This window comes from Pedobacter ginsengisoli (assembly GCF_030244015.1).
Taxonomy (GTDB): Bacteria; Bacteroidota; Bacteroidia; order Sphingobacteriales; family Sphingobacteriaceae; genus Pedobacter; species Pedobacter ginsengisoli.
In genome coordinates, this window is sequence record NZ_JASSYX010000001.1 from 1,495,599 (window position 1) to 1,680,928 (window position 185,330).

General features: G+C 42.4%; 165 protein-coding genes, 1 tRNA gene and 1 pseudogene (1 of these 167 only partly in view). 106 read left to right on the plus strand and 61 right to left on the minus strand.

The features are described from left to right. The 13 genes from QEP08_RS06455 to QEP08_RS06510 form a co-directional block, all read left to right on the plus strand. Positions 1-1,465, plus strand: partial view of an alpha/beta hydrolase family protein gene (locus QEP08_RS06455; protein ID WP_285056666.1) — the 3' portion only. 1,265 nt of this gene lie to the left of the window's left edge; 1,465 of the gene's 2,730 nt are visible here — the last part of the coding sequence; its start codon lies beyond the left edge, outside the window; the stop codon is at positions 1,463-1,465. 19 nt (positions 1,466-1,484) lie between these two features. Further along, a complete protein-coding gene (locus QEP08_RS06460) occupies positions 1,485-2,738 on the plus strand; it encodes a thioredoxin family protein (RefSeq protein WP_285056667.1) in 1,254 nt (417 codons plus the stop codon). A gap of 23 nt (positions 2,739-2,761) precedes the next feature. After that, entirely contained in the window at positions 2,762-3,652 is an 891-nt protein-coding gene (locus QEP08_RS06465) for an alpha/beta hydrolase (protein ID WP_285056668.1), read from the plus strand. Between the two features lie 22 nt (positions 3,653-3,674). Next, positions 3,675-6,071 (plus strand): glycoside hydrolase family 2 protein, encoded by a 2,397-nt coding sequence (locus QEP08_RS06470; RefSeq protein WP_285056669.1) that lies wholly within the window; start codon positions 3,675-3,677, stop codon positions 6,069-6,071. A 151-nt stretch (positions 6,072-6,222) separates the two neighbouring features. Continuing rightward, a complete protein-coding gene (locus QEP08_RS06475; protein WP_285056670.1) occupies positions 6,223-6,615 on the plus strand; it encodes a hypothetical protein in 393 nt (130 codons plus the stop codon). A gap of 269 nt (positions 6,616-6,884) precedes the next feature. Further along, positions 6,885-7,247 (plus strand): hypothetical protein, encoded by a 363-nt coding sequence (locus QEP08_RS06480; RefSeq protein WP_285056671.1) that lies wholly within the window; start codon positions 6,885-6,887, stop codon positions 7,245-7,247. A gap of 106 nt (positions 7,248-7,353) precedes the next feature. Beyond that, positions 7,354-7,605, plus strand: a complete 252-nt coding sequence (locus QEP08_RS06485; RefSeq protein WP_285056672.1) for a hypothetical protein — start codon at positions 7,354-7,356, stop codon at positions 7,603-7,605. A 95-nt stretch (positions 7,606-7,700) separates the two neighbouring features. Beyond that, positions 7,701-8,048, plus strand: coding sequence for an ORF6N domain-containing protein (locus tag QEP08_RS06490; protein WP_285056673.1), 348 nt, complete (start codon positions 7,701-7,703; stop codon positions 8,046-8,048). Positions 8,049-8,297: 249 nt separating this feature from the next. After that, positions 8,298-9,236 carry a DUF6266 family protein gene (locus tag QEP08_RS06495; protein ID WP_285056674.1) on the plus strand — a complete coding sequence of 313 codons (939 nt, stop codon included), beginning with the start codon at positions 8,298-8,300 and terminating at the stop codon, positions 9,234-9,236. Positions 9,237-9,402: 166 nt separating this feature from the next. After that, positions 9,403-9,666, plus strand: coding sequence for a hypothetical protein (locus QEP08_RS06500; protein ID WP_285056675.1), 264 nt, complete (start codon positions 9,403-9,405; stop codon positions 9,664-9,666). Beyond that, positions 9,666-9,947: a type II toxin-antitoxin system RelE/ParE family toxin gene (locus QEP08_RS20915; RefSeq protein ID WP_431844594.1), complete on the plus strand. Its 282-nt coding sequence runs from the start codon at positions 9,666-9,668 to the stop codon at positions 9,945-9,947. The genes QEP08_RS06500 and QEP08_RS20915 overlap by 1 nt, the downstream gene beginning before the upstream one ends. Positions 9,948-10,111: 164 nt before the next feature. Further along, entirely contained in the window at positions 10,112-10,768 is a 657-nt protein-coding gene (locus tag QEP08_RS06505) for a hypothetical protein (protein ID WP_285056676.1), read from the plus strand. A 186-nt stretch (positions 10,769-10,954) separates the two neighbouring features. Beyond that, entirely contained in the window at positions 10,955-11,491 is a 537-nt protein-coding gene (locus tag QEP08_RS06510) for a hypothetical protein (protein WP_285056677.1), read from the plus strand. 152 nt (positions 11,492-11,643) lie between these two features. On the opposite strand, the gene QEP08_RS06515 is transcribed toward QEP08_RS06510, so the two are convergent. Together QEP08_RS06515 and QEP08_RS06520 are read right to left on the minus strand one after the other, a co-directional pair. After that, entirely contained in the window at positions 11,644-11,787 is a 144-nt protein-coding gene (locus tag QEP08_RS06515) for a hypothetical protein (protein ID WP_285056678.1), read from the minus strand. 127 nt (positions 11,788-11,914) lie between these two features. Then, positions 11,915-12,247 carry a TfoX/Sxy family protein gene (locus QEP08_RS06520; protein WP_285056679.1) on the minus strand — a complete coding sequence of 111 codons (333 nt, stop codon included), beginning with the start codon at positions 12,245-12,247 and terminating at the stop codon, positions 11,915-11,917. Positions 12,248-12,451: 204 nt separating this feature from the next. Here QEP08_RS06520 and QEP08_RS06525 point away from each other — a divergent pair, with 204 nt between their 5' ends. From QEP08_RS06525 to QEP08_RS06535, 3 genes are read left to right on the plus strand one after another with little or no spacing between them, the layout of a single operon-like run. After that, positions 12,452-13,423, plus strand: a complete 972-nt coding sequence (locus QEP08_RS06525) for an RpnC/YadD family protein (protein ID WP_285056680.1) — start codon at positions 12,452-12,454, stop codon at positions 13,421-13,423. A gap of 11 nt (positions 13,424-13,434) precedes the next feature. After that, on the plus strand, positions 13,435-13,635 hold the full coding sequence (locus QEP08_RS06530; RefSeq protein ID WP_285056681.1) for a hypothetical protein: 201 nt from the start codon (positions 13,435-13,437) through the stop codon (positions 13,633-13,635). A gap of 11 nt (positions 13,636-13,646) precedes the next feature. Beyond that, on the plus strand, positions 13,647-13,847 hold the full coding sequence (locus QEP08_RS06535; RefSeq protein WP_285056682.1) for an Rpn/YhgA-type helix-turn-helix domain-containing protein: 201 nt from the start codon (positions 13,647-13,649) through the stop codon (positions 13,845-13,847). A gap of 155 nt (positions 13,848-14,002) precedes the next feature. Here the strand turns inward: QEP08_RS06535 and QEP08_RS06540 are convergent, their stop codons facing one another. The 4 genes from QEP08_RS06540 to QEP08_RS06555 all read right to left on the minus strand — a co-directional run bounded on the left by QEP08_RS06540 (position 14,003) and on the right by QEP08_RS06555 (position 21,100). Next, positions 14,003-15,331 carry a glycoside hydrolase family 99 protein gene (locus QEP08_RS06540; RefSeq protein ID WP_285056683.1) on the minus strand — a complete coding sequence of 443 codons (1,329 nt, stop codon included), beginning with the start codon at positions 15,329-15,331 and terminating at the stop codon, positions 14,003-14,005. A 67-nt stretch (positions 15,332-15,398) separates the two neighbouring features. After that, positions 15,399-16,091 carry a DUF3823 domain-containing protein gene (locus QEP08_RS06545; protein WP_285056684.1) on the minus strand — a complete coding sequence of 231 codons (693 nt, stop codon included), beginning with the start codon at positions 16,089-16,091 and terminating at the stop codon, positions 15,399-15,401. Between the two features lie 4 nt (positions 16,092-16,095). Then, positions 16,096-17,985 carry a RagB/SusD family nutrient uptake outer membrane protein gene (locus tag QEP08_RS06550; protein ID WP_285056685.1) on the minus strand — a complete coding sequence of 630 codons (1,890 nt, stop codon included), beginning with the start codon at positions 17,983-17,985 and terminating at the stop codon, positions 16,096-16,098. Between the two features lie 10 nt (positions 17,986-17,995). Next, positions 17,996-21,100 carry a SusC/RagA family TonB-linked outer membrane protein gene (locus QEP08_RS06555; RefSeq protein ID WP_285056686.1) on the minus strand — a complete coding sequence of 1,035 codons (3,105 nt, stop codon included), beginning with the start codon at positions 21,098-21,100 and terminating at the stop codon, positions 17,996-17,998. A 411-nt stretch (positions 21,101-21,511) separates the two neighbouring features. Here QEP08_RS06555 and QEP08_RS06560 point away from each other — a divergent pair, with 411 nt between their 5' ends. From QEP08_RS06560 to QEP08_RS06570, 3 genes are all read left to right on the plus strand, one after another. Further along, on the plus strand, positions 21,512-24,031 hold the full coding sequence (locus QEP08_RS06560) for a galactose oxidase (protein WP_285056687.1): 2,520 nt from the start codon (positions 21,512-21,514) through the stop codon (positions 24,029-24,031). A gap of 231 nt (positions 24,032-24,262) precedes the next feature. Beyond that, positions 24,263-26,290: a six-hairpin glycosidase-like protein gene (locus tag QEP08_RS06565; RefSeq protein ID WP_285056688.1), complete on the plus strand. Its 2,028-nt coding sequence runs from the start codon at positions 24,263-24,265 to the stop codon at positions 26,288-26,290. Positions 26,291-26,599: 309 nt separating this feature from the next. After that, a complete protein-coding gene (locus QEP08_RS06570; protein ID WP_285056689.1) occupies positions 26,600-27,160 on the plus strand; it encodes a hypothetical protein in 561 nt (186 codons plus the stop codon). A 200-nt stretch (positions 27,161-27,360) separates the two neighbouring features. On the opposite strand, the gene QEP08_RS06575 is transcribed toward QEP08_RS06570, so the two are convergent. The 3 genes from QEP08_RS06575 to QEP08_RS06585 form a co-directional block, all read right to left on the minus strand. Then, on the minus strand, positions 27,361-27,750 hold the full coding sequence (locus QEP08_RS06575; protein ID WP_285056690.1) for a hypothetical protein: 390 nt from the start codon (positions 27,748-27,750) through the stop codon (positions 27,361-27,363). 11 nt (positions 27,751-27,761) lie between these two features. Further along, positions 27,762-28,274 (minus strand): hypothetical protein, encoded by a 513-nt coding sequence (locus QEP08_RS06580; RefSeq protein ID WP_285056691.1) that lies wholly within the window; start codon positions 28,272-28,274, stop codon positions 27,762-27,764. A gap of 96 nt (positions 28,275-28,370) precedes the next feature. Next, positions 28,371-28,970: a Crp/Fnr family transcriptional regulator gene (locus tag QEP08_RS06585; RefSeq protein ID WP_285056692.1), complete on the minus strand. Its 600-nt coding sequence runs from the start codon at positions 28,968-28,970 to the stop codon at positions 28,371-28,373. Positions 28,971-29,148: 178 nt separating this feature from the next. On the opposite strand from QEP08_RS06585, the gene QEP08_RS06590 reads away from it, so the two are divergent. Next, positions 29,149-29,772 (plus strand): hypothetical protein, encoded by a 624-nt coding sequence (locus QEP08_RS06590; protein WP_285056693.1) that lies wholly within the window; start codon positions 29,149-29,151, stop codon positions 29,770-29,772. Positions 29,773-29,871: 99 nt separating this feature from the next. Then, positions 29,872-30,489, plus strand: a complete 618-nt coding sequence (locus QEP08_RS06595; protein WP_285056694.1) for a hypothetical protein — start codon at positions 29,872-29,874, stop codon at positions 30,487-30,489. Positions 30,490-30,562: 73 nt separating this feature from the next. Here the strand turns inward: QEP08_RS06595 and QEP08_RS06600 are convergent, their stop codons facing one another. Then, positions 30,563-31,591, minus strand: a complete 1,029-nt coding sequence (locus QEP08_RS06600) for a sialidase family protein (RefSeq protein ID WP_285056695.1) — start codon at positions 31,589-31,591, stop codon at positions 30,563-30,565. A gap of 191 nt (positions 31,592-31,782) precedes the next feature. On the opposite strand from QEP08_RS06600, the gene QEP08_RS06605 reads away from it, so the two are divergent. After that, complete coding sequence (locus tag QEP08_RS06605) at positions 31,783-32,151, plus strand: YtxH domain-containing protein (RefSeq protein ID WP_285056696.1); 369 nt, start codon at positions 31,783-31,785, stop codon at positions 32,149-32,151. Between the two features lie 17 nt (positions 32,152-32,168). Here QEP08_RS06605 and QEP08_RS06610 read toward each other — a convergent pair whose 3' ends face one another. Continuing rightward, entirely contained in the window at positions 32,169-33,665 is a 1,497-nt protein-coding gene (locus QEP08_RS06610) for a hypothetical protein (RefSeq protein ID WP_285056697.1), read from the minus strand. Positions 33,666-33,794: 129 nt separating this feature from the next. Between QEP08_RS06610 and yiaA the strand changes: the two genes are divergently transcribed. Together yiaA and QEP08_RS06620 are read left to right on the plus strand one after the other, a co-directional pair. Continuing rightward, entirely contained in the window at positions 33,795-34,262 is a 468-nt protein-coding gene (yiaA, locus tag QEP08_RS06615; RefSeq protein WP_285056698.1) for an inner membrane protein YiaA, read from the plus strand. Positions 34,263-34,272: 10 nt separating this feature from the next. Further along, positions 34,273-35,010, plus strand: coding sequence for a porin family protein (locus QEP08_RS06620; protein WP_285056699.1), 738 nt, complete (start codon positions 34,273-34,275; stop codon positions 35,008-35,010). A 4-nt stretch (positions 35,011-35,014) separates the two neighbouring features. On the opposite strand, the gene QEP08_RS06625 is transcribed toward QEP08_RS06620, so the two are convergent. Further along, positions 35,015-35,410 carry a nuclear transport factor 2 family protein gene (locus tag QEP08_RS06625; protein WP_285056700.1) on the minus strand — a complete coding sequence of 132 codons (396 nt, stop codon included), beginning with the start codon at positions 35,408-35,410 and terminating at the stop codon, positions 35,015-35,017. A gap of 185 nt (positions 35,411-35,595) precedes the next feature. Between QEP08_RS06625 and QEP08_RS06630 the strand changes: the two genes are divergently transcribed. Continuing rightward, positions 35,596-36,411, plus strand: a complete 816-nt coding sequence (locus QEP08_RS06630; RefSeq protein ID WP_285056701.1) for an SDR family NAD(P)-dependent oxidoreductase — start codon at positions 35,596-35,598, stop codon at positions 36,409-36,411. A gap of 17 nt (positions 36,412-36,428) precedes the next feature. On the opposite strand, the gene QEP08_RS06635 is transcribed toward QEP08_RS06630, so the two are convergent. Beyond that, on the minus strand, positions 36,429-38,069 hold the full coding sequence (locus tag QEP08_RS06635; RefSeq protein ID WP_285056702.1) for a L,D-transpeptidase family protein: 1,641 nt from the start codon (positions 38,067-38,069) through the stop codon (positions 36,429-36,431). A 161-nt stretch (positions 38,070-38,230) separates the two neighbouring features. On the opposite strand from QEP08_RS06635, the gene QEP08_RS06640 reads away from it, so the two are divergent. The 3 genes from QEP08_RS06640 to QEP08_RS06650 are packed head-to-tail and all read left to right on the plus strand — an operon-like array spanning position 38,231 to position 39,478. Then, a complete protein-coding gene (locus tag QEP08_RS06640) occupies positions 38,231-38,551 on the plus strand; it encodes an ArsR/SmtB family transcription factor (protein ID WP_285056703.1) in 321 nt (106 codons plus the stop codon). Beyond that, entirely contained in the window at positions 38,548-39,045 is a 498-nt protein-coding gene (locus QEP08_RS06645) for an SRPBCC family protein (protein ID WP_285056704.1), read from the plus strand. Before QEP08_RS06640 ends, QEP08_RS06645 begins: the two co-directional genes overlap by 4 nt. A 4-nt stretch (positions 39,046-39,049) precedes the next feature. Beyond that, entirely contained in the window at positions 39,050-39,478 is a 429-nt protein-coding gene (locus QEP08_RS06650; protein ID WP_285056705.1) for a VOC family protein, read from the plus strand. Here the strand turns inward: QEP08_RS06650 and QEP08_RS06655 are convergent. Continuing rightward, on the minus strand, positions 39,473-39,664 hold the full coding sequence (locus QEP08_RS06655) for a hypothetical protein (protein WP_285056706.1): 192 nt from the start codon (positions 39,662-39,664) through the stop codon (positions 39,473-39,475). The genes QEP08_RS06650 and QEP08_RS06655 overlap by 6 nt on opposite strands. 179 nt (positions 39,665-39,843) lie before the next feature. On the opposite strand from QEP08_RS06655, the gene QEP08_RS06660 reads away from it, so the two are divergent. The 3 genes from QEP08_RS06660 (at position 39,844) to QEP08_RS06670 (ending at position 42,002) form a co-directional block, all read left to right on the plus strand. After that, on the plus strand, positions 39,844-40,746 hold the full coding sequence (locus tag QEP08_RS06660) for a helix-turn-helix domain-containing protein (protein WP_285056707.1): 903 nt from the start codon (positions 39,844-39,846) through the stop codon (positions 40,744-40,746). Between the two features lie 81 nt (positions 40,747-40,827). Then, on the plus strand, positions 40,828-41,667 hold the full coding sequence (locus QEP08_RS06665; RefSeq protein WP_285056708.1) for an SDR family NAD(P)-dependent oxidoreductase: 840 nt from the start codon (positions 40,828-40,830) through the stop codon (positions 41,665-41,667). A gap of 173 nt (positions 41,668-41,840) precedes the next feature. Beyond that, positions 41,841-42,002: a hypothetical protein gene (locus QEP08_RS06670; protein ID WP_285056709.1), complete on the plus strand. Its 162-nt coding sequence runs from the start codon at positions 41,841-41,843 to the stop codon at positions 42,000-42,002. A 3-nt stretch (positions 42,003-42,005) separates the two neighbouring features. Here QEP08_RS06670 and QEP08_RS06675 read toward each other — a convergent pair whose 3' ends face one another. Then, on the minus strand, positions 42,006-42,443 hold the full coding sequence (locus QEP08_RS06675; protein WP_285056710.1) for a hypothetical protein: 438 nt from the start codon (positions 42,441-42,443) through the stop codon (positions 42,006-42,008). Between the two features lie 395 nt (positions 42,444-42,838). Between QEP08_RS06675 and QEP08_RS06680 the strand changes: the two genes are divergently transcribed. Together QEP08_RS06680 and QEP08_RS06685 are read left to right on the plus strand one after the other, a co-directional pair. Further along, complete coding sequence (locus QEP08_RS06680) at positions 42,839-44,413, plus strand: sensor histidine kinase (RefSeq protein WP_285056711.1); 1,575 nt, start codon at positions 42,839-42,841, stop codon at positions 44,411-44,413. A gap of 112 nt (positions 44,414-44,525) precedes the next feature. Next, positions 44,526-44,690: a hypothetical protein gene (locus QEP08_RS06685; RefSeq protein ID WP_285056712.1), complete on the plus strand. Its 165-nt coding sequence runs from the start codon at positions 44,526-44,528 to the stop codon at positions 44,688-44,690. A gap of 86 nt (positions 44,691-44,776) precedes the next feature. Here the strand turns inward: QEP08_RS06685 and QEP08_RS06690 are convergent, their stop codons facing one another. After that, positions 44,777-46,003, minus strand: coding sequence for a dicarboxylate/amino acid:cation symporter (locus tag QEP08_RS06690; protein ID WP_285056713.1), 1,227 nt, complete (start codon positions 46,001-46,003; stop codon positions 44,777-44,779). A gap of 265 nt (positions 46,004-46,268) precedes the next feature. Between QEP08_RS06690 and QEP08_RS06695 the strand changes: the two genes are divergently transcribed. Further along, positions 46,269-47,063 (plus strand): hypothetical protein, encoded by a 795-nt coding sequence (locus QEP08_RS06695; RefSeq protein ID WP_285056714.1) that lies wholly within the window; start codon positions 46,269-46,271, stop codon positions 47,061-47,063. A 67-nt stretch (positions 47,064-47,130) separates the two neighbouring features. After that, positions 47,131-48,843: a hypothetical protein gene (locus tag QEP08_RS06700; protein WP_285056715.1), complete on the plus strand. Its 1,713-nt coding sequence runs from the start codon at positions 47,131-47,133 to the stop codon at positions 48,841-48,843. A gap of 160 nt (positions 48,844-49,003) precedes the next feature. Here QEP08_RS06700 and QEP08_RS06705 read toward each other — a convergent pair whose 3' ends face one another. Then, positions 49,004-49,453 carry an SRPBCC family protein gene (locus QEP08_RS06705; RefSeq protein WP_285056716.1) on the minus strand — a complete coding sequence of 150 codons (450 nt, stop codon included), beginning with the start codon at positions 49,451-49,453 and terminating at the stop codon, positions 49,004-49,006. Positions 49,454-49,530: 77 nt separating this feature from the next. Then, on the minus strand, positions 49,531-50,241 hold the full coding sequence (gene bla, locus QEP08_RS06710) for a BlaB/IND/MUS family subclass B1 metallo-beta-lactamase (RefSeq protein WP_285056717.1): 711 nt from the start codon (positions 50,239-50,241) through the stop codon (positions 49,531-49,533). A 57-nt stretch (positions 50,242-50,298) separates the two neighbouring features. On the opposite strand from bla, the gene QEP08_RS06715 reads away from it, so the two are divergent. After that, complete coding sequence (locus tag QEP08_RS06715) at positions 50,299-51,018, plus strand: class I SAM-dependent methyltransferase (protein ID WP_285056718.1); 720 nt, start codon at positions 50,299-50,301, stop codon at positions 51,016-51,018. On the opposite strand, the gene QEP08_RS06720 is transcribed toward QEP08_RS06715, so the two are convergent. The 3 genes from QEP08_RS06720 to QEP08_RS06730 all read right to left on the minus strand — a co-directional run bounded on the left by QEP08_RS06720 (position 51,005) and on the right by QEP08_RS06730 (position 55,027). Next, the gene (locus QEP08_RS06720) at positions 51,005-51,661 is read right to left on the minus strand and encodes an alpha/beta hydrolase (protein ID WP_285056719.1); all 657 of its coding nucleotides are present in this window, start codon (positions 51,659-51,661) and stop codon (positions 51,005-51,007) included. The genes QEP08_RS06715 and QEP08_RS06720 overlap by 14 nt on opposite strands. Then, positions 51,658-52,866: an MFS transporter gene (locus QEP08_RS06725; protein ID WP_285056720.1), complete on the minus strand. Its 1,209-nt coding sequence runs from the start codon at positions 52,864-52,866 to the stop codon at positions 51,658-51,660. The genes QEP08_RS06720 and QEP08_RS06725 overlap by 4 nt, the downstream gene beginning before the upstream one ends. A gap of 286 nt (positions 52,867-53,152) precedes the next feature. Continuing rightward, a complete protein-coding gene (locus QEP08_RS06730; protein ID WP_285056721.1) occupies positions 53,153-55,027 on the minus strand; it encodes a chloride channel protein in 1,875 nt (624 codons plus the stop codon). A 211-nt stretch (positions 55,028-55,238) separates the two neighbouring features. Here QEP08_RS06730 and QEP08_RS06735 point away from each other — a divergent pair, with 211 nt between their 5' ends. Continuing rightward, positions 55,239-55,934 carry a Crp/Fnr family transcriptional regulator gene (locus QEP08_RS06735; RefSeq protein ID WP_285056722.1) on the plus strand — a complete coding sequence of 232 codons (696 nt, stop codon included), beginning with the start codon at positions 55,239-55,241 and terminating at the stop codon, positions 55,932-55,934. A 21-nt stretch (positions 55,935-55,955) separates the two neighbouring features. Here QEP08_RS06735 and QEP08_RS06740 read toward each other — a convergent pair whose 3' ends face one another. Beyond that, positions 55,956-56,189, minus strand: a complete 234-nt coding sequence (locus QEP08_RS06740) for a hypothetical protein (RefSeq protein ID WP_285056723.1) — start codon at positions 56,187-56,189, stop codon at positions 55,956-55,958. Positions 56,190-56,521: 332 nt separating this feature from the next. Between QEP08_RS06740 and serC the strand changes: the two genes are divergently transcribed. The 3 genes from serC to QEP08_RS06755 are packed head-to-tail and all read left to right on the plus strand — an operon-like array spanning position 56,522 to position 59,682. After that, positions 56,522-57,631 carry a 3-phosphoserine/phosphohydroxythreonine transaminase gene (gene serC, locus QEP08_RS06745; RefSeq protein WP_285056724.1) on the plus strand — a complete coding sequence of 370 codons (1,110 nt, stop codon included), beginning with the start codon at positions 56,522-56,524 and terminating at the stop codon, positions 57,629-57,631. Position 57,632: 1 nt separating this feature from the next. Further along, positions 57,633-58,820: a DUF1015 family protein gene (locus tag QEP08_RS06750; protein WP_285056725.1), complete on the plus strand. Its 1,188-nt coding sequence runs from the start codon at positions 57,633-57,635 to the stop codon at positions 58,818-58,820. Continuing rightward, a complete protein-coding gene (locus QEP08_RS06755; protein WP_285056726.1) occupies positions 58,813-59,682 on the plus strand; it encodes a sigma-70 family RNA polymerase sigma factor in 870 nt (289 codons plus the stop codon). Before QEP08_RS06750 ends, QEP08_RS06755 begins: the two co-directional genes overlap by 8 nt. A gap of 172 nt (positions 59,683-59,854) precedes the next feature. Here the strand turns inward: QEP08_RS06755 and QEP08_RS06760 are convergent, their stop codons facing one another. Beyond that, positions 59,855-60,334, minus strand: a complete 480-nt coding sequence (locus QEP08_RS06760; protein ID WP_285056727.1) for an Lrp/AsnC family transcriptional regulator — start codon at positions 60,332-60,334, stop codon at positions 59,855-59,857. Between the two features lie 200 nt (positions 60,335-60,534). Here QEP08_RS06760 and QEP08_RS06765 point away from each other — a divergent pair, with 200 nt between their 5' ends. Next, on the plus strand, positions 60,535-61,224 hold the full coding sequence (locus QEP08_RS06765) for an AbiV family abortive infection protein (protein ID WP_285056728.1): 690 nt from the start codon (positions 60,535-60,537) through the stop codon (positions 61,222-61,224). A gap of 51 nt (positions 61,225-61,275) precedes the next feature. Then, entirely contained in the window at positions 61,276-62,106 is an 831-nt protein-coding gene (gene xth / locus QEP08_RS06770; protein ID WP_285056729.1) for an exodeoxyribonuclease III, read from the plus strand. 33 nt (positions 62,107-62,139) lie between these two features. Here the strand turns inward: xth and QEP08_RS06775 are convergent, their stop codons facing one another. From QEP08_RS06775 to QEP08_RS06790, 4 genes are all read right to left on the minus strand, one after another. Next, positions 62,140-63,387: an OmpA family protein gene (locus QEP08_RS06775; protein WP_285056730.1), complete on the minus strand. Its 1,248-nt coding sequence runs from the start codon at positions 63,385-63,387 to the stop codon at positions 62,140-62,142. A gap of 77 nt (positions 63,388-63,464) precedes the next feature. Continuing rightward, positions 63,465-65,276: a sensor histidine kinase gene (locus QEP08_RS06780; RefSeq protein ID WP_285056731.1), complete on the minus strand. Its 1,812-nt coding sequence runs from the start codon at positions 65,274-65,276 to the stop codon at positions 63,465-63,467. A gap of 4 nt (positions 65,277-65,280) precedes the next feature. Continuing rightward, a complete protein-coding gene (locus QEP08_RS06785) occupies positions 65,281-65,922 on the minus strand; it encodes a response regulator transcription factor (RefSeq protein ID WP_285056732.1) in 642 nt (213 codons plus the stop codon). Continuing rightward, positions 65,919-67,628: a sensor histidine kinase gene (locus QEP08_RS06790; RefSeq protein ID WP_285056733.1), complete on the minus strand. Its 1,710-nt coding sequence runs from the start codon at positions 67,626-67,628 to the stop codon at positions 65,919-65,921. The genes QEP08_RS06785 and QEP08_RS06790 overlap by 4 nt, the downstream gene beginning before the upstream one ends. 150 nt (positions 67,629-67,778) lie before the next feature. Here QEP08_RS06790 and QEP08_RS06795 point away from each other — a divergent pair, with 150 nt between their 5' ends. Both QEP08_RS06795 and QEP08_RS06800 read left to right on the plus strand, forming a co-directional pair. After that, positions 67,779-69,044: a hypothetical protein gene (locus tag QEP08_RS06795; protein ID WP_285056734.1), complete on the plus strand. Its 1,266-nt coding sequence runs from the start codon at positions 67,779-67,781 to the stop codon at positions 69,042-69,044. A 55-nt stretch (positions 69,045-69,099) separates the two neighbouring features. Beyond that, positions 69,100-70,524 (plus strand): Ig-like domain-containing protein, encoded by a 1,425-nt coding sequence (locus QEP08_RS06800; protein WP_285056735.1) that lies wholly within the window; start codon positions 69,100-69,102, stop codon positions 70,522-70,524. A 277-nt stretch (positions 70,525-70,801) separates the two neighbouring features. Here QEP08_RS06800 and QEP08_RS06805 read toward each other — a convergent pair. Next, positions 70,802-70,885: transfer RNA gene (locus QEP08_RS06805), tRNA-Leu, on the minus strand. A gap of 199 nt (positions 70,886-71,084) precedes the next feature. Between QEP08_RS06805 and QEP08_RS06810 the strand changes: the two genes are divergently transcribed. Further along, positions 71,085-71,744, plus strand: coding sequence for an HAD family hydrolase (locus QEP08_RS06810; protein WP_285056736.1), 660 nt, complete (start codon positions 71,085-71,087; stop codon positions 71,742-71,744). Positions 71,745-71,749: 5 nt separating this feature from the next. Here QEP08_RS06810 and QEP08_RS06815 read toward each other — a convergent pair whose 3' ends face one another. Further along, positions 71,750-72,601, minus strand: coding sequence for a sugar phosphate isomerase/epimerase family protein (locus tag QEP08_RS06815; protein WP_285056737.1), 852 nt, complete (start codon positions 72,599-72,601; stop codon positions 71,750-71,752). A gap of 167 nt (positions 72,602-72,768) precedes the next feature. On the opposite strand from QEP08_RS06815, the gene QEP08_RS06820 reads away from it, so the two are divergent. The 5 genes from QEP08_RS06820 to QEP08_RS06840 all read left to right on the plus strand — a co-directional run bounded on the left by QEP08_RS06820 (position 72,769) and on the right by QEP08_RS06840 (position 78,819). After that, a complete protein-coding gene (locus QEP08_RS06820; RefSeq protein WP_285056738.1) occupies positions 72,769-72,966 on the plus strand; it encodes a hypothetical protein in 198 nt (65 codons plus the stop codon). Positions 72,967-73,018: 52 nt separating this feature from the next. After that, a complete protein-coding gene (locus tag QEP08_RS06825; protein ID WP_285056739.1) occupies positions 73,019-75,262 on the plus strand; it encodes an alpha-L-rhamnosidase-related protein in 2,244 nt (747 codons plus the stop codon). 157 nt (positions 75,263-75,419) lie between these two features. Then, positions 75,420-76,289 (plus strand): SMP-30/gluconolactonase/LRE family protein, encoded by an 870-nt coding sequence (locus QEP08_RS06830; protein ID WP_285056740.1) that lies wholly within the window; start codon positions 75,420-75,422, stop codon positions 76,287-76,289. A 9-nt stretch (positions 76,290-76,298) separates the two neighbouring features. After that, positions 76,299-78,008, plus strand: coding sequence for an IlvD/Edd family dehydratase (locus QEP08_RS06835; RefSeq protein ID WP_285056742.1), 1,710 nt, complete (start codon positions 76,299-76,301; stop codon positions 78,006-78,008). Positions 78,009-78,045: 37 nt separating this feature from the next. After that, on the plus strand, positions 78,046-78,819 hold the full coding sequence (locus QEP08_RS06840) for an SDR family NAD(P)-dependent oxidoreductase (protein ID WP_285056744.1): 774 nt from the start codon (positions 78,046-78,048) through the stop codon (positions 78,817-78,819). Here the strand turns inward: QEP08_RS06840 and QEP08_RS06845 are convergent. Both QEP08_RS06845 and QEP08_RS06850 read right to left on the minus strand, forming a co-directional pair. Further along, entirely contained in the window at positions 78,816-79,031 is a 216-nt protein-coding gene (locus tag QEP08_RS06845; protein ID WP_285056745.1) for a hypothetical protein, read from the minus strand. The two genes, QEP08_RS06840 and QEP08_RS06845, sit on opposite strands and share 4 nt — an antisense overlap. A 137-nt stretch (positions 79,032-79,168) precedes the next feature. Then, positions 79,169-79,651, minus strand: coding sequence for an FKBP-type peptidyl-prolyl cis-trans isomerase (locus tag QEP08_RS06850; protein ID WP_285056747.1), 483 nt, complete (start codon positions 79,649-79,651; stop codon positions 79,169-79,171). 34 nt (positions 79,652-79,685) lie between these two features. Between QEP08_RS06850 and purU the strand changes: the two genes are divergently transcribed. Further along, positions 79,686-80,510 (plus strand): formyltetrahydrofolate deformylase, encoded by an 825-nt coding sequence (gene purU, locus QEP08_RS06855; protein WP_285056748.1) that lies wholly within the window; start codon positions 79,686-79,688, stop codon positions 80,508-80,510. Here purU and QEP08_RS06860 read toward each other — a convergent pair whose 3' ends face one another. After that, on the minus strand, positions 80,511-81,134 hold the full coding sequence (locus QEP08_RS06860; protein WP_285056750.1) for a GIN domain-containing protein: 624 nt from the start codon (positions 81,132-81,134) through the stop codon (positions 80,511-80,513). Between the two features lie 267 nt (positions 81,135-81,401). On the opposite strand from QEP08_RS06860, the gene QEP08_RS06865 reads away from it, so the two are divergent. Continuing rightward, complete coding sequence (locus QEP08_RS06865) at positions 81,402-82,439, plus strand: mechanosensitive ion channel family protein (protein ID WP_285056752.1); 1,038 nt, start codon at positions 81,402-81,404, stop codon at positions 82,437-82,439. Here QEP08_RS06865 and QEP08_RS06870 read toward each other — a convergent pair. The 3 genes from QEP08_RS06870 to QEP08_RS06880 all read right to left on the minus strand — a co-directional run bounded on the left by QEP08_RS06870 (position 82,427) and on the right by QEP08_RS06880 (position 86,021). Then, positions 82,427-84,574: a peptidase domain-containing ABC transporter gene (locus QEP08_RS06870; protein ID WP_285056754.1), complete on the minus strand. Its 2,148-nt coding sequence runs from the start codon at positions 84,572-84,574 to the stop codon at positions 82,427-82,429. The genes QEP08_RS06865 and QEP08_RS06870 overlap by 13 nt on opposite strands. Continuing rightward, positions 84,564-85,751 carry an HlyD family secretion protein gene (locus QEP08_RS06875; protein ID WP_285056756.1) on the minus strand — a complete coding sequence of 396 codons (1,188 nt, stop codon included), beginning with the start codon at positions 85,749-85,751 and terminating at the stop codon, positions 84,564-84,566. The genes QEP08_RS06870 and QEP08_RS06875 overlap by 11 nt, the downstream gene beginning before the upstream one ends. Positions 85,752-85,814: 63 nt before the next feature. After that, entirely contained in the window at positions 85,815-86,021 is a 207-nt protein-coding gene (locus tag QEP08_RS06880; protein WP_285056758.1) for a hypothetical protein, read from the minus strand. Between the two features lie 409 nt (positions 86,022-86,430). On the opposite strand from QEP08_RS06880, the gene QEP08_RS06885 reads away from it, so the two are divergent. The 3 genes from QEP08_RS06885 to QEP08_RS06895 all read left to right on the plus strand — a co-directional run bounded on the left by QEP08_RS06885 (position 86,431) and on the right by QEP08_RS06895 (position 90,619). Next, positions 86,431-88,107 carry a DUF4091 domain-containing protein gene (locus QEP08_RS06885; protein WP_285056760.1) on the plus strand — a complete coding sequence of 559 codons (1,677 nt, stop codon included), beginning with the start codon at positions 86,431-86,433 and terminating at the stop codon, positions 88,105-88,107. 534 nt (positions 88,108-88,641) lie between these two features. Then, on the plus strand, positions 88,642-89,985 hold the full coding sequence (locus QEP08_RS06890; RefSeq protein WP_285056762.1) for a deoxyguanosinetriphosphate triphosphohydrolase: 1,344 nt from the start codon (positions 88,642-88,644) through the stop codon (positions 89,983-89,985). 109 nt (positions 89,986-90,094) lie between these two features. Next, on the plus strand, positions 90,095-90,619 hold the full coding sequence (locus QEP08_RS06895; RefSeq protein WP_285056764.1) for an RNA polymerase sigma factor: 525 nt from the start codon (positions 90,095-90,097) through the stop codon (positions 90,617-90,619). 25 nt (positions 90,620-90,644) lie between these two features. On the opposite strand, the gene QEP08_RS06900 is transcribed toward QEP08_RS06895, so the two are convergent. Both QEP08_RS06900 and QEP08_RS06905 read right to left on the minus strand, forming a co-directional pair. Further along, complete coding sequence (locus QEP08_RS06900; protein WP_285056766.1) at positions 90,645-90,893, minus strand: hypothetical protein; 249 nt, start codon at positions 90,891-90,893, stop codon at positions 90,645-90,647. Positions 90,894-90,932: 39 nt separating this feature from the next. After that, complete coding sequence (locus QEP08_RS06905; RefSeq protein ID WP_285056767.1) at positions 90,933-91,562, minus strand: hypothetical protein; 630 nt, start codon at positions 91,560-91,562, stop codon at positions 90,933-90,935. An 87-nt stretch (positions 91,563-91,649) separates the two neighbouring features. On the opposite strand from QEP08_RS06905, the gene QEP08_RS06910 reads away from it, so the two are divergent. Next, positions 91,650-91,850 carry a KTSC domain-containing protein gene (locus QEP08_RS06910; protein WP_285056769.1) on the plus strand — a complete coding sequence of 67 codons (201 nt, stop codon included), beginning with the start codon at positions 91,650-91,652 and terminating at the stop codon, positions 91,848-91,850. Between the two features lie 42 nt (positions 91,851-91,892). Here QEP08_RS06910 and QEP08_RS06915 read toward each other — a convergent pair whose 3' ends face one another. Next, positions 91,893-92,354: a ferritin-like domain-containing protein gene (locus QEP08_RS06915; protein ID WP_285056771.1), complete on the minus strand. Its 462-nt coding sequence runs from the start codon at positions 92,352-92,354 to the stop codon at positions 91,893-91,895. Positions 92,355-92,412: 58 nt separating this feature from the next. After that, positions 92,413-92,940, minus strand: a complete 528-nt coding sequence (locus QEP08_RS06920; protein ID WP_285056772.1) for a superoxide dismutase family protein — start codon at positions 92,938-92,940, stop codon at positions 92,413-92,415. Positions 92,941-93,265: 325 nt separating this feature from the next. On the opposite strand from QEP08_RS06920, the gene QEP08_RS06925 reads away from it, so the two are divergent. Together QEP08_RS06925 and QEP08_RS06930 are read left to right on the plus strand one after the other, a co-directional pair. Continuing rightward, on the plus strand, positions 93,266-94,846 hold the full coding sequence (locus QEP08_RS06925; protein ID WP_285056774.1) for a M1 family metallopeptidase: 1,581 nt from the start codon (positions 93,266-93,268) through the stop codon (positions 94,844-94,846). A 103-nt stretch (positions 94,847-94,949) separates the two neighbouring features. Further along, positions 94,950-95,339, plus strand: coding sequence for a LiaF transmembrane domain-containing protein (locus tag QEP08_RS06930; protein WP_285056776.1), 390 nt, complete (start codon positions 94,950-94,952; stop codon positions 95,337-95,339). A gap of 15 nt (positions 95,340-95,354) precedes the next feature. Here QEP08_RS06930 and QEP08_RS06935 read toward each other — a convergent pair whose 3' ends face one another. Beyond that, positions 95,355-96,728, minus strand: a complete 1,374-nt coding sequence (locus QEP08_RS06935) for an NAD-dependent succinate-semialdehyde dehydrogenase (RefSeq protein ID WP_285056777.1) — start codon at positions 96,726-96,728, stop codon at positions 95,355-95,357. A 196-nt stretch (positions 96,729-96,924) separates the two neighbouring features. Here QEP08_RS06935 and QEP08_RS06940 point away from each other — a divergent pair, with 196 nt between their 5' ends. The 6 genes from QEP08_RS06940 to QEP08_RS06965 all read left to right on the plus strand — a co-directional run bounded on the left by QEP08_RS06940 (position 96,925) and on the right by QEP08_RS06965 (position 104,862). Continuing rightward, positions 96,925-98,445, plus strand: a complete 1,521-nt coding sequence (locus QEP08_RS06940) for a malate:quinone oxidoreductase (RefSeq protein ID WP_285056778.1) — start codon at positions 96,925-96,927, stop codon at positions 98,443-98,445. A gap of 123 nt (positions 98,446-98,568) precedes the next feature. Beyond that, on the plus strand, positions 98,569-100,995 hold the full coding sequence (locus QEP08_RS06945) for an AsmA family protein (RefSeq protein ID WP_285056779.1): 2,427 nt from the start codon (positions 98,569-98,571) through the stop codon (positions 100,993-100,995). 15 nt (positions 100,996-101,010) lie between these two features. After that, on the plus strand, positions 101,011-101,421 hold the full coding sequence (locus QEP08_RS06950; RefSeq protein WP_285056781.1) for an OsmC family protein: 411 nt from the start codon (positions 101,011-101,013) through the stop codon (positions 101,419-101,421). Positions 101,422-101,560: 139 nt separating this feature from the next. After that, complete coding sequence (gene proB / locus QEP08_RS06955) at positions 101,561-102,595, plus strand: glutamate 5-kinase (RefSeq protein WP_285056783.1); 1,035 nt, start codon at positions 101,561-101,563, stop codon at positions 102,593-102,595. A 6-nt stretch (positions 102,596-102,601) separates the two neighbouring features. Then, a complete protein-coding gene (locus QEP08_RS06960) occupies positions 102,602-103,849 on the plus strand; it encodes a glutamate-5-semialdehyde dehydrogenase (protein ID WP_285056785.1) in 1,248 nt (415 codons plus the stop codon). Beyond that, on the plus strand, positions 103,846-104,862 hold the full coding sequence (locus QEP08_RS06965; RefSeq protein ID WP_285056787.1) for a LacI family DNA-binding transcriptional regulator: 1,017 nt from the start codon (positions 103,846-103,848) through the stop codon (positions 104,860-104,862). The genes QEP08_RS06960 and QEP08_RS06965 overlap by 4 nt, the downstream gene beginning before the upstream one ends. Before the next feature lie 10 nt (positions 104,863-104,872). Here QEP08_RS06965 and QEP08_RS06970 read toward each other — a convergent pair whose 3' ends face one another. Beyond that, positions 104,873-106,606 (minus strand): phospho-sugar mutase, encoded by a 1,734-nt coding sequence (locus QEP08_RS06970; RefSeq protein WP_285056789.1) that lies wholly within the window; start codon positions 106,604-106,606, stop codon positions 104,873-104,875. A 214-nt stretch (positions 106,607-106,820) separates the two neighbouring features. Here QEP08_RS06970 and QEP08_RS06975 point away from each other — a divergent pair, with 214 nt between their 5' ends. Both QEP08_RS06975 and lysA read left to right on the plus strand, forming a co-directional pair. Then, entirely contained in the window at positions 106,821-108,134 is a 1,314-nt protein-coding gene (locus QEP08_RS06975; protein ID WP_285056791.1) for an aspartate kinase, read from the plus strand. Between the two features lie 182 nt (positions 108,135-108,316). Further along, a complete protein-coding gene (gene lysA, locus QEP08_RS06980) occupies positions 108,317-109,471 on the plus strand; it encodes a diaminopimelate decarboxylase (protein ID WP_285056792.1) in 1,155 nt (384 codons plus the stop codon). Here the strand turns inward: lysA and QEP08_RS06985 are convergent. From QEP08_RS06985 to QEP08_RS06995, 3 genes are all read right to left on the minus strand, one after another. After that, positions 109,468-109,848, minus strand: a complete 381-nt coding sequence (locus QEP08_RS06985) for an SRPBCC domain-containing protein (protein ID WP_285056793.1) — start codon at positions 109,846-109,848, stop codon at positions 109,468-109,470. The genes lysA and QEP08_RS06985 overlap by 4 nt on opposite strands. Then, entirely contained in the window at positions 109,835-112,462 is a 2,628-nt protein-coding gene (locus tag QEP08_RS06990) for a DUF3857 domain-containing protein (RefSeq protein ID WP_285056795.1), read from the minus strand. The genes QEP08_RS06985 and QEP08_RS06990 overlap by 14 nt, the downstream gene beginning before the upstream one ends. Positions 112,463-112,566: 104 nt before the next feature. Beyond that, positions 112,567-113,757: an acyl-CoA dehydrogenase family protein gene (locus QEP08_RS06995; protein ID WP_285056797.1), complete on the minus strand. Its 1,191-nt coding sequence runs from the start codon at positions 113,755-113,757 to the stop codon at positions 112,567-112,569. Positions 113,758-113,855: 98 nt separating this feature from the next. On the opposite strand from QEP08_RS06995, the gene QEP08_RS07000 reads away from it, so the two are divergent. Continuing rightward, complete coding sequence (locus QEP08_RS07000) at positions 113,856-114,242, plus strand: dihydroneopterin aldolase (RefSeq protein WP_285056799.1); 387 nt, start codon at positions 113,856-113,858, stop codon at positions 114,240-114,242. 6 nt (positions 114,243-114,248) lie between these two features. After that, positions 114,249-115,646 (plus strand): FAD-binding oxidoreductase, encoded by a 1,398-nt coding sequence (locus tag QEP08_RS07005; RefSeq protein ID WP_285056801.1) that lies wholly within the window; start codon positions 114,249-114,251, stop codon positions 115,644-115,646. 31 nt (positions 115,647-115,677) lie between these two features. Here QEP08_RS07005 and QEP08_RS07010 read toward each other — a convergent pair whose 3' ends face one another. Then, the gene (locus tag QEP08_RS07010) at positions 115,678-116,169 is read right to left on the minus strand and encodes an acyl-CoA thioesterase (RefSeq protein ID WP_285056803.1); all 492 of its coding nucleotides are present in this window, start codon (positions 116,167-116,169) and stop codon (positions 115,678-115,680) included. A gap of 72 nt (positions 116,170-116,241) precedes the next feature. Between QEP08_RS07010 and QEP08_RS07015 the strand changes: the two genes are divergently transcribed. Beyond that, positions 116,242-116,673: an Hsp20/alpha crystallin family protein gene (locus QEP08_RS07015; protein ID WP_285056805.1), complete on the plus strand. Its 432-nt coding sequence runs from the start codon at positions 116,242-116,244 to the stop codon at positions 116,671-116,673. 59 nt (positions 116,674-116,732) lie between these two features. On the opposite strand, the gene QEP08_RS07020 is transcribed toward QEP08_RS07015, so the two are convergent. The 3 genes from QEP08_RS07020 to QEP08_RS07030 all read right to left on the minus strand — a co-directional run bounded on the left by QEP08_RS07020 (position 116,733) and on the right by QEP08_RS07030 (position 120,578). Then, a complete protein-coding gene (locus QEP08_RS07020) occupies positions 116,733-118,124 on the minus strand; it encodes an arginine decarboxylase (protein ID WP_285056807.1) in 1,392 nt (463 codons plus the stop codon). An 89-nt stretch (positions 118,125-118,213) separates the two neighbouring features. Next, on the minus strand, positions 118,214-119,125 hold the full coding sequence (gene ctlX, locus QEP08_RS07025) for a citrulline utilization hydrolase CtlX (RefSeq protein ID WP_285056809.1): 912 nt from the start codon (positions 119,123-119,125) through the stop codon (positions 118,214-118,216). A gap of 10 nt (positions 119,126-119,135) precedes the next feature. Next, positions 119,136-120,578, minus strand: coding sequence for an arginine deiminase family protein (locus QEP08_RS07030; RefSeq protein ID WP_285056811.1), 1,443 nt, complete (start codon positions 120,576-120,578; stop codon positions 119,136-119,138). Between the two features lie 95 nt (positions 120,579-120,673). On the opposite strand from QEP08_RS07030, the gene argS reads away from it, so the two are divergent. After that, complete coding sequence (gene argS / locus QEP08_RS07035; protein WP_285056813.1) at positions 120,674-122,440, plus strand: arginine--tRNA ligase; 1,767 nt, start codon at positions 120,674-120,676, stop codon at positions 122,438-122,440. A gap of 15 nt (positions 122,441-122,455) precedes the next feature. Here the strand turns inward: argS and QEP08_RS07040 are convergent, their stop codons facing one another. Beyond that, positions 122,456-123,589, minus strand: a complete 1,134-nt coding sequence (locus tag QEP08_RS07040; protein WP_285056815.1) for an AI-2E family transporter — start codon at positions 123,587-123,589, stop codon at positions 122,456-122,458. A gap of 100 nt (positions 123,590-123,689) precedes the next feature. Between QEP08_RS07040 and mnmE the strand changes: the two genes are divergently transcribed. Next, positions 123,690-125,060 carry a tRNA uridine-5-carboxymethylaminomethyl(34) synthesis GTPase MnmE gene (gene mnmE, locus QEP08_RS07045; protein WP_285056817.1) on the plus strand — a complete coding sequence of 457 codons (1,371 nt, stop codon included), beginning with the start codon at positions 123,690-123,692 and terminating at the stop codon, positions 125,058-125,060. A 171-nt stretch (positions 125,061-125,231) separates the two neighbouring features. Continuing rightward, positions 125,232-126,587 carry a PhoPQ-activated pathogenicity-related family protein gene (locus QEP08_RS07050; RefSeq protein WP_285056818.1) on the plus strand — a complete coding sequence of 452 codons (1,356 nt, stop codon included), beginning with the start codon at positions 125,232-125,234 and terminating at the stop codon, positions 126,585-126,587. Between the two features lie 3 nt (positions 126,588-126,590). Here QEP08_RS07050 and QEP08_RS07055 read toward each other — a convergent pair whose 3' ends face one another. Further along, complete coding sequence (locus QEP08_RS07055; protein ID WP_285056820.1) at positions 126,591-127,409, minus strand: DUF3307 domain-containing protein; 819 nt, start codon at positions 127,407-127,409, stop codon at positions 126,591-126,593. Continuing rightward, a complete protein-coding gene (locus tag QEP08_RS07060) occupies positions 127,410-128,042 on the minus strand; it encodes a hypothetical protein (RefSeq protein WP_285056821.1) in 633 nt (210 codons plus the stop codon). 210 nt (positions 128,043-128,252) lie between these two features. On the opposite strand from QEP08_RS07060, the gene QEP08_RS07065 reads away from it, so the two are divergent. The 3 genes from QEP08_RS07065 (at position 128,253) to QEP08_RS07075 (ending at position 133,051) form a co-directional block, all read left to right on the plus strand. After that, positions 128,253-129,632, plus strand: a complete 1,380-nt coding sequence (locus QEP08_RS07065) for a Gfo/Idh/MocA family protein (RefSeq protein ID WP_285056823.1) — start codon at positions 128,253-128,255, stop codon at positions 129,630-129,632. A 70-nt stretch (positions 129,633-129,702) separates the two neighbouring features. Then, positions 129,703-132,219: a beta-L-arabinofuranosidase domain-containing protein gene (locus tag QEP08_RS07070; RefSeq protein WP_285056825.1), complete on the plus strand. Its 2,517-nt coding sequence runs from the start codon at positions 129,703-129,705 to the stop codon at positions 132,217-132,219. A 202-nt stretch (positions 132,220-132,421) separates the two neighbouring features. Continuing rightward, entirely contained in the window at positions 132,422-133,051 is a 630-nt protein-coding gene (locus QEP08_RS07075) for a competence protein CoiA family protein (protein WP_285056827.1), read from the plus strand. On the opposite strand, the gene QEP08_RS07080 is transcribed toward QEP08_RS07075, so the two are convergent. Further along, on the minus strand, positions 133,048-133,419 hold the full coding sequence (locus QEP08_RS07080; RefSeq protein ID WP_285056829.1) for a winged helix-turn-helix transcriptional regulator: 372 nt from the start codon (positions 133,417-133,419) through the stop codon (positions 133,048-133,050). The two genes, QEP08_RS07075 and QEP08_RS07080, sit on opposite strands and share 4 nt — an antisense overlap. Before the next feature lie 96 nt (positions 133,420-133,515). Between QEP08_RS07080 and QEP08_RS07085 the strand changes: the two genes are divergently transcribed. Then, entirely contained in the window at positions 133,516-134,256 is a 741-nt protein-coding gene (locus QEP08_RS07085; RefSeq protein ID WP_285056831.1) for an SDR family NAD(P)-dependent oxidoreductase, read from the plus strand. A gap of 82 nt (positions 134,257-134,338) precedes the next feature. On the opposite strand, the gene QEP08_RS07090 is transcribed toward QEP08_RS07085, so the two are convergent. Continuing rightward, positions 134,339-134,587, minus strand: a complete 249-nt coding sequence (locus tag QEP08_RS07090; protein WP_285056833.1) for a hypothetical protein — start codon at positions 134,585-134,587, stop codon at positions 134,339-134,341. A gap of 164 nt (positions 134,588-134,751) precedes the next feature. On the opposite strand from QEP08_RS07090, the gene QEP08_RS07095 reads away from it, so the two are divergent. The 7 genes from QEP08_RS07095 (at position 134,752) to QEP08_RS07125 (ending at position 149,831) form a co-directional block, all read left to right on the plus strand. Continuing rightward, complete coding sequence (locus QEP08_RS07095; protein WP_285056835.1) at positions 134,752-138,033, plus strand: glycosyl hydrolase; 3,282 nt, start codon at positions 134,752-134,754, stop codon at positions 138,031-138,033. Between the two features lie 21 nt (positions 138,034-138,054). Then, the gene (locus QEP08_RS07100; protein WP_285056837.1) at positions 138,055-139,818 is read left to right on the plus strand and encodes an alpha-L-rhamnosidase-related protein; all 1,764 of its coding nucleotides are present in this window, start codon (positions 138,055-138,057) and stop codon (positions 139,816-139,818) included. Between the two features lie 7 nt (positions 139,819-139,825). Continuing rightward, positions 139,826-141,634, plus strand: coding sequence for a glycoside hydrolase family 71/99 protein (locus QEP08_RS07105; protein WP_285056839.1), 1,809 nt, complete (start codon positions 139,826-139,828; stop codon positions 141,632-141,634). A 1-nt stretch (position 141,635) separates the two neighbouring features. Beyond that, complete coding sequence (locus tag QEP08_RS07110; protein WP_285056841.1) at positions 141,636-143,390, plus strand: glycoside hydrolase family 71/99 protein; 1,755 nt, start codon at positions 141,636-141,638, stop codon at positions 143,388-143,390. Positions 143,391-143,539: 149 nt separating this feature from the next. Then, on the plus strand, positions 143,540-144,448 hold the full coding sequence (locus QEP08_RS07115) for a sugar phosphate isomerase/epimerase family protein (protein ID WP_285056843.1): 909 nt from the start codon (positions 143,540-143,542) through the stop codon (positions 144,446-144,448). A 12-nt stretch (positions 144,449-144,460) separates the two neighbouring features. Continuing rightward, the gene (locus tag QEP08_RS07120; RefSeq protein ID WP_285056845.1) at positions 144,461-147,142 is read left to right on the plus strand and encodes a PQQ-dependent sugar dehydrogenase; all 2,682 of its coding nucleotides are present in this window, start codon (positions 144,461-144,463) and stop codon (positions 147,140-147,142) included. A gap of 364 nt (positions 147,143-147,506) precedes the next feature. Next, entirely contained in the window at positions 147,507-149,831 is a 2,325-nt protein-coding gene (locus tag QEP08_RS07125) for a glycoside hydrolase family 95 protein (RefSeq protein ID WP_285056847.1), read from the plus strand. Here QEP08_RS07125 and QEP08_RS07130 read toward each other — a convergent pair. Beyond that, positions 149,824-150,096, minus strand: coding sequence for a hypothetical protein (locus tag QEP08_RS07130; RefSeq protein WP_285056849.1), 273 nt, complete (start codon positions 150,094-150,096; stop codon positions 149,824-149,826). The genes QEP08_RS07125 and QEP08_RS07130 overlap by 8 nt on opposite strands. Before the next feature lie 171 nt (positions 150,097-150,267). Between QEP08_RS07130 and QEP08_RS07135 the strand changes: the two genes are divergently transcribed. Then, positions 150,268-152,016, plus strand: coding sequence for a tetratricopeptide repeat protein (locus QEP08_RS07135; protein WP_285056850.1), 1,749 nt, complete (start codon positions 150,268-150,270; stop codon positions 152,014-152,016). Between the two features lie 20 nt (positions 152,017-152,036). On the opposite strand, the gene QEP08_RS07140 is transcribed toward QEP08_RS07135, so the two are convergent. Further along, entirely contained in the window at positions 152,037-152,294 is a 258-nt protein-coding gene (locus QEP08_RS07140; RefSeq protein ID WP_285056852.1) for a hypothetical protein, read from the minus strand. A gap of 183 nt (positions 152,295-152,477) precedes the next feature. Here QEP08_RS07140 and idi point away from each other — a divergent pair, with 183 nt between their 5' ends. The 14 genes from idi (at position 152,478) to QEP08_RS07210 (ending at position 169,988) form a co-directional block, all read left to right on the plus strand. Continuing rightward, on the plus strand, positions 152,478-153,011 hold the full coding sequence (gene idi, locus QEP08_RS07145) for an isopentenyl-diphosphate Delta-isomerase (protein WP_285056854.1): 534 nt from the start codon (positions 152,478-152,480) through the stop codon (positions 153,009-153,011). Positions 153,012-153,122: 111 nt separating this feature from the next. Next, a complete protein-coding gene (locus tag QEP08_RS07150) occupies positions 153,123-155,324 on the plus strand; it encodes a beta-N-acetylhexosaminidase (protein ID WP_285056855.1) in 2,202 nt (733 codons plus the stop codon). 10 nt (positions 155,325-155,334) lie between these two features. Continuing rightward, entirely contained in the window at positions 155,335-156,132 is a 798-nt protein-coding gene (locus tag QEP08_RS07155; protein ID WP_285056857.1) for a HipA family kinase, read from the plus strand. Next, complete coding sequence (locus QEP08_RS07160) at positions 156,110-156,499, plus strand: DUF3037 domain-containing protein (protein ID WP_285056859.1); 390 nt, start codon at positions 156,110-156,112, stop codon at positions 156,497-156,499. The genes QEP08_RS07155 and QEP08_RS07160 overlap by 23 nt, the downstream gene beginning before the upstream one ends. Before the next feature lie 60 nt (positions 156,500-156,559). After that, positions 156,560-157,366 (plus strand): serine O-acetyltransferase EpsC, encoded by an 807-nt coding sequence (epsC, locus tag QEP08_RS07165; RefSeq protein ID WP_285056861.1) that lies wholly within the window; start codon positions 156,560-156,562, stop codon positions 157,364-157,366. Between the two features lie 2 nt (positions 157,367-157,368). Then, positions 157,369-158,241 carry a cysteine synthase CysM gene (gene cysM / locus QEP08_RS07170; RefSeq protein ID WP_285056863.1) on the plus strand — a complete coding sequence of 291 codons (873 nt, stop codon included), beginning with the start codon at positions 157,369-157,371 and terminating at the stop codon, positions 158,239-158,241. Positions 158,242-158,369: 128 nt separating this feature from the next. Further along, positions 158,370-159,866, plus strand: coding sequence for a tagaturonate reductase (locus QEP08_RS07175; protein ID WP_285056864.1), 1,497 nt, complete (start codon positions 158,370-158,372; stop codon positions 159,864-159,866). Positions 159,867-159,900: 34 nt separating this feature from the next. Beyond that, positions 159,901-161,274 (plus strand): MFS transporter, encoded by a 1,374-nt coding sequence (locus tag QEP08_RS07180; protein ID WP_285056865.1) that lies wholly within the window; start codon positions 159,901-159,903, stop codon positions 161,272-161,274. Between the two features lie 33 nt (positions 161,275-161,307). Then, positions 161,308-162,933, plus strand: a complete 1,626-nt coding sequence (locus QEP08_RS07185; protein ID WP_285056867.1) for an NADP-dependent glyceraldehyde-3-phosphate dehydrogenase — start codon at positions 161,308-161,310, stop codon at positions 162,931-162,933. Positions 162,934-163,092: 159 nt separating this feature from the next. Next, positions 163,093-164,424, plus strand: a complete 1,332-nt coding sequence (locus tag QEP08_RS07190; protein WP_285056869.1) for an alpha-L-fucosidase — start codon at positions 163,093-163,095, stop codon at positions 164,422-164,424. 66 nt (positions 164,425-164,490) lie between these two features. Next, entirely contained in the window at positions 164,491-165,669 is a 1,179-nt protein-coding gene (locus QEP08_RS07195; RefSeq protein ID WP_285056870.1) for an SGNH/GDSL hydrolase family protein, read from the plus strand. Between the two features lie 10 nt (positions 165,670-165,679). Beyond that, the gene (locus QEP08_RS07200) at positions 165,680-167,728 is read left to right on the plus strand and encodes an alpha-amylase family protein (RefSeq protein WP_285056871.1); all 2,049 of its coding nucleotides are present in this window, start codon (positions 165,680-165,682) and stop codon (positions 167,726-167,728) included. 39 nt (positions 167,729-167,767) lie between these two features. Further along, positions 167,768-168,262, plus strand: a complete 495-nt coding sequence (locus tag QEP08_RS07205; RefSeq protein WP_285056873.1) for a gluconate 2-dehydrogenase subunit 3 family protein — start codon at positions 167,768-167,770, stop codon at positions 168,260-168,262. Between the two features lie 10 nt (positions 168,263-168,272). Beyond that, a complete protein-coding gene (locus QEP08_RS07210; protein ID WP_285056874.1) occupies positions 168,273-169,988 on the plus strand; it encodes a GMC oxidoreductase in 1,716 nt (571 codons plus the stop codon). Here the strand turns inward: QEP08_RS07210 and QEP08_RS07215 are convergent. Then, entirely contained in the window at positions 169,983-171,011 is a 1,029-nt protein-coding gene (locus QEP08_RS07215; protein WP_285056875.1) for a phosphotransferase enzyme family protein, read from the minus strand. The two genes, QEP08_RS07210 and QEP08_RS07215, sit on opposite strands and share 6 nt — an antisense overlap. A gap of 78 nt (positions 171,012-171,089) precedes the next feature. Next, entirely contained in the window at positions 171,090-172,109 is a 1,020-nt protein-coding gene (locus QEP08_RS07220) for a LacI family DNA-binding transcriptional regulator (RefSeq protein WP_285056876.1), read from the minus strand. 376 nt (positions 172,110-172,485) lie between these two features. Here QEP08_RS07220 and QEP08_RS07225 point away from each other — a divergent pair, with 376 nt between their 5' ends. Next, the gene (locus QEP08_RS07225; protein WP_285056877.1) at positions 172,486-172,821 is read left to right on the plus strand and encodes a helix-turn-helix domain-containing protein; all 336 of its coding nucleotides are present in this window, start codon (positions 172,486-172,488) and stop codon (positions 172,819-172,821) included. Between the two features lie 29 nt (positions 172,822-172,850). Here the strand turns inward: QEP08_RS07225 and QEP08_RS07230 are convergent, their stop codons facing one another. From QEP08_RS07230 to QEP08_RS07240, 3 genes are all read right to left on the minus strand, one after another. Next, positions 172,851-173,510 (minus strand): beta/alpha barrel domain-containing protein, encoded by a 660-nt coding sequence (locus tag QEP08_RS07230; RefSeq protein ID WP_285056879.1) that lies wholly within the window; start codon positions 173,508-173,510, stop codon positions 172,851-172,853. An 11-nt stretch (positions 173,511-173,521) separates the two neighbouring features. Then, on the minus strand, positions 173,522-174,517 hold the full coding sequence (locus QEP08_RS07235) for a sugar kinase (protein WP_285056880.1): 996 nt from the start codon (positions 174,515-174,517) through the stop codon (positions 173,522-173,524). Between the two features lie 102 nt (positions 174,518-174,619). Beyond that, on the minus strand, positions 174,620-175,648 hold the full coding sequence (locus QEP08_RS07240) for a LacI family DNA-binding transcriptional regulator (RefSeq protein WP_285056882.1): 1,029 nt from the start codon (positions 175,646-175,648) through the stop codon (positions 174,620-174,622). Between the two features lie 169 nt (positions 175,649-175,817). On the opposite strand from QEP08_RS07240, the gene QEP08_RS07245 reads away from it, so the two are divergent. From QEP08_RS07245 to QEP08_RS07260, 4 genes are all read left to right on the plus strand, one after another. Next, positions 175,818-176,417: a TetR/AcrR family transcriptional regulator gene (locus QEP08_RS07245; protein ID WP_285056884.1), complete on the plus strand. Its 600-nt coding sequence runs from the start codon at positions 175,818-175,820 to the stop codon at positions 176,415-176,417. Positions 176,418-176,598: 181 nt separating this feature from the next. After that, positions 176,599-177,732, plus strand: a complete 1,134-nt coding sequence (locus QEP08_RS07250; protein ID WP_285056886.1) for an efflux RND transporter periplasmic adaptor subunit — start codon at positions 176,599-176,601, stop codon at positions 177,730-177,732. A gap of 11 nt (positions 177,733-177,743) precedes the next feature. Further along, positions 177,744-180,947: an efflux RND transporter permease subunit gene (locus QEP08_RS07255; protein ID WP_285056887.1), complete on the plus strand. Its 3,204-nt coding sequence runs from the start codon at positions 177,744-177,746 to the stop codon at positions 180,945-180,947. Further along, positions 180,934-182,343 (plus strand): efflux transporter outer membrane subunit, encoded by a 1,410-nt coding sequence (locus QEP08_RS07260; RefSeq protein ID WP_285056889.1) that lies wholly within the window; start codon positions 180,934-180,936, stop codon positions 182,341-182,343. The genes QEP08_RS07255 and QEP08_RS07260 overlap by 14 nt, the downstream gene beginning before the upstream one ends. A gap of 236 nt (positions 182,344-182,579) precedes the next feature. On the opposite strand, the gene QEP08_RS07265 is transcribed toward QEP08_RS07260, so the two are convergent. Next, entirely contained in the window at positions 182,580-183,044 is a 465-nt protein-coding gene (locus QEP08_RS07265) for an Lrp/AsnC family transcriptional regulator (protein ID WP_285056891.1), read from the minus strand. A 176-nt stretch (positions 183,045-183,220) separates the two neighbouring features. On the opposite strand from QEP08_RS07265, the gene QEP08_RS07270 reads away from it, so the two are divergent. The 3 genes and pseudogenes from QEP08_RS07270 to QEP08_RS07280 form a co-directional block, all read left to right on the plus strand. Beyond that, positions 183,221-184,267, plus strand: a complete 1,047-nt coding sequence (locus QEP08_RS07270; RefSeq protein WP_285056893.1) for a PLP-dependent cysteine synthase family protein — start codon at positions 183,221-183,223, stop codon at positions 184,265-184,267. Between the two features lie 47 nt (positions 184,268-184,314). Then, entirely contained in the window at positions 184,315-184,764 is a 450-nt protein-coding gene (locus QEP08_RS07275) for a protein-disulfide reductase DsbD domain-containing protein (RefSeq protein WP_285056895.1), read from the plus strand. An 8-nt stretch (positions 184,765-184,772) separates the two neighbouring features. After that, a pseudogene (locus QEP08_RS07280) lies at positions 184,773-185,330 on the plus strand (cytochrome c biogenesis protein CcdA); the annotation flags it as partial.

Genomic DNA, 185,330 nt, shown 5'->3' on the forward strand with positions numbered 1-185,330 from the left:
AAGAACGTCCATACACAAAGGGATTGAGTGTGGCATTGTGGGCTGGTTAGCGAACGAAGAAGCTGTTCTCTTAAATGACGGTTATGATATATGGAATTTAGATCTGTTAGGTTTGAGACCCCCAATCAACTTAACAAACGGGGTAGGCAGGAAGAGTAATATTGTTTTTTCAATAGTATACGACCATTATAATGACAGAACATTTGAAAGAAAAAATAGATTAATTTTAAGTGCTTTTGACCTTGGATCAAAGAAAAATGGATTTTATTATATAAAGCAACTAGATAAACAAAATGATCCAGAGATTCTGACTATGGAACCTCGTATTTTTATTACCAATAGTGCATATGTGCCTAGTAATGTAGATATGGCCCCTATTAAGGCTAAAAATGCGAATATTTATATTGTCAGAAGAATGAGTGCCTTCGAAGCTCCCAACTTTTTTAGCACAATGGACTTTAAAAGCTTTAAGCGGCTAAGCATTTTACATCCTGAAAAGGAATATAATTGGTATACCACGGAGTTACATAGCTGGAAGTCACTGGATGGGCGAACATTGCAGGGAATTCTATATAAACCGGAGGATTTTAATCCAAATAAGAAATACCCTGTAATCTTTCATTATTATGAAAGGAAATCCGATGGATTAAATGCCTTTATCAAACCAGAGCCATTGTGCGATGGATGTACAATCAACATCCCATCTTATGTAAGCAATGGTTATCTTGTTTTTACCCCTGATATATATTATAATACAGGAAATCCAATGAAGGGCACATTTGATGCGGTAGTATCTGCGGCAGAATATGTAAGAGCTATGCCCTTTGTTAATCCTAGGCAGTTAGGACTCCAGGGGTGCAGTTTTGGTGCAATTCAGACTAATTATTTAATAGCCCATTCCAATCTCTTCGCTGCAGCTTGTTCTTCATCAGGTATAGCAGATTGGGTGAGCAACTATGGGAGAATAGGCATTGGAGGTAGTTCTCTTCAAGGTTTTACAGAAACAGGACAGTTAAGAATGGGCACCACTTTATGGGAATCCCCAGATCGCTATATTAAAACATCTCCTATTTTTTATTTAAACAGGATCGAAACCCCATTGTTGATCATGCATACTAAAAATGATAATATATGTGCATTTGATGATGCTATTGAACTCTTTTCAGGACTCAGGCGTCTTGGGAAAAAGGCCTGGATGCTAGCTTATTCACAAGGAAATCATGGATTACGTGGTGAAGAAGCCAGAGACTTTAGTGTTAGAATGATGCAATTTTTTGATCATTACTTGAGAAATAAAGCAGCACCTGTCTGGATGCTAGACGGCATTCCAGCGTCAAGGAGGGGCCTGGATGATGGTCTTTCTCTAGATGATCGGCAAAGAGTTCCTGGACCCGGTCTGCTTATACCGGAAGAACAAAGAAAAATGGATTCTATAGTGGTAAAAAACAATCACGATAACTTTTAGATACAAAAAAGGGATATATATGAAAAAGACTGTATTGAGTTTGGCTCTAATAGGCCTTACAAGCTTGGCTTTTGCCCAAGAAAAAGGAATTGCATTCGAGAAGGGACTAAATTGGGACCAAACAAAAGCCAAAGCTCGGACAGAGAATAAATACATTTTTGTTGATGTATTTGCTACCTGGTGTGCTCCTTGTAAATGGATGGATAAGAATGTTTTTGATTCAGAAGGATTAGGTAAATACATAAATGACCGATTCATTTCGTTTAAAGTTCAAGGAGATACTTCTATTGAGGACAGTGAACAAACGAAAAAATACTATTCTGAGGCTAAACAGTTAATAAGCAATTTTAAAGTTAGAAGCTATCCTACCTTTTTGTTTTTTTCTCCCAAGGGAGAACTAGTCCATCAGTTTTCAGGTGCTGTTGATGACACTGCATTTATCACAATAGTAAAGGAAGCATTAACCCCAGAAAAGCAATATAGTACTTTACTCAGAAAATTTAATAAGGGACAATTAAGATATGAACAAATGCCCCTACTCGCAAAGACAGCAAAGCAACTTTTGGATACAAATATTGTACACAGAGTAGCTGACTGTTATATAAGTGAATTCCTGTTAAAGTTAAAAGAAACTGAGTTATTCACGGCGGATCACTTAACATTCATAAATGATTTTATTGTGGACACAAAGAGCGAAGGCTTTAAGTTTTTCATGAAGTATACAAAAAAAATCAATGCTGTCTTAGGGGATAATAAAGCGGAATATGCAATAAGATCTACGATTGCCAGAGAATGTTTACCAAGCCCCTCAACTTGGAAAACCACTAAGCCAGACTGGGACTCTTTGCAGAAGGTTATGGAGGAAAACTTCGGGCCATTAGGTAAAGAGGTAATGTTTGGAAATCGAATGATGTATTGTCGGGACGTTAAAGATTGGCAAAATTTTGGAAAATGCTTTGTTCTCTATTTTGAAAAGGCATTAAAGCGTCCGGAATATTTGATTAATAATATTGCATGGACTGTATTCGAACAGGTAACAGATCAAGATGTATTAGAGTACGCTATAAAGGTTATGAGATATGATATTGAAACATGGGATCAGCAGGCTGCTGATGCTTATGATACATATGCCAATCTTTTGTATAAAACTGGTAGGAAAAGTCTTGCAGTTGATTGGGAGGAAAAAGCAGTTAAACTGAAGAAGGGGGCACCGGATGAGAGCATATATAAGGATACTCTGCAGAAAATGCTTAAGGGCGAAAAAACTTGGTAATAGGTTTCTGATAATTGAATGTCATGATAAAAAAACTGATAATACTGATCATTGTAATAATTGCAAATGATACGAGGGCTCAGGAAGTTCTGCCGATTTATGCAGATAGTGTTCCAGGTAGTTTAGTGAAATTAAGAAAGGAAGAACAGCCAACTTTAGAGATCTATCTGCCGGCAAAGGAAAAGTCAATAGGGACAGCTGTGATTGTTTTCCCCGGTGGTGCTTATTCTTTCCTTGCTTATCTGGAAGAAGGTGTACTAATTGCAAAAGCCTTTGCTGAAAAAGGAATTACTGCATTTGTCCTAAAATATAGGTTGCCAAAAAGACAGGCAATGCAAGATAAAAGTTTGGGACCTTTGATGGATGCTCAACAGGCCATTAAGTTGATTAGGTCAAAAGCTGGTGAGTGGGGTATTGACCCTAAAAGGATAGGTGTAATTGGTTACAGCGCAGGAGGACACTTGGCTTCAACACTCGGAACCCACTTTAACAAAAGCTATATCCCAAACCCGGAAAACATCAGCCTCCGTCCTGATTTTATGATTTTGGTCTATCCCGTGATCAGCATGGGAGACAGCCTGACCCATATGGGTTCCAGGATCTCTTTATTGGGGATGGAACCTTCCAAGGAAAAAGAGACCTTGTTTTCCAATGAATTACAGGTAACCAAGGATACCCCGCCCACTTACCTGACACATGCCGGGGATGATGCCCTTGTGGATGTGAACAACAGTATTGTCTTTTACCAGGCCTTGCAGAAGAAGGGCGTGGATGCAGAACTGCACCTGTTCCCCAAGGGGAACCATGGCTTTACGCAGCGCTTGGCTGTGAACGAATGGCTGGACCCTATGCTGCTGTGGCTGGGTAAAGAGGGGTTTTATAACCAGGTCCCGGATAAGAACCAGAAAAACTAAGAGGAAACCATATAAAAACAAAATGAAAGCAAGAATTATACTGCTTATAGCCACCGCTTTGTCCATTTTCCGAACAAATGAAACTGAAGCACAGCAAAAATATCAGATGCAGGAAGTCCCCATCCAAAGCCGCTGGGCCGAACAGGTATCTCCTGAAAACGCCTTGAAAGAATACCCCAGACCACAGATGGTGCGTCTGAACTGGACAAACCTGAATGGGCTATGGGATTACGCGGTCACGCTAAGAAACCAGAGTATGAAAGTGTTATCTGAAGGAAAGATCCTGGTGCCTTATCCAATCGAATCTGCCCTTTCCGGGGTAAAGAAAGCCCTGCTCCCGGAGCAGGAACTGATCTACAAAAGAACAATTGCAAGACCTGATCTTAAAAAAGGTGAGCGGGTGCTCCTGCATTTCGGAGCAGTGGACTATCAATGCTGGATATACATCAATGGCAAAGAAGTCGGATCGCATGCAGGCGGATATTCGGCTTTTAATATCGATATCACCGAAACCCTCACTTCCGGAACAAATGAACTGATGGTAAAAGTCTACGATTCCACAGACAAAGGCAACGGTCCACACGGAAAGCAGGTACTAAGCCCTGCCAACATCTACTACACCCCAACCTCCGGGATCTGGCAAACGGTATGGATGGAAATCGTACCTGCCGCGCATATCGAAAACTTGGTAATGACCCCGGACATTGATAAAGGCATCTTGAACTTAAGAGTAAATGCATCGGCTGATTACAAAATCGAAGCCACAGCCTATGACGGAAAAACCAAGGTCAACGCTGTTTTTGGCAGCGCCGGAACAGACCTTGTCTTACCTGTTAAGAATGCAAAGCTTTGGTCACCCCATGCCCCTTTTCTTTATGACCTGACGGTCAAACTACTAAAGGACGGCAAAGTTGTAGATGAAGTGAAAAGCTATTTCGGAATGCGTAAGATCTCCATAACAAAAGACGCAAAAGGAACAGACCGGATCTTTTTAAACAATAAACCTTATTACAATTTAGGTACACTCGATCAGGGCTTCTGGCCGGAGGGCTTGTATACGGCTCCAACGGACGAGGCCCTTGCCTTTGACATCAAAGCAATCAAAGCCATGGGATTCAATACCATCCGTAAACACATCAAAGTAGAGCCAGCACGCTGGTATTACCATGCCGATAAAATAGGTATGCTGGTGTGGCAGGATTTCGTAAACCCCAATCAAGGTTTACCTGAAGGAAGTAAAGCAGCATTCGAAAAAGAAAGCGCAGCAGAAATGCAACAACTGCACAACTATCCTTCAATTGTCTGCTGGGTGCTGTTCAACGAGAAATGGGGACAATACGACCAGCAGCGCTTAACCAAATGGGTAAAGAAAACTGATCCTTCAAGAATACTGAACGGTCATTCCGGTGAACTCCTGTATGTCAATGAACAGCTCCGTAGCCCTTCACCCAATGCCTATGTATCAGCAGATATGACTGACGTACATGCTTATCCCGATCCGATGATGAGCATTAAGCAATCCGGTAAAGCCCAGGTCTGCGGAGAGTTTGGGGGAATAGGGGTATTTATCCCTGAGCACCAATGGTTGACTGGATCTGCCTGGGGATATATTCAGGAGAAGCCTGCCGGGCTGATGGCCAAGTACAAAATTATGAACCAGCATTTGCAGCTGTTTGAAAAGCAGGGGCTTTCAGGATCGATCTATACCCAGCCTTTCGATGTGGAAGGGGAACAGAACGGGCTGATGACGTATGACCGGGAAGTGGTAAAGATTCCGTTTGCGGAATTGCGTAAGATCCATGCTGCATTAAACCCGGAGATGGGGACTATTCCTATGGTGACGGCTAAGGATGCGGATTTAACAGAGCCTGCATTATTGTATAGCGCGATGCTGGATCAGTATATTTCCGGAAAACGCGATCCTGAATTCTTAAAAAAGATGGCGATGATGGCGACCCAGGCAGGTGATAAACCCGGCGCACAGCTGGCCGGATCTGATTACATTGCCGGTTTGAAAATGCCATTGTCTGACGAGGATATTAATAACGTGACTTCTTTTACCAAGAGCACTAAAGATGCCGGGTTTAAGCTGATGGACGCCAACGCTGATGCCTTTAAGAAAGTAATGGGCGACCGGAAATATACAGTGGCGATGATGAACATGATCCTGAAAGGGGAAATGGAGCCATTGATGAGTGCGGGTGATCAGGTGGACTGGGCTGCTGTTGAAAAGGCGGTTGCACCTTATGGTTTACCGGGAGAAGAAATCCTGCTGCGGGCGAAGACGGTTGGTTTTTACAACAAGCAGGACTGGAAGAATTATGTGCCGGCAGCTTCTGCTTACCTGGAAAAGTTTGGTGCCAATATCCCGGAAAACGAAAAGGTAATGTTCCAAAAAGCGGTTGATGAACATAGATAAAAAGATAGTTAGTTAATAGTTTAGTACAAACAGGGAGTGGTTTCCCGGAGTTTGAATTGCCAAAATAGCGGTGTTGCTTTGGATGAAGAACACTGCTATTTTTTACAGAGAACAGGAACAGAATTTTACATGACGATACAAATAAATAGGAATGAATCTTAAAATATACTTAAAAGACCTGGGTTACTTTAACAGGTACATAACCGCATTGGAGCAGGGCAAGCCCTACGACATCAGGCGGGAGGAAAAACATATCCTGGAGCAGAAAGACATGATAAAGGGTATCCTGGAAGTGCACCTGCTGGCCGATGATACTACTGTTCATTCTTACCTGCTGTTTATGAAATCTGAGTGCTGCAAAATGCTGCAGCGCCTGTACATGCTGGAACTGGGCCTGATAGAGAAGGAAGAGGAGAAATTGAAACAGGGAATGAAGGGTTTCATGCTGGATGTGGGCATTGCCTCATTGCAGGGCCACCTGGAAGACCTGTTCGTGTTTTACACGGAACTGTCCGAGGACAGAATGAGGGAGATGCTGAATTGAAGGAGCTGTAAAAGGGCTTTAAAACCGGCTTAAATTTACTGAATATAGCAGAGAAGCTGTAGTGACATCACTATGGCTTTTTTGTTGCGTAATCATATGATAATGAATAAATTATATTTTAAAATATTGGAAATTACTTAGTGTTTCAAGCTATTTTTTACATAATTTTGTCCTGTAAATTAAACCAGATATGAAAGTAAGAGCGCCTTAAGTAAATCAGTTTTCCCTGCAACATAAACATGAATTACAATTAATTAAAAACTTATTAGATGAATGAAAAATTAACACTCTTGCTCTACCCAAAGCACAACCGGACGGCGTGCCTGGTGATGAAAAATGACAGGCAGCTTTACCGGATCAACCACATGTGGAATTTCCCGGAGTTTGTCGATCAGCTGGAACTGGTCTGTACAAAGATCGGCAAAGGTTTGTATTATGTCCACTGCCTGGATCTTTGTGACAAACGGTCTGGTGACTGGGCGATGGTCTGCAATTTTACCGATCTGGAGGGCACTGTCCGGCTTTGGAACAAAGCGATTGACCCTGATGCTAAGAAGCCAGTATTTTCCTGGAGCGGCACGGTAACAACTTTTCAAAAAGCGGTGGCGAACCTGCTTAAAATGGTCCGCTGATTTTTATCTAAACATCTTCCTCCTCTCTGAGGGATGTTTTTCCTGCCCGTTCTTATCGGGCCGGATGTCCGCCTTTCAGCGGTATTCACATTTAACTTTTTTTTTTATGAAAGCAATCTTGTTAAGGATTGAAAAGCTGCTTATTGCGGTATTGGAAGAAATGGGCAGTATGCACAGTAGTGCCGGTACGCGACAGAAATTGGCCCCGGCAGTGCCTGATGTATGGCTGAATAAGGATGCGGTGATCGACCTGCTGTGTATTACGGAAAGTACTTTTTACCGCCGGATGGCGGAGTGTAACTGGGTAAGGAAAAAGAACGGCAGGGAATGGTATTATTTGAAGAGTTCAGTTATCTGAAAATGTTTGCAAATATTTGATAATTTGTACAAAATATTTCATTTTGGTTAATGTTTGGGGTTTTATGTAGATTTGCTGGCAACAACTAGCTTATTATGACAGACATAAAAAAGACCTTTGAAATAGATGATATGCAATCCAGGATCTTTAACATCCGTGGCAAACAAGTTATGATGGACAGGGACCTGGCAGAGCTATATGGGGTGGAGACAAAGGCATTAAATCAGGCTGTTAGGAGAAATCCTGAAAAATTCCCAGAAAGGTTTTGCTTTCGTCTGGAAGAAAGGGAAAAGGATGGACTGGTAACAAATTGTGACCGGTTTGCTGCACTTAAACATTCATCTTCTTTGCCATACGCTTTTACGGAATCCGGTGTAGCAATCATTGAAGGATTTGGGTATGAAGTGGTTTGCATTTTCGAAGATGGCGCTTTCAGCTTCTGAAATTTTGAAGCGTTTGATATGAGTAAGGATTTGTTGAGATTCCCAAATCCTTCCAAAATCAGGGCTGAGATTCCCAATCCCTCCCAATCCCTTCCATAATGATTTGATGGCTTTGTGCTTGTTTTAAAGCTGTTTATGTTTGTCCTGTCGCTGCTGATGAGCGGTGATGTTTTATGTGATCGGGGCCGGTGCACAGGTCGGGAAAGCGTAAGAGTTAACAGTTTTATTAATCTTTAAATTTTAGAAAAAATGAGTAAGTATTTAAAAGGGATCCTGGGTTCATTTTCAGGATTGGTTGGTAGTGTTGTTGGTGCGACGTGGAATGGGATTGATGTGATGCGGAGCAGGCCGAGGAAGTCCAGTAAGCCGCCTACTTTGGCGCAGATGAAGCAAAGGGATACTTTTGCTTTGATGAGGGGGTTTTCCCGTGAGGTTTCTGATATCATCAGGATTGGTTTTCAGGCGTATCATGTGGGGCAGACGCCGGACAATGCGGCTTTTGGGTTGAACATCGTGAATGCGGTGACGGGGGGGTATCCTTCGATTTCGATTGATTATCCGGAGTTTGTATTGAGCAAGGGTAATTTGCTGGATGCTCCGGAGATCGTTGTGGCGACGACTGTGGATGCGCAGCTGGATTTTAGCTGGCTGAACAATGCGGATGTAGCTGATCCGCTGAATACCAACAGTACAGATAAGGTTGCTTTGGTGGTCAACTGGATCAAGCCTTTATGGTCTGTCATTAACCTCGGGTATCAGGTATTTAAGAACCGAAAAACGCCGCTCAATGCGGCCATTGGGTATCACATGAAGGAAGCTGTGAAAGGTGAGGCTCCGGACTTTGAGATCGAGTTTTCTAAGGCAATTTTTAGTGTGGGTGAGTTGCTGCTGTCTTTAATTACAGAGATGGTAGCCCTGGGCGACGGGATGTTGTGCATCAAATGGAACAACATTGCCGAGAGTGTTTATAATTCTGGCAGCGACCGGGCAATTTTTATCGTATATAACCCTGATAAGCAACAGTTTGTAAGTTTTGTTTATAGTGCATTGCGAGCTGACAGGCAGGCTGTATTGCAACTGCCGGATGGGTTTGCCGGCGATGCGGTTCATTGTTATTTGTTCTTTGCCAGTGAGAAAGGCGATAAGGTGAGTACGAGCCAGTATTTGGGTGAGGTGGTAGTGGTTTAAATGAAGGGCTCTATAAATAGGTATAATTCAAAAAAATTGGATAAAATATCAAAAAAATGATTAATAGTATAAATATTTAATTTATGATTAATGTTTGGTTTTTTTATTTAGCTTTGCGGGGGTACATTATGAGAGTAGGTTTTTTAAACTTAAATTACGAAATTTGATGAAACATCAATTGATTATGCCGTCTTCTATAGACCATTTAAGGAATGCAATAATAGATAAGCTCATGGCTATTTCTAATAAGGATTATTTAGCTGCACTTAATGAGTTAATGGAAAGCGCAGTCGACAATGATATGGCTTCAATAGCAAAAGAGGACTTACCTGCTCATGTTATAGAAGGTATTCAGAGAGGGCAAGACCAGTTAAAAAAAGGATTGGGCAAAACTTCAGAAGAAGTATTTAGAAAATACGGAAATAAGTAATGCAAGTAATCTGGGCTCCTGAAGCAGAGGAGACGTTTGAAGCTATATATATGTATATACTTGAAAATTGGGGTGCCTCAGCTTCCGCTAATTTCATAAAAAAGACAAAAAGATTGCTAAAATCCGTTTCTGCTATGCCGGAGATGTTTCCCGAGACTTCCTATCGCAATGTAAGGAAAGCTGTGATTGTACCGCATTCGAGCTTATTTTATGAGGTACACGAGAAACATATTGGATTATTGTTTTTCTGGGATAATCGGCAAGAACCGATGGTTTTTTAAATAAGACTGTGGGTGTGCTATTTCCGACTAGAAGTCCGTTCCCGTTAACTAGGATAGGAGCTATAGTAGCTGATCAAAAAAACCGGGTACAGTGTACATAAAAGGTAATTTCGATAAAAATAAAAACACTAACTTGTTTAAAGTTCTCTAACCAATAAAAAAGTATGTTAAAGCTCGTATTGTTTTGGATATTATTGTTTAACGCGGTCGCTTATGGCCAATCTAAAGATGATTTAGATAGGCATGTGCAACGCTTAAATTTAGTCTACACACCTGTAAAGGACTATGAAGAAGTAGCTGTCTCTTATCCGGAGGATAACTTTGTTCCCCGTAGCAATAGCGGAATTTTAAATGGATTTATGTATAAGATAAAGCCAATAAAAGATGATGTGATTATTGTTTTTAGTTTCTTTGATACGGATACTGCGGGTAAAAATTTCAGTTCGGCTTATGAATATTCAGAAGACAATCATATAGTGAAAATGAACTATTTGATCGACAATAGAGAACTTTTTCTCGAAGAGGATGGAAAAGTAACTGAATTAAAGAGAGATAGTACTTTTGATTCAGGAAAAGTAAAGCTTTTTGCGGGCAAAGAATTAAAAAAGTATGGGGCCGATGATGCAGGGATTATTGACGTTCCGGTTGACAGACCATATCGCGGAAAATATAATAAACTGAAAGTCTTTTTTATGTATAAGAAAGGTGAAGGCGAAGTTTATAAGTATTATTTTTATAATGACGAGACCTCTATCGATAAATATATAAAGGATACTGAATATGTGCTCACTTTCAAAAATTATTCCGCATTTAACCGTTAGCTGTAGCACAAGATCACTTCTTTGGCCTGTAATAAGGTATGACCTTTTTTCTGTCGCAGTGGCGTAGGTAATCAGGGAACAGGGGGTAGTTTGTATTTATTTACAAAGTTTACATTTTTATTTACAATCCTGATTGCCTGGGTTGAAACTTATCCGGGTAATTTCGCTTAATCAAATTAAAAGGACATGAAAAATAAAAGAAACGTTTTATACAGTCTGACTCTTTTGTTGACTGTAGCAGCTTGTTTAACTGTAGTGGCTCAGCTAAAAGATAACGCTCATCGCGCTGGCTTTTCTGGTGAATGGAAATTAAACAAGTCGAAAAGTGAACTTGCGGGAAGGTTTCCTGTGTGCATATTCGGGGAAGGTGACCGTATGTTTTCTAATACAATGAAAATAACTGAAAATAAAGATTTTCTGACTGTACAGGTAACAAGTTCATCGCCTGAATGGCCGCCGGTTAAAACACAGGAGAAACTGATTTTTGACGGGAAAAAAAGGGAGGCTACTGTTTTCGGCCATCCAAGGGAAGAGTCTACTGCAATGTGGTCAGATAATGGCCAAACGATGATTGTGAACTCTCTTAAATCCTTCTATACAAAAGGTAGCGCACCGGATGTTAAAGTAAAAGAGGTTTGGAAGTTGATCAATGATGGTAACTCGATCGCTGTTCTGGTCAGCGCCGGCGATGATATAAGGAAACTGGTGTATGATAGAATATAGAGGTTGCTGGAAGCAGGATAGCTGAGAAAGGATTTGTTCCAAAGAAGGGGAATAATAAATTTTCCTTATCACTGTTCCCGGTCATTATTTATCCGCTTACTTAATATATTTGCTGTATAGCGGGATGGATAAGAGGTGTCGTAATACTTAAACTACCAGTAATAAAGAATCAGTAATGCTGCCAGTATCAAAATGTATAGCGGCCACTTTTTGAGGTCAAATAACGTATCGTATAATACTTGTTTTTCTGTAATCTGGTTTAACCAGTACTTTGTATCTCTTTCGGGTTTTTTCATGTGCAAATTTTCAGGATGATAACGGGTGTCTTACAGGCAAGTTACTAAATATATTTAATTGATTGACCGTTATCAGACATCAAAATCGAATTTGTAACTCTCCCGGAAATCTAACATAAACTCCCTGTTATTTAGCTTTCTTAGGCTTTTTAGGTTTCGGATCGGGCAGCTCATTGACCGTGACTTTAATCAGGTCGGAAATCCACTGATGGTCTTCCAATTCGTCCTGAATTAAGAAATACGACTTTGCCCCGGGAAACGGCGACGCTAAGTTTGGGTTTCCGATAAATGCCCTGCCTGCCTCGGTTGGTTTGATCAATAACCGGTTGTCGCATACTAAGGCAAAAATTCTTACCCCGGCATATAAGCCGTATTCTCCAAACATTCTTTTATAGGTGATTCCCACAGGGTGATGGATCTGGTCGACGATAAAGTCTATATATTTTTGATCGGTTGCCATTGTGTGGTTATTTGCTGATGTAAATTTATGCAATTTTCCTATGGAATATTCCCTCATTTAAGATTCCCTATTATCAAAATTTTGATTAATGTTTCAAATTATTGAGTTATATTATTGTTTTTTGAAATATAAATTAATCATTATTTAATATTTATTTTGTTATTGTGTATTTTAGGATTTATATTTGGTGAAAATCAGATGTAAATGCTAGAAGAACTGACTGTTGAGGAGCCGATCGTTGAACTGAAGAGAAAGCCCAATTATAAGAAGCAACCTAAACGTGATGATGAATTATGGAAGGGAATTCTTGAAGACGTGTTTGAGGATTTCCTGAGGTTCTTTTTCCCGGATGCCGACGAGATTTTTAATATGGAGGGAAAGTTTAGTTTCATGGATAAGGAATTTAACAGGCTTTTTCCACCGGAGGAGAATGGTGTAGGAGTTCGTTATGTGGACAAACTGGTCAAGGTACATTTGAAAGCGGGTGGAAGCAGGTTTATCCTGGTTCATATCGAGGTTCAGGGGCAAAAAGGAGTTGAAGATCTGGGGTCGAGAATGTTCAGGTATTTTTACAGGGCCAAAGACAAGCACAATGTATCCATTACAGCATTTGCAATCCTGATTGATGAAGTTAAAAGTTATCATCCCAAAATATATAGGGAAGAGTATCTGGGTACCAAGCTCAGCTACGAGTTCAATACTTACAAATTCCTGGATCAGGATGAACAGGAATTGCGAGAAAACCCTAATCCATTTGCAGTGGTCGCTTTGGTGGTATTGCTCGCATTAAAAAATAAAAATGTTGACGATGAGGCTTTAAAACAGATCAAGCTTGATCTGACTAAAGAGCTGATAAAAAGAAAGGTAAGTAAGTCCAAACACATTAAAATTATGGACTTTCTTGCGTATTATGTGAATTTCCAAAATCCAGAAATGATGATTAGATTTGAAGAAGAAGTTGAACAATTAACCGGCAGGACCACACCTATGGGAGTCAGGGAAATATTAATAGATAGAGCTAAAAATGAGGGGCTTGAAAGAGGCCGTCAGGAAGAACGGGCTAAAGCGGAGGATGAGAAGAGAGAATTGGCCCGTGAAATGTTAGCTGATGGGACTCCAATCGATCAGGTTATAAAATATACCCGGCTGTCTAAAGAAGAGATCGAAGCATTGTAGGTTATCTCACAATGGGAGTCAAGGAAATATTACTGGATAGAGCTAAAAATGAGGGGCTTGAAAGAGGCCGTCAGGAAGAACGGGCTAAAGCGGAGGATGAGAAGAGAGAATTGGCATTTGAAATGGCCCGAAATTTTAAAAACCTGGGTATATCTATTGGTGATATCTCCAAGGGAACAGGGTTGAGTCCACAGGAAATTGAAGCATTGTAGGTCATCTCACAATGGGAGTCAAGGAAATATTACTGGATAGAGCTAAAAATGAAGGGCTCGAAAGAGGCCGTCAGGAAGAACGGGCCAAAGTGGAGGATGAGAAAAAAGAATTGGCGCGTGAAATAGCCCGTGAAATGTTAGCTGATGGGACTCCAATCGATCAGGTTATAAAGTATACTCGGATGTCTAAAGAAGAGATAGAATCATTATAAGTCATCTTAAATTTTGACCGCCGTCACACTGTACTCGAGAAAACCGGAGATCTCCCAGCGGCAAAAATTTTTCTGCAGGCGCTGGAGGAGACTCCGGGGAATTATCTCGCCTATGACGGGCTGATGGTTTATGAATTATTGTGCTGAGTGAGGTATTACCTGACTGGCTTAACGGCGCTGTAGCTTCCTTGTCCGTGAAACCAATTGGTGGCCTGGCCGGTAAGCCATAAATAATAGTCTGATTGCAGATTGTTTTCGATCCCGGTAAACTTGCCTGCACCGTTGAGCGGAACTTCATTTTCCCGGAGGGATTTAAATATGGCCGTTCCTTCATCGATTTCGTCAAACATAGCCACATAAAGTGATTTTGCCCCGGATACCTTTGCGCCGGCAACCTGCTTCCACAGGAAATTGCCCTGATCCCTTGGTATGGAGTTGTACAGTGAGGGATCTTTTCTCAGGTTGCCCCATGTAAAGCCCGGGAAGACCAGCGGGACATAATCTATCTTGTTGTTCTTTGCCCATTGAACATCCCCTGCAAGGACTGTTCCTGCTACCTGGGCATAGTTGTCTGAGCCATAACGTCCGACTGCCCATGGCATAATGATGTCTGACTGTTTAATCACATCGTGCAAAAGCTGGGAGTTTTCAGTATCGTTGTTCAGTGTACGCCAGAAATAGGGAACTCCAAGCATTACCGAAACTTTCTTTTCTGGCCCTTTGACCCTGTTGAGTACCTGCTGGACATCTGCGATGGTATATTTTCGGTTGTCGTTGAAGCCAACACCCCAGATGGTGAGGAGTGGTTTTTTGTTGTGCCTGATGTAGGTTGGATTTTCGACATTATCGAACAGCTTAAATTGTGCCTGTATTTCTGCCCAGTCACTCTCAAGAGCGGCCATGTCTGCACTGGTGCAGCCGCTAAGGTCGTACATCACGCCAATGGCCCTGCTGTATTTTTTTGCAGCTTTTAGTGCGTTTGCAAGGACTTTGTTGAAATGCCGCTTGCCCTGAGGATTTGAATTTTTGATTTCTACTACAAAACGCTGCATAAATACCCCGTCAAGTCCGTAGTCTTTCATCCATTTGAAGTGCAGGTCGACGCTTTCCTCATCGTACGGGCTGTATAAATAGGCCTGGTCGCCATTTGCAAAGTTAAATGGGCTGGGGTACTTTTTAGTGTATTCTGCCATGTCAGGCCAGAAGTCGACAGCAGCGCAACCTGGCTGAAATCCGCAGTCATTGCGGTAGTGATACCAGCCCCGGCCGGAATCGTCTCCTTCGGCCGCAAACCAGCCCTGGTAGCCTGCCATGACAAGGTTTGTATAGGAGGTGTACAGGCAGCCGGTTTCGTCATAAACGGCCTCTTTGACCTCAGGTTTTGGGTTCACCACCTCTGGCTCCGGACTTGGGTTTTTACTTTTTGAGCAGGAGAGGACTGTTATAGTCAAAAGTAACAGGGATAATTTCTGGAGGTTCATCATGTAGTCGTGTTATTTGTAATGCAGTTCCCTTCCGATTGAGAAGGGAACTGCAGAAGTGGATGGATTGTTATATTCCGATGCGGACTGCGGCAGCATAATTGAGTTTGGCTTCCGGCGCATCCATTAGCGCGCCGATACGGAAATAGTATTGATTTCCTGGCTTAAGGATGCTGTTGTTTGAAGGCAAGTCAATCTCGAGCGTATATACTTCTGCCGGATCAGAGACTGCGTTTAGTTCACGCTCCGCGGCAACCTGTCTCATGGGTTCGCCCACCCTTGAATCGACATGTGCATAGAGCCCGATCTTCTTGATGTTGTTGATCAGGTTTTGCTGAAGTTTGAACGTTGCGATGATCTTCGTGCCGGTTTTTACGATGTTCGCTTCTTTAATCCGGATGTAAGGGATCACTTCAAAATCAAGTTTCGCTTGTCCGCTGATCTTAAAGTCCTGTGGATCCACAGCAATGAAATTACCCCTTACAGGTTGAATGGTGTAGGTATTTGCAAATAGCATGCTGTTTTCGTAGGTGCCGTCATTTTTGACAAGTAGGAACTGTGACGATACCGGGTCATAGCCGTGCTCTTTGATTTCAATCTGGGTTCCACGGATAATATCCTGCTGTACCAGCTCTTTGGTTTCTGCATCTATGAACCTTCCGGAGAGCCCTGCAGCTGGTTTCTCAAAGTTGTCCAGCTTGCAGGCGGAGAGGGCGGAAAGCGCGAGGATGCTATATAAAACTAATATTCTGTTCTTATTCATAATTTTAATACTGAGGGTTTTGTACTAGACCATTCGTTCCTATGCCGGGTATGTATCTGTAATAATTTCTGGTTTCAAAAGTCCTTGGGTTGGTATTTGGCACAACTACACGAACGAAAATGTATTTGGTCTGAGGTAATGCGCGTAAGTCCTGAAGCGGCAATAACGTATGCATGCTGCGGTTATTGAACAGGGTATGGTATTCTCTTCTGCGGATCAGGTCCCAGAATCTTTTGTTTTCGAAGGCAAGTTCAACCCTTCTTTCCCGCTGAACATTTTCTGTTGTCAACGGTTCGTCTACGGTATGCCCGGCGCGCTTGCGTACATCGTTGAGCGCTTTGGCTGCTGCTGCACTGTTGCCTGATCCGCTTTCTGCTACTGCCTCCGCGTAGTTCAGCAAAATCTCAGCATAACGAAATTCCATGAAATCATTAGTACTCTGGTTCCATCCGGCGACTACTGGTTTCTGCTGATTGAGGAACTTTTTGAAGGAAAACCCTGTTCTGGTGTTGTTTCCGCCATAGGTATCAAAACCTGAATATTGGGTCACATTAGCTGCGCCATAGGTATGGTAGGTTTGACCGCTGATGGTGATCTGATCTTTGGTGCGGATCACAGCCTGACCGTCAGGTTTTACATAACCGGCCTGTATGATGATCGGTGTATTCTTCCAGGTTGTGCCGGGAAGGACTGCTGTACCCCATAAACGCGCATCTTTGTCCTTGAAGATTTCGTTGGGTGTATCGTATCTGCGGTAATTTTTATTCGGATCGTAGCCGTTGTAATCGCCTAATTGCCCGTCCTGGGTAGTGATGATGGGTGCGCTCTTACCTGGATCTGTATAGCTTTCGTAGGTGTCTGCCAGGTCAAGGGTCGGGTTCATCCGGCCCGGGTGTGGCCAGCCGTTTGCCAATTGCGCAGGCTGATACCAGATGTCATAATTGTGCCCGAGATTAGTGCCCGGCAATGCATATCCCTTAATCATGATCGCTTCTTCCGGCGCGCTGTTTGGGCTTTCGAAAAGGAGCCTGTAGTTTTCAGCTGCCTCTGACGGGCTGGCCGGGTTTGGCCGGAATAAACCGTACTGACCTGAACTCATGATGGCTTCTGAGGCCTTGATGCTGGCTTCATAATACCCTGCAGCCAGGCTCGCATCCAGACCGACGAATTTTTGGGTGACGGCATCACCTGTTAATGGCGCGCGGCTTCCAAATTTTGCCAGGGATGCAGCATGCAGTCCTGCTCTGGATTTTAACGCGTAGGCGGTATACTTGTTGGCCCGCCGTCCTTTATCTGTGCCCAAATTTTCAATGGCCAGATCGCATTCCTGTAATACGAAGTCCCAGGTCTCTTTTTCTGTACTTCTGGGCACTTTCAGGGACTCAGGTGTGCCGTAAGGCTGTGAACCTTTAATGAGCGGGACGCCGCCATAACGCTTGGCCAGCGAAAAATAAGCATAAGCCCTGATGAATGCACTTTCTCCGATCAGCGCTTTTTTATCGGCTTCGTTTATTGAAAGGGTAGGGATGACATCGATCATCAGGTTGACTTCCCTGATGAGTTTGTAGCCCTGTTCCCACCATTTGAAATCGTCATTGCCAATGAAGTCTCCGAATTCGGTGTGCATGGCCTCGTCTGTCACCATAGCGGGTGCAAAACCGCCGTTATTGGGGTCGCCGCTGTTGAAATTGATTCCTTGTCTGAAGAAGGTAAAGTCTTCGATTGGCAATTGGTAATAGAGATTGGCCATGTATACTTTTACACCTTCAGGATCGCTGAACAGCTGGTCTGCCTGTACTTTATCTGTCGGTTCCAGATCGAGTACGCGCTTGCAGCTCATCGGAATGATGGCAAGGGCAGCGAGCAGTAATATTATTGTTTTTTGGATTCTCATGATCATATCTTTAGAAATTAAGATTTACACCGAAGTTGTAGGTCTTGGATAGTGGATAGTTTAATCCTGCGCTAAACAGGCCTTCGGCTCTTTCAGGATCAAACGGTTTAACAAAGGGATCGGTAATGGTCACCAGGTTGAAAGCGCTTGCATATACCCTTAGTTTTTTAATTCCCGCTTTGGTAAACCAGGAAGGCGAGAAGGAGTAGCCCAGTTCCACGCTCTTCAGGCGCACATAAGAAGCATCGCGTCTCCACACGGAGCTTTCGGTATACACCCGTCCTACATCGCCGTTGAACCTCGATGCCGGATATTTACCCGGGATCCATGCGCTGTTTGCATCGTATGGATCTGACAGGTGCCATCTGTCGAAGAAGTACGCGGGAGTGTTTCCGCGAAATGCCAGGATCTCTCCATAAACTTCATTGAAACGAACAGTATATCTTCCGGATCCCTGCAACAGCACGTTGAAATCAAATCCTTTGTAGGATCCGTTAAGGGTCAATCCATAAAATAATTTTGGGGTGGATCCATCAAATAGAGGAAGCATGTCTCTGTCGTCAATGACTCCGTCGTTATTGATGTCCTGAAATTTGTAGTCACCAGGCAGTTCACGAATGTTTGCCTGATCACCGTTTTGAATCGCATGCTGGAGGATCTCTTCCCGGTTTTGAAATTGCCCTGCATAAGTATATCCCCAGCTGATGTCACGATATCGGTAGGCTCTTTGATTTCTCCAGCGGTCATAGCTGTTGGTAAAGTTGGAGCCCTCAACGTACAGGTCTATCTGCCGGGAGAAGTTGAAGTTACCTGAGATTCCATATTTGAAATCGCCGATGGTATTGTTGTGTGCCAGAGAGAACTCGATACCCCTTACGCGGTCGCTGTTTAGGTTTTCTGGCGGGATATTGGCCCCGAATGTGTTGGGAAGTGATACGTTTCTGGTGGCCGGGATTCCCTTGGTATCCCGTTGATACACGTCAAATTCTGCTGTCAGTTTGTTTTTCCATAAGCCAAGTTCAATTCCGAAATCAAGAAATTCTGATTTGGTCCAGCTCAGGTTTTCATTGACAATGGATGGCGCGGCAACGCCGGTTGTTAGAAAATCGTTCTGGAATTCGTAGTTGCCTCCGCCTGATGTGCCAAAACCCGGAACATATTGAAAAGGTGCTACCACGTTTGCCGCTCCTGCTGTACCGTATGATGCTTTCAGTTTCAGGTTACTGATCGCGGGTATGTTGTTTTTAATGAAACCTTCTTCAGAAACCCTCCAGGCCGCACTTGCGCCCGGGAAAAAGCCCCATTTGTTTTTAAAAGCATAATTTCCATCCTGGCGGAAGATGAAGTCAACCAGGTATTTGCTGGCAAAGTCATAATTGAAACGGCCAACGTACCCCAGGTATGCACTCTGGCCTTCAATACCACTGGCCTCCGGTGTTCTCAGACCTGCGTAATTGAGCTGATCTGTCGTATAAAAATCATAGAAACGCCTTGCCAGCGTATTTCTGCTCCAGCCTTGTTGTTGTTCTACGACTAGTGTTCCTCCAACGTTGTGTTTTCCGCCAAATTGCCTGCTGTAGCTGATCTGCCCTTGCAGGGTGAGGTTATTGTTGTTGTCGTATACATTGGAAATGTTTCCCGTCCCAACGCGCTGTGGCTGCTTTACAATGTTGTTGTTGGAAAGCGTATACAGGTTGTATGGTTTCGAAAGGTCTTTATTGGAGTAACTGTTCATGTCATAAGAAGCGGAGGCTCTTAATTTCAGACCTTCTATGGCCGGGATGGTGTAGTTCAGGGCTACAGTAGACTGAAAGTTTCTGTTTACACTTTCATTGTACCCTGTGATGTCCCTGTCAGACAATACGACCGGATTCTGGTTGGACGGCGTGACGATAGAAGGATAAGCCGGATCGCCGTTGATATAGGGCTGTTCGGTAGGCAGTGTCACCCTGGTACCTTTAAAGATGTTGAAGAAGTTTTCGCCTGGTACATAGCGGTTGTCGTAACGGCCGGCTACGAAGACCTCAGCCTTCAGGTTTTTGGTCAGTTCGGTGGTCAGGTTTGAACGCATGTTGTACTTATAAAAGCCCATGTCGTTTGTTTTCAGTAAACCTTCTTCACGCTGATAACCCAGACTGACAAAATATTGGGTTTTTTCACTTCCGCCCGATGCGGACAGATTGTGCTGCTGCTGAACTGCATTCTTTTTCATCACCTGGTCATACCAATCGGTGCTTTGGTAACCCGGAGCGCCGCTGATGTATTTGTTGAGCTCCTCTCTGGTTACAAAGGGAGCACCTGTTCCCAGGAATGCTGCATCATTCCTCATTTGCATCCACTCCGATGCGTTGGCCATGCGCGGGACGTCGGTTGGGCTGGAAAGACCTAAAAATCCATTATAATTAAATATTGCCGCACCTTTTGTTCCTTTCTTTGTAGTCACGAGCACTACTCCATTTGAAGCTCTAAGGCCATAAATTGCTGCGGAGCCGTCTTTCAGGAACGAGATGCTTTCTATGTCATCAGGGTTAATGCGCTGAAATTCCCCGGCCCCTTCGCGGGCAATCCCATCTATGACATACAGTGGATTGCCACCGTAACCACGGATATTGATGGAATTGTCAAAGGTTCCCGGTTCGCCGCCATTCTGGCGGATCTGCAGGCCCGCTACTTTTCCCTGGATCTTTTGTGCCAGACTGATGGCGGTCGTGGTTTGTATGTCCCGCGCTGTGATATTGCCTACAGACCCTGTCAGTGTTTCCTTCTTTTGTGAGCCGTAGCCCACTACGATGACTTCGTTTAGTGCGGCATTGCTGGCTGATAATTCTACATTGATTTGGGTTCGCCCATTAATTTGTTCTGTATGGGGGTTCATGCCCACATAGCTGAAGGCAAGTTCAGCCGCACCCGCTGGAATTGAAATTTGGTAATTTCCATCTTTATCTGTACTGACGGCGACCTTGTCGTTGCCGCTAAGCGCAGTTACGGCTACGCCGGGTATTGGCGTCCTGTCTGTCGAGTCGGTTACCTTACCCCGGATGACCTGGCTTTGCTGGGCCAGCATGCAGAGCGGGAAAAGGTAAAATAATAAAAATAAGTATTTGAATCTGTTCATACTGTTTCCTTTTTGTTAGAAGTTAATTTGTTTGGTTGTTGCCTGGGTAAGCATTCGCGTAGAAGCCTTTGGTCATGGCGGCCTGAGTTCGTTTTTGTACATGGTATATTTGGTTAATTGATACCAAGTAAGAAGGGGTCGCCTAACAAAATCTTAACAAAACATTACCAACGAAATAATTTATTGTAGCGCCTCAGGTTTTTTGGTTAAAATCGGCGTTCAATTGCCAGTAAGGCACTTTTTTAGTTTATGGAAACGATGAGTTACGACTTCCAGGAACGGCGTTAATGCCGGATGTAATCAATTTGTTAATGTTAAATTAACGGTAAAAACCTATATTCGTCATAGGAAACGAGCCTTCCTGACCAGCCAGTTTAAAAGTGGTATTCCTTGCGTTCCCAGCCAAAAACTATGAAGTTGAAGTTTTATGTGATCTTTTTTATATTTCTGTTACTGGGAGGTGCACGCGTCAATGGACAGGCTTATGGTTTGGCTTTTGGTGGTCATGATGTAGTTCAGGATAAACGTACGGCACTGGACCTCAGCCCGCAACCACTCTGTCTGGACCACAATTTCCAGTTGTCTTTTGATCTCTCTTTTATGCAGGGATATACTGATTATTTTGGATATGTGTTTAGGGTCATTGATCAAAACAAACGGAATATCGACCTGATCTATGATATGCGTTTTCTGGAAAATAAACATTTCAAACTAATCATAGGCGATCGATTATCCAGAATCAGCTTTGATATTCCGATTGCGGACATGTATAAGGGCTGGCACAACATAAAAATGAGCTTTGACCGGGAAAAACAACAACTGAAGCTCAGCGCTGCTGGAAAGACCTACGTCCAGTCTTTGCAGTTGAAAGGTGGTTGTTACAAGATCTTGTTTGGGGCAAATGATTTTGAAGAATTTAAAGTGAAAGATGTGCCACCCATGAAGGTGCGGGACATTAAGATCTTGCATGATGGCCAGCTTAGGTATCATTGGCCCCTTGATGAGAAAAGTGGCCCTGTTGTCCGGGAAAAAGTTCAGGGAAAGAATGCTGATGTGCTCAATCCGGTATGGATAAAGAAAATGCACCACGACTGGAACCTGGTAAAGGCAATTGACGTACCTGGTGCTGCCAGCGTAGCATTTAACCGGAATAAAGAGGAACTTTACATTGTTTCTGAAGACTCTCTTATGGTTTACTCTGTTTCTGGCCGAAAGCTGAAGGCTTTATCTTACAGATCAGGCAGGCAGCCATTGCTAAGCGGGAACCAGTCTTTATATGATCCCCACACAGGAAAACTGTTTAACTTTTATATGGATCAGAAGCTGGTTTCGTTTTTTGACTTTTCTACCAGAACATGGGATTTAAAATGCGATACACCGGCTGTGATCACTAATTTCTGGCATCCGAATAAATTTTATTCTGTTGCAGACAGTTCGTTTTATATGATTGGCGGATATGGGCAGTATCAATATAAAAACGAAGTAGCAAGGTATCAATTTTCAACGAAAACCTGGGAAATGGTCCTGACCAAAGGCGATTACATGCCCAGATACCTTGCAGCCCTCGGGGCGGTGGATAGTGGAGCGTATCTTCTTGGCGGGTACGGCAGCAAGACAGGTGAACAGATCCTCAATCCAAAGAATATTTATGAACTTAGCTTTTTTGATGCCAGATTGAAGCGCTTCAGGAAACTGTTCGAACTGCAACCAAAAAATGAAGATTTTGCACTCGCCAATTCCCTGGTGGTTGACCAGTCAGATCAGTCTTATTACGCATTGACTTTTTCCAATCACAGGTATAATTCCAGTTTGCAACTGATAAAAGGGTCGTTAAAATCACCCGAATATAATTATATGGGCAATATGATCCCATATTCTTTTCATGATATACGTTCATTTGCGGATCTCTACTATTGTTCACGCAGCAAAGAATTTGTTGCTGTAACTTTGCTTTATGATGAATTAAAAAGGAGGACGGCGGTAAAGGTATTTACCTTATCGTCACCCCCGGAAGTGTATACCGCCGCATCGGTTAAGATGCTTGGGAACCGTGCTGGCTGGTATATTTTATCCCTGGCACTAGTTGGTTTAATGTTCGTCCTGTTCTTTTACTTTAGGAAGAAAAAACAGTCCCCGGCTGGTAATTTAACGCATGCGGTTATGGAAGTAGCAGGGGATGATCCGGTTATCCTGAAAAAACCAGCCGTTAAGAACTCGATATCACTTTTTGGAGGGCTCCAGGTGTTTGACAGGACAGGAAATGACATTACGAAGATGCTTTCTCCTTTAATCCGGGAGCTCTTTCTGGTGGTATTGTTATATAGTATTAAATGGGAGCGGGGTATCAGCACGGAGAAACTGACGGAGATCCTTTGGTTTGATAAGTCTGTTGATAGTGCCAGGAACAACAGGTCTGTAAATATTGCTAAGCTGAAACTTATCCTCGATAAAATGGATAGTTGTCAAATCTCTAAGGAAACAGGGTATTGGAAGATCATTTTTGATGAGAACCGGGTCAAAATAGATTACAACGTGTACCTGCGAATTCTCCATGACAAAGGAAAAATGGACCGGCAGAAAGTGAATGAGCTGACGGAGATCGTTCAGCAAGGGAGTTTCCTTTCTAATGTGGAGTATGAATGGCTGGATGCGTTTAAATCTGAAATATCCAACGAAATCATTGATGCGTATCTGCACTTTGCGGCGAGTATAAAAATCGCTGACGATCCTGAGTTGCTGATCAAACTTGCAAGTTGTATCTTTTATTTCGATCAGGTCAACGAGGAGGCTATGGTCATGCAGTGTAAAGCCCTTGTACATCTTGGCAAGCACTCCCTCGCAAAGACGAAATTTGAGACTTTTATCAAAGAATACAGGAACATTTATGGTGAGGAGTTTAAGAGGCGGTTTAATGAAGTGATTGAAAGTTAAACCCATGTTTTAGTGATTAAGCATATTGATATTTATATGCATATTGGCATGATCTGAGGACCCCGTCTTATGATAGAAGGTGAGTGGATTAAAATCATTACTGCGGATTATGAGCTGCAGTGCTTTTGAGGGAGAAAATCACGAAAGAAGCTGACAGATTTTGTTATCTTCGACTAACCAATCCAATCCGTTATGAGCCCTGTCCTTTATGATCAAATTAATCGCATTTCATTGAAACTATTATCGCTGTTATTGATCGTGTTTTGTTCCGGAGTTGCCGGTCAGGTGCAGGCTCAGGATCTCGCCCAGCAAAACGAAATTTTCTGGAAAACCAATTCCGGTCATGGCATCACCTGGGATCTGACAAAAGAGAGTCGCCTGCCTCATGATGATAATTTAGAAATGTCAGGTTCATTGGTATCCGGAATTATTGGCTACAAGGTCAGTAAGACAAAGCAGGTTGAAATTACCAGGGACATTATCTTTCCGCAACTTCGGAAATACAGTAAGTCCAATGAGTCCATGTACAGGGCTTATTTGCGTTCCCAGTATATGGATGAGGTTTTGCCTGTAATCTCATTGGGCGAAAAAAAGTTTGAAACAGGCGTTCTTGATTCGGTCCGCATTCAGGGAAAAATCAGTTTTCATTTTAAGCAGCGCGATGGGATACAAGTGGTCAGGACCTTTTTTCCTTCCATGGACAAGCGTTGCTTTGTTGAAAAATGGACACTCATCAATAATGCACAAAAGGCGCAAAGCCTCACAATAGGTGCTACCGAAGTGATTCAAAACGAGACCGGATTTCATGGACAATACCACAGAAAAATAACAACCGATGCAAAGCCTGCTGTGACCATTAATCCCGGTGATCAGTATTCCTTCGGTATCTATTATTCGGCAAGTCTGAATGAGGAACCTGAGCCCGAAAAGTCTTTAACCGACATCGAACGCAAGCGGGATTTGTTCCTGGATAGCATCGCCGGCAACTTAGTACTCAGAACTCCGGACAAGATCATCAATACCCTGTTTTATTTCTCTAAAATCAGGGCCGCAGAGAGTATTTTTCGCTCGCGCCTTGGTTTGGTACATTCTCCTGGTGGCGGTAATTATTATGTAGGCATCTGGGCAAATGACCAGGCAGAATACAGCGGGCCTTTCTTTTCTTATCTGGGATATCAGACCGGAATGCAGGCGGCGATGAATGCCTACCGTATTTTTCAAAGTAATATGCCAAAAGATGGAGGAAAAATATGGGCTTCGTTTGAATTGGATGTTACCTTTCCATTTGGCGCCCATGACCGCGGAGATGCGGCAATGATCGCCTATGGTGCCACACACTTTTTACTGGCTTCTGGAGACCGCAGGAAAGCGGAAGAGATCTGGCCTTTGATTGATTGGTGCCTGGAATACAGCAAAAAAAGGATTACGGCTGAGGGCATTGTAGCTTCTGAAAGTGATGAACTGGAGGGGAGGTTTCCGACCGGATCTGCAAATTTGTCGACTTCATCACTTTATTATGGTGCGCTTATTCAAGCTGCCAGACTGGCGAAGGCGATGGGAAAACCGCAGTCTTTGGTCGCAGATTATAATGTCCGCGCAAAAAAAATGTCACAGGCAATCGAACAATATTTCGGTGCGAAAATGGAGGGCCTGGATACTTATAAGTATTATAAAGAAAATAGTACGCTCAGGGCCTGGATATGTCTACCGTTGGTGGTGGGAATAAACCAGCGCAAATCCGGCACACTTGATGCCTTATTCGATAAATTATGGTCAAACAATGGAGTGCTTACCGAATTGAAGCCAAGCGAAAACGGGAATCAGGTTTTTTGGGACAGAGGCACCTTGTATGCTTTTCGGGGCGCCTTTAAGGCAGGGGCGGCGGATCGCGCTTTGGAGAGACTAAGTTCTTATTCCACAATGCGTTTGACCGGATTTCGGGTACCATATGCTGTGGAGGCCTGGCCTGAGAACGGCATGGCACATCTGTCGGCAGAGAGTGCTTTGTATTGCCGTATTTTCACTGAAGGTATACTGGGACTGGAACCTACCGGGTTTGATTCTTTCATTTTGCGGCCAAACCTCCCGTCTAAGTGGGATGATCTGGAGCTAAATGACATTAAGGCCTTTGGAACTACGCTTGATATCGAACTCCGGCGCGAGAAAACAAAAGTCAGGTTGAAAGTTTATCAGGCGAAGAAAATGATCATTAACCGTTTAATAGAGAATGATGCTGAGCTAAAGGTGGTGCTCAAATGAGTTTACCAATGAGAGGTTACCGCCTTTGTTGCATCGTGTTTTAAAGGAAATACTAAATAGTACCGCTGCTCACAAGCAGGTGTCTTTTTTTACCTCGAATTTGAGCGAAGTTACGAACGAGAAAAACTTTGCCAATGCTATGTGACCTGGATAGGGCGAATCAAGAGAAGAAGGAGATAAAATATTGTGTTGTCGAACAGAAAGGCGATGCAAAGTATACTAAATGTTAAAATAAGTTAATTGTTTTAATAGTATTTATTAAGTATATACCTTATTGTAATTAAATTATTTCTAATAATAACAAAAGTTATGAAAAAAATTAAGTTTATTGCACTATTAGTAATTCCATTCATCGCACAGCATGTGATGGCGCAGGAAAACACCAAGTCAAAAGGCAGTTATTTTAATATTACTGAGTTTGGCTATCACATGGGAGCTCAAAGTTTTAAATTTAGCCAGGAGGGGGATAGAATCGATATTTTTGCACAGGCTTTAAGTTTGAGAACTATCAACGGTATTTTCCTGACCGACAAGTTTTCTGTTGGAGTTGGTCTGGGATTGGAAGGGTATAAAACTCCTGATGCCGAATTTTTTTATAAGAGTGCTTTTCAGGTTTTCGCTGATGCCAGATATTACTTTAAAAATGAAAAAAATACGCCTTTCGCCTATGCGGATTTTGGTCACTCCATACAACTCAACAATAATTTCATGAATGGTATAAACATGGGTGCCGGGGTGGGATATAAGTTTTCCCTTAAAGGCAAAACTGCCTTGCAAACCAGTTTGGGCTACAGTCAGCAGAACAATAAAAGACAGTTGGATGGTGAACGCTATCCGACCGGGACCTTAAGAGTCGGTTTTTTATTTTAAGGTCTTGCAATTGGCTGTGTCGATAATTTGTAATATCAACGCTTGAGAATACAATCTATTTTAACGCTCTCATTTAAAAGAATAGAACAAGTAGTGCCATCATGCTGATATACCCCTTCTGTGAAAAAGGACTTGCCTAAGCTATTGAGGCTCCTTTAGTAATATAGACCATGCGCTGATGATGAAAACTGTAGGATACTTTAAAAAACAATAACCGGAGCAGATTTAGAGAAGCTTCCTGAGGCATCGGCCACGGCATCAATTGGTGCTCCTACCTGACTGCCACCTCTTTTGACCACAACTGTTACTTTTTGACCAGCAACTCCTCCATCTCCTGATATTGCGAAAATGGCTGCAGTTACATTTGTAGCGTAAGTAATTTCTTTTGTCCATGGGAGCGATGTGACCGGATCATTTGTCGTACCACCACTGGCAGTGGTATATGATACGATCAGTGTTGGTCCCGAAAAAGTTCCTGTAATCTCATAACGCACTGTGCGCGAGTTGTTATCAGGCTTTTTGTCTGAATCTTTCTTGCAGGAAACTAAAACTGTGACTACCATCAGTAGTGCAAAGATTGACTTTTTCATAAGATATGTGTTTAAAATTTAAGTGTTATTCCGATTCTGGCATTGGTGCTGCCTATGGCGCCAAGCTCAGTAAATATGCCAAGGTTACTGTTGAAGAAGTATTTGCCGCCAGCGTATGCGCCCAGAAACAGTCCGCTTCCGTAACTATCGCCCAGGTCTTGACCATTGTCTTTCCAGGAAAAACTTCTGTAGCCAAAGGTTGGCCCTCCATATAAATCTATCTTGTTACTGTTAATTTTTAATAATTGATTGACATGGTAAGAGGCCCTTACGCCAAAGTAAATGGCTGTAAATTTGAGGGACAGGTATTCATTTGAGAGATAATCTGCATTTGCACCAATGCTGATGTTGCCGGTGATTCCCTGTTCATAAGAAAGGCCGACAGGTATGCCTCCGTTATAAGAGGAATTTATGCCAATACCGATATTGAGTAATTTATTTCCTTTTTTGAAGGCGCCATTCTCTTGGGCGAACAATGTTGTGGTCGTAAAAAATACCAGGATCAGGATGTTAACAATTTTCATTTTTTTCATTTTTAATAGTTCTGTGCAAACATAAAAATGATAAAAGCCTAAACTCGTTACCTTAAGTTAAGAAACGATTTGTATGATGGGGATGCTTTAAGAGACTTTTCTAACCAGCCTCTTTCTCATTCTGCTTAAAGACTGCGGCGTGATACCCAAATAGCTCGCTAAATGGTATTGAGGGACTCTTTGAGCCAAATCCGGTCTTATTTCCAGCAAATTCAAATAGCGTTGCTCCGGTGTAGAAATCTTAAAATTATCAAATGCCATTTGACTTTTTGAGTGTAAATCTTCGGCAACAAGACGACACAGTTTTTCTAAGTTAGGATATTTTGCAAAAAGTTCTTCATCTGGTTCTGAACTGCCTGCAATCAAAATAGAGTCCTCAAGACAATCCACATAATATTCAGATGGGGTATTGTTTATTGCCCCTGGAGGGTCAAGGGTCTCCGACTCAGTATAGAAAGCAGTGGTCTTTTCTTCCCCATCAACCATATAGTAGCATCTGATGCATCCTTTAATTACAAAATAGGCATCCCTTGAGCGCTGACCTTCTTTCAATAAAATTGTTCCTTTCCTAAAACTTTTAAAAATGGCTAAATCTAAAATAACATTTTGCTCCTCTTCAGAGAGTTTTACATACTTCCCTAGAAAATTTAGCAGGATTTGATCCATTTTATCATTAGTCAATTGCATTTTTGTCAGGTTTAGAGGGTATGGGTGTTAAATTTAATGTTTCCTGATGATTTATTAATTCCTGTAAAAAAAAATCACATGGAAATACAAGCAAATGTTCATTTCTTAACTTAAGTGAATGAGTTATGGCATTTAGCCAATCTACCTTTGAATTATTGTTTAACCCCTAATTATTGAAATGCAAAAGAAAATTTTATGGTTCGCGTTGATTTTTATGATGGCAGGCACGCTAAAAGTTAAAGCTCAATATTCCAAACAGGACAGTTCTTATAGAAAGTACTTTATAGGCAGTACCTTATTTATGATAGCTAATGTAGTGGCTGATAATAATCCGCCTGGAATGGTTTATCTGAACTTAGGTTATCGCATTACAGGAAAGGATGTGGTTTCACTTGAATTTAAAACCTGGAAATATGCCTGGCCAATTGGTATTCCTTATGGAAAATCATTTGAAGCAGAAGGGGAAGGGTTTCCGGGGCATATTCGTGAATACGGCGTTTCACTTAATTATCAAAGATTTTTATGGAAGCAACTTTTTGCTCAGGCTGACGTGATGCCTGCCTTGCAAAGTTTTGTAAATGATGATGGTAAGAAGATTGACAATGGCTTTCAAATCTTTAACACTTATTCTGTTGGTTATCACATTAAGCTTTTCAAGGACAGGCTTTTTTTTCAACCTTCAATAGCAATTACTCATCGTCCTTATCAATCAACAATGCCTGATTCCTTTAAACAGGTTGACGATAAATGGTCAAGATTCTTCTTCGGGCAGCCGGGTTTGCATTTTGGGTATAATTTCTAGTGTTTTTGCGGAGGTTGAGTGTAATTTGAACTGTAATTGCTAATTTGCTTCTGTTGTAGCTCTTAATCAAAGTATCTTAAGAATTCGTATATTGTTAATATGAAACTCCGGATATTCATCACTGCTTTCTTTCCGGCGATGCTGCTTTCTTTAAACATATGCTACGGTCAGGAAAAGCGATTTCTGTTTGAGTTGACATCCTTCGAGGTAGATGATCAAAGTAAATTACCTAAACCTATTGATTTTCTTGCACAACCTGAAAAACTTAGGATCGCTTTGCATAGTGTTAGTGCGATGGGGCATAAGTTTTTTTACAGGGAACTACCTCAAGCTTATCGCGAGGATAAATCTTTTGGATTGTACCATATGATCTTTAGACCTAAAGATTATGCGAAATGGAATGAATTACGAGATGAAGCTGTAGGTAAAAAAACATATAAAATTAAAAAGGAGTGGGCAATTAAGATAGTCAAGGAAATAATCAGCAATGAAGCAGCCAGGGCCAAATTTGATATTTTTGCTTTTCATGTGAAACAGGAAGAAGTCACTAAGGAATATGATCTTAAGATCTTGGTGACTACTCCCAAGTTCCCCTGCAATGTTTATGTATATAAATTGAAGGGCAAAAAGTGGATTTTTTTGCGAAAGGAAATAGCCAAAGATTTTGTAGGATTTAGTAATCTGAGATATTTCGCTATTGTATCTGATTGGGAATAGGATCTGGTACGGTCCTGATCCCGTATCGGGAATTTTATCCAGCTTGCGGCAAAAGATCAGTGATAGATGGAGACTAAAGGGTCAATTTAATGTATTTGATCTTTTTACGCTCGGAGGTGTAGGTGATATGTACATGGCCATCACTACTTTGGATAATTGCTGGATACGAGTATTCCCCTTTTTGATGTTCTTCAAGCTTGTATATGTCCTTCCAGTCAATGCCATTATCGGATGATGCCAGTTTTAGTACTGAACGGCCTTCCCACCAATTTTTTCCGGCAGTGAGGGGGTTGTACACTAAAAGCTGCTTTCCATTCGCAAGGCTTACCGCATCTGTTCCCGAATTTGGATTGGGTAAGTCAAGTGCTTTGAGCGGTTGCCAGGTTGCTCCGTTGTCTTTTGACCAGGTGCTTACGATCACATTTTGTCTGCTTCGGCACAAAAGCTGCAGACTACCATCGTCATACTTGAGGATTGACGGCTGGATGACACCGTAGACCCCGTTATCTATTTTGATTTTTTTGAAATCAGTTCCCTCACTGTTACTTTTTTCTACGTGAATATTCCAGGTTTTTTCATCAAGGCTTTCGGTGCTCGAGCCGTACAGAATTTCCCCGTTTTCCATTTGTATGGGCTTATTTTTGATTGGGCCGTAAAAACCAGCGGGCAGCCGAACCGCTTCCGACCACGTTTTGCCATTGTCCTTTGAGGTTTTCATCTCGCCCCACCATGCCCTGGGATTTGGTCCGACTTTATAAAATAGCATCAGCAAACCGGCTTTGGTCATGAAGAGCACCGGATTCCAGCACGGAGATGGTTTCCCATTTTCTTTGCCGGTGGCTATTACTTTTGGCTTGCTCCATGACTTTTCATCTCTTACTGAGGACCATATTTTTACATCTGCCGCTCCTTCATTGGTGCCGCCAAACCATGCAGACATTATTTTACCATCTTCCAGTTCAACAATTGTTGAAGCATGGCAGGCTTTGAAAGGTGCTTCTTCAAAAATAAATTCGGCTTTAATAACTTTTGGTTTTGGATGCTGAAAAAACTGGAGGTTAGACAGGGATCCAAGTATAACTAACCAAATTGACAGGCTCATGTTCATAGTCTTTTTTTAATTTGAAAATTTATCATGCCTGGTTTAAGCAGCAGGTTACGGATCTTATGCTACATAAATATATACATTTTTGTAAAACCTGCTGCGCTGTGGAGTTTTACGATCTGAAACTTTGCAATAAAAAAACCGAACAATTTTAAGGTCAGTATGTTAAATTAAGAAAACATACAGCTATGAAATACGGTAAACAATTGAAAAAAATGATAAGGCAGGCTGACAATAGCACTGCCATGGTAGCAGTTGCTTTGATCAGCGGTGTGGCCGTGGGTGCAGCACTGGCGGTACTTTTTGCTCCAAAAAAAGGTGCAGAATTGAGAGATGATATTTCAAGTGCCCCGGGAAGGCTGGGCGGAACGCTTGCAGAGTTAATGGATGCCATCAAAGCAAAATTTGCGGTGGGTGCAGCACCAGAGGCTGAGCCGGAGCATCAGCAGAACGGGCAGGCGAAAGCCCGGGAGAGCGTTAAAAAACCTAAGTCGGATATCGGAGAGATCATTCATCAGGGCCATCTTTCTAGTGACCCGGCTGTGCAACATAATTAAACGCTGGGCGGTATAGACTACTCTGGGGTTTTCTGTATGATTGTCAGTAGGACTTCGTAAGCTGTTTTTTTCTCCCAGTGCGCTATGAGCCAGGCGATAAAGCTCAAACTGAAGATGTCTTTGTTTCCTGCGCTGTCCAGCTGGTTTAAAACCGCTTTTTGAAAGGTGGATTCAGAGGCCATACCGGGTTTTTGCAGGTGTTTTTCTACCAGCTTCAGATAGGTTAACACGCGTTCCTCCGAAGCTTTCAACAGGTACTTCTTATACCTTCGCTTGAAGCTGTTTAAGCGGGATATAGCCAGCTCAATGTTGGAGAATTGGGCATGGATCAAAATTTCCATCAGGTTTTTTCGGATGGTCCATAACATGCCCATTCTTTTTTCATACCAGGCATCGGTACGAGTCAGTAAGGTCAGCTGTTTCAAACTTTCCCGTTTATTGCACAGCGCTAAAAACATGGTCAGACATGCCCGCAGATCTTCAATATCTTCTGGTTTGGCGGTGGTTTTTGTATTGGAGAGCGATTTCTGCAATAGGGGTATCGCATTGTCTGCAGCGCCTGTAAAGTACAGTTTGAGCGCCAGGAGTAACTGATGGCGTAAATAAAACAGATCATGATACCGGTTATCTGTTGCCATTAAATCCATCATCTCCCTGAGATAGGAGTTGCTTTCTTCAAAGTCCATCTGCCGCAGATGAAAGTTTGCCAAAAAATATAGGATGGATATGTGATAAAAAAGATAGGACTGTATTTTGCCGGTCTGGTCTTTCATAAACCGGTTTGTGCGGTTGATATATCGGGTGATCAATCCATAATTTTGCTGTATCGCCGCATACTCATTGGCAATGAAAAGAATTTGATAAATGGACTTATAGGTCATCAGGTCCTGTGCGGAAATTTTGTATTTCCTGATCGTGATGACCATCAGGGCCGTCAAATTAACGATCTTCCCTTTCAGGTGGATCTCCTGTAATTCCTGTCTCAAAAAGGCATAGGCCATATTGAGCTTTGCCTCGCGTTGCATATTGGACTGGTTCCGCGAAAACCGGGCTGTCAGCGCCTCGAAGTCTTCTGCTCCAGGCAGATGTGCATACTGCAGCTTCAGCAGCAAAAGCTCGTTCAGCAAGTTAAACTGCTCCAAATGTTCTGCAAGCCGTTCGGCATTATCTAAACATTTGAATGCGATCCTGACTACATCATTTTCCAACAGAAAACGTCCGACCACGACTAGGCGCAGGGCTTCATAGGTGTCAGAATGATTGCTTTCAAAGGTTTTCTGTGATAAGAACAGCAACAAATTGTCCTGGAGCCTTTTCCGTAAAGCATAGTACGCATCCTTATTTTTCTCTGATTCGTAAAGCTTGTCCAGTCCATTGATATCGTCAGTTTCTATCAAATCGAGTAGCTGGAGGTTCTTGACATCGACTCTCTTGTTTTTTCGTTGTAAAAATTGCCTGAAAAGCTTTTTATCGCTGCTGTTGAGCAGGTTCATCAGCTCCAGAATTGAGTCCATATCGATATGTTTATACACATAAAAGTACAATAATTACGAGATGATATCGTCAGTAATTTTCAGATATTGATTTTTTCAGGTTTGTTTTACATCCGACATTCGTTTCATATCAATAAAAAAACAACAGATATGGAAACGCTACAACAAAGAACAGAAGAGAATTCAGTCATCGTAAAACATGACGGGCATGTCAGAAGCCCATTTAAACCAACTGCCGCATTTATCGGTGCCTCTTGGTTTGCGTTATTGACAGGATCAGTGGGATATTGCATCGGTCTGTGGAATGCAAGTATAGAGCTGAACGAAAAAGGCTATTACTTTACTATTTTATTATTTGGCCTATTTGCGGTAATCTCCGTTCAAAAAAGCGTCAGGGACCGGGCAGAGGGGCTTGCCGTTACGGATCTTTATTATGGCCTGAGCTGGTTTGCTACTATTGCGGCAATGGTACTGCTGACGATTGGCCTGTGGAATGCAGATCTTGCCCGAAGTGAGAAGGGTTTTTATGCCATGGCGTTCTCACTGAGTTTGTTTTCTGCGATTGCTGTACAAAAGAATACCCGCGATGCAAAGTTGCTGGGTGATAGTGAACTGTAATTGGTGATTTATGAGAAATCAAATGAAATGTGCTGCGCTGTTTTTATTGCTGTTCGCTATGAGTGCTGAATGCCTGGCACAGGATGGATCGCAGAGAATAAAATTCGGTATAAAAGCGGGATTTAACCTGTCCTATTTTACGGATGATGTTGCTCCTTTTGATCAGCCGGATGAAAGTTTAAGCGCTTTTAAGCGCGGTGAAAGGCCTTCTTTTGTGCCGGGAATAACTATAGATGTGCGACTGGGCAGGGGATTTTCATTTATTACCGAACTGCTGTACAATACCAAGGGGATGGAATACGATGAACAAGTTCCCTGGATAGTTATTATAGACAGGGAAGGGAAGGAAAATAGTGCTTACAATCATTTTAAGTACAAAATCAACTACCTGGAACTGCCGCTTCTACTCAATTATAATTTTAGTAAAAGAACCGCTAAAACCTATTGGAAGGTATATACGGGCATTGCGCCTGCTGTTGTGATCAGCAGCAAAACCAAAATGGATTATTACAAGGAAAGTGACATCCAGCAGGATGCCAAATCAAAACTTCAGGATACAAGGTTCTTTAACCATAGCTTTATTGCCGGCATCAAAATGGGCGATGGTTTGGGGACCTTGTATGAAGGGTATATAGATCTAAGGGTAAGTTATACCCTTTCTCCGGTGTTTAATAGAGCGCTCAACGATACGGGCGGGAATCTGGATACCCGAATGTATACCTTTACTATGTCATTTGGAATAAAGTAAAATCTTAAGGACGGTTCACCGTGATGTGTTCTGTGACATCTGTCTTTTGTTTGTCGGATGGGATTACAAATGCTTTTAATTCTGCCATCTTGCCCTCGCGGAACCTCCAGACATCACAATAGTCTGAATCTACAACTTTACCGTCCTGATCTTTCATGCTGATTTTACCGATCGCGGTGACGTAGTCGCCATCTGCGATGATCTGATCGACATGAAACCGCGGGGGTTCCAGGTAGTTTTCTTTCATATATTGACGAACGGCGTCTTTGCCATTTAGGATCTGCTCCCCGACAAATACCCATAGGGTATCTTCGGTACAATAGGTCAGAAAGCCTTCATAGTCTTTCTTAGCAATCAAAGCGTTTGCCTTTTGAAGTATCTCTTTATTTTCTTTTGTCATGATCTACATATTTGTGTTTCTTCTCTTGCTAACAATTTGTGGTTCTGGTAGTTTTGATCTTGTGAAACTTTAGGACTTTAATCCAATTATTACAATACTGTCGCAAACGACCCTATATTTTGTCATGACTGCACAGTATGTAAATCAGTATTTTATTACAAATTCGATTATCAAATAGCTACAATATGTTATTACAAAATAAAAATGCAATTATATATGGCGCAGGCGGATCACTTGGAGGAGCCGTTGCCACTGCACTTGCAGGCCAGGGTGCCCATGTATTCCTGACAGGTTATCATCTGGAGAGCATAAAAAGAACAGCCAGTAAAATTGAGGCGGCAGGTGGAAAGGTTTCCATTGACCAGGTAGACGCCAGAAATGAAAAATCGGTAAATGACCATATAAATTCTGTATTGCATACAGTAGGATCTGTGGATATCTCATTTAATGCGATAGGCTGGCAGGACACACAGGACATTCCACTAACAGATATGGCGCTGGAGGATTTTATGCGCCCAATAAATATTGCTTTGGAAACACAGTTTATAACAGCGACAGCTGCCGGAAGGGCAATGAAATCACATAAGCCTGGAGTGATCCTTTCACTTACTGCTACGCCAGGAGGTATAGGATATGCCAATGTAGGCGGGTTTGGCCCTGCGTGTAACGGCGTTGAAGGCTTTTCACGTAACCTTGCATCCGAATTGGGCCCCTATGGCATTCGTGTAGTGAATATCCGTTCGGCTGGATCTCCTGATTCGAGACCCTTTAGGGAAGCCTTAGAATCAGGCGGGGATGAGGTAAAAGGTTTTCTCAAAAAATTGGAAGACGATACCATGTTGAAACAGCTCCCGCTTATGGAAGATATAGCCAATACAGCAGTATTTCTATCGTCATCGATGGCAGGCAAAATTACAGGTGTTACCATTGATGTAACTGCCGGTACTACAAGTGCATTAAATTATAAAGTCACCAATATTGCATTCCTGAAAAGTGTATAAGTGTTTCATCCTATTGATTAATCTTCAATCAGCATTTTGGCCAGCGTATCGTCTCTGTTATAAATATCCTTTCTGAAATTAAGCAGGTTTTTTCGGTCGGTAAAAGCTGTGAAATAAGCAATAAAAACAGGGATTTTATGCTTCAGGGTAACATATTGCTCTACACCCCGGTCCATGCTGTTTTTGATCTTTTGCTCGTCCCAGTTGTCGTAGTCCTGCAGCAGAAAGGCAGCCAGTTTAAATGGCTCGCTTACCCTGATGCAGCCGTGGCTGAATGCCCTCGAACTTTCATTAAAAAGTGATTTGGCCGGGCTGTCGTGAAGGTAGATGTTGTAACTGTTTGGAAATAAAAATTTTACAAGGCCCAATGAGTTTTGCGGACCCGGTTTCTGTCTTACGACGGGAATCCCGTCTCTGTAGCCGGTAATCTCCATTTGGTGGCTGTTGATGTATCCGCGGTTTCGCTTCATTGCTGGCATGATTTCATTGCGGACGATGCTTTCAGGTACATTCCAGTAAGGACTGAACACCACATATCTCATATCACCAGAAAATATAACTGTGCGGTGTATCGATTGTCCGACCACCACATTGCAACTCCATAGCAGGCTGTCTGAATGATATACATGCAGCTTAAATTCTGGAATATTGACACCTAAATACGTAGAATCCATATGTACAGGCAGCCAACGGCTTCTTTCCATATTGACCAGAATCTGCCTGATCCGTTTAGTCAGCGGTACATTCATTTCATCCAGTGTGCCTTTCCCTATAAGCCCGTCGCCTGGGAGACCGTGCCTGCTTTGAAAACTTTTCGTGGCGGTTTCCAGCGCTTCGTCATAAATGTAGCTGAGCGTGTCGCCCTTAAAATCACCCAGTTTAAAAAGTCTTTTTTTTATTGCGGCTATTGGTGCTGCCGAATCGCCCGGTTTATAAGATTTGGTCGTCCTGGCTATAGGAGTCCATATGGGGTCTTCTTTTTGCAGTTGCCGATAGTGAGACAAATGCTGTTTCAAGAGGTCGTATTGCCTGTATACCGGTGCAGCAGTTTTCGATGCCTTTTCGGGAGCACTGATCAGGCTGTCCAGATAAGCTGCATAGGATAGCTTCTTTCTCGGGAGATACCATTGCGAAGATTTGCTGATGGACGGATCCATGCCTTCCCAGGCTAGTTTTGCAAAGACGAAATAGTTGGCCGTCAGCATCAGCTCCAATTTCACATCTGGTGTGCCGGTTGCTTTGGCATACAATAGCGAATCCAGGATGTTTCTGTAAGGGGTTTCCTGAGATATGCCTTCATTTTTAAGATTTTTTACACGGTCGGCCAGGTTTCCTGCCTGTTCTATCAACCGGTTGTCGGCATACCATGCATAGGCAAGGTTGCGACCACCATAAAATTCGCGGATCGCTGCCGCATAGGGTTGAAATAGGGGATACTTGTTTATAAAGCTATCGATTTCCATAGAATCCAGAAACCGGTTTTGCTCCGCACTAAAGTTGCCGGGAATGGTTTTGTTCCATTCTTTGATGGCTTTGGATTTTTCTTGATTTTGTTTTTTGGCTTTTTTCTCCTGTCTGCAGCCTGCAATGCTTATAGCGCAGCAGATGCAAAGGAATGCAATGTAGATTTTACCGAACTTGAAACTGAAGGCTAACATCAAATTTAAGCGTCTAAACTAGTTTTTTTTAAATATAAAGTAATTAGACTATAGTTAGCAAGTTTGATCATGGTGGACTCCCTTCAAAAAAAATTAAAAAAATTTGCGCAACTCAAAAGTTGCGCGTAAATTAGCAACTCAAAAGTTGCACGTTTAATAAAATGAAACCAGATATATTTCAGGCAATAGCCGATCCAACCCGCAGAGCCATTTTAACTTTAGTTGCCATTCAGGCATTAACGCCTAATGCGATGGCCGAAAAATTTGATATGACCCGGCAGGCGGTATCGAAACATATTAAAGTATTGCACGAGTGTGAATTAATTACACCTGAGTATAGCGGCAGGGAGATTTATTATCACTTTAATGCAAAAAAAATGCAAGAGTTTGACAACTGGGTAGCCCAATTCAGACAAAGCTGGGAAATTCAATTTAGTCAACTTGACGAATTATTATCAACAATTAAAGAACAGAAAAAATGAACAACGATTTGCTATTTGATTTTAATGTTGACAAAGCAGCGAAAACTGTATTGATAACCAGGGAGTTTAATGCTGGACTTCCTTTAGTATGGGATGCTTTTACTAAGCCAGAGCTGTTGGACCAATGGGGAGCGCCTGCACCAATGCGCGCCAGGACTAAGTATATGGATTTCAAAGTGGGAGGGCAAAGGTTTTATGCTATGATAAGCCCTGACGGACAGGAGCGTTGGGCAATTCAGAGATATACATCCATTACTCCGAAAACAAATTTTAAAATGTATAATTCTTTTGCAGACAAGGACGAAAGTCCTGAATTGCCGGGTTCTGAATGGGATTATATTTTCAGTGAAAAAGATGGCAGGACGAAAGTAAGTATCACCATTTTTAACGAATCGCTTGCCCGCATGGAGAGGATGATTGAAATGGGCTTCACAGAAGGAGTCAAGATGACAATGAACAATTTAGATCAACTATTGGAAAAAATTAAAAAATAAAAATATGAGAACAATCAATCCGTGGATCAACTTTAATGGCAACGCCGAAGAAGCATTCACCTTTTACAAATCAGTTTTTGGCGGGGATTTCACAAAGATCATCCGCTTCAAGGATCTGTCGGGTCCTGAATTTCAGGTTGCAGAAAATGAAGCAAATAAAATAATGTACATCGGTTTATCTATCGGCAAGCATAATGTGTTAATAGCCAATGATGTTCCGGAATTTATGGGCCAGGTAAACGAAAACGAAAACAGGTCTAAAATAGTCGCAAGCACTGAAAGTCGTGAAGAAGCCGACAAAATTTTTAATGGTTTATCAGCCGGTGGAGAGGTTGAAGGCGATATTGGTGATACGCCATGGGGCACCTATGCCGGAATGTTTAGGGATAAATATGGCATTGAATGGATTGTGGAATTTGACTCGGGCTTATAAGCTTCCTGGCTCCATTTTTTCCTGCAACTGATGGTACAGGGTTTTGAACCGGTCAAGTTCCGAACTAAGGACAGAATCGTTTGGAGTAAGTTGCAATTGCTTTTCCAATGGGTCAATCAATTTACCAAGGGTTTCCATTAGTGTCTGATAATTGAGTTCCTTCGATGTTTGTGTTGTTTTTAACATAATTTGTACAATAAGGGTTGATTACAGGATGTAAACGAAGCTACGAATTAATAGCATATTACATTGAAAGTAAATTATTTATTACAAGGGATGAGGAAGATGGCCATCTGTTTATTCCGGGGATGGAGAAATATGATGTGCCGATTGTGATTTTAGTTTGAATTGTGTAACTTTGATTTATGGCACATACGGAAACCCTGGAAGATTTTTATAAGCAAAAGTTTAACTGTCTGCCTGATAACTTCACCCAGGATATCGGGCACTTTAATGTTTTCAGATCTGAAGATACTCATAGTTCTGCTGCGAAACCGATTCAGTATAGTCGCCGGGATTTTTATAAAATCAGTTTGTTCAGAGGTAAGGGGATCGTGCATTATGCAGATAAAAGTATCGAGATGGATGGATCGGCATTGGTATTTTTTAATCCGATAGTTCCGTATACCTTCGAAAACCTCAATAAGACGCATAGCGGCAGGTTTTGCATTTATAAGGAATCCTTTTTTACCGAGATGCTGCGCAACAATGTCCATCAATTGCCGATGTTTTCTCCCGGAGCGAATCCTGTTTATGTGCTTAACGAGGAACAGGATGCCTATGTGTTCGCTATTTTCGAAAAGATGCTGGCAGAGATCAATTCTGATTACATCTTTAAATATGACCTGCTTCGCAGCTATGTTACGGAGCTGCTTCATTATGCCATGAAGATTCAGCCTTCTGACAGGCTCTTTCAGCACCCGGATGCCAATTCACGTATTACAGCTATTTTCACAGAGCTTCTGGAACGGCAGTTTCCTATCGAATCCCCATCGCAAAGATTTGGCCTGCGCTCTGCCAAGGATTTTGCCGACCGGCTGTCCGTACATGTGAACCACCTCAACCGCGCGGTTCGTCAGACGACCGGAAAGACAACGACTGATCATATTATGGAGCGCCTGACCATTGAAGCAAGGGCACTTTTACGTCATACCAACTGGAACGTTTCCGAGATCAGCTACTGCCTGGGTTTTGAGGCACCTACTCATTTTAATAATTTTTTCAAAAAACAGACCAGTACTACGCCTTCTGCATTTCGTCTTGCTTGAATTTCGTAATCATTGGTTTGAATAATGTATACGTTCCGTGTGTGTTCCGTCATACTTTTGTATTATCAAAACAAAAGAGATATGGAGAACATCAGAACTTGGTTTATAACAGGCGCTTCTAAAGGATTTGGATTAAGTCTGGTCAGGCAATTACTTGAGGCGGGTCAGAATGTTGCTGCTACTTCCCGCGATTTGGACGCACTGGTAGCTGCTGTGGGGAGAACTGCACCTAATTTTTTGCCGCTGGAGGTAGATCTTGCTAATGAGGACAGCGTGGGTTGTGCCCTTCATCAAACAAATGCGGCTTTTAAAAGTATAGATGTGGTCATCAATAATGCAGGTTATGGTATCGGCGGCAGCATTGAGGAATTGAGTGACCGCGAGACGCGCGATTGCTTTGAAATAAATGTCTTTGGAACGCTGAACGTCATCCGCACAGTGATGCCTTATATGCGGGCACAGATGTCGGGTCACATTATCAATATTTCCTCTATAGCGGGTATTGCCGCTACAAGCGGCTGGGCTGTTTATGCGGCTACAAAGTTTTCGGTGGTCGGATTGTCTGAGGTATTGGCGCAGGATGTTGCGGAATTTGGTGTTAAAGTAACAGTAGTTGCTCCTGGTGCTTTCCGGACTAGTTTTCTAAATACGGATTCCATCAATATCGCACAGCATACCATTCGGGAATATACAACAGTGCATAATGCCCAGGAATTGCTTCTGACAAAAGATGGTAAGCAGGATGGGGATCCGGAAAAGGCGGCTGCTGCGATTATTGATGTTGCGTTTATGGAGAATCCGCCACTTTATTTGCTGCTTGGTGATGATGCTTTCAATCGCGCTATGGCAAAGCTGGAACGGCTGAAAAAGGAGTTTTTGCTTAATGAGGAGTTGTCGAAGGCGATGGCTTATCATGGCTAGCCCTTACTTTAGGATTTTCGGTAGGAAATACGTATATTTGCACACAAGGGACAATTATACTCTTCTCGATTCTCATTACCCTTCATCATCTTTTATACAGGCATACCTGTAAACGCAGAGAAGTTATTTTTTAACGAAAACATCAATTTATGGCTAAATCTCAGGCAACTTTTATGAAAAAGCAACTTGAAAAAAACAGACAAAAGAAAAAAGAAGATAAGGAGCAACGCAAGTTGGAGCGCCAGCAAAATTCTACGGGTTCTGACCTGGAAAGCATGATGGCCTGGGTAAATGAGTTTGGAGAAATCGTGAATACCCCACCGGAGAAAAAGTAAAAATCAGCTCTCATTGTTGGAGTGTAACCCTTGAAGTGCTTCTTTTGCAAGTGTCTTATACTCTTTTACAACTTCTTTTTCAATATAGTGTTCTAATGCTGCAATTTGTTCGGGTTTTGGCAGGTGGAATTTCTTCATCATCATTTCGCCGTACCGGCGGCTGGCTTTATTGTATTCATTTCTCAGGTAGGTGATTTTTGCGGAAAAAGTTTCTTTTTTTGCTGGGACTTCGATGCCCAGATGTTGTGAGATCTCTTCAACCTGACTGCTGTGTTTTTGAAGCTGGGTATCTGGATCGTCGAGGTTGGAAAGGGCAGAATATAAAAGGTAGAGCCGGTCGACTGGTTTGTTTTCATTGTTTAACGCTTCATTGATTAGTGAAAGCGCCTCATCTTCACGATTAAGCAGGAGCAATTGTTCTGCGATTCGCTGCGCCATCATGGTTGGATATATATATAGGTTTGGTCCTTGTACAATTGTGTAAATGCCTCGATTGCCTCTTCGTGTCTCTGTGTGTTGGCTAGGGCATCAGCCCTTAGATAGATGAAGGTACTTTGGTTTGTTTTGAAGTCTTCGTGTGTGCTGAACTCATTAATAAAAGCCTGTAAACGTTCTAGTTGTCCATCTGGAATCAAGTAATGGTTGATGTTGAGTTTTTTAAGTTTCGCATCGAATTGTGTATTCATAAGCGTTGAATATAGTTATTTTTTTGGATCAGAAATAAAAAGATAGAATTCTGCAGGCCGTTAAATAATAACGTTGATGTATGGCTAAGGTAATTAGAAGAAAAAGTCCGTATTGGTTTGAATATGAACATTTTTTAGATAAATTGGGGGATGAGTCATCCGATTTTACAAAGACTGATAAGCGAGCACTTAGGCAGTTCTTTTGTTCCTGAGCCCTACAAACGATTGTTTGATGATTTGGATATTGCCCTGCGGCAACTCAGCGCGGATACCTTTTTCAATTCGATGGCGGAGGTTTTCTATTCCGTTTCTATGCAAAATAACAGGAACAGCGAGCTTTTGCAGATGTCTCCAGCCTGCAAATCTGTTTATGGGTATAATGCGGAGGAATTCTTTACTGACCCGGACCTGTGGTTCAAGGTCATTTTAGACGAAGATAAACATTTGGTGACTTCAGGTATGCCTCTACTCGCGGCGGGACAAACCACTGACAGCGAGTATCGTATTCTCCATAAAGATGGCAGTATTCGCTGGGTGGAGTCGAAGATCACTCCAATGCTGGATGAGCACAAAAAACTAGTGCGGATCGACGGTATCATCTTTGACATCACAACCAGGAAGGAGGCTGAACTTGCCAGAATGCAAGCAGATCTAAAGTTTCGTGCTTTGATCGAGAATTCGATGGATGCGATAACTGTGTCTAATGACAAACTGGTCTTTACATTTGCAAGCTCGTCGATGTCGGTGATCACGGGTGTTTCTCCGGACGAGTTTGTGGGTACGAGCATTCTGAAATATATCCATCCGGAGGATCGTGAGCGAATGGGAGACTTATTGGGCCTATTACTGAAAGAGCCTGGCAAAGCCTTTCTGTTTCAGATGCGGATTAAACGTAGTGACGGACAATGGAGGTGGACGGAGGGTTATGTAAGTAACTTGCTGGACGAGCCGGCCGTTAACGGATACATTGCAAATTTCAGGGACGTTACTGAGCGCAGGCAATATGAGGCCGCGCTCGAGGCTTCTAATGCGCAATTGGCCAAGACCAATCAGGAACTGGATCGCTTTGTTTATAGTGTCTCTCATGATCTCCGGGCTCCTTTGGCTTCTATATTGGGCCTGATTCTGCTTACACAGCATGAAGCAACCGATCAGAATCTGCTGGAAAACCTGTCTATGATGAAGCAAAGTGTTGAAAAACTGGACGTATTTATTCTTGATATTTTGGACTATGCCCGGAATGCCCGCATGGAGATCAAAAGCCGAAAGATCGACTTTCCTGAAATGCTGGAACAGATCAAAACGGACCTGAAGTTCATCAATGCTGCTGATAATTCGAAGTTTGACATCAGGATTGAAATAGAGGACAATGATGCCTTCTACTCAGACAGAAAAAGAATTCACGTGATTCTGAATAACCTGATATCGAATGCGATCAGATATAGCAATCCGCAGGAGGAGAACCCTTTTGTTGAGGTGAAGATCTATTTTGACAGTTGTGGAGCGTGGCTATTGGTGAAAGACAATGGTATAGGCATTGGTGAAGCGCATCATGAAAAGATATTTGACATGTTTTACAGGGTATCAAAAAAATCGAACGGCTCTGGTCTTGGGTTATATCTGGTAAAGGAAACTGTCGAAAAGCTGAAGGGAACAATAGAATTTAGCTCTGAGCCTAATGTGGGTACCCGGTTCCTGATCTTTTTACCTAACATGATGCCGTAGTTCGTTTCAATGGTTATTTTACTAATGGTGACACTGAGCACCTGAATCGGGCTGCAGTCCATTTTTTTGATACATCTGGCAAAATTGAGTAGCTTGCTGATAAATTTATCAAATGAAAGGATCGTCTATTGTTGGTTTTAGCCCGGACCAGGGAAAGACCTGGACTTTTGCCTCTCCAGGTGAAAAGACTGCTTCGGAGATGAAAGCAATGATACCAAGTTACAACCAGCATCTGGTTTTACTAAAGCCTGAGACCCCGGTTTTCAGGACTTATTAAAGAAGTCTCTTTCATTAATTTTTTTTCTTTGTCTTGCGAAATTAAAGATTGATGACATGAAAAAATTAGCTTTGGCTTTTTGGTGATTATGCTGCGATCGCTTCTTGGTTTTTCCCTTTTGCAAATCGGTTGATGACCATTGCGGCAGCGGTGTCGCCGGTAGCATTGAGCAATGTGGCTACGGGATCGATCAGGGTGCCTATGATGATGGCCGGTGGCAGGGCTTCTGATGGAAATCCGTAGGCTGATATGAAGAGCAGTTCGCCAATATAACCTCCATTTGGGATACCGCCTTCTACCACGCTGACTAATACAGTGATCCCCAGGGCAAGCAGGATGACCTCGGCACTGTTAAAGCTCTTGCCAAACATGGCAAATACAACCGTCATTTTTAGAATAGAGGAGATGCTGGAACCGTCTTTGTGCAGTGTTGCTCCAAGTGGGATGGTGATGCCTGCAATAACCTCATTGATGCCCATCTTTTTTGCGGCGGCAAGGTTTGCTGGAAGGGTGGCTATACTGCTGCAGGTGGCTACCGCTGTAACTGATGGTACTATGTTGTTTTGCCAGTACCGGCGGATGCCTTTTATTCCTCCGGCAATGAAGGCATAAAGACTAAAGAATATGATATAGTAGAAGATACTGACGCCGTAGCCTATGCCAAGGATGTGCGCATAGGTGCCAAACAGCTCGGGCCCGAATACGGCGACCTGGTAGGCGAAATAGGCGCCAAGCCCAACTGGTCCTGCTTTCATAATGATGATGAAGACATTTTTAAAGACTTCATTGGCTGAGTTGAGAAAGTTTTTGAAAGGCAGTCCTTGTTGTCCGGATTTTAGGGTGCCGAAGCCAACCAATATTGCGATGATGATCAGCGCAAGCATATTCTTGCGGGAAAGCAGCAGGTAAAATTCGCCGGTAGTGAATAGTTGTGTGATTGCATCTCGGGTGAGCTTGCCATTGGTTTCTTCGAGTATGGGTGGTGCTGTTTTGGCTACTTCCTGATGAACGGGGAACAGGCTGACGGCGGTGATGGTGAGCAGCGCGGCCAGAACCAGTGTGCCGAGGAATACGAGGGACATGATGGTCAGGATCCGGTTTAGTTTCTGGCCGCCTTCTATATTGGCTATTGCCGAGGAGATGACAAAGAATACAAGCGGAATGACTGCTACGAACAGCAGGTTGAGAAAGATATCGCCTATTGGCTTGAGTATCTCCGCCTGCTTGCCGAAAACGACGCCGCAGATACTGCCAAGTGTAATGCCGACGAGCAACCAGGTGATACTGCTGTAATTTTTGAAGGTGCTGTTCATGCCATACTTGTCAGGATTGTGATTGCTCCTAATTTAGCAAGATATTTTGAAATTATTGTATGGGTAGTTTGCGGTGGTTTAGGTTGATAAGTTTAAAAGGATAATGATGTACGTGGAGAGCTTTTGAGAAATATCATTACCGAATTTTAGAGACGATCTTTTTGCTTTTCATTGCTAAAATTTTCACAAAGTCAGGGAAGTCCTGGTTGGGTGTTGTTTATATTTGAATAATTTTAAAACTGTGTAAAAAACAATATAGTAAGCAATGCATAACAAAACTGCACAAGTAGAATTTGCGGACCGAGCTAAGGTTATTTTGGAATCAGATGACAATGTAGTTGGTCTGGCTGTTGGTGGGTCCTGGCTGACTGATGAGATTGATGAGTTTTCAGATCTTGACCTCATATTGGTCACTAGAGAAAAAATCTCCGGGGACAAGGAAATAATGATGGAATATGCAAAACGTCTGGGTAATTTTTTGTCGGGTTTTACCGGGGAATATGTGGGAGAACCCAGACTTCTGATTTGCTTGTATGATGAACCATTGCTGCATGTTGATATAAAATTTTTAACGCCCGATGAGTTTCATTCGCGTGTAGAGACGCCTGTAATCCTTTTGGATAAGGATAGCCAGTTGAGCAATGTGATCAGGAGTTCTGCTTCGAAATTTCCTCATCCGGATTATCAATGGATAGAGGATCGTTTTTGGATCTGGGTACACTATGCATTGCTTAAAATTGGTCGTGGTGAATACCTGGAAGCGTTTGATTTTTTTGGTTTTTTAAGGATGACTGTTTTTGGCCCCTTATTGCACGTTAAAAATGACAATTTGCCGCGGGGGGTTAGAAAAGTTGAAATGGGTCTAAACAATGAGGACCTGGATTTTCTAAAACGGACCATTCCTCAGTATGACAAACAGTCACTGCTGGACAGCTTAAAGAATTCGGTTTTACTTTACCGGGAATTAAGGGTATCGCTTTTTGACAAAGGAGTACAGTTACAAGAAGCTACTGAGCAAGAAGTGATGAAATATTTTGATCATATCGGGAAGCAGAAGTAGTGGAGAAGTTTTGATCTTTTGCTATATTTAGATTAACCAATAATTTGACCCAACTTGTGACCTGATTATGGGCAAGCTAAATTCTTCAAGAAGACGTTTCCTATACAACGTAGGAGGATTAGCCGCCATCACTTTAGTCGGCGGCTATCTGGATGCATTCGCATTTGGCACTAGCAGCCGTGTTAACAGGAACAGTCATTATAAGGGAAACAAGGGTAATGCCAGGCTCCGTGACGTAAATACTACTGATATAAGTGGAGCGATAGCGTTAGGCTGCAAGACCATGAGCCATGTTTTTAATGCGGACGATCATGACATTCCTTTTTTTGGCAGTTCAATAGACGAGCAGTCCAGCGGCTTATGGTTTAATGATTCACATTCTGAGGCACATATTCCTGGAAGGCACTTAAACGCGTTGTTAAATGCGGAGGATATACTGGATTTAAAGCTTGAGAAAAACGTGATTGAGAAACACAGTGCAGCTGCTTTTTATGCTTACAGTGGAAAAATTCCAATGCCTTTGAATAGAAAGAAGATAGGAGGAGAGCCTGTGAATTTTCTGCCGCATAACATCAGAGAGGGTTTTCATGCATTGTATGCGCTGGTTAAGTTTAGGAATTCAAAAAAGGCCAGGACGCTTGCGGAACAAAGTATCGAATTCATTTTTGACAATTGGTCGCCCGGAAATGGGTGGAACAAACAGTATATTGAAAAAGAACTTGGGCTTAGCCTGATCGAGTGGAGGGGGCCGTTCATAACAGGAATAGCGAGAGCGATAGGGCCTCTGGTGAAATTTTACGATGCTACGAGGTATGGACGGGCTCTGGAACTGGCTTTATTATTAAAGCAGAAGGCGCTTGATGAGTTTTTCCTGCCGGAAGGCGGTTTCGATAACAATCTTTTTGGTACGCATACTCATTCTACTACTTGTGTGATGTCTTCTCTGGCACAGCTGGCTGATGCTACCGGGGATGTTCATTTGCTGATGCGGGTAAAAGTGTTCTTTGATAACGGTCTTACAGAGATTAGCAATGCAATCGGCTGGTCGGTTGAGAATTGTGATCCGGATTCAGATCCGGACAGGGGAGAGATCAACAATACGGGTGATATTTTGGAAACTGCGCTGATTTTTGCAAAGTGGGGATATATAGAATATTATAATCACGCGGAACGTATCTTGCGTGCTCATTTATTACCAGCCCAGCTCAGGGATATTTCTTTCATTAAGGAGCCATTAAACCCCAAAAATGAAAATGGGAAAAGAGATGTTGCGGAACGCCATAGGGGAGCATTCGGATTTCCGGCTCCGTATGGACACCGGCCTTTGGGCAATAAAGTGATCTCTTTTAATTTGGATATTGTAGGTGGGGGAGTAGGTTCGCTTTGTGAAGCATACAGGAATATTTATGTTTTTAAAAACCAGGCACATTATGTGAATCTGCTTTTTGATTATGATTCTGAATCACTCCGGATCGAATCGCCGTATACCCATGATGCACTATCTGTTTATATAAAGAAACAGGCCCCGCTTTTTATCAGAATTCCCGCTTTTGCAGACCGGTCAAAGCTGTCGGCAAGTGAAGCTTATGTTCTTGATGGTGATTATTTGCTGATTACCGATCCTCCGTTGGACAAAAAGATCACCATTAGGTTTGATCTTACTGAAACCGATATTATGTTGAAATACGGAAACAGAAAGATCAAAGCCATATTACGTGGGGACAGCATTAAAGCAATGGAAAATTTCAATGCGGATTTAACTTTTTTTGAAGCGATATAGCGGATGATGTATCGGTTCCTTTTTTTTATTCCACAAAGTGCCGTTTAATCCCTAAACGGTACCGATCCAAGTACAATCGATTCCCGAATTGAATTCAGCATCGCAATCTATGGCTAGAAAGATAAATTAAAAATTTATGTAGTAACAAGCCTGAAGTTATTTAGTTTCCTTTTGAATCTCCTGTGTCTACATAATTTTTAAGTGATTCTCCGAGTATAAAGTTCCAGCCTTTTGTAAAGCTCGTAACTGCAAAGTTTGGATCGTCTTTAGGGAAGCTGTCAAGGCCTTCGTGGGTCAGTTTTAATCTGGTTTTCTTTTCTCCTTCTTTAAACAGTTCCCAGGTGACCACAGAATATCCGCTGTTATGTTCAGGATAGGTCCAGCTGTAACTAAGCTTATTGGGCGGGTCTACAAATAGTACTTCACACTCATGGAGGTATTGTACGTTCTCATCTCCACCGGTAAACTGAAATTTGAATCCTTTTTCGGCTTTGAATTCTTCAAGCTCAAAGTACCATTCTTTCATCTGATCCTTGTCAGTGATGGCTTTCCAGACCCTTTCGATCTGTGCATTGTAGGTGCGTTCTACAATCAGCGATTGAGTTCCCATATTTCTAAGTGTTTAAATAATATATAAATGAAACCATATGGTTACAAATATATAGGGCACCATTTGGTTACGCAAATTTATTTTAACAATTTAAGGGTATGATCTATCGATTTTGTGCCTTTCCAGTTGTCATGACCTGTGATGATATAATTCGGATAGGGGTATCTTTGTTTCAGCTTGTTGAGCGTTTTTGGCCATTGCTGCAGATTGGCCTCACCTGTGAAGCCAAGTGTCTTGGTGTCGGTACTTTTAATTAGACACCCGCCGTAAAGTATGCGTTCTTTTGGAAACCAGATCACCATATTGTCTTTTGTATGTCCCTCGCCTGGATAACACGTTTGAAATTTGTACCGGTCGATTGTAAATGTGGTATCGTTTTTAAATGTTCTGGTGGCGCGGGGCTTGCCGTCTTTTTTTAATATTTCGTCAGTAAGTTTTGTGCTATACGTGGGAATACGTTTTCCGTTGTAAAAACCAAAACCTCCCGCGCGGTCTTCGTGGGAGTGGGTAGCGATAATCAGGATGACTTTTTTATGGTGTCTATGTTCAATAGTGTCCAGTAAGGGCTGAAACTGTCTCTCATCCCAAGGGGTATCAAATAATATTGCACCCTTGTTTGTAACCAGATACATCGCATTTGCTGAGATATAGTTGCCTTGATAAAGATTGTAGGTTTTGTAGACATAGAAATTGCCTGTAAGGTGGGTGATCTCTAAAGCTGGGCGGGGTTGGGCGATGTTGTTGTAGGTGCAAAAGAAAAAAAAGCTAAGAATGGTTAGGATGCGCATATTATTAAATTTTCTATTGTAACGAATATACTTACGTTTTTCTTGTAAATTGGAGATATGAATATTTATAAACTTCTGGTTTTACTGGGCCTTATGATTGGAGGCAATGCCATCGCCCAAAAAAAAGACAGTATTTATAGCTATAAAACGCCTTCGGCAAATGGGACGGGCAAGGTATATATGGGCAGGGAAATCGCCGGTATCATGAGTTTTGATGGTATGGCCTGGTTGGAGCGCTACAGTCGTTCTAAAGAGGAGAATACAAATCTGGCCATTTCCAATTTACCTGTTTCAAAGAATAGTATTGTTGCTGATATCGGTGCAGGTTCTGGTTTTTATACTTTTCGAATTGCGCGGAAGGTGACAGACGGAAGGGTTTATGCGGTTGAAATTCAGGATGATGCAATTGCTTATTTAAAGAAAAGAACTGCTGAGCTAAAGACAGGTAATGTCACGGTGATCAAGGGAGCGGAAAAATCTCCTAATTTGCCGGATGGATCGATTGACCTGGCAATCATGGTGGATGTATATCATGAACTGCTCTATCCACAGGAATTTTTACAAGCGATAAAACGGGCGTTGAAATCAAAAGGCAAGTTGCTGCTTCTGGAGTATAAACAGGAGGACCCTGCTGTTGCGATAAAGCCGGAGCACAAGATGAGTGTTAGGCAAATAGAGAAGGAGTTGGCTGTTAATGGTTTTCATCTGGTCCAGAATGGTCAGTTTATGCCCATACAACACTTTCTTGTTTTTGAAAAGGTACTTAGACAAGATTGACGCTGACTGTTTCCATAATTTCCGTTGCGTTGGCATAAACCATAAAATGCCCTCCGCCTTCAATAAGGATGTCCGGTTTGGTATACTTGTGTGGTAGTATGTTGTCTGCTGTCCCATGTATTTGGGTGATATTGGATGGGAGCTCGGTATTTCTCCATTTGAGTATGGCTGTTAGTGCCCATTTGATGAAAACAGGATCGCTGTCTATAATCAGTTGTTTGAGTAATGCTTTTTCTTCCTCAGTTTTGGCACCAAGAAATCTTAAGCCAATAGTGTTGCCTTTTTTCAGGAAGTCCAGCGGGACAAGTTTTTGCAAGTTTAAACCGCCGCTTGCACGGTAATACCACGGCAGGTCTTTAAAAACTGGTATACTGGATATCAGGAAGGTGTGAACGGGGTTTAGTTTCTTTGCTATTTCTGTAGCCAGCATGCCTCCGAACGATAAGCCCATCAGGTAAAATGGGGTAGAGGTATCGATATTAAGTGATAATCTGTCAGCGTAATGTATGAGAGATTCATTGCGTAATGCTGAGACCCAGTCAAGGTGTACCAGCTCAAATTGTGCCGGGAATTTTAGTTTGCTAAAGGCTCGTCTATCGGCACCGAGCCCACTGATAAAATAGATTTTACGCTGCTGTTTCATGTCGTTGTTTTTATTGTTTTGTACATGTATGCGCAGAATAACAGCAAACAGCTCAGCAGCACCCATAACAAGTTATATCCATACCTTTCAGCGATAAAAAAGCCTGCTGTTGGGCCCACTACCTGTGCGATTGACCAGCAAAGCATGTATCCCGCGGCATATTGGCCTCTATTAAATTCACTGGCCCTGCTCATTACAAAAGTATTGATAAAGGGCAGGGCGAACATTTCGCCTATGGTGAAAAAGATCATAGACAGCGCACCCAGCAGTGTGGGTGCAGGAAAAGGAAGTAGCAGCACGAGAAAAGAACCGGCAATAAAAAATACCCCGATAATAATGAAAAAGACTGGTGATCGTTTATTTTCAATTTTATGGATCATCACCATTTCAAATATGGCAATGATGATTCCGTTAAGACCAAGAATAAGTCCGATCAGAAATTCATCTACCTTCCAGACTTGTTTCAAAAAAACAGGCACAACTCTAAACATCAGGAAAAAGCAAACTACAAATAACGTACTCATTAACAGGAATTTAATGAATATCCAGTCTTCCCAGGGTTTTCTGACTATAATTCCTTTTACCTTTTCTTGTACTGCTTTCCGGTAACCTTTGATTCTTGGCAGGAAAAACAGAATACCCAAACCCGCCAGGATGCTTACAGTTCCGTCTACATAGAAAAGTAACCTGTAATCGTAGGATGCTATAATACCACCCAAACTTACCCCAACAGCCCAGCCTATATTGGTTGCAAGTCTGTTTAAGGAATATGAACGAGTCTGGAGATCTGGTTTTGCATATGCTGCTATAGCCGCAAAATTGGCTGGCCTGAATGATTCTGAGAAAAAACTGATCACTACTGCAAGTACGCAAAGGGTATGAAAATGCGTTATACTTGCAAAAAAGATAAAGAATATACCACTTACTACTGACGCGACTATCTGCACAGGCCTGAAGCCGATGACGTCGGTCAGTTTACCTCCTGCGGCAGCGCCGAGAATTGATCCCAGACCAAACAGTGTTATGATAAAACCTGCATCGGAAGCGGAACGGTGCAGGGACTGTGTGACAAATAAACCCATGAATGGCACCGCCATGTATCCGCTGCGGTTGATGAGCATCACAAGACTGAGTACCCAGGTTTCCCGGCTTAGTCCTGTAAATGAATTTTTATAATTAGCAGATATTTCTTTGAGTAGTGACATGATATTGAAATCGCGCAAAGTAACGGAATTTGGCTTACAATAGCTATCGGCTATTCGCGTACTATTTGGTTTTCTTTATGGGACCGATGTACTTTTTGGCCATGACCACATTAGCGAATTTGATATGGTGCCTGGGGATCGTTATTTATCATGTCGTTTCCGTAACAACGATTACCTTTTGTGCTTTTTGAATCTCCCCAATAGAGGTATGTGTCCATGTTGGATTCGTCAATCGGCTCGTAGGCTATAGAGAGTACTAAAAAATACTCCGGATTGTATTATGTCATTAAGATCGGGTTGCTTTATAAAGGTTTTTTCCTTTGACCATCATTTTCATCCTCTGTCTTTTTAAAGACAGATTGATACCTGCTTCTTTGCGTTCGCGTATTTGGATCTTATAAGCTTTGAGAATGTCTTTGTAGGTCAATACACCAATGATCTTTTGCCCGGTTTCAGATATCACCGGAATGATCTCTTCCTGAAGTTCAGACATTAACTCAACCGCTTTGGAGAGACTTTCATTAGCCCTTATGGCACAATCTGGTTTTTTTGTGATCGAGGATACTGGTTTTTCCGGATTGACTTTGCTTCCGTACAGACCGACTATGGCTACTGTTCCCAAAAAATCCCCCTGACTGTCAACAACCAGGATGTGTGTATCCAGAAGGGTGCGTGCTTCTAAAATCTTGCGTATTTCACAGATCAGCGTTTCCTGAGTTATTATGAGTGATTTTTTTGAAATGATCTGACCGGCAGACAGTTTTCTCAGGATGTCCGGTTCATATGCATCCGGGGTATATATCCCTCTTCTTGCTATTTTTTCTGTCATGATGGTGTTTTCCATGAAGAAGAAGGAAATGAGGTAAGATGCCGTACAGGCACCAAGAAGCGGGAGTAGGGCGGCGGGTTGCATGGTTGCCTCGAGGGCAAAGGCAATGCTGGTCAGATATGCACGCGATGCGCCTGCAAACATAGCTGACATGCCGATCAGGGCTGCCATTGACAGATTGATGTCCGCTGAGGGAAAAATAAGCATGATTACCGAGCCTGCAATCGCGCCACAGGCACCGCCGATAGTTAATAAAGGGGCTAGTGTACCGCCAGATGTCCCGCTGCCGAGTGCAATTGCCCAGGAAATAAATTTAAATAGTGACAAGCTTAACAGAAGTGTCAATGTGACGTTTCCTGAAAGCACATTGATGATGTTGTCATAACCTACTCCGAGTGTATTGGGCTGATAATAACCGATAAGTCCTACACAAAGGCCACCGAGGGCAGGCCACCACATCCAGTGTACCGGAAGTTTTTCAAAAGCATCTTCTACATAGTAAACAGCTTTGGTAAGTACAAGTGACAAAAAACCTATAAAGATGCCTATAAAGCTATAAATCCCAAGTGCAAAATTACCGGGTATGCTCAAATTTGGCATTGGAAATACCGGTCCGGATTCGAATAAAAAGTGATGCCCTGCTGAGCCTGTAATACAAGCTAGTGCTACAGGAAGAATCGCCTTGGGTGAAAACTCAAAAAGTAATAGTTCGACGGCAAGAAATATTGCGGCTATAGGTGTGCCGAATATGGCTGACATACCGGCTGTTGCACCTGCTGCAAGGATTACTTTTCGTTCACTCGATGTAATTCTGAAAAGTTGGCCGAGTGTGGAGCCTAATGCTCCTCCGGTAGCAATAATGGGGCCTTCTGCGCCAAATGGGCCTCCTGTGCCTATGGCTATCGCTGAGGATATTGGTTTTAGAAAAGCTATTATGGGTTTTATTTTACTGTCATTTACCAGGATCTGTTCCATTGCTTCTGGTATCCCATGACCCCTGATGGCTTTTGAGCCATAAAGAGCCATAAACCCAACAATAAGACCGCCAATGGCGGGAATCAGAATTACCCACCAACCCAGGTGATTTTGGGCAGGGCTGCGAAAGTTTACATCGGCAATGCCGTAAAAAGACAAATTGGTAACCAGATCGATCAGGTAGATCAGCAATTTTGCGATAAAGCTGATGGCAATTGCGACTATGATGGAAAGAATTGAAATGCGGATCAGTCTTTTTTTTAAAATAAGACTTTGATTTTTGCCATTTTCCTGGTGATTTAAATAATCTAAAGATAGTGAGATAGGAATCCCATTGTTAAAATCTGTTCTTTTCATAAAGATGTCCATTTGCAAACGACGCGAGATGTGCCTTTGAGTTTTGGCAGTGCAAAGGTATTTATATTGTTTATTAAATAAAAATTATATTTATCATTGGATTTAATATCTATTTTTTGTTGCTTATACAATATTATTCCATTCAACAGTAATGTGGTATTTTATGAATTAGATTTCAGTTATTTGATATAATTGATGCAAATTAGCCCTTATGAAAGAATGCAATAATGCCTGCGACCTTAATACTTGTTTTTTATGTAAATATTGTCTTCCGGCTTGGCTTCCCGCTATTGGTGTTCACCGGAAAAACCTGGAAGTAAAAAAAGGCGAGCGGATATTTAATGAAGGTGATCCGGCCACTGGTATTTTCTTCATCTATAAGGGAACAGTAAAGGTACACAAAAGATGGGATCAGGATAAGGACCTCATTATACGGTTTGCAAAAACCGGCGATATGCTTGGGCACATGGGGCTAGGCGATGGCCTTGTTTTTCCTGTGACGGCTACTGCACTTGAACCTCTTTTATTGTGTCATTTAGATATGTCTTTTTTTGAAGTCACTTTAAATGTAAATACCAATTTCACTTATCACCTGATGCGTTTTTTTGCAAATGAACTCCAGGAGTCTGAAAGGAGGATGAGAAATCTGGCACATATGTCCGTTAAGGCGAGGATCTCCCAGGCATTTCTTGCATTAAAGGATCAGTTTGGATCGGATCAAAACGGATTAATTGGTATAGAAATCACTAAACAGGATGTCTCGTCCTTTGCAGGGGTTTCTTACGAGACGTTATTTAAGGTATGTCAGGAACTTACCCGGTTGAAAATTATAGAACTGAACGGTAAATCCATTTCAATCTTAAAACCTGAGCTTTTGATTCAGATTGTCAAGGACGACAATCAGTAATAGGCTCCTTAGCATTTTAAGTTACTCAAAGCGACGGCCTTTTTGTTCCCGGCTGGATATGTTGAAGATGATTCCAATTACCAAAAGCACGCCACCACTAAAGCTAACCCATGGAAAGGATTTAATTCCGTTGATATTAATCGACCAGGCATGCGCATCTACGGCATTTATATAGCTAAGATTCCTGAATATAAAGCTACCTACAATTATTATCGCTATTCCGGCAATCATTAATACATAACTTGATTTTTTCATAATATTTTTTATTTGATATTTATATTGTTTTTTAATGCAAAATTAATATAAAAAATATTGTTTATGCAATATTTGTTGTAATATTAATATTTAACAAAAGTACTGCCGCCATCAGCTTTAACAAGATCTTAGTGTAATAGTTACGTAAATAGGTTCTTTCTCAAATTGTATTGCGAATTATATTCCGTTCGCAATTTATTTTTTTAATAATACCACTATTATTTCCCGTTAAATAGACTTTAACAGGAATATTTCTTGACTTTTTAGTTGTCGGAAATTTAAAGTTTTAAAGCATAGAACTTTACAACATCAATATAAACTTTTTCTATTTGATGGAAACGACAAAAAAACACAATTTCGGTGCTGGACCATGTATCCTTCCCACATCTGTGATGCAACAGGCGGCCACTGCGGTGATCAACTGGAACGATAGCGGCCTTTCTATACTTGAAGTGTCGCACCGCTCACCTGAATTTGAATCGGTGATTTTGAAAACACAACTTTTAGTGCGTGAACTATTGAAAGTGCCGGATGATTATTCTGTACTTTTCCTTCAGGGTGGGGCAAGTACCCAGTTCTCAATGGTCCCACTAAATTTTTTAACAAAAAAAGGTGCATACCTTGATACCGGATATTTTGCCCGAAAAGCAATTAAGGAAGCAGCCTATTATGGTCATGTAGAGATATCTGCTTCGTCAGGTGACAGGGAATATAACTATATACCTGATTGCGACCTTAGTAAGTGTGATGCGGATTATATCCATTGCACGTCTAATAATACTATAGAAGGCACAGAGATTTTTAGTTTTCCCCGGTCTGGGGTCCCGCTTATTTGTGACATGTCTTCCGATATTTTCTCACGGGTGATCAATGTACGTGATTTTGATCTTATTTATGCCGGGGCGCAAAAGAATATGGGGCCTGCGGGAATGACACTGGTGATTGTAAAAAATGGATTATTGGATAAAATAAATAAACCGTTGCCGTCTATGTCTGACTACAGGATTTTTAAAGACAATCAAAGTATGTTTAATACGCCGCCTGTATTTTCAATTTATGTAGCCATGCTCAATATGCTTTGGTTGAAGGACAATGGGGGTGTAGAAGCCATAGAGCAGCTTAACATTAGGAAGGCTGCCAGATTATATGCAGAAATTGATCGTAATCCATTGTTTGCCGGACTGGCGGGTCTGGCTCATCGCTCGCGAATGAACGTGACTTTTAGAGCGGTTGAGCCAGCGCATGAAAGAACATTTTTGGACTTTGCACTAGGACGTGGAATTGTAGGAATAAAGGGGTACCGGACAGTGGGAGGATTCCGTGCTTCACTTTATAATGCACTCCCGCTTGAAAGTGTTGAAGTTTTGGTTAAGGCAATGCAGGACTTTGAAGAACTGATGAAATCTAATATGAAAGTGTCTGATACCGAACTGACATACTGATATGTCCAGAATTAAACCTTTTAGTGCAGTCCGGCCCAACGAAGGCTGGTATAAAGATTTGCTTGGCATAACCGGCGGGTCTCCTGATAAAATAGGATTACTCAAGAAGTTGCTGGAGCCCCGAGGTGAAAAAGCAGAGGAAAACTGGGAATTGAAGACGTACTTGTATTCCCTGGAAACCCTGTTGCATGACGGAAATTATGTCATTGACGAAAGCCCTGCGATCTATATTTATGAACGTGAATCTTCAGTCGGATCACAGTTTGGAATATGGGTGCTTACCAGTCTGCAGGATTTGAAAGATGGTAAAATACTGAAACATGAGGAAACTCTTTCGAGGCATGAGGAAAGACTTCAGAGGTACAGGGAAGAAGTCGGGCTGGAAGGTAGTCCGGTACTTTTAACCTATCATCGCCGGCCGGAAATAAGTTCGCTGATCGAAAAGTCTGTTAAATGTGCTCCTGATACTGATTTCTTTTATGAAGGAAGTCATCATCGCCTATGGAGTATAAAGGATGAGGTTTCCATAGCTGCTTTTCAGGTGGCATTTGCAAAATTAGAAAATGTCTATGTTGCAGACGGTCATCATCGCCTCGCATCGGCATCGGCAATGCATAACATCGCACCACAATGGATTACTACTTTATATATTTCCGCAGGACAGTTAAGCTGCAGTGCTTTTCACAGAATGATCCTGCCCGATATTGAATTTTCCGATTCTGATTTTTCGAAATCCATTAATCAATACTTCCTTGTTTCAGTTATTTCCGCGAATAATCCCTTTGTACCTTCAGCGAACAACAGCATCGGTTTATTTTATAAACAGCAGTGGTACCTGCTGCAGTTAAGGGAAGAACTGACACAATTGATGGATGAACCAGATGTGAGGATCCTTCAGGATAGGATACTCGAGCCGATTTTTGGTATTAAAGATCCCAGAACCGATCCTCAGCTGGTTTCATGGCCGGCAAATCAGTGGAATGAGATGCTGGAGACCAGTAGAGGTAATCCGCGGCTAATCTTATTTACACTCTTTCCAATGAGTATAAATGAGCTTCTTCAACAGGCAGAAAATCATGCTGCATTGCCACCCAAATCAACTTATATAGAACCAAAAGTGCCTTACGGCCTACTATTGCATAACGACAAAATCATAAAAAAAAACATGAAAGGAATTTTAAATGCGTAATCTGAAAATCTCTAAATCAATAACTAAAAGAAATGAAGATTCATTGAACCGATATTTATATGATATAGGAAAATATAAGCTGATTGGGGCTGAGGAAGAGGTTATGCTGGCCAAAAAGATAAAAGCGGGGGATGCTTCTGCTTTAAACATGCTGACTAATGCGAATTTGAGATTTGTAGTTTCATGCGCCAAAAATTATGTGAATAGAGGGCTTGCATTATCAGATTTAATAAATGAAGGAAATATTGGATTGATAAGAGCTGCGCAGCTGTTTGATGAAACCAGGGGATTTAAGTTCATTAGTTATGCGGTGTGGTGGATTAGACAAGCGATTGAAATTGCGATTAAAGAGCAGGTAAGATCGATCAGGGTACCACTGAATAAACAACTTGGGATGACTGGGGTGTTGAGGCAAATCGATAAACTGGAGCAAAAGCTTGAAAGGGAGCCTACTTTGTCAGAAATTGCCGAGGCAATGGGTAAATCAGAAGCCCAGGTGGCGGATTTTATGCAGTCTAACGCCAGAACCTCGTTCCTTGATGACTATATTCCGGCAGGAAATCATGAAAACTCTTCACTAATGGATTTTATAGAGGATAGCAGCGAAAAAGCTGTTGACGACTGGATTGAAGTGGAGTCAAGGAATATTGATCTTGTTCACATACTGTCCTTACTTACAAGCCGGGAAAGAAAGGTTATAGTTAAGATTTTTGGTGTACTTGGCAACAAGACGAGCAACATGACTGAGATCGGTGATGAGTTCAAGCTAACAAAAGAGCGTATCAGACAAATAAAAAAAGCTGCTATGGAAAAGCTCAAAAAAACCCCAAAATATGGATACCTTACTGACTATATTCAATGAGTCTATTCGAGATATCAGGGATATTATTTCAATAGTCCTGCTTGTCGGCGTCATTTTAGTGATAGTGGCTAATAAATTCAGGACGTCCCGAAAAAAGACATATAATAATGATGACAAGTTCTGGCATTGAACAGGACGGTGCATACTTACATGCACTGTCCTGTTTTCTTCCTTAGGACTTTGGTTTCAATTTAAAGCTGGTTTCGTATTTAGATTCTGAAATTACAAAGAAACTCTCTACAGACCCAATATTGGGAGCGATGGAAAGTCTCTCCAATATAAATGTATTATAAGCCCCCATATCTCTAACAACTATTTTTAATATATAGTCCCATGTTCCACTCATGTGGTAACATTCCATCACCTCTTCAAACGCGGTAATGTGCTGTTGAAATTCTGTTAGCGCTTTATTGCTGTAATCCCTGATCTTGATTACCGTAAATACCGCCATTCCCTTGTTAATCTTGTTCCTGTCGAGGAGCGTTACAAACTTTTTAATTATTCCTGCTTCCTGAAGCCGCCTGATCCTTACCTGTATTGCGGAAAGTGATTTGCTGGTTTTCCAGGCTATTTCCTTATTGGTGAGCCTTGAGTTTTCCTGAATTAGATTTAAAATGCCCACATCTGTGGGATCAAGTCCGTTTACATTCATTATGATAATAAGTTAGTTACGTTTAGTTTGCCTTAGTGTACTTAATACATTAATATTAAGTGTGTTATGGCTGTGCTAATTTATGTAAAATATACTTAGATATATAACAACATGTCAAAAGGCGTTGATTTTTATAGGTACTAATTTAAAAATTAGATATATTAGATTCGAAGGGTGTTTTTCAGCACTTTAATAGGCCTATGGATCATGAAAGAGGGTTTAAGAGTTTAAATGCTAAAGAGTGCGCTGAGGTATTTCCGTCAGTAATTGACAATGCCGAGCGACATTTTTCTGTTGCGCATCACATCTCTACGATCTATGAATATCCCAATGCCGTTGCCCACTTAATACTTGGTGCTGAAGAACTGGTAAAAGCTACGATGCTGATCCTAAAAAGCAGATCAATTCCAATTAAAGATGCGACAGGGTATGACATGCAATTTTTCGTGCACGGCACCGGACATCATGTGCTGAAAGATTTCTTTTCTGTATGGTTTGGCGTAAGGGAAATTCTGAATGTGCGAAGATCAAGACATGAATATACTTTAAAGGATATGTTTAATATGGTTGTATCCGGCTTTGTGGGGATTATAAAAGGTAAAGATCAGTATCACTGGTGGGAAAAAGCTGATACATTGAAGCAAAAATGTTTGTATGTTGATTTTAGGAATGGTTTGATCCTGCCGGATGTTCAGGTGGCAAAATCAGATTTTAATCAGGCTTATCATCATGTATATGCCTTTAGGTATGAGTTTTATTTGCTTCACCATAAAATGATCAATTGTTCCGAAGCCGAACTTATAGAATTTCGTGAGCAGCTGGAAGACAGAGAATTTATTGAACTGCTTGGTGAGACGATCAGGCGGAAAAAAATTAGCTTCTTGTCTTAATTTTATGAAACCATCATCAACTAATGTCTGGAAACTGAAAAAAATATAAACATGAAAATTGCCACTTATAATGTCAATGGTGTAAATGGCCGTTTGCCTGTATTGCTACGCTGGCTGGATGAAGCCAAGCCGGATGTGGTGTGTCTGCAAGAGTTGAAAGCACTACAGGAGAAGTTTCCTCAACAAGCAATAAAGGATGCCGGTTATAATGCCATTTGGCATGGGCAAAAGAGCTGGAATGGTGTAGCGATCCTTTCTCGTGGTATGGAGATTAAAGAGACGAGACGGGGTTTGGACGGTGATCCGGAGGACTTACATAGCCGTTACATCGAGGCATTTATTAATGGTGTAGTGATCGGCTGTCTGTACCTGCCTAATGGTAACCCGGCCCCGGGACCTAAGTTTGATTATAAGTTGAAGTGGTTTGAGCGTTTTTCAGCTCATGCTGCTCGATTGCTTACTTACGATGTTCCGGTGGTGCTTGGAGGCGATTATAATGTAATGCCCACAGACCTGGATGTTTATAAGCCGGAACGCTGGGTAGACGATGCCTTGTTCCGTCCTGAGGTTCGTTCTGCCTATAAAAATATAGTGGATCAGGGTTGGACTGACGCTTTGCGGACATTGCACCAGGGAGAAAGGATTTATACCTTCTGGGACTATTTTCGCAATGCCTATGGTCGTGACGCTGGCCTCCGTATTGACCACTTTTTGCTTAGCCCACATTTAAAAAGCCGGCTTACTGATGCTGGGGTAGACCGCCATGTTCGCGGATGGGAAAGGACAAGTGACCACGCCCCGGTATGGATAACGCTTGAAATGGCGCCCTTTAATGAAAAAAGACAAGTGCAGAAACCTGCGCTTGTCCTTTTCGTGCCCTAGAGGTACTATTCTCGAACTGTTTTGTTAATGATTTTATAATTTTATAAATTCTACTCGTCTATTACTGGTTTTGCCGGCTTCGCTATTGTCATCGCTAACCGGTGCAGTAGAGCCTCTGCCTTCAGTTTCCATGCGGCCGGCATCAATTTTATAGATTTTTACCAGTGCATCACGAACCGATTCGGCCCGCTTTATAGATAGGATCAGGTTTGCGTCAGGTTTTCCGACTGCATCGGTATGGCCAATAATTTTGATCTTCAGGTCAGGATTTTCAGTCATAGCGGTTGCTACTTCCTTGATCGTACCTTCATTGTCCGATTTTACTTCGGCCGAATTGATGGCAAACAGGATTCCGCTGGTTTCCAGTCTGCCTGTGGTTAGTAATTTGGACCGGTTGTCGGCACTGCCTTCTGCGAATTTAAAATTCGAAACGTAATAACCCAGCTGCTCGTTGGTATAATTGGAGCTGGACATGTCAATTTTAAGCTGGTTCAAATTACCGTTGAGCGGTGCTGCTTGTGGCAGGTCAAATACCTTTTCCTGATCCAGCCAGATTCTGACTCTTTCGTTTTGTATGCTGATGGCAACATGAATGACATTGCCTGCTTTTCTGTCAAAATTGGCCACTCTGTATTTGTCTGATTCCAGTTTCTTCGCCACATTTTCAAAGGAAGTAAGCTGTACAGCCGCCTCCGAACGATAAGGCGCTATACCGAATCTCAGGCAGTTCTTTAAACGGTAATCGTATGATAAGATCTCGCCTTTATTTCCCCGGTCATAAAAGGCGAAGTTAATTGCAGGTACCAGATAACCACCTGTCGCCGGCCAGTTCATGATCAGGTCAAATTCAATAGTCGCATTCTCTCCGATATTTACGACCGGGCTGACGAATGTACCTGGATATAGGCGCAGCCAATTTCCTTTCACTGTATTTAAAGTAACCACTTCGCCCTTGCTGCGTGTATACCATTTTAATGGAAACTGCCCCAATGCGTCCTGAGCAAAATTGTCTGCCAGCAGAATTTTTGAGCCGGGAACGAAATCGTAAGTAGTGGTACTTGCTAATGAAGTGGTCGGTGTACCGGATGCATTCTCAGGTTTTATAGGTTCCCGGGACGTGCTGGTGGCTTCGGTGTTTTTTTTGGCCTTTCCTTCCAGGCCTTTGTCAACCGTTTTGGAGGCCATATCTTCTGCTTTTTGTTTCAGTTTATTTAAAAAGCCCTGGGCCATTAAATTGTTGCCGGCCAAAAGCAAAGCCGAAATCAGAATTAATTTTTTCATACAATCCAAAGTTAGGGTTGAAAGGCGGTGTGTTGAATAGGGGATACTGTTCAACTACATAGGTAGTACTGCTTATTTTAGCTGTAAAAAGGGATGTTGATCGTAATTTGGGTGCTTTCCCCAATGTTTTTTATGGAGATTGTGCCCTTCAACAATTCGAGTCTGTTGTTGATGTCGGGCAACATATTAAATGGTTGTTGGGCAGCCTGAATGTCAAATTGAAAATCGACACTGGAAGCAAATTTGGTAACGGTATAGCCGATCTCATTAGCAGGGGCACTAAGCAATATACCTGCCGACAACAATTGAAGGATCCGGAAAATGTGTATAGATTCTGCCGGATTGAAACATTCGTTGATTTCATCGATATTTCCCTGCCGGACATCATAATCTGCAAACGTATCGCTGATGAGTCCCCTGATGCTTTGGGTTAAGCCCATCAGGTCCATTTGATATGGCCTTAGACGGTGCAGTATCTCACGTACTTCTGCCATGATCGCTGCGATATGGTCGATTACAATACTGACCTGTTTCTTTAAAGGTTCTTCAACAAGCTGCTGTAGGCGCCAGGACCTGTTTTTAATCACGATCAGTTGCTGGCCGATGTTGTCGTGTAATTCCATGGCTACCCTTTTCTTTTCCAGCTCCTGACGTTGGAGCAGCTCTTTGAGAAAAGTTCGTTTTTCTTCAATGGTTTTCAGCTGGATCTGCCCCTTTTCTTTCCTGTAAAAATTAAGCCTGCTTGCGAGGGCAAAAGAAAGGACGAGTGCTTCCAGCAGTGTGCCCCAATGCATACTGGTCTGGGTAAAGAGGTTGTCTGGCAGGATATTGAGGTCTTTCAAGTTATACACCGCATTGCCCAGCATGAGGCATCCGAAACCTACAAGGAAGAAAATTGCAGGTTTGTAGCCCTTTCTAAAGCTTATAATCCCTGCTCCAAACCAATACATGAAGTATGGGTACATTAAATATTGTATGAGCATAAAAGAATATGCCCCTTTCCAAAAGACATCAATAATTATAATTCCAATTGAAAGCGCGCTCATCAAACCCCTGAGCTTATTGAAAACAGGACTGTTTTGCCGGGTCTGTAAAAAGGAGTTGGTGAAAAAGATACTCAACAGACTAGCGAAACCAATGATGGTGCCTGCGCTGTTCAACCAGATCAAAGAACTGAGAATGTCCGGCAGAAAGCCATTGTAGAAGAAAAGGTTCAGACTCCAGAAAAAGATAGCGCCCAGATAGTACAGATAGGGAAGTTCTCTGATCAGCAGGTAAACAAAAAGATTGTAAATTGCAAAAGCCATCAGCATGCCGAAGACAATCCCGTTTATTAAGTCTGTCAGATAGCCCCGTTCGAAAGCCTTTTGTAAGGTAGTAATTTTAATGGGCAGCCTTAATATATTGTTGCTCCTTGCGTGTATGTAATATTCAGTTCCGGTGTTGATGGGTATGGATATAGGGATCAACAGGTTGTTGACCCTAACATCACCGGTAGTTTTAGCTTTACTGGCATCGCTGCTGAATATTTTGACCAGACTGCCCGCTTTTTTCTGGTAAACTTCTACAGTTTGCAGGACCGGCGGGCTGTCGATCTGTATATGCCAGCCGGTAGTTTTACTACGATTGATGATGCTGGTTTTTATCCAAACTGAGGCGGTGGTTGCACCTAAGGATAACGTAGGGTATGCTGAGGCTTCAAATTTAGCAGTGCTCAACTGCTGAAGTTTTATCTCTCCCTTTGTATCAGCCAGGAACGCTGGATAATGAAGGGTATAGCTTTTTTCTCTGTTTTTCAATATAATTTGCCGGGCATAGGAGAAGTGTATGCTGCTGGATAACAATAATATGAGTGTACTGAAAAGTACTTTATACGCCCCTCTGGTCATTTGGTTACCGGTGTTCAATGGCAAACCGCAGCAGGCTGTTTTTCCCGTTAAGGTTTAGCTTTTTCAGGATGTTCATCCGGTGATTGGATACGGTCTTCTCACTAATGAACAGTTCGTCTGCGATGGTTTTTGTGCTTTTATAGCTGCCGACCATCTTCAAAATTTTCATTTCGGAAGGAGTGAGGGTACCGAGCAGTTTCTCGGACGTTAGATTGTTGCCTGTTCTGCGCTGGCTCAGCAAGAAAGTACTCATTTCTGGACTGATGTATGAGTTTCCGCTTACAACAGCTTCTATCGCCTGAATGATATCGACCACTGCATTTTCTTTCAATACATAACCGGCAACTCCTACATCCAGGGCATGCAGGAAGGTATCTTTTGCTTTATGCATGGTCAGCAGTATTACGTTGGCATCGGGCTTAATTTTGATCAGCTCTTCGGCGGCAACCAATCCGTTCATTTCCGGCATGTCTATGTCCAGTATAGTCACCATAGGAAGCCGGGTTCGGGCAATTGCAAGTGCTTCCAATCCGTTTTTGGCTTCAAAAATAACCTCGTAACCAGGTTCTGATTCTATGACTTCCTTTAGCCCCTTTAAAAATATGGGATGATCGTCTGCGATGAGTATAGTTGTTTTTGCTTTCATATGATAATACTATTGATATGGATAGGTATTTTAATGTACACCCTGGTTCCGCCTTTGGGGATGCTGCTCATAGTCAGTTCTGCATTCAATAATTTAGACCGTTCGCGGATACCTGACAATCCAAGGCCTGATCTGATATTAACGGCATCATAGCCTTTTCCGTTGTCATGGTAAGATATGCTGAGGTTCTTTTTTGCTAATTTTATGCTCAAACTGCAAGTACTGGCTGCGGAATGCTTGATCAAATTACTGAGCAGTTCCTGGATGATCCGATAACTGTTCATCTCCGCTTCTTTGTTCAGCAACTGATCGATTTCATCAATATTCAGGTCAACATTGATTTCCGGGTCAGTGGTTACATCCTCAACCAGACGCTCCACCGAGCGTCTCAATCCAAGTACCTCTATTTGATATGGTCTGAGAGAGAAGGATACATTACTTACTTCCTCAATGGTTGTTCCGATATCTTTCGTAATGCTGTTAAATAAGTCTGGATGTGCTCCCTTACTTTGCCGCTCCAACATAAATAGTTCATTTTTGAGTTGTACCAGCTGCTGGCCAACACGCATGTTGAGTTCGTTGGATATGCTTTCTTTTTCATTTTCCTGACTGATGATCAGCGCCTTTGAAAAATCTGCTGTCTGTTCGAGCATTGCCACTTGCAATCTCACGGTTTCTTTTTTTAGGTCATTCAGTTTCACCGCCAGTGCAAATGAAAGTACGATCGCTTGCAGACAAAGCCCCATTTGAAGACTCATACCCGAATGGAAGCCTTCATAGAAACCGTAGCTTGTCAGCAAGCAGCCCACTGCAGCCAGGTAATAAGCGGCAGGACGAAAATCTTTTTTTAATCCATGGAGCCCCGCAAACAGCCAATAAGCGGCAGCAATTACCCATGTCATCTGGAGCAGCTTAAACGCGAGTACAGAATAGCCTGCCAGATCGACTCCAATGGGAATCACAAATACTATAACAAGCCATTTGCTGATCCGCAAGAGAACCGGGGAGTTGATTTCAATCCGGAGATATCCATTGCTGAACCATAAACTAAACAGCAGCGCTGCAGAAGAGGAACCTGTTAACAGCCTCAGGCTCCAGGCTGGTAACCACTGGGTGAAATAGCCATTCCAGATCAGTAAAAAAATGAGATTGGAAAGGACGTAACCTAAGTACCAAAGGTGCGACCTGTCCTTTATAACAATATATATGTAAAGGTTATAGATCATCAGTGCCAGTAAGGCGCCGAACATAAATCCGTTTACGATATTTTTAAAATGCTCTTCTTCATAAATCGCTTCCAGGGTACCGGCGTAAACAGGAATTTTAAGCTTATAGTGATTTTTGACACGAAGGTAGTATTGCCTGGTTTCGCCTTTACCCAGCTTTAATGGCAAGATAAACCCGTTTACCTTAACCGGTCTGTTTTGGTAGTATAGTTTATCATTGAGTATGATGTGGTTAAACTTGCCGTCTTTGTGCGCTGTGTACAAATCTACTTCACTCACGGGCGGAGGTACCTGGATGTACCAGTCATTTGAACTCGAATTGTTTGTCAGGGTGATGTTTATCCACAATGCGTTTTTGCTGAGCTGCACATTTCTAATCAGATAAAACGCCTCTGGATAGGTCAGTACGATCTCTTTTGCCCCAACGGTTAAGGTTGTGATTAGTAAGAAACAGGTGAGGAGGACGCTTCTCAAAAACATGTTCAAATATAATTAACCTGCAGGGATTGAGAATGGGTAATACTACCTATAAATATGATGGATGTCGCTTATTTATCTACTGCGGCATCTGGGGTAATTTTGTCCCGGTTTATTTATTAAGCAAATAACGCAGCAATAAAAAATATAACAATGGAAAAATTAAATGTATACCTGCTCAGTATCGTATGTGCAGTTGGTCTTCTCGGCTGTAAAAAGGATAAAGTAAAACCTGTGGCTGAGGAAAATGCCGCGGTGGTTGGTCTGGTGCGGCCCAAAGGTGTCTCAACGGGGACGGCAGTGACAAGGCGCATCGGACCAGATGGCGGAGTGTTTGCTTCTTTGGAATGTGGCGTGACCCTGAATATTCCGGCAGGTGCGTTGAAAGAGGACGTGACCATTGGGATTGAGCCCATTACCAGGACCAATATCGCAGGCGTTGGGCAGTCGTTCAGACTTACTCCGCATGACCTGCAATTTGAAAAGCCTGTGTCTGTGACTTATACGTATGATATAGAAGCCGATTCGGTGGCCATGCTCGAAACTTTCGGGTTTGCATACCAAATGGCCAATGGAGTATGGAAGTTTGTTGGCGCCAGCAGCTATGACATTCAATGGGGAACAGTGACCTTTAAAACAACACATTTTAGTGACTGGTCTGTGATGAACCGGGTGTCGTTGTCGCCACTTCATGCTAGCCTGGAACCTGGTGAAAAGCAGGTGGTGAAAGCACTGATTTATACAGAATCAAAATATGAGGACCTCCTGGTGCCCCTAACAGGTGACGCGGGAACTGAACCGGGATATCCCGTAGGGACGCCGGTGCCGTTGCCTGCAAAGTTTATTAAATCCTGGGATTTAACCGGGCCGGGAAATATCATTAACTCAAACGGAAATTTGATTACTTACCAGGCGCCTGCCTTAGTGAACGGCTATACCATTGCGACAGTGAACTTAAGCCTTAACGCGCCCGTGACAGGTGCGTTTCTTTTGTTGTCCAATATCGAGATTACAGGTGATGGCTGGGCTGAACTGAGTATAGGCGGAGGGGCGATGACGAAGTTTCCGATAACCCCTGCGGTAAAGTCCGGACAACGGTATTTGCTTTCGAACCCGGAAGCCGAAGGTGGCGGGCAGTTTCTGCTGACCTGGAATGGTGGGTTAGGGACTTACGCTTATGATCTGACTGCAACAGGCAACAAGTTTCACTTTCTGATTGGCAATGGCGGATATACCAGTGCTTATGTAGATCCTCAGCAAGCAGGATTGGTGGCAAGCGGTGGCAGTATCAACATCACTAAAATGGATGAAAAATGGGTGGAGGGCAATTTCACAGTGCCTAATGCCGGCATTGGGCCAATGCTCTTACAGACCACCAATATCAACGGCCGGTTCAGGGCACGGGTCTACATTCCCTAATGGCCAGAATTTTATGTATTCAAGTTTAATTTTTAACAAACAAATCACAATCGAAATGATAACCATTTTAATGACCAGACTTCATCATCAGCTGTTAAAGTTTGTGCAGGTGCTGCTTTTATTGATTATTGTGTCTGGTTGCAGCCGAAATAGAGATATTTCCAGACCAGCGGCGGTAACGCAAATTCATTTTAAGGAAAATATGATAACACTGGACGTCGGGAGTTCTGCCCGGCTGATGGTACTCCATTCACCCTCTGAATTGACAGCTCCAGGCTATGAGTGGGCGGTAGCAAACTCGGGAGTGGCAAGAGTGGAGAACGGGGTAGTGTATGGTTATCAGGTGGGGGAAACTGAGGTGTCTGTGGTTGCGAAAGAATTGGGGCTTACTGCAAAGATCAAGATTAGGGTACTTCCAATCTTGCCACAATCACTTCGGCTTCAGGCAGAAAAAACATCTCTTTTGGTCGGAGAGGAAACACCAGTTACCTATACGGTTCACCCACAAGATGTAACCGACATAGATAAACTTGAAATCGAATGGTCAAGTTCGGATGAGACAGTCTGTACGATCTCAGATAATAAAATTCTGGCCCTTGGCGCCGGATCTGCCGATGTCGTTGCGTCAATTAAAGGGACTGATATAACGGGGAAATTGACTATACAGGTGGCTCTGGTACCGATAGAGTCGGTTTCACTAAATCTTTTGCAAACGACGGTGTCTGTTGGCATCGGAGTACGCCTGATACCTCAGATATTGCCAGCTCATGCGACAGATAAGCGGTTAGTCTGGACTTCGGAAAATCCAGAGGTCGCCAGTGTAGTTGACGGAACTGTACTTGGTCGAAAAGAAGGAATGACAACAATCCGGGTTACTTCTGCGGATGGTCAAAAAACAGCAACCTGCCAAGTCACCGTGAAACCGATACAGGTCCAGAGAATCATATTGTCCACAACTACATTGTCCTTAACCGTGGATCAGGAATATCTGGCAAACGCAACTGTGTTACCAGAGGATGCGAAGGATAAATCATTAAGATGGAATTCTTCAAACACCAGCATTATTACCGTTGATCAGCAGGGTAAGATTGTGGCAAAAGGAAAAGGAGAGGCGATCATTTGGGCCATTTCCAACAGCAATCCCAATATACAGGCAGGTTGCCAGGTTCTTGTCACCAAGCCCGAGGAAATGATCTTTACCCAAGTGACAGCCGGTTCTAAGGTGACGGTAGATGGATACATGTCTGCAACTGTGTCGGGTTTGTTTATGAACGGGTATTATGTTCCTGTTAAGCTGATTTCCTTTGAGGTCTTATCCCATGCGGGTGAGGTCATTATTGGTAATTACAAGGGTCCCATTATTTCACCAAGTATACAATATACCCATACCGTAACAATAAAGAATGTATACAAGCCGTTTGTACGATACGTGTTTGAGTTTAGTGGTCGACGCTATGAAAGACTTGTTGAAATCTCATGACATAGACGGTTAAGTTTTAGGTTTTTCCTGAAGAAGCAAATTTAAAGTATCACCTATTCTTATTAGATTATAGGTCAACGGACCCATATTTTAAGTAATTCAGGACTAATAATGACTTAACCGATGCAATAGCCATACTGATCAAGTAATTTGTTTGCTGGAATGACAGAAGCCTAACTTTCCTTCCCTTAGAACGTGTTTTTTTGAAAAATTTGATTTTCGGTGTGTTATATGTCAAAAAAAAGAGTTCCAAATATTTGGAACTCTTTTTATGATGTGCCCGAAGAGAGACTCGAACTCTCAAGGATTGTACTCCAACGGCTTCTGAGACCGCAACGTTTACCAATTTCGCCATCCGGGCAATTGAAATTCTTAAACAGAATCCTTTAGCGTTGGCAAATATAATATTATTCAGGCAACCCCCAAGGATAAAATTGCGTACTTTTTAAAAAAGGAGGTGTAAAATGAGAACTTGTTACATAATACTCGCTATAACAATATTTTACGTACTTGCCTGGTACATGATGTAAGTTCAATATTATTATCTTTATCTTTGAGCCATGAACGAGATAGCTGCTATTTTTGACATGGACGGAGTCATTTGTCATACCAATCCGTATCACTCCATTGCTTTTAGAGAATTCTTTTCAATACGTAATTTAAATCCAACAGATGAAGAATTTGCGCAGCATATGTTTGGAAAGAGCAACAGCTATATCCTCAGTCATTTTTTACAGCGGCCGGTAACAGGTGAGGAACTGCTGCGGCTTGAAGATGAAAAAGAAAGCCTGTTTAGAAAGATCTACGAATCGCATGTTGAGCCAATATCAGGACTTATCGACTTTATTGCCGACCTGGAAAACAATGGCGTAAAACTGGGTGTAGCCACTTCTGCTCCCCAGGCAAATCTGGAGTTAATTTTGAGTAGAGTATTGATCCGTGAAAAATTAGGATCTGTCATGGCCAGTGAACATGTCAAAAAACATAAACCGGATCCAGAAGTATACCTGACTTCTGCTGCTAACCTGGGGATCAGCCCAGCGCAATGCGTGGTCTTTGAAGACTCTTTTTCTGGTGTTTCTGCAGCGATCAATGCAGGTATGAAAGTGGTAGGCGTACTGACCTCACATACCAGGGAAGAACTGCCTCCATGCGATTTGTATATCAATGACTATTCTGATATTTCTTATCGTAACATAAGGAACTTGTTTAATGCCTGATGATTTTATCGCGTGCCCTCACAAACTCCCCTGAAATAACCAACAGATTCAGCAATTCCTGCTAATGGATCTTTCATGTCTTTTTCATATTCCAGACCGCAATGTCCTGAATAACCTGATTTTCGAAGCATTTTTACGAAAGCCGGAATATTGATCACTCCCCGTCCAAGTTCACAGGTAGCGCCTGTTTTGGTCGCAACAGTAATGTTTTTTAAGTGTATATCGAAAATTCTTTTGGAATAGTTTTGCAGATCCGCAATGGAGTCATGCCCTGCTCTTGCGTTGTGCCCCATGTCAAAGCAGATCCCGACCCGAGGATCAAGTTCTTTGATGAGCGTATAGATACTTTCGGCAGTAGGATATAATTCGTCCTCCGGTCCATGGTTATGGATCGCATAGCGGATGTTGTATTCTTTTGTTTTCTGTGCAACATATACAAGATCGTCGTGTACTGGAATGCCGACGATCAGGTCAACCCCAACACGTTTAGCATAGTCAAAGGCATTGTCAATGTCTTTTTTTGTTTTTGTATAAATGGGCCCTACCGCATAACCGGTAACGTCGCTTTCTTTTAATGCAGCATGAAAGGCAGCTATCTGCCCGGCAGTACTTTTGTAAGGCAAATGGAAATCTTTAATGCACAAATGGTGCACATCAACTTTTTTCATCATTTTCAGCGATTCCTCCAGATTGAAATTTACAAAACTGTACCCCGCGACGGCTAACTTGAAACTATCATCTTCTGCTTTTGGTTTTTCTGAAAGGCTGGGTTTAGCAAAGATGGATGGAATGTTTACGATTGTACCGGCAGCTATCCCTAGCATTCCCTTATACAAAAAGCTTCTTCTGGTGTTCATGTGTTTAATAGCTTATAAGTGATTACAGGCTAATATAAAACTTAATTGTGAAGTGCTCATGAAAGTTTTTATTTGATGATTGTATCTATGTTTTTTTAGTTAACTTTAGTTAAAACCAATAAAATGACCTTTGATTAATTAAACAGTGCAAAAAATATCTAACAAATATGGAAGCAAACGAGATTAAATCATTACTAGAAGTTATCGACCAGCAAGTCAGTTCATCGATCCTTGGTGGCATGGAAGAACAATACGAGGAACTTGAACAATTGGGATTTATTACGATAGACAGGCGGTCCATTCAGCATTCGGCGGCTATCACTCCAGCCGGACTTGACTATATCGGACATAATTATTTACATTAAATGCTTATTTTCAGCTTTTAAACCAAGTGAAGCTGTAAATAAAAAAGCATTAATGAAGATAATCCACGTAAATGTTGCACTGTTCCTGCTATGTGTTTTTCAGTCTTTGGCGCAAAACCGGCCCACAGGACTACTGACAGACCTGCTTTCCAATACAGATAGAGTTTATATCAATGGATTGGTATCATCGATTCCTCTTTGGACTGTTGATGGGGCCATTGAACCTGTTCAATTTGCCCAAATCTGTTCTTCCCGCCCTTTCTTTAGTTGGGTCGTACCTGGAAAGGGCAATGGAACAGTTCAGACGGCTTACCAGATTATCGTTGCCGATTCGCTTGCAGCCGCAATGGCCGGTAAAGGGACAATCTGGGACAGTAAACGTGTTCAGAGTGTTAAATCAGTGGCGGTCCTTTTTGAAGGCAGTGACCTGCGGCCTTCCAGAACCTATTTCTGGCGGGTAAAGACCTTTACAAATAGAGGAGGCGAAAGTGAGTGGTCAGATATTAAGGCATTCCGGACAGGAGAAGATCTGTCCGGTTATAGATCATCATTTGAACCATTGGTGAAAACAATGCAGGCGCCTGAGAAGGTTTCTGTACATATGAACGATGTACAACTATTTGATTTTGGTAAGGATGCATTTGGGCAGCTGCAGATAAGACTGACTTCCGATACGGGACTGGATACTGTACAGGTAAGCTTGGGCGAGGCTGTTAAAGACGGATTGCTTGATCCTAAACCCGGCGGTACTATCCGCTATTATAGAATCAGCCTGCCCCTCATGAAAGGTAAGCACACCTACCGTATTAAAATACAGGCCGACAAGCGGAATACAGGGCCTACAGCTATTAAAATGCCTGCATATATCGGAGAGGTATTGCCTTTCAGATACGCACAACTGGAAGGATATAAGAAAACGCTGGTGGCAAATCAGGATGTGATCAGGGAAATAGTACATTATCCTTTTAATGATGCCGCTGCCTCATTCACGTCTTCCAACGACACACTTAATAAGATCTGGGAGCTGTGCAAATATTCTATAAAGGCCACATCTTTTGCTGGGATCTATGTAGATGGCGACAGGGAACGCATCCCATATGAAGCCGATGCACTGATCAACCAGTTGGGGCATTATGGTGTCGACAGAGAATATTCAATGGCACGTCGGTCAGCAGAATACCTTTTACAGCACCCAACCTGGCCTACAGAATGGATACTACAGGCGCTGATCATTTCCTGGAATGACTATCTGTATACCGGTGATGTTCGTTCTCTAACGGCCAATTATGAGCTCCTGAAAAACAGAACTTTGATGGCGTTAAAAGAAAAGAACGGGTTGATATCAACAATCACGGGATTACAGACGTCTGAATTTGGGACATCTATAAAGTTTAAAGGTAAAATTAAGGACATCGTAGACTGGCCGGTAAGTGAAACAGATGGTTTTGTATTTAATAAGTATAATGCGGTGACCAATGCCTTTCACTACCGGGCGCTGGTGCTGATGGAAAAGATCGCCGCTGCAACAGGAAATACGGCGGATGTTAGGAAGTATGCTGCAGCGTACAGAGAGGTTAAGGAAGTGTTTAACAAATATTTCCTGAATAAACAGCTGGGTATATATAAAGACGGTGATACTACAAGTCATGCTTCGTTGCATTCCAATATGTTTGCGCTGCATTTTGGCCTTGTACCGGAACGGTATGTGTCATCGGTAATGAAATTTATCCGATCGAGAGGAATGGCCTGCAGTGTCTACGGGTCCCAGTTCTTAATGGATGCGCTGTACGATGGAGGTGATGCCGGGCATGCGCTGGAACTACTTACTGCTACATTTGACAGAAGCTGGTATAACATGATCAAAGCAGGATCTACGATCACGCTCGAGGCATGGGACAACAAGTTTAAACCTAATCAGGACTGGAACCATGCCTGGGGAGCTGCACCGGCCAACATCATTCCACGCAGGTTGATGGGGATAGAGCCGCTTAAAGCCGGATTTGAACTGATAGCAATCCGGCCGCAGACCGCAGACCTTTCTTTTGCCGAATCCTTAGTCCCAACAATACGTGGTGATGTCCGGATTAAAGTTCAAAATAACGATAAATATTTACTGAGTTTCACATTACCTGCTAATATGGAAGCAGAAGTGTATCTGCCGCTGATCCCAGGAAAGCATAAGGTACTGCATAACGGAAAGCCAATAACTGTGAAGGCCCTGAAAAGGCAGTCTGCTGTTTATGCGGGCAGAGTGCCGTCGGGAATTCATGTGTTTGAAATTTCAGGAGCTAAATAGCTTGCTGGCATTTCGTTGATCGTCTTTCTTTTTCGTGATGATAGAATCAGAAAAAAGAAATTATTTGCTATTTTTACTAATGCGTCCAACTTGTATCTACAAGTTGGACGCCAGTTAACCAGATATACCCAGTAGATACATCCAGAACGAGATTTTTATGGTCGAAGTTTTATGCAGATCAAATTGTGAATTAGGGGAATCCCCTGTATGGCACGCTGAAAGAAGAACTTTTTTTTGGGTAGATGTTGAGGCCAGAACTATTTTTGAATACAATTGGGACAGAGAATCTGTGCTGCGGCACCAGTTTGACTACCGGATTTCAGTGATCATTCCGGCTGAAAAGAACAAGCTGGTGTTGGGTTTACAGGGCGGCGCAGCCAAATTTGATTTGCTGACAAAGCAGCTAACCTGGTTGCCATCTCCAGCGGTAGACTGGAACAATTTCAGATGTAATGATGGAGGTGCTGATGTCCGCGGCAGGTTATGGATCAGCACAATGGAACTGAATCATCAAGAGAATTCGGGCGCTATCTATTGTGTAACCAATACGGGATTAATAACGAAAGAGATTAGCAATATTTCTATTCCAAATGGCATCGTCTTTTCAGCAGATCATAAAAGAATGTATTATACCGATAGTGTAAAAGCTGAAATTTATGCTTATTTATATGATGCGGAAACGGCAGCCATTCAGTTTGAGAAGGTTGCTGTTAAAATCCCTGCCGATCTGGGCCTGCCCGATGGTATGGCTCTAGATAAAGAAGGTATGCTTTGGGTTGCGTTATGGGGTGGCTACGGAGTCGCAAGATTTGATCTGCAGACCGGACAAATGGTGGATTTTATTGATATTCCGGTGCCACATGTTACCGCTTGCTGTTTTGCCGGAGCGGAGCTCGACCACATGGTCATTACCACAGCGCGGTCGGGCCTGTCAGAAGAAGAGTTAGAGACTTACCCTGAAAGCGGCAATGTATTTATTGTCAAAACAAACGTTAGAGGAACGAGCATTCATTATGCTGATCTATAATAAGATATCATGGAAAAAAAACTAAGAAGCCAGCAATGGTTTGGGAAAAAAGGCAAGGATGGGTTTATCTACAGAGCCTGGATGAAGAACCAGGGAATCCCGGACGATGAGTTCCGCGGAAAACCAGTAATAGGTATCTGTAATACCTGGTCTGAGCTAACCCCCTGCAATGCGCATTTCAGAGAACTGGCTGAGTCTGTTAAAAGAGGAATATTGCAGGCTGGGGGACTTCCTGTAGAGTTTCCAGTAATGTCTTTAGGGGAAACCCTAATTAAACCTACTGCAATGTTATACCGGAACCTGGTTAGCATGGATGTGGAAGAATCCATAAGGGCCAATCCTATTGACGGTGTAGTCTTAATGTGCGGATGTGATAAAACCACACCTTCACTGGTAATGGGGGCCTGTAGTGTAAACATACCTGCAATAGTGGTATCCGGCGGCGCAATGCTGACCGGAAAATATGAAGGCAGGGATATTGGGACAAGTGACATCTGGAGGTTTTCTGAAAATGTACGTTCTGGTATTATGACGGAAGAGGAACTGAACCTTGCGGAAGCAGGGATGTGCCGGAGCCGCGGTCATTGCGCTGTAATGGGCACCGCATCATCCATGGCGTGTATGGTAGAGTCGCTCGGGCTTTCGCTGCCTGAAAATGCAGCTATTCCTGCTGCCGATTCCAATAGAAAGGTGCTTGCCCAATTTTCAGGCAGAAGGATAGTTGAAATGGTGAAAGAGGATCTGAAGCCTTCTGATATACTAACGCGGGAAGCCTTTGAAAATGCGATAAAAATAAACGCAGTCATTGGCGGATCAACTAATTTCGTGATCCATCTGCTGGCGATAGCCGGCAGGGTAGGCGTAGATCTTCATATTAGTGATTTTGACCGTTATTCCCGCAACCTGCCATTATTGGCCAATCTTCAGCCTTCAGGTGAATATTTTATGGAAGACCTGTATTATTCAGGAGGTTTACCTGCAGTAATGAAAGAAATTGAAACCCGGCTCAATACCGGCTGCATTGCCGTAAACGGCAGGACCATTGGCGAGAATCTCCATAAAGCAAAAGTCCTGAACAGAAAGGTAATTGCCACGCTGGAAGATCCGTTTAAACTTGATTCCGGAGTTGCGGTACTAAAAGGGAACCTTTGCGAAGGGGGGATCATAAAACCGTCGGCAGCGGATCCAAGGTTAATGCAGCATACGGGCAAGGCGGTGGTATTTGAAAATATTGAGGACTACAAAATACGTATAGATGACCCTGAACTGGATATTGATGAAAATAGCATAATGGTGCTTAAAAATGTAGGGCCCAAAGGCTATCCCGGAATGCCTGAAGTAGGGAATATGGGCCTCCCTAAAAAATTGCTGGATAAAGGCGTGACGGATATGATCAGGATCTCTGACGGACGGATGAGCGGTACAGGTTTCGGGACCGTAGTGCTGCACATTTCACCGGAGGCTGCAGAAAACGGTACCATTGCGCTGGTGAAAGACGGTGACCTGATTGCTCTTGATGTCCCAAACAGAACATTAAACCTGTTGGTAGATGATGAAGAACTGAGCAAAAGAAGGGCTGCATTGGTAAAGCAGCCGGAGGTATTTAAAAGGGGCTATGCAAAATTATATGTTCAGCATGTAGAACAGGCAAATCTCGGTGCCGATTTTGACTTTCTAAAAGGAAGCTCGGGAAGCGAAGTGCTGAGGGACTCACATTAATTAAAATTTTCAAATTTAAAGCAAGGAATAATAGAATATGTCTTCAACACAGTTTAACAATAAGACAGCAATAGTTACAGGTGCCGGACAGGGCATCGGTTTTGAGATTTGCCGGCAGCTGGCTGCAGCTGGAGCAACGGTCATTTTAAATGATATTGATGAGATTTTGGCAAGTGAAGCAGCCTCAAAGATCAGGTCGGAAAATGGAAAATGCATCGCTTGTGCGGGAAATTCAAGTAATAAGAATTTTATAAACAGTATGATCAGTCTCGCTGTTGATACAACCGGGCAGCTAGATATCGCTATTGCGAATTCAGGGATTACTTTATTTGGGGATTTCTTAACTTATCCGGAAGATTCATTGACCAGGGTTTTAAACGTAAACATTGCAGGTACCTTTCTTTTGGCCCAGGCGGCTGTAAACCAGATGAAAAAGCAGGGTCACGGCGGTTCTCTTTTGTTCACTTCTTCTGTAACCGGACATCAGGCCCATAAAGATCTGGCTGCCTATGGTATGTCCAAGGCGGCAATCGAGATGCTGGCAAAAAATCTTGTACTGGAAATCTCTCCTTATAAAATCAATGTAAATACGATTGCACCCGGTGCTACACTAACGGAAAGGACGCTGGATGATCCGAATTATATGTCGGTATGGTCAAGGATCACACCGATGGGGAGGCCTGCTTATACGACTGATATTGCCAGCGCAGCTTTATTCCTTGTTTCGGAACAAGCAAGGCACATTACTGGACAAAGCCTCGTTATTGATGGGGGATGGACGGTGATCAGCCCTTCTCCTGAAGAGAATTAAATGGCAGAATAGGGGGCTACTTCTTCACAAAAGAAACCCCTCTCATGTAAAAGGTGACGTACTACATCTACGCAAGGCACCGACGACATTACTTTGAGAAGCTTGTCTTCAAATGCGAACAGCCAGTTCTTTTCTCCGAATAAAATATTAAATACAGGCTCGATAGCGGTCAAATCCTGCTTGTCTTTTAATGAAGTTTTAAAAATTGCCATATTCATTATTCCTAATCTGTAACACTTAAATATTATAAGGTAAAGATGGAGGATAAAAACGGCCGAATAAATGGCTTTAAGGCCGGGCTATTGAAACCATCGGTGAACAGCGACAAAACCTCGGTAAAAAATTGCCGCTACGGTTGCTTTATATTTTTTATCGTAACAGTAAAATCGAGTATGGAATTTGCCGGAATCCGGCTATTGGCGATATTTTTATATCCATAGAAGGACGGTGTAATGAAACGAATTGTTCCGCCTTTTTCGATTTCCGGAACAGCAAATTGCCAGGCTTGAATTACCCCTTCTAATGAGAAATCAATATTTGTTCCGGAATCAAATACTCTTCCATCTAAAAAACGGCCTTCATAGTCAGCAGTAATTATTGTGTACCTATCATAAGTTGTCTCACCTGTTCCTGGTTCAATGATCTGATAGAAGATCCCGTATTTCTCACTTTTAACTACATTTGTTAGGCCCTTTTCCTTCACAAAGCTTCTAATCGCAGTGGTATCTATTTGGAATTGCGCCACGTCGTCAAAAGGTTTTTCATTTTTCTTGCAGGCTGCAAAGCATCCCGCTATGCAGACCAATAATAGAAGGTATTTTATTCTAATCATGATAAACAAAGATATACTTTTTTTATTTTAGAGCATGATAGTAATAATACAATGTAAAGATCAGATTGGATTGGTTGCGGATATTTCCAGATTGCTTGCTGAAGCCGGGCTCAATATTGTTTCCATGAGGGAATATGTCGCGAAAGCAGAGAACAGATTTTTTATGCGATTGGAGGTTGACGGAAACGGAGATGAGCATACACTTACAAACAAATTGATCGCCATTCTTCCGGAAGGCGCAGAAGTACATGTTAATCCGCTGCCTGATAAACGCATAGTTGTCATGGTTACAAAAGAATACCATTGCCTCGCCGATATACTGGTCCGTAATAATTTTGGGACACTCGGTGCCTCGGTGAGCTGCGTAATCGGAAATCATCCGGTGCTCCGAAAGATATGTGAACGTTTTGAAATTCCTTTTCACCTGGTATCTTATGAAGATGTCTCAAGGGATTCTGAGCAGGAGATCATCAAGCTCATTGACAGTTATGCACCTGATTATATTGTTCTTGCTAAATTTATGCGCATTCTTTCCCACGGATTCGTCACACATTTTCCAAACAGGATCATCAACATTCACCACTCTTTTCTTCCGGCTTTCGCAGGAGCGAACCCTTACAGACAAGCTTTTGAAAGAGGTGTAAAACTAATAGGAGCAACGGCTCATTTCGTAACCGATGATCTGGATGAAGGACCTATTATTGCACAGCAGATCATCCCTGTAAACCATTCGTTTACCGCTTCAGACATGGTCAGGTCGGGCAAGGAAATAGAGACTGCCGTATTGGCAAAAGCCCTGAGGCTCGTGCTGGGCGACAGGGTCTTTGTTTATGGAAATAAAACAGTGGTTTTTGAATAGTTATCTTGCTTTCGCAACTATAGCTCTGTTTAAGCTTATGGCTGCAATGGATTCGTCGGTCAAACGTTCTGCCCTGTTGCACACAAAATGATCAAGATCTGCTTTTGCATTTTGATTAGCTATAAACGTATGGTCGTCAGTTGAACCACTCAATTTCAATTCTGCAGCATCACTGATATTGGTGTACAGACTGCCTGTTTTGGCATTGATGATGGCCGATGAACTGTAGCTCATGAAGATCTGGAGGTATTTGAGATCAAATTTACCTTTAGTTTCGACTGAGGAGATACCTGATACATCGATTCTCTGAAGATCTTTTACTGAAACCGTTATGGTAACCGGTTCGATCTCAGTGGAATGGATTATGAGCTTATAGCCGTTTCTTTTAATGGTAGTTTTTGAGGCATCAAAATTATCGTCTACTTTAATAGCTTCTTTTGCTCCCTGAACGAGAATTACTTTCACGTTTCCGGATACAATTACCTTGTTGAAAGTCACCGCTGAAACAGTAGCTTTTGAAGTTCCGGTTTTAGGACCGGTATGAGCAAAAGTAGCCAGTGCTGATGTTCCTAAAATAACTGCAGCTAATGCTGTTGCGAATAATGTTTGAGTTAGAGTTTTCATGATTTCTATTTTTTGTCGTGAAGCTTGTTTCGGCAAGTTTCACCGTTGTGAATTTTTAATTTTCTTTAATTCTTTGTTAATAAGATGCTCTTACAGAAAAAATGTTGCAGCGGACTCCTTTGTATTATACCAGATTAAGATAACTCACGACCAACGGCTTATAAAAATCGACGAACTATTCAGACTCCTCACAGAAGATGCACTAAACTATTTTGACGCTGCTTTGTTGAACAACCATAAATCGCTGAACTTAAAATGCCGCTGCCTATGGATTTATCTGTTTATTCACATAACCTGTTAATTGCCATTGCCGCTATCTGTTTGGGAATGCTGCTCAGCTTCATACTGCGAAAAATTTTTATGTTTTTTTCCCGTTTTTGGCTCACTTTTATCATCAGCACCATTATTAAAAACCTTCAGGGGCCTGTAAATTTTCTTTTACCGTTATTGTGCTTAAATGTTGCGCTGTCTTTCATGACTATATCCGCAGATCACCGGCTTACATTTGACAAGACTTTTGAAATCCTGTTTACTGTACTGGTAGCACTGACCCTGATCCGGGTCATTAAAATAATGGAAGACTACTTCTATCATAAATATGATCTGAAGAAGGCAGACAATCTAAAGGAACGGAAGATAAAAACACAACTTCAGTTTGTCAGAAAGCTGACAGTTTCCCTGATCATCTTGATTACCGTCGCTATAGTTTTGCTGAGCTTTGAAAGTATGCGGAAAATTGGTGCCGGGTTGTTAACTGGAGTCGGTATAGGCGGTATCATCATCGGCTTTGCTGCGCAAAAATCACTAGGCAACCTGTTGGCTGGTTTCCAGATCGCTTTTACTCAACCCATTCGTATAGACGATGTAGTGATTGTGGAAGGCGAGTGGGGCAGGATAGAGGAGATCACACTGACTTATGTGGTTGTCAATATTTGGGACGAACGCCGTCTTATCCTGCCGATTACCTATTTTGTAGAAAAGCCATTCCAAAACTGGACCAGGGTGTCAGCACAGCTGTTAGGGACAGTATTTTTGTATCTGGACTATTCAGTACCGATTGAGCCGTTAAGAGATGAACTGAGCCGGATACTGCATTCAAATGCGCTCTGGGACGGAAGGGTCAATGTAGTTCAGATTACTGACAATAAACCAGATACAATTGAAATCCGGTTGTTAATAAGCGCAGGTACCTCATCTGATGCATTTGACCTGAGGTGTGAGATCAGGGAGCAGATGCTTGCGTTTGTACGCGAAAATTATCCACAGAGTTTGCCAAGGACCAGAATAGAATACTACAAAGATTGAAATTTCCAAAGGCCCGCATATGCCGATTGTGAATTTAGCAGGAGTTCGTCATGGCTTCCCTGTTCAATAACTTTACCCTTATCCAGTACAATAATTTGATCCGCATTGTTTAACGTACTCAGACGATGGGCGATGACGATAACCGTTTTGTGATCTGCCTTCAGAAGATCAATCATTTTTTGTACATAAAGCTCTGACATTGAGTCCAGCGAGGAGGTTGCTTCATCAAGAATAAGAATTTCAGGATTACGGTATACTGCCCGGGCAATTGCGATCCGCTGTCTTTGTCCGCCGGATAGCGTGGTCCCATTCTCACCGAGATAAGTTTGAAAACCCTGCGGCAGGGTCTCTATAAAATCCATGATCCCCAATTGGGTAGAGATGTCAATAATTCTCTGCATGTCAGGATCATAATCCCCGAGGGCAATGTTGTCAATCACATTGCCAGCAAAAAGATCGATCTGTTGGGGCACAACAGACACCGACTGGCGAAGAGAAGTGTTACTGATGTATTTCAGATCATATTTCCCGATACTTACATTTCCCTGTTGTATGGGATAAATATTTTGAAGGATCGACATAAGTGTCGATTTACCCGATCCGCTCTCACCGACTATTGCAGTAAATTTCCCTTTTGGAATTGTAAGATTCAGGTTTTCAAACACATTAACCCTGGTTCCATACCGGAAATAAACGTTTTCAAAACGGACGTCGCCTATTTTATCTGGTGTCAGTTCAATTTGATTTTCATCCTTTTCGCGCTCCAGATCCATGATCTCAAAAAGCCTGTCGGCTGCAATCACGGCATCCTGTACAGTTTTGTTCATGCCGATTAACGAGGAAACCGGTCCTGTAAAATAGCCGATGAGTGTATAGAATGACAGCAGTTCCCCGGGTGTGATCTTACTGTCCAATACATATCCTGCACCTATCCAAAGCAATATAATCGTCAGTAAACGGGAGATTAATTCAGAAGATGTCCCTGCAAAGAGCGAATTCATATTTGATTTGAAGCCGGTCTGCAGCAATTTTATAAAACGTGTTTCCGTTTTCTCGTTGGCATAACCTTCCAGTCCAAAACGTTTTATAGTACCAACTGAGTTCAGGCTTTCAACCAGCTGAGATTCCAATTCTGCAGAATCTTCCATCAGTTTTCTTTGTTCCCTTTTGTTCAGTTTGTTGGTGATAAAGTAGATGAGCAGATACAAAGGAATAACCGTGAGTATAATCAGCGCGAGTTTCCAGTAATAGGTGAACATCATGACAAACGAAAAGAACACAATGAAAATATTAACCAGAAAGTTAATGCTGACATCATTTAAAAATGCTCTGATCTTCACGGCATCATTGATGCGTGAAATGATTTCGCCTACCCGCATGGTGTCAAAGAACTGCTGTGGCAGTTTTAACAGGTGTTTATAATAACCCAATATAAGCCTGGCATCGATCATCTGACCGGTCTTTAATGTAAATATGGTTTTTGCTGTACCAATGAAGAGCTGCAGCAACAGAATGATGATCATTGCAATGCTCATCAGGTTCAGAAGGTTACTATTACCGTCTACCAATACAAAATCGACCAGTTTTTGCACAAATACAGAGGTAGACAAGCCAAGAATAGTATAAACGATAGCTCCGAAAAGCGCCTGTATCAGTATACTTTTATGTGGCCTGATCAGGTTCCAGAAACGGCCATGTACAGAGAGCTTCTCATTTCCGGTTTGAAATTCTTCAGCAGGCAGCAGCAAAACAAGTGCCCCGGTCCATTCCTTCTTAAACTGTTCATGGCTTTTGCGGTGCAGTTGTCCGTCGATGGGATCCATGACTTCAACATACTTTCCGGTAACCTTATAGATTACAACATAATGCAGGAGGAGGTTTTCCACTATAAGATGCGCAACCGCAGGCTTGGGGATTTTAAACAGGCTCTCAAAAGTTCCTTTTACTCCTTTAGCTTCAAATCCCAGTTTTTGGGCAGCTTCGACCATGCCCAAAACATTTGTTCCTTTTTTATCGGTACCAGCCAGCTGCCTGATTCTTGCAACAGGCAGGTTTAATTTATAGTAAGACGCTATGGATGCAATACAAGCTGCCCCGCAATCGGTGATGTCGTGTTGTTTTACCTTAATGCTCATTGCCTGCTCTTATATCTTCAACATTCGGGTTTACCCAATCGTCTACCTTATCATAAAGTAACTGGTATAAACTCCTTTCTGTGACCGTAAAACGGGCTGTAAAGTTCATCCCTTTTTTTAAGAAGCCCTTATATCCGTTTTTCAGCATCAGGTAATTTTGATTCAGGCTGCATTTTACTTTAAATACAGGCTGACCATTATTTATAATAATAATATCATCAGAGATGTCAATTACTTTTCCTGTCGCCAGGCCCCATTGGTTGTAGTTGAATGCATCTATTTGAAAGCGGACTTCCTGTCCGGGCTTGATCAGCCCGATATCGGCCGGTTTAATGTAGGAGAATGCCGTTAAACTTGCATTAGGTGAGATTTCGCCAATCTTTTGATTCGCGAATACATATGCGCCTTTTTGCAATCCTGCCAGATTTTGAACAGAACCATCTATTGGTGCGCGGAGTATGTATTGTTTTTTTTGTTCATTTAGTTCTACCTGCTGCCCGGACAATTCACGAAGTTCGTTACGAAGCGCATTGGCTTCTGTTTGCCACTGGGTGCGGTATTTTGTACTCACCATTAAAAAAGCGGATTCTGTTTGCTCCGCCTCAAATTTATACTTTTCGTATTCAGATTGGGTGAGTACTTTGCTCTGATAAAGCTTGTTGTACCGGTTGAATGTGGTTTCTGCTTGCTTTTTAGCTATTCGTGCGTTCTCCAGTTCCTGGACAAACTGCTGCCAGGACGCATTGTACTGTCCGGTTTGCAAACTTGGGTAGCTGTAACCATTCCTGTCGATGTACTTTAAGGACTGACTAATATCATTCAGGAACTGCCGGATCTGTCCCTGACGGTTTTGAACCAGGTTGCCCTGCTGTTTAGGTAAAGCAGCATCTATCACCAACAGGGTATCACCCTGTTTTAATTTCTTATTATCGGTAAGTTTATACTGGATAAGCCTGCCGTTTACAGGAATTGTCAGCTCTGTTTTCTCAACAGAAGACTGGAGCAGTCCTGAACTCTTTACACTGATGGGCGTTTTAATAAACGGAAGTGCAGCCAGTGTCGCCAATATCGCCAGTACGGTAATCTGATAAATGATTTTGGTAGATCTGCCGATCTGTGACCGATAGACGATAGCCGTACTTGAAATCATATCTTCAGTATAGGAGGATAGGGCCATATGTTAAATATTAAAGCAGCCACTATTCCGAAATTTCTGAATAATGGCTGCTTTTAATTTTTCTTACAAGCCCCAAACAAATCTCAAAGCATTTGCTAATGTTTTGCTTAGAAAAGCTGAAGCATCATTCGAAAGTGTGTTTACGGTTAAGGCAACGGAGCCTAAGAGGCCTGTCAACGCACCACCAAGTAGACCACCACCTTCAACTTTTGCCATTTCAGCTGTGTTCATTTCCTGAACACCAAGATTTTTTAAATCCAGATTTTTCATAACAGGGATTATATTATCATTTTTCTTTCCTTACTCATTACAGGCTTTTCAGGATACGCCTCTGCTTTGGCCAAACATTGAAACGAATGTAAGTCAATATCTGTAAATATCAATGTCGCTTAGATCTGTTCAAATACCTGATTTTATCGGCTCAATCGAACTGAACCACATTTATTAACTCTATGAGCTTTCTAATAGCCCGAGAGCCACAGGTTTCAATGACCTATTCATTTTATTCATTTTTATACGACCTGAACTCAAGATGCAAACATTTGTATGTTTTTTATTTTCGTTGATGAGGTGACAGTTATTGTTATTCTCAATATCTTGTACTAAATCAAATGGATATAGTTATGTTCCCTGGTTTTAAACTCAAATGACAGTTGCAAATTCCGCTAATCCTATTACAATGAAAATTTTTCTACTACTGTTTATGCTCCCGGGTCTTCTGTTTGCGCAGAACAACCTCAGGATCTATCAGCTTGATCCATTGGAAAAAGTATTGAAAGACAGGACATATTTTATAGACGAGCCTGACACAATCAGGGTAGCAAAAGGGGAAACCGCCACATTACAATTGGTAATAAAAAGTAAAGTTGATCTGCAAAAGGTATCAATACAGGCAGCTAACGCAATAACTAAAGAGAATTCTCAGCCGTTAAAACCTTCGCAGATGGGTTTTGTGGGCTATGTCGGACTTGGAAGGACGGTTCCCAGTCCTGGTAGAAATCAGCTCATCTCTCCTTCAGGATACTTTCCCGACCCTATATTTACAGACAGCACATTTAACCTGCCTGCCGGTGAGCCTCAGTCTATTTGGATCACCATACCTGTGCCAATAGAGGCCAGCCAGGGAATTTACCGGGGTTCTGTTAAGATCTCAGCTTTATCGTCTGGGAAATCAATTATCCAAAACCGTAATTTCGTTATGAGGGTATATCCGGTTACCATTGCAGAAACCTCTTTATGGGTCACCAACTGGATCCACCATACTCCGGAAAGCCTGAGCTTCCTGAACAATGGCAAACCTGTTGAATTTTATACCGAAAGATATTGGGAGCTGATCGGGCTGATCGCCCAGCGCATAAAAGGAACCGGCCAAAACGTAGTAATGCTTCCTGTTCAAACACTGGTTCAATATAAAATTGACGGCGACAAATACAGCTTTGATTTTACATACCTGGACAGAATGGTTTCTATTTATCAAAAAGCAGGCGTCTTAAAAAGAATGGCAGGAAGCCACGTGGGATACCGTATGGGCGATTGGACCAGCCAGTTTGGCGTCGATGTTCCGCTCCTTGAAAATGAAAAGATCAGCATGCACCGGATGCCCATTTCCGATAGCCGCGCAAAGAACTACCTTGATCAGTTCTTTCCCGCATTAATGGCACATTTAAAGCTCAAAGGGCTGGATAAAAATTACATGCAACACGTTTCAGATGAGCCTGTTGCAGAAAATATCGGCTCTTATAAGGCCATAGCAGCTTATGTCAAGAAACTGATTCCCGGCACTAAGATCATCGATGCAAATATTGGATCTGACCTGATTGGCAGCATTGATGTGTGGGTACCAGTACTTGATCAGCTTGCCAAAGAATATGATTTTTATAAAAAAAGGCAAAAAGCAGGTGATGAAGTATGGTTTTACACTTGCCTTGGCCCTCAGGGAAATTACGCAAACCGCTTTATTGAACAACCGCTGATCATGCCCAGACTTCTGCACTGGCTCAATTACAAATACGGAGTTACAGGTTATCTTCATTGGGGGCTGACAGCATGGCATATGCCATATCGCAAAGACCTGTATAATGACGTCACTGGGATGTTTGACGATGGAAATGTAGTGCCAGGAGGAGATAGCTATATTGTTTACCCTGCATACAACAAGCTTTATTCTTCCATACGCCTTGAGGCGATGCGCGATGGTATTAATGATTATGAATTGCTCCGGCAACTGGAAAAGAAAGATCCTGATTTAGTAAAAAAAATAATAAATGCCACTGTCTTTAAATTTGACCATTACGATATAGATATCAAAGCATTCAGGGACAAAAGGAAACAGATCCTGGAACGGCTCAGCAGGTAATTTAGTTAATACTGTTAAATCAAATGACGGTTGACTATACAAGTAAAAATAAACGGGATAATTTTTTATAAAAAAAAGCGCTTAAATATTTGCTTAAATGATTGATAGTAATATCTTTGCCCCTGTTAACAATAGGGATGATTATAGAGGGGGATAGAATTTATTCTACTCCCTTTATTTTGAAGAGAAAAAATAAAAATTCCTGTAAAAAAAAGAAAGGGTTGTTCCATCCGGACACTCACCCTTTTCTAACCAAATATAAACCTGTATGAACGGTTTTTTCTTTTATTGCAATCTTCGTACCAAAACTCCAGATTGTCATATAATTTAATCTTTTCTTAACTTATCGACCTCATCCCACGATTGGTTCTACTTCCGGATCGATTTGATAGTACAAATATAGTGGAATTTCATATAGTGTACAAAATACACTAAGTTATATGACTTTATTATAACAATTCTTTTGAATAACTGCTCTGGCCGCTGTGTTCACAATAAAATCTGTTATTTTAGCAACTTAATATATTGGATGTCATGAACTGGGAAAAACTATTATCAGCCAAACGCTGGGGCAACGAAGACAGATTTGCAGGCAACCAAAAGGAGGCCAGGTCAGAGTTCCAGCGGGACTATGACCGTATTATTTTTTCCTCCCCGTTCAGAAGACTCCAAAACAAAACTCAGGTATTCCCGCTTCCGGGTAGTGTATTTGTGCACAACAGGCTTACACACAGTCTTGAAGTGGCCAGCGTTGGCCGTTCTCTGGGAACTATCTTTTATAACAGAATGAAGGATACTGATGCGCAGATTGATGAGCGCTGTCCTTTGTTATGTGAAATTGGAAATATCGTGGCTTCTGCCTGCCTGGCACATGATCTCGGGAATCCAGCATTCGGGCATTCCGGAGAATCGGCTATATCTTATTATTTTACCGATGGCGACGGTGCTGTTTATAAAGACAAGGTGACAGCCCACCAGTGGCAGGACCTGATCAATTTTGAAGGGAATGCCAACGCCCTAAGGATACTTACCCATCCTTTTGCTGGAAAAGGAACAGGAGGCTTTGCTTTAACTTATGCCACACTTGCGGCCATTGCAAAATACCCCTGCGCATCGGTCGCAGGTCACAATAAGCAACACATATTTACCAAGAAATACGGATTCTTCCAATCAGAACAGTCAGGGTTTGAAAGAATAGCCGCTGAAATGGATCTCATTAAAGTACAGGATTCTCCGCTGGTCTATAAGCGGCACCCTTTGGTTTACCTGGTCGAAGCAGCTGATGACATTTGCTATAACATTATAGATCTCGAGGATGCGCACCGGCTGAAAATCCTGACTTATGCAGAGGTGGAGGGACTGTTATTGCCCCTGTGTAACGATATTAAAATGCGTGCACGTCTGAACGAGATAGAAGATGATGACGCAAAGATCACGCTGATGCGGGCAAAATCGATCAGTACACTGATCGGTTTATGCGCTAATGTCTTTTACACTGAACAGGAAGCTATACTAAGGGGCGATTTTAACAAGAGCCTGATGGACACTATTGAAGAACCTTTTTTGTCTGTAATGAAAAAGATAGAAAGCATATCTGTCAAGCGCATCTACAACTATTCTTCCGTAGTTCAGATCGAAGTTGCGGGTTACAGGGTAATGGGTGGTCTGCTGGAAGAATTCATTCCTGCCTATCTTCAAAACAACTCCAAATACCATGAAAAACTGGTTGAACTGATCCCCGGCCAATTTTTAACCACTAGCACAGATCCTTATTCCAAGATTCAAACTGTGCTGGACTTTGTATCAGGGATGACCGATATTTATGCGGTTGAATTGTTTAGAAAAATAAAGGGAATCTCTTTTCCTTCAATGAGTTAGTGTCGGTGTTCTATGTTTTTGGTACGTGTTTTGACGGAATGTTTTGCATTTAAAACCCTTTTTGCGAAATGAATTAGAAAACGTCAAACCTCCCTAACTTCCCTTCCCTATGAACACTAATGAATTTAACTATCAGCTGAGCTGTAATCAGTCAGCTTTAGAAACATTTGCCTTCAAATTCACTCAGGATTATGAAGATGCCCACGATTTGGTACAGGATACCTTATTGAAAGCCATGCGGTATTCCGAACAGTTCAAAGACGGGACAAACTTCCGGGGATGGTTGTATACCATTATGAAGAATACTTTTATAAATGGCTATAGAAGAGCTGTAAAGACAAGGTCCATTATATCCATACATGAGGAAATCCCCGCTGCTCAACTACAGACCAGCGCCACAGGTAACGTAGGGGAGAACAAATTTATCAGGGAAGATATCAACAATGCAATGAAGAAGCTTCAACCAGAGTATCTTACTCCATTTGTTAAGTATTTCGAAGGGTTTAAATATCATGAAATAGCTGAAATGCTGCAGATTCCAATCGGAACTGTAAAAACAAGAATTCATATTGCCAGGGTGATGCTGAAAAAGAACCTGAAAATCTATACTAAAGAATTTTCAGCTGAGTTTTAGTAGTCTGTCACCATTTCTCTTCTGTTCACAGTTTGTCAATAGAAGCTAGCCTGGCTTCTATTTCTTTTTGTATGCTTTTATAACCTTCAGCAGAAATACTTCTTCCTCCAAAATTCTCAACCGTCCAAGTTCCATCATCGCCTCGCCTCAAAACAATAGGATTGGGTTCACCTGTGACCATCTCCACCTTAAAGCGATGGTGGTTATCTGATTCGGTGACGATCGCGTCCAAATCCAGGCAGCCAATCTTGAACTCAATAGGGAAGATATTCATATGTATTTCTTTTTTAGATCTTTATAGCTATTTTATGAACTATTTAATCACCCCTTTTAAACTCATGTCTTCAAAGATCTTCTCTGAAAATTCCGATGCGAGCGACTGTGGACTAGCTGGATCTACAGACCGGGTTTGCGCAGAGTAGATCAATTTATCGGCATTCAGATCATAAACATTGGCCTCCAGCATAAACTTATTGGTCACCGTATAATAGCCGGGTTCATAAATTCGAGTGTAGAGGGTCCGGTAGTGACCCCAGAAACGGTATGTTCTTGGATAAACACCAACCATACCTGGATTATACCTTTTTTCTTTTGATTTATCTAGCAGAGCAATGGTGATGGCTCCATCATATCCCTTGTTTTTCAGCTTTTTAAGTGCAGAAGATTCATCTAATCCTTCAAATGTCTTTGGACCGTATTCGGCAAATGCAGATCCGGAATTAATACCTTTTGCCTGAAGCTGCTGAACGATGATCTTTTCGACATTTTCCCTTAAATTTCTGTCCTTATTGCCCATGAGGCCGATGACAAGCACTTTGTCAAATTTCTGGTCAGACACATCATCTGCTTTCCATGAGGAAATTAATTTGGTACTGCTGCAGGCAACCAGCAGAATTGGCAACAATGAGACGACCATCAGACCAAATTTACCTATGCGTTTCATGATTTTATTGTTAGTATATTATACATAACAATCCAAAAGGTTTATTGTTGTATCCATTAGATATTGACCGGATAATAAATCTCAGCTATGCCTTCAACCGTTGTTGATAAAATTGAATATGATGTTGAACACCGGATTTTAACCGTGGTTTTTCAATCGGGAAAGGTTTATTATTATAAAGAGGTGCCCCAGGGTGTATTCATTTCTTTAAGAGCAGCAAGGTCTAAAGGAAGATATCTGAACAAGAATATAAAAGGAGTATATGAATACGAAAGCTCAGACCTTTAAATTGAGATCCGAGCTTTGTAATAGATAAGCTTTAAACAGGTACTAGTGATCAGCAACCTGGTCTCTCAAAGACTTGATCTCATCGTGTGATCCGCGAAGATCAAACTTTTGTTCTGAAATTAAGGCCCTCAGATTCTCTGAGAGCGTATCTTCTTCTAATGCCATTTGATAAGCATTTTGCGCAGCATCTTCACCATACTCACAATTGTTCAAAACAGTTTCCCGGTCATGTCCGGTGAAGACGGCTTTAACATCCATCCATCCACGATAAATTTTACCGGACGTGGTCGTACCGCTTTCAGCCTCCTCGCCAATCACCTGTACTTCCTGTACCAGATTCGCTTTGAGTTTGTGGCTCTGCTTAATCATTTCCAAAAATAACGGCTTTAGATCGCTATCTTCAGGCTTTAGCTCGCTAATTGCTTTCTCATATCCTACAATCCTATCGTTATTGATCAGAATCAGATCATTTAGAATTTCTGCGTTTTCCTTATTATTTTCCATTTTTCAAAGTTTTGATGTATTGAGTTAACACAACTAAATTCTAAATGGTTTGTAAAAATTATTTTTTTGTAATTACACCGCAACCAACCCTTGGGCCCGAGTTGCCGCTGGGCTGCGTAGTATAATCATCTGTGCCGCCATGGACAATGATACCTCTGCCGATAATGCTTTTAACATCATCAGTGTCGATGCTCCATCTGTCTGTTGTGACACTCACGCTGCCATGACCTTTGCCATCAAGTTGAATATTTCCTATATCCCCTGAGTGGTAAGCCGCTGAGCCCCATTTGCCATGTGCCTCTTTAGTCGGATTCCAGTGACCGTGGGTGTTTTCTCCCATATTGCTGCAATCTCCGTGTTCATGAAAGTGAACGGCAACAATACTGTCGGCTCGTGCCGGAAAATCAATTTCCAGATCCATTTTGATGTTGCCATCTCCTTCCTGATAAAATTTTGCAGATCCGATGTCCTTATTGTCAGCTGTGGTAAACAGTTTTGCAGAAGCAATTTCTTCCTCTTTGCTGCCGGCACATGATGCGAGCATTGTCATTCCGCCTAACAAGGCAATTGTTAAATAATTTTTCATTTTTTGAGAATTAAAATTTGGCTATTCTTTGTAATTAATTAACAACAAAATTTTGTGCTTTTAGTTTTATGCCGGGATGCTTTGCTTTCACAATGAGAGGTTTCTGATGCCTTGTCCTCATAACTTCCTCACAACCTCATCTAGAGGGTTGCTAGGGGGTTGGTTGATCCCGGGCCCTGGAAAAGCTTGTGATATCATGCTTAGACCCATCCAAGCAGGTTTCGGGAATATAGTCGCAGATACCACACAGGATACCCCAGAAGAATATAGAAAGCGAATGCTATATTTGGCAAACTAATTCCTTATTTATTCCGTTTTATAGCACATGAAAAAATACCTGGTAATTTTATTTTTGACTTTCGGCGGCGCGGCATTTGCGCAGGAAACTTACTGGCAGCAACAAGTCAGCTATAACATTGATGTCGCACTCAATGATAAGGACAAATCATTGACCGGGTTTGAAACTATAGTTTACAAAAACAATTCTCCGGCTTCCCTTGATTTCATTTGGTTCCACATCTGGCCAAATGCTTATAAACAGGAATCGACCGCATTGTTCCAGCAATTGAAAAATGACACATCAAGAGTGAAAAAAATGGATAAAGTTACTTATGGAAGTATAGAAGGCCTGGATTTCAAAGTAAACGGCAAAACTGCAGTTGTAGAACCACATTCCAATCCCCAATACATCGATGTAATTAAAGTGAAACTGCCTGATGTGCTTAAGCCTGGCGATTCTGTTCGCATTTCTACCAATTTTAAAGTAAAACTCCCTTCTTATTTTTCCAGATCCGGCTTTGCTGATGGTGAATTTATGGCTTGTCAGTGGTATCCTAAACCGGCCGTGTTTGATAAAAATGGCTGGCATGAATTTCCTTACCTCGATATGGGAGAGTTTTATAGCGAATACGCTTCATTTAAAGTAAATATTACCGTTCCCAGTCAATATATAGTAGGTGCAACTGGTGTTTTACAGAATGCTGATGAGTTGAATGCTTATAAAAGTATTGGCGCAAAAAATGCCGCCAACAGATCAGGTGATCCTGTAAAGTACCAGCCTCTGAATAAGAAGCCGACTAAAAAGCTGACTTATGAAATTTCAAATGTACCTGATTTTGCCTGGTTTGCCGACAAAAGCTTCGTCATTCAGTATGACACTATAAGACTGGCCTCTGGAAAGGTTGTGGACGCATTTAATTATTACCACGATAAGAAACCGACGCTTTGGAACAACAGCATTGATTGCACAAAAGACGCAGTTAAGAAGTATAGCAGCTGGGTCGGAGAGTATCAATACCCTGTGGTACAGGTGGTAGAAGGACCAGAGAATAACTCCAGCGGTGGCATGGAATATCCGACAATTACCCTGATCACCAGTCCTGACGCTAAAAAAGAATCTTTGGACGCGGTCATTGCGCATGAGGTAGGACACAACTGGTTCATGAGTATGCTGGGCAGTAATGAACGGCTGCATACCTGGCAGGATGAAGGTCTGAATACCTATTTCCAGTTTAGGTATGAGGCGGAAAAATACAGGACCAATTCCGTATTTGGTGACGCCATACCTGCGGAGGTAAAGGCTTTGCCCGAAAAAGAATTTCTGTCGAGACTTTATAATGCAATGAGCAATATCCCGATGAAATCGGCCATCGATCTTCCGGCCGATAAGTTTATCTCATCAGATGATTACAGCATGACCTCCTATATTAAGACTGCGCTATGGTTGTTTTTGCTTGAAAATGAGGTAGGAAGAGATAAGATGGATAAAGCTTTTCAATTTTACTTCAGCCAGTGGAGCGGTAAACATCCTCAGCCAGAAGACATGAAAGCCGCATTTGAAACTTCATTGGGTACTAACCTCGACGGTTATTTTCAGTTGCTAAACAAAGAGGGACAGTTTAAATAGTATTTTACCGATATTTTTATTGTTTTCACCGATCTCTTGCTGTTGTATAGCAGCAAGAGATTGATCTGCCCTGGTTTTGTCAATAGTTTTGAAGAAAAAAGCTATGGAAACTTTCGATAACAATAAGAGAAAAAATCGCCGTTTGGGCTGGGGAATATTTTTACTGGTATTGGGCGCCATCTTACTGATGAAAAATATCGGCTTATTTATTCCGTTTTGGGTATTGAGCTGGAACACTATATTGCTGGCCCTTGGATTATGGTTTGGATACAGAAAAAATTTTAAGGCCGGGGGTTGGGTGCTTATGGTGCTGATCGGTGGCATTTTTACATTGAGAGATATAGTATTTTTTGACATCTCCTCTTACACAACAGCCCTGGTTTTGATAGGGTTGGGATTGTATCTGATCCTGAAGCCAAAAAGAGAGCTGCGTTTTTGTGACTTTGACAACAGAAAGTCCAGGGTAAACTTTGAAGATACAATGAATAAATGACCGTCTGGCAAATATTTAGCTGATGTACACGGTTTTGATGTTTACAAACTCCTGAATGCCAAACATGCCCAGTTCACGACCGTACCCCGATTGATTGGTACCGCCAAAGGGGAGCCGGGGGTCGGACTTCACGAAAGTGTTGACAAAACATGCCCCGGCATTTAACCGCTTTCTGGCAATCTCTTCGCCTAAGGCAATATTGGCAGTGAAGACAGCAGCACCCAGACCAAACTTGGTATCGTTGGCTATTCTGATGGCGTCTTCTGTATCTTTTGCCGTTATGATCAATGCTACAGGTCCAAATAACTCTTCCCGGTAGGCAGGCATGTGTTTCTTGATTCCAGTTAGAATGGTAGGTGTATAAAAGGCGTGGCTCCCTTTAAAATCGGGAATCTGACCTCCAAGCAAACATTTTGCACCTGCTTTTATGTTATCCAGCACTTGCCGGTGCAATTCATCTCTAAGGTCTTTACGTGCCATCGGCCCAAGATCAGTGCCAGGGTCACAGGGGTCTCCGGTTACTTTCGACGACATTTCCAGTTTGAACAGCTTTAGGAACTCCTTTTCAACCTTTTTGACCAGGATAAACCGCTTGGCCGCAATACAGCTTTGGCCGTTGTTGATCAGTCTGCTTTGCGCACAGATCTTCGCCGCGTTTCTCAGATCGGCATCTTCCAGCACGATATACGGATCACTGCCGCCAAGTTCCAGAACTGTCTTTTTCAGTTGTTTTCCGGCTTGCTGTGCCACCTGGATTCCTGCTTCGGTGCTGCCGGTAAGCGTTACGGCTTTGATCAGCGGATGTTTGATCATATCTTTGACTACGCCGCTGTTGATCAGCAAAACGCTGAAGACATTTTGAGGGACGCCTGCTTCGGTGATAAGTTTCTCTATAGCCAGCGCACAACCGCTCACGTTTGATGCATGTTTGAGTACGCCGCAATTGCCCGCCATAAGGGCAGGAGCAAGGAACCTGAATAACTGCCAGAAGGGAAAGTTCCATGGCATAATGGCGAGTACGACACCCAAAGGCTGGAAACTTACATAGCTTTTGCTGGCTTCTGTGGGGACGACCTGGTCTTTTAGGAAATCTTTAGCATTTGCTGCATAATAATGACATACTGAAGCACACTTTTCAATTTCTTCTATTCCTCCTTTTATGGGTTTACCCATTTCGTTTGCCATAAGGGCTGCAAGGGTACGTTTTCGTAAAATAAGCAGTCCGGCGACGTTGTGCAGGAGTTTTGCCCGCTCGGTAAATGTAGTCTCTTTCCAATGTGTCCAGGCGGCGTGTGCCTTTTCGATTTTTTGGTTGGCCTGCTTCAAAGTGTGCGCTTTGTATGCTTTGATCAGCTTGCCGCTGACTGGATTAATAGATTGAATATTCATGATCAAATTGTCTTATTTAAGGCTTTATCAAGGATTAACAAATTGCTTCAGTAGTCGGTTTAGTTGTTAAGATTTTATGTTAAAAATTCCCAACGTATGGGCATCTACTTAAAAGTGCATGAAATTTGTCGAATGAACGCAATATATTGAATCATATTTGTGGATTTGAGGTAAAATTTGAGTGATAATCGTACTTTTGCAAAAAATTTCAATAATGACTCCAAAATACAGTAATACAGAAGAATCGGTTGATGTGATTTTAATTGGCGCAGGCATCATGAGTGCTACTTTAGGTGTTTTGCTAAAGGAATTGCAACCGGATCTGAGTATTGAAATTTTTGAGCGCCTGGATGTGGCGGCAGCTGAAAGTTCAGATGCCTGGAATAACGCCGGAACAGGGCATTCAGCATTTTGCGAACTTAATTATACACCGCAAATAGCCGATGGAACTGTTGAGACTAAAAAGGCTGTGGCAATAGCTGAGTCTTTTGAGGTGTCGAAACAATTCTGGTCTTTTCTAGTCAATAGTAATCTTGTTGATTCCCCCGAGTCATTTATAAAAAGCATTCCGCACATGAGTTTTGTATGGGGCGCTGAAAATGTAGAATTTCTAAAAACGAGATACAATAACCTTCAGAAAAGCAATTTGTTTAAAGGAATGGTTTATTCTGAAGATCCGGGCCTGCTGGCGGAATGGATGCCCCTTGTGATGGAGAAAAGGGACCCGGCAGAAAAAGTGGCCGCAACAAAAATGGCTTTGGGCACCGACGTAAACTTTGGGTCACTGACCAGGATGATGTTTAACGAGTTGCAAAAAAGAGAATATATAAACCTGTATTTTGACCATGAGGTTCGGAAACTGAAACAAAAGAATGGTCTGTGGGAGGTAAAGGTAAAAGACCAGGCGACCGGCAAAAAGCGGATCGTGAAAGCCAAATTTGTGTTTATTGGCGCAGGAGGTGGATCATTGCCGTTGCTGGAGAAATCAGGCATTCCGGAAGGAAATGGTTTTGGTGGATTTCCCGTAAGCGGCCAATGGTTAAAATGTGTGAATCCTGAGGTGATAGCAAAACACAATGCGAAGGTTTATGGCAAAGCATCTGTAGGAGCACCTCCAATGTCGGTACCGCACCTGGATACCAGGATGATAGACGGAAAAAAAGCGCTGCTGTTTGGCCCTTATGCTGGTTTTTCAACGCGTTTCTTAAAACACGGTTCTTTACTGGATCTGCCTTTGTCCATAAAAGTAAATAACATCAGGCCTATGATCTCTGCCGGACTCGACAACTTGCAGCTGACCAAATATTTGATTGACCAGGTGAGACAGTCGCCCGAAGATCGTTTGGAAGCGCTGAAGGAGTATCTGCCAACCGCTAAAATGGAAGACTGGGAGCTGGAAACCGCAGGACAGCGTGTACAGGTGATAAAAAAAGATGAAAAACATGGTGGGATACTGGAGTTTGGTACCGAAGTGGTTACCGCTGCAGATGGATCTATCGCTGCTTTGCTCGGGGCATCGCCGGGTGCTTCCACAGCGGTCTCAATTATGATCACTTTGATGGAGCGCTGTTTTAGTAAAAAGCTCAAAACTACAGAATGGCAGAAAAAGCTGAAGGAGATGATTCCTTCGTACGGGGAGAAACTAAGCGGCAATGCTGAGTTGACGCAGCAAATAAGGACCGAAACTACCCGGGTACTGAAATTGAAGGCTGAATAAACAGGAACGTAACTTAACATTGGTATACGGGTGTATTGCCTCCAGGCATGTGGCATACATTATGCTGTATACTAACATATTTGAAACAATTGTTAAGGTTTAAACGTTTAATCATTAAACAAAATGCCTCGTTGGTCTAAAATAGCGCTTAAAATATTTGGTATTCTTATTGGCCTTGTCCTGATTGTTTACATCGCTGCAGCGACATATGTAACGGTAAATAAGAAAAAACTGCTCGTCAGTATTACCAAGGAACTCAACAAAAACCTGGACGGTTCGATGACCATTGAAAGTATGGACCCCACCTTTCTGGGTGGATTCCCCGGGGTTTCTGTTAAACTGAAAAATGTCCTGTTAAAGGATAAGCTCTGGAATCAGCATAAGCATACATTGCTGACAGCCGGGGATCTTGAAGTCGCATTGAACACGATCGGTTTGCTGAGTGGTACAATTGAGATCAAAAAGATCGGGATTGACAATGCTGCAATTTACCTGTTTACAGACAGCAACGGCTATAGCAATACGTCTGTCTTCAGGAAGAAAAACAAAACAAAAAAGGAGCCTGACAATGAAGAAAGTTCATCCATGGAGATCGGAAAATTTATGCTGAAAAATGTAAATTTTATTATGGATAACCAGCGGGGACATAAGCTGTTTGAATTTGTAATAGATGACCTGACTGGCAAAGTTGACTACTCCTGGTCGGACTGGGAGGCCGATATCCGGCTGAAAGCTTTTGCGAAAAACCTTGCTTTTAACACACGCCGAGGTAGCTTTATAAAAGACAAGTTGCTGGATGGACTTTTTAAGATTAAATATACTGATGGTAATGGGCTGATCAATGTTACACCAAATAGATTGGTTATTGGAAAAGATCCTTTTATCATTGGTGCCATTTTCGATACTTCAAAAGACAATACGGATTTTAAGATCAATATAGAGGTTAAAGAGGTTTTGTGGAGAAATGCATCGGCATTGCTGGCACCAAATATTACCAATAAGCTGAATATGTTTAACCTTGACAGACCGATCGATGTGTTTTGTACCATTGCAGGTGATATGGGGCCGGGAGGAGAGCCGGGGATTAATGTAAAAGCAATTGTTAAAAATAACGTATTGACCACACCGGGAGGAGTGGTTGATGAGTGCAGCTTTACTGGAATGTTTACCAATAATTTTGTTAACGGCAGAGGTTTGACCGATGCAAATTCTGCTATCAAATTATATGGTTTTAAGGGAAAGTATAAAGAACTGCCATTTTCCGTTGATACTACTTCCATTAATGATCTGGACAACCCGATTGCAACGGGCGTATTCCGGTCTAAGTTTGATATTGCCAAACTGAACAACGTGATCGGGGACAATATGCTAAAATTTGGCAATGGGACGGCAGAGGTTGAGCTGGCTTATAAGGCAGACATTGTGAACTTTGTGTTGACCAAACCCTACGTTAAAGGAACTATAGATATTAAACAGGGGGATGTTACTTATGTTCCCCGCAAGGTTAGTTTTAAGAATACCGATATTTCCCTCAATTTCACCGATCATGACCTTTTCATTAAGAACATCAGACTTCAAACAGGAAGGAGCGTGGTGCTAATGGATGGCAGCATACGAAATTTTCTAAATCTATATTATAATGCACCGGAGAAGATTCAGCTGAACTGGAAGATTAGGAGCCCGCAGATCTACCTGGAAGAGTTTCTCGGCTTTTTGGGGACCAGAAAACCAAAAGCTAAAAAAAGATCACCGAAATCAAACTTCTCCGATAACCTGAATGAGGCCTTTGAAAAGAGCCAGGTCAATATGAATGTCAAAGTAAATAAAGTGTATTACAAAAAGTTTCTGGCAACGAACGCAAATGCTGACCTGCTGCTTTCTGAATCCGGAATAGCGATAAGGAATGTAATTGTGCAGCATGCGGGGGGCTCACTTAAACTAGGTGGCGGGGTAACTCAAAAGCGGGATATCAATAGATTTACCCTGAATGCTATTTTAAGTAATGTTGACATCAAACACTTCTTTTATGCGTTCGACAACTTTGGTCTGAAGTCTTTGACCTCTAAAAACCTGGGTGGATATCTCTTCTCAAAAACAAACATTACAGGCATGATCAGTGAGCAGGGGAAATTACTGCCTAAATCTCTTACGGGAAGCGTGGTCTTTGACCTGAAGAACGGCGCGCTGGTCAATTTTGAGCCGGTGAAAAATGCAGGAAAATTTGCGTTTCCATTCAGAAATCTTGACAATATTACATTCAGTAATCTGAACGGGAAATTTGATATTAATGGAGAAAAAGTGATCATAAATCCAATGCAGATCAGTTCAAGTTTGATCAATATGGACATAGCAGGGGTGTATTCCATGGGCAGCGGAACAAATATTGAACTGGATGTCCCATTGAGAAATCCTAAAAAAGACCAAGATATTACGGATAAGAGACAAATAAAAGAGCGGAGAATGAAAGGAATTGTCTTACATTTACTGGCAACCGACGGCGAGGACGGCAAGATTAAAATCAAGCTGAACCGCAACCGTAATAAAACTTAATAATCTCTAAAAATTATGAAACGTAATGCAACAGCCGTTTGGAATGGCACAATTAAAGAAGGCTCAGGCCACCTCACCACAGACAGTAAAGTTCTTGAAAAGACACAGTATTCTTTCAACAGCAGGTTTGCAGAAGGAATTGGCACCAATCCTGAAGAGTTAATGGCTGCAGCGCATGCAGGTTGTTTTACAATGAAACTAAGCGCTGACCTTACCGAAGCTGGTTTCAACCCGACCTCATTAGAAACTAAAGCTACGGTGTCTTTAGATAATGGTGTGATTACCAGCTCACATTTGGTATTGCAGGCTAGTATTCCGGGTATTGAGAATACGCAATTTCAGGAAATAGCTGCCGGAGCAAAAGCAAATTGCCCCGTGAGCAAGGCTTATAATGTTGATATACAACTCGAGGCAAACCTATTGTAAGAAATCTTATAAATAAATAAAAAATCCTCCTGTTTTATCAATAAGCAGGAGGATTTTTTTATGGGTCTTTTATGGTTGGACGCCGTAATTTATCTATTTTCGGAATCTCTAATCAAAAAACTAATAATAAACGTAAAAAATGGCCAAGTCAATACTTGTTCTAAAACTGGGCTCAGCTTCTATTACAACCCCAAAGGGTGAAATTGATGAAACAATAATAGCGGACATCACCCGGCAGGTTGCAATGCTTTCAGCTGATCACCATCTGATACTGGTTTCTTCCGGTGCAGTGGCGGCAGGTAAAAAATATATCCAAAATTACAAAGGGAAGATCAGTGAAAGAAAGGCGGCGGCGGCGATAGGAAACCCTTTGCTGCTTGGTACGTATGCCAAACACTTTGAAAAATATAAAGTGGCGATAGCACAAAGTTTGTGTGAAAGGCAACATTTCTCTAACAGGACACAGTTTTTACAGCTAAAGGAAACTTATGAAGAGCTCTGGAAAAATGGGGTGATCCCAATTGCAAATGAAAACGATGTGGTCAGCAATCTGGAACTAAAATTTTCGGATAATGATGAGCTCGCAACTTTGCTGGGTGTGGGTTTTGGTGCTTCGCTGATTCTGCTTGGTACCTCAGTGCCCGGTGTTCTGGACGCAGATGGAAAAGTGGTGGATAAAATTAAATCCATTGACAATGACATCTTCTCGCTGGCGAATAAGAAGACCTCGGAAGTGGGGCTGGGGGGGATGACTTCTAAGCTAACCTTTGCACACCTCGCATCCACTATGGGTATAAAAGTGGTTATATTCGGGGTTCGTACCCCAGATGGAATATTGAAAGCAGTGAAAGGCGAAACGGGTACAGAGTGTACACCGAAGAATTCATCCATTTCTTCCAGAAATAAATGGCTGGCAAGTGGAAGTCTGGTGACCGGGAGGTTAGTAATTGATGATGGTGCCTGTGAGGCCATAAGAAAGAGGAAAAGCTTGCTGGCAGTAGGTGTTAAATCTATTATTGCCGATTTTGCAGATGGAGAGATCTTTGAGATTACAGACCCGGAAAATAATATTGTAGCGGTTGCCAGGGCAAAGGTATCATCAAATGCAATTACTAAAAATTCAAAACAGCATAACCTGGAGATAGCCAATGCCAGCGATATTGTGATATTATAAGATATAATGGAATCTATCCAAGAACAGTTGATTAATGCAAAGAATGCACGGAAGTCCATATCTGGTCTGAACGATGCAGAGAAGCAGCAAATACTTCAGCGGCTTGCTGCTGTGATTATGGACCATACTGATGAGATCATCGCAGAAAATGTTAAGGACAGACAGAAGATGGACCCTGCGGATCCTAAACTGGACCGTCTCGTGTTGAATGCAGAAAGAATAGCAGGGCTGTCTGAGAGTCTAATCGATGTTTCAAATCTTGCTGATCCTACAAATGTGCTGCTTTCTGAAAATACAATGAGCAATGGACTGTTCATTCAAAAAAAAACTGTAGCACTTGGTGTTGTTGGGGTAATTTACGAATCCAGACCTAATGTAACTATCGATGTGGCCGCGTTATGCATCAGGTCTGGTAACGTATGTTTACTCAGGGGCGGCCAGGATGCGGACCATACCAATAAATATATAGTTGGCCTTATACGGGATGTATTACTGGAGTTCGGACTGGACAGGAATATCGTACAGCAGTTACCGGCAGACAGGAAGTATATTTTAGACATACTCCATGCAGAGAAATATATAGACGTAGTTATTCCGCGCGGCTCTAACCAGCTTATCGAGTTTGTCCGCAATAATGCACTGGTGCCTGTAATTGAAACAGGGGCTGGTGTGTGCCATACTTATGTAGAGAAAACAGCGGTTATAGATGATGCTGTCAGGGTTGTTGTCAATGCAAAGGTATCCCGTCCGTCTGTGTGTAATGCACTTGATACGGTTTTGGTGGACAGAGAAATCGCAGCTTTTTTTTTAAAAAAGCTGGCGCCTTTGTTTATTCCATATAATGTAGAGATATTTGCCGATGAAGATTCTTATAAGTTGTTGCACAGTATGAATTATCCTTTATTGAACCTGGCAGCACCGGAAGATTACGGGAGAGAGTTTTTGGACTTCAAATGCTCGTTAAAGATAATGGACAGTACAGAGCAGGCATTAGGCCATATTTCGGAATTTTCGTCTAAACATTCAGAAGCTATAATTACCCAGGATATGGAGAAAGCTGAAAATTTCTTAAACCAGGTAGATGCGGCGGCTGTATATCTGAATGCTTCAACAAGGTTTACCGATGGCCAGGTATTTGGCCTGGGTGCCGAAATAGGAATATCAACACAAAAACTTCACGCGCGTGGTCCCTTCGCCCTTGAAAAATTAGTTACAGAAAAATGGATTATAAAAGGAGAGGGGCAAACGAGATGAAACCTACATCAATAAAAGACATTGCCCATATGGCCAGTGTATCTATCACTACGGTATCATTCATAGTGAATGGAAAAGCGGAACAAATGCGCATTAGCAAAAAGGTGATCGAGCGTGTTCAGGCGATTATCGACGAATGTGATTTCGTCCCTAATCAGGTAGCCCGCAGTTTGAGGACAGGTAATACCAAGACGATCGGGCTGATCGTAGAAGATATTTCAAATCCTTTTTTTGGCAGTATAGCCAGGAAAATAGAAGATAAAGCTTATAAAAAGGGCTATAAGATTAGTTATTCGAGTACAGAAAATGATCCGGTTAAAGCAAAAGAACTGATCGAGATGTTTAAATCAAGACAGGTAGATGCCTATATCATAGCACCTGTTCCCGGAATTGAAAGTGACATTAAACAGCTGCTTGCCGAGAAGATACCTGTTGTGATCTTTGACAGGAACCTTGCAGATCTTGAAGTCAATTTTGTGGTGGTAGATAACTTCAATGGCACTTACATGGCCACAAAACATCTGATAGACAAAGGCAAAAAAAATATAGCTTTTGTGACCGTTGATGTACATGTGGATCAAATGAACAATCGTTTTTATGGTTACGAAAAAGCGCTTGAAGATCATAGAATCCCATATAATGAGCGGATCTACTCTGAAATATCGTTTGACAGTAATGATGACAATACAAATGCCCAGCTGATGCTTTTGTTTAAAAAGAATCCGGAGATTGATGCTGTGCTGTTTTCTACTAACTATCTGGCGATAAAAGGTCTGGGTGTATTAAAGCAGATCAATAAACCTATTAATGATGATTTTACGATTGTATCCTACGACGACCACGATGTGTTCCGTTTGCATACTCCTCCAATCAGCGTAGTAGACCAGCCGATTGAAGAAATAGCGGAAAGGATTATTGATATTGTATTGCATGAACTCATGTCAGGAAGTAAGAGTTCCGCAAAACATGAGATCAGTAAGATCACATTGCAGCCTCATTTTATTGAAAGATGATTTAGAGGGGTTAAACCTCTAAATCATTCATTATAGATTTAACTTTTTCACTTAATGCTAATTCTGTCTCTTTGAAGCTCGCCTTGTCTTTTAATTTAGTGTTGACACTGCAGTAAAATTTGATCTTTGGCTCTGTACCTGACGGCCTTGCTGAAATGATGCTGCCATCTTCAGTAATGAACTGAAGTACATCTGATTTGGGCAACTCAAGTTCTTTCTTTTGACCGCTGTGCAGATCGGTTTCGAAACCGAGTTCGTAATCTTTTAAAGTGGCCACCTTGGATCCCCCAAGTCTGACAGGAGGATTGTTCCTGAATTTCTCCATTAATGCTTTGATCTCTTCAGCTCCGGTCTTGCCTTTCTTAGTGATAGACACCAGTTCTTCTTTGTAGAAACCATATTGCACATACATGTCCAGCATGGCATCGTACAGGCTGCTGCCCTTGTCTTTATAAAAAGCGGTCATTTCAGCAATAAAGGCACAGGAAACTACGGCGTCCTTATCTCTTACCAGTTCACCTATCAGGTATCCATAGCTTTCTTCACCGCCCCCAATAAAGGTTTTTTTTCCTTCCAGGCTGGTCATTAGCTGGCCAATCCATTTGAATCCGGTAAGGGTGTTGTAACAGGTCACATTTTTTGCTTTTGCGATGGCATCAATCAGGTTGCTGGTCACAATAGTTTTAACTATATACTGATCGCCTGTTAGTTTTCCTTTTTCTTCCCAGGCGCTCAGCAGATAACTGATCAGCAGGCTGCCGGTCTGATTACCGTTGAGCAGCACAAATTCACCATCGCTGTTCTTTACCGCAATACCTACTCTGTCGGCATCAGGGTCCGTAGCCAAGACAAGGTCTGCATCAATCTGCTCTGCTTTTCTGAGCGCCAGTGTAAGGGCTTCCTTTTCTTCCGGGTTTGGATAAACCACAGTAGGGAAGTTTCCGTCGGGAGTACTTTGTTCTTCAACAAGTGTTACATTCGAAAAGCCAAATTGCGCTAATGCTTTAGGAACGAGTGTGATGCCGGTACCATGTATTGGAGAGTAGACAATTTTAAGGTCTTTTTGGCGGTCAATGGCTTCCGGAGATACTGATAGGGCAGTGATCTTATCTAGGTAAGATTGGTCCAGATCTTCTCCGATAAGCTCAACATTGGCATCGATACGGGTAAATTTAACTTCATCTATGCTTTTTATCTTAGCTACTTCATCCATCACCATCGTATCATCAGGTGCTGTAAACTGGCCTCCGTCTGTGCCATACGCTTTATATCCATTGTATTCCTTAGGATTGTGTGAGGCAGTCAGCATCACTCCGCTGCGGCAACCCAGTTCACGGATAGCGAAAGAAAGTTCCGGTGTTGGCCTTAACGCTTTAAAAAAATAAACATGGATTCCGTTGGCAGAGAATACATCTGCCGTAATACCGGCGAAATAATCAGAGTTGTTCCTGCTGTCGTGTGCTATAGCTACTTTAATCCTTTCCCCAGGATATTTATGAAGCAAATAGTTGCTCAAGCCCTGAGTCGCGGTTCCGATCGTATATTTATTGATCCTGTTAGAGCCAGCCCCCATAATTCCACGCAATCCGCCAGTTCCGAACTCCAGGTTTCTATAAAATGAATCAGTAAGCTCAGTATAAGATTCCTTATCTAACAGATTCTGTATTTCGGCTTTAGTTTTTTGGTCGTAATTGCCATTGAGCCATTCGTTGATCGTAGTTTGGGTAGCTGTATCTAATTGCATATGATTTAGGTGTATTATTAACGGAATTATAGAGAAACAAATTGAATATCGTGAAGTTTTGTTGGGTAATTTTATTTAATTTCACGGCCTAATATAAGTATATAACCATTTTTAATAAAATATTTATTAACCTTTAAAAATTAAACGATTTATAGCGAAGCGTGTAGTAGATAAAACAGCGCGGGTGTGCTATAAATTTTAACGATTAACAACGATGAAGATATTAAAGTTTGGAGGAACTTCAGTTGGAAGCCCTGAGCGGATGAAAAAATTGCTGGATATTATTGATCCTGCAGAGGAACAAATTGTAGTGCTATCGGCGGTGTCCGGTACGACAAATAGTTTAGTGGAAATTTCAGCCAAACTTTTAAAGGAAGATAAACAGGCTGCGTTAACATTGATTAACGCATTGCATCAAAAATATAATGAATTTGTAATAGAGCTTTTGCCGGAAGGTGATTTTCGTGAGCAGGGTCAGGAAGTTGTGGATTATCATTTCAATTTCCTGCGTACACTGGTGAATGACCTTTTCACGCCTGTCGAGGAAAAAGTAGTCCTGGCACAGGGCGAGCTGCTTTCTACAACTTTATACCACATTTATTTAAAATCCATAGGCGTCTCTTCTGTGTTATTGCCAGCCCTGGATTTTATGAAAACTGATGAAGATAATGAGCCGGATGTTCCCTTTACTACTGCACATCTTCAGCCGATTCTGGATCAGAATAAAGGAGTAAAACTGTTTATTACCCAGGGATTCATCTGCAGAAACAGCTTTGGAGAAGTAGATAACCTAAGAAGAGGGGGAAGTGACTATACAGCTTCGTTATTGGGAGCGGCTATACTTGCAGAGGAAGTCCAGATCTGGACGGACATTGACGGAATGCACAATAATGATCCAAGGATCGTAAAGGGCACTAAGCCCATAGCGCAGCTTTCTTTTGACGAAGCGGCTGAGCTTGCGTATTTCGGAGCGAAGATTTTGCACCCTCAATCGGTGTTTCCTGCCCAGAAATATAAAATTCCTGTCAGGTTGTTAAACACGATGGAGCCAAAGGCACCAGGTACACTGATCTCTACTGAAAGCGAGAAAGGTAAGATCAAATCTATTGCCGCTAAAGATGGTATTACTGCGATCAAAATTCAGTCGAGCAGGATGTTGCTGGCATATGGCTTCCTTAGACGGGTATTTGAGATCTTTGAACGTTATAAAACTCCAATTGATATGATCACCACTTCTGAAGTGGCTGTTTCGCTGACTATTGATTTTACAGATAACCTGGATCAGATTGTTGAGGAACTGCATGCTTTCGGTAGTGTAGAAATTGATAGTAACCAATCGATAGTGTGTGTGGTGGGTGATTTTAGTGCTTCTAAACATGGCTTTGCTGCACGTGTACTGGATGCCATTAAGCACATCCCATTGCGTATGATCTCTTATGGAGGAAGCAGTTATAACATATCGCTGCTCATCAATACAGAAGATAAGAACGAGGCCCTAAAAAGCTTACATAACCGCCTTTTTGACTAAAAGGTTATCGCTTTTTAAACCAGATCAAAATGCCAATGAATATAAAAATGAGTATAAGAAAGAGCCTTAATCTTTTGTTGTACTCATTTGTACTGATCTTTTGATTTTTATAATCGGCATAATTACCGATGTAGATCAGGCCCAGAATAAGTAAAAAGAATACAATAAGAAATTTGAACATTATGTTTTCTAATAAAGATATAGAACAGTTCGCAAATTTAGAAACACCTTTCTATTATTACGATCTTAATTTACTGCAGCGAACCCTAAGCGATTGCTCGGAAGCTGCGAAAGTATATAATTTTCATGTTCATTATGCCATGAAAGCTAATTTCAATACTAAAGTATTGCAAAAAATCAAATTAACGGGATTTGGTGCTGACTGTGTAAGTGGTGGAGAGGTAAGTAAGGCAATTGAAATCGGCTTTGATAAAAAACAGGTTGTTTTTGCTGGCGTGGGAAAGTCAGATAAGGAAATTAATAATGCTTTAGATCAGGACATATTCTGCTTTAACGTAGAATCTGTTCAGGAGCTTGCGGTGATTAATGAACTCGCTGCCGTTAAAGGAAAAATAGCCAGGGTGGCAATAAGGATCAACCCCAATGTAGATGCACACACGCATCACAACATTACTACAGGTTTGGATGAGAATAAGTTTGGTGTAAATTCATGGGATTTGCCTGCCTGTGCGGAGACATTAAAAGTTTCTGAGCATATTGAATTCATAGGTATTCATTTCCACATCGGATCCCAGATTACCAATCTTGATGTATATAAAAACTTATGTGTCCGTGTAAATGAATTTGCACTTTGGTTTGAGGAAAGGGGCTTTACGGTTAAGTTATTAAACGTAGGGGGTGGTTTGGGGATCGATTATCATCATCCGGAACAGCAAATTCCGGATTTTGCGGGCTACTTTAAGATCTTTTCAGATTTTTTGGAAGTTAAACCAGGCCAGGAAGTACATTTTGAACTTGGAAGGGCATTGGTCGGACAATGTGCATCTCTCATCAGTAAAGTGCTATACGTAAAGAATGGGAAGAAGAAAAACTTTGTTGTATTAGATGCGGGAATGACCGAACTGATGCGTCCGGCTTTATACCAGGCTTACCATAAAATTGAGAATTTAACAAGGGGCAATAAGGTTGCGTTAAAATATGATATCGTAGGGCCCATTTGCGAAAGTACAGACTGCTTTGGAAAAGAAGTGGAGCAGCCTGTAACTTTTAGAGGTGACTTGTACGCGATAAGAAGTGCAGGTGCCTATGGAGAAGTTATGGCTTCCAAATATAACCTCAGGGATGAGATCAGATTTGTTTATAGCGAAGATATTTAGTCTTCAAAGAAGTCTTGCAGCCCGCCGAGGTAGTATTCGTTAATGCCTGAAGTAAAATCGTCATAATCCTGATCCGGTATATTAGTTTGTACAAATTCCAGTGAGGTGCCTTTTTTGTCAGCATGCAATTTAATAGTGACAATAGAGGGCTCGTTTTCTTCACCAAAATACCATTGCTGTACAATCTTTTTGCCATAATCGAATTCAAGGTTTCTGCCTGAAATGTCGCCATCCCAAAATGAAAACTCTGTTCCGGGTTCTTCTGTAAATTCTACTTCGGCACCGGTCCATAATTGAATGCTTTGTGCTTTGGTCAATGCGAGATAAACTTCTTCAGGAGAGGCAGGGAAGTAATAGTATTTTTTAAAAGTTTTCATTGTTGTCATTTGTTTCTGTTAAAGATTTTAATTGCGTATGCTCCTCCCTTTTCGCATAAAAATGCTCATAATACTCAGTCAGGCTCAATTGCCACACAGATTTAGGATAAGTAAATACAAATGTCTGTTTTACACGTTCAGACTTTAATAGATACCACACGAAAATAATACAATAGATTAGTGATCCAAAAACACTTCCTAAATCTTTTGGGCTTACAAACGTTTTGCCTAAAATAGAGTTCATAGACAATGCAATTGCGATATCAAAAATAAGAAATGTCAAATGGCCAATGGTTATAATAATGAAATGTTTTGGGAAACTCTTCCTTCGTTGAAAAAACAATACCAGACAAAATACACTATATACAAATAAAAGGGCATATATAATGGCTTCTGCGATGAATGTGAACTTAAGCAGGTCCTCCCAATTCCCAAAATTAGCCAATCCATTCCAAACCTCTTTTTTGAACATCTGTAGGAGAAATGGGCCAATTAGAAGCATTATCGGAAAAATTACGACTCTTATTGCAATTAAGACCAGCCAGCCACCTATTGGGAGTGCATTGGCAATATCCTTTATAATAAATGGTTCATTTTTTTTATACAACTTTAAGAAGAAGAAGGCCGACGCCGCAAGAAAAAGCAGGTATGGGATTAGCATATAAAAATTTATACGGTTATTAGCATCTGCTGTTCCTCCGCGTTTGATATAGTGGGTCAGGTATTCATCAATCTTCTTGATATCCTTTGCATAATCTTTGATCTTATCGTTCTCAAGATAGCCGGCTGAGTTGCGAAAAGTGTAGCTAAACTTTATCTCTCTCGGACGTTGTATATGATACATATCAAAATAATAGCTATCATTTTCAATCTGGAATGTATCATCACCAACAGGTACGTCATAAGGCATGTCTACAGTAATATTTTGTTCAATATTGATATAGTCTTTTAAAGCCAATGGGGCGAGTCTCTTTTTTGTAGTAATTTTCCTCAGTTCAGAACTGATCAAATCCCCATAAAAATAAACCAGCTGATCTTTGATTTCATCGTTCTCAGTCCAGATGTCGCCAATTTCATATGATTCCGTCACTTCAATTACATTCCCGTCTTCGTTGTCCTCTATTTTTATCTGTTCCTTCGTTTCGATTTCAGGGTATAATTTGGCCAGGTATTCCAGAAAACTTTTCTCCATCCCGTCTACCCCTGATTCAGCGATCTGACGCCTCAATTCATCTGCATAATTATCAGAGTATATGCTGGTGACCAATAAAGAAGATTTTGTTGCAGAGACGGTATCTGTTAAATTGAATCTAAGGTTCGCAATTAGTTTGCCCAATGGCTTTCTTTCTATTTTTTCTAAAGCATTAACCCCCTTTTTAATAACAAGCACTGAACCATAATCGGGCGCGTAAAAACTATCGAAAGTCCCTCGCTGATAACTTATAGTCGGATCTATCCATGTTTTATAATTGCTGTAATCCACCAATACGATTACATGATTAAAAACAAATGGACTAGGTAGATATTCGTCTGTTTTTACGGTCGTGTAAGTGTTTGCATAAGTCATGTATGCGTTAATGCCTTGTGCTTTGAGAAGGTGGACCAGTAGTAATGATTTGTCTTTACAATCTCCGTAACGCTGTAAAAGAACCTTTTCAGGGGAATTTGGCTGATGAGAATAAATACCCATCTCGATACCCATGTATCTGATCTCATCTTGCACGAAACGTGTCGCAAGTGTAATGTACTTTTTTAGATCAGCACCTGATTTTGCTCTTAATTCTTTAACTGTTTTATCCGTCAGTGGAGTACTGAGATTAGAATAATCGTTAATAGAAAGTGCCCATTCTACAACTTCGTTCCAACTTTTATACTCTGTAAGTTGGGTTCTTTTCAATGGATTATACCAAGTGGGTTCATAGTCAGCAGCCCGGTAAGTTTTGGTAAGCGTACTTTCCCATTCGTAAACTTTTAAACCATTCTTTTCTGAAATTTGGGGATTTTTATTGAAATTGAAATTCTTAAGGGCTAATGAGCGGGATTTGCTGAAAATGATAGCGTTGTAAATATGTCCTAAGCTGCTGGAGCCCTCAAAATAGTAAGTATCAGCGTATTTTTTACCGAATACAGGATTTAGCCCTGTGATTGTATATGAAAATTCTATACGATCGCCTTTTCTCACGTCATCCAAAAGCATAAAAGCATCAAAAGTACCGCTATATATAAATCTTGATAGTTCTTTTTCAGTCTGTAATAACTTAAAATCACTGATCCTTAGTTGATTGGAGGGCTTTCCATTGCGCCACACCAGTATCTTATGGAAAATTAGTTTTTGGAAACTGGGATCGTAAGTAACCGAGATCTGAGACCCATTCTGCACTCCGGCGTCAGATACAATTTCCCTAATCAAATGATGATAATCTTCATGTAATTCCAGATGGCTTTGACTTTCATAGAACGAAGCGAAATATCCTTCAGAAATATCCTTGGATAACGGCCTTAAGTTCTTTGGCTTTACTTTAATGATCCATGAAGGTTCTTTAGGGTTTACAAAAAAGTTCTTTTGTTGTCCCTGTGTAAGATTGGCAGCTGCGGACAGCAATAAAAGAATCACAAGGACTTTTATCGAGAAGAAAAGGCCATATAAACGCACGAATAGCGTTGAGAGCGTATTACAAAACATAACTTTATATAATTCAGAGCAGCTAATGTATAAATTTATTTAAAAGCATTCATACCAGTTACATCCATTCCGGTAATTAATAAGTGAATATCATGGGTGCCTTCATAAGTTACCACTGATTCCAGGTTCATCATGTGCCTCATAATCGAATATTCCCCGGTTATGCCCATGCCGCCAAGCATTTGCCTTGCATTTCTGGCAATCTCCAGTGCAATTTCAACACTGTTTCTTTTAGCCATAGAAATTTGCTCTGCTGTAGCTCTGTTTTCACTTTTCAACACGCCTAAACGCCACACGAGCAATTGCCCCTTGGTGATCTCTGTAATCATTTCAGCTAATTTCTTTTGTTGCAGCTGAAAGCCACCGATCGGTTTTCCAAATTGTATCCTTTCTTTTGAATAACGGAGTGCGGTGTCATAGCAGTCCATTGCCGCACCTAATGCGCCCCATGCAATGCCATACCTGGCCTGGTTCAGACAACCAAGAGGGCCTTTTAGACCGCTAATCTCCGGAAATACATTTTCCTTCGGGATCTTTACATTGTCAAATACTAGTTCGCCGGTTGCTGAAGCCCTTAAACTCCATTTTCCATGTGTTTCAGGAGTGGTAAAACCATCCATGCCGCGTTCTACAACCATCCCCCTGATCTTACCTGCCTCGTTCCTTGCCCAAACTACCGCAATGTCGGCAAATGGAGCGTTGGAGATCCACATCTTCGCACCATTCAGTATATAGTGACTGCCATTATCTTTAATATTGGTCACCATGCCCCCCGGGTTCGATCCGTGATCGGGTTCAGTCAATCCAAAACAGCCCATCAGTTCCCCGTTTGCCAGTTTAGGCAGATATTTCATGCGCTGTTCTTCAGTGCCATAAGCAAAAATAGGATACATGACCAGCGATCCCTGTACGGAGGCCGTGGACCTGATTCCCGAATCACCACGCTCGATTTCCTGCATCAGAATCCCGTATGCGGTGTAATCCAGACCTGCTCCTCCATATTCTACCGGAATAGTTGGCCCAAACGCACCGATCTCTGAAAGACCCTTGATCAGGTGTTTGGGGAACTCCGCCCGCTGTGCATAATCTTCTATAATTGGACTTACTTCTTTTTTGATCCATTCTCTTGCTGTGGCCCTGATCAACTTATGTTCATCGGTGAGTAATTCATCGAGTAAATAATAATCGGGAGATTCGTAAAGGTCTTTTTTGGCGGATTTATTCATTGTTTACACTATATTTGGTCAGGAATCAGCTGTACCCTTCAAAGGTAATCATTTACCGCAAGGCAAGTTAAAAGCAAAGAATAATTTAATTTTCATTAATGAGCGATAATCTAAAATATATTCAAACTGTTGCGCTTAGAGACGTAAAATGTTTTGCATTTCACGGATATTATCCGGAAGAACAGCTTACCGGGATTTATTTTATGGTAGATGCAATAGTTACTTTTGAACCCGACGATGATACGGAGAACCTGTTGCGCACGGTGAATTATGAAGTTTTAAATACCATCATCCTGGAGGAGATGAAGCGTACGCAAAAGATGCTGGAGACTGTAGTAAAGAATATTCTGGACAGAGTTGTAAAAAGCTACCCCTTTGTGCATTCCGCAGAGGTCGGCATTAGAAAACTAAATCCTCCGATGCCTGGACAAATAGGACATTCTTTCGTGCAGCTGAGCTACTGTAATCCATCAACAAAGAAGTAACAACGAATGCAATATCATAAAATCACTCCGGAATTTCTTGATCAGATCAGAGCAATAGCAGGGATAGCGAATGTATTTACCGATGATGACTCTTTAAATCACTATTCCCATGATGAAACAGAAGACCTGAAATACTATCCTGAAGTAATTGTAAAACCTGAAAATGAGGTGATTATTGCTGAATTATTTAGATTTTGCAACAGACATCATATACCGCTGACACCAAGAGGTGGTGGAACTGGCCTGAGCGGTGGTGCGCTTCCCGTTTATGGTGGATTGTTGTTGTCAATGGAGCGGTTTAAATCAATAATAAATATTGATACAGAAAACCTGCAAGCTACAGTAGAACCGGGAGTGATCACTGAAGAGTTTATCAATGCCGTCGCTGAGCACGGCTTGCTTTACCCGGTGGATCCTTCCAGTAAGGGTTCCTGCTTTATCGGAGGCAATGTAGCCCATGGATCAGGAGGACCGAGGGTAGTTAAGTACGGTACAATAAGGGAATACATTTTAAATCTTGAGGTGGTATTGCCGACTGGTGAGATCATCTGGACCGGAGCTAATACGCTAAAATATGCATCAGGTTATAATCTGACGCAGTTGATGATTGGTTCTGAAGGAACTTTGGGTATAATTACCAAGATTGTCACTAAGCTGATCCCTAAAACTCTTCACAGTGTTTTGATGCTGGCCTCATTTAACAGGAATGAGGATGCCTGTGCGGCTGTTTCAGCCATATTCAGAGCTGGGGTAACTCCTTCTGCATTGGAATTTATGGAGCGGAAAGGGGTAGAATGGGTGATTAAGTTTGATGATATTAAATTTGACCTCAAAGATGGTGTTAGTGCTTTTCTGCTTATTGAACTTGATGGGAATGACATGGACACCATATTCAAAGATTGCGAAAAGGTAAACATGGTCTTGGAGGAGTATGGTTGCAGCGATGTTCTTTTCGCAGATGCTGCACAGCAGAAAGAAGATCTTTGGCGCATGCGGCGCATTATGCCTGAATCTGTGAAGTCGAATTCGGTATACAAAGAAGAAGATACAGTTGTTCCCCGTGCTGCATTACCGAAACTGATCAGCGGAATTAAGGAGATAGGTTCGAGGTACGGTTTTGAAAGCATATGTTATGGTCATGCCGGGGACGGGAATCTGCACATCAACATCATTAAAGCCGGAATGAGCGATGAAGCCTGGAAAAAAAGGCTTAAAGACGGCATTGCAGAAATATTTGTACTCACCACAGATCTCGGGGGAACTATATCAGGAGAGCACGGCATAGGACTGGTGCAAAAAGAGTTTATGCCAATTAAATATAAAGAGGTTAGTCTAAACCTGATGCGTTCAATCAAAAAAGTGTTTGATCCAAATAATATATTAAATCCCGGCAAAATATTTTGAGCTTTGGACGACTTAGCAGCGGCTATCAGTCTTAATTCTCGGATAACTGCTCAAATACGATCATTTTATTTCTTTCATGCTCCGGTATGGGCGTCGAAACTTTTGTGTTGTAATCAAAGGCAACACAGACTGTCTTTCCCTTGCTACAGATTACTTCCCTGCCGTCTTCCATCTTAATGAGCAGGTATTCCAGGTCAAAACTCGTTTTTCCAATCCTGGATGTTCTTACATACATGCTGATCTTATCATCAATTAATATTGGTTTGATATAATCCAATGTAGCTTGTGCGAGAACAACTCCTGTTTTCTTCCAATCCCAATGGACGGCTTGTGCCCAGTATTTGCTTCTGGCAATTTCCATGTAGGTGAAGTATACTGCATTGTTTACATGACCCATCATATCGAAATCGGCAAACCTGGTTTCCAGAGCAGTTTTATATTTGAAATTGTCTAATTGATTGACTATATCTGTCTTTTTGTCTGATTCCTTTGGGTTTGTACGCCAAAATGTCTTAAACATCATAGAAATTCGGATTGGTATGGGAGTTGAATACGTGGTTAGTATAAAAAAAACTTAAAATAGGAGATTATAAAAATGACATTAGTAAAATTTAACAACAGGACCAGGAACACAGCACCTTACTTTAACAATGTTTTTGACTCTTTGTTTAGCGAGGCGTTAAATAAAAATTTAACTGTAAATAAAGTTCCGGGAGTCAACATTTTGGAAACCGAAGAGGATTATAAGATTGAAATGGCTGCTCCGGGATTAATTAAAGAAGACTTTCAGATCAATCTGAAGAAAGATACACTGTCTGTTTGGGTAGAGAAAAAAGAAATTGAATCAGAGGTTAAAAAAGATTATACCCGCAAAGAGTTTGAGTATTCCTCATTCGCAAGGTCCTTCGTGTTACCTGAAAGCGTAAATGCAGATAGCATCACAGCAGAGTATTTGAATGGAATTTTAAACATCACTATAGGTAAAGACGATGTTAAATCACAAAGCAAAGAGATAAAAGTTTCATAATAAGTTAGAGTTTGGTTTTTAAGGTTGAGGGGTATGCCGGAGGGCATATCCCTCTTTTTTTAGGTATATCCCAGGATTTTTAATACCTGCTTGCTGTTTTGTTCTTCTCCAAAAACCTCAAAGTTAAAAGTTTCGTCACGATTTCTTCTGATGATCACATGTTTAGGACTAGGTAGCAGGCAGTGGTGGATACCACCGTAGCCACTCAGTACTTCCTGGTATGCCCCGGTATTGAAAAATCCTAAATATTGTACCTTTCTTGTTTTTGGCATAAACACACTATTCATATGTGCTTCCTGGTTGTAATAATCCTGTCCGTCGCAGGTAATACCGCCGAGGTTCACCCGTTCATATTCTGCATCCCAGTTGTTAACAGGCAACAAGATGTATTTTTGGTTAAGCGCCCACACATCAGGGAGATTTGTGATAAATGAGCCGTCAAGCATCAACCACTTCTCCCTGTCATTCTGCTGTTTACGGCCTAATACTTTATAAAGAATCCCAGACGCCTCCGCAACAGTATATTTGCCAAATTCAGTAATAATGTCCGGTTCCACTACATCGTGTTCCGCACAGATCTCTTTGATCCTTTTTACGATCTCATTGACCATATATTCGTAATCAAAATCGAATACCAGGGAGTCTTTAAATGGCATACCCCCACCAATATCCAGCGTATCCAGTTCAGGATTGATCTTCTTAAATTTGCAGTATAGCGTTACATATTTCTCCAGCTCGTTCCAGTAGTACGGAGAGTCCGTAATACCGGAGTTGATGAAAAAGTGGAGTAATTTTACCCTGAAATTAGGGTTTGCGGAGATCTTATTGTTGTAAAAGTCGATCACGTCTTCCATACGTACCCCAAGCCGGGATGTATAGAATTGTGAATCCGGTTGCTCCTCTGCCGCAATACGGATCCCCAGATTACATGGAGTATCCATCTCCACTTCGTCATCAAAGAGGTTGAATTCCTCTTTGTTATCAAGAACCGGGATGATATTTTTATAGCCATCGTGCAGCATATCTATAATGTACTGCTTATACTGGTAGGTTTTGAAGCCATTACAGATCACCGTAATGTCTTTGTTCAAGGCGCCCTTTTTTTCCAGTGCCTCGATCATCGGCATGTCAAAGGCAGATGAAGTCTCTAAGTGAATACCATTTTTGAGCGCTTCCTCTACAATATGACGAAAGTGAGAGCTTTTTGTGCAATAACAATATTTATAATCTCCGCGGTAATTGTTTTTGATGATCGCCGTTTGGAAAAGCAGCTTGGCCTGCTGGATTTTTTTGCTGATCATCGGCAGATAGGTAAAACGCAATGGAGTTCCATAGGTTTCAATCATCTCCATTAGATTCAGATCCTGAAAATACAATTCATCGTCTATAACGCTATAGCCTTCCTGTGGAAAACCAACACTTAGATCAAGAAATTCCGAGTAACTCTGCATTTATAGTTATAATAATTTTTGCAAAAATGTAATTTTAAATCGAGAAAAAACGGTTATTAATTAAAATACTGTCATTGATAAGTATAAATCTATCTTTTCTTCAGATGGATTTCTGCAAGCATGCACCTGGCACTTCCGCCACCATTTTTTTCTATGGTATCCAGTGGTGAATGAACCAGACGGCAATACTTCTCCAAAAGAAAGACCTGCATTTCCGTCAATGATGAATAAGCCTGCTCTGACATCACCAACAGTCCTTCTCCATTTTTGTTTTTTACCTGCAGCATGTTGCCCGCAAAATGGTTCATCTGGTCAATGCTGATCTCTATGATTTCTTTTCGGGTGTGGATCAGGTGCTGCATGACCAGCTCCCGTTCCTGGAAATTTTGTATCGATTCCAAACAGACGACTGCAAAACGGTCGCCAATGCACATCATCACATTGGTGTGATAAATTGGATAGCCGTCCCGATCGTCAGCTTTAAACGTTACGGCAGTATAACCGGAGATTCTGCACCAGTCGGCGAGTACCTGCTCATTTGTTCTTAAAGACAGACAGGCATAAGCCAGTTTATGCTCCCTGTCCAGCACCATACTTCCCGTCCCTTCCAGAAAGAGCTCCTGATCTTCATACTCCGAAATGTCGGTGACCATTCCGATGTTAAATTTGTCTGATAACTGTTTAATGATGTCGTCCCTGCGTTCCTGTCTGCGGTTTTCCGAAAACATAGGGTAGAGAAAGACCTCGCCGTTTTCGTGGAAGGAGATCCAATTGTTTGGGAAGATCGAATCCGGTGTCTCCGGATCCAGAGTATCATTGATCACCGTGACATCTATACCATTGCTGCGCAACAGTTCCACGAAATTATCAAATTCCCTTAAGGCGAGTTCCTGTACCCCATTTTGCTCAGAAGCTTGCTGGAATTTATTGTTTACAGCCGTTTGCTCGTTGAATTTGAAATCAACCGGGCGAATCATCAATATATGACTGGTAGTTTGCATATCCAATTTATTATAATGCATCCCTTAAAATCGGCAGGCTCATACAATGAAAACCGCCTCTGGCCCGGGAAAGCTCAGCAGAAGGCATTAAGATCAGTGTATTGCTAATGGTTTCAATATCTGCATTTCCGTTTTCAATGTCGTTCAGCAGATCTTTGACCTTAATGGTGTTGAATCCATTGGCTTTAAATGCCTCAATGGTCTTGTCATTGCGGTCATAGCCCAAAACAACACCTTCCTTAATTGCCAGCAGATTACAAGAATCAGTCCATTGTTCACGGGCATCGTAAGGAAAAGAACCGTTGCCGCTGTAAAGGAAGCAGGTAGGTTCGGTACTTCCCAGATCGTTTTGACTAATGTCATCCAGCAGGGCTTCTATACTCTCAAAAGTTCTGGGGGCTGTTTTGCCTTTTGTAAACTGAAGTATTTCTGTAATCTCCTTGTGATCTGCCTCAACCAGAAAATTGATAGGCTCGCCGGCATTTGCCGGTTGATTTTTGGAAATAGAGCTGAGCAGCGCCCACATATTCCGCTTGATCTGTGTGAAAACAGTATCAATATGCATAAAATCCCGTTTGTTCGGAATCTTCACTACTGTGACCTTAGTCACCACGTTGTTCTCAAACAGTAGTTTTATGGCCTCATTGGCGCCATAGGCTGACGTTCTTTCACTGCAACCGATCAGAACATGGTCGGGGCTTACCATCATCACGTCACCGCCTTCGAGTGTAGTTCTGTGGTCTTCTTCTTCACCGGGCCTCAGGAAGTGCTGTGCCGGATCTGGAATTTCCAGTATGTTCTCCGCATAATCAGCAAATACCGGATGGTTAAAAAAGATGTACCGCATGAGCAATGTTTCTCTGTTACGGGCTTTTTTTGCCGGTTTATTTAATAAGATGTGCCTATTTATGGTAATGCCGACATCCCTGGTAAAGATGAGATTGGGAATGGGAGCAAAGATCATGTGATCATCGTTGAGGCTACCGGAGATAAATATTTTAGCAAGTTCTTTTGGATCAGTATTTACCATTTGCTGTTGAAGCCTATAAGTGCAACCTTCGATGGCACAGACTGCCGCCACCAGTTTCTGTCTGATAGATGTGTCCTGCAATATATCTGCAAGCAGGTTCTGCACCTCTATTACCGCAAGTGAATTATGGAAGTCAGGATGGTCGGGTTTGAAGAAACTTCTGTCCGCTTTTTTTGAATCTATCTCTTTTAAATTGCCCCTGATCTTTTGCGGATCCAGAAAATACATCAAAAGTTTGATGTAATAATCATACTCATCTCTGCGAATGGTATCAAGATGTACAATGTCCTCAAAAAGCCAGTCCTGGGCCTTGGAGGGAACCACTTTACCTAAGCCGCTGTCAGGGCTATGGATCAGTAATTTGCGCAGCCTGCCAATCTCTGTACTTACATTTACATTGAAACTCTGGTTTTGCTCAGTCATAATAAGTTTGTAGTTGGACAAATCTATTTAATTTTGGGATAGTATCAAGCAAGCTTTAAGTTCGCCCTTCAAATTTTTTATCTAAATTTGCGGCTATGAATTTTATTATTTCCGAAGCACTGAAAGGCATTAAACAACTTTATAATGAAGATGTCCCTGAAAGTGCGATCAGCATACAGGATACACGAAAAGAATTTGAAGGACAGGTAACGATAGTAGTTTTCCCTATTGTACGTTTTTCTAAGAAATCGCCGGAGCAAACCGCAAATGACTTGGGTGATTTTCTGGTGGAGAACTTAAATGAAGTTGTTGCATTTAACGTTGTTAAAGGTTTTCTGAATTTAAGCATCGCAGATTCCTATTGGTTAAATTTATTCAATACAGAGCTGCTTGATCCTTCGTTTGGTACTTTTAAACCCAATGGTAAAAAAGTGATGGTGGAATACTCATCACCCAATACAAACAAGCCTTTGCATCTGGGTCATGTAAGGAATAACCTGCTAGGGTATTCTGTAGCAGAATTGCTCAATGCTGTGGGTTATGAGGTTTTCAAGGTAAACCTGGTAAATGACAGGGGGATTCACATTTGTAAATCCATGCTGGCATGGCAAAAATGGGGTAACGGCGAAACTCCTGAGAACTCATTTCTGAAGGGTGATCACCTGGTGGGAAAATATTATGTGATCTTTGATAAAGAATATAAAAAGGAAATTGATGCACTGAAACAGGAAGGGCAAACTGAGGAAGATGCTAAAAAGAATGCTCCGCTGATCAAAGAAGCGCAAAGAATGCTTCAGGACTGGGAAGCGGGTGATTCTTCGGTAATTGACCTTTGGAAGACCATGAACGGATGGGTGTACGATGGATTTGCAGTGACCTATAAAAATCTTGGAGTCGATTTCGATAAATATTACTACGAAAGTAATACCTATTTATTGGGAAAAGATACGGTAGAAGAAGGTCTTCAAAAAGGAGTTTTCTTTAAGAAGCCGGATGGGTCTGTGTGGATAGACTTAACCGCGGATGGTTTGGATCAGAAACTGGTGCTGCGGGCTGATGGTACATCTGTGTACATCACACAGGATTTAGGAACAGCACAAATGAAATATGATGACTTCAAAATGGATGAGTCTATTTACGTGGTGGGCAATGAACAGGACTATCATTTTAAAGTACTGTTTCTTATCCTCCAAAAACTTGGGAAAAGCTGGGCTCAGGGACTTTACCATTTGTCATATGGAATGGTTGACCTGCCAAGTGGTAAAATGAAATCCCGCGAAGGGACGGTAGTGGACGCCGATGATCTTATTACCGAAATGGTAAAAACGGCAAAACAAAAAACAGAACTCCTGGGTAAAGTGAATGGTTTCTCAGAAGACGAAAAAGAGAATCTGTATTACCAGATTGGCATGGGGGCACTGAAATACTTTTTGCTAAAAGTAGAACCAAAAAAGCGACTGTTGTTTGATCCTGCAGAATCAATTGATTTTCAGGGAAATACCGGACCTTTTATACAGTATACACATGCACGTATCAAGTCTTTGATGGCCAAAGCCGGGTTCAGTGCAAGTAAAGGTGTAGATGTGGCAATTAGCGCAACAGAACTGGATATGATCCTGCTGCTGTCTAAATATCCTTTAGAATTGACGGAGGCAGCTAAGGCGCATAGTCCCGCAACACTGGCCAATTACCTTTATGAGGTTGCCAAAATGTTTAATAAGTTCTATCATGAAATACCGCCCATAATTAAAGAAGAAGATGAGGATTTAAGGCAACATCGTCTGAATTTAAGTGCAGTAACTGCAGGAATATTAAAATCAGGCATGAAAATGCTTGGTATAGAGGTTCCCGAAAAGATGTAACAAAGGACAGGGGGATTAATCCTTCTCCTTTGTTTTTTCCACACCTGGTTTTGCTGGCACTGCTTTCTTTTTTCTGAACGAGGCAAAGGTCATAGGACTTTTTGACGGCCGCTCGTCTCCCAGTAAAACTCCCCATTGCTTAAATGTTTCAGTCCGGTCAAAAATGACTTTTAGCACGGCGATGACTGGCATGGAAAGAAACATTCCGGACACGCCGGCAATACTGCCGCCTATGATCACACCGAGAATAGCAAATAAAGCATTTATCTTGACCTTAGAGCCTACTATTCTGGGCATCAGTATGTTATTGTCCAGGAACTGGACCACTGCTATCACCAGCAGTACCGTAATGACCGGCCAGAGCTCAGTAGAGGATGTGAGCGTCAGCATTACCCCAATTAAATTACCAATCAACGCTCCAACATAGGGAATAAGATTCAGCATGGCGAAAATAACCCCGATCAGTAAAGCATGCTTGATACCGACTATCATCAGTATACCACCCAACAAAATGGTCATGTAAGTTACCTGGATAAGTAGTCCCACTAAATAGTTTTTGATGATGGATTCAGTTTCATAAATGGCATCTTTCACTTTATCGTGATGATCCGGTTTGAACCACATAAATATAAACCGTAGTAATATGTCTTTATAAAATAGCATCAAATAAATATAAATCGGCAAAAGGCCTACAAACACAAATATAGAGCTGAGGGTTACAGCGGCCCCACTGGCTGCTTTCCCTGCCATGCCCAATAGATCGTTGCTTTTATCGTTGATGAATTTAACCTGCTCTTTCGTAGAAAAATCGCTGATACTGCTTACCCAGCTGCTCAGTGCGTTAAGGTGAATGCCGACATTTCGTTTGATCTGCGGAAAGTCTTCTATTAACGATCCGACCTGCATGGAAAAAAACCAAACAATGAGGCCCAGCAATATCGCCACGAGCAATATCGGAATAATGATGGCTGCCGGCTCCGGGAATTTGTACTTTCTTAAAAAGCGGAAGACCGGTAAAAGCATGATGCTGATAAAGAAAGCCATGAGCACTGGCATGATGATATTATGGCCAATAACCAATATGGTGATAACCAGTACTAATCCAAGAAGTTCAATTGATCGTCTGACGGTGAGCGGTATGTCTGTCATGAATTTAATTTTAGCTGTTTATTTAATAATAAGGTAAAAAGACATATATATTCATTTTGTAACAGTAAAAGGTACGAAATGTTTGGGTAGTTTTGCGGGTATGATTACGAACGAGACTATAATTGCCTTATCTACACCGCCCGGAGTGGGTGCTATTGGTGTGATACGTCTTTCAGGAAAAGAAGCAATAAGTATTACCAATAGTGTTTTTAACGGTAAGGACTTATTGAAGCAAGAATCACATACCGTACATTTCGGCTTGATTATGGATGGTGAGACGGTTATAGATGAGGTTCTTGTGAGTTTGTTCATTGCGCCAAAATCATATACAAAAGAAAATGTGGTGGAAATCTCCTGCCATGGTTCAAATTACATCATCCAGAAGATCATCACACTGCTCATCAGACACGGAGCATCTGCAGCCAAACCAGGAGAATTTACCTTAAGGGCTTTCTTAAATGGAGGCTTAGACCTTTCTCAGGCAGAGGCAGTTGCTGATCTTATCTCCTCTGATTCCGCTGCTGCCCATCAGGTAGCTATGAATCAGTTAAGGGGTGGATTCAGCACAGAACTAAATGTATTGCGTGAGCAGCTGATCCATTTTGCTTCCATGATAGAACTGGAGCTGGATTTTGCAGAAGAAGATGTCGAATTTGCCAATAGGGACCAGCTGCAGGAGTTGATTAATAAAATTACCATCGTACTTAACAAACTGATCCGTTCTTTTGAACTCGGTAATGTGATTAAAGAGGGAATCAATACAGTGATTGCCGGAAGGCCGAATGCAGGCAAATCTACCTTGCTGAATGCCTTGTTGAACGAAGACAGGGCTATTGTAAGTGAAATTGCCGGTACTACAAGAGATACCATAGAGGAATTGCTGAACATCAACGGTATCAACTTCAGATTGATCGATACGGCAGGCATTCGTGAAGCTAGGGATACCATAGAAGCAATTGGCGTCGAGAAAACAATGCAAAAGATCAGCCAGTCCGCGGTGCTGGTGTATGTATTTGATGTGGTCAATTTATCTGCGGATGAGATCCGTGAAGATATTGAACGCCTGAATAAACCTGGGGTGGCTTTTTTGGCGGTTGCCAATAAGATAGACCTTTCATTAAGTGACCGCTTAAAAGAACTCAAGCTTCCGGCTGATATTCAATTTATTGCCATTTCGGCAAGAGAACGTCAGCATATTGAAGAACTGAAGGCCCTCCTGTATGATACTGCAGTGGGAGACAGGTTATCTGATAGCCATACGATGGTAACCAATATAAGGCATGTTGAGGCCCTGCAAAGAACGCAGGAGGCCCTAAACAATGTGGCAAAGGGGTTAAATAATCCGGTTACTTCAGATTTCCTGGCAATGGATATCAAGCAGGCATTACATTATTTGGGAGAGATCACCGGACAGGTTACTACAGATGATCTGCTGGAGAACATCTTCAGTAAATTCTGTATCGGAAAGTAGCATCTACGAACAAGATCTTGCCAGTCTCTGTCAGTATTGAAGTAGTGATTTGCTTTTAAGGACCAGGCATCTTCCGAAAAAGAATTAGCAGATCTCAGTACCTATTTGTTAAATTTACCACTAAGATGACAGACCCGCTATTTTACAATACTAATAAAACTTTTTAACAGCATGAAAATATTTTCTCAGCGTATCGCAATATCTTTATTTGCATTGTTTTTTATAATTACATGCTGTCGTGCACAAAAAATAACACCTGCCACAGCTTTAAAAAGCTATTTAAATAATGGCGATAAAACTTATCATTGGGAAGTCAGGGAGTCATATGTCCTTGATGATGTAACTGTTTACGCCCTTCTGCTGACCTCGCAAAAATGGCGCGAGCACACATGGACGCATCAGCTGACCATAATGGTACCTAAAGAAAATAAATATGACGGTGCCCTGCTGTTCATTTCGGGAGGGAGTATCAATAAAGAGGGAATGCCAAACTGGAATGGCAAAGATGATGGTGTGATCAAAAACTTTACTTCAATAGCGAAGCGGAACAATGCAATAACGGCTATATTGAAACAAACTCCGAATCAGCCGCTGTACAATGGCCTGACTGAAGACGCGCTGATCTCTTATACCCTGCATAACTTTAAAAAAGACGGAGATTACAGCTGGCCCTTACTTTTCCCTATGGTCAAATCAGCCACAAGTGCCATGAGTGCCGTACAGGAATTCTCAAGACAGAAGCTCAATCATAAGATCAGCCGTTTTGTGGTATCCGGAGCATCTAAGCGCGGCTGGACTACCTGGCTTACAGGCGCCACAGATAAGAGGGTCACTGCAATAGCACCTATGGTGATCGATATGCTGAACATGCCGGTCAGTATGAACTATCAGATCAAGGTCTGGAAAGATTACAGTATACAAATAGAGGATTACGTTAAGCTTGGCCTTGTTCAGGACATAGGGACAAATGCCAGTAATGATCTTACTGCCATGATAGACCCTTATTCGTACCGGAAGATGCTGACCATGCCTAAAATGATAGTGATGGGTACCAATGATGAATACTGGCCTATTGATAACATTAAAAATTACTATGACAGCATACCCGGCCAAAACCTGATCCATTATGTACCCAACGTGGGCCATAGCCTGGGAGACGGGGTGGAAGCGATGACTACCCTAAGTTCTTTCTTTGGTTATACTTTATCAAGAACCCCATATCCTGTCTGTACATGGACTGCTTCATCAACAAACAAGGCGGTTAATGTTTCGGTTAAAACTACGGCAGCCCTTCTAACAGACGTGATTGTCTGGGAAGCTGATTCTCCGGACATGGATTTCAGGAACGATAAATGGCAATCCAGAAGCCTTGGTGTTAGTCAGCAATCTGTGGTAAATGTTACTGAAGAGTTTCCGGCCTCGGGCTACAAGGCCTTTTACATCAATTTAAAATATAAGGATGCAAAAGGAGAGGAGCATACAGAAAGTACAAGGGTATTCATGACTGATGACAAAAAGATCTTTTGACGATTAATTTAAAAAGAAGTTCATCAAAATCCCGATCATTGCTGCCGAGACAAAACTCACCAATGTTCCAACCAGTACATATTCCGTCTTTAACTGAGTATTGGCCTCCTTTTCACTAAATCTTAATATTGACTTTGCGGTCATCAGAAACCCAATGGCAGTATATTGGCCTACGAGTACAAAAGTCAGGATCAGGATTCTTTCACAAATCCCTATCCATTTGCCTGCGCTGGCCAGTCCGAGTACCTGTTCATCATTATTTATGACCTGTTCTTCGGGAATGTGATCTGTAGCCGGATCCTCTTCAGGAATTGCTGCGGCTGAAGGTTCAGGATCGGACTTTAGTTTTTCCCTCAGGATCTGGTCGCGCCATCGTTGCGTTGCTTTTCCGATGACGATGCCTAAGGGCCAGCTGGCCAGGATATATCCCCCGGCGATGATCCAGAACCTGGTGTTTTCTGCGAGCAGCTGCATTGATGGCAGTATAGCTATCCATTTAGCTTTTAAAGAGAGCCAGAGTATCACTATAACCAAAACGTGTGCGGCCTGATCTGCAATGAAATAACCGAAATTTCCTTTGTCAGTCCTGGATTTAAGATAATCAATCAGAAGATGGGTACTGAAGATTACCACCGGAATGATCCAGTTACAGTATTCGCCGGAGAAGATGTATGCCACCAGTGTGGTGACCAGTATATGCAGGTAGAGTTTTCGTGACCTTCCTTTTTTTTCTTCCCGGTCCTTTACCCAGCTTTTGGGCTGAAAAACAAAATCAGTAAGCAAATGTGCGGTCAGCAACCTCAATAATAAGTTTATTTCCATTTATCCCTGTTGTACTAAGTAAGCTAAATATTTCATTGCAGGTTCAAATTCTTTCCATCCTGCAGACCGCAGCCTGCTGTTGACAGAAGGTTGGGAGAGTGATAGTTCTTCTGCAATCTCCTGCTGGATTTTACCTTCCAGAAGCAGGAAAATCACCTCCGCCTGTCCGGGTGTCCAATTGCTAATATACTTATTTACGAAGTTAAGTATGATTTCAATGCCGGTATTTTTTTCATTGTCATTGGTATGGATCGCCAGAAATTCATCATCTTTCATGATGTCAAAGTTCCTGCCTGATAAGTGGAATGCTTCGCCGTCAGAATTCAATACATTTTTACCAATGTAAGAAACTTCCCCGATGCCTATAGAAATGCGTGTACCCAAACTAAGTTTATTCTTTTCATCGGAATGTTTTTTAAACCAGCAGACCAGCTGTATGCTTCTGGTGATTGCCTCAGATGCCTGGTCAAAAAGTACCTGGTAACTATCGCCCCTGAATATTTCCGCATTGACCTTTTCTGTGATCCAGTTTTTCAGTAAATGTGCCGTATCTTCAATTAATGACTTCCTTTTGGCCGGTGGCAGCTTTGTGAAATTGATGATATCTCCTGTTATTACAGCCTGTGTTTTCATAACTCATCATTAAATACCCTACAATTATAGAGTATAAGTTCTATAAAAGCAAATTATAGAGTAATTATTCTATAATCACTAATTATAGACCTTATGTTCTATAATTAATATTGTTAATAAAGTATTTATAATAACTTGTGTATACAAGATAAATTTCAATATATTTGATATAGAGGCTGTTTTACAGCTGATAACCAATTATAACCTGTTATGACCACAAAGAACCAAACCCCAGAGGTTTCCCGCAGGAAATTTCTGCAATCAGCTGCTGTTGCGGCTATTGCTCCCTCGCTCTTAATGAACTCATTTACCGCTTCGGCAAAAGCTCCCGGCAGTAAGCTCAGGCATGCTTGTATTGGCGTAGGAGGGATGGGCGGCTACGACCTGAGTAACTTTAAATCACACCCCGATGTGGAGATCGTAGCGATCTGTGATGTGGACAGTGATATTTTGAAAAAGGCGGCTGAAGGGCTGCCGGGCGTCAGGACCTATTCAGACTGGCGGGAATTATTAAAAAAGGAAGCTAAAAATATTGACTCTGTTAACGTGTCAGTGCCAGATCATATGCACTTTTCGATCGCTTACCGTGCAATCAAGGCAGGTAAACATGTCTATTGTCAAAAACCGTTGTGCCATGATGTGGCTGAAGTAAGGTCACTGACCAAAGCAGCCATCAAAGCAGGTGTCACTACGCAGCTGGGTACCCAGATCGCCTCATCAGCATGTGACCGTACGGCAGTGCAGCTGATCAAAGACGGTGTGATCGGGAAGATCAAACATGCCTACCTATGTTCAAACAGATCCGGTGCTGTGGAATTCAGGATGGTAGAGCCTCAGCCCGTACAAAATCCGCCAGTAAATTTAAGCTGGGACCTCTGGCTGGGCACAGGACCGGCAAGGCCATACGCCCCTGGTATTTACCATCAGGCCAAATGGAGGTCATGGCAGGATTTCGGAACAGGATGGTCAGGAGATATTGGCTGCCATATATTTGATGCGGTCTGGAAGGGGCTGGAACTCAAAGCTCCTGTATCTGTACAAGCGGAAGTTCTTCAGGCCTGGAAAAATGCTCCGGAAAAAAGAAAGGAAAACTGGCCCTGGGCTGATCACATCACCTGGGTATTTCCCGGAAATGCATTTACAGAATCCGATAAACTGACTTTGGAATGGTTTGACGGCGAGATGTTTCCACCACAGGAAGTCCGTAAATTATATACTTCTGGTAATTATCCCGAAGAATGTGCCCTTTTGGTTGGTACAGAAGGCGCCCTGCTGATCCCGCACGGCGGAGAAAAACCGGTACTGCTGCCGGAAGACAAATTTAAGGACAAGGAAGTGCGTAAAATTGAAGGCCGGAACCATTATCACCACTTCGTAAATGCTTGTTTGGGCGGAGAAAAAACAGAATCTCATTTTGCACAGACCGGGCCAATGACCGAAGCAATTTTATTGGGTACTGTAGCGATCCGTGTCCCGGACCAGCTTTTGCAATGGGATGCTGCCAACATGAAGTTTCCCAACAACCCGGAAGCCAATAAATACTTAAAAAGAAAATATAGAAAAGGCTGGGAAATTGAAGGGGAATTTTAATGATGATCAAGGCAGAGGAGTGAAGAGATTCAAATAAAGGGTATATATTTGAGGTCACAACAAATGACCAATGTTTAGAGCCACTTTAATCACCTGCATCCTTTATTTGCTTTTCTTAACGGCTTCTGCTCAGAACAGATCCGTTCAAAGCTATAATTATAACCGCGCACCGCTTTCTGCAGACAGCTATGTACAGCTTCCGCTTGGCAGCATCAAAGCCAAAGGCTGGTTATTAAAGCAACTGGAACTGCAAAAAGACGGTGCCACAGGGCATGCTGAAGAACTATATCCCGAAGCCGACAACCTTGGCGCAGGCTCAGACTGGCTAGGCGGAAAGGGATCAGGATGGGAGCGTGTTCCTTATTATGTGAAAGGACTGGTTGCACTTGCTTATACCCTGGATGACCCTGTTTTAAAGGCAAAGTCCTTAAAATGGATCAGCTGGACTTTGGAAAACCAAAGGGCAGACGGTTCATTCGGGCCAGCCAAAATGAAGGACTGGTGGCCGCGCATGCCTATGATGTATGCCATTCAAAGCTATTATGAAGCAACAGGTGATGAAAAAGTAATTGATTTTTTTACCAGGTACTTTAAATACGAACTGGAAAACCTGGATAAAATGCCCTTATTTGAGTGGAGCAAGTCAAGGACAGGTGACAATATTGAAATTGTGCTCTGGCTGTACAACAAAACCGGCGATGCTTTTTTATTGACACTTGCTCAGAAATTGAATGCCCAGGCTTATCCATGGGCGAGTATTTATACCCACAACCAGTTTTATTACCTGGGTGATGATTTTCATACCAAACACAGCGTAAGTGTAGGCCAGGCCCTGAAAATGCCTGTGCTGTTTTCACAGGTTAATCATGACCCTTTTTATAGAAATGCAACCTGGAAAGGCATAGAAAACCTGAGCAGGGACCACGGACAGGCAGGTGGAGTGGCTTCAGGTACAGAATTTCTCTCCGGAAAAAGCTCTTTCCAGGGAACGGAAACCTGTACCGTTGTAGAGTGGATGCAGAGCCTGGAGACCGCAGCAAGGATCGTTCACGATGCGGCCATGGGCGACAGACTGGAGAAAATAGCATTCAATACCTTACCCGCCCAATACAGCAGGGACATTAAATCACATGTTTATTATTCACAGCCCAATCAGCTTTTTTGCAAGCATGGACAAAGCGGCTATGATGAAGATTATGATGGTGGCATATTGCTCAGCCCGTACTCGGGAATGGGCTGCTGCCGATATAACATGCACATGGGCTGGCCTTATTTCGTAAAGAACAGCTGGGTAGCCACGCCGGACAAAGGATTAGCTGTCATAGCTTATGCACCTGTTGAGCTGAATGCCCTGGTCGCCGATGGTGTTCGCATAAAACTGGCGGTAGAAACCAATTACCCTTTTGAAGAGCAGATCAGAATGAGGCTCAGTCTGGACAGACCTGTGAATTTTCCTTTAAAGCTCAGGATTCCGGAATGGTGTAAAAGTCCTCAGATTTCAGTAAACGGCAAAAAATTAAAAGGCCTGAAAGGAGGGCAGATCATTAACCTGAACAGAAGCTGGAAAAATAACGATACGCTGGTTCTTGATTTTCCAATGCACATTAAGTTTTCAGACCAGGTAAACAGTTCGGTTACAGTGGAGCGCGGTCCGCTGGTCTACGGTTTAAAGATCGATGCCAGATATTCCATCCGTAAGGAGCACCCGGTAAAAGGCTTTTTCGACTATGAAGTATTTCCTGCCTCTCCCTGGAATTACGGTCTGGTGATAGATCGTCTGCACCCGGAAAAATCAATTCAGGTCGTAAAAACCGCCATGCCGGAAAATCCTTTTGAGCAATTGGTAACTCCTGTTAAGCTCAGGACAAAAGCAAAGAAAATACAGTCGTGGACAGTATCAGACAACCAAATGCACGCGGCAGAGGTGCCCGCAAGTCCGGTGGCATCGGCAGAACCTCTGGAGGAAATTACACTGACACCCTATGGTTCCGAAAATATCAGGCTGAGCAATTTTCCGACTATAGGAATTCCGAAAGCACCTTCAAAAACTTTCTCTGAGGACTTTGCAAAAGCAACACTTAAAAACTGGATCAGTTATGGGCAGTGGTTCATCAGGGATGGCGCCATTCACGCTGCCTCCAATAAAGGTTCATGGGGTTATGGCATTCATGGTGTAAAAGCAATTGAAAGTTCCACCAACTTTAAGGACCTAAGCTATGAGGCGACCATAAAACTAAACTCTAATGGAAATGCCGGGTTGATCTTTAGGGTATCAGACCTAAACCTTGGGGCAGACGCTTATAACGGATATTATCTGGGCCTTGACGCTGCAAATGGTAAGCTGCTGCTGGGAAAATCATCTGGCCGTAAATGGGTGGTATTGAACGAATCTCAGCAAAAGCTGACACTTGGTGTAAATTATAAGGTGAGAATTGAGGCCAAAGGGGATCAGATCAGGGTTTATTTCGATAACAATACCCAACCGGTGATATCGGTCACCGATTCAGAATTTAAATCGGGACCTATAGGCGTGCGGTCGTTTGACTGTCTGGCAACAATTGACGATCTGAAAGTGAAGTCGATCTGATTTTACTTTAGATGGCCTATTAATTTTCTGGAACAAGGGAGATTAATTTATTATCCTCGCGGTGCGTGTTCCGAAGTTTTGAGCAACATATTATTTTTCATTTCTAATCAATAAATTGATAATATTTGATTTTTTTTGATCACTAATAATTTTAGCATAATTTTGAGGTTTGCTGAAAAATATCGTAGCAGATCTCAAAAAAATGGAACTAAGTACGGCAGTACGATTTTATCCTGGTGAGACACCATGGCACCGTGACTGGAAGAAAGCATTTCCGACTTCTTACCGTGAGGTAAGCTTTCTCGACAATGGATTGGGCCAGCTTCACAGGGCGGATGTCCATACTCCCTGTGGTACTACACTTGAATTCCAGAATTCACCGATTTGTATTGAGGAATTAAGAAGCAGAGAGGCATTTTATCCAAAACTGGTATGGGTGCTGAATGGAAAGAAGTTTAAAGGCTTCAGAATTTTAAAAAGCCTGCCGGATGTAGACGATCCAAGGCTTTCAGGATATGAATTTTGCCACACAGATCATCTTTCCATGATCAGAAAATCTGATCTGATCCTGGGGAGAGGCAAACCGAAAGTGCTGAATTTTTATCACAAGGAGATCAAAAATATACCGCTGACATCGCATTATTATTCGTTTTGCTGGAAACACCCGCACCGTGTCTGGTACGAGGCAAAATCTCCGATTATCGTTGATCTTGGCGGCCATTTCCTTTACCAGTTGAAACAACGAAGACAGCTCAATGGTGATTATGCTTATTTGCATATGATCAGCAGGAAGGCCTTTATTGAACAGTACCTGTCTGACTCCTCAGTTTAGACTGCCTCAATCTCTTTTTCTGTAACACTCCTGTGCATATTGCCCCAGTCAGACATTGCCCTTAGCATTGGCTTCATTGTGTTGCCAAGATCCGTCATTTCATATTCTACTCTTGGTGGAACGACCGGATAGACCGTGCGCTTGATGATCTGGTCAGCCTCCAGTTCGCGCAATTGCGCAATCAGCATCCGTTCCGAAATGTTCTCAATGGAATTCTTCAGGTCGCTGTAACGCATGGTCTGATGTGACAATCTGCACAGAATGGCAGGCTTCCATCTGCCGCCTAATATCGACAAGGAATAAGCCATGCCACAGCTATCCATGATCTGCTTTTCGTTAAAAGTGTTCGTGGAACTCTCTTTTCTCATTTCTTACTTATTTGTTAGTACCTAACAATTTATTGTATACCAGCAAATATAACAATGAGGTCCTAATTTTGCTCATCATTTATTAAAAAAGTAGATATGAAACGTTTAGAAAACAAAGTAGCATTTGTAACCGGTGGCAGCAGGGGTATGGGCGCAGCCATTTCAAAAAGGCTTGCCTCAGAAGGCGCGATTGTGGTTTTAACTTATTCAAAGTCACCTGAAAAAGCAGTCGCAGTTGCAGCAGAGATTAATGCATCCGGTGGACATGCCCTCGCTGTTCAGGCAGACAGTGCAGATGCACAGGCGGTAACAGATGCAGTAAACAAAACAGTTGCAGAGTTCGGCAAAGTCGATATCGTTGTAAACAACGCCGGAATCTATATCGGAGCTGCTTTTGAAGACCATACACTGGATGACTATGAGCAGATCATGGGTATTAATGTCCGGGCTGTTTATGCGGCATCGCTCGCAGCATCAAAGCACATGCCCGTCGGTGGAAGGATCATTACTATCGGCAGTAATATGGGCGATAACGCGCTGAGTGCACAGACCACCTTATATACCATGAGCAAATCAGCGCTTAGCGGTTTTACCCGTGGACTGTCCCGTGACCTTGGGCCAAAAGGCATCACAGTAAATCTCGTACAACCGGGCCCAATAAATACAGACATGAACCCGTCAGATACGGAACTGGCAGATTTCCTGAGAAGCAGGATGGCCCTGGCTGAATATGGGACTGTAGAGGATGTAGCCGGTCTTGTTGCTTTTCTGGCAAGTGAAGAGGGTAAGTTCATTACAGGGACAGCACTCACTATCGACGGAGGCTTAAATGCTTAAACTATTATGTTTATTGTCCTGATTTAGCAAACAGGTAAATTTTAGCAAACAGGTGAGCTTTCAAAATCACCTGTTTGCCCGTTTAATTCAAAGTGAATATAAAATCGGTTTCTTCTGAATTGCCCACATAAAACTTAAGTGTTGTCCTGGGCGATTTGATCAATGGTGACAAAGGAGATATGATTTCAGAAAACTGAATTTTCAATACATCCATATCTGTGTCCTCTGGTACACGTATCAAAAGATCACCGCCGCTGGCCCTGATCTTCCAGTCCTTAAACATTTCATCGCTCTGGAGCTTTTGCTTCCATTCCTGCTGGTATTTTCCCATATGCTGTTTTTCAATGGTCTGCAATATAAAAATAGGGCTATTTTTTGAGGATTGAAATATTATTTTCTGACAACAGGCAGGTAAGTACAGGATGCTGCTTTTTTAAGTTTGTCTTATATTAGTCGCACAGGTGAAGGTAAAACTAAGGGGTTGATCCTCATCCTATGAAACCAAATATCAACGCAGAATCCATGAACTTGAAAAACAGCTTAGGTTTACTTTTTTTTATTTCTTTATTTTCATCATTTTGCGCTGCACGTCAGCCTGTGCAAAAAAAACAGGTCAATGCAGTTTCATCTGTTCTGGAAGCAGGCTTCGTTCAGCCGCCGGCAAGTATTCAAACCAGTGTGTATTGGTACTGGATGTCAGATAATATTTCAAAGCAAGGCGTGATCAAAGACCTTCATGCGATGAAAAGTGTGGGCATCAACAGGGCCTTCATAGGAAATATAGGCTATGAGACCACCCCTTACGGAAAGGTTAAACTGTTTAGTGAAGAATGGTGGGACATTATGCACACTGCTTTAAAGACTGCTACAGAGCTGGATATTGAGATCGGGATCTTTAACAGTCCGGGCTGGAGCCAGTCCGGTGGTCCCTGGATCAAACCGGCCCAGGCGATGCGCTACCTGAAGTCCACTGAAACACGAGTAAAAGGACCGCAGAAACTGAACATTGCCCTCAGTAAACCCGAGGGAGATTTCCAGGATGTACGGGTGATTGCTTTTAAGGCCGCATCTGCTGACCATACCAGTATTGTTGATTTTAACCCAAAAATAAGTTCAAACATTAAGCTTAAGAGTCCTGAATATCTGATCGACGGGAAGCAAGATACTGAGATCCGGTTGTCAGGCGGTAATCCGGTTTGTCTTGATCTGGAGGTAGCAGCAGATTTTACCGCCAGAAGTGTGGTCATTTATCCGGCCCATCGCAGGCTGAATGCCAAAGGGGAGCTCCAGGTTAAAGATGGCGCAAGTTATAAAACGATGAAAAACTTTAATATAGACAGGGGTAATGACAATCTGAATGTTGGATTTGACCCTTACGGGCCAGTGGCTGTCTCCATTCCTGCTACAACTGCCAGAACATTCAGGTTGGTGTTTAACGATGTGTCAGCGGATTTTGGTATCGCGGAGCTGAAAATATCTGCTGTTCCTGTCGTAGAAAACTTTACCGAAAAAACACTGGCCAAGATGTATCAGTCGCCATTGCCATACTGGCATGAATACCAGTGGCCTGTACAGCCTGTAGTTGACAATAAAGCGCTGGTCATTGATCCCGGAACAGTAATAGACCTTTCGGCTAAAATGAGCAAAGATGGCAGGCTGAAATGGGATGTGCCCGCTGGTGACTGGATCATTATGCGCAGCGGGATGCTGCCGACAGGTGTAAAGAACGGCCCTGCTTCTCCTGAAGGGACTGGTCTTGAAGTGGATAAAATGAGTAAACAACACGTGGCCAGCCATTTTGATTCTTTTCTGGGCGAGATCATCAAACGTATCCCGGCTGTCGACAGAAAGACCTGGAAAGTTGCCGTGCAGGACAGCTATGAAACAGGAGGACAGAACTGGACTGATGGCCTGCTGGAAAAGTTTAAAACAAATTACGGCTACGATCCGCTTCCTTACCTCCCGGTAATGGAAGGAAAAGTAGTAGGCAGTGCCGAACAATCCGACCGCTTTCTCTGGGACTTGAGGCGCTTTATCGCAGACAGAGTGGCTTACGATTATGTGGGCGGGTTAAGAGAAATCAGTCACAAATATGGTTTACACACCTGGCTCGAAAATTATGGACACTGGGGATTTCCGGGTGAATTCCTTCAATATGGCGGGCAGTCTGATGAGATAGGCGGCGAATTTTGGAGCGAAGGTGAACTTGGCAATATAGAAAATAGAGCTGCTTCTTCCGCTGCCCACATTTACGGCAAGAACAAAGTGTCGGCAGAGTCTTTTACTGCAGGAGGAAAGACCTATGCCAGATATCCCTATATGATGAAGCAACGGGGTGACAGGTTCTTTACCGAAGGTATCAATAATACCTTGCTGCATGTTTACATCCAGCAGCCTACGGATGACATTATACCGGGCATCAATGCCAATTTCGGTAACGAATTTAACCGGCACAATACCTGGTTTAGCTATCTGGATTTATTCACGAACTATTTGAAAAGAACCAATTTCATGCTGCAGCAGGGTTTGTATGTAGCCGATGTCGCCTATTTCATAGGAGAAGATGCGCCTAAGATGACCGGCATCACAGATCCTGCATTGCCGCAAGGTTACTCTTTCGATTACATCAATGCGGAGGTGATCAAAGGCAGGGTAAAAGTAAAGGATGGTAAAATGGTATTGCCTGATGGGATGAGTTACAAGCTATTGGTATTGCCTAAACTGGAAACCATGCGGCCTGAACTGCTTAGGAAAATAAAGGAGCTTGTAGCTCAGGGCGCACATATATTGGGACCTGCACCAAAGCGTTCCCCAAGTCTTGCCGCTTTTCCATCTGCTGATTCGGAAGTACAAAAAATCGCGGCTGAATTATGGGGCAGCGTAGATGGCGTGAATGTCAAATCGGGTAAATTTGGTAAGGGAACTGTAATGGCTGGCATGGATATGCAGATGGCCCTCGATGAGCTGAAGCTCATTCCCGACTTCCATATTAACGATAAGTCCCCGGTATTGTATATTCATAGAAATACTTCAGATGAGGAGATTTATTTTATTAGTAATCAGAGTGAAACAGAAATAAATATATCTCCTTCATTCCGGGTAGTGGCCAGACAGCCCGAACTTTGGGACGCGGTGACCGGTAAAATGCGTATGCTGCCGGAGTATACGTCTAATGGCAGTACGACTATAGTACCTTTAAAATTGGGGCCACTGGAAAGTGCATTTATTGTATTCAGAAAACCTGCATCTTCAATTGGTGCCGGTCATGTCAATTTCCCGGCAGCAAAAATAATAAATGTGATAAACTCGCCATGGGAGGTCACTTTTGATCATGATAAAATGAGAGGGCCGAAAGAACCGGTAATTTTCAAAGAACTGATGGACTGGACCCGGCATCATGATGAACGCATCAAGTATTATTCCGGTACTGCCATCTATAAAAATACCTTCCAGGCAGCCAGGGCACAGGATAATGAACGCTTATTCCTGGAACTGGGTGATGTAAAGGTCATGGCAAAAGTAAAAGTAAACGGAATTGATGTAGGTGGGGTCTGGACATATCCATGGCACGTGGACGTGACTGGTGCCCTGAAAAACGGAAATAATGAAGTAGAGATCTCGGTGGTCAGCACATGGGTAAACCGCCTGATCGGAGACAGCAAACTACCTGTTTCAGAAAGAAAAACATGGTCTGGCGACAATCCATACAAGCCAACCAGCCCGCTGGAGCCTTCCGGATTACGCGGGCAGGTAACGATTAATTCTTTAAAATATTAAACACCAATAGCACACACATAAATGAAGCCTAAATTTTTACCATTAATTATCCTGATCTGCTGCTTTGCACAAAAGATCAGCGCACAGCAGTTGCCACCTGTTTTTAAGGAAAAGCCAAAAGGCATGGAAGTAGACAAGCGTGCACGGGTTTACCTGAGTCCGCAGCGTGTTTTGTGGCAGTCCGATGAGTCGGGTAAATATGTCAAAGACAGTAAATACCTTTTGAAACCGGGTAACGGACAGGGCGAACTGATCAATAAGGACATGGTTACGCTGCTGAGTGACGACAAACAAAAAGGCGGGCTTATGCTCGATTTTGGTAAAGAACTGCAGGGCGGCTTACAGATCGTAACCGGTATGATGAAAAAGAATGCGCCTGTTAAGATCCGGGTGCGCTTTGGTGAATCTGCCGCTGAAACGATGTCTGAGACCGGCGGAAAGGCTACAGCGACCAATGATCACGCCATCCGTGATTTTGTGGTTGATGTACCATGGCTGGGTGTGCTGGAAATAGGGAATACAGGCTTTCGTTTTGTGCGTATAGACCTGGTCGACGACAATTCTGAATTGCTGTTAAAAGAGGTACGTGCAATATTCGTCTACAGGGATATTCCTTACCTGGGATCTTTTAAAAGCAGTGATGAACGTCTGAATAAGATCTGGGAAACCGGTGCTTATACGGTGCACCTGAACATGCAGCAATATCTATGGGATGGCATTAAACGCGACCGTCTGGTGTGGGTAGGCGATATGCATCCCGAAGTGACGACCATCAGCAATGTATTTGGCTACAATGAAGTAGTTCCGAAAAGCCTGGACCTCATCAGGGACGCGACCCCAACCAATCAGTGGATGAACGGCATTAGCGCTTACTCGATGTGGTGGGTCATCATTCACCGTGATTTATACAGGTTCAATGGCAACCTGCAATACCTGAGGGAACAAAAAGAATACATGACCAAATTGCTGGACGTGCTGATCACCAAAATCGACGATAAGAATGGCGAAACACTGGACGGCAGGTTCCTGGACTGGCCATCCAGTGAAAATAAACCGGCTATTCATGCCGGTTTGCAGGCATTAATGGTCATTACCTTAAACGCAGGATCTGAAGTGTGCACTATATTGAAAGACAATTCATCGGCCGCAAAATATAAAGCAGTAGCCGAACGCATGAAAAAGAATGTACCCGACATTAATGGTTCTAAACAGGCTGCAGCACTGCTGTCCCTCTCTGGTATGATCTCTGATGAAACAGCGAATAAGGTGCTTTCTGAAGGGGGCGCTAAAAACTTTTCTACTTTTTACGGCTATTACATGCTGCAGGCGATGGCTAAAGCAGGGAATTACCAGGGTGCTATAGATATCATTAAAACGTATTGGGGTGCCATGCTGGATTTAGGGGCCACCACTTTTTGGGAAGATTTTAACATGGACTGGCTGCCCAATGCCGGCCGTATAGATGAACTGGTTCCCGAAGGCAAAAAAGACATCCACGGCGACTACGGAGCGTATTGCTATATCGGCTTCCGCCACAGTTTGTCTCATGGCTGGGCCTCCGGACCTACCTCATGGCTTACTGAACATGTACTGGGTGTTAAAGTAATTGAAGCAGGTTGCAAGACCCTTAAAATTGAACCACATCTGGGCGATCTTAAGTTTGCAGAAGGCAGTTTTCCAACTCCGTATGGAGTAGTGAAGCTCAAGCATACCAAACTGTCAAACGGGCAGGTTAAATCAGATATACAGGCACCAAAGCAGGTTAAGATCATCAGAAACAATTAAAGTAGTTATGAAAACGACACTGGCAGTAGCAGTGCTGTATGGCCTGGCTTGTTTTAATGTTTATGGTCAGCATCCATCCCGGCAACTGATCTCTTCATCGGCGGCGGATACCTGGGTGGCCAAAGACGCTTTAGGCCGGCCTGTTGAGGGTGGTAACGGTAAGATCAGAAAGGATAAATATGTCGGAATCTTTTATTTTATCTGGCAGGGTGCCCACGGCTATGACAAGCACAGCGGGGGCATCGCCAGCGAGGGTGTAATGCCAAAGCAACCTTCAGATACCCTGAGTCCTTATGACATCGGTAAACTGCTGAAGGAAAATCCTCAACAACCCGGATATGGTCCGCTGCACGCTTTCCATCATTGGGGAGAACCCTATTTTGGATATTACCTGCCCGACGATGAATGGATCATCAGGAAACACGCACAAATGCTTTCAGATGCAGGTGTTGATGTGCTGATATTAGATGTGACCAATGCGGCAATATACCTACCGCAGGTCACCAAGATTGCTGAAACCTATAAGGCAATGCGCGGAGCAGGTATTTCGACACCTTCCATTGCTTTTATCGTGAACTCTAATCCGGCGGCAACTGTAAACCGGCTGTATGACAAGATCTACTCGAAAGGATTGTTTAAAGACCTGTGGTTTTATTGGAAGGGGAGGCCGCTATTGCTGGCTCCATCTGAAGGTCAAAGTGATCAGGTCAGGCAATTTTTTACCATCAGGCAATCCTGGGCCTGGAGTAAAGGACAAAAGTGGTTTGGTGATGGTAAAGATAAATGGACCTGGGTAGATCATACACCACAGTCTTTTGGCTGGCATGAATCGCCAGATAAACCCGAACAGATCAGTGTCAGTATTGCCGAACATCCGATGTCCAATATCGGTCGCAGCTTTCATGACGGAAAGGAACCTGAAGTGAAGCGTTCCGGTGAGGGTCTGTATTTTGCAGAACAATGGAAGCGGGCCCTGGCAGTTGATCCTGAATTTGTATTCATCACTGGCTGGAACGAGTGGGTGGCCATGCGCTTTGATGATGGTGCCGCCAGTCATTTCCTTGGCAAAAAAATCAAAAAGGGGGAAACTTACTTTGTCGATCTGTATAATGAAGAATATAGCAGGGACGCAGAACCAATGAAAGGTGGTTTTAATGACAACTATTATTACCAGATGGTCAGCAACATCCGGAAGTTTAAGGGAAGCCGGCCGGCGCCGGTATATACCGAAATTAACACAATCAAAATAGATGGAAGTTTCAAAGACTGGACACCTGTTAAAGTTGTTTTTACCGATGATAAAGGAGACACATTTCACCGTAAGCATGCAGGATGGGGCAAATACAAAGAATACCTCAATAACACCGGGCGAAATGACATCGTAGAGGCAAAAGTTGCGACAGACAAAAACTACATCTCTTTTTACATTAAAACTGCTTCAGCCATTACCGCCTGGGATTCTCCGGATTGGATGCGTTTGTTTATTGGCATCAGCGGAGCGGACAAGCCTGGTTGGGAGGGGTTTCAATTTATGGCCAATCAAAAACCAAAAAATTCTGCTGCCACTTCATTGCTGATCAGCAATGAGGGCTGGAACTGGAAATCATCAAAGGATGTAAAATATGCGGTATCGGGCAATGAAATGGAAATAAAACTACCCAGAAAGGCTTTGGGCCTGACCGCTAAGAGTTTTTCCCTGGATTTTAAATGGGCTGACAATACACCTGGTGATGGTGATGTCATGCACTTTTTGGATAAAGGCGATTCTGCGCCAAACGGGAGGTTTAAGTACAGGTACATTTTCAAGGGAAAATAAGATGAGATCACTAAAGGCATTCGTCACCATATTATTTGCTGCAATGAGTTTGCAGTGTTATTCACAATCCGCGTGTTCCGGCTTCGGCGCCATTGATGCCCTCGGAAGGAAATTGCCCACTTATGAAGAAGTTGGCGACTTAAGGAAAGACAAATTTGTCGGATTGTTCTATTGGACCTGGCATACACAGCAAAGTAAAAACAATGCACCATTCAATACCACTGAATATCTTGCCCGGGATCCTAAAGCAAAAGAAGATTACAATAATCCCATCTGGCCGAAGAAGAATAGTCCCTGGTTTTGGTCGGAACCTTTGTTTGGATATTATATAAATACAGATGAGTGGGTATTGCGCAAACACGCCGAAATGCTTGCAGATGCCGCAGTAGATGTGATCATCTTTGACTGCACCAATGGGAATTTCACCTGGGAGGAGTCTTATATGAAACTCTGTGAAGTGTTCACAAAGGCCAGAAAAGATGGGGTACGGACGCCGCAGATCGCCTTCATGCTGCCTTTCGGTCCCTCTTCCGGTGCAAAAGAAATTATCACAGCACTCTATAATGATCTTTATAAAAAAGGGTTGTATACAGATCTCTGCTTCAACTGGAAGGGAAAGCCGCTGATCATGGCCTACCCGGAAATTGCCACTGATACAGAAATGCGCAATTTCTTTACTTTTCGCCCCGGACAGCCGGTTTATGATAAAGGACCTGAAAGAAAAGACCACTGGGGCTGGCTGGAGATCTATCCTCAACATGGCTTTGTGAAAACAAGTACAGGTTTTGAGCAGGCTGTTGTCGGCGTAGCTCAAAACTGGTCAAAGGAACGGGGGCTAACTGCAATGAATGCTCCAGGGTCTTTCGGCAGAAGCTATACGGCTCAAAAGGGCCTGATCAGAGCACCCGGAGCTGTAAATTACGGATACAATTTTCAGGAGCAGTGGGAAAGGGCACTGGAGATTGATCCCGAATTCATCTTCATCACCGGATGGAATGAATGGATAGCTGGTCGTGCAGAATCGTGGGGAAAGCAGACCAATGCTTTTCCGGATGAGTTCGATCAGGAAGGCAGCAGGGATATTGAAATGATGAAAGGCGGACATGGTGACAATTATTACTACCAGATGATCGCAAACATCCGCAGGTTTAAAGGGATGCCGAAACCCCAAAAGGTGTCAGGTCCTGTTCGTATCTCTGTTGATGGAGAGTTCAAAGAATGGGAAGCTGTTTCTCCAAAGTACAGCAGTTACAAAGGAAGTACCCTGCACCGTGACAGCAGGGGATGGGGAAACTTACGGTATGTAAACAACAGCGGCCGAAATGACATCGTCGCGGCAAAAGTGGCAAGGGATAAAGATTATGTTTACTTCTACATAGAAACTGCGGCGCCCATGACTCCCAAGACAGATCCTGCCTGGATGCGCATCTTTATCGATATTGATCTGGACAAAAATACCGGCTGGGAGGGATACGACTTTGTCATCAACAGAACCGCGCCAAAACAAAAAGCATATTTGGAAAAGACGGATTTTGGTTGGAATTGGGAGGCTGCAGGTGAACTGGACTATGCAGTAAAATCAAACCAGCTGGAGCTGAAGATTCCCCGTTCACTATTGGGGGTAAAAGAGGTGTTAAATTTTGGCTTTAAGTGTCAAGATAACACTAAGTCAGACAATGACATTATGGATTTCTGGATAAATGGCGATGCTGCTCCGGCGGGAAGAGCATATTATCACTATAAGTCAGGTAGTTAATATTTGTATTACATAGGTTGTGTGTTGTTTTAAAAATTCTATATTAGTGGCGCAGGAGCTAAATATCCATTCTTTTACTCAGTTTATCCATTTAGGCATAAATTATAATCGATAGTTTTACCTCTGGCAATAACCAAATTTTCACACAAATGAATTTTAAAACACAAACTATTACTACACCTAAATCGATGAACCTAACCCGTAAAATTTTTTCAGGATTGTGCTTGCTGCTGATCCTGGGTGCTTGCAAAAGCATGAATTCTAATAAAAGCGGATCAAGTGCCAAAAACCCTGAAAGCAAGCTGGGATGGGAGCTTGGATCTCAGGCTTACACTTTCAGAATGTTTACTTTCGCCGAGGCGATAAAGAAGATTGACAGCTGTAACCTGAGATATGTGGAAGCATTTCCAGGACAGAAGATCGGTGGCGGCATAGAAGGAACAATGGGACCTGATATGGACGATGCGAAACGGAAAGCGGTCCTTGAAATGTTGAAAGCAAACAATGTAAAAGTTGTTGCCTTTGGCGTGACCGGTGCCAATAGTGAGGCAGACTGGGTTAAATTGTTTGAATTCTGCAAAGCTATGGGTATTCACACCATCACTTCGGAACCAAATGAAAAAGACATTCCATTGCTTTCAAAATTAGCTGATCAATACCAGATCAATGTGGCGATCCATAACCATCCGGACCCGTCGCATTACTGGAATCCTGATATTGTATTAAATGCAATAAAAGGACAAAGCAAACGTATTGGTGCATGTGCCGATATAGGTCACTGGGTACGTTCAGGACTGGATCCTGTAGAATGTCTTAAGAAACTGGAGGGTCATGTTCTGCACTCGCATATGAAAGACCTTCATGAAAAAGGCAAAGGTGGTCATGATGTGCACTGGGGAGAAGGGGTTTCCGACATTCCTGCTGTTATCGCCGAGCTGAAAAGACAAAATTTTAAAGGAGCGATCTCCGCAGAATACGAATACAACTGGCTAAGTAACAGTGCAGATGTAGCCGCAAGCGTTGTCAATTTCCGTAACCTTGTAACAAAAACCAACTAGTAAAACACACACATGATCAAGTTATCATTCTGGAAACCAATAACAGCACTTTCGCTGTTATTGGTTTCGGCATATATAGCGAACGGACAAACTGCAGCTAAACCTGATGAAAACAGGTTTACTAAAGTTGTACTTCAGCAAAAACTGGAAGAACCAATGCAATTCCAGATCCTTGACGGGGGAAAAGTACTGTACGCTGAGCGTAAAGGAAAACTAAAGCTTTATGATCCTGCCACGGGCAAGATGGTAGTAGTTGCTGAGTTCAATGTCAGCAGGGAATATGTAAGCAAAAGCGGTGAGCATTCTGAGGGTGAAGACGGATTACAGGGTGTGATCCTTGATCCTGATTATGCAAAGAACCATTGGATCTACATTTATTATTCTCCAAAGGAGGAATCGGTAAACAGGCTTTCCAGGTTCACATGGGCTGGTGGAAAGCTGAATATGGCTACAGAAAAGAAAGTACTGGACGTGGTTGTACAGCGTGAAGAATGCTGTCATGTCGGCGGGGGTATGCTCTTTGATAAGGACAAAAACCTTTACCTGACTACAGGCGACAATACTTTCTCGAGGTCGTCTGATGGGTTTACCCCAATTGATGAACGCGCTGGAGAAGGCCCGCGTGACGCACAAAAGTCTTCAGGAAATACCAATGACCTGAGGGGAAAGATCCTGCGCATCCATCCTGAACCGGATGGCAGCTACACCATTCCTGAAGGAAATCTATTTCCCAAAGGTACTCCTAAGACACGTCCTGAGATCTATACCATGGGCAACAGGAATCCCTGGAGATTGACAATAGACAGCAAAAATGGCTGGCTTTTTTGGGGTGAAGTTGGTCCTGATGGTTCAAACTCGTCGGATCTGAGGGGGCCGAGGTCTTATGACGAATTTAATATTGCAAAAAAAGCCGGGAACTATGGCTGGCCATATTTTAACGGCAAGGAAGCTTATCGCTACTACAATTTTGCGACAAAGGAATCCGGCGCCTGGTGGGACCCGCTAAAGCCAACCAACAATTCTCCCAACAATACGGGATTGAACGTTTTACCACCTGCCACTGATCCGTTTATCTGGTATCCGTATGCAGTAAGTGAGCAGTTCCCGGAGATGGGTAGTGGCGGCCGCAGTGCCGTTGGCGGCCCTATATTTCACGCTGCTGATTTTAAAAATGCGAAATATCTTTTCCCTGCATATTATGAGGGCAAATGGCTGATCACCGACTGGGTGAGGGGCTGGATCCTGGCTGTTACTTTTGATGATGAAGGTAAATTCATTTCTATGGAGCGCTTTTTGCCTAACCTGACCTTGCGCGGGCCTATTGATATGAAATTCGGGCCTGATGGCAGTTTGTACATTATGGAATATGGCAACGGTTATTTCAAGGACCTTCCCGAGGCAGAGCTAATCAAGATAGAATTTAACGGGGGCAACCGCAAGCCTGAAGTACAGGCGACAGCCAATAAAGTTGCAGGACCGCTTCCTTTAAAAGTGCAATTGTCATCTGCCGGAACGTCAGATTCTGACGGCGATCCGCTGACTTACAACTGGAAGATCACTAAGAATGGAAAGCTTGTTCAGACAAAGACTGCTGCCAATCCGGAGATATTATTAAGTACCGCAGGTGTTTATAAGGCAACCCTGACTGTGACCGATCCTTCAGGTGCCAGGAACAGCAAGTCTGTAGAGATCTCGGCTGGAAATGCCGTGCCGGTAGTTAATTTTAACTTCACAAAGGGCAACACCAGTTTCTTTTTTCCAGGCAATACTATTAATTATGCTGTAAGTGTAACTGATAAAGAAGACGGCAGCCTCGCAAATAAAAAAATCCTTCCTTCACAGGTTTCTGTTTCTATCAACTATCTGTCAGAAGGTTATGATATGACCGTTGTCGCCCAGAATCAAAACAAGCAGGATGTCGGTGCGCAGTTTGCGGGAGCTAAGGCATTGATCAGGAAAAGTGATTGTAATGCCTGTCATACGGTAGATACACGGTCACTCGGGCCTTCATTTACTGAAGTGGCGTTAAAATACAAAGGCAGCAAAACTGCAGAAGAAACGCTGACTAAAAAAGTAATCAACGGGGGTTCAGGTGTATGGGGTGATGCAATGATGCCTGCCCATACTGGCATGTCTACAGCGGAGGTCAGTTCGATCATTAAATATGTACTGAGCCTGAGCGAAAAAAAGGCCGCAGCTAAGAATCTTCCGGTTACAGGAAGCTACACGACTCATGAGCAGCTCGGACAAACCAACAAAGGCTCATTTATTTTCAGGGCTGCGTATAAAGACCGTGGTTCGAAACTTGCACCCGCACAGACGGGGGAAAGTATTGTTGTGTTGCGTAATCCGACTTTACTTGTTGCAAATGCGGACGCTTTTGACGGAATAGATTTCAACGGTAATAAATCTGTGGCTACGCCTAAAGAAAAAGGATCGTTTATTCAATTGAAAAATATTGACCTGACCGGTATCAAAAAGCTTGAACTGGCTGGTACCGACAAGAAAGCATCAGGTGCTTTTGAAGTAAGACTTGATGCTGCAGACGGAAAGGTAATCGGTCATTCGGCCGCTTCCGTTGATGGGCAGAAGACTTCAGCTGATCTGGTCAGTTCAGCCGGAAAGCATGATGTGTTCATCGTCTTTGCTGAAGCCGCTGGAAAGGTTACAGCCATTAACATAAAAGACCGTTAATATTCTATATTTGCCATCATTGAGCATTATTTGTTTAATGATGGCAAAATATCGTTGCCCTGGCCATAGAGCCAAAAAGGAAGCCTGATTCAAGGGGTTCTATTTAGGGATACACAAAATCAACTCAGAGCACAACCGTTAAGATAGGGTAGTATTGCTGTTTGAAACTAACAATATTTTAATAAGGTAGTAACAGGGTCTTAACAGGGTGATAACAGGGTCATTGATATAATTATAATATAGTTAATACATAATTTTAAGTTAAATAATCCATCATTTATCTAGCTTAATCCATTTCAATTCCCTCAATAAACAATATTTTTACTCTAAATAATAACCAAATTAAATCGTATCCTGATTCCCAATGGTCAAAAAGCAACTACTCTTCATCGCGGTAACTTATCTGTTATACAATAGTTCGCAGGCGCAGCAAAAGCCACTCAACCTGTGGTATGAGCAACCTGCCAGAGTTTGGGAGGAAACTTTGCCATTGGGCAATGGAAGATTAGGCATGACACCTGACGGTGGGGTGTACAAGGAAAAGATCGTATTAAACGACATTACATTATGGTCGGGTTCTCCTCAGGATGCCAATAACTACGAGGCCTATAAGAGTCTGCCTGCCATCCGCAAACTGATTGCTGAAGGCAAAAATGAAGAGGCACAGGACCTGGTCAATAAAAATTTTGTCTGTAAAGGTCCCGGTTCCGGTGGTGTGCAATGGGGCAAATACCAGACGCTTGGTGATTTGGAAATCGAATATGATTATGGAAATACAGCAGCCCAACCGCAACACTATCATCGAGAACTTTCTTTAGATAATGCATTGGCTACCACTACTTTTAAGCTTAATGGGGTAAATTATAAAAGAACCTATTTCACCAGTTTTGATGATGACGTAGATGTGATCAGGATCACTGCCGATCAGGCCGGGAAATTAAACTGTAAGATCAGCATAAAACGGGCAGAAAGATTTGCGGTAAAGACAGAAGGTCAAGAACTGCAGATGTATGGCCAGCTGGACAACGGCACCGACGGAAAGGGCATGCAATACCTGACCCGCATCCGGACGAAGACAAAAGATGGAACTGTAGCCGCAGATGAAAACTCACTGATTGTAAAAAATGCTACGGAACTCGTTATTTATGTATCTGCGGGCACCGATTTCAAAGGGTTTTCTTATAAAACTGCGACAGCCAAATTACTGAGTGCGGCAATTAGAAAGCCATATGAACTACAAGAAGCCAAACACATTGCCAATTTTGGAAAACTCTTTAAGCGGGTTAGCATAGATCTTGGACAAGGGATTTCTTCAAATCTGCCAACAAACAAAAGACTGGATCTGTTTTACAAAAATTTCCAGGATGATCCCGGACTAGCTGCATTATTTATGCAGTTTGGCCGTTACCTGACCATTAGCAGTACCAGGGTAGGGCTGTTGCCGCCAAACTTACAGGGCTTATGGGCCAAAGAGATCAATACACCCTGGAACGGTGACTACCATCTGGATGTAAATGTGCAGATGAACCACTGGCCGGTAGAAGTCACTAACCTTTCAGAACTCAATTTACCACTTGCAGAATTGGTTGAGGGGCTGGTAGAGCCAGGCAGGAAAACAGCTAAAGCTTATTATAATGCAGACGGATGGATCGCACACGTAATCACCAATGTATGGGGGTTTACAGAGCCGGGTGAAAGCGCATCATGGGGCGTTGCCAATGCGGGTTCCGGCTGGTTATGCAACAACCTATGGGAGCATTATGCCTTCTCTCAGGATAAAACCTATCTGAAGCGGATTTATCCCGTTTTAAAAGGATCCGCACAGTTTTACAACAATGCGCTGGTAAAAGATCTCAAATCGGGCTGGTGGGTTACTTCACCTTCAGTCTCGCCGGAGAACTCCTTCTACCTGCCAAACGGCAAGACGGCCAATGTTTCTATGGGACCAACGATTGACAACCAGATTGTCAGGGATCTGTTCAATAATGTAATTGCCGCCTCTAAAATGCTGAACGTAGATCCTGAATTTAGAAAGGTGTTACAAGATAAATTGACATCCATACCCCCTCCCGGTGTAATCAGCAAAAGCGGACGCATCCAGGAGTGGCTGGAAGATTATAAGGAAACCGATCCGCAGCACCGCCACATTTCTCATCTCTGGGGGTTATACCCGGCATCATTAATTACACCTACTGCTACACCAGCACTGGCAGAAGCAGCAAAAAAAACATTGGAAGTAAGAGGAGATGACGGTCCGAGCTGGACGATCGCCTACAAGGTATTGTTCTGGGCACGTCTGCAGGATGGCAATCGCGCATTTAAGTTACTCAGGGAAATATTGAAACCAACGTCGAGGACAGATATCAACTATGGCGCAGGCGGCGGAGTTTATCCGAATATGCTTTCGGCAGGCCCCCCATTCCAGATAGATGGTAATTTTGGTGCTGAAGCAGGCATCGCTGAAATGTTGCTGCAAAGTCATGATGGTTTTATCGACCTGTTGCCCGCGATACCGGATGCCTGGAAAAGCTCTGGCTCAGTCAAAGGTCTGAAAGCAAGAGGCAATTACACAGTAAGTATGAGCTGGAAAGATGGTAAAGTACAGGAGTACACCATTTCGTCTCCTAAGCCTTCCAAAGTGAAGGTTAAGGTAAACGGTGTGATAAAGCTCATTACCTCAACTAACTAGTTCCGAATATACCTTTATAGGCAGACCAGCAAGCGTTTTTGATTTCCTGGGGAAGATTATCCTTTACATAGAACTGAATGCCTTTTTCGGTATAGAAGTAACGGAAGTAATTGCCCAGCTTATCTGGTTTCTCACCGGTGAGGATGCTTTCGCGTTTGTTCAGCCAGTGTAAATAGGTCACTTCAACACGCGCCAGGGCTACTTCAAGGTCTCTTATTTTGCCGGAATTTTTATCAATCTGCATCAGTTCACTATAATCACTCATATCACAAATCTATGTAAGATGTAAAGATACGGATAATTTAATGGTTAAAAGATTTGGTCTTAAAACCTCATTCTCAGACGGCTATACGCATCATTTTTAAGAATATAACTATTGTTTGGTATATTTATGCGTGTTTTACTTCGGAACTGGTGGTCCGTTAATATCATTCTTATGAAAACAATACTGTTGTTTTGCACATTCTGCCTTTTTTTTACGGGTACACACAGATATGGTTCCCCTCTTAAAAAGTCTTCAAATACACTTGAATACTGGAATGCAAAGGTAACCATGTGCGGCTCATTCTCTTCTGCAGAGCGTATTGATATAGCAGATAACGGCAAATTTATCGCGCAGCTGCCAGGCTGGGGTCGCTATTCTTACCTTATATCCACCACCAGTGACAGTGCCCAGATTTATTTTGACCAGGGATTAAATATGTATTACAGCTACCATATGAAAGAAGCCCTTGCTTCTTTCAAGGAATCGGCCCGTTTCGATCCCCACTGCGCTATGGCCTACTGGGGACAAGCACTTGCTATGGGGCCATACTATAATTCTGCGCATAATTATGTAATTCCCGAGAACATTGCTGAGGTTTTGAAACTTATGAACCAAGCCGCAACCAATAGTTCGTCAGCAAAAGAAAGCGCATTAGTTAAAGTCATGAACCTCAGGTATTCTACCGCTGATAAGGATAAAGCGAAGTTAAACATGGCTTACGCGAATGGGATGAGCGCTCTTATGTCTGTATATGCGCAGGACGCGGACATTAAAGCGCTTTACATAGACGCTGTAATGCTGATTCATCCCTGGGATTTCTGGAACAGTGATGGTTCGGCAAAAGAGTGGACGCCAGAAATAGTAGCCTTGTGTGAAAATTTGTTGCAGACAAAACCAAAACATCCCGGAGCCTTGCATTATTATATACATTTGACGGAGGCCTCCCGCCGGCCCGAAAGAGCGCTTCCTAATGCACAACTGCTGAAAGATCTTTTTCCAGGTGTGGCTCATATGGTCCATATGTCGAGTCATGTGTATCAGAGAAACGGATGGTATTCACTCGGTGTAGATGCAAATGACCAGGCTGATGCAAACCTTGTACGATATGACTCACTGGCGAAAAATCTTTCGCTGAATAAACATTCCTCTCACTATTTCGCGGTGCAGGCCTTTTGCGGACTTACCGGGGGAATGTATACCAAAGGGATACAGGATGCCCTGCGGTGCAGAAAAAGTGTTTCGCCTATTTATGAAGATACTTATGCCCAGTATTTGTACATGATGCCGGTCTTTACGCAGGTCAGGCTGGGCAGATGGGATGAAATATTGAAAGATACCGTGCAACCAGACCGGGCCTGGCCTTATGCAGGAATACTTAGTAATTTTGCCAGAGGACTGGCCTATATTTATACCGGGAGGCAGGATTCGGCTACCAGCCAGCTTGTTCAGCTGCGCGATAAAATAAAAGATCCCGTTTTAAAGAAGCGGCGCATTCCTTTTAATACAACGCTGCAAGGTGCGCTGGTTGCGGAATATATTTTAAATGCCGTTATTTTGTTCGATCAGAAAAGAAATGCTGAGGGCATTAAGAGCCTCAATGAAGCTATAAAGATTGAAGACCAGATGATCTATTCCGAGCCGATGGACTGGCCCATTCCCGCCAGGCAATTTTTAGGAGCATATCTCTTAAAGCAGAACAAGCCAGCTGATGCAGAGCGGGTATATAAAATGGATTTAATACTAAATCCCGGAAATGGATGGTCATCACTTGGTTTATATCAGAGTTTACTTAAACAGCACAAGATTAAATCTCTTTCCGGTTACAAGGCGGCCTACCTTCGGTCTTTTTCTCATGCAGAGCACATCCCGGCTGCCTCGGTTTATATCGGCCCGGATGGCCATTTAAATACATTTAAGTGACGATATAGTGATACCCGGGGTCAGTACTCATCATCTTCATCCTCGCCAAATGCCGGTTCTTCATCCGGTTCAAAATCATCGCCCTGCAAATCTTCTTCAATAGGAAACAGATCATCGTCGTCTTCAAGAAGATCTTCATCGTCTTCAGGGTCGGTCCGGCCACCAAAAGCAGGATCCAGCTCATCAGTTTCCGCGGTGAGCGACTCATCAAGAATTACTGTTTGTTTGTCATGGCCGGTAACTTTTTCCTGATCATGATTTTTAAACCGATTTTCCATTCGTTTTTGCTTTAGCGTATTGTAATTAAAAACGATTAACAGTGGATTATGTTTTCCGCGTTTGCAAATTTTGCGGCAATATAAGACAGATGGACAATAAACTTCTTATTGCTGTAAAATGAAAAGGATATTATAAACGTTATTATTTTATCAGCTATTTTTGCATACACACAAATGACAACAATGACGGAACGGGTAATTTTAGTGGATGAGCAGGACAATGAGATAGGCACTATGCAAAAGATGGAGGCACATTTAAAGGGCAGGCTTCATCGTGCATTTTCTGTCTTCATCTTCAATGACAAAGGTGAGCTGCTGCTGCAGCAACGTGCTTTAGATAAATATCATTCCGGCGGCAAATGGACCAATACCTGCTGCAGTCATCCGCGGTCGGGTGAGGATACCCTGGCTGCCGCAAACAGGAGACTTTATGAGGAAATGGGCATGCATTGTGAGCTGAAATATGGGTTTAGTTTTACGTATCAGGCTATTGTAAACGAATCCCTTTCTGAGAATGAATATGATCATGTGTATTTTGGAGTAAGCAATGATTTTCCCGTACCCAATGCTGAAGAAGTTTCAGATTTCAGGTATATCAGCATGGATGCGTTAAAAACAGATATTGACAAGCATCCCAATGAATATACAGAATGGCTGAAGATCTGTTTTGATAAAGTCGTGGAGCTCTATAAAGATAAAGTGGCACTGCATTTATAACCGGTACAGGTCTTATGCAAACGGTTGTTCAAACTTTCCCGGTTTCTAAAATTCTCTGTGGTTAATTATTTGATTATCATTGTGTAGATCAACTATAACACTATGACCACAATGAACAAATTAATGTTATGCTGCGCGTTTATACTCTCAGTACTATCAGCATCTGCCCAGTTAAATATCGTACCCCTGCCAAAGCAGATTACTGAAAACGGAACTTCATTTACTGTTGTAAGAAATACAAAAATCTATTATGAAAAGGGCTTAAAAGCGCAGGCTGAATTACTGAATGCCGCGTTGTCGCCTGCTACCGGATTTGATTTCGAGATGATCCAGTCAAAGCCGGGTGTACAGAATGGTATCATTTTGAAGTTTGATAAATCTTTGGCCGCCAATAAAGAAGGTTATCGGCTCAGCGTAAAGAATAATGCTGTTGTTTTGAGCGGCTCAACCGCCGCAGGTGTATTCTATGGTACCCAAACTTTGCTTCAGATGCTACCGGCAGCTATCCACGACAAGACACGCCAAAAGGGAATGAACTGGAAGATCAGAGGTGCAGAGATAGAAGATGCGCCATTGTGGGGCTGGCGTGGTATGATGCTGGATGTTTCCCGCTATTTTTTCAGCAAAGATTATGTACTAAAGTTTATAGACATGATGTCTATGTATAAAATGAATGTACTTCACCTGCACCTGGTAGATGATGCTGGCTGGCGGCTGGAGATTAAAAAATACCCTAAACTAACATCTGTGGGGGCATGGAGAGGTGAGGGTGCTGAGCGTACAGGTGGCTACTATACACAGGAAGACATTAAAGAAATGGTGGCTTACGCCAGTTTAAGAAATGTAGATATCATCCCTGAGATAGAGATTCCTGCGCATACACTTTCTTCAATTGCCGCTTATCCATTTTTATCCTGCACAGGTGAACAATATGTAGTACAAACCCAGCATTCTATAAGCAAAGAGATTCTTTGCGTGGGTAAGGAGTCTACCTTTGATTTTATGGCAGATGTATTTAAAGAAACGTTTGCGTTATTTCCTTCAAAGTATATTCACATTGGCGGTGATGAGGCCAATTATGATCGCTGGAAGGCTTGTCCGCATTGCCAGAAGCGCAAAACGGACCTGGGCTTGAAAACAGAAAAGGAGCTGCAGGTATATTTTAACCAGAGGGTGCAAAAAATGGTATCGAAATATGATAAAACCATTGTTGGCTGGAATGAGATCATAGAAGACGGATTGACAGATAAAGCTGTGGGGATGATTTGGAATGACCAGAAAAAAGCGTTCAAAGCAGTGGAAGACGGTCACTATACGGTGATGACCCTGACCGAATACTCTTACTTTGATTTTCCGGAAAGCAAGATCCCGGGTGAGGTAAAAGCCGCGGGATGGCGGTCACCCATTCCATTGGAAAAGGTATACCAGTTAAATCCTATGCTGAAAGGCATGGATGAAAAATACCGCCCGCAGATATTGGGTGCCAGCGCAGCACTCTGGTCTGATCAGTTTATCCATGGTACTTTGCTGCAGGAAATTCCGCCGCTCAATGAAAACCGTTCTGAAAAGTATTTTGATTATCTGAGTTTTCCGCGAATGGCCGCTATGGCAGAGGTGTGCTGGACACCTGTTGCACGGCAAAGCTGGACAGGTTTTGAACAGCGGATGCGCAGTCAGTATGAACGCTACGACCATGCCGGATATGGCTATAGAGTGCCGCAACCAAAGCTGGTCAGCAATGAAAAGGCTGCAGATGGATATGTATTGAAACTGGAGAATATGGTGGATGGAGCACAAATCAGGTATAGTACCGATGGAACGAGGGCTACGGCGTATTCAGCCATATATACTCAGCCGGTAAAAGTCAAACAATTAAGCGATTTTAGCGCCGTTACTGTAGTAAATCGCAATGTATATTCCTTGCCGTTTTATTTTCCTGAGAAATATGAACAGTTTAAAAATTACGGCGAACTGATCGGAGAATGGATACCATCCAAGATTAAGGGAAAGGAATTCGGGTTATTTGAAATGAATGCTTCCGGTAAGATAAGCGGCAATGGTAATTATCAGGTCGCATTTTGGTATACAGACGGAGATTCACGTCTTGAGATTAAATCTGTAGAAGTCTATAAGAACGGCATTAAGGTTACCGAAGATGTACATGATGGTTTTACGGGAGGTTCACAGCAAAATAACTTGTACAAATTCAGCATCAAAGAATATGAAACCGGAGCTGAGTTTACTGTAAAAGCTATGGTGAGAGGAGATATCAGCAATGATTCTAACGGCGCGGTTTTTATAAAGAAATTGTAACTTTGGCGCTATGAAGAATAGCGTTCCTCCGTTGAGGACAGTCAGTGTGATCCGTTATGTAACACCTTTGCGTGAGGGCGGTTCTATGCCGGCGATCGCGGAAGCAGACGACGGATTCTTATATGTATTGAAGTTTCGCGGCGCAGGGCAAGGTATGAAGGCTCTGATCGCTGAACTTATTGGCGGAGAGATCGCCCGGGCTTTAGGCTTTAAAGTCCCGGAGCTTGTCTTTGCAAATTTAGATGAGGCTTTTGGCCGTACAGAACCTGATGAAGAGATCCAGGACTTACTAAAGGCAAGCGTAGGACTAAACCTGGCACTGCATTATCTTTCCGGTTCTATCACATTTGATCCGACGGTAGCGGTTATTGATTCAAAACTAGCTTCACAGATCGTTTGGCTGGATTGTCTGCTGACCAATATGGACCGCACGGCACGCAACACCAATATGTTGTTCTGGCATAAAGAGCTCTGGCTCATAGACCACGGTGCTGCACTGTATTTTCATCATTCCATGCAAAACTGGAAAGAGCAGGCTAAAAAACCTTTTGTGCTGGTCAAAGACCATGTCCTGCTTCCCTTTGCAACTGAACTTGAGGCAGTAGATCTTGAGTTTAAGGGCATTCTTAATGACCAGTTGATCGATGCCATAGTAGCCCTGATTCCGGATGAATGGTTATTGCGTGACCTGGAAGAAGAATCTGCTGAAGAGCGCCGGCAGGTATACGCGGAGTTCCTCAAATTAAGGATCGCTCATTCTCTAATCTTTGTTAAAGAAGCACAGCATGCAAGAACAGGATCTATTTGAGTATGCGGTGATTCGCCTGGTGCCCAAAGTGGAGCGGGAGGAGTTCATGAATGTGGGCGTGATCCTGTATTGCGCGAAGCAAAAGTATTTGAAAACCAGGATAGAACTGGATGAACAGCGTTTTTCTCTATTTTGCAGCAGTATTGATCTGGAGGAGCTGCGTCATCACCTGAATGCATTTGAAAATATTTGCAGGGGCGGCAAAGAAGGAGGCCCAATTGGTAAGCTGGATATGGCTTCGAGGTTCAGGTGGTTAACGGCTACCAGAAGCACCGTATTGCAAAGCTCAAAGGTACACCCTGGTTTTTGTGTAGACCCGGAAGAGAAATTACAGCAACTTTACAGTCAGATGGTTCTTTTGCCTTAAAACTACTCGTAAATAGGAAATAATTTTCTTTCTTTTACACTTTCAAACAGCTATACCAAAATGAGCGAGGAATTTTATCTTCATATATTTAATAAGCAGCGTGATATTGAGGCTGTGCCTTCCAACGAAGAGGTTGCAGAATGGGCCATCGGATTAATGAACCTGATCTATCCTGAGCGGGTTACTTCACCGGATTATTCTATCAATGAGATCAAAAGATTGTTTACCAGGCAGCAGAACGCATTGGTAAATATCCTGAATGCAACAAAAGCCTGTGAGAACAGTGACAACGGGCAAATCGCCGCACAGATATTTGAGCAATTGCCGGAATTGTACAGAAAGATGAACACAGACATCAGTGCAATTATGGAAGGTGATCCTGCAGCCAAAAGTGAATTTGAAATCATCAGGAGCTATCCGGGTTTTCTGGCCATTGCTTTATACAGGATTGCGCATGCCATTCTTGAGGCCGATGTTCCGATCATTCCGAGGATACTTACCGAATACGCGCATTCTATAACCGGAATTGACATACACCCGGCATCCAGCATTGGAGAGTACCTTTATATAGACCATGGTACCGGCCTGGTTATCGGCGAAACTACAGTGATCGGGAATCATGTCAAATTATATCAGGGCGTAACCCTTGGTGCGCTGAGTGTAGAGAAATATATGGCCAACACCAAAAGGCACCCAACAATAGAGGATCATGTCATTATTTACTCCGGGGCTACCATATTGGGCGGTGAGACTGTAATCGGGCATAATTGCGTGATCGGCGGAAACGTATGGCTGACTAAAAGCGTTCCGGCCGGATCCACCGTTTATCATCAGTCGGCCATTAAAGTAGAGACCAAAAATCTGTAAGCATGGGAAATATCATAGAATTTGTTGGAAATACCCCGTTGGTCGAGATCCAGAAACTAAATCCTAATCCCAACGTGAAGATCTATGCCAAACTGGAAGGTAATAATCCTGGTGGAAGTGTGAAGGACAGGGCTGCACTCAATATGATCCGGAGTGCCTTAGAACGCGGAGACATACACAAAGGGACGAAACTGATTGAAGCAACCAGTGGAAATACTGGTATAGCACTGGCAATGATCGCCAGCATTTATGACCTCGAGATAGAGCTGGTCATGCCATCCAGTTCTACAAGGGAGCGTACACTTACGATGGAAGCTTATGGTGCTAAGGTCACTTTGCTGGAATCCATAGAGATCTGCAGGGATTATGCTGAGGAGAAAGGCCTTCAGCCCGGATATTTTCTGTTGAACCAATTCTCAAATCCGGACAATTACCTGGCGCACTATAAGACTACCGGCCCTGAGATATGGAAGGACACTAAGGGGCAGATCACCCATTTGGTAAGCTCCATGGGTACGACAGGTAGCATTATGGGCAATTCGATGTTTTTAAAAGAGCAGAACCCGAAGGTTCAGATCATCGGTTGTCAGCCTACAGAAGATTCTTCTATTCCCGGAATTCGCAGATGGCCGGAAGCTTACTTACCCAAGATATTTGATCCAGGCAGAGTAGACCGGGTTATGGACGTTTCTCAACAGGAAGCGACAGACGTAGCGAGGAAACTGGCCAAAACAGAAGGGATCTTTGCAGGAATGAGCAGTGGGGGTGCTTTGTCTTGTGCATTGAGGCTTGCTGCTGAACTGGAATCTGGTGTTATTGTTTTTATCGCGTGCGATCGGGGTGACCGTTACCTGAGCAGTGATCTGTTTGGATAATTTTCTGGTTAATTTCAACGTATTCAGATCATTTCAGCGATAACGATTGCGTAAATAATTTCGCCGGAAAAGCCTTATTCTTAGGGATAATTATGTAGAATTGTTTTCGACTGTATGAAATTCGAGATATGATTCTTTCTAACCAAACATTAAAAAGCATAAGCGCTGAAAACGTTTCCATCCCTGACAATTCATTATTGCAGCTGCCGGAGAAAGTACTTCAATTTGGTACCGGGGTCTTATTGCGCGGACTTCCTGATTATTTTATAGATAAAGCCAATAAGAAAAATATATTCAATGGCAGGGTAGCAATTGTTAAATCGACCAGCAAAGGTGATTTGAAAGATTTTGAAAACCAGGACGGTCTTTACACCATTTGTGTACGCGGACTGGAAAATGGACAACCCGTAGCTGAAAACATCATTTCATCTGCGATAAGCAGGGTACTTTCTGCAGATAAGGATTGGTCTGCGATACTTGAAATCGCTAAAAAAACCGAACTTCAGGTGATTGTTTCTAATACAACCGAGGTGGGTATACAACTGGTCAATGAAAGTATTGAACTTAATCCACCTTTATCATTTCCCGCAAAAGTATTGGCGGTATTGTATGCGCGTTACAAAGCGCTTGGTGATTCGCCTGATTCGGATATCGCGGTGATCGCCACGGAACTAATTCCTGAAAACGGAAAGAAGCTGGAAGGCATCGTTTATGAACTTGCAGCTTTTAACAGCCTGGAACGTGGGTTCTCAACCTGGTTAAAAGCACATGTGTTCTTCTGCAATTCCCTGGTCGACAGGATCGTGCCTGGCAAGCCCGACCATGCAGCATTAGAAAAACTGCAATTGGAATTGGGCTACAAAGATAACCTGCTGATCATGGCAGAACCATACCGCCTATGGGCGATAGAGGGGAATGAAAGGGTTTCCGAATTGCTTAACCTGGAGTCAGCTGACCGAGGTGTAATTGTAAAGCCTGATATCGAGATCTACCGGGAGCTGAAAGTAAGGTTGCTAAACGGTTCACATACATTGGCTTGTGGCATCGCATACCTGTCTGGTATCGATACAGTAAATAAAGCGATGAACGACACCACTTTAAAAAATTACATCTCCGATGTGATGCAAAATGAAATTGTTCCGGCCATTCCCTATAAGATAGAAGCGGATGTTGCATTCACTTTTGCCGGATCCGTACTTGACAGGTTTGCCAATCCATTTATTGAGCACTTTTGGATCAATATCACGTTTCAATATGTAATGAAAATCAAGGTCAGAATATTGCCGGTACTGGTTCAGTATTATAAAATTTACAATAAAGTTCCGCCACATATTGCCTTTGGATTTGCCGCGTTTTTATTGTTTATGCGAACCAGCAGGAAAGAGAATGATAAGTATTTTGGTGATTTTAAAGGTCGTGAATACCCAATTACTGACGACCAGGCCGCATATTTCTATGAAAAAAGCAAACTGGACACGTCAGCCTATGTAAAGTCAGTTCTAACAGATGAGAATTTGTGGGGCACGGACTTATCGGCACATACCGGCTTTATAGAAACTGTTGAAGAAAATTATAACTATATTTCGATGAACGGAATAAAAGAGGGGCTGATGCAGACAAACTAAAAAAGAACACACAACCAATATTAAACCAAATATAATGAACGATAAAAAAGTACCTGGGTACAGGTGGACAATCTGTGCTTTATTATTTTTTGCTACAACTGTAAACTACCTGGACAGGCAGGTTTTAAGTTTATTAAAACCGCATCTGGAGGAGATATTTGACTGGACGGACAATGATTATGCAAATATTGCTTCTGTTTTTCAGTTTACGTATGCCGTTTCCATGCTGTTTGCCGGAAGGATCATTGACAAACTGGGTACCAAGAAAGGATATGCATGGGCCATTATCATTTGGTCTCTCGGTGCCATACTGCATGCATTTGCTATCCCAATGGGAAACTTAGTTTCAACAGTGCTTGGATTCGCAGGTATAGGCATTGCTTCTGTTTCAATTGTAGGTTTTATGATTTCACGCGCGGTGCTCGGCTTTGGAGAAGCAGGGAACTTTCCTGCGGCCATTAAAGCTACAGCGGAGTATTTTCCTAAAAAGGAACGCTCATTCGCAACCGGCTTTTTTAACGGAGGTACCAATATAGGGGCAGTCCTTGCACCATTGAGCGTTCCCTTTATTGCTGCAAAATGGGGTTGGGAAGCCGCGTTTATATTCATTGGTGCTATCGGTTTCCTCTGGCTCTTTTTCTGGTACAAATATTATGATAAAGTAGAGGACCAAAAGCGATTATCTCCGGAAGAACTGGCTTATATTCGTGATGGTGAGGTTGAAAAACCGAGCATAATCAGCGAAGGCGTGGTTCACGAAGCCAGGATATCCTGGTTTAAACTGCTTACTTATAAACAAACCTGGGCATTCGCTATCGGCAAATTCATGACCGACGGTGTATGGTGGTTTTTCCTGTTCTGGCTCCCTGCATACCTGAAAGATCAATATGGGATGGTAGATACTCAAATCATGCTTCCTCTGGCAGTACTTTATAGTATGACCATGTTTGGAAGTATAGGCGGAGGCTGGTTTCCAATGTACTTTATAAACAAAGGGCATGAAGTTTATGCCGGCCGGATGAAGGCAATGCTGCTGATCGCAATATTTCCGCTTGTGGTGCTTGCCGCGCAGCCCTTAGGACATATTACCTTCTGGATCCCGGTATTGCTGATCGGCATAGGAGCCTCGGCACATCAGGCGTGGTCTGCCAATCTGTTCACTACTGTATCGGACATGTTTCCTAAAAAAGCAATTGGTTCTGTTATAGGAATAGGTGGAATGATGGGCGGCCTGGGTGGTGTTTTGGTAACCAAGCTTGCTGGTGCGTTATTTACAAATTACAAAGCACTGGGCCATATTGAAACGGGTTACTCAATTATGTTTGCCATTTGTGCTACAGCATACCTGATTGCCTGGTCAATTATGAAAGCTTTAGTTCCTAAGTACAAACCGATTACTGATCTTTAGGATCACCATCTTTCAACACTAAAAAGCATATAAATGACATTTAAAGAACATCTCAGTTCTATTTTCATAGAAGAACATGAGATACCTGAAGAATTTAAATTAAAAGAAGAAGTACACCAGAGGGAATACCTGAATAACGGACAGATGCATCCCTGGAATGGTGAGGTACACATTGTATTGTCTCCTGTTTGTGTCAAAACAGCCCATGGATTGCAGCGTAAAGTGATCGGCACCTATCCGCTTTGTGACGAGAAAGAAGCTGCAGCCGCACTTGATGCTGCTGTAAAAGCTTATGACAATGGCAGAGGGGAGTGGCCTACCATGAGTGTAGCCGACAGGATCACCTGTGTAGAGAAGTTTACACACAAGATCATAGAGAAAAAAAATGAAGTTGTTAAGCTGCTGATGTGGGAGATCGGTAAGTCTTATGCAGATTCCATAAAAGAATTTGACCGTACAGTGGAGTATATTTACGCTACGATCGATGCTTTAAAAGATCTTGACCGTCAATCTTCTAAGTTCAGTATCGAACAGGGAATAGTCGCACAGATCAGACGGTCACCCCTGGGCGTTGTATTGTGTATGGGCCCCTTCAATTACCCATTGAATGAAACTTTCACTACGCTGATACCGGCACTGATCATGGGCAATACCTTACTGTTTAAGCCGCCTAAACATGGTACTTTATTGCACTATCCTTTGCTTACTGCATTCAGGGACTGTTTTCCTAAAGGAGTGGTCAATACGATATACGGAAGAGGTAACAAGATCATTCCCGATCTGATGAAGTCTGGTGACATCAACGTGCTTACGCTCATCGGCTCCAGTAAGGTGGCGAATGAACTGAAGAAACTCCACCCTAAGGTAAACCGTCTGCGCGCAATCCTGGGTCTGGATGCAAAAAATGCGGCCATAATCACCTCAAAGGCGGACATTAGCCTGTCTGTGCAGGAAACTGTACTAGGTTCTCTATCATTTAACGGACAGCGCTGTACTGCTTTGAAGATCATATTTGTACACCGGAGCCTTGCAGATAGATTTTTGACCGGGCTGTCTGATGCAGTTAGTAAACTTAAGTTTGGCATGCCCTGGGAGGCTGGTGTATCATTGACTCCCCTGCCGGAACCTCATAAACCTGCATATCTTAAAGAATGTATAGACGATGCAGTGGAAAAGGGAGCACGTGTGGTAAATGAAAACGGAGGTGTTTCTAATGAATCCTTCGTATTCCCCGCGATCATCTACCCTGTAAGCAAAGGCATGAAATTGTATACCGAAGAGCAGTTTGGCCCGGTTATACCTGTGGTTCCTTTTGATGACCTGGAAGAAACCATAACCTATCTGATCGAATCTACCCATGGGCAGCAGGTAAGTATATTTAGTGATGACGACGAGGAGATTGCAAAACTGATAGATCCGCTGGTAAATCAGGTAAGCAGGGTCAATATCAATTGCCAGTGTCAGCGCGGACCTGACGTATTTCCTTTTACCGGAAGGAAGGACAGTGCCGAAGGAACATTATCAGTGATAGACGCTCTGAGATCATTCTCGATTAGGTCGCTGGTGGCCACCAAACTTAATGACAGCAATAAGCATTTGATTAATGAAATTGTTGACAGTCATAGCTCTAACTTCCTGATTACAAAATATTTATTTTAAATTACTGAATAATAAGCCGTTTTTACATTGCAGCATGATCTTTGCATTGTAAAAACGGCTGCAATGCCAAATTTACATAATCAATTGGCAGTATTACAGAATTAGTTATAATGCTATCCTGCTTACTTTGCTGTAACCAAAAATGTAACTTAATTAAGTATGAAAAGAACTACGCTGCTGATGGCAGGACTTGTATTATTATCCTGCACGGCATTCGCTCAAAAAAACTATCTGGAAGAATCTAAAGCTGACAAAGCTAAACGGATGCAATGGTGGACAGACGATACCTTTGGTATGTTTATCCACTGGGGTTTGTATGCAGTACCCGCCGGAGAATATAATGGAAAGGGCGGTGGTGCAGAATGGATCATGGAAACTCATAAGATCCCCACTGCAGAATATGAGAAATTTGCAGAACAATTCAATCCCCTGAAATTCAACGCAAGAGAATGGGTACAGATTGCCAAATCTGCAGGTGCTAAATATATAGTCATCACTTCCAAGCATCATGACGGGTTCAGCATCTGGGATAGCAAGGTCACCAAATACGACATTATGGATGCCACGCCTTTTAAAAGAGATATTTTAAAGGAACTTTCTGAGGCATGCAAGGCCGCAGGCATTCAGTTTTGTTTGTACCATTCCATCATGGACTGGCATCAGCCAGATGCTAAGTCAAAAGATTATAAACACCAGTCGACCGAAAACCCAGATTTTAATAAATACAGAGAAGAATATCTAAAGCCACAGCTGGCCGAGCTGATCAAAAAATATGATCCGGCGGTGCTCTGGTTTGATGGGGAGTGGATTCCAGAATGGACAGAACAACAGGGCAAAGATCTGTACAATTATCTGCGTAACCTCAAACCCTCGCTGATCATTAACAATAGAGTGGGCAAAGCCAGGGGTGGAATGGAGGGGATGAATAAGTATGAAAATGCTGCCGGAGATTTTGGTACACCGGAACAGGAGATCCTAAAAGGGACATCGCAGGAATACTGGGAGAGCTGCATGACATTAAATGGCAACTGGGGTTATGTAAAGAATGACAACAATTGGAAATCCGCTCAGTTATTGATTGACAATCTGGTAGATATCGCTGCAAAAGGTGGTAATTATCTGCTGAATGTCGGTCCTACTGCTGAAGGTTTGATTCCTGATCAAAGTATTGAGCGGCTCGCTGAAATGGGAAAATGGTTGGGCGTAAATAAAGAGGCGATCTATGCTACCAAGGGCTTAACGAACTATAAAGAAGGCGATAATCTCAAATTCACACAAAGTAAGGACGGCAAAAATACCTATGCTATATTTAACAAGTATGACAACAATGAATTGTCTCTGACCAGTGTTCAGCCAAAAGCCGGATCAAAGATCTATTTGCTTGGTGTAAGTAAGCCGTTGACCTGGACAAAAAAAGGAAATGCAGTAACTGTGAAGTTGCCTGAGGAGCTGCCCTGCAAATACGCCTGGACTTTAAAAATTCAAATTTAATACAAATAATCTCACGTGAAATTACATCGTTACGATGATATGAGAAAGCTTATACTCTTAGTCATTATGAGTATAAGCTTTCTCTTTTCTTCTGCGCAAGAAATTACGCCATTGCCATTTAGCAGCTACATAAAAAAAAGGGGTGGCTTGGATAATGCTTATGAGGCGGTCGCAGTAAGAAAAAATGCAACCATTGCATTTTTGGGCGGATCGATAACTTTCAACGGCGGCTGGCGGGATTTGGTCTGCGCTTACCTGAAGCAAAGATTTCCGGATACCAGATTTCATTTTATTGCAGCTGGAATTCCTTCGCTCGGCAGCTTGCCGCACGCATTCAGACTGCAACGCGATGTTCTGGATTCCGGTAAGATCGACCTGTTGTTTCTGGAGGCAGCAGTAAATGACCAGGTAAACAGAACTGACAGCATTACCCAGGTCAGATCATTGGAGGGTATAGTGAGGCACATCAAAATCAATAATCCACTGACAGATATTGTGATGATGTCCTTTGCTGATCCGGACAAAACTAAGCTATATGTGCAGGGAATTACACCAGTATCCGTGGCAAACCACGAGCTGGTAGCTACGCACTATCATTTGCCTTCCATAAATCTGGCTAAGGCAGTGTGTGATAAAATGGCCAATTATGAATTTAGCTGGGAAAAGGATTTCAAGGATCTGCATCCGTCACCCTTTGGACAGGAACTCTATTTTTCAGCCATCAAAGATTTGCTGTCTTCGGGTATGGCACCTGCGGGCACATTTAGTTTAAAGAGAAAGAAGAACCGTTCAAAACTGCCTGTTCTGCTCAACAAAGGCAGTTTCACCAAAGGAAGGTATCTTGAGATTGAGCACGCTGTACATGATAGCAGCTGGATCATCAATAAGAGCTGGAGTCCAGAAGACGCTTTGGGAACACGTCCAGGTTTTGTAAATGTACCTATGTTGGTTAGTTCAAAGCCCGGTTCTTCTTTTACACTACAATTTAAAGGAAATGCAATCGGTATGGCAATGGTATCCGGTTCAGATGCCGGCATTGTAAAATATAGCATAGATAATGGACCGGAACAGCAAGTAGATTTGTTTACAGAATGGAGCCGGTCGCTGCACCTGCCCTGGTATATATTGTTTGGTAGTAGCCTGTCTGATACCGATCACCTGTTAAAAGTTACCATCAGCTCTGAAAAAAATGAAGGAAGCAAAGGTACGGCCTGCCGGATCGTCAATTTTTTAGTAAACAACTGATAATAAACTTATGTTCAGACAACCCAGTCTCTTGTTTTTGCTCTTTGCTATGTTATTTATTTCTCCTGTCAAGGCTAATCCCGTTGGCGTTTCAAAGGCAGGGAACCGGATCAATATCCCTTACGGGTCTGGCTCTGAAATAATTTTCAATGTCAAAACAAATACTTATGATGTTATCACAGCCCGGACAAAGATCATTTCTAATGCATATGCCCTTGTTAAAAACAATGGCCAGTCTATCAGCAGCAAGGACTATAATGAAGTAAAATTTTTCCAAACGGCAATTGCTGACGGACTGGGTACCGGAAAAAAATATACCATAATATTGACTAAACCTGGCCTGCCAACCCTCGAGCAGTTCTTTTATGTCTATCCCGGGCATGATTATTTTCTTACGGAAGTATATCTAAAAGGAGCAGGTCTTAAAAGCAATTATATGTCTCCGATGGTATCAAATGAAGTAAACATCAATGCCAAAGGAGACAACAGGACACTTTTTGTACCCTTCGACAATGATACTTTCATCCGGTACAATGCAAAATCCTTAAAAATTGATGTGGAGAATACCAGCTCAGAAGTAGGCGCTATTTACGAAAATCAGAGCAGAAAGGGTCTGATCCTCGGATCGGTTGAGCACACGGTCTGGAAAACGGGTATTTTTAGCAAAAGCAAGTCTGATCAGTTAAAGGAACTTCGCATCTGGGGAGGTTATACGGATGAGAAAGTAACCCGGGACAAAACAGAACATGGATACCTATCGGGTAATATTGTGAAATCACCGAAAGTATTCATTGGTTATTTTGCAGACTGGAGAGTCGGAATGGAAGCTTATGGTAAGGCCAATCGCATAGAGGAAACACCATATGTTTTCAACTGGACCAAACCAGTTCCCTTCGGCTGGAACAGCTGGGGTGTAATACAGGAAAAACTGACATTTGAAAAAGCAACAGGAGTTGTTGATTTTTTTGCCTCTGAAATTCCGGCGTTTAGAAATGGTCAGACTGCATACATCGATCTGGATTCCTTTTGGGACAATTTTACCGGAGGAATGAAAGGAGATTACAGTAAGCTGAAAGCGTTTGCAGACTACTGTAAAAGCAAAGGACTTGAGCCAGGGGTGTACTGGGCCCCGTTCACAGATTGGGGATGGAAATCAAAGAAGGAAAGAGAAGCAGACGGGAGCAAGTATAAGTTTTCGGAGATGTGGACGAAAGTAAACGGATCTTACCATGATTTTGATGGAGCAAGAGCACTGGATCCGACACATCCCGGAACACAGAGACGTATTGACTATATCATAGACAAATTAAAAGCATGCGGTTTTAAAATGATAAAAATCGACTTTTTGGGACATGCAGCAGCTGAATCTGATTCATTCTACGATAACTCGGTAACAACCGGGATGCAAGCTTATACAGCAGGCATGGAATACCTGGTGAACAGACTGGATGGTCAAATGCTGATCTACGCAGCAATATCTCCAAGCCTGGCAACCGGAAGATATGCTCATGTCAGACGAATCGCCTGTGACGCCTGGAAAACGATAAAGGATACCGAATATACACTAAACAGTGTCAGCTACGGATGGTGGCAGACCTTTGTATATAATTACATTGATGCTGACCATGTAGTATTTGGGACAGAAGCCGACGGCAGCAACAAAGCCAGGCTAACCTCGGCGCTGATCACCGGAACACTGATCACCGGAGATGACTATTCCGGCAAAGGACCATGGCAGAACGCAGCAAGAAAATGGCTCCAGGATGATGAGCTCCTGGAGATTGCCAGATCTGGGTTGGCATTTATGCCAGTTGATGGCAATACCGGAGACAAAGCCAGCGAATTATTTGTGAGAAAAAATAACGGATACTTTTACATCGCAGTCTTAAATTATCACGCTGGTCCAAAACAATTCAGCATCCCATTAAAAAAATTAGGCTTAAAAAAAATCGGTTATACAGCTACCGAACTTTTTGGCAAACAACATGTAAAGATGAGTACATCTTTACAACTGACATTAAAAAGCGCAGACGCCGCAATATTCAAAGTGAGGCTTTAATAAATATAATTCAATATATTTACGCTAAACACACCAAATATGGAAAGAAGAATTGCAATAAAGCAGGTATTGATATTTGCCGGTGGGATGGCATTGTTGCCTTCCTTTCTGAGAGGCGCAGGCAAAGTCTCAATACAAACGAAAAATCTGGATGTAAGTGCCGAGCAGGAAAAACTGCTGGCAGAAATTGCCGAAATCATTATCCCTAAAACGACAACCCCCGGAGCAAAAGACCTGGGACTTCATTTGTTTGTCCTCAAGATGATTGATGATTGTTACGAAAAAACTGTTCAACAGAAATTTATGAACGGCCTGAAATCTTTTGAAGGCCTGGACGCAGCTGCGCTAAAGCAACTGGTCATCGCCGTAAACTCAGGAAAAGCCAGTGTAGCAGAAGACACCCGATCATTTTATAAACTGATGAAACAGCAGACCATTAACGGCTATATGAATTCTAAATATGTAATGACCAACCTGGTGATATGGGAACTTATCCCCGGACGTTATAATGGTTATTTCCCGGTTAAAGCTTAAAACTAAAATCATGTCAAATCTTAATATAGAAGGTGTTAAAAAGAACACTTTTGATGCAATTGTAATCGGATCGGGTATAAGCGGTGGCTGGGCGGCCAAGGAGTTTACCGAAAAAGGATTAAAAACCCTGGTACTGGAAAGAGGGAGAGACGTAAAGCACATTATAGATTATCCGACGACCAATAAATTTCCATATGAATTTGAACACCGGGGTGAACCTGCATTGGCCATTAAGAAAGAAAACCCTATGGTGAGTAAATGTTACGCCTTTAAAGAAGATTCGATGCATTTCTTCGTAAAAGACAAAGAACATCCATATATAGAAGAAAAGCCCTTTGACTGGATCAGAGGATATCAAGTCGGCGGCAAATCTCTGCTTTGGGCCAGGCAGACCCAGCGCTGGAGCGACTTTGACTTTGAAGGCCCGGCGAGAGATGATTTCGCAGTTGACTGGCCAATACGTTATAAAGATATTGCACCTTGGTACAGTTATGTCGAGAAGTTTGCCGGCATATCAGGAAACAAAGACGGATTGACTGAACTTCCTGATGGAGAGTTTTTACCTGCTTACCCTCTAAATGCAGTAGAAGATTACTTTAAAAAATCTCTTTTAGGTAGGTATGGCAACCGGCATGTGATCAGCGCACGCGGGGCACATATATCCCAGGCTAAACAGATCCATCTGGCCCAGGGGCGTGCGCAATGCCAGAACCGCAGGCTATGCCAGCGCGGCTGTCCCTTCGGTGGCTATTTTAGCAGCAACGCTTCTACACTGCCTTGGGCGGAAAGAACAGGCAACATGACTTTAAGGCCCTTTTCAGTGGTTGAATCCGTGATCTATGACGATAAATTGGGCAGGGCGACCGGCGTTCGTGTCATAGATACCAATACCAAAGAAGTAACAGAATATTATGCAAAGGTAATTTTCGTGAATGCCGCTGCCATCAATACCAATCTCATTTTATTGAATTCTACTTCAACACGTTTCCCGAATGGTCTGGGCAATGATAGCGGAGTGTTAGGGAAATATATCGCATTCCATAATTACAGCGCGCGCATCAGTGCAGAATATGAAGGACTGAAGCAGTTTACCACAGATGGAAGAAATCCCGTTGGGGGAGGTTATATCCCCCGGTTCAGAAATTTACACAAGCAGGAAACTGATTTCAAAAGAGGCTATGCAGCCGGATTTTCTGCTTATAGAAGCACAGCGATGAACACCTCTGGTATCGGAGCCGGGCTAAAGTCTGAGCTGCAGAGCAAAAGGTTAACCCCTTGGCGTGTAGGGTCCCATATGATGGGGGAGACCATTCCAAAAGAAAGTAATTTTGTGAAACTGGATAGTGACAGAAAAGACGAATGGGGTATTCCCTTATTAAAAATCTCTGTGGACTATGACGATAATGATGTGAAGATGAAGAAAGACTATATTGAACAATTATCAGAAATGTTTACTTCGGCCGGATTCACAAACATTAAAGTCAACGATGCGTCACAGGCACCCGGTCTCGATATTCACGAAATGGGTGGAGTGCGTATGGGAAATGACCCAAAAACTTCGATGCTCAATAAATGGCATCAGCTCCATGCCTGCAAGAACGTATTTGTGACTGACGGTGCCAGTATGACATCTACATCAACACAAAACCCATCATTAACTTATATGGCATTTACAGCAAGAGCCGTAGATTATGCGGTGAAGGCGATGAAAAAAGGAGAGCTATAGTTCATCCTCCAGTTTTAGGTATTCTTTTAACAGGGTGATCTGATTGATTGCCCTGTTCAGATTGTGCCCTTCATATCTGGCTCCATAGTACTTGTCGTTTTCCAGGTAATCTGTCAGGAAACGAATAGCTTGCATATAGATAATGAATTTACCTGAATAGGTAAAATATTGTTTTTCGGCATCCGTCAGTACCTCATCCATTTCCTTCATATAACCGTTGAATATAGCCTGATAAAATTCTTTTCTGATTTTTATTTTAGACAGGTCTCTTTCCTCTTCACTGGCTTCAGAAAGATAAGTCCTCATCATATCTCCAACATCACTTATAAAATATCCGGGCATCACTGTATCAAGATCTATGACACACATACCTTTTTTGTGATCGTCAAATAACACATTATTTATTTTGGTGTCATGGTGAATGACACGCAATGGAATCTCCGGGTTTTGTGAAATACTAAGATAAGTATCTACAATTTCCTTATGCTGATTGACGAAATTGACATAATCTGAAGCATGTTTCAGTCTTTCGGCTGAAGCACCTGAACATGCAGAAACGAATTGCTCATATCTTAGCGAAAGATTGTGAAAATCAGGAATTGTAATGTTCAGTTGTTTGGTATCGAAGCCGGAGAGCAACTTTGAAAATTTTCCAAATTGTTTGGCCGCTTCATAAGCCTCATCTTCATTTTCCAAATAATTAAGGGAATGAGAGCCTTCGACAAATGGGAATAGCCGGTAATATTCACCATTATCTTGATATAGGGAATCGCTGGTTGTTGCCTTTACTGGCGATATAAAAAGATAATCAGGAAATTTGCCGGATAAATAGGTCTTAATGCCGCTGATATTTTCGTCTATAGCTTGGGGATGTTTGAAAACACTCGTATTTACTTTTTGAAAGATATAATTTCCGGTATTGCCAGATACCTTCCAGGTATGATTGATCAATCCATCACCAAAGGGTGTAATTGTAATTTTTTCCGGATTTAATCCATACACGGACAAGATCTTTTCTAGCATTTTCCTAATAGATTTCGTTAATACATTCAAACCTAAGTAATTCAGAATTTAAACCAGTGTGCAAACGATTGCGCCAAATTAAGGCAGTTTGCTAACGATCAGTTCGGATTCCACAACAATGTTAAAATAAGCCTGTTCTACTTCGGATTGGGATTTTGGTTTGTTGATCAAATCTATCAGAATGTCGGCAGCTTTCTTTCCCTGACGATAAGGAAATTGTTCTACAGATGCAATCGGACTATAGTCCATATAACTGATGATGGGCAAATTGGCATAGCTGACAAAGTCTATACCCGATAAATTTAGCGACCTCGCATAACGCATTGCAAAGAGCGCAACATAGTCGTTAAATGTAACTATAGCTGCAGGTTTCCTTTTATGATTGAGCATGGCGTCCATCGCTGTTATAGTGCTGGCCTCTGAAAGATCGCAACTGATAACGAGCGAAGGATCAAATTTAAGCCGGTTTGAAACCATTGCTTTAATATAACCCTCTTTTCTCTCATGACTGGCCAGCAAGGTATTTGGGCCATTAATCATTCCAATGGTTCGGTGCCCTTTTTTAAGAAGAAAGTTTACCGCCTCGTAAGTTCCCGTTTCCAGATTGCTGGCCACATAATGAATGTCCTTTAATGGAGGGATCCGGTCAAAAAAAACGACCGGGATGTTTACTTTCTTAAACATTTCAAAATGCTCGTACGTACTGGTTGTTTTGGAGACGGAAACCAATAATCCATCCACACGCTGCGTTTTCATCTTTTCTACTAAAAGCTTTTCCCTTTCAGCGTCATCATGTGACTGGGCAAGCAGTACCGTGTAGTTCCGTTTATAAGCAATATCCTCAATTCCGCTGATGGCCTCCGAAAAAAATGATTCGGATAATTCAGGTAAAATAACACCAATAACAAATGATTTGCCATGTAAAAACTGAATAGCCCTTTGGTTTGGCTCATAATTCAGATCAGCAGCAAGTTTTTTAACCCTTTGCTTTGTCACCAGGCCTATACTTGAGTGATCATTTAAAGCCCTCGACACCGTGGAGACAGATATCTTTAGGATTTTTGCAATTTCCTTTATTGTTGCTGGTTTATTAGACATTACATCAAACTTAGATAAAACACTCGGAGCATTTATGATTTTTTTAAAATAATTAATGCAAACGGTTGTGTGTATTTATATGGTTATAAATCCAATTCTTTGAAATGATAACACTGAAAGCCCGATTTTGCTTTTACAGAACGATTATTAATTACAATAATTTTTAACTAACATGTAATCTTTTAATGGAGGATATTTCGATTATAACTACTTGTGTTAAAGTTAAATGGAAGCTTAACTAATTTATAAACAGCGATAGCCAAAAGACTTTGGTGGATAAATAAATCAAAAAAAATACAGTAATAACATAATATTTTATTTAATAATTCTTAAATTTATTTCAATTAAAATTGAGGGAATTTTAAATAAAGTGATTATGAAAACATTAGGGGAAAAATTCAGAATCTTACGTCAAAAAAAGGGGGTAAATCAAAAAGCCATGGCTGATCTCTTGGAGATATCCATTCCGGCTTATTCTAAATTAGAAACAAGCATTACTGATCCAAATTTTAGCAGGATCAATCAGATTGCCGAAGTACATAAATTAACTCTCAGAGAGTTACTGGATGTGGGTGAAGAGGGCGTTAGTGAGCAAACACAGCTTATTGAGCAATTGAAACAAAAAATAAGCGAGCTTGAAAGCACGGTGATCAGGTTGCAAGGCAAAGTGATTGATCTTTACGATCAGGATGACAAAAGAAACAACAGGTAAACTGTATTGGTATTGTAAACAGGGGTAGATTACTCCCTGTTTACAATTTTTATCAGGGATTTGCATCTTTCACTGAGCCAGCTGTAACCAGCACCAGGGGTTTCCGCGTGGTTAAACAATTTGGAGCCAAACCCCAATGCAGAAACTCCTGCATTCAACCAACCATCAATATTATCCTTATCGAGGTCTACTCCGCCGGTAGGCATAAATTTGAGCGCTGGAAATAACGGTTTGATTGCTTTTAAGAAACCGGGGCCTAATGTGTCACCTGGAAAAAGTTTAATCAGCGGTGCTCCCAGTTCCTCCGCATAGTTGATCTCAGTCGGCGTCATACAACCGGGAATCCAAAGTATACAGCGGTCTGAACTCACCTTCGCAATCTCTGATTTGACAATCGGGCTTACAATAAAGTCCGCACCAAGGCTGATGTAATCTTCAGCCTGAGCAGGAGTTTTGATCGTTCCTATCCCCAGTTTAAGATCTGGGAAATGTGTGTTTCTATGATCCAGTAAAATTTTAAAGTTGTGTGGCGCATGTTCACCGCGGTTGGTAAATTCAAATACCCTGATACCACCGTCGTAACACGCTGTTAAAACATCCACGCAAGCCTGTGGGTCCTGGTGATAAAAAACTGGAATAACAGGATGCTCCTGGAACGTTTGTAATGTATTAGCTATTGTATTGTTCATAATTAATTTGATTAGAAAGAACCATCACCAAAATCACCTTTAACAAATAATTTCCGGTAACCTGATCCTGTTGCTGTTTCAATAACTTCTGTTCCGTTTTCAAAACGAATAATGCCATAGATCAAACCGGCCATAAAAGCATCACCACTGCCGATTCTGTCTATTACCTCATTTGTTTCATATATTTTAGAATTGTAATTTCCATCAGGAGTATGGTAAGTACCATAGAATAAATTATGGGTAGGGTTGTCCATGAATCTGAATGTATTTGCCACGTGCTTGCATTGCGGAAATAAATTGAAGATCTCCTGCGCTGTTTTTGCCGAATGTTCATGATAATCCGCGACACTGGTATTGCGGTCCAAAGCATCATCTATGCCAGTCCCGAGCATTTTATTTGCAGCCCAGATATTTCCCATGATCACATCGCAATATTTTACGAGTTCGGGCATAATTTCAATCGGTTCCCTGCCAAAATCCCAGAGCCTGTTCCTGTAGTTGAGATCGACGGAGATTTTTAATCCATTTTTCCTGGCGGCAATTAAAGCTTCCAGGCAAACACCTGCCATGTTTTCATTCAGAGCAGGAGTAAGGGCTGTCCAGTGAAACCAGGTTTGGTCTTTCATCATTTCATCCCAGTCAATCACGCCCGGCTCAAGATCGCTGAACGAGGAGAATTTCCTGTCATAAACCACCTGACCACTGCTTAGGCCATTTGCTGATAATAAAAAATATAAGCCTACCCTGCTTCCCTGCAGAACACTTTTAGAGGTATCCACACCAAGTTCAGATAAAGCTGTCAGCGCATTAGCAGCCAGCGCATTGTCCGGCACACAGGTCAAATAACTTACAGGGATATTCAACTGGCCGAGCGAAGCTGAAACATTGGCTTCCGAACCACCGGGAAATAAAGAAACAGTATGGTTTTTATTGATAAATTTTTCATCTGCAGAGCTGAATCTGAGCAGTAGCTCGCCGAATACTAATACATTTTCTTTATGGTGCATTGCGGTTTAAAATATTGGTTTACAATTATACAGCTTAGACCAGATAATGAGATGAATTGACTGATATATAAAAACGCAAACGTTTTCGTTTATGATAATCAGTTAGGTCGAACTCCTGACCAATACACTGGTTTGAAGCTTGATCGTTTCATATTCCGAAGGCGTATCATCCTTACTTTCGATCAGTGAGATCAATTTTTTTGCTGCCAGCTGACCCATTTCCAGTGCCGGCTGGTGAACAGTGCTCAAAGCAGGATTCAACGCATCTGCAAGATCTGTATTCGTAAATCCGATCAAAGCAACATCCTGCGGAATGCGATACCCTAGCTTATTCAATAAGGCAAGACATCTTGTACTGATCTGGTCACCGGCTGAAAATATCGCATCAGGTCTGAGTGGCAGATCCATATAGTATTTGATAGCGCGCTCCAGGTCCTTATTTAATTTATGAGCATCTGAATAATCACAAGACCGCACCAGCTCAGGACGGTACGTTATATAATGATCGGCCAGCGCCTGCTTATAACCATTTAGCCGGTCGGTAGAGATGCTGAGCGCAGTACTGGTATTTAGATGAGCAATGCTTTTGTAACCATTTTTTATCAGGTGTACGGTGGCATCATAAGCACCTTTAAAATTATCAGCACCTACTTTATGCGTACTGATCTGATCACTCAGCCTGTCAAATACCACCAGAGGCAGACCTGCATCCTGAAGAGACATCAGATAACTGAAATCAGTAGTTTCACAGGCAGGGGAGATCAAAATCCCGTCCACACCGCCGGCATAAAGTAACTCTAAACATGCCCTTTCCTGTTCCTGCGATTCTTTGCTTTGCATAATAATGATCTGATAAGACTTTTCTGTGCTTATCCTGTCAATACCGTCAAGCATTTGTGCCACAAAATGATTGTCAAGAGAGCAAACAACTACACCGATGGACCTGCTTTTACCCTCCTTTAACCCTTTTGCCAACCGGTTTGGCGAGTAATGATGTTTTTGGGCATACTCCAGAACCTTTTGCTTGGTTTCGATGCTTATCTCATAACTGTCATTTAACGATTTCGATATGGTAGAAATAGAAAGATTAAGCGCTTTAGCAATATCCTTTAATGTAACGCTGTTGTTCATACCGTCTCTATTTGAATGCAAAGGCGAATTTGCAATAATAAGGTGAATTCTGTAAATATAGTTTTATTATTTTAAACACGATTTGACAAATAAATGATACGCTGTTTGAAAATAGTATTTACATTTGCTTAACGGTGTTAAATTATTTACACCCTTTTATATTACCATTATGGGAAGTAAAGAACGTATTGCTAGATTGAAGGAAGAAACAAGGTTAAATATCCTTGATGCTTCTTTGGAAATAGTTAAAGAGGAGGGATGGCATTCACTCAGTATGAGGAAGATTGCCGATAAAATTGAATATACTGCCCCTATTATATATGAGTATTTTTCAAATAAAGAGGGCATCTTACTGGAATTGACCAGAAAGGGTTATATTATTTTAGCGGGAGAGGTACGGGCTGCAAAAGAAAAACATGAAGCGCCGGTTGAGCAGCTGGAGGCTATGTGGATTGCTTACTGGAACTTTGCCTTTAAATATAAAGAACTCTATCAGCTCATGTACGGAGTAGACATGAACTGTTGTGAGCTAAAAAAGTCCATGCCCGAGGCAGAACTTGCTGACGATCTGATTTATGAAGTAATTGAAAAAATCATGACAGTCAAAAATCCTCCGGAGGATCTGGTATGCAGAAAATTTTATACGTTTTGGTCAATTATACATGGATTAATTTCCATTAACCTGGTCAATAAAGGCCGGAATGAAGAAATGAACCAGCGAATTTTAAAGGATGCCATTAAAGGAATAATTAAATACATCAACGATTAAATATCAATCAAAATACACATGAGTTTTTATAATGATATAAAAACTTTTTTATTAACACTTACTTAACACTGTTAAACCACTTATAGTCGTTATAAGAATCACCTCTTAATCAATATATAATATGAAAAACTCCCCACATTATTCACAATTACTTAACACCGTTAAACAGTCTAATATCGTTATGAAAACATCAATTTTACTCTTAGCTATATTCATTTACGGCTGCTCAGGCAACACTGCTACGCCACCACCGCCGCCACCCCCTGCTTTGCCAGTTGCATCCGTAGCCCAAAGTTCAGAAACAACTTTTACAGAATACCCGGCATCAATAGAAGGAGCAGTAGATCTGGAGATCCGACCTCAAGTATCAGGAGCACTGGACAAGATCTATGTCAATGAAGGAGCGTTAGTTCAAAAAGGACAGCCAGTGTTCAAAATTAATGAACTTCCTTTCAGAGAAGCCCTGAACATAGCCAAAGCATCGTTGCAATCTGCTAAAGCCGCATTGTTGAATGCCCAGCTCGAAGTAGAAAAACTGACACCGCTTGTGGCCAACAAAGTAGTTTCCGACTTTCAGCTGAAAAGCGCAAAAGCTGCCCTGGAAGTAGCAAAGGCAAATGTAGAACAAGCTAAGGCGGGTGTTGGTACAGCCACTATCAATTTAGGTTATACCACAATTAAAGCTCCGGTAAACGGTTATGTAGGCCGGTTGCCTAAGAAACAGGGAAGCTTGGTGAGCCCCGCGGATCCGCTGCCGCTTACCTTACTTTCAGATGCCCATGAAGTACATGTTTACTTCTCCTTAGGTGAAGACGATTTTATTGCGTTTAACGCCAAGTACCCGGGCAAGACGCTTGCTGAGAAAGCCAGCAAGATTCCCGGAGTAGCATTGGTACTCGCAGACCAGACCGTGTATGCCCAAAAAGGGAAAATTGACATGGTAGACGGACAGTTTGATAAACAAACCGGCTCTATATCACTAAGGGCAACCTTTACAAATGCACAAGGCCTGTTAAGATCAGGCAATACCGGTAAAATACGTCTGAGCGTAGAGCATAAAGACGCCCTGATTGTGCCGCAGTCGGCAACACTTGAAATGCAGGATAAAATCTTCGTATTCGCCGTCGCAGACAGCAACAAAGTGAAAAAAGTCCCGATTACCATCATCGGCAGGAGCGGAAGCAATTACCTGATCGGCGAAGGCCTGAAAACAGGGGATCAGATCGTCCTGAGCGGAATTGACCGCCTGCAGGAAGGTCAGGTGATCAAACCAGAAAAAGCAGCAGAGAAAGTTGCCCAATTAATTACTAAATAAAAACGACAACAATGTTTAAGATATTCATACAAAGACCAGTACTTGCCACTGTTATATCTATATTATTAGTTATACTAGGTATACTTGGTCTTACAAAACTGCCACTGCAGCAGTTTCCAGATATTGCTCCGCCCTCCGTACTGGTTACAGCGGTTTACCCGGGTGCGAATGCGGAGACTGTACTCCGCTCAGTAGCGCCGTCCATTGAGGAATCGATCAATGGTGTAGAGAACATGAGTTATATGAGCTCAACCGCAAGTAATGATGGTTCACTGGCAATAACTGTTTACTTTAAACTGGGTACAGATCCTGACCAGGCTGCTGTAAACGTTCAGAACAGGGTAGCACAGGCCACCAGCCAGCTGCCTGCTGAGGTAGTGCAGCAAGGCATCATTACTGCAAAGCAACAGAATAACTTCATTATGGCCATCGGTCTTTATACAGAAGATGAGAAGAAATATGACCAGACTTTTGTAGCCAACTATGCCCAGATCAACATCATACCCGAGATCAAACGTATCCCGGGTGTAGGTGCCGCCAGTATCTTCGGTGGGGTTAAAGATTACTCGATGCGGGTGTGGCTGAACCCAACTCAAATGGCTACTTATCAGGTTACCCCCAATGAAATCATGGCGGCTATCCAGGATAAAAGTCTGGAAGCAGCACCGGGCAGATTTGGAGAGAAAAGTAAAGAAGTATTTGAATATGTCATCAAGTACAAGGGAAAACTGAATAAGCCAGAGCAATATGAAAACATTGCTATCCGCGCAAATGCCGATGGTACCATCCTTCGTTTAAAAGATGTGGCCAGGATTGAATTCGGCGCTTATTCTTATGCCAGTTTAACCAGACTAAATGGTAAAAAAGGGATCGTTATTGGTGTGGTACAATTGGCCGGCTCCAACTCCAACGAAATCCAGATCGCTATTAATAAACTGATGGAAAAGTCAGCCAAAGATTTCCCTGACGGCATCAAACAAAATATTTTCTACAGTACCAAAGTTGCACTCGACCAATCCATTGACCAGGTGAAACACACCCTGATAGAAGCATTTATCCTTGTATTTATTGTGGTATTTATCTTCCTGCAGGATTTTCGTTCTACACTGATCCCGGCCATAGCGGTACCGGTAGCCATACTGGGAACCTTCTTTTTCATGCAGCTGTTTGGCTTTTCGATCAACCTGCTTACCCTGTTTGCCCTCGTGCTGGCCATCGGTATCGTCGTAGATGACGCAATCGTCGTCGTCGAGGCCGTGCACGCAAAGATAGAGCGAAAGGGCCTGTCTCCTAAAGCGGCAACCACAGAAGCAATGCATGAAATAACCGGTGCTATTGTCTCTATTACACTGGTAATGGCCGCTGTTTTCCTGCCTGTTGGTTTCATGGAAGGCTCCACAGGAGTATTCTACAGGCAGTTTGCCTTTACTATGGCCATCGCAATCGTCATATCCGCAGTCAATGCCCTAACTCTTAGTCCGGCACTTGCAGCCTTGTTCTTAAAAGATCATTCGGGAGACCATCACAATCAGCATGAGAATGCTGCCGTAAAGAAGACCTTCAGTCAGAAATTCTTTGCTGGTTTCAACAGCAGTTTCACAGCCATCACCAATAGATATGTAGGCGGGCTGAAATTCCTTATCCGTCATAAATGGGTGAGCATGGGTGGTTTAACGCTGATCACTTTGGCCACCATATGGATGGTTAAAACCACACCCTCAGGATTTATACCTACTGAAGACCAGGGGTTTATAGCTATTGCAGTAAATACACCCTCAGGCACCTCCCTGGACGGAACTTCAAAAGTCATGGCAGAGGCTGAAAATGCATTAGGAGCAATGGAGCCGTTTGAATTTGTGACCTCTATACCAGGTTATAACTTGCTAACCAATTCTACAAGCCCATCCTCCGCGATTGTGTTTGTACTGCTAAAACCGGTCGATAAACGCGGTCCGGAAAAAGACATCAATGCGATTATGGGCCAGGTAAATGCCAGGCTCAGTACAATTACAGGCGGAACTTTCTTTGCTTTTAGTTTTCCTACCGTGCCCGGTTTCAGTAACGTGGAGGCATTGGATTTAGTTTTACAGGATAAAACAGGGGGTAAACTGGATAAGTTTAGCGGCGTAGCTAATAACTTCATTGGTGAAGTCATGAAACGTCCGGAAATTGCTGTGGCATTTACCACCTTCAAAGCAGATTACCCGCAGTTGCAACTGGACATTAACGATGAAAAAGCGGATCAGCTGGGTGTGAGCGTCAAAGACATACTGCAGACCATGCAGACCTATTTTGGTAGTGCGCAAGCTTCAGACTTTAACCGCTTTGGTAAATATTACCGGGTCATCGTTCAGGCGGATGTAGCCGATAGAGCAGACCCTTCCACCATAGACAGGGTATTTGTGAAGAACAAATCCGGTGAAATGGTACCTATCAATACTTTGGTTAAATTAAACCGTATTTATGGCTCAGAGACGGCCTCACGTTATAACCTGTTTAATTCCATACAGATAAACGCGATCCCTAAACCCGGCTTCAGCTCGGGTGATGCCATCAAGGCAATCCAGGAAGTGGCCAAAGAACAATTGCCATCCGGTTATACCTACGAATTTAGCGGCCAAACCAGAGAAGAGCTGTCCTCAAGTGGGCAGTCGACAATTATCTTCTTATTGTGTCTGGTATTTATTTATTTCCTGCTGGCCGCACAATACGAAAGTTATATCCTGCCATTGGCGGTGATACTCTCGATCCCTACAGGTATATTCGGAGTATTTGTAGCCATCGGCCTTACAGGTATTGAAAACAATATCTATGTTCAGGTAGCACTCATCATGCTCATCGGTCTGCTTGCCAAAAACGCCATTCTGATCGTCGAATTTGCAGTACAGCGACGAAGGGCAGGGCAGCCATTAGTAGCAGCTGCACTGGAGGCAGCAAAGTTAAGGTTACGGCCAATCATCATGACCTCACTGGCCTTTGTAGTCGGTTTGTTCCCGATGAGTATCGCCACCGGCCCATCTGCACAAGGTAACCACTCTATAAGCATAGGTGCAGCGGGAGGAATGGTTTCAGGTGTAATTCTTGGACTATTTGTTATCCCTGTGCTGTTCATCATCTTCCAATATTTACAGGAAAGGATTAGTCCAAAAAAACCTGCACCTGTTGTAGGACATCATCCAAATCACGTAAAAGAACTCGTTCATGAAATCGCATAATTATTTATATATATTACTGTTTTCCGCACTAATAGCCGGAGGATGCAAGGTGTCAAAAGATATTGCCAAACCGGCCGATGCCGTACCAGTTGCCTTTAGAGGCGCACAAACGGCAGATACAGTAAGTGTGGCCACACTGGGTTTGAAAGAATTTATCTCAGAACCTGATATTCAGAAGCTGATTGATACCGCCCTGATGAAAAACTATGACCTTCAGCTGGCTGTCAAAAACATTGAAGCCTCAGAGCTGCTGTTCAAACAATCCAGGCTAGGCAATCTGCCTGCTATCAATTTACAGGTGACTGCCAATTCGAGCAGACCTTCAGACAATAGCCTGAACGGACTGAGTGCCAGCCAGTTTTTGAAAACCTCACATATTGAAGATTACAATGCCAATCTCGGATTGAGCTGGGAAGCAGACATCTGGGGAAAGATCAGAAGTCAGAAACAAGCGGCACTGGCGACCTATCTGCAAACTGCAGAAGTAAAGAAGGCTGTACAGACCCGGATCGTAGCCAATGTAGCCCAGGGTTATTATCAGCTGCTGATGATGGATGCGCAACTGGCCATCGCTAAAAAGAACCTGGCACTGAATGACAGCACGCTAAATATCATTCACATGCAGTTTGATGCCGGACAGGTGACCTCATTGGCCATCCAGCAGGCAGAAGCACAGCAACTGGTTGCCGCACAGCTGATTCCGCAGTTGGAGCAAAACATTACCCTGCAGGAAAATGCCCTGCGCATTTTGACTGGCCAATTGCCGGGAGCAGTTGAAAGGCTGAGCAGCCTGGAAAAAACGAAAGTGCCGGTACACTTGTCAGCCGGTCTGCCTTCAGCAATGGTGAGCAGACGACCCGATGTGAAAAGTGCAGAACTGTCTCTGGCTGTGGCCAATGCAAAAGTGGGGGTCAGTAAAGCAAGTTTGTACCCTTCACTGAGCATTACTGCCAGTGGTGGTTTGAATGCTTTCAAAGCCAGCAATTGGTTCAATGTTCCTGCATCGTTATTCGGTGTAGTAGGCGGCGGGATCACCCAGCCAATATTTCAAAGAAAGCAATTGAAAACACAATATGAGCTGGCAAAGATCGACAGAGAGAAAGTAGTGATCCAGTTCAGGCAATCTGTTCTGAATGCCGTAGGTGAGGTATCTGACGAACTCGTAAAGATTGAAAAATTGAAAAGTCAGTACGATATTTCTGTAAAACGGGTAGGCACATTGCAGCAAGCGGTTAAAAACGCCAACCTGTTGTTTAAAAACGGGATGGCAACCTATCTGGAAGTCATTACAGCTCAAAGCAACTCGTTGCAAAGCGAACTGGAACTGGCATCGATAAAAACCGCTCAGTTGAGTGCTTCTGTTGAACTATACCGTTCTCTGGGTGGTGGGATTTAATTTTCTTTAATACTTTTATTCTGTTTGGAAGGGTTGTTCTTTATAGAGCAGCCCTTTTTTGTGGGATTCTGTTGCCCGGCAAACAGGAGCAACCATGTCCCCGCCTTCGCCGTGCTTTGAGCATACCTGCTGCGCAGCTTCTGCGCTAAAAGTACCTTTTATCGCGGCTCTAGCGCAGAAGGGCCGCAGAAAATGCGCGGAATTGCGCAGGAAGACAAACAAACTGTCTTACCCTGTTATAGCGGATACGCGGTATCACTCTTCGTCTCCGAAAGTACGAAAAAGCTCTGAACGGTACTTACATTTGGCAGTGTAGCCAGTTTATTGCGTAGAAAAAGATGGTAGGTATCCATGTCACTGGTTGCGATACGGAGAATGAAATCATAAGCACCTGTCATTTGAAAGCATTCCATGACCTCACTAAACTTGGCTACTTCATTCTCAAATTCACCAAGGGCCTCAGCCGTATGCGCTTTTAAGAATACATGCGAAAAAGCAATCAGGTTCCTGTCCACCTTTTTACGGTCCAATATGGCTACAATGCGCATGATGTATCCCTGTTCTTTTAATCTTCTGATTCGTTCATGAATGGTTGCAATTGATTTATTAAGCTTAAAAGCCAGTTCCTTATTGGTTAATGTCGCATCCTTTTGCAGGAATTTTAGAATTTCTATGTCTACGTTGTCTAAGTTTAACTGCATAAGCTTTTAAAATAATCAATTGAAAAAAAAACGAATAATGAATTTAAATAAATACAATAATAGAAAAAAACAAAATTCTAGGCCATTATTCCGAATATTTTATGGAAAATAGAGGTCTCTATTGTGAGTATGTTTTATAATATTGAGTTTTGACAATAATTAGAACAATACTTTATATGTTAATTGATACAAAAGAGGCCGAGTGTTTAAGTGCAGATCTGGAAAGTAAGTTTGAACACTTATGGCATTTGGTAGGTAATACGCCAATGCTGGAATTGCATTACACTTATAAAGGCGAGCCCGGTAAGATTTATGTGAAATGTGAACATTATAATCTGACGGGTAGCGTGAAGGATAGGATGGCATTGAATATTTTGTTTGAAGCTTATAAAAATTGCGCGATCAAACCCAGTGACACCATTGTAGAGGCAACGAGTGGCAACACAGGCATCGCCTTTGCCGCTATCGGGAAAGCACTGGGGCATACGGTAAAGATCATCATGCCAAACTGGCTGAGTAAAGAACGGATCGACATCATCAGAAGTATGGGTGCGGAAGTAATCCTGGTGAGTAAAGAAGAGGGTGGTTTTCTGGGAAGTATCAAAATATGTGAAGAACTGGCCGCTAAGGGCGGTGTTTTTCTGCCGAGGCAGTTTGAAAACAGGTATAATGAAGAGGCGCATGAAAAGACCACAGGCATGGAGATCTGGGAGCAGCTGGGCAAGATAGGCTTAACACCTGATGCTTTTGTGGCCGGTGTGGGCACCGGCGGGACGGTGATGGGCGTAGGCAGACATCTGAAGTCTCATAATCATTTAATCAGTATCCATCCATTGGAGCCGGCGGAGAGTCCAACGCTAACCACTGGCTATAAAGTAGGTAGTCATAGGATTCAGGGCATCTCTGATGAGTTTATTCCTGGAATTGTAAAATTAAATGACTTGGATGAAGTTATACAAGCCCATGACGGAGACGCAATCATTATGGCACAGAAGTTGGCCAGTGAATTGGGGCTTGCGGTAGGGATTTCTTCGGGGGCCAACGTGATTGGGGCAATTAAACTAAAACAGAAATTAGGGGTCGAAGCTATAGTGGTAACGTTATTGTGTGACAGCAATAAAAAGTATCTTAGCACCGATTTGGTAAAAGAAGAATGCATTAAAGAAGGGTTTATCTCGACAGACACGATATTTACAGGATATGATCCTATAGATCGGCTTTAATTAAAGAATGAATATATAAACTAGAAACACATACAATAAAGCGTAACATGAAGAACTTATTATTATTTGCAGCTGGATTATTTTTTAGCTTATCGGCGAGCAGCCAAATTTTAAAGCCAGTAAAGTGGAGCTATGCGGCAAAGAAGACTTCCGCTACTGAAGCAACTTTATTTATTAAAGCTACTATTGAGGATGGATGGCATATTTATTCTCAGAATATGGCTGATGGCGGACCTGTGAAAACAACTTTTACTTTCCCCGCTTCAAAAGCATACAAACTGGTAGGTAAAACTATTGAACCGAAGCCAGTTACCAAATTTGAAAAGTCATTTGAAATGAATGTGAGCTACTTTGAGAAATCTGCAATCTTTCAGCAGAAAATTAAGCTTTTAGCGGCAAATCCAACGGTAAAAGGGTCTCTTGAGTTTATGGTGTGTGATGACCAGCAGTGTCTTCCCCCGGAAACTATGGAGTTTTCAATTCCTGTGACTAAATAATCATTTAGATGATGCTGAATAAGTTTAAAACAGGCATAAAAATGCTTGTTATCGGGACTCTTATATCCATAGGTTTATCAAATTTAGCCCATGCCCAGCAGGCAGACACTTCATTGGATGACATCGAATTTACTGAAATTGTCCCTGATACAAACGTTGTTGCGGATACTGCAGTTGTTTCTTCGGTAGTCTCCAAAGACAGTTCTGCTGTATCGTCTGATGTTTCATCAGATGACAAACCCGGGGCAAAAACAGTTGCATCAGCAGAGCGGGAAAAAACCTTGTGGGAGACCTTTATAGCAGGATTGGCCGGGGGTTTTCTGGCCTTTCTGATGCCCTGCATCTTTCCGATGGTGCCTTTGACGATCAGTTATTTCACCAAGCGCGCCGGGAGCCGGCAGAAGGGGATAGGGCAGGCCCTGATCTACGGGCTTTCCATTATCGTGATCTACGTGGCCTTCGGTCTGCTGATCACGCTGATCTTCGGGTCATCAGGCCTGAACGCTTTCAGCAGCAGCGGCACCTTCAATTTCTTTTTCTTTCTCCTGCTGGTGGTGTTCGCGGTC

Excerpts from the sequence above, each read along its gene's own strand:
- QEP08_RS06480 (WP_285056671.1), top strand. The coding sequence starts at position 6,885 with ATGAATGAAAAATTAACACTCTTGCTCTACCCAAAGCACAACCGGACG.
- QEP08_RS06635 (WP_285056702.1), bottom strand. The coding sequence starts at position 38,069 with ATGTTAGCCTTCAGTTTCAAGTTCGGTAAAATCTACATTGCATTCCTT.
- QEP08_RS06845 (WP_285056745.1), bottom strand. The coding sequence starts at position 79,031 with ATGGCAATTTTTAAAACTTCATTAAAAGACAAGCAGGATTTGACCGCT.
- QEP08_RS06625 (WP_285056700.1), bottom strand. The coding sequence starts at position 35,410 with ATGACAAAAGAAAATAAAGAGATACTTCAAAAGGCAAACGCTTTGATT.
- QEP08_RS06740 (WP_285056723.1), bottom strand. The coding sequence starts at position 56,189 with ATGAAAAAATCAAGTTATGTATTAATGATTGCCGGAATAGCGATAATA.
- QEP08_RS06645 (WP_285056704.1), top strand. The coding sequence starts at position 38,548 with ATGAACAACGATTTGCTATTTGATTTTAATGTTGACAAAGCAGCGAAA.
- QEP08_RS06890 (WP_285056762.1), top strand. The coding sequence starts at position 88,642 with ATGAACTGGGAAAAACTATTATCAGCCAAACGCTGGGGCAACGAAGAC.
- QEP08_RS06965 (WP_285056787.1), top strand. The coding sequence starts at position 103,846 with ATGAAACCTACATCAATAAAAGACATTGCCCATATGGCCAGTGTATCT.
- epsC (WP_285056861.1), top strand. The coding sequence starts at position 156,560 with ATGAGCGAGGAATTTTATCTTCATATATTTAATAAGCAGCGTGATATT.
- QEP08_RS06870 (WP_285056754.1), bottom strand. The coding sequence starts at position 84,574 with ATGAGCATTAAGGTAAAACAACACGACATCACCGATTGCGGGGCAGCT.
- QEP08_RS06810 (WP_285056736.1), top strand. The coding sequence starts at position 71,085 with ATGAACGAGATAGCTGCTATTTTTGACATGGACGGAGTCATTTGTCAT.
- QEP08_RS06785 (WP_285056732.1), bottom strand. The coding sequence starts at position 65,922 with ATGAAAGCAAAAACAACTATACTCATCGCAGACGATCATCCCATATTT.
- QEP08_RS07195 (WP_285056870.1), top strand. The coding sequence starts at position 164,491 with ATGAGTATAAGCTTTCTCTTTTCTTCTGCGCAAGAAATTACGCCATTG.
- QEP08_RS07175 (WP_285056864.1), top strand. The coding sequence starts at position 158,370 with ATGATTCTTTCTAACCAAACATTAAAAAGCATAAGCGCTGAAAACGTT.
- mnmE (WP_285056817.1), top strand. The coding sequence starts at position 123,690 with ATGATTACGAACGAGACTATAATTGCCTTATCTACACCGCCCGGAGTG.
- QEP08_RS06970 (WP_285056789.1), bottom strand. The coding sequence starts at position 106,606 with ATGCAATTAGATACAGCTACCCAAACTACGATCAACGAATGGCTCAAT.
- QEP08_RS07030 (WP_285056811.1), bottom strand. The coding sequence starts at position 120,578 with ATGACTGAGCAAAACCAGAGTTTCAATGTAAATGTAAGTACAGAGATT.
- QEP08_RS06790 (WP_285056733.1), bottom strand. The coding sequence starts at position 67,628 with ATGTTTTTGAGAAGCGTCCTCCTCACCTGTTTCTTACTAATCACAACC.
- QEP08_RS06930 (WP_285056776.1), top strand. The coding sequence starts at position 94,950 with ATGGAAACTTTCGATAACAATAAGAGAAAAAATCGCCGTTTGGGCTGG.
- QEP08_RS06590 (WP_285056693.1), top strand. The coding sequence starts at position 29,149 with ATGCAAAAGAAAATTTTATGGTTCGCGTTGATTTTTATGATGGCAGGC.
- QEP08_RS06655 (WP_285056706.1), bottom strand. The coding sequence starts at position 39,664 with ATGTTAAAAACAACACAAACATCGAAGGAACTCAATTATCAGACACTA.
- QEP08_RS06580 (WP_285056691.1), bottom strand. The coding sequence starts at position 28,274 with ATGAAAATTGTTAACATCCTGATCCTGGTATTTTTTACGACCACAACA.
- QEP08_RS07235 (WP_285056880.1), bottom strand. The coding sequence starts at position 174,517 with ATGCACCATAAAGAAAATGTATTAGTATTCGGCGAGCTACTGCTCAGA.
- QEP08_RS06545 (WP_285056684.1), bottom strand. The coding sequence starts at position 16,091 with ATGAATAAGAACAGAATATTAGTTTTATATAGCATCCTCGCGCTTTCC.
- QEP08_RS07275 (WP_285056895.1), top strand. The coding sequence starts at position 184,315 with ATGAAGAACTTATTATTATTTGCAGCTGGATTATTTTTTAGCTTATCG.
- QEP08_RS07265 (WP_285056891.1), bottom strand. The coding sequence starts at position 183,044 with ATGCAGTTAAACTTAGACAACGTAGACATAGAAATTCTAAAATTCCTG.
- QEP08_RS06525 (WP_285056680.1), top strand. The coding sequence starts at position 12,452 with ATGCTAGAAGAACTGACTGTTGAGGAGCCGATCGTTGAACTGAAGAGA.
- QEP08_RS07095 (WP_285056835.1), top strand. The coding sequence starts at position 134,752 with ATGAAACCAAATATCAACGCAGAATCCATGAACTTGAAAAACAGCTTA.
- QEP08_RS07105 (WP_285056839.1), top strand. The coding sequence starts at position 139,826 with ATGAAAACGACACTGGCAGTAGCAGTGCTGTATGGCCTGGCTTGTTTT.
- QEP08_RS06835 (WP_285056742.1), top strand. The coding sequence starts at position 76,299 with ATGGAAAAAAAACTAAGAAGCCAGCAATGGTTTGGGAAAAAAGGCAAG.
- QEP08_RS06760 (WP_285056727.1), bottom strand. The coding sequence starts at position 60,334 with ATGAATGTAAACGGACTTGATCCCACAGATGTGGGCATTTTAAATCTA.
- QEP08_RS06815 (WP_285056737.1), bottom strand. The coding sequence starts at position 72,601 with ATGAACACCAGAAGAAGCTTTTTGTATAAGGGAATGCTAGGGATAGCT.
- xth (WP_285056729.1), top strand. The coding sequence starts at position 61,276 with ATGAAAATTGCCACTTATAATGTCAATGGTGTAAATGGCCGTTTGCCT.
- QEP08_RS07260 (WP_285056889.1), top strand. The coding sequence starts at position 180,934 with ATGAAATCGCATAATTATTTATATATATTACTGTTTTCCGCACTAATA.
- QEP08_RS07060 (WP_285056821.1), bottom strand. The coding sequence starts at position 128,042 with ATGAAAACACAGGCTGTAATAACAGGAGATATCATCAATTTCACAAAG.
- QEP08_RS07245 (WP_285056884.1), top strand. The coding sequence starts at position 175,818 with ATGGGAAGTAAAGAACGTATTGCTAGATTGAAGGAAGAAACAAGGTTA.
- QEP08_RS06860 (WP_285056750.1), bottom strand. The coding sequence starts at position 81,134 with ATGAAAACTCTAACTCAAACATTATTCGCAACAGCATTAGCTGCAGTT.
- QEP08_RS06595 (WP_285056694.1), top strand. The coding sequence starts at position 29,872 with ATGAAACTCCGGATATTCATCACTGCTTTCTTTCCGGCGATGCTGCTT.
- purU (WP_285056748.1), top strand. The coding sequence starts at position 79,686 with ATGATAGTAATAATACAATGTAAAGATCAGATTGGATTGGTTGCGGAT.
- QEP08_RS07075 (WP_285056827.1), top strand. The coding sequence starts at position 132,422 with ATGGAACTAAGTACGGCAGTACGATTTTATCCTGGTGAGACACCATGG.
- lysA (WP_285056792.1), top strand. The coding sequence starts at position 108,317 with ATGTTTTCTAATAAAGATATAGAACAGTTCGCAAATTTAGAAACACCT.
- QEP08_RS06700 (WP_285056715.1), top strand. The coding sequence starts at position 47,131 with ATGGGCAAGCTAAATTCTTCAAGAAGACGTTTCCTATACAACGTAGGA.
- QEP08_RS07050 (WP_285056818.1), top strand. The coding sequence starts at position 125,232 with ATGAAAATATTTTCTCAGCGTATCGCAATATCTTTATTTGCATTGTTT.
- QEP08_RS07185 (WP_285056867.1), top strand. The coding sequence starts at position 161,308 with ATGACATTTAAAGAACATCTCAGTTCTATTTTCATAGAAGAACATGAG.
- QEP08_RS07110 (WP_285056841.1), top strand. The coding sequence starts at position 141,636 with ATGAGATCACTAAAGGCATTCGTCACCATATTATTTGCTGCAATGAGT.
- QEP08_RS06945 (WP_285056779.1), top strand. The coding sequence starts at position 98,569 with ATGCCTCGTTGGTCTAAAATAGCGCTTAAAATATTTGGTATTCTTATT.
- QEP08_RS06505 (WP_285056676.1), top strand. The coding sequence starts at position 10,112 with ATGTTAAAGCTCGTATTGTTTTGGATATTATTGTTTAACGCGGTCGCT.
- QEP08_RS06675 (WP_285056710.1), bottom strand. The coding sequence starts at position 42,443 with ATGATGGCGCAGCGAATCGCAGAACAATTGCTCCTGCTTAATCGTGAA.
- QEP08_RS06950 (WP_285056781.1), top strand. The coding sequence starts at position 101,011 with ATGAAACGTAATGCAACAGCCGTTTGGAATGGCACAATTAAAGAAGGC.
- QEP08_RS07000 (WP_285056799.1), top strand. The coding sequence starts at position 113,856 with ATGAGCGATAATCTAAAATATATTCAAACTGTTGCGCTTAGAGACGTA.
- QEP08_RS06755 (WP_285056726.1), top strand. The coding sequence starts at position 58,813 with ATGCGTAATCTGAAAATCTCTAAATCAATAACTAAAAGAAATGAAGAT.
- QEP08_RS07155 (WP_285056857.1), top strand. The coding sequence starts at position 155,335 with ATGAAGAATAGCGTTCCTCCGTTGAGGACAGTCAGTGTGATCCGTTAT.
- QEP08_RS06585 (WP_285056692.1), bottom strand. The coding sequence starts at position 28,970 with ATGCAATTGACTAATGATAAAATGGATCAAATCCTGCTAAATTTTCTA.
- QEP08_RS07150 (WP_285056855.1), top strand. The coding sequence starts at position 153,123 with ATGAACAAATTAATGTTATGCTGCGCGTTTATACTCTCAGTACTATCA.
- QEP08_RS07005 (WP_285056801.1), top strand. The coding sequence starts at position 114,249 with ATGCAATATCATAAAATCACTCCGGAATTTCTTGATCAGATCAGAGCA.
- QEP08_RS06935 (WP_285056777.1), bottom strand. The coding sequence starts at position 96,728 with ATGAATATTCAATCTATTAATCCAGTCAGCGGCAAGCTGATCAAAGCA.
- QEP08_RS06490 (WP_285056673.1), top strand. The coding sequence starts at position 7,701 with ATGACAGACATAAAAAAGACCTTTGAAATAGATGATATGCAATCCAGG.
- QEP08_RS06725 (WP_285056720.1), bottom strand. The coding sequence starts at position 52,866 with ATGTCACTACTCAAAGAAATATCTGCTAATTATAAAAATTCATTTACA.
- QEP08_RS07015 (WP_285056805.1), top strand. The coding sequence starts at position 116,242 with ATGACATTAGTAAAATTTAACAACAGGACCAGGAACACAGCACCTTAC.
- QEP08_RS06510 (WP_285056677.1), top strand. The coding sequence starts at position 10,955 with ATGAAAAATAAAAGAAACGTTTTATACAGTCTGACTCTTTTGTTGACT.
- QEP08_RS06695 (WP_285056714.1), top strand. The coding sequence starts at position 46,269 with ATGCATAACAAAACTGCACAAGTAGAATTTGCGGACCGAGCTAAGGTT.
- QEP08_RS07040 (WP_285056815.1), bottom strand. The coding sequence starts at position 123,589 with ATGACAGACATACCGCTCACCGTCAGACGATCAATTGAACTTCTTGGA.
- QEP08_RS06800 (WP_285056735.1), top strand. The coding sequence starts at position 69,100 with ATGATAACCATTTTAATGACCAGACTTCATCATCAGCTGTTAAAGTTT.
- QEP08_RS07205 (WP_285056873.1), top strand. The coding sequence starts at position 167,768 with ATGGAAAGAAGAATTGCAATAAAGCAGGTATTGATATTTGCCGGTGGG.
- QEP08_RS07065 (WP_285056823.1), top strand. The coding sequence starts at position 128,253 with ATGACCACAAAGAACCAAACCCCAGAGGTTTCCCGCAGGAAATTTCTG.
- QEP08_RS06670 (WP_285056709.1), top strand. The coding sequence starts at position 41,841 with ATGAAAAAGCAACTTGAAAAAAACAGACAAAAGAAAAAAGAAGATAAG.
- argS (WP_285056813.1), top strand. The coding sequence starts at position 120,674 with ATGAATTTTATTATTTCCGAAGCACTGAAAGGCATTAAACAACTTTAT.
- QEP08_RS06475 (WP_285056670.1), top strand. The coding sequence starts at position 6,223 with ATGAATCTTAAAATATACTTAAAAGACCTGGGTTACTTTAACAGGTAC.
- QEP08_RS06680 (WP_285056711.1), top strand. The coding sequence starts at position 42,839 with ATGAGTCATCCGATTTTACAAAGACTGATAAGCGAGCACTTAGGCAGT.
- QEP08_RS06775 (WP_285056730.1), bottom strand. The coding sequence starts at position 63,387 with ATGAAAAAATTAATTCTGATTTCGGCTTTGCTTTTGGCCGGCAACAAT.
- QEP08_RS06830 (WP_285056740.1), top strand. The coding sequence starts at position 75,420 with ATGGTCGAAGTTTTATGCAGATCAAATTGTGAATTAGGGGAATCCCCT.
- QEP08_RS06460 (WP_285056667.1), top strand. The coding sequence starts at position 1,485 with ATGAAAAAGACTGTATTGAGTTTGGCTCTAATAGGCCTTACAAGCTTG.
- QEP08_RS06465 (WP_285056668.1), top strand. The coding sequence starts at position 2,762 with ATGATAAAAAAACTGATAATACTGATCATTGTAATAATTGCAAATGAT.
- QEP08_RS06905 (WP_285056767.1), bottom strand. The coding sequence starts at position 91,562 with ATGAAACGCATAGGTAAATTTGGTCTGATGGTCGTCTCATTGTTGCCA.
- QEP08_RS06780 (WP_285056731.1), bottom strand. The coding sequence starts at position 65,276 with ATGACCAGAGGGGCGTATAAAGTACTTTTCAGTACACTCATATTATTG.
- QEP08_RS06915 (WP_285056771.1), bottom strand. The coding sequence starts at position 92,354 with ATGGAAAATAATAAGGAAAACGCAGAAATTCTAAATGATCTGATTCTG.
- QEP08_RS06985 (WP_285056793.1), bottom strand. The coding sequence starts at position 109,848 with ATGAAAACTTTTAAAAAATACTATTACTTCCCTGCCTCTCCTGAAGAA.
- QEP08_RS07240 (WP_285056882.1), bottom strand. The coding sequence starts at position 175,648 with ATGAACAACAGCGTTACATTAAAGGATATTGCTAAAGCGCTTAATCTT.
- QEP08_RS07135 (WP_285056850.1), top strand. The coding sequence starts at position 150,268 with ATGAAAACAATACTGTTGTTTTGCACATTCTGCCTTTTTTTTACGGGT.
- QEP08_RS07010 (WP_285056803.1), bottom strand. The coding sequence starts at position 116,169 with ATGATGTTTAAGACATTTTGGCGTACAAACCCAAAGGAATCAGACAAA.
- QEP08_RS06570 (WP_285056689.1), top strand. The coding sequence starts at position 26,600 with ATGAAAAAAATTAAGTTTATTGCACTATTAGTAATTCCATTCATCGCA.
- QEP08_RS06880 (WP_285056758.1), bottom strand. The coding sequence starts at position 86,021 with ATGAAAAATCTGGATTTAAAAAATCTTGGTGTTCAGGAAATGAACACA.
- QEP08_RS06495 (WP_285056674.1), top strand. The coding sequence starts at position 8,298 with ATGAGTAAGTATTTAAAAGGGATCCTGGGTTCATTTTCAGGATTGGTT.
- QEP08_RS06795 (WP_285056734.1), top strand. The coding sequence starts at position 67,779 with ATGGAAAAATTAAATGTATACCTGCTCAGTATCGTATGTGCAGTTGGT.
- QEP08_RS06720 (WP_285056719.1), bottom strand. The coding sequence starts at position 51,661 with ATGAAACAGCAGCGTAAAATCTATTTTATCAGTGGGCTCGGTGCCGAT.
- QEP08_RS07180 (WP_285056865.1), top strand. The coding sequence starts at position 159,901 with ATGAACGATAAAAAAGTACCTGGGTACAGGTGGACAATCTGTGCTTTA.
- QEP08_RS07140 (WP_285056852.1), bottom strand. The coding sequence starts at position 152,294 with ATGGAAAATCGGTTTAAAAATCATGATCAGGAAAAAGTTACCGGCCAT.
- QEP08_RS06620 (WP_285056699.1), top strand. The coding sequence starts at position 34,273 with ATGAGAAATCAAATGAAATGTGCTGCGCTGTTTTTATTGCTGTTCGCT.
- QEP08_RS06520 (WP_285056679.1), bottom strand. The coding sequence starts at position 12,247 with ATGGCAACCGATCAAAAATATATAGACTTTATCGTCGACCAGATCCAT.
- QEP08_RS06960 (WP_285056785.1), top strand. The coding sequence starts at position 102,602 with ATGGAATCTATCCAAGAACAGTTGATTAATGCAAAGAATGCACGGAAG.
- QEP08_RS06735 (WP_285056722.1), top strand. The coding sequence starts at position 55,239 with ATGAAAGAATGCAATAATGCCTGCGACCTTAATACTTGTTTTTTATGT.
- QEP08_RS06920 (WP_285056772.1), bottom strand. The coding sequence starts at position 92,940 with ATGAAAAATTATTTAACAATTGCCTTGTTAGGCGGAATGACAATGCTC.
- serC (WP_285056724.1), top strand. The coding sequence starts at position 56,522 with ATGGAAACGACAAAAAAACACAATTTCGGTGCTGGACCATGTATCCTT.
- QEP08_RS06650 (WP_285056705.1), top strand. The coding sequence starts at position 39,050 with ATGAGAACAATCAATCCGTGGATCAACTTTAATGGCAACGCCGAAGAA.
- QEP08_RS06535 (WP_285056682.1), top strand. The coding sequence starts at position 13,647 with ATGGGAGTCAAGGAAATATTACTGGATAGAGCTAAAAATGAAGGGCTC.
- QEP08_RS07055 (WP_285056820.1), bottom strand. The coding sequence starts at position 127,409 with ATGGAAATAAACTTATTATTGAGGTTGCTGACCGCACATTTGCTTACT.
- QEP08_RS06485 (WP_285056672.1), top strand. The coding sequence starts at position 7,354 with ATGAAAGCAATCTTGTTAAGGATTGAAAAGCTGCTTATTGCGGTATTG.
- QEP08_RS06765 (WP_285056728.1), top strand. The coding sequence starts at position 60,535 with ATGGATCATGAAAGAGGGTTTAAGAGTTTAAATGCTAAAGAGTGCGCT.
- QEP08_RS06925 (WP_285056774.1), top strand. The coding sequence starts at position 93,266 with ATGAAAAAATACCTGGTAATTTTATTTTTGACTTTCGGCGGCGCGGCA.
- QEP08_RS07215 (WP_285056875.1), bottom strand. The coding sequence starts at position 171,011 with ATGCTAGAAAAGATCTTGTCCGTGTATGGATTAAATCCGGAAAAAATT.
- QEP08_RS07090 (WP_285056833.1), bottom strand. The coding sequence starts at position 134,587 with ATGGGAAAATACCAGCAGGAATGGAAGCAAAAGCTCCAGAGCGATGAA.
- QEP08_RS06865 (WP_285056752.1), top strand. The coding sequence starts at position 81,402 with ATGGATTTATCTGTTTATTCACATAACCTGTTAATTGCCATTGCCGCT.
- QEP08_RS06600 (WP_285056695.1), bottom strand. The coding sequence starts at position 31,591 with ATGAGCCTGTCAATTTGGTTAGTTATACTTGGATCCCTGTCTAACCTC.
- QEP08_RS07020 (WP_285056807.1), bottom strand. The coding sequence starts at position 118,124 with ATGCAGAGTTACTCGGAATTTCTTGATCTAAGTGTTGGTTTTCCACAG.
- QEP08_RS06555 (WP_285056686.1), bottom strand. The coding sequence starts at position 21,100 with ATGAACAGATTCAAATACTTATTTTTATTATTTTACCTTTTCCCGCTC.
- QEP08_RS06730 (WP_285056721.1), bottom strand. The coding sequence starts at position 55,027 with ATGAAAAGAACAGATTTTAACAATGGGATTCCTATCTCACTATCTTTA.
- QEP08_RS07270 (WP_285056893.1), top strand. The coding sequence starts at position 183,221 with ATGTTAATTGATACAAAAGAGGCCGAGTGTTTAAGTGCAGATCTGGAA.
- QEP08_RS06850 (WP_285056747.1), bottom strand. The coding sequence starts at position 79,651 with ATGATTAGAATAAAATACCTTCTATTATTGGTCTGCATAGCGGGATGC.
- QEP08_RS06690 (WP_285056713.1), bottom strand. The coding sequence starts at position 46,003 with ATGAACAGCACCTTCAAAAATTACAGCAGTATCACCTGGTTGCTCGTC.
- QEP08_RS06470 (WP_285056669.1), top strand. The coding sequence starts at position 3,675 with ATGAAAGCAAGAATTATACTGCTTATAGCCACCGCTTTGTCCATTTTC.
- QEP08_RS07085 (WP_285056831.1), top strand. The coding sequence starts at position 133,516 with ATGAAACGTTTAGAAAACAAAGTAGCATTTGTAACCGGTGGCAGCAGG.
- QEP08_RS06630 (WP_285056701.1), top strand. The coding sequence starts at position 35,596 with ATGTTATTACAAAATAAAAATGCAATTATATATGGCGCAGGCGGATCA.
- QEP08_RS06875 (WP_285056756.1), bottom strand. The coding sequence starts at position 85,751 with ATGGCCCTATCCTCCTATACTGAAGATATGATTTCAAGTACGGCTATC.
- yiaA (WP_285056698.1), top strand. The coding sequence starts at position 33,795 with ATGGAAACGCTACAACAAAGAACAGAAGAGAATTCAGTCATCGTAAAA.
- QEP08_RS06910 (WP_285056769.1), top strand. The coding sequence starts at position 91,650 with ATGCCTTCAACCGTTGTTGATAAAATTGAATATGATGTTGAACACCGG.
- idi (WP_285056854.1), top strand. The coding sequence starts at position 152,478 with ATGACGGAACGGGTAATTTTAGTGGATGAGCAGGACAATGAGATAGGC.
- QEP08_RS06540 (WP_285056683.1), bottom strand. The coding sequence starts at position 15,331 with ATGATGAACCTCCAGAAATTATCCCTGTTACTTTTGACTATAACAGTC.
- QEP08_RS06605 (WP_285056696.1), top strand. The coding sequence starts at position 31,783 with ATGAAATACGGTAAACAATTGAAAAAAATGATAAGGCAGGCTGACAAT.
- QEP08_RS06530 (WP_285056681.1), top strand. The coding sequence starts at position 13,435 with ATGGGAGTCAAGGAAATATTACTGGATAGAGCTAAAAATGAGGGGCTT.
- QEP08_RS07160 (WP_285056859.1), top strand. The coding sequence starts at position 156,110 with ATGCAAGAACAGGATCTATTTGAGTATGCGGTGATTCGCCTGGTGCCC.
- QEP08_RS06515 (WP_285056678.1), bottom strand. The coding sequence starts at position 11,787 with ATGAAAAAACCCGAAAGAGATACAAAGTACTGGTTAAACCAGATTACA.
- QEP08_RS07100 (WP_285056837.1), top strand. The coding sequence starts at position 138,055 with ATGAAGCCTAAATTTTTACCATTAATTATCCTGATCTGCTGCTTTGCA.
- QEP08_RS07120 (WP_285056845.1), top strand. The coding sequence starts at position 144,461 with ATGATCAAGTTATCATTCTGGAAACCAATAACAGCACTTTCGCTGTTA.
- QEP08_RS06500 (WP_285056675.1), top strand. The coding sequence starts at position 9,403 with ATGAAACATCAATTGATTATGCCGTCTTCTATAGACCATTTAAGGAAT.
- QEP08_RS06685 (WP_285056712.1), top strand. The coding sequence starts at position 44,526 with ATGAAAGGATCGTCTATTGTTGGTTTTAGCCCGGACCAGGGAAAGACC.
- QEP08_RS06665 (WP_285056708.1), top strand. The coding sequence starts at position 40,828 with ATGGAGAACATCAGAACTTGGTTTATAACAGGCGCTTCTAAAGGATTT.
- QEP08_RS07115 (WP_285056843.1), top strand. The coding sequence starts at position 143,540 with ATGAATTTTAAAACACAAACTATTACTACACCTAAATCGATGAACCTA.
- QEP08_RS07080 (WP_285056829.1), bottom strand. The coding sequence starts at position 133,419 with ATGAGAAAAGAGAGTTCCACGAACACTTTTAACGAAAAGCAGATCATG.
- QEP08_RS06550 (WP_285056685.1), bottom strand. The coding sequence starts at position 17,985 with ATGAGAATCCAAAAAACAATAATATTACTGCTCGCTGCCCTTGCCATC.
- QEP08_RS06560 (WP_285056687.1), top strand. The coding sequence starts at position 21,512 with ATGAAGTTGAAGTTTTATGTGATCTTTTTTATATTTCTGTTACTGGGA.
- QEP08_RS06975 (WP_285056791.1), top strand. The coding sequence starts at position 106,821 with ATGAAGATATTAAAGTTTGGAGGAACTTCAGTTGGAAGCCCTGAGCGG.
- QEP08_RS07250 (WP_285056886.1), top strand. The coding sequence starts at position 176,599 with ATGAAAACATCAATTTTACTCTTAGCTATATTCATTTACGGCTGCTCA.
- QEP08_RS06840 (WP_285056744.1), top strand. The coding sequence starts at position 78,046 with ATGTCTTCAACACAGTTTAACAATAAGACAGCAATAGTTACAGGTGCC.
- QEP08_RS06715 (WP_285056718.1), top strand. The coding sequence starts at position 50,299 with ATGAATATTTATAAACTTCTGGTTTTACTGGGCCTTATGATTGGAGGC.
- QEP08_RS07130 (WP_285056849.1), bottom strand. The coding sequence starts at position 150,096 with ATGAGTGATTATAGTGAACTGATGCAGATTGATAAAAATTCCGGCAAA.
- QEP08_RS07190 (WP_285056869.1), top strand. The coding sequence starts at position 163,093 with ATGAAAAGAACTACGCTGCTGATGGCAGGACTTGTATTATTATCCTGC.
- QEP08_RS06900 (WP_285056766.1), bottom strand. The coding sequence starts at position 90,893 with ATGAATATCTTCCCTATTGAGTTCAAGATTGGCTGCCTGGATTTGGAC.
- QEP08_RS07225 (WP_285056877.1), top strand. The coding sequence starts at position 172,486 with ATGAAAACATTAGGGGAAAAATTCAGAATCTTACGTCAAAAAAAGGGG.
- QEP08_RS07210 (WP_285056874.1), top strand. The coding sequence starts at position 168,273 with ATGTCAAATCTTAATATAGAAGGTGTTAAAAAGAACACTTTTGATGCA.
- proB (WP_285056783.1), top strand. The coding sequence starts at position 101,561 with ATGGCCAAGTCAATACTTGTTCTAAAACTGGGCTCAGCTTCTATTACA.
- QEP08_RS06820 (WP_285056738.1), top strand. The coding sequence starts at position 72,769 with ATGGAAGCAAACGAGATTAAATCATTACTAGAAGTTATCGACCAGCAA.
- QEP08_RS06705 (WP_285056716.1), bottom strand. The coding sequence starts at position 49,453 with ATGGGAACTCAATCGCTGATTGTAGAACGCACCTACAATGCACAGATC.
- QEP08_RS06610 (WP_285056697.1), bottom strand. The coding sequence starts at position 33,665 with ATGGACTCAATTCTGGAGCTGATGAACCTGCTCAACAGCAGCGATAAA.
- QEP08_RS06640 (WP_285056703.1), top strand. The coding sequence starts at position 38,231 with ATGAAACCAGATATATTTCAGGCAATAGCCGATCCAACCCGCAGAGCC.
- QEP08_RS06660 (WP_285056707.1), top strand. The coding sequence starts at position 39,844 with ATGGCACATACGGAAACCCTGGAAGATTTTTATAAGCAAAAGTTTAAC.
- QEP08_RS06825 (WP_285056739.1), top strand. The coding sequence starts at position 73,019 with ATGAAGATAATCCACGTAAATGTTGCACTGTTCCTGCTATGTGTTTTT.
- QEP08_RS07220 (WP_285056876.1), bottom strand. The coding sequence starts at position 172,109 with ATGTCTAATAAACCAGCAACAATAAAGGAAATTGCAAAAATCCTAAAG.
- QEP08_RS06750 (WP_285056725.1), top strand. The coding sequence starts at position 57,633 with ATGTCCAGAATTAAACCTTTTAGTGCAGTCCGGCCCAACGAAGGCTGG.
- QEP08_RS07230 (WP_285056879.1), bottom strand. The coding sequence starts at position 173,510 with ATGAACAATACAATAGCTAATACATTACAAACGTTCCAGGAGCATCCT.
- QEP08_RS06895 (WP_285056764.1), top strand. The coding sequence starts at position 90,095 with ATGAACACTAATGAATTTAACTATCAGCTGAGCTGTAATCAGTCAGCT.
- QEP08_RS20915 (WP_431844594.1), top strand. The coding sequence starts at position 9,666 with ATGCAAGTAATCTGGGCTCCTGAAGCAGAGGAGACGTTTGAAGCTATA.
- QEP08_RS07200 (WP_285056871.1), top strand. The coding sequence starts at position 165,680 with ATGTTCAGACAACCCAGTCTCTTGTTTTTGCTCTTTGCTATGTTATTT.
- QEP08_RS06885 (WP_285056760.1), top strand. The coding sequence starts at position 86,431 with ATGAAAATTTTTCTACTACTGTTTATGCTCCCGGGTCTTCTGTTTGCG.
- QEP08_RS06995 (WP_285056797.1), bottom strand. The coding sequence starts at position 113,757 with ATGAATAAATCCGCCAAAAAAGACCTTTACGAATCTCCCGATTATTAT.
- QEP08_RS07255 (WP_285056887.1), top strand. The coding sequence starts at position 177,744 with ATGTTTAAGATATTCATACAAAGACCAGTACTTGCCACTGTTATATCT.
- bla (WP_285056717.1), bottom strand. The coding sequence starts at position 50,241 with ATGCGCATCCTAACCATTCTTAGCTTTTTTTTCTTTTGCACCTACAAC.
- ctlX (WP_285056809.1), bottom strand. The coding sequence starts at position 119,125 with ATGCAAACTACCAGTCATATATTGATGATTCGCCCGGTTGATTTCAAA.
- cysM (WP_285056863.1), top strand. The coding sequence starts at position 157,369 with ATGGGAAATATCATAGAATTTGTTGGAAATACCCCGTTGGTCGAGATC.
- QEP08_RS07070 (WP_285056825.1), top strand. The coding sequence starts at position 129,703 with ATGTTTAGAGCCACTTTAATCACCTGCATCCTTTATTTGCTTTTCTTA.
- QEP08_RS07125 (WP_285056847.1), top strand. The coding sequence starts at position 147,507 with ATGGTCAAAAAGCAACTACTCTTCATCGCGGTAACTTATCTGTTATAC.
- QEP08_RS06575 (WP_285056690.1), bottom strand. The coding sequence starts at position 27,750 with ATGAAAAAGTCAATCTTTGCACTACTGATGGTAGTCACAGTTTTAGTT.